The organism is Pelagicoccus sp. SDUM812005 (assembly GCF_031127875.1).
Lineage (GTDB): Bacteria > Verrucomicrobiota > Verrucomicrobiia > Opitutales > Opitutaceae > Pelagicoccus.
The window spans coordinates 55,774-286,459 of record NZ_JARXIA010000005.1 but is presented as its reverse complement, the minus strand read 5'-3'; the positions used below and the strand labels follow the sequence as shown (position 1 = coordinate 286,459).

The window sequence follows — 230,686 nt, the reverse complement described above, 5'->3', positions numbered from 1 at the left end:
TGATGATGGCCACCCAGTTGGACAATGGAGGCTGGCCGCACTTGTATCCAGAGCGAGGCAACTATCATGATTTCGCCACCTTCAACGATGGAGGCATTAACGACTGCGTGCGGGTCATGATCGAGGCCCGCAAGCATTATCCGGGCGATCCAGCGATCGAGAAAAGCTTGCGCCGCGCGGCTCGTTTTTTCGTGGTATCGCAATTGCCGCCGCCGCAGCCTGGCTGGGCTCAGCAGTACAACGAATACCTGCAGCCCGCGTGGGCGCGTACCTTCGAGCCCGCGTCGGTATGTCCCGCGGTGACGATCAAGAATGTGGATACGCTGATCGATTTGTACCTTTGCCTCGGCGACGAGACCTTGCTGGAGCCGATTCCCGATGCCTTGCGATGGTTAAGGGAGATACGTTTGGAAAATGGAAAATGGGCCCGCTTCGTCGAGATTGGCACTGGCAAGGCTCTTTATTACGACCGCGGTCGCAAGCGGGTGAACAGCGTCGCGGAGCTCCACCCGGAGCGTGCCACGGGCTATGCCTACGAAGTGAATATCGAGTCGGCCTTGGAAGCGGGCAGCGAGCGCTACCAGAAGGCGCTTGAGCTGGGGAGAGCTAGGTTGATGCAGCTGGAAGCGTCGCAATTGGACGCTGCCGCGGCAGCGCAGCGACTGGAGGTTTTGGCCCGAGCCGTGCGGGAAATTATTGCCGCGCAAGAACCCACGGGCGCTTGGATAACGCGTAAGGACCGCTTCAAGGCTACGCTGCCGAAAGGCCAGCGCTGGAATGGCGAATACGAGGAGATGGATCGAATTAGTAGCGCTGTCTTCAACCGAAACGTGGCCACGCTTTGCGAGTATATCGAGCTGAGCGAGCGCTAGGGCAGCGGTCGCACTCTCAATCTTTGGCGCTCAGAAAGGAGTTAGGAGCGAGGGCCTGGGGAGTAAAGCGAATGGTCCGAATGGCGCCTTTGAACCAATTGACTCGATTGATGCGGACGCCCAGAGACATGTGTCCTTCACGCTGGGCGGCGTAGTCGAGTTGTTCGCTGAGCTCGAGTTCCCCATCGACGTAGTGCTTGAACGTTTGTCCATCTACTACGATGGCTGCATGGTACCAGGCTCCTGTGGGGTGGAGGTGGTTCTGGGCGTAGTTGACCACCTTTTGTTCCCCGGACTTGATGAAGGTATCGAGGAACCAGCGATTGCCGTCGACGATTCGGGTTTCGAACATGACGCGGGAATCCGTCTCGTTTTCCTGCATGTGGAAGAAACGCTGTTCGGTGGGGCCGTCCGAGTAGGGGTTGAAGACAACTTCAACGGTGAAGCTTGACCACCCTTCGAGCGGATGCACGTCTAGGAAAAGGGCGTCGTCCACGCCGTCGAACTCGATGGCCTTGCCGCGTGGCGTATCGATGAGGCGAGGGCTTCCTTCCACTGCGAGCGGTTGACCTCCGAGCGATTCTAGATTGTCGAGACGCCAGACGGTGGATTCGGTTTGGGCTTGCAGGGGAAGGGCTGCGAGCGCGAACAGGCAGATCGTAGTTGAAAGGTGGATATGTTTTAAGGCCATATGTTATTCGACGTCGATGATTATGCGTTGGTAGCGGGTGAGGCGGGGGCTACCGTGGTCGGTGACGGCGAGGATGATGTGCATGGTGCCGGTGCCGGGAGGCATGACGCGGCTGGTTTTCACGGTGAGGTGGGCTTGGGCTTGGTCGAAGCCGACGATGTCGTGCTTGTCACCGCTGCGGGAGTTGGACATGCGACGGGTGCCGGGCTCTTCGTAGCAGAACCAATAGAAGGAGAGTGCGTCCCCATCGGGATCGCTGGAGGCGAGGGCGCTGAGATCCACGCGTTCGCCTTGCCTGGCTTTGAGGTAGGCAGGGTGGTCGAGTTTGACGATCGGAGGATGGTTGGCTTTGGCGTAGGGTTTGATGGTCCAGTCCATGCGGGCGGCGAAGTCGTTTTGGTAGGCTTCTCGCCAGCGCCAGATGGTGGCGTGATTGGTGGTATGCCATTCGCCGTCGTTGCCGAGGACTTCGTCTTGCACGTTGGTCCAGATGGGGCGGGTTTCCGGCTCGAGGAACCACTTCTCCGTGCGAGGCGTGTAGAGTTCGTAGCGTCCGCCCCAGCCGCCCCAGTCCGGGCGTTCCGGCACGCTTAGGCCGTTGTTGACGAGGTTGAGGAAGGAGGGGGTGTCGCCCTCCATCATGTATTCCCAATGTGGGTACTCGGCTCCGAGCGGACCCTTGGAACGGATGTTGCGCTCGAGCCACTCGTTGGAAACCAGCTGGAAGTCGGCTCCGCCGAAACGGCCGTGAAACTTGTCGCCGCCGATGGCGATCCAGGTGGCGTGGTGGAAGCCGCCGCCAGCGTTGACGCCGGGGGTGACGATGTAGAAGAGCTCGGGGAATTCTTTGCGTATCCAAGGGCCGCTGTTGTCTTGGTCGGAGATGGCGTAGACGCGGAGCTTGGAAACGAATTTGGCGAGCTCCTCCGGGCTGCGGGTAGCACGGACCTTGTACAAGGCTTGGGCGAGGACGTTGGGACCTCCCCAGACTGAGACCCAGAGCGGTCGGGGATCGTTGCTATCGGTGGCGGCGATGAGCAGCTCGGAGCCCGGGGAATCCTTGCCGTCGCCGACCGCTTCCATGTCGCCGAGCGGCAGGCTGGAAGCGATGCGGGAGCGAAGGTGGCTTTCCGTGGGGAAGCCTGGCTCGTGCAGCTCGAGGTTGTCGCGCACTTTGCCGTAGGCGGTGACAATGTCCTCGATATACTCAGGGTGGACGGGGCGGGTGCTGCCGCCGGGAGGCGTGGCGACGAGGCCTTCGATGTCGATATGGTTGGCGTAGGTCATGAGTCGCACCATGGACATGCGGTCGTCCGGATCGCCGCCGATATCGGTGAGGACGAACAAGCGCGGCTTCTCGCTCGCGGCAGCGAGCGAGGCGAGTCCTGCGAGTAGGATTAGTAATGGCTTTTTCAATACGAGATGTTTCATGGGCACTGTGGAAGGTGGGTGCGTTCGCTTGCTCCTTCTTTTTGGGATGCTTTTGAGGTTAGTCGTTCAGACTGAGCACGAGGATGGCGTCTTCCCATTTGGCGGGGGGAGCTAGGTCTCGGGATTCTCCTTTTTGGAATGTAACTATTTTTTGGATCTCGCCGTCGCGTGGGTAGAACCAGTGGGCCTGGGCGGCCCCGGCGAGGGTGTTGTTGATGCGGGTGTGGGTATTGTTGCCAAAGTAGACGAGGGCCAATTTCCCGTCTTTGGTGGAGACGGCGGCTTTCAGGTCTTCGCCGAGGCCGACGGCTCCTACTAGGCTGCCATCGGGTACCCATTCGAACCACTTGTGCTGGCGAAGAAACTCCTGCCCGATGATTGCGACTTGGCGCGCTCCGGGGAAGTCGAGGGCTTGTTGCCAGGTGTATCCACAATTATAATCTCCTTCGCTTCCGCGCATGGCCCAGATGGGCCCGGCTCCGTAGGTATGTCCGGCTCCGCCGGCGAAGAAGGTATGGTAGAACTGACGGCGCACACGCACGGGCGTTACCCAGCCGCATTCGTGGCGGTAGGTGCCGTACTCGTAGGAGCCTTCGAGGAAGAGGGAGGGTTTGATGGGGTTTGTCCGTTCGTATTCGTCGACCATGATACGGTGCACTTCGTCGACTTCCTTCCAAACTTCGACTCCGTTGGCGTCGAGCCAAGGGTCTTGGTGGAACCAAAGCGAAGAGTTATAGCGGGAGTCTCCATCTGGGTGATAGGTGAGAAAAAGCTCGTCCCACGCTGGATGCTTTTCGTTCCAAGCGGGGCTTTGGCCGGTGACCCCTTGGGCAAGGCCCTCGGCCATGGCGCGGTAGATGGCTCGGTTGTCGTAGTCGTGGTATTTCTGGTTCTTGTCGAATCCCTTGAGCATGGCTTTGGTATCGCCGCCGAGCACCCAAATGATGTTGGGCTCATCTTGGTAGCGATTCCCGAGGAAGGTGCCGTAGGCCTTGGCCTCCTCGACGTTGTATTCATTTTTCCCGGTCACTAGCTCGGCTGCCCAGCACGGGAGGAGGGCTAGGTACATGCCCCTTTTTCGCACGGCTTCGACAACGTAGTCGGCGTTGTCCCAATAGTCGTTGGGTTGGGTCGGGCTGCCGCCATTTACGACAAGCGGTTCGGCGGTGTTGGGCTCGCTTTCCGTGCCGGTGAAGGGGCTGTGGCCGTAGGCGTTGCGGGCGTTGTCGGGGCTTCGGTCGATGCCGCCGCCATGGGGCGACCAGTGGGCTACTGATTGGATAACCGTGAAGCCGAGGGCTTGGCGGTGGTCGAGGTAAAGGTCTACCTCCTCGCGGGTGAGCTGCTGGAACATGCCCCAGGCGGTGTCGCCGACCCAAAGAAAGGGAGTGCCGTCCTGATGTTGGATGTGGTGGGCGTTTTCCGCGATTTCTAGTTTTCCGTGCTCTTTCCAGTCCGCTGCGGACAGCAGCAGGAGGGGTGGCAGGCCGAGAAGTGAAAGCATGTTGTAGATGGTTCTTTTCATTTTTTTGGAAGGGATTGAGGCACTAGGGGAGAGATTATTCCACGGTCACGATGACGCGTTGGTAGCGAGTGAGCTGAGGCGTTCCGGAATCGGTAACCTCGCAGACGACGTGGATGGTGTTTCCCTTTTGGGCGTTGGCGGGAACCTTGAAGGAGGCGTTTCGTTTGTTTGCGTTGTTGATGTCGATGGAGCTTGCGTAGGTGTCGGCTTCGGCGTATTGCCACCAGTGATACGTAAGTTTGTCCCCATCGGGGTCGTTGGTGCCCTCGGCGTTGAGGGACAGCTTTTGTCCGGGGCGGGCGGTTAGATCGAGAGCATGGGCGAGTTTGACGACAGGCGGGTGGTTGGAGTCTTCGAAGGAGTTTACGCACCAGTCTGCTCTGGCTGCGAAATCGTTTTGTAGGGCGGCGGTCCATCTCCACATCGGTTTGAAATAGGCGTTCATGAGTTCGGGATCCTCGGGGTATCGATCGCGCATGTACATTCTGCCCCATGCCGAACCCGTGTACCAACGACCTTCGGGATATTCGTATCCAGATTCCGGTACAGGGTCGAGCCAAGTGTTGCCGCGCACGAGGGTGTAGCGACCGCCCCAACCTCCGTAGTCGGGAGATTCAAGACTGCGTAGGCCCGTAGGAATAGTGTGCAGGAAGGCTGGTGAATCGCCTTCCGAGCGGAAATCGCCAGGGGTAAAGTCATGGTCTCCCTTCAATCCGTAGCTGCCGGGCACGTGCGCCTGGTAGAGGGAGCAGAGGGCGCCGTGTCCTTCGAGAATATTAGCTTTCATCCAGTCCGCTCTCAAGTAGCGTTGTTCGCTCTCCGGAAGGATCTTATTCCATTGGTAGGCCACTGCCCAGAATTGGTCAGAGATGATGGTCGGGATATTGAACTGCCCCCAGCTGGGCAGGATGTAGCTTTGGTAGGTCTCGTCCTGTTCCCAGATAAAGTAGAAGCGTATCTTCTGCGCCACCTCGCTCATGCGCTCGGGGTGGTCCTCCTCGATGGTCTTGAGGGCGCGGGCAATGGTATTGGTGCCGCCCCAGGCTTGGAGCCAGATGGGACGTGGGTCTGACGTGTCCAGGAGGGCTTCGACGATGCGTTGCGAACCGGGAGTTATTTCATCCATCTCGCCTTCTGCCTTCACGTTGCCGAGCAGGGTGCGTTCTCTCAGGTATACAGGAGTTGGGTACTCTGGATCGTGTTTGACGAGATTCGGGTAGACCGCTTCGTAGGCGTCGAGATAGGGCAATGCCCAGTCGTCGCCGGCCCAGCGGTGGCCCTGCCAATGGTATTGCGAACTGGAAGTGATGATGCCCTCGACGTCCCATTCGTTGGTGTAGAGAAGGAAGCGGACGAGGGAGCATTCGTCGTCGACTTCCCCGTCGCTGGTGACGATGACGCGGGTTTTGGCTGGGTCGTAGCTTGGGTGCTTGCTGGATGCCGAATGGGCCGCGGCGCAGAGGAAGCTTGCGAAGCAAGAGAGCGAAAGGGGGATTAAGAGCTTTTTCATTCTGGGTGAGAGTTCTAGATAAGGCTGTTTAAATAGATTTCGAGTTGGGTGTATCCATCCGAGCCGACGTGGTTGCCGTCGCTTGGATCTTTCGGATCGAGCCCGTGGGCTGTTTCCCAGGCGTCGGGCATGCCGTCGGAGTCGGAATCTGCGGGGGCGGGGAGGCTTTGCAGTACGGGCCAAGCTCCGACATCGGTTTGGGAATCGATGATGCCGTGCATCTTGGAGCGGTCGGCGAGTTTGTGGTCGTTTTCGTAAGTGGGGCCTTTGTAGGTGGCGTATCCATTTTTCACTTCGTCGATGATGCGTAAGTCGACGGGGTCGCGGGTGGGGCGGGTGGCTCCGGCGGAGGCGAGTACGGATGCGTAGGCCGATCGCGCGGTTTGCTGTTTGATCGGCATTGCGGGCCACGGCTGTTCAAGCTTGAGGCCGGGAATGGCCGCGAGGTTGCTCGGGTTTGACTCTTGCACGCCTTTGATGGCGGTAAGGGAAGGAACCACGCCTTTCCAATTGTCATGGGTTACCTCCTCGCTGCCGACCATAACATTGTCGGCGATGTACCACTTGCCGTAGTCGCTATCGCCGTTGCGAGACCAGGGGGCTGCCAGCTGGTGGCTCACGATGCCGGGCTGGGTGGCGGGGCCTGGCTTGTAATAGTTGGCGACCATGTTGATGGTGGAGAAATTGAACTTTTCCGGATTCGAAACTTGGACGTTCTCGGCGCCGTAGGTCGAGGCGTAGCCCCAGTTGTAGACCACGTTGTTGCGGTAGTCGACGTTTCCGCTGCCCGAGGCAAAGCGAGGGCTGCGGTTGGAGTGGCTGGCGATCAGGTTGTGATGGTAGGTGCTGTAATTAGATCCCCAGATGCCTCCGTATCCGTGGTTCCCCTTTTGATGGTTGGACTCGTAGAGGCTTTCGGAGATGATGCACCACTGCACGGTTGTATTCTCTCCGTGGTAGATTGTCATGGTTTCGTCGATACTCCAGCTGGCGGAAACGTGATCCAAGATGAGGTTTTTGGTGTACCTGCTGGTGATCGCATCGGGAAAGTCTCCTGCCTCGTCGCCCAAGCGAACGCGGATGTAGCGAATGATCACTTCGTCCGCGTCGATGAGTAGTGGGTGACGCCTGAGCGTAATTCCGTCGCCGGGGGCGGTTTGTCCGGCGATGGTGAGGTATGGGTTGGTGATTCTCAGATCGCTTTCCAGGGTAATGGTACCTGATATTCTGAATACGACGGTACGGGGACCTTCGGCCTCGATGGCGGCCCGGAGGCTACCTTCGCCCGAATCGTTGAGGTTGGTCACGGCGAATACCTTCCCGCCTCGTCCGCCGACGGTGTACTTGCCGTAACCTTCAGCGGTTGGAAACGCGAGCTGCGTTCCTGGATTTCCGTGGCTTTGGGAAAAACTTAGGAAGGCGAGTAGGACGATGAATAAAGTTTTTGGATACATGGCGCTATTTTTTGGTTTCTGATTGTTTGCTGAACGCGAAGGTAAGTTATCGCGGGTGGGAGACGCTGGGAATACTGGGCGTCGGTTCGATTTCAAGAAACCAATCTCCCTCCAGCGAGACGGCGGTGGTGGAGTCCGCGCGGAAGATATTCTCTCGGGTATAGGCAGCTGCCTCGGCATCGGTGAGCTGGTGGGTCCAGGGTAGTCGTTCGCTGGGGTTGGAGCCGGGACCGGTGTTGCGGTATTCGGCGAAGAATGCGGTTTCGTGGTTGGAATTTTGGTTCCAGACGGACCAGCCTTCGGGCCTGATTTGTTCAGCGAGGTGGCAATCCAGGTAGGCGACGCGGGCTCCTTCTCTCCAAGGCCTCCCGAGTGAAGCGTTGGATACGGACTCTCCCGGATAGAGCTTGATATCGCAGTTCTTGAATACGTAGCCGAATTTGTTGACTGGCTTTCCGTCGACCAGCCGTTGGCTGTGGGCGGTGATGTGAGAGTCCTTGCGCAGGCGGATGGTACAATCTTCGAAAAGGGAAATTCCGTCTCCGTAGATAAAGTCGGTCGTGCCTTCTATGATGCACTCCTTGTTGTAGGAACGGCGGTTGCCGCCCACATAGTAGGTGTCTTGGTAACCGGTCATCCGGCAACGGTAGAAGATAGCCCGGTCTCCATCGACTCGAAGGGCTGCGGCCTGGCTGCCGCCGCGTCGGCTATCGATGGTGTTTTGGAAAGTGATATTCTCGGCGTAGAAGTCGTCGGCGTAAACTCTGGTACTCGCGTAGTCGCTGGTGATCCTGGCGTGGTCATGGTAGGAGAGGATCACGCTTTGGTAGGATTCGCCGACTAGCTTTAGCATGGTCTTGTCGGCGGGAATACGGATCTTTTCCTTGTAGGTTCCCGGCTTGATGAAGATGACGAATCGAGCGGTTCTGTTGCGAGGACATGCGTCTATGGCTTCTTGCACGCTTGCGAACTCTCCGCTGCCGTCGGCTGCGACGACGTAATGATCCCTTTCAGCTCGCCCGTCGGAGAGGGCGATAAAAATCAGCGAGAGTAGCGCAATAATGTGGTATTTGGATCGGATGATTTTGTGCGGTGTGGACAAAGCGTTTCTGGCAAGAGCGATATGCCTGATTGCGAAGCCAATAGTAGAACAGAGTAGGGCGGCTTGGGGGTTCATCTATTTGTCCTAATCGTATTGCTTGGAGGTGGTCCTGAGGAGGTGATTCTGCCGTGCTCCTCAAAGATCATCTGTGTAGTTGGGTTACGGTTACGGAAAGTCTATGCCGGTTTTAGGTCAGTGAGCTCGTCGATTCGAACGATTCGTTTTTCGTCGATGCTCTTTCGGGCGGCGATGCCGATGAGCACGCTCATCGCTCCTTGGCGAAGGCTTGCGGCTTGCCCGTAGTCGCGCTCCGGCTTTTTACCACGGAAGATTTGGTCTTTCATGATAGGGTCGCCGCCCCAATGGCCACTGCGGACATGGGGAAGTTTTCTCACTTCGCTTTTGCCCCAGTTCATGCTGGTGATGATTTCGTAGTATTTGTCGAGCGATGCCTCACGGCTTTGCGACATTTCCTTGGCGTGCAAGGCGGCTTGATCCTCTTGTTGCTGTTCCATCCAAGGAAGGCCCTCCCAGGTTTCGAAGCGCCCATCCATGCCGTTGAAGGCGATACGGAATCCCTCGAAAGGCGAGTAGGTGGTGAGCGAGTAGCTTACTTGTACGTTGTTGGCGTATTTTATCTGTACGGCCATTTTGTCGAAGATGTCGATCTCGTGGCGGAAAAGGCATTTGTCCCGGATGTAACCGTCGTATTTTTCATTGGATACATAGAGGTCGACGTTTCGTTGGCTTTCGGTGATGTCCCAGTAGAACTTACAGTTTTTCTTATGCGGACAGCTACGGCAGTTGTCGCCGCGAAAGGCGTTGGCGCTGCCATAGTGTTCCAGCCCGCCAAAGGCGCTTACCTCTACGGGTTCGGAATCGATAAACCAGTTGAGCAGGTCGAAATGATGGGCGGACTTGTGCAATAGCAGCGTTCCACCTTTTTCCCGCAAGCCGTGCCAGCGGCGAAAGTAGGAAGCTCCGTGGTATGTATTCAGATACCAATGGAAGTCGATCGAGGTCAGGCCTCCGATTTGTCGTTCGACCAGCATCTTCTTGAGCTCGGTGAATAGGTGGCCGTAGCGATAGTTCATAGCCACGATGACCTTGCCCTTGGAACGTCGCTCGGCTTCGAGGATCTGCTGGCACTTATCCTCGTCGGTCGTCATGGGCTTTTCGGTGACCACGGTCAGCCCTTTATCGAGTCCTTTCACAATGAATTCGTGATGCGTGGAATCGACGGTAGTCACGATCAAGATGTCCATGGGGACGGTCGCTAGCATTTCGTCGAAGTTGGTGAAGGTGGGACAATCGACTACCATGTAGCGTTTGGCGTAGGCGAGCCGGCCGGGATTGATGTCGGAGAGTGCTACGAACTCGAGCGCATCGCCGTAGTCTTCTAGCAGCGACTTGCCCCACATGGACGTGCCCCTTACCCCGGTGCCGACCATCGCGACGCGGAGCTTTCCTGTATTTGCGGATTGGGCACGCAAGCCGACGACGGAAGCGGCAAGGGCGGCGCTTGAAGTGGCGATAAAGCGGCGGCGATTGATGGGTGTTGGCTGTGGGATATTCATAGGATATTATCGGGGTCTTTGGTGGAGAACGGTGTCTAGTAACGAGAGACGGAACACTCGTTAGAGGATTGGTTGATTTAGGTAATTCTCAAGTTGGGTATATCGCTTAGTTCTTTGGAACGAGGTTATCGGGGCGGTATTTACAATAAGGCGACTCACTTGGGTGAAGGCGCGAAGCTAGCGAGCCATGCGTCGATGTCTTGAGTGGGGATTTCCAATTTGCGGTAGGTGGGTGCGTAATTGGGATAGCCTCCTACCTCGGACTGGCTATCAATGAGGCGTCCGGTTCCCTGGCGCACGCCGTCGACGATGCGTTGGTCGATGGGATCGCGGTCGAAGGGGCGGGCCCCTGCATTCCTCAATACGCTAGCCAATGTTTCTTCTGGTTCAGAAACCTTAAGTCCGTCGAGCCAGAGAATGGGATGAGGCCGAAGTCGAGCGGCCGGAACGTTGGGGCGCTTTTGTGATCCGTCTCGCATGACTTGCCAGTTCCCTTGCAGGTAAAAGCGTCCGATTTCGGGAAGTTGGCTGCCTGGACTATTTTCTAGGGAAGGGTGGTCGCTGGAATTTTCCAGTTCGGTGGGCGGGGCGCTTATGAAGGATAGGTTCTCTGGCGTATCCAAACCGTGGATCAAAACGTTCCCTAGGATGCTTAGCTCCGGTTCGGGTGGAGCCTGGCGACCTTCCCATTCTACGGGTCTCCAACCGGCGGTGATCGCGTGCTCGCCGGGGTTGAAGATTACCCTGTTGGCCACGACACCGCTGGATCCGATTTTGAAATAGGGATTCCGATCTACGTTGGAGGCGTAGAGGCAGCCGATGATAGCGACGCGTTGGATTCGGTCGTGAATGAGCGTGCCTTTGGAGTGGGGCCCTTTGGCGTGGGAAGCGTCATTTAGGCCTTCCGCGATGAGGCAGTTGCTAAAGGTGACGTCGGAACTGGTTGTTCCCTGTAGGCGAGGACCGGATACGGAGAGGTTTTCGTCAACCGCCCAGGTTGTGGAGCAGTGGTCGACCACGACGCGACGTGATGCTGAGACGGCGATGGCGTCAGTGTCCCAGCCACTGCCTTTGCTGCGACCGTTGTCGCCTGGGCGCACTGCAAGGTGCTGGATGAGAACGTCGTGAGTATTGGATACAGTCAGCCCGCCGCGAATCAGAGTGATCCCCGGGCTGGGCGCTGTTTGTCCGGCGATGGTGAGAAAGGGCGAATCGATTCGCAGGTTCTGGCCTTGGAGGTCGATGACCCCGCCTACTTCGAAAACGACGATGCGAGGTCCTTCCGCTGAGATCGCTGCTCGAAGGGAGCCCGCTCCTTTGCTTTCGAGGGTAGTAACTTTTATGATACGGCCACCGCTACCGACGGGGGTCGTAGTTCCGAAGCGGATCGTTCCCGAGAAAACAAGATTTTCAGCGCCCAAGGAGGCAGACCCGAGCAAGACAACAAGCCCCAATCGCAACGTGAGGATGGCGCTTTTTGATCTGTTGTATCCTAGATTCATTTCTTGTTTTGAAGATTCGTACTCATACAAGTTCCGCTAGTGCACCGGGTAAGAAGCGCGTTCGGAGGAGAATCTATCATGGGGCAAATTTAGAGGGATGGATTCGGGCAAAGGTATTAGCGGTGGCTGGGTTCGGTCGGAGCGGGTCGAGCGCAGCGTTGCATGCGTTCGGCGAAGTCGCGCATGAAGGCTTCGCGCCATTGGCTGACTGACTTGGCTCCGTGGTGGATGCCTTCGGCCATGGCAGGTGTGGGGTCGTCGGTCCACCAGTTGGGATAATGGGTAGAGGGCGCGAGAGAGACCTCGGGATCTGGCAGGTAGGCGGTGATAGCTCCCTGTTTGCCGTCGAGGGCGGGTACGTTGCTTAGTATTGTGTATGTGAATACTTTTGGGTCTCTAGGGCAGAAGCGGAAGCGCAGGTTGCCTTCGCCGTCCGGCGAGCCGATGAGCGATTGGTTGGTCACGATCATGCGGCCTTCTGGCGTTTCGGGAGCGTCTGGACCGAGCGGCAGGACTAGCTCGAGAATGCCGAATATTTCGAGGCGATCGTTGGCGGTCGTTAGCCGCTGGTAGCGAGCGAAGGGGCGGTCCCAAGCGCGGACGAAGCGGCCGCCCCAACCGGGAAGGCTCGGTTGGCTAGGGTCGCCGCGCAGGACCCAATTGACGGAAGGGGTGTCGCCCATTTTGATGACGCCGCCTAGGTGTTCGGAGAAGTAACTGCCGATGGCTCCGCGACCGGCCACGTGGTGTTTGACGAATTGGTTTTTGCCCCATTCGTCATCGGGGTCGCCGCCGGTGAAGTAGCCGCGATAGGTGGCGTTTGACTCGACGATGAAAAGCGTCGGGAAGTTGTCCGCAATATACTGATACGCGTCCGGCCCCCATTTTTTGTTGGGGCCGCCGATGTAGTAGACGCGCAGCTTGGGCAGGATGTCGGGCGCGTCGTGCAGGGCTTGGGCGACTTCCTCGATGGCTCCCCAGACGAGGATGTGGAGAGGTCGTGGGTCGTCGCGGCGGGCGCATTCAACGATCCACTCGGAGCCTTCGGTGGTTCCGCGCAAGCCCGAATAGGGTGCGGGGTGAATGCCGCCCTGTTTGGTGATGGAGCGGAGCGTGTCGGGAAAGGGATAGTCGGCGGACCAGCTGCGCAGGTTGGAGTAGTCTTTCTCGTAGGCGTCGATGACCTCTAGGATCTTGGTTTTCCCTTCGCGCTCGAAGGGGGAGGAGACGAGGCCCTCGATATCGAGTACGTCCCCGTAAAGGAGGACGTGAGCCATGGACTGGTAGTCGTCGGGATCGGTGCCGCCGATGTCGCTGGTGACGATGACGCGCCGCTTTGCGGAGTCGGCCAAGGCGGAGCAGGCGAAGACTGCGGTCATTGCCAGGCAAAGGATGCTCGGGAGCGTCGTCATGATCGTCGTTGGATTAGTCGCTAGCTAGTTCGTTGAGGTAGATTTCGAGCATGGTGTATCCACCTTTTCCTGTCTTGTTGCGGTCGGAGGGATCTTGGGGATCGAGGCCGTGCTTGCTTTCCCATGCGTCCGGCATGCCGTCATGGTCGCTGTCGGCGGGGGCGGGGAGGCTTTTCAATTCGGTCCAGCCACCGACGTCGTTTTGGGAATCGATGATGCCGACTGTCATGGATGGGTCGGCGACGGATTTTACAGTTTTGTAGATGCCTTCGTAGGTGGCGGTTCCGGTACGGGCTTCTTCGACGATTCGGGTGTCGATGGGATCCCGTTTTGGTAGAGTGGCTCCGGCGTATTGAAGAACGGATACGTATGCGTCAGCGGCGGATTGCTGATCGATCGGCATAGCGTCCCAAGGCTGGTCCAGCTTGATGTAGTTGTCTCCGCGTACGCCGCTCCAGTTTTCACGAGTTACAGAGGGGCTGCCTTCGATGACGTTGTCGGCCACGAACCAGTGTCCTTTGTCGTCGTCGCCGCGTTGGGATGGGTCGGCCAGTTCAGCCTTCTTGGCTGGGTCGGTCGCGGGGCCGGGCTTGTAATAGTTGGCGACCATGTTGATGTGGGAAGAGCTGAACTTTTCGTTCCCTTTTTGCTGGGCTTCCGCTCCGTAGGCGCTGCGGTATCCCCAGTTGTAGAGCACGTTGTTGCGGTAGTCGGTATAGCCAGAACCGGATGCGAAGCGCGGGTTGCGGCTGGAGTGGTGGGCGATGAGGTTGTGGTGGTAGCTGCTGTAGTTGGACCCCCAGATTCCTCCGAAGCCGTGCTTGGATTTAGCGTGGTTCGAATCGAACAGGCTTTCGGAAATGATGCACCACTGTACGGTGATGTTTTCGCAGTGGTAGATGGACATGGTTTCGTCGACGCTCCAGCTGGCGGATACATGGTCGAAGATGAGGTTCTTTACGTAGCGAGCGGAAATGGCGTCGGAGTCCTGTCCTGACTCGTCGCCGAAGCGGACGCGAATGTGGCGGATGATGACTTCGTCGGCTCCAATGGTTAGGGGGTAACCTTTGACGCAGATACCGTCGCCGGGGGCGGTTTGGCCAGCGATAGTGATGTAGGGGTTCTTGATGCCGAGGTTGCTCTTTAGTTCTATGTTTCCAGAGATTCTGAATACAACGGTTCTGGGCCCTTCGGCTTCGACAGCGTCGCGCAGGCTTCCGGGGCCGGAGTCGTTGAGGTTGGTAACTTCGTAGACTTTTCCACCACGTCCGCCAACGGTGTATTTGCCGTAGCCTTCTGCGGTGGGGAAGGCGAGCTGCTGGGAGACGCCGGAGCAGGCGAAAAGGGTGGCGACGCTGAAGAGCGCGGCGATGGTTAGCTTGTTTTTCATTTCAGATTTGAGTTACGTTGGGGGGAGGGAGCTAGCCGCTATTGAATTGTGAATACAAACCGTTGGTAGCTGACTAGGGGCGGTGACCCGACATCGCTGACCTCTAGAATGATGTGGACTTGCTTGCCGGGTTCGTGGGGAGCAGTGAAACGGGCATCAGTCAGCGATTCGCTGCTTTCGATGAGGACAGAGGTTTCTGCGGAGTCGGCTTCGGTGTATTGCCACCAGCGATACGTGAGGGAGTCTCCGTCAGGATCGGTGGCGGTGGCAGCGAGGCTTACGCTTTGGCCGGGTTTGACGGTTTGGTCGATTGAGCCCTTTACGGCGATGACGGGAGCGTGGTTAGCGTTTGCGAAGTCTTCGACGCACCAGTCGGCCCGGGCGGCGAAATCGTTTTGCATGGCCGCGCTCCAACGCCACATGGGCTTGAAGTATTCGCGGCGCTGTTCGGGCGTAGAGGTGGATCCGGGGCGGAGGCTGCTGCGTCCCCAGCCGTTGCTGCCGTACCAGCGACCTTCTGGATAGGTGTATCCGGGATCGGGGACGGGGTCGAGCCAGGTGTTTTCGCGAACGCGAAGGTAGCGTCCCCCCCAGCCGCCCCAGTCAGGCGATTCTATGCTGCGCAGGCCATTGACGATGGTGTGGAGGAAGGCAGGCGAGTCGCCTTCGGAGCGGAAGTCGCCGTCCGCGAAGCCTTCTTTGTCGCCGGTGTGGGCGGCGTAGAGAGCACAGAGCGGACCGTGGTCCTCGAGAATGTTTTGCTTCATCCAGCTGCCTTCGAAGTAGGGCTGCAAATGGGGCGGTTGCACTTGTTTCCACCGGTAGGCAATGGCTTCGAATTGGTCGGAGATGATGGTGGGGATTTCGAATTTACCCCAGTGAGGCCGAATGTAGTCCTGGTAGGTGCGGTCCTGTTCCCAGATGAAGAAGAAGCGGCATTTGGCGGCGACCTCCGCCATGCGGTGCGGATGGTCTTCCTCGATGCTTTTGAGGGCGCGGGCGATGGTATTAGTGCCTCCCCAAGCTTGTATCCAGATAGGGCGGCTGTCGGTCTCGTCGAGAAGGGCCTCGGCGATGAGCTGGGACCCGGCGGTGACTTCCTCCATTTCGCCTTCGGCTTTCACGTTTCCCAGCACGGTGCGTTCTCTAAGGTATTCAGGAGATGGGTACCCGGAGTCGTGCTTGAGAAGGTTTGGGTAGACTTCCGCGTAGGCGGCTAGATTTGGCTCGATCCAGTCGTCGCCCGCCCATCGGTGGCCTTGCCAGTGGTATTGGGAGCTGGAGGTTACGATTCCTTCGACGTCCCACTCGTTGGTGTAGAGCAGGAAGCGGATCATGGAGCATTGGTCGTCGATCTCGCCGTCGCTGGAAACGATGATGCGCGGTCGATCTGCTGAGGGGGCAGCCCATAGCTGCAGGTGTAGGGAAAGGGAAACGAGAAAAAGGGTGGCGAAGAAGAGCCGTGGCGATCTGCGTCGGTTGGGGTCCATCGTTAGCGTGTGGGGTAAGTTGTTTAAACTTGGAAGTGGGATGCCGGGCGTGTTTCGGTCTCGGGCTTTGGTGGGGCAGGATGTACTCTACACTTTGTTTTCCGATTGGTCTTCCTTTTGATCGATGGTTTCTGACGCGATTCTAAGTTTTTTAGGAGACCTTAGAGTGGCTCTGATTTTTCCCGGCCTCTAAAGGTCTTAATGGCTACGAATCTTTCCGGACGCGGATGCGTTAGGACTGCTCTGCGGGACAAGGAAGGAGGCGGCGCGGTGGACTAATAAATATCGCAATAGGATATAAAACGCTTGTGGGCTTGGGATAGGTCGTTCACGTTTTGCGGCTTTTCGCTGGTTGGCTAAGGCTGCGGTGATCCTGCTTCTGATTGGCTTGTTCGTGAACAACCTGTCGCGTAGCCCCAAGCGTCACTACCCGGTTTATTGGCTTTGAAGGAGGGGATCTTTTTTGGCTGCGGCTCGCTGGTTGACCTGCTTTGGCGGGCGATCGTAGGATGGCGCGATGATGGGAATGGAAGCGAATGGCGAAGGGCGTGGCGATGAGGTTTGCTGCGAGCGCTGTGGGGTGGCCATGAGCGAGCGGGAACGAGCGAACGGGTGGACGGTTTGCGATAGCTGCTATGCGATCCGGGGATCGTGCTGCCCGGAGTTCGGACCGGACGATTTGACGGGATGCGAAGGGAACGAGGGAGCGGATCGGCCGTGAGAAAGGGGGATTCGCTCTGGACTCATGTTTTGCTGGTCGGCGGGCTGCTCTTGATCGGGATGAACCTGCGGCCGGCGATCACGGGCATCGCGCCTTTGGTCGATCGGATGATCGACGACGGAGTGGAAGTGGGGACGATCGGGATGCAAACGACCTTGCCCTTGATGTTGTTTGGACTGGCCAGCGTCTTGGTCGGAGTGGTGGGAAACTGGATCGGCTTCGCTCGGGCCTTGGCATTGGGATTGTTGCTTCTGGCGACGGGCTGTTTCGCGCGTTCGTGGGGATTGGCGGAGGAGGGGGTAGCGGCGGCTCGCTGGGGCGGGCCGTTGCTGGTCGGCCTGGGAATCGCCTTTGGCAATGTGCTTTTGCCGGCGGTGGTGAAGAGCCGCTATCCGAGCCGCTTGGGATTGATGACGAGCTTGTATTCGACGGCGATGAACGTGGGGGCCGCCTTGGGCTTCGCTTTGGCGGTGCCGTTGGCGGATGCGCTCGCCGGCGGCTGGAACGCGTCGCTGGGCTTCTGGGGCGTGGCAGCCTTGAGCCCGTTGCTCTTTTGGATTCCGCAGATTGCCCGCCGGCCTGCTTCTCGGAAATCGGGCAATCCGTTCAATCCCTTCGTTCGCTTGGCGAAGGATCCGCGGGCTTGGCAGGTGACGACGCTGATGGGGTTGCAGTCGCTCTTGTTCTATTCGAGCGTGGCTTGGTTGCCGGTGATGTTGCAGGAACGCGGAATGGGGGAGGCAGCTTCTTATGGGTGGCCGACGGTGATGCAGCTCTTCGGTTGCGCGGCGAGCCTGACGCTGCCGACGTGGGCGGGCAGGCTGCGATCCCAAGCGTTTTGGGCCTCGGCTTGCGGGGTGCTAACGGGGGCGAGCATCTGCGGAATCCTATGGCTGCCGCTGGGTCTGGTGGGAGCGGCTACGGTCGGGATGGGGATCGGCTTGAACGGCGGTTTCGGTATGGCCTTGCTCTTGATCGCGATGCGGAGCAAGGACGCGAGCGAGGCGGGCTACCTCTCGGCGATGGCCCAGACCTTCGGCTACGTGATCGCGGCTCCGTTCCCATGGTTCGTGGGCTGGCTGAGCGACGCGAGCGGTAGCTGGTACGTGGCCTACGGTTTTCTATTTCTCCCGGCGGTGGGCGTGTCGGTTGCGGGAGCCCTTGCCGGTAGGGCGGGGCAACTTAGGTGAAGGCCGTGGAAGGGTATCCGGAAATGGGATACGGATAGGTTTTGTGAAAAGAGGAGGCGGTTTCGCCTACTTGTTTCCTTTTCGGGAGGCTTCGTTGAGGAGCTCGATGAGGTGGGGGCCGGCTAGGCGAAGTTCGTCGTGGTGGACGCGGATGAGTTTGTCGAGAATGCTCAGGCCCTTCTCGGTCAGTCGGATTTGCATGACGCGGCGATCTTCGGCGAAGGCTTCTTTAAGCGCAAGGCCGGCGGATTCCATGCGGCGGACTAGTCCACCAGCGGAGTGGTGCTCGATCTGCATCTTCTCGGCGAGTTCGCCGACGGTTACCCAATCGCGACCCGGAAAGCCGTGGATGGAGAGCATGGCTTGGTATTGCTGGGGGGTGACGCCGTGCTCGATCGCGGCGTTTTCGCTGAAGCCCAGAAACTTCCGCAGGCGGTAGCGAAATTCCGAAAGGAGTTCGTAGTCTTCTTTTTTCAGTTTGGTCGGTCGCCTGCTCTTCGCCATCTCTCGCTTATTGCTAGTGGCGGGGCGGCGATTGTCTAAACCAAAGTTAGTAGCGAGCCTGCGCCCGGAAGGAACGCCCAGGGATGGCGGCAAGAAAAAGGCTAGCCGGTCCTCGATGGGATGTTCCGGCTAGCCTTGCGTTTGCTGCAGGTCCGCTCGAGGCGGAGAGTGTCGGGCTATTGCTGCGATACGGAAATATTGTTTTGGATTTCCATGTCGGTTTCGTTGCGGGCCACCTTTTCGGCGATGCGCTTGCTGCTTTCCGAGTCTACGTTTCCGCTGAGCACGATGCTTCCGTCCGTTTCCTCAATGGTGAGGTTTTCGAGGCCGGCTTGCTTTTCGATATCCTTGAAGGCGGAGCGCACGGCTTCCACGTCGCTGACGAAGGTTTGCTTGGCGCTGTACAAGGTCTGGGATGCGGCGGGCTCGTCCTTGGCGAGCGCGACGACGTCCTGCTTGTCCGCGGAGATGAAGTATTGTTTTTCGCTGTGGTCGAAGGAGATTCTCTTAGCGGGAACGGCTACGATATCGTCGCCGATGCCGAGCAGTCCTCCCACGGAGATGTAGACCATCGTTTCTTTGGCTGGGGCTTTGGCGTCCGCGAGGGAGTCGCTCGCTGGCAAATCGCTCAGCGAGGAGGCGCCGTTCTCTTCGGGCCAAGCCGACTGGATGTAGGCGAGCTCCGGTAGTGAGACGTCGGATACGCTGCCGATGGTTTCACCTTTGATGTCTTTGATCTCCTTGCCGATGAGGTCTTGAGCGGTGAAGCTCTTTTGCAGCTGGTCTTTGCTGACTCGCTGCATGCCTTGGGCATCTGCTTGCTGCAGGCTAGGCGAGCTGGTGTCCAAATCGGATGTTTGCTTGCTGTATCCACTTATTGGAAGCGCGATCAATGCTAAGGAGAGCGCGGGGACAAGGTATCGTTTATTCATAGTATGTATTTTCTGAGGGTTGGGTTGCGGGGCTTTGTTTTATTGGGTGGGCCCCAGTCGACTCAGCTAATTGCTTGAGCTGCGCCAAACCGTTCGTTGCGAGGCGAGGATCGGATTTCCAAGGAGGCGACCATAGGAAATGTATCGAGTTAACCACTACGTAAGGTGGTGGCTGGCTTGCAAAATGCCTGATGGCATTGCAAGAAAACGGAGGGTCGGGGCGGCAGGAGCGAGCAGGCTACGCTGCTGTCCGTCTCGCGTGGCGAGCTCTGCCTAGAGGTGCCCGGGCGCTTCGAAAAGGAGCTTGCGCAGGGTGTGTGGCCAGGCTTTGGGCTGGTGGCGCTGGAGGAGGGTTTGCAGCAGGCGGAGCTCGGCAGCGTCCTCGAAAGAGCGGCTCAGGCTTGCGCGTTGGTCGCGGGACAGGCTGGTGGCGAGCGATTGCCGAATCTCCTGCCTGCGCTCGGCCCAAGGGGTGTCGGCAAGGGCTCGGGTGGCCGACTCTAGGTCGAGCTCGAGCCCGACGAGAGCGAGGGCCTGCAGGGAATCGATAGGGTTGGAGATGGGGAGGCCGTGGTTGTGCAGGGCGAAGAGCCGGTTCAGGTCCTGGAGGCGTACTTCCAGCTCGTTTTGGGCGGTCAGGTACTGGAGGCGCTGCTTGTCGCGGCGGGCCTTAGGGGAGGTGGCTTGGAAGTCGTGCAGCTGCGGCATCGCCTCGAGGGCGCGGTTGAGGCGGATCGCCTTGGCGTTTCGCGCGATGAGGGTTTGGCGTTGCAGGGTGTGTCCGGATTCGTGGACCAGCACGAAGTCGGTGGCATCGCGGGAGACTTCGATGGTGTGCGAGTAGGCTTCGTAGCGGCCGACCAGGAGGCTGCCGAGCTTGCGGTCGGGCTCGGCGTTGAACTCGGAGATGCGGACGGGCGAGTGGCTGTTGGAGTAGTCGGAGAAGAAGGGGAAACGCTTGGCGTGCTGCTCCTGCCACTTCAGCTTCTGGGCGATGAGGGAGTCGATGTCGCCGGAGTAGACGGCTTCGAGGACCTGGACGTAGCGAATTTGTCCGTCGTGGGAGGCTTCGCGACGCAGGGCGGCGAGGCCTTGGGAGTAGGCTTGGATGCTTGCATGTAGGGGGCTGGCAACTACGTCGGCCTGAGCGTGGGATGTCTCGATGGAGGGCTCTGGATGAGCTGCGAGGGGACGGGCGGCGAGGAGGGAGAGCAGTAGCAGGAGCCCGGCGGCGCAGCGGGCTGGTGTTCTGTGGGTCCGTTTCTCTCGCATATTCGTACATGCGATAGAAAGGGACGGGACCTAGGGACGAAATGTTAAAACGGGGCTGAGGCGGATGCCTTCCGTTTTTGAAAATGTTTTAGCGAGCGGCGGGTAGCGAACAGGTGCGCTTTGCGTCCTGATTGAAAGGGAACGAGATTTTTCGATGCAGAATGCAGCTAAATGGCGAACTCGGTTTCGGAAATGTGCTCGCGCTCGAGCGAAAGTTTACGTTTCCGCTTTCGGTAGAGGGTTGTTTTGTTGATGCCGAGGATGCGAGCGGCCTGCTGGTAGCTTTTAGCGGATGCGATGACGCCGTTGATGTGCGCTTCCTCGATGTCTTCGAGCTTGAAGGGGCCGCCGATCTTGAGCGGGGCGTTGGGACCGTCGCCGTTGGAACCCAGCTGCACTTCGGGTGGGAGGTCCTGTACCTCGATGCACCCATCGTCGCAGAGGATGAGGCAGCGCTCCACGACGTTATGCAGCTCGCGCAGGTTGCCTGGCCAATCGTAGCGGGCGAGGGCCGCGAGGCAGTCCTCGGAGAAGCGGCATTGCGGGCGAGCCATTTGCTTGGCGTGGTGCTGTAGGAAATGTTGGGCGAGTTTGGGGATGTCGCCGCGCCGTTCGTTGAGGGGCGGCATGTGGATGGAGATCACGTTTAGGCGGTAGAACAAGTCTTCGCGGAAACGCCCGTCCTGGGCCTCGGCTTGCAGGTCGTTGTTGGTAGCGGCGAGGATGCGCACGTTGCCGGTGCGGGTTTTGGTTTCGCCGACGCGTTCGTATTGGCGTTCCTGCAAGAAGCGCAGGAGCTTGGCTTGGATCTCCATGGGGAGCTCGCCGATCTCGTCGAGGAAGATAGAGCCCCCATCGGCGGAATCGATCTTTCCCCAAGTGTCTTTGACGGCGCCGGTGAAGGCTCCCTTCACGTGGCCGAAGAGTTCGCTTTCGAGCAACTCCTTTGAAAGGCTGGGGCAATGCACGACTACGAAGGGTTTGTCGGCGCGTGGGCTGAGCGAGTGTATTTGCTTTGCAAGTACAGTCTTGCCGGTACCGCTAGGTCCGAGAATGAGCACGGTGGCTTCGGACGGCGCGGCGCGTTGGGCTAGGCGATAGATCTGTTGCATCGACTTCTCTTGCGAGTCGAAGAGAACGGGCGGAACGATTTCGCTGACTTGAGATTCAAGTTCGACGACCTTGGACTTGAGGGCGATTTGCTTGCCCACGCGTTCCAGGGTCTGGCGAATCTGTTCAGGTACGAAGGGCTTAAGCACGTAGTCGAACACGCCTTTCTTAGTTGCTTCGATGGCCGAGGAAATCGACGAGAATCCCGTGAATATAATGACGGGCATCTCGTGTCCGGCGGCTCGTATCCGGTCGTACACTTCGAGTCCGTTTTCGGATCCGAGCCGTAGGTCCAGGAAAACTACGTCGATGCGATTTTCGTCCAGCTTGCTCAGCGACTGGCTGCCGCTGTAGGCCGAATAGGGCTCGTGCCCCATCGTTCTTAAAGCTATGGACGTGGTTTTGTGGATATTGATTTCATCGTCAATAATGAGTACTTTCATCGATCGTATGGAGAGTTGGATACGCTTAGAGACGCCCGCTTTGGCAAGCGTCAGTGGGGAAGCGGGGGATTGCGGCTTAGAGCGGCGGCTTGCCTCGCAGCGCCTGCATGAGGGCTGATACTACGAGCAGCACCAAGAAGACGTAGAAGAGAATTTGGGCGACGCCAGCGGCGGCTCCAGCGATGCCGGTGAAGCCGAGTAGGCCAGCGATGATTGCTACAATCAGGAATGTAAGTGTCCAAGATAACATGATACAAGGGGTTGAGTGTTATGGTTGTGGTTAGTGGTCCTCTCCATTGCTTGGATCGCGCCAAAATGGAGTATTTCAGTTCGCAACAAGGGGCTGTCGCCCTCGAATTGCCTGATGTTCAGGGGGATTGCAGCGAGCGTAGATCAATAGCGATAAGCGCGCATTCCTGCAAAATGCAGGAGGAGGTGCGCGATACGCCGTCCGAGAGTCGGACGGGGCGTGAAGGGGCGGTCACGCCTCCAGCGGCCTGTACTCAAATACTGCGTACAGCTTGTTATCGGGGGGGATCGGAGAGCGGGAGGGAGCGCTGCGGGAGCGACGGCCTTCAGTCCTTTTGGCTTAAGGCGTCGGCGTCTTTGCGAGGAACGGGTTCCCGTTTGGAGGGAGGCGGGGGAGAGTCTTTGATGCCTTTGGCGGTGAGGCTGACGCCGATCTCGGTTTCTTGGTGGTCGATGTATTTGGTAGAGGCGAAGGGGATGACGCGGAGCCCGCCGACGAACCAGGCTTTGGTATCCACGATGGCGTACTTCAGGGTCCAGGAATCCGAATCGACGAGCAGGTCTTCCAGCGGGCCGGTGCTTTTTTTGTCGGCAGGGCGGATGGAGTAGCCGCGGATGCCGCGGGCGGATTGCAGGAGCGGGTCTGCGGTGAGGGGATTGCGGTGGCGGAGCTTGGCGGAGGTTTCGATGTGCGGCATCCCGGGCCCGGCGAGGGCGTTGAAGGCTCCGGCCGGTTCGGCGATCCAATAGGGAATCCAGCCGTAGTGCTCGTGGAGGCGGGACTCGATCTTGCGGGAAATGGGTTCGTCCGGCTCGATAGGGGGACTGTTCTCGATGGCTTCGCGGTCCATGTTGACAGGGATGCCGTTTGCGAGGTCGGATTCGTCCAGAGGGACGACGCTGGCGGGGGAGATGATGACCTTACGGCCGGGGAGCCAGCTTCCGGTGCGGACTACGATGTAGCGGATTCGGTAGCTTTGCTCGTCGAAGAGGAAGTCCTTGCAGGCCCCGAAGTCGTCGTCGAGGGCGTGGATGCGTTTTCCGATAAGATTCCTTAGGCTGTAGAGCATCGTGGAGGCGCGGTTGTTGGGTTCGGTACTGTTATGCGTCGGCAATGGAGGTCAGGTTATCGGGGGAGCTCCTTCTTGTCCAACGCATAAGTGGGGATGGGGGGCGGAGCCGGGGTGTGGGTTCAGTTCGCTCCCTTTTGCTTGTTGGGGAAGACGAGCAGCAAGGCGGGCAAGGTTAGGAGGTCGGCCGCCAGGGCGATGCTGATGGACAGGGCGGTGAGCAGGCCGAACCAAACGCTGGGAATGAAGTCGGAGAAGGCCAGTAGGCTAAAACCGGATACGACGACGATGGTTGTGTAGAGAATGGCGAAGCCGACGGAGCGGTGGGTGCGGCTAACGGCATCTTGCGGGCTGTGTCCGGCTTGTCGTTCCTCTTGGTAGCGGTGCACGTAGTGGATGGTATCGTCGACGGAAATGCCCATGGCGACGGAGGCAATGGTCATGGTCATGAAATCGAGGGCGATGCCGCACCAGCCCATGAGTCCCAGCACGATACCGGTGGAGATTACGTTTGGCGCCATGCAGGCGAGGGCGAGCGGCAGGGACCTGAAGACGGCGAGGAAGCAAACGAAAACGCCGAGGGCCACGATGCCGAGGGTGAGGGCTTGCGAGCGGTAGAGGCTCTGCAGGAGGTCCTGGTAGAGAACGAAGAGGTTGCTCAGCTGGTAGCGATCGGAAGGGATTTGCAGGGCGGCGGCTTTTTCGTGTATGGAGGCGAGCAGGGCAGCTCGGTCGAGCTCAGGAGTGGAGTCGGCGATGCGGAGGCTGATGCGAGCTTGCCGGTGCTCGGGAGAGTAGAAGGAGCCGAGGAGCTGGTCGCGCAGCGATTCGTCGATGGTGTGGTAGGCGGCGCTGAGCTCGTATTCGGTGAGGGGGCGGCCTTGGTTGAGGGATTTGGCGAGTTCGGTGAAGTTCACGAGGGAGAGGGCCTTGCCGACGCCGGCGATGGAGCCGAGCTCCGTTTGCAGGGATTGAAGGGTTTGGACCTGGGCGGCGGTGGCGACGAGGGCGGGGTCTTCGGCTTCCTCGAATTCGTAGATGACGTCGAGCGGAGTAGAGCCGCCGAATTGCTGGTCGATGAAGGAGAGCTCCTGGTGCACGACGGTGGAGTCGGCGAAGTAGTTTATGAAGCTGTTTTCGACGGAGAGGCGGGCGACCCCGAGGCTAGCGAGGGTGAAGACGATGGCGGAGGCGGCGAGCAGAGAGCGTGGCGAGCGGGTAGCCCCTTTTCGAAACGCTCCGACGACCCGTTCTGTGAGGCGGCTTTCTTGAGGGGAGTCGCCCTTGGGGAATAGACTGACCAGCAGAGGAAAGAGGGCTAGGCTGGCGAGGGAGGAGGCGAACATGGCCACGACCATCATGATCCCGAAAGTAGTTATGGGTTGGATACCGGAGAATATGAGCGAAGCGAATCCGATGGAAGTGGTGAGGGCGGAGTAGAGGCAAGGTTTCGCTTTCTTGCGAAAGACGCGGGTGGAAAGTTCCTGGGCCGAGGCCTGCGGCTTAGCCCGCTGCTCCTCGCGGTACTGTACTATGAGGTGGATGACGATGGCTAGGGTGAGGACGATCTGCAGGGAGACGAAGTTGGCGGAAATGACGGTGCCCTTTAGGCCGAAGGCTGCGAAGAGTCCGATTGTGGATACGACGCAGTAGAGGCAGGAGATTGCGGGGATGAGCACCCAACGCAGGGACCGGAAGAGGGCGAGCAGGGTGAGGCTGGCCACGATGGCGATGGCGCTGCCAAAGACGATGAGGTCGTTGCGGATGATTTGCACTAGCTGGTAGGCAAGGGCTTGCTCTCCGCCGAGGTAGACTCGGGCGTCGCTTTGGTAGTCGGCGATGATGTCTCGAATGGCCTCGATCTCGCGATTGCGGTGGGCGGCGAGCTCCTTTTGGATGGGGGCGACTCGAACTTTGAGTGTATCCAATAATTGGGGATCTTGTTCGTTTTCGGGAAGCTCGCTCGCTGCGAGCTTTTCCGCTTGGATGCGGTCGAGCTCATCGTTTCGCTTGAAGGTGACTTGGAGGCTGGTGGCGGTTTGGGCGGCGTTGACGAGGAGGTCCTCGTAGATGGGGTGCCCGGAGAAGAGCTCAGGGAGTTTGGAGAGGGGGATGTCCAGCTTCTGCAAGGTCCAGCGTTCGGGGTCTAGGTTGGGATCGAGACCTTTTTCGGAGAGCTGGAGGAGGGGGACGTTGAGGATGGAGCGGACGTTTTCGACGCGGGGGAACTGGGAGATAGCATCGCCGATGGCGGCCAAGTCTTTGAGGGTTCGTTCGCTGAAGAGCGGTCTGTCGATCGGCTCGTAGGCGATGAGCAGAAACTCCTGCGGCTGGAACCGCGCATCGAACTTTTGGGTACGCTTGTAGAAGGGGTTGTCTTCGTCGACAAGGGTTTCGGCGGAGGCGTTGATTTCGAAGCGCAGGGATTGCCAGGCCAGCAGGAGGAAGAGACCGGCGAGCAGGGAAAGGAGAAGGTAGGGGCGGCGGAGCCAGAGGGGTTGTTCCTTGTTATTCGTTGGCGGGGTAGTCTTCATCGCGGAGGCGGCCTTGTTCGTAGAGGTTCTTTAGGAAGCGGTAGGCGTTCTCGGTTTCGCGGTAGAGCTCTAGGTAGTTTTCCGCGAGCGGGGCGTTTTCCTGGAAGGCGTCCGCGACCTTCGCGTAGGTTGACTCGGGGGTGGGGAGCAGGGAGAGCGGATTGAGTACGGAGTCGACTACGAGGCCGGCGAAGGCGCGTCCGTCGGAGGAGCCGATGAAGGGGACGACGAGGTAGGAACCGCGTCCGACTCCATAGCGTTCTAGCGTTGAGTCGAACCCTGTATTGGAGGGAGGAATACCGAATCTACGGGTGGCGGGATCGTGGGTGCCGGCTAGGCCGAGGGTGAGGTTGATACCGAAACGTTGGATTTGTTGCAGGGATTTATTGCCCTTGCCTTGGAGAGCTAGGTTGAGGGCGGAAGCGGGAGTCCCAATGGTATCGAAGACGTTGCCGACGCCAGTGCGGACGGGTTGGGGCAGGGCCGCTTTGTATCCTTTGCTCAAGGGGGTGATGAGGAAGCGGTTGGCTTGATGGTTGAAGGCGAAGATGACTTTGTTGAGGGGGCGAAATTTGTCTTCGGTTTCCGGATACTGGACGACTGTCGGCGCGGCGGGTTGAGACACGGGTTGAGCGACAGACGGCTCTTCCTGCTGTCCTCGGGATTTCGGGGCAGCGTACAGGGCTGCGAGGAAGAGGAGCAGGTGGGCGAGGAAGTGGACGCGCCGCTTCGGAGCGGCGATTCCTGCATTTCCGAGTGGAGAGAAGAAGTTCAATGGAAGGTGGAGGTTAGGTTACCTTTACGCGTAGTAGCAGGGTAATGCGTTTCTAGCGCCAAGTAGCCATCCACGGGGGGCGTTTCTGGCTGACCTACGTAAGGCTCTGGCCATGAATAGGATCAGGGGATCGAATAGGCGAAGGGGGCGCTGGGGAAGAAAACCTTAGGTGCTAAATGCACGGTTGCACGGAGCGACGTTTTGCGATTTGCACGCTTTGTCGCTTGGTGCACCGCTGCGGTGCAGCAGGGCCTTTAGGGGCGGATTTAGTCGAAATCCCGGCTAGGCGCTCGGACTTGTATCCGCTGGGTGGTTACTCGTTCGTTTCCGCGGCGGGCGCGGGCTTTTCCAAGAGGCGGTAGTTGGGGACGAGGAAGGGGAGGACGGGCGCGGGGGCCTCCGCTCGGGCGATGCTTTGGTCTTCCTGGGCGCCGGAGTCGATCCACCACTTGATGAGGTCGATCTCGGCCTGCGTGAGTTGGGGTTCGTCTTCGGGAGGCATGTGGTCCTCGTCGTCGATGGGGTATTCGAGAAGTTCGACGAGCAGGCTGTTATAGGAATCGCCCGGTTCGACGCAGGCGCCGAAGTCGCCGCCGCGCATCATGGCCTCGAAGCTGTCGAGGCGTAGCTTGCCTTTCTTCTTTTCCTCGCCGTGGCAGGAGACGCATTTGGCGTCGAGAATGGGCTGGACGATGTCGGTATAGGGATTGAAGGGATCGCCGAGTTCGGCGAGGAGGCCGTAGTTGTCTTCTGGGGACGCCTTCTTTTTCCAGGGGGCGTTGGCGAAGGGGTCGCCGTGCACCATGAGTCCGCCGGGGTGGCTGGCGAGGACCAGGGAAACCGTGAGGGCGGCGAGGGAGAGGAGTCGCAGGAGCCCGTGGCGTTTCAGGAGGTTGATGGCGAGGGTGGACCAGCAGATCGAGGTGAAGATGCCGGCGGCCCAGAGGTGGTTGGAGAGCAGCTCCTGTTCGTATCCGCCTTCTTCGCCTAGCAGGTAGCCGGTGGCGAAGGAGAGGGTGGCGGAAAGGGCGGTCAGGTGCCAGATGAAGTTGCGGACCCCGAGGTCGGTCCTCTTGCCTAGAAGGTTGATGAGCTCCAGGGAGAGTTGGGCGACGAGCAAGCCGATGGGCAGGTGAAGGACGAGGGGGTGGAAGCTGGCGATGAAGGGAGTCCAGGGAGAGCTGGCTGTTTCGCCTGCTTCGAAGAGGAGGGGCGCGGCGGCGAAGAGGATGGCGAGGAGGATGTAGGCGAAGGCGCGGAATCGGTTCATGGCGAGCGTTTTCGGGGAATTACGAAGGTTTCCCCTAGCTGAATGCCTTCTTCAGCGGCATGCAAGAATCTCCGTTCGCTCCCGCGGATTTGTGGGGCGGGAAAAGGGCTGTCGGGTGGCGAACCGGGGACCTGCCTGGAGTCCGTTTCCCGTGGGTCTAGGCGGGCGCTATGCGCGGCATGGGTAGGGGTTCCTTGCCCATTTCGGCGTGTAGGAGCTTGAGGATGAGCTCGGCCTTTAGTTCCTTGCGCTCGGGGGAGTCCCAGAGGTTGTTGATTTCTCCGGGGTCCTCTTGCAGGTCGAAGAGTTCGCCGTATTCGCGGTTGTAGTACGTGGTTAACTTATAGCGTGAATCGATGTAGGTCTTGACGTGGATGGTGGTGGGCTGGTGGCGGTTTTCCACGATGGCGTGCTGGCGTGCGGCGGGGGCTTGGCCGGCCCAGGCGGCGCTTTGGTCCGTGCCGGTCATGCTGGTGGGGATGGGCGTTCCGGTGGCGGCGAGGAAGGTGGGGGCGAGGTCCACGAGGGACTGGATGTCCGAGGAGCGGCTTCCGGCTTCGATCTGGCCGGGCCAAGCGGCGATGAAGGGAACTTTGACGAGGTCTTCGTAGTGGAAGGGCCCCTTGGCGTTGAGCCCGTGGTGGCCGAAGAAGTGGCCGTGGTCGGAGGTGAAGACGATGAGGGTGTTGTCGGCGAAGCCGAGGGCGTCGAGCTTGTCGAGGATTTGGCCGATGTACTTGTCCATGCAGCTGATCATCCCGTAGTAGACGGCGATTTCCTTGGCGAGGGAGTCGCGGTCTTGCAGGTGGGAGCTGCAGCCGTGCATCTGGTTGCCCCCCGGTTCGTGCCAGTCGGAGAAGTCGGGAGCGGGCTCTTGCGTTTTGCGGAAGTGCTCGGGGTTTTTGTCGTGCTCGCCGGGGGTGGCCTGCGGAACGGTTACTTCCGCGGGGTCGTACATAGTGTCCCAAGGTTCCGGCACGATGTAGGGAGGGTGGGGGTCGAAGAAGCTGGCCCAGAGGAAGAAGGGTTCGTCCTCGCGGGCGCTTTCTTCTAGGAGGGCGTTGGAGCGTTCGGCTATCCAAGCGTTGTAGTGGTACTCTTCGGGAAGGGTCCACTTCAGGTATTGAGGTTCGGTATCGTAGTCGGTGAAGCGAAAGTTGCCCCAGGTGTTCTGGAAATGCCGTGGCCAGTCGGCGAGGCCTTTTTCTTCCATCCAAAGGGCGTAGTGCTGGCCGACGTGGCACTCGTCGGCGTGGTTGCGGGCGAGCTCGACGTGGTCGAAGCCGTAGAAGGATTGGTCGTAGCTTTTCCAGTAGTCCAAGTCTCGAAGAAGTGGATACGATTCGAGGGATGGGTGTTCCGGCGTGGATATCAATTGCTGGAAGTGGGCCTTGCCGACGAGGCTGGTTTTGTATCCATTTTCTGAGAGCGCTTGGCCGAGGGTGGGGAGGGATTCGGAGAGCTTGGTGCCGAGGGAGTAGGCTCCGTGCTGGCTGGGATACATGCCGGTGATGATGGAGGCGCGGGTGGGGGTGCAGGTCGGGTTGGGGCAGTAGGCGCGCTCGAAGAGGCAGCCGCGCTGGGCGAGCCGGTCGAGGTTGGGCGTTTTGACTTCGGGGTTGTCCAAGCCGATGGTATTCCAGTGCTGCTGGTCGCTGGTAATAAAGAGGATGTTGGGGCGTTTCGAAGGTTGCATGTCGGATAATTCGTTTTGGATTTCTGTGGGCGTTATTGTAGCTGGGTCCTTTGAAAGTAGACATATCTAAAAATCCGATTTAGATGTCGGATCGTATGATGCGGTCCGTCCAGTATTCGGCCTTGCCCAGCTCTTCAGTGGAGCTAGCGGAGGGGCATCCCTTGTTGAAGGCTTTGTTTCCCCGTTCGATCGGGCGGGTGCCACCGCGGCCTGGCGAAGAGACGCGGCGCAAGCGAGGCATGGACGAATATATCCTGCAGTATTGCGCGGCGGGGCAGGGGTGGTTCGAGTCCGGGCGGGGACGGGAACGTTTGGAGGCGGGATCGTGCATCGTGATTCCTCCGAAGACACCGCACGCGTACGGATCGGACGATGCGGAGCCCTGGGACAACTATTGGATCCATTTTCGCGGAAGTCAGGCCAAGCGGTATTGCGAAGCCTTAGGCTTGGGGAAAGAGAAGTGGCTGCTGAGGATTGAGCCTAGCCGCGAGGTCGTCGATTGCTTTGAAAAGATTCTGGCGGCCTATCGAGAGGGGCATGGCTGGGAGCAGCTGCTCGATGCGTCGGCCTGGTTGAATCGCTTGCTTACCTTGCTGGTTTTGGGGGGAAGAAATGCGGGCGGGAGGAGCGTGGGTGGGGTCGAGCGTTCGATTCGCTTCATGAAGGAGAACGTGAGGCGGAAGCTGAGCCTGGAGGAGTTGGCGGAGGTGGCTTCGCTTTCCAAGGCTCGTTACCATGAGGTCTTTCGGGAACGTATCGGGCAGGCTCCGATGAGCTACTTTTCCGAGCTCAAGATTGGCCAGGCGGGGGAGGCTTTGTTGTCGAGCGGAGAGACGGTGGAATCGATCGCTCTGCAGTTCGGGTTTCCCAATGCGTTCTACTTTTCGCGGGTGTTCAAGAAGACGATGGGGATGCCTCCGTCCCAGTACCGGAAGCAGTACGGTACGCCTTAGCGGCGCGCTGGCCTAGCCGCGCTGGATAAGGTGGAGCGCAGGGCGTATCACGGTAGCGGGTACAGGCGGGAGTTAAGGGAGGATGCCTGTACCCAGATTTCAAGCGCAGCAGCTGCTTTTTGCATGGTGGGGTGCAAACTGCAACGCGCGGTATAACTTACTATTTGTTGGGATGGACAAGGCAGATCAAGTTCATATTTGTTTTGTTTTCGAAGCTTTTCTTGATGCCTAACCCGAAGAATCTGCAGAGCAAAGTGAACGAAGCGAGCGGCAGCCAACCGATCATCGTCGGTATCGGCGCTTCTGCGGGCGGACTGGATGCCCTGCGTCGCTTCGTCGCGAGAATTCCCAAAAAGAGCGGGATGGCGTTCGTGGTCGTCCAGCATTTGGACCCGACGCATAAGAGCGCCTTGGCTGAGTTGCTAAGCCATAAGACGTCGGTGCCGGTCAAGGAAGTGGAGGGCGGCGAACGAGTTCTCGAGGATCACATCTACGTCATTCCTCCCAATCGTTTCCTTGGGATCTCGGCGGGTCGCTTTACCTTGGATTCGTCGAACGCGACGAGAGGGGTGCCGATGGCGATCGACTCCTTCTTTCGTTCCTTGGCTGCCTCTGCGGCGGAGCGGGCGGTGGGGATTGTCCTTTCGGGAACGGGTTCGGATGGAACGTCCGGGCTGCGGGAGATCAAGGAGCTCGGTGGCTTGGTGATGGTTCAGGATCCGGAGGAGGCGGCTCACGACGGGATGCCTTCCAGCGCGGTTCAGAGCGGGCTGGTCGACCTCGTGCTAGGGGTTGATGGCATGGTAAACAAGTTGCTCCAGTACGTGGAGCACTCCTCCTTGCAAGGGGCGACGTCGGAGTCGGAGCAGGAGTCCGAAGACGTGCAGGAATTGGGGCCGATTTTGGCCGTGGTAAAGGAAAAGACGGAACTGGATTTTGGGAAATATCGCAAGAAGACGGTGTTGCGTCGGATCCGGCGGCGGATGGGCCTGGCCCAGGTGAAGCGTTTCAGCGACTACCTGGAGCTGCTGCGAAAGTCGTACGAGGAAGTCGAGGCTCTGGGGCGAGACATCCTGATCAACGTGACCGAATTTTTTCGCGATCCTGATGCCTGGCGGATCATCGAGTCGGAAGTTCTCCCCGCCTTGGTGAAGCGGGCGTCTTCGACTCGGCCGCTGCGCATCTGGGTGCCCGGCTGCGCGACGGGCGAGGAAGCCTATAGCTTCGCAATGTTGCTTTCGGAAGCGATGACCTATCGGGAGGAGGTTCCACCTATCCAGATCTTTGCGACGGATATTGCCAACAAGGCATTGGATTCCGCGCGAGAGGGCGTGTATGCTGAAGGGTGTTTGTCCAATGTATCTGATAAGAGGATACGGACGTTTTTCGTTAAGGAAGGAAGTAGCTACCGCATTAGCAAAACCTTGAGGGAGATGATTGCCTTTGCGCCGCATAACTTGCTCACCCAGCCACCGTTTTCGAACATGGACCTGATTTCTTGCCGCAACATGCTCATCTATTTCGAGCCTGAGGTGCAGAAGCGTGTGTTCGAGCGTTTCCACTTTTCGCTGACGGAAGGTGGCTGCTTGTTCTTGGGCAGTTCCGAATCGATCGGGAGGAGCAACGTCAACTTTTCACCGGTATCCAAACAATGGAGAATCTTCAAGCGTACGGGAGTGAGGACCCGCGTCTTGAAGGAGATGGATCGTAGCAGCGTATCAGCGGGAGTCGGAGTGCCTGCGTCCGGAGTTCCGGCCCGGCGAACGTCCTCCCTGACGGAGCGGGTGCACAGTCAATTTCTAGCGGCTACTGGAGCTGCGCTGGCTCTGGTTAACGCCGACAACAAGGTCACTTTGTTGGAGGGAGACTTGGAGGCCTATTTTAGGATGCCGGCAGGGGAGTTGGTTCCGCAGCTGCCGGACTTGCTAGACATCTGCAAGGGCGACTTGCGGGCGAAGGTCAGGTCCTGCTTGTTTCGGGCGCGGCAAGGGGAAACGAAGCTGACTTGGGAAGGGCGCTTCGAGAAGGGTGCCTCGCAGGAAGGTTATAGAATTTCAGCGCGCCCCTTCAAGGATCAGCAAGAAGGCAGCGTAAGCGAGTATCTTGTCATTTTTGAACGGATACAGATCGTGGAATCAAATTTGGTCCCTTCGGATGTAGAAACCGATGCAACCTCGGCAGCTATTATCCGCGACCTGGAGCATGAGCTTTCGTCAACCCGGGAGCAGCTCAATTGCACTATCGAGGAATTCGAGACTGCGAACGAAGAGCTGAAGGCGTCGAATGAGGAAGCGATGTCGATGAACGAGGAACTGCAGTCGAGCAATGAGGAATTGGAAACCTCGAAGGAGGAGCTGCAGTCGCTCAACGAGGAGCTCAACGCCCTGAACCAACAGCTAGAAAGCAAGCTGGAGGAGCTTCAGGACACGACCGATGACCTCAACAATTTATTGGGCAGCACCGATATCGCTACCCTGTTTTTGGATACGGATTTTAAGCTGAGGCGCTATACTCCCAGGTCCTGCAGCTATTTCCACCTCAGCGAACGAAACATTGGGCAACCGCTGGCGGAAATTTCGCCAATCGTGGACGATCCAGATTTGTTGGCGGACGCCAAGCTCGTGCTGGAGAAGCTGCATCAAATAGAGCGGAAGGTTCACATGAATGCTGGGGCTGCCTTGATTCGCCGCGTATCCCCGTATCGAACTTCTGACGACAGAATTGCGGGGGTGGTTATCACCCTGGACGACGTATCGTCTATCGAAGTCGTTACGAAGCGGCTGGCGCGACGCGAGCGTCAGCAGGCCGCAGTGGCTGAAATCGGGAAGCGTGCCCTAGCGACGCGTAACGTGCAGGAGATTTTGGATACGGTTGTAGAGGTAGCCAAGAACGTATTGGGAGTCGAGTACGCGAAAGTGCTGGAGTTGCTGCCGGGAGGAGAGGAGCTGAGACTGGCGGCGGGAGTGGGCTGGCGCGAGGGGTTGGTGGGCAATTGCATCGTCAATGCGAAGAGCGGGTCTCAGGGAGGCTATACCCTGCGCTCGAGCCGACCGGTAATCGTGGAGGATTTGGAGACCGAGACTCGATTCGATTGCCCGCCCTTGTTGCATGACCATCAGGTGAAAAGCGGCGCGAGCGTGATCATCGGTGAAATTGGCAACGAGTACGGCGTTTTGGGGGTCCACTCCACGCGTGAGAGGGAGTTCGACGAAGACGACCTCGATTTCCTGCAGGGCATCGCCAACATCGTAGCGGAGGCTGTGATACGGTCGCGCGACCATAAGGCGGCCGAGGACAACGAGCTGAAGTTCCGCGCTCTTGCGGACAACATTGCCCAGCTGGCTTGGACTACGGATGCGGACGGTTCTATCAATTGGTACAATCGGCGTTGGTACGAGTATACCGGTACCACGTTTGAGGAAATGAAGGGATGGGGGTGGACGAAGGTGCATGACCCCGAGCACCTGGAGCGGGTGGAGCAAAAGTTTCGCTGTCATATCGAGACGGGCGAGGTCTGGGAAGATACGTTTCCGCTTCGCAGCGCCACGGGCGAGTACCGCTGGTTTCTATCTCGGGCGATGCCGATTCGCGACAAGGACGGCAAGTTGTTGATGTGGTTCGGTACCAACACGGATATCGAAGACTTGCGAAAGGCGGAGGAGGCGCTGCGTCGTTCGGACGAGCTGAAGGACCAGTTTCTGGCAACCTTGGCACACGAGTTGCGCAACCCCCTGGCTCCGATTTCGATGGGGCTTGATATGTTGCGAGGCGGCGAGCTCGCGGAAGAAGAGCGCAAGGAGTTTTATGAGATCCTAGGCCGACAGACGGGGCAGCTTGTGCGGTTGGTCGACGACTTGATGGATATCTCTCGCATTTCCCGAGGAAAGGTCACCTTGCAAAAGTCGAGCGTATCCGTTCAGGAACTACTGTTGACGGCTATCGAAATGGTGAATCCCTTGCTGAACGAACGCAGCCATGAGATCGAGCTGGAGTTCGGCAAGGAAGACCTTTTCATTCATGCCGACAAGACGCGGGTCACCCAGATCTTTGGAAATCTGCTTTCCAACGCGGCCCGTTATACGGAGGAACGCGGTAAGATAAAGGTGAGCCTCTCGAGCGTGGGGGATCAGGTTTTGGTATCGTTCGCCGACAATGGGATCGGGATCTCTGGCGACATGCTGACGCACATCTTCAACATGTTTACCCAAGGGTCGGGTGACGGCGGCAGGTCGGGCAGCGGCCTAGGGATCGGTCTGACCTTGGTGAAGTCGCTGGTCGAGATGCATGGAGGTTCGGTGGAAGCCCGTAGCGAGGGGCTAGGAAAGGGAAGCGAATTTCGGATACTGCTTCCGCGCGTAGCTCCTCCTGCAGAGGCGCTGCGTCTGCAACGCGCCAAGAACGGAAGGGGCCACGGCTCCAAGAAGGTGATGGTGGTAGATGACAACAAGGTCGCCGCCGATGTCACGGCTAAGTACTTGGAGCACTTCGGGCACGAGGTATTGGTCGCCTACAGCGGGCAGTCGGCTCTGGAGAAGGGCGGAGGCTTTCAGCCGGACGTCGTGTTGATGGATATCGGCATGCCGGAAATGGATGGCGTAGAGACGGCGCGTCGCGTGCGTAAGGAAGGTTGGGGAGAGAAGACGCTCCTTGTCGCGACCACCGGTTGGGGGCAGGAGAAGGACCGTAAGCTTACGAAAGAGGCCGGCTTCAACGAGCACTTGGTCAAGCCGATCGATCCTCCTGTGCTGAACGCGATCTTGGACCGGGTGTGAGCGTAAGGCGCTTGCGGGATTCGGGCTCCCCTCGATGCGAACTGGAACGAATAGTCTGGTAGCCTTCGCCGCGCTCGCTTTTTTGGGTGGGCTATGGAGTCACTGCTTGGTCCCGAAAAGGTTTACAGTCGCGCGAGGCTTGTGCTGCCGGCGCTTGCCGTGATGGCGACGCTGGTGGTGAGCTCGCACTTTTCCGGCCAGCCGGCGGCTCCGGATGTGGTGGGCTTCGACAAGGTGGCCCATTTTTTCGTTTTCGGGCTTTTGGGGACCTTGCTGTTCCGTGCGGTGCGGATGGAATTTAGGAGCCATGGGCGTTGGATGGTGGCCTACGCTGCGGTGCTGGCCTATGCGGGCGCGGACGAGGTGCTGCAGTATTTCAACCCTGAGCGCAGTTTCGACCCGTGGGACTGGGTGGCGGATGGGACGGGGTCCTTGCTGGCCATCATGCTCTATCGCGGTTGGCCCTGGTATCGGAAGTTGCTGGAGTATAAATTCTCTCCACGGCTTGCCAAGTAGGGGACGCTCTCCTGTAATTTTCGGCCTTATGAGCAAGGCCTCCGATCTGAAGAAAATCGAACAACTCCGCGCGGAAGTGCGTCGCCACGACGAGCTCTACTATCGTCAGGCGACCCAGGAAATCAGCGATTTCGAATACGATGCCCTGAAGCGGGAGCTGGCCGAGCTGGAGGCGGCGAATCCGGAGTTGCCCTTGCATGCGTCGCCGACGACGGCGGTGGGGGACGATCGGGTTGAAGGTTTCGCTTCCTATCGCCACTTGTTGCCCATGCAGAGCTTGGACAATACGTATTCAGAAGATGAATTCGTAGCGTTCGTGGCTCGGGTGGAGAAGGGGCTGGAGATCGAAACGGCCCGTTTTACGGTGGAGCCGAAGATCGATGGCGTGGCGGTGAGCGTGACTTACGAAAAGGGGGAGCTGGTACGCGCGGTGACGCGGGGCAACGGGATCGAAGGCGACGACGTGACGGCCAATGTCCGCTTCATCAAGAGCCTGCCCGAACGCTTGTCCGGCACGGTGATTCCCGACCTGATCGAAATTCGGGGCGAGATCTTCATGCAAGTGGAGGAGTTTGAGCGGCTGAACGCGGAGCGGCGGGAGGCCGGGTTGGAGCTGTTCAAGAATCCCCGCAACTTGGCGGCGGGAACGGTGAAGATGCTGGACCGCGCGGAGGTCGCCAAGCGACAGCTCGACATCGTGCTCTATGGCTTGGGCGAGTGCCGGCCTGCGGTCGTGTCGTCGCAATGCGAATACCGCAAGCAGCTGGAAGCCTGGGGTTTGCCTATCGTGGAGAAGTTCTGGGTGGTGCAAGGCGCGGAGGCGGCTTGGGCGGCAGTGGAGGAGCTGGACGAGATCCGGCATGGCTTTGCCTTTCCCACGGATGGTGCGGTAGTGAAGCTGGATAGCTTTCGGCAGCAGGATGCTTTGGGGGCGACCTCGAAGGCTCCGCGTTGGGCGATCGCGGTGAAGTTCGCTGCGGAGCAGGCGGAGACGATTCTGGATCGGATCACGATCCAAGTCGGGCGCACGGGTTCGCTCACTCCGGTAGCGGAGCTGCTGCCGGTGCAGCTGGCGGGGACGACCGTATCCAGAGCGACCTTACACAATCAGGAGGAGATGGCTCGCAAGGACGTGCGGGTGGGCGACACGGTTGTGGTGGAGAAGGCCGGCGAAATTATTCCTGCGGTGGTCCGTGTGGTGCTGGAGAAGCGTCCGGAGGGCAGCGTGCCTTTTGTTTTTCCCAGCCAATGTCCAGCCTGCGGTACGGAGGTGAGCAAGATCGAAGGGGAAGTGGCGGTTCGCTGCTTAAATATCGAATGCCCGGACCAAGTGCGCGGTCGTTTGGAGCATTACGCGTCGCGGCAGTGCTTGGATATCGAAGGGCTTGGCGAGGCGGTGATCGACCAATTGGTGGCAAAGGGGTCTGTATCCAATATCGCTGACATTTATCGTTTGGACTACGAGCAGCTGGTGGCTCTCGACAAGTTCGCCGAAAAGTCAGCCCGCAATTTGCTGGCTGCGATCGAAGCGAGCAAAGGGGTGGAGCTCTGGCGCTTGTTGCATGGGCTGGGCATCCCGCAGGTGGGGGCCGCGGCGGCTAAGGACTTGGCCAAGGCTTTTGGCGGAGTGCCGCAGCTCAAGGAGGCCAGCTTGGAACAATTGGTCGAAGTCGACGGGATCGGCGAGAAGACCGCGAGCGGAATTATCGCTTACTTTGCCGACGAAAAGAACGCGGCGATCGTGGAGGAGCTATTCGCGCTGGGAATGAATCCGGAGGCGCCGGAGATGCTGAGCGAGGAGGAGGCCATCTTCGCGGGGAAGACTTTTGTTATTACGGGAACCCTGCCGACCTTGAAGCGCAACGAGGCGAAGGCGTTGGTGGAGAGCAAGGGAGGCAAGGTCGCGGGGAGCGTGAGCAAGAAGACGGATTTCTTGGTGGCGGGCGAAGCGGCTGGCTCGAAATTGACCAAGGCGGAGTCGCTCGGGGTGGAGATCATCGACGAGGCGAAGCTGCTGGAGATGGTGGGAAGCTAGTCTCGGGCGAGGCTTTCCGGAAGCAGAATGCTTGACTGAATATTCTAGGGGGAGAATGCTGTATCCAATGGACTGCGTTTCGTTTTACAAGTGTTTGGCTGAGGAATCTCGGCTGCGGATTCTTAACCTCTTGAGGCAGGGTCCCTTGTGCGTGTGTCACGTGCAGGAGGCGCTGGAGATGCCGCAGTCCAAGGTTTCCAAGCAGCTCTCGTACTTGAAGAAGCATGGTTTGCTGGAGTCGCGCCGCTACAACAACTGGACGATCTATGAGATCGCAGCGGCGGACAATGCGCTATTCGCTGCGAATATGAGGGAGTTGGAGGCTATCTTCTCGGAGGGGGAGTATGCGGCCGACCTGCAGCGTCTTAGCAAATTGGATACGAGCATTGCCTGCGTTCCGCGCGAAGCGGGCTGCTGCGATGGCGCCTGCGATTGAGGGGAGCGGCTGGGCTCTAGTCTTCGACGATTTTCTTGCGGCCGAAGAGCATGATTTCGGCGGATTCGGCGCCGAGTAGGGCTTGAGCGCGCTTGAGGGCGTTTCGGGTGCTCAAGGTGACGTTGTCAGGGGTGAATTCCATGAGGTTTTCCTTGCCGAGGATTTCGCTGACTCCGGTGTTGTTGAGCACTCGCATGATCTCGGGCATGGCGCCGCTGACAACGACTTCCACGCCGCGGCTGCGGGCTTGCTTGACGAAGTCCCCGATGGCCAGGGCACCGGTGGCGTCGAGGTGGCGGGCATTCTTGAGTCGCAGGATGATGACCTTGATTTCCGGGATGACTACGAGATGGCGTAGTTGCTCTTCGAATACGTCGGTAGATCCGAAGAACAAATCGCCCTCCACGTGCATGATAGAAATGGCCGCCTTTTCGGTGTCGCCCTGTTTTTCGGTGAGTTCGCCTCGTTCGTTGAAGCCGTATTCCACGAGGTCGGGAGTAGAGGCCTTCTTGAGGAAGAGCAGTACGGAGACGGCTACGCCTGCGTAGATGGCGGTATCGAGCGGGAAGACCAGACCGGCGAAAAAGGTGATGAGGAAGGTGGTGCAGTCGGACTTGGTAGCTTTGACGAGGGCCTTGATGGTGGCGGGGCGGATGAGCGAAACGCCCACGAGGATGACGAGGGCGGCGAGGGCGGCCTTCGGGATGTAGCCGATGACGGGGCCGAGGAGCAGGGCTCCGACGACGAGGATGGCCCCGCTGGTCATGGAGGAGATGGGGGACTTGGCTCCGCTGGCGTAGTTGAGGCTGGAGCGTGTCAGAGATCCGGATACAGGCATGCCGGATCCGAAGGCATTGACCGTATCCGCCACGCCCATGCTGATCATTTGCTGGCGGATGTCGACGGTGTCGCCCGCTTGGGAGGCGAGAGCCTTGGCAATGGAGGCGCTTTCCAGCAGGGAGAGAAAGGCGATGGCGAAGGCGACGCCGAGCAGGTCGTGCATTTGGTCCCAGTCGAAGCGTGGGATGCTGATGGGCCAGCTGCCCACGGGCACGGAGTCGAGGGAGGGGAAGCTGAGGCCGAAGCGGGGCAGGAACCAGGCGGCACCGGCGGCGAGGGCCAGGGTGACGGCGACGTAGGGGACGGCTGTGAACCAGCGCTTGAAGGCGAGGGCGAGGAGGATGGTGCCGAGGGAGAGTCCGAGGGAGGCCGGCGAGAAGGAGCCGATGTGGGTAACGGTTACGATGAGGGAGTCTAGGAAGGTGGCGGCTCGGGGGGCCTCGATGCCGAGGGCGGGCTTGAGCTGGTTGACGATGATGAGCAGGGCGGCGGCGCTGACGTAGCCGGTGACGACGGATCGGGAGACGTAGCGGATGACGATGTCGGCCCGGGCGATGGCGCCTGCGATCATGATGGCGCCGATCATGAGCAGGAGCAGCGGCATGGCGGCGATGCGCTGCGCTTCGGGCCAGTCGAGGGAGAGGAAGCCGCTGAGCAGGAGGACGGCGCTGGCGTTGGTGGGGCCCAGCATGAGGAAGCGGGAGCTTCCGAGGAGGGGGCCGACGAGGGAGCCGAGGGCGCTGGAGTAGATTCCGAAATTGACCGGTAGGCCAGCGATCATGGCGTAGGCCATGCCTTGGGGAAAGTCGAGCAGGGCTACGTTGGCTCCTGCTTTGGTGTCTGAGACTAGGTCCTTCTTGCGGTATCCTTTAAGGAACTTGAAAAGGGGAAGGGTGAATTTTCGCGGCTTGCTTGATTTCACGGCGGTTTAGACGTCCGTTGCGAGCAACGGACGATCTTCCACCGGAGTCAAAGGATTCCTTAACGGACCTTGCATTAGATCCGTTAATTCTGATCGATTTTTGGGGTGGCCCTTACTTCTCCAGCAGGCCGGCCGCGTAGGCTTCGAAGACGAGCTTGATCTCGTCTCGGATGCGGCGGAAGGCGTCGACGAGCTCTTCGCCGTCGCGTTGGGCGTGGGGGGGATCTTCGAAGCCCCAGTGGTAGCGATTGACCTGGCCCGGGAAGGTGGGGCAGGCTTGGTCTGCGTTGCCGCAAACGGTAATGACGGTGTCGATGCCGGCGTCCAGGAACTGGTCGAGGTGCTTGGAGGTGTGGCCGGAGACGTCGATGCCGATTTCCTTCATTACTTCGATGGCTTGCGGGTGCACGTAGCCGGATGGCTTGGCTCCCGCGGAGAAGACTTGATGGGCGTCGCCGAGAGCGTTTCTGAGGATGCCTTCGGCCATGTGGCTGCGGCAGGAGTTTCCGGTGCAGAGGATGAGGATCTTTTTCATTGAGTAAGCTTTTTTGACGTTTGCTCGTGGAAAGGGGGAGCTACGCGGTCCAGGGGGTGAGGGCGTAGCGGGAGGCGTGTTGCTGGGCAACTTCTTGGATGTAGTTTTTTTCGTGCTGGGCCTTGGCGAGGAGCTTGGGATCGCTGGTATCCTTGGCGTCGATACATTGGTTGAGGATCCAGGCGTGCGGTTCGATGCCGGCTCGTCGCAGGTCGCTCTGGAGCTGGGCCGCTTCGTGTACGGGGGTGGCTTCGGGGAGGGCCACGATGAGGGTTTTGGTGTACTCCGGGTTGCGCAGGCGAGGGAGGAGGTGTTGCACGGCTTCCGGCAGGGCGGAGGCGTTCTTGAGCACCTCGCGGTGGTAAGCTTCGGTGGCGTCGAGCAGCAGCAAGGTGTGCCCGGTGGGGGCGGTGTCGAGGACTACGAACTGGTCCTGGCCCTTGGCCACTTCGTGGGCGAAGGCGGTGAAGACCGCGATTTCTTCGGTGCAGGGCGAGCTGAGCTCCTCTTCGAGCAAGGCGCGGGCGGCTGCGTCGAGATCCTTGCCGGTGGTAGCGAGTACGGTTTCGACGTGTTGGCGAGTGACTTCCTTGGGATCGATGGAGCTGACGGAGAGCGGGAGGCCTGCTTCGGCTGCGAGGTCCGAAACGTGGTTGGCGGGATCGGTAGTGGTGAGGAGCGTTTTCTTTCCGCGTTGGGCCAGCTCGAGGGCGATGCGTTTGGCGAGGGTGGTTTTTCCGACGCCGCCTTTGCCCATGGTCATGATGACGCCGCGTCCGGAGGCGGCGATTTCTTCGATGAGATCGTCGAGCTGCGGATGGCTCTGGTGGGAGGTGGGGGCGGTGGGAACGGGGGAGTCGTCTTCGCTATTTGAATACAGGGAGCGAAGGTGGTCGAGTCCGGTGAGTCCGCTGACGCGGTAGGGAGATTGGAAGGTCGGCAGGGCGGAGAGCGAAGCAGGGATCTTTTGTAAGGCGTCCTGGGCGCGGCGCTCGATGGCTTGGGCAAGGGGGTCGCCGCTGGCGCTGGCGTAGAAGACGGCGTTGAGGATGAGGGATTGCTTGGCAATTCCGATGGCTGAGAGTTCGGCGCGGGCGCGTTCGGCTTCTTGTAGGGAAGGCGTGTCGGCGCGGGAGACGAGGACGAGGGTGGTTTGGCTGGAGTCCTGCAAGGCGGCGAGGGCTCGCTCGTAGACGTCGCGTTGGTCGGCGAGGCCGGAGAGGGGGCCGAGGCAGGTGGAGCCGGATTTGTTTTCCGCAATGAAGTCGGTCCAGGCGGCGGGGAGGGCGAGGAGACGAAGGGTGTGCCCGGTGGGAGCGGTGTCTAGGATGATGTGGTCGTACCGGGAAACCGACTCGGGATTTCCGAGCAGGCTGGAGAATTCGTTGAAGCTGGCGATTTCCGTGGTGCAGGCTCCGGAAAGCTGCTCCTCGATGTTTTTCACGGTGGCCTCCGGCAGGATGCCGCGGATGGGGCCGACGATGCGCTCGCGATAGTCGCGGGCGGCGGCTTCGGGGTCGATGTTGAGGGCGTCGAGCTTGCTTTCGAGGCCTTTGACGGGAGAGGGCGTGTTGGTAAGCTCGGTGCTGAGGACTTCGTCGAGGTTGGAGGCGGGGTCGGTGCTGACGAGCAGGACGGACTTGCCGGCATCGGCGAGGGCTACGGCGGTGGCGCAGGCGAGGGAGGTCTTTCCGACGCCGCCTTTTCCGGTGAAGAAGAGGAAGCGGGTGGCTTGCTCAAGGAAGTGGGCGACTGGGCGGGCGGCTAGGGTGGTGCTCATGTTTGGAGAGTGGATGATGGTTTGCGGGTGGCGGGTTCGTTGGCTGCTAGGTAGCCGGTCCGCTTCGAGATTGGGTTCGAGGCGGGGTGGGACGCGATGGTCGAGCGGCTGAGTTTTAGCAGCAGCCGGAGGAAGGATCGCAGCAGGAGCTTGACTTAACGGTGGCCTTGGGAGCGTCGACCTTGCTGAAGGCGATGGGCTGCTTGGCTGCGGGGGCGAGCGCTTGCTCGAGCTGGGCAGCGGTGGGGTAGGCGCCGCGGAATTGGAGGGCGCCGTCGATGAATACGAGGGGCAGGGCGGAGTCGCCCTGCGTTTCGAGGATACTTTTGACGGCGGCGTTTTGGGCGAAGGCGAGCGGCTCCTGAGCTAGGTTGTGTCGGCTGACCGCGACGCCTTGGGCCTTGAGCTTCTCGAGGGTGGAGGCGAAGGCGGTAAGGTCGGAGTCGGGCGTGGGGCCGCAAACTCCGGTCGAGCAGCAAAGGGCGGGATCGTAGATCTCTACAGTATTCATGTTGGGGAATATGTTGCCTTCTCGTCCGGAAGGTCAAGAGGTATATTCACTTTTGGGAATACTTGTTGGTGTTTGATCCAGCGATGCGGTCGCGGGCTAAGGCGCCGCGCTGCTTTTTCGGCTAGAGGCCGGCGGGGCCTTGCATCTGGCGTTGGAGCTCGAGCTGGAAGGCTTCGATGTCTTCGGGGCTCGGCTGGTAGCCTTCTTGGGCGCAGTCGAGGCCGAGGCGTCCGTAGGGGTCGACGGTCCAGTTGGCGCTGACGCCGTCGCTGAAGGTGACGCTGCCGCTGAGGGCGGCGCCGGGGCGCTTGATCTTGTCCATTTCGACGGATACGGATCCGTCGCCGCCGACGAGTTCTGCTTCGGCGGGTTGGGCTTCGAGGGAATCGGCGTCGGCCTCTGCGTCTGGCTCGGGCTCGGGTGGCGGGGCGAGGTCGAGGTTGAGATCGTCCATGAGGAAGCGGACTTCCATGTAGGTCATGGGAATTTTATAGTCGTCGACGATGAGGCGCTGGATATCGGCGATGCTGGCTCCATCGGCGAGTTGTTGTGCGATTTGGCTCTTTTGCTCGTTTGAAAGGGACATTTGTTGGGAGAGTGAAGGGCGATTGGCGAAAAGGGAAAGGAAGAAATTGTAGAAAGAAAAAACGCCTCCGCGGGGGGGCGGAGGCGTTTTCGGACCAAGGGTTTGGTAAGGGAAAGTTTATTTGGAGAGGATGTTCTTCAAATACTCGACGGAGTGGCGCACGGAGTCGTCTTGCTCGACGAGGTTGTCGACCTGCTTGCAGGCGTGGATGACGGTGCCGTGGTCGCGGCCGCCGAAGGCTTCGCCGACTTCCTGGAGGGAGTGCTTGGTGAGCTCGCGGCTGAGGTACATGGCGATCTGGCGTGGCACGGCGATGTGGGCCGGGCGGCGGCGGGAAAGCATGTCGGAGTGGCGGAGCTCGAAGTACTCGGCGACTTTCTTCTGGATGGTGTCGATGTTGAGCTGCTGCTTGGCAGCTTCCATGAGCACGTCGGAGAGGAGTTGCTCGCAAGTCGCGATGTTGAGCGGCTTGTTGGTGAGCGAGGAGTAGCTGCAGACCTTGATGAGGGCGCCTTCGAGGCGGCGGATGTTCTTGGCGATATGCTTGGCGATGAAGTTCACGACTTCGTCGGAGATATCGTAGTTATGCTGCAGGGCCTTCTTGCGGAGGATGGCGACGCGGGTTTCGAAGTCGGGGGCTTGGATGTCGGTGACGAGTCCCCACTGGAAGCGGGAGACGAGTCGTGACTCGAGCTTGGCGATTTCGTTGGCCGGGCGGTCGCTGGAGAGGAAGATCTGCTTTTGCGACTCGAAGAGGTCGTTGAAGGTGTGGAAGAACTCTTCCTGGATACGTTCCTTGCCGCTGAGGAACTGGACGTCGTCGATGAGGAGGACGTCGACGCTGCGGTAGCGTTGGCGGAATTTGGTGAGGGTGTTTTCCTGGATGGCGGAGATGAACTCGTTGGTGAACTTCTCGGAAGAGAGGTAGACCACGCGGGCGTCGGGCCGGTTTTGCAGGATGTGGTGCCCCACGGCGTGCATGAGGTGGGTCTTGCCCAGACCGGTTTCGCCGTAGAGGAAGAGTGGGTTGTAGGCTCCGGCTGGGGCGTGGGCGACCGCGATGGAGGCGGCGTGGGCCAGCTGGGAGTTGGAGCCGATGACGAAGTTCTCGAAGGTGTTGCGCGGATTGAGGTTCGCCTCGCCGGTTTTCTTGGCGGTGTTGACGCGGGGACGCGGCGTTTCGGTGACGAGACGTTCGCGGGCTGGGGCGGCTTCGGCCTTGGCGGCTTCTTCCTTGACGGAGCGATCGTTGGAGATGGTTACGGACACGGGGCGCCCGAGCTCGGCCTGGAAGGACTTGGCGATGAGGTCCAAGTAGTTGTCGTTGATCCAGTAGGCGGTGAAGGCGTTCTGGACGCCGAGCACGACGTTTTCACCGTTTACCTCGAGGCATTCGAGGTCGGTGAACCAACTTTGGAAGATGTCGTTCGGGAGGACGTGGGAAAGTTCGGTTCTGACTTTTTCCCAGAGGAGATTCTGCTCAGTGAGCTGTGGCATGGGTTTACGTTAAAGCAGGCGGTTATTCACAGGTGTGTTGAGGAATGGAGTCGGTGGGATGTTCTAACGTAATTTCTGCCGGTTTTAGCGAAGCTTTGGGAATAAAAAAGACTGAGTGGGAGGCGTAAGAAAAAGAGTGGTCGCTAAAATGTTGAATACCAGCTCTTTAAGGGAGCTGGTTTTGTTAAAGGCTATTAATCAGAGGCTTAGAGCAACCGCCGCTCCACGAAGGAAGGAAGGGGTGCTGTTGAGTGTCACAGTAACGTAAACTGGATCCGCTTTCTCAAGCCCTAGTTTTCGACAAGTTGTTAACACTCGGTTGAGGATAACTTTTTATTGCTTTTTCGGGCGTTGGCGAACTGTGGGCGAAGCCCAGAGGCACGGGAGTTGGCGGCGTTTCGTTGGTTACAAAAATGTTAAAACGGGCCCGTTTTTCGGCGGCTTTTCGGCCTGCCGCGGAAGTTTTTTTTAAGGCGGGCTAATCTGGGGCGGGATCAGGCGTTTTTGGCCATGAAGGCGATGAGCCGGTCGTTGAATTCCTTGGCGGGATCGTGGCCGAGGAGCTTGAGGGCCTGGACCATGGCGGCGACTTCCACGAGGCGGGCCATGTCGCGTCCGGGGCGGACGAAGAGTTCCACGTGAGGGACGTCGATGCCGAGGATGGGGTAGTATTGCTGTTCGAGGCCGGTGCGATCTTCTTCGGTTTCGCTGTTGGCTTCTATTAAAGAGATGACGAGGTCGATGCGCTTCTCGAGGCGTACGGAGCGGACGCCGAACATTTCGCCGACGTTGATGATGCCGATGCCGCGGCATTCCATGTGGCCGCGGTTGAGTTCCATGGAGGAGGCGGTGAGCTCGCGCTCGTCGATGAGCTTGATGCGGGTCATGTCGTCGGCGACGATGGAGTGTCCGCGCTCGATGAGGGCGAGGGCGCACTCGCTTTTGCCCACGCCGCTGGAGCCGCGGATCATGGTGCCGATGCCTTTGATGTCCATCATGGTGCCGTGCTCGGTGGTGGTGGGGGCGAACTCGCCGTCGACCGCGAGGGTGGCGGCGTTGAGGAAGTTCATGGTGATCATGGAGGTGCGCAGGATGGGCAGGCTGCGTTTCTCCGCGAGCTCCAGCATGACGGGCAGCGGGTTGTAGTTGCGGGCGATGATGAGGCAAGGGATGCCCTTGCTGATCATGGTGTTGAAGCGCTCGTGCACCACCTCGGAGGGCAGGCTGCGCAGGTAGGTCATCTCGGCGGCCCCGATGACCTGCAGGCGCTTGTTGGCGAAGTACTTGTAGAATCCGGTGAGGGCGAGGGAGGGGCGGTTGACGCTGCCTTCCTTGATGATGCGGCGCAGCCCGCGGTGCCCGGCCACGACTTCCAGCTTAAGCAGCTCTTGATGTTTCTCGAGAAAGTCTCGGACGGGGAGTCCGTCGATTCGCTTTACGGGCTTGGGAAGAGGCATGGGGAAGGAAGAGTGTTGTGTGGAGTGGATGGTGAACGGCCGGGCGATCGGCCCTCCGTTGTTTCGCGTCACATGTTGAAGTTCTCGCCGAGGTAGATTTGGCGGCTTTGCGGGTCGTTGACGAGGAAATGCCGGTCTCCGCTGGCGAGGATTTCGCCTTTGTTGACGATGTAGGCTCGGTCGGTGATGGAGAGGGTGTCGCGCACGTTGTGGTCGGTAATGAGAATTCCGATACCGCGGTCCTTGAGTCCGAGCACGATGCGCTGGACTTCGGAGACGTTGATGGGGTCGACGCCGGCGAAGGGTTCGTCCATGAGGAGGAAGTCTGGTTGGGTGACCAGGCAGCGGGCGATCTCGAGCCGGCGGCGTTCTCCGCCGGAGAGGGTGTAGGCCTTTTGCTTGGCGAGGGAGAGCAGGCCGAGGTCGTTGAGCTGGCGCTCGATGACCTCCTTGCGTTCCTTGCGGGTGAAGGGGATGGTTTCGGCCACGGCTTGCACGTTTTGCCAGACGGTCAGCTTTTTGAATACGCTCGGTTCCTGGGCGAGGTAGCCGATGCCGAGGCGGGCCCGGCGGTGGATCTTGAGGTAGGCGACGTCCTTGTTGTTGAGGAAAACGTTGCCTTTGGTGGCTTCCACCAGGCCGGCGATCATGTAGAAGGTGGTGGTCTTGCCGGCTCCGTTGGGGCCGAGCAGTCCGACCACTTCGCCGGTGTTTACCTCGAGGTCGATGCCTTTGACGACGGTCTTGGAGCCGTAGGCTTTGACGAGGCCTTTGGCGACGATGCTCTTGGCTGGGCGGCTTTCGCCGTCTTTGGCCTGAGGCTTCGCTTCTGTCGGTGCGGTGGTTTCGGTCATTATTCGCTGTCGGCTTTTTCTGTTTCTTCCGTGGCGGGAGCGGATTCCTCGGATTGCTTTTCGTCGGACTCGAGGGTGGCGGGAACTTCCTCGCCGTCTAGGCTGTGGCCGGAATCGGTGGGGATGGGCTCCTTGGTTTCGAAGCCGAGGTCGCCGATGGCGGAGCTGGTGAGGCGGAGCTTGCGGGGGCCTTTCGTGATGATGGAGATGCGGCCGTTTCCGCGGTCGAGCAGGATTTCGTCGTCGGGATTGTAGGTGACGATGCGTCCGCCCGGTTGCACCACGACGGGGTTGCCGGTGAGGATGATGCGTTCTTCGTTGGGCTTTACGATGGCCTTTTGGCAGGTGGCGGTGCGCTCTTCCTGCTCGATGCGCACGTTGCCGGTGGCGACGATTTCCTTGATGGCGCTGAATTTTCCGATGGCGCTTTGCTCTTCGGCTTGGCGGGTGGCGAAGACTTCGAGGCTGTCGCACTCCACGACCATGTTGGTGGCGGTGAGCTTAACGGCGTCGCTGAAGTGGAAGTAGGCTTTTTCGCCGTCGTTCTGGACTTGGAGGCGGACCGATTCGATTTCGGTGGCGACGGGCTGCTTTTCTTCGGTTTGGGCGAAGGCGGAGACTGCGAGGGCTCCGGCGGCGAGAAGGGACAGGGAAGTGCGGGCTCTCATTTTAGGATGTCTCCGATTTGTTCGTAGAGGGTGACTTTAACGGTGTCGTTGAAGGTGATTTGCTTTTTCTCGCCGAGCCAGATCCAGTCGAAGCCGGTGATCTCGAAGGACTTGGTTTCGACGTGCAGCTCTCCTGGGCCGTAGGCGGTGGTGGTGTCGAAGTGGAAGACGGCTTCCGGGCTGGTGAGCTTGGCGATCTCGCGGTTTTCTTCGTCGGCCACGAATTGGCTCACATGCATGCCGTTGATCTTGATCTGGGTTTCGCTCTGGTAGGTGGCGAGGTCGCCGCGCAGCTGCCAGGTGCGGTAGCCGGTTTCGTCGAAGAGGGGGATGCGGAAGCCTTCGATGGCGGTATCCGGGCGGAGCTGGCCGTAGGCGGCCAAGGTGGCTGCTACGGCGGCGATCGCGAGTATTCGGTTTTTGGTGACGCGTAGCATTTTATCGGGAAAGGGCTTTGTAGATGTGGTTGCAGACTTCGCGCACGGCGCCGTTGCCGCCGGTTTTAGTGGTGACGTAGTCGGCGGCGGCGAGGGCTTCTTCTTGGGCTTCCGGGACGGTGACTCCGATGCCGGCGTATTTGATGGCGTCGACGTCGATGACGTCGTCGCCCATGTAGACGGCTTGATGGGGCTCTAGTTCCAATTCGGCGAGCAGGTCCTTGAGGCCGGTGACTTTGTCGAGCTTGCCTTGCACGAGGTGGGGGATCTTGAGTTCCTTGGCCCGTACGGTGGTGGATTCGGAGTGGCGGCCGGAGATCCAGGCTAGGATGATGCCGGCGTCGCGCAGGCGAGCGAGGCCGAGACCGTCTATAATAGAGAAGCGCTTGGCTTCGGTGCCGTCGGAGTGGGTGTAGATGGTGCCGTCGGTGAGGATGCCGTCGACGTCCATGGCGAAGACTTTGATGGCGGACCAGTCTAGGGAGTGGGATGAGTTGGATGGCATTTGTGTTTTTTTTGCCCGCAGATTGCGCGGATGAACTCAGATGGATTGGGTGATAAGGCGGAAGGTTTCGGTATCTGAAGGTTTCATCTGCGAGAATCTTCGTTATCTGCGGGAGAAGGGAATCCTTACTCGGCTTCGATCCAGTCGATGAGTTGGTTGAGGATGGAGTTGGTGCTGGGACGGTAGTCGGCTTCGAGTTCGGCGGCGAAGGGGACGGGCATGTCTTGGGCGGTGATGCGCAAGGGCGGGGCCTCGAGGTCGAAGAATTGGCTTTCGGTGATGCGGGCGATGAGCTCGGCGGCGAAGCCGACGTTGCGGCGGGATTCGGTGATGACGACGAGGCGGCCGGTCTTGCGTACGGATTCTTGGATACGTTCGAGCTTGAGGGGGTTAAGGGCCCGCAGGTCCCAGAGGTCGCAGCTATGGTCGTATTCTTTTTCTAGATACTGGATGGCGTCGTTGGCCCAGAGGGTCATCTCGCCGTAGGTGACTACCGTGGCGAAGTCGCCTTGGTGGCGCAGGGCGGGTTGCCAGACGTCGCGGTAGTTCGGGTTGAAGGTGACGGGAGCCTTGAGCAGGTTGTAGAGGTTTTTGTGCTCGAAGAAGATGACGGGGTTGTCGTCTTCGTAGGCTGCGAGCATGGCGTCGTGGGCGTCCTGCGGGGTGGAGGGGTAGAGGAACTTGAGTCCGGGAATGTGCAGGTAGAGCGCTTCGAGGTCCTGGGAGTGGAAGGAGCCGAAGGTGAGGCCGCCGCCGCAGGGGAAGCGGAATACCATGGGGGCCTTGGCTCCGGAGCGGAAGTGGTAGGTGGCGGTGTTGAGGGTGATCTGGGTGGTGGCGTCGGTGGCGAAGTCGGCGAATTGGAATTCGACGATGGGGCGGTGTCCGTTGATGGCTTGGCCGGTGGCGAAGCCGACCATGGCGGATTCGCAGATGGGCGTATTGATGACGCGGCTACGGCCGTATTTTTTGAAGAGGTTCTTGGTTACCTTGAAGGGACCGCCGTAGTCGGCGATGTCCTGGCCCATGACGAGGGACTCGGGGGAGTCGGCGAGGATGCGGTCGAGGGCCTTGTTGATGGCGAGGGCGAAGGTGAGGACCGGCGGTTTTGAGGCTTCGGGTTCTGGGATCCAGGCGACGGAGGTGGTGGTGGGGGCGAAGACGTCTTCGATGAGGCCTTCGGGTTTGCACATGGGGAGCTTGAGGGCGTGGTTGACGGTGGCGTTGACGAAGCTTTTGAGCTCGGCTTCTTCGGCTTCGATGCGTTCGCGGTGGCCTTTTTCGACGAGGCGGGCTCGGAGATTTTTGAGGCAGTCTTCGTCGAGCCACTTTTGGGTGAGCTCGGGGTCGATGTAGTCGAGAGTGTCGTAGCCCGCGTGGCCGAGGAGGCGCAGGGTGTGCATCTCGATGAGCATGGGGCGGCCGGTTTCGCGGGTTTCGTCGATGGCGTCTTGGAAGACCTTGAGGTTTTCTTCGATATTGGCGACGTCGAGCTCGATGCCTTTCATGCCGTAGCCCTTGGCCCGGTCGACGAGCTTGCCGTTGTATTGCTCGTGGAGGGGGGTGGAGTAGGCGTAGTTGTTGTTCTCGATGACGAAGATGACGGGGATGTTGAGCACGGAGGCGAGGTTCATGCTTTCGTGGATCTCGCCGGTGGAGGATCCTCCGTCGCCGAAGAAGGTGATGCCGATGGCCTTGTGGCCTTTGCGTCGCTGGGACTCGGTGCCGCCGAGCACGTTGGAGGACATCTTGCCGAGGTGGGAAATCATGGGGTAGGAGCGGTTGGCGGGGTCGCCGTGGTGGGCGTTGCCTTCGCGTCCTTTGGTGGGGGAGCCGGAGTTGCCGAGGAATTGGCAGACGTGGTCGCCGAGGTGGTCGGACCAGATGAGGTGGCCGGGCATGCCGCGGTGGGTCCAGGAAACGCAGTCGATTTCCTTGTCCATCATGAGGGCGAGGGGGGCGACGAGGCCTTCGTTTCCGTCGGAGACGGTGACGGTACCTTTCATCTTTCCTTGGCGGTAGAGCTCGAAGATGCGCTGGTCGGTGAAGCGGGAGTAGGTCATCCAGCGGAAGGCGAGGAGGAGGTCCTCGTCGGTGACGCCGGATTGGGCGATACGGAGATCGCGTTCGAGCAGGAGGCTCGGAGTTTCAGGAAAGGGGACCTTGCTGCGTGCGACAGACATTAAAAAGGAGTGAGTGGTGAGTAGTGAAAAAGTGAATGGGGAGCGGAACTCCGGTAATTTAGGGCGTAGTGAAAGGGACGCTTCGGGCGTCGGCAAGGGCATCTTTGATCTGGTCGAGCGAATCGATGAAGGTGAGCTCGGGATTGCCGTTCCAATTCCAGGTTTTGCCGAGAACGTAGTGGCGGATGCTGGGCTCTGCGGAGCCGTCGTGGCGGAAGGTCAACTGGGTGGACGCGGTAGACAGCATTTGGGCGACCATGCCTTGCGGGGCGCTTAGGCTGTGGATGCAGAGGTACCGGTTTTCGCCGCTGCGGTAGAGCATCATGGGGACGAGCGTCCAGCCGGGAGTGGGCGTCTGAACCGTGATGGACCGGGTATGCGGCTCGCCTGCGGGCGGGATGGCGGGAGTGATTGCGCTGGGAGCGGTGACTTCGACCTGGGAGGATGCCGGGGCGGTGGCGCAGCTGCTGAAGGCGAGGAGCGCAGCGGCTAGCAGCGGCAGGGCAGCGAGGCTCGCTGCGTAGCGCGGAGCTTTCGTTTGCGTGCTCCTGCACTGCGGTCGCTGGCTGAAGCTCAGCGCTACGGGAGGCGTCTTACGCGTCGATTTCTTGGAAGCGGCTGATGGCGATTTCGATTTCATCCATGATCTCGTCATTGAGAGTATCGAGAATGTCCAGGGCCTTGAGGTTTTGTTCCAATTGCTCGGGGCGGGAGGCGCCCAGGATGACGGAGCTGACGTTGGGGTTCTTGAGGAGCCAGGCGATGCTGAGCTGGGGCAGGGTGGCTCCGAGCTTTTGGGCGATGGCGGTGAGCTCTTGCAGGATCTGGATGCCGCCTTGGGCTCGCAGGCGGGCGAGCTTTTCTTGCATCCAATCGAATTGGGTGTGGGCAAGTCGGCTGTCTTCAGGGATGCCATCGTTGTACTTGCCGGTGAGGATGCCGCTGGCGAGGGGGGAGAAGGTGGTGGCTCCGAGTCCGATTTGGGAGAAGAGGCGGGCGTACTCGACCTCGAAGCGGTGGCGCTTGAGGAGGTTGTACTCGGGCTGCTCCATAGTGGGGGGCGTCAGGTGGTACTGGCGGGCGATGGAGTAGGCTTCCATGATCTCGGCGGCGGACCATTCGGAGGTGCCCCAGTAGAGGATCTTGCCTTGCTGGATGAGCACGTCCATGGCGCGGACGGTTTCCTCGATGGGGGTGTCGGGATCGGGGCGGTGGCAGTAGTAGAGGTCGAGGTAGTCGACGCGCAGGCGCTTGAGGGCGGCTTCGCAGGCTTCGATGACGTGCTTCTTGGAGAGGCCGATCTGGTTGGGCTTGTCGCCGCCCCAGAATACTTTGGAAGAGACGACGAAGGTGTCGCGGGCCCAGCCGGCCTTGGCGAGGGCGGAGCCCATGACTTCTTCGGACTGGCCGTTGGCGTAGCCTTCAGCGTTGTCGAAGAAGTTGACGCCGGAGTCGTAGGCGAGTTGCAGGCAGGCTTCGGCGGTCCGGTTGGAGGCTTGGTCTCCGAAGGTGACCCAGGACCCGAAGGAGAGGGCGCTGACTTGAAGGCCGGATTTGCCGAGGCGACGGTATTGCATGAACTCGGGGTGGGCTGGGCGCTAGGCGCTGGCTCTTGGGAGGGGCGACTAGCGGGAAGGGTTGTCGATCTTGTCGATGCGAGGCTGGTGGCGTCCGCCTTCGAACTCGGTGTTGAGCCAGGTGTCCACGATGTTGAGGGCGTCTTCTTGGTTGACGGTGCGTTCGCCGATGGAGAGGACGTTTCCGTCGTTGTGGGAGCGGTTCCAGATGGCGATCTGCTCGTTCCAGCAGAGTCCGCAGCGCACGCCTTTGACGCGGTTCGCTACGATGGCTTCGCCGTTGCCGGAGCCTCCGAGCACGATGCCGCGGTCGTATTCGCCGGCGGCGACAGCTTCGGCGACGGGGCGGATGAAGTCGGGGTAGTCGCAGGATTCCGTGGAGTTCGTTCCGTAGTCCTTGACGGAGTAGCCTTGGCCCTCGAGGTGGGCGATGATGGCTTGCTTGTAATTATAGCCGGCGTGGTCGGAGCCGATTGCAACGGTGAGTTTGCTCATGGTGGGCGGTGTTTAGGGCGAGGGAGGCGGGGGTTCAAACCAAAAAGGAGGCCGCCGGGAGTGGCTTGCCCTTTGAGGGAGATTTCGCTGAGGGAATTGTGTAGCTGTCGCTTGCGAGCGAAGCGGGGCGGTGATAGTTTTACGATTCTCTGGCTATTGAAAGGATGAAATATTTATCGGGAAATCGAATGGGCGAAGCGAGGCGTTGGTGGGCGGCGGTGGCGATGGGCTTGGGCGCGGTTTCGTGGGGCTTTTCGCAGACGCAGGTTTTGGTTTCGTACGAGGACGAGATGCTGCCGGTGGTGGCGATGAGCGGATCGACGCCGGTGGTGGAAGTGCAGGGCGAGCGCATGCTGGTGCCGGATGCGTACGTGCGGGTGGTGGACGCGAACGAGTTTACGGACGGGGCGATCGAGGTGATCGAGCGCAACGCTATCATGGGGCAGGATTACGGTTCGCCCTTGGGTGGCTTCTATTTTCGCTTCGTGGCGACGGTGCAGGCGGAGCGCGATTTCGAGGACTGCTTTATCCTTTTCATCATCGCGCCGGAGCAGGGCGAGAACACGTACCTACTGCGGGAGATTTCGGATATCAACACCACAGGGGCGGAGCGGATTTCGATAACCTTGCCGGTGAATGCGGGCTTCGGAGGCGGCTCCTTTGGCTATCGCGTCTTTTCGAAGGGACAGGAGATCCGGCGCTACGAACCGGACGATCCTATCGTGGTGGACGAAATGAGGGGCGGCGGTTCGACTTCCGCTCGACCGGCTGCCCGACGGGCGTCATCGGTCGATGGCGAGGTGGAACCAGCCAAGGTGGTGAAGGCCCGCTTGTTGGACTTTCCGAAGTCGCTGCAAGGAAAGGTGGGCGGCGGTTATGCGTCGGCGATCTATTCGATCGGCCAGGATGGGCGCGTGATCGAGATCATCGATTTTTCCGCGGACCATGCCGCATTTCTACCCGAGGTATGGAAGACGGTGGTTGAAACGCGTTACCAGGCGGGGACCTTCAAGGGGAAGCCGTTGGTCACGACGGTGCGGCAAAACTTCTTCTTCAATGAGTTCGCTCCCTTTTCGGAGGCTTTGGAGATGATCCCGTATCCGGAAATGAAGGACAGGTCGGCCCGTCCGTTGTATTCGCCGTTGCCCCAGCTGGAGCTTTCGAAGAAGACGAAGGCGCTGAGGGTGGAGCTGCTGGTGGATCGCCTGGGACGCGCACAAGACGCCCGCATGGTGGAGGGGGGCGATACGCCGGCTGCCAAGCAGTTGCTGGCGGCGGTGAAGGACTGGGTCTTCTTGCCGGCGGTAGTGGAGGGCTATCCGGCCGAGCAGCGCTTGACCGTACCGATCGCGACGGGGATCAAGGAATAGTCGAGTAGTTCTGGCCGGTCTTGCCGGTGCCGTAGGCGGTACCCTTGACCTCGACCTGCAGGTTTTCGCCCGCGGTGTAGTCGATTTTGACGGGGCCGCTCTTCTCGATGGTTTCCCGTTGTCCGGCTACCATGGGGAAGTAGTCGAGCAGGACCTTGCCGGTGTTGCGTTCGGTGACCGAAACGCGGACGTCGCCAGTAGCGATGAGGACGATTTTTTCCTTAGCCGCAGCTGGGGCGTTGTTGCTGTTGGCGGCGGGAGCGGAAGTGGTTTGCTGGGTGGGGACGAGGCCGGTGCTGTTGGTGGCTACCGTGTCGTCGATTCCGCCGCTGGTGAGCGTGCGGAAGAGCCAGATGATGACGAGCAGCAGCATGACGGCGATCACGGCGACGATGCCGATCTTGATGGCGGCTTCCTTGTCGATCTTGTCGAGGAAGCTGATCTTGTCTTCGTCTTCCTCTTCGGCGCGGAGCTTGTCGTCGTCGATGGGGGTTGCGGGGGCGCCGGCTTTGCTTTCCTCGTTTACGAGGGGCGTTTGCTGGAGCTCCATGCGGCCGAAGAACTCGCGGTGTTCGCGTTTGGCGGCCTTGGCTTCGCCGAGCAGGTTAGCGTTGTAGTCGGTGATGACCTTCTCGCTGTTGACCTTGAGGAAATTGCAGTAGGAGCGCAGGAATCCGCGCACGTAGATGTCGGGGACGTTGATTTGGAAGTTGTTGTTTTCGAAACTGTTGAGGTAGTCACCGCGAATCTTCGTCGCTTCGGCCGCTTCGCGGATCGTGACACCCTTGCGCTTGCGCGCTTCTTCCAGTCTTTCGCCAATACTCTGCATCAGTTTCTGTGTTTAAACGGAATTTTTTGTAAAACAAGCCTCCAGAGTGAAGAGAGCGCATAATTCGAGCGGAAGCCGCGAAATGGGCGCAGGGCTGGGGGAGGCTTGTTCTCGTGTGAGTCCAATTAAAGGTTGTACCTTGGAGCGGGGCTTGGTTCCACTCGAATTGTCCTCCGCGAGCGTACCCCATGCCCCTTAAGCGAATTGCAGCCCTGAGCGTTTTGACCTGCTTCCCATCCGTATCGATGGGGCAAATCGTGTCCGTGCAGGACCTGGAGCCGGCAAGCGGTGGCGGGGCGGGCCAGCCGTTGTTCGAAAGAATGGATACGGAGCGTACGGGGATCGCGTTCGAGAATCGCTTCGACCATCCGCGGCGCTGGCGGGAGCTTTGGAAGCAATACTACAATGGCTCGATCGGAACGGGCGTAGCCTTGGGGGACATGGATGGGGACGGCTTGCCGGATCTGTTCGCGGTGGGAAAGGATTCGCCGAACGGCCTTTTCCGAAATGGAGGGGATTTCCGGTTCGAAGACGTGACGGCGTTGGCGGGCGTGGCGGGCGGGACGGGCTTTGGCACGGGCGCGGCTTGGGTGGATATCGATGGGGACGGAGATTTGGATCTCTACGTTTGCTACGTGTCGGGGACTAACGAGCTGTGGGTGAACGATGGAAGCGGACGCTTCGAGAACCGGGCGGCGGATTGGGGGCTCGACTACCGTGGCGGATCCAACGCTCCGTCGTTTGCCGACTACGATCGGGATGGTGACCTGGACTTGTATCTGCAGCAGAACTACCTGCATGGATCGGAGAGCTTGGACGGGCTGCCGGACTTGTTGTTTCGCAATGACGAGGGGCGCTTCGTCGACGTGACGGAGCAGGCTGGCATCGCTGGAGAGGGGCAGGGGCATACGGCGCTATGGTGGGATTTCGACGAAGACGGTTGGCTGGATATCTATGTTTCCAACGACTTCGAAGCGGTCGATAAGCTGTATCGGAATAACAAGGACGGTACGTTTAGCGATGTGATCCGAGAGGCGCTTGGCAGCGCTCCGTATTCCTCGATGGGAGTGGATGCTGGGGATTTGAACAACGACGGGCATGCCGACTTGATCGCTGCAGAGATGCTGGCTCGCGACCGCGAGTACTATCATAGAGCGGTGGGGCCGCTCTCGGGCAAGTTGATCGGGGCCCGGCGTTCGGGTGTAAACCAATACATGCAGAACATGGTTTGGGCGGCCTTGGGGGATGGGCGTTTTGCTGAGGTGAGCCGCTTTGCCGGCTTGCACGCGAGCGATTGGACTTGGGCGACTCGCTTCGTGGATCTTGATAACGATGGGCTGCTGGACGTCTTTTTTGCGAACGGGATGACGCGGGCGTTTCACGACGGAGACCTCGCCTACCAGATGACGAAGGCGCGGAGCTTGGCGACGCGGGTGCGGGTCTTCGAGGCGAGTCCGCCGCTGCGGGAGCGGAATCTGGCGTTTCGCAACGACGGGGATTTCCGCTTTTCCGAGGTAAGCGAAGCTTGGGGGCTGGCCGCGGAGGGCGTTAGTTTTGCGGCGGCGTTTGCGGACTTCGACCTCGATGGCGATTTGGATCTTGTTACCAGCAATTGGAAGGAAGGGCTGGGAGTTTATCGAAACAATAGCGGGGAGGGGCAGCGGCTGGCCTTGCGTTTAGAGGGAGTGCAAAGCAATCGAATGGGCCTGGGGGCGACGGTGAGGCTGGAGACCCGCTCGGGGACGCAAACGCGGGAGCTGTCGTCGATGCGTGGATACATGTCGGTTGACGATCCGACTCTGCACTTCGCGGCCACTGCAGGCGACGCGATCAAATCGCTGGTGGTGGAATGGCCGTCGGGCAAGCGGCAGCGCTTGGAGGGGCTGGCCTTTGGGAAGCGCTATACGGTTCGGGAAGACGTTCTCGCGAGCTCGGAGAACGGACCGAAGGAAAAGGCGCGCTTTCAGCGATCGGACATTTGGGTGGATCCGAAAAGCGAGCGACTGGAGGATCGTTTCTTTGTGCGTCGCGGGCAGGCGCTGTTGCCGTTTACGGAGGATCGATTGGGGCCGGCCATGGCCCTTGCGGATTTGGACGGGGATGGTTTCAAGGATGTGCTGCTGGGCGGTGCGACCGGTCAAGCGTTGGTCCTATTGAGGAACGAGGGCGGTCGGGCTTTGCGAGCTGTAGCGGTGGACGTTTTCGAGGACGACGAACTGGCGGAGGATTCCGCGATCGTTCCTTTCGATTTCGATGGTGATGGCGATCTTGACTTGTTCGTGTCCAGCGGCGGCGTCGAGCTCGATGCGGGGGACGAGTACTACGCGGATCGGCTCTATTTGAACCAGGGAGGGCTGGAGTTCGAGAGAGCGGATTTTGAGTCGCCGCCGGAGGCTTCGTCTGCTGCGGTTCGTTTGGAAAACGGTCTCATGCTCTTGGCGGGCGGAACGGTTCGAGGTTGGTATCCGCAGGCCCATGACAATCGTGTCTACTCGAGGGAGGGGGAGCTCTTGCCGCATGCGTTTGCCGAGAGCGGTCGTACGGCTCGGCTGGTGTTGGCGGATTTGGACGCCGACGGGGATCGTGACGTGGTGCAGCTGCGGGAGTATGCTTCGCCCCTGGCCGGGAAGCAGGAGGCGGACGAATTGCGGGAGTGGCCGGAGGTCTTTGCGGGAGTGGGGAGTGGGCTTTGGAAAAGCGCCGCGGTAGCGGATTTCAATGGGGACGGCCGGCTGGATATCGTTTTGGGAAACCTGGGGGAGAACAACAAGTATGCGGTTTCGGAGGAGTCGCCGGCTGTCTTGTGGGCTCCGCGTGAGGAGACGGTGCAGGGAAAGTACATCGAAGCGGAAGCGATCGATGGCGTTTTGTATCCGCGGGAGTCGCGCATCTTTCACCAGTTGGATTTTCCGGAAATCGCGAAGCGGACCGGAGCCTATGCGGAGTATGCGAAGATGAGCGTGGGGGAGGCGTTTGGGGAGGAGGTTTTGGAGGCTTACGATCGCTACGAATTTACGGAGCGGCGTTCGCTCTTGTTGCTGCAGGACGAGACGGGCGGGTTTCGGCGGGAGCGACTGCCGGCGCTCGCTCAAGCGGGAACGGCGATCGACTTGTTGGCGGCGGATTTCGATGGCGACGGTGATGTCGATGTGGCGGCGATTTTGCAATCGCTCTCGCCGCAGCCGGTGGCCTCGGTGCTTCCGGAATCGAGTTTCGTTCTACTGTTGATCAACGACGGGAAAGGAGTTTTTCGCTGCGAGCTTCCCGGGCGCTCGGGGGTGTCGATCGAGAAGGGCGCTGCGCGGCGCTTGGTCTGGTCGGACCTCGACGGAGATGGACGCTGCGAATTACTGGTAGCGATCAGCGAGGGGCCGCTGTACGTTTTTGCGGCAGGGGAGTGAGAGGCGGAAGCGATTCGCGAGGGGCGGGAGCCTCGGATAGCGGAGGCCGAACGCACGAAAAAAAGCCAAGCGTGACGCTTGGCTCTTTGGAAAGCTTGTTTGCGCTTCGCTTACTTCTTGAAGCGACGGAAGCCGATGAGTCCGAAGAGAGCTGCTCCGAGGAGAGCGAGGGTTGTGCCGGAATCGGGGACTAGAGCTGTTCCGTAGTAGGACCAGTTGGAGATGTCCTTGGAATCATTTGCGTTCGTTACGGTGATTTCAGTCCCTGCTGAGAGGCCGCCGAGATAGTAGAATGCTACTTCGTTCGCCGACTTGAGGCCGAGATAGAGGGAGCCGATGTTGGGAAGGACGGTAGTGAGGGTGGGAGTTCCAGGGCCGCTGCTGGCTTGCAGGAAATGGGTGGTGGGAACCGGAAGGAGAGGCGCTGGAACTGCAGAACCGCTCGCCAAAGTTCCGATGCTATAGCCAATCTGAGTGCTGGTCGTATTGTAAAGTCCAAGCATGGTTACCAGCTCGTCCAAGTGTTCGTTACCGGTTGCCTTGACCTTATGACCGTTGGGAATGGCCCTTGTGTCGTATTCTCTGCCGTAGATTCCTACTAAGCGATCATCGATATTTATCGCAATCGCGTTGGCCGCGACCGTCGCAGTCAGAGCTGCGAAGAGGGTGATGATAGTTTTTTTCATGAGTCGAAAATATAAGGTATGATGGTGATTGGATTAGAGACAGTTCGTAGTTGCAGGCTCTGCGCCATCAGGGGGCGACTCTTGTTTAGTTTTGTTTTAAGGTGTTTATCTACAGTAGGTTGTGTTGTTTTGGGTTCTTTCTGACCTTGTCGTGGAAGTGTAAGCGTAGCTGACGGATCCTAGAGGTCATTACTTGTGTTCTGTTGTAGGTTGTTTATTATAAGGGGTTTAAATCGATTAAGTGAGGTCCCGTATTTCTGTCGACGGCTCTGACAGAAATACGTGTCGTTCCTTACATCGAGTCGAGGTCGACGAGGATTTCGCGGGGGCTGGAGCCGTTTTCGGGGCCGACGATGCCGCGGTCTTCCAGTTGGTCCATGAGGTTGGCGGCACGGTTGTAGCCGATCCGCAGGCGGCGCTGGAGCATGGAGGTGGAAGCGCGCTTGGTGGAGCGAAGCACGTCGATGGCTTTGTTGAAGAGTTCGTCGCCGTCTTCGCCGCCTTCACCGCCGCCGCCGAGATCCATTTCGTCGCCAGCTTCGATTTGTTTCTGCACTTCTTCGGCGAACTTGGGCGGGCCGTTGGCCTTGAGGAATTCCACGATGTCGGCGATCTCCTCGTCGGAGACGAAGGCGCCTTGGGAACGTACGAGGCGGGAGGAGCCGGGAGGGGAGAATAGCATGTCGCCGCGGCCGATAAGCTGTTCCGCTCCACCGCCGTCGAGGATGGTGCGGGAGTCGATCTTGGAAGAAACCTGGAAGGAGATACGGCAGGGCAAGTTGGCCTTGATGACGCCGGTGATGACGTTGACGGAGGGGCGCTGGGTGGCGAGCACGAGGTGGATGCCGGCGGCGCGGGCCAGCTGGGCGAGGCGGGCGATGCCGGTTTCGATGTCGGCGGGGGCGACCATCATGAGGTCGGCCAGCTCGTCCACGATGCAGACGATGTAGGGGAGCTTTTCGGGGATTTCGTCCAGCACGCCTTCGTCGCGGGGGACACGGATTTCCAGCTCCTCCTGGATTTGCTCTTCGAACTTTTCGTCTTCGGTCTTTTCCTTTTCCGGCTTCTTGCGGCCGTTGAAGCCGGCGATGTTGCGCACGCCGACCTTGGCGAACATTTCGTAGCGGGATTCCATCTCGTTGAGCAGCCACTTGAGGGCGCCCGGCACTTTTTTCGGGTCGGTGACGACCGGAATGAGCATGTGCGGGAGGGAGTTGAAGACCTTCATTTCCACGATCTTAGGGTCGACCATGATGAAGCGGAGGTTCTCGGGGCTGGAGTGGAAGAGCAGGGAGGTGATGATGGCGTTGATGCAGACCGTCTTACCCGCGCCGGTGGCACCCGCGATGAGGAGGTGAGGCATCTTGGTAAGGTCGGAGATGATCGGCTTGCCGGAAACGTCGCGACCGAGGGCGATGGGGATTTCCGCCTTGGATTTGACCCAGTCCTCGGACTCGAGGATTTCGCGGATGCCGACCGGCATGGGGACTTGGTTCGGCACTTCGATGCCAACGCAGCCCTTGCCGGGTACGGGGGCGAGGATACGGACGGAGACGGCCCGCATGCCAAGGGCGATGTTCTTGTCCAGGTTGGAAATTTTCTCCACGCGCACGCCGGGCGCCGGGTAGACCTCATAGCGGGTGATGACGGGGCCGATGTGGATTTCGCCCATGGTGACGTCGACCCCGAATTCCTTGAGGGTCTGCTTGAGGCGTTCCGCGTTTTCGGTGTGCTCCTCTTCCGAATTGGCGCCGTCTGGGGCTTCCAGTTCGGCGAGCAGGTCGAGCTTGGGGAAGGTGTAGTTGCCGGAGGCCACGGGCAGGGTGGCGGTGCGGGCTTTCTTGGTCTTTTCGGGGGCGACGATCTTGAGGACTTCGCCCAAGGTTTTTTTCTTGGGTTCCTCTTCTTCGGGCTCGGGAGCTGGGGCGGCTTTCTTGCGGCTCGGAATGTTGACTTTGATCTTGGGTTCCGGATCGATTTCCGGTTCGGCTGCCCTCTTGCCCTTGGCTTCGCGGATGAGGGCCTTGGTGGCTTCCTTTTCCTCTTGGGCGAGGCGCTTGGCTTCGGCCTTCTCTTCCTTGAGGCGTTGCTTTTCCTCTTGGGCGGCTAGCTTGGCGAGGCGTTTGGCTTCGCGGCGTTCCTCTGCGGCGGCGGCTCGGCGTTCGCGCCATTCGGCGAAGGAGTGGCGGAAGAATTCGCCCGATTCCGGCAGGCTCGGGAAGACGATCATGGTCAGGCAAGCCAGGTAGATGGCTCCGAGGATGACGGCGGAGCCGACGGTGCCGAGGTAGACGTGCAGGAGGTTGTTGTAAAGCAGGTTGCCCACGGCTCCGCCGGCGCCGGTGACGTAGACTTCGGGGTTCGCGAAGGTGGTGCCGGTGGCGGTGAAGAGGCCGGAGCCGGTGATCATGGCCACCAGCATGACGCCGGAGAGGATGAGTTTGTTGCGGCGGTCGCGGGCCAGGAAGGCGCCGCCCAGCCAGCCGACGAAGAGCGGGACGAACCAGGACATGCGTCCGAAGGCGGCGATGAGTAGCTCGGAAGCTTCGGCTCCGAGGATGCCGACCATGTTGTTTTCGTTCGGGTTGGTGGAGCCGACGGAGCGTCCGATGGAGACTTGGTAGGGGGTGTAGTCTCCGAGGGCGAGGGCGAGCAGCACGGCGATGAGGAAGCACAGGCCAGCCCAGATGAAGCGGCTTTTCATGCTCGCTTGCTTGATGTCGGATTCGGGTTCTTTGGTCGAAGGTCGCTTTTTCGCCATTGGAAAGAAAGAGGGAGGATAGTGTCGGGCCGAAGGCTGGCGCTAGTCTTGTTTAATAGAGTCGAGAAGATGGGATTGGTTCGGCTTTGCAATTAAACTCTTCGCAAGGCGGAGCATCCGTTGGATTGGCTGGAAGGGGGCTGGGATGGGGATTCTCGAGAAAGACGCGAGCGAAATTGAGAATGTGGGCAGCTTGTTGGGACTTTGTTGGTCTGGAGGGATTTACTGCTTGTTTTGCGGTGAGGGCGGGGCTTTGGTTTTGAGCTAAACCACCTTTTATCATGTCAGCACCGATTTTCTTCAAACCGATCTATCAAGAACGCGTCTGGGGCGCCCGAAACCTGAGCGAGGCTCTGGGGCGGGACTTGCCCGAGGGCAAAGTCATCGGGGAGGCCTGGGAAGTGGTCGACCGGCCGGAAGCCCAGTCGGTAGTGGCCAGCGGCGAGTACGCGGGGAAGACGATTCGGGAGCTCATATCCGAGCATGCGACAGCGGTTATGGGAGAAGGTTACGATCCGCAGCGGCCCTTTCCGATATTGGTGAAGTGGCTCGATTGCGCGGACCGGTTGAGCCTGCAGGTGCATCCGCCGGCGTCGGTGGCGCCCCAGCTCAAGGGCGAGCCCAAGACGGAGAATTGGTACATCGCGGACTGCAAGCCGGACTCGTCGCTCATCGTGGGCTTGAAGAACGGGGCCACGCGCGAGGAGTTCGAGCGCCGCTTGAAGGACAATTCCTTGGAGGAGTGCATCCATCGTTTTCCAGTGCAGCCGGGCGATTCGATTTTGGTAGAGAGCGGTCGCTTGCATGCGATCGACGCGGGAAATCTGATCCTGGAGATCCAGCAGAACTCGGACACGACCTATCGCGTTTACGACTGGGGTCGCGTGGGACTGGACGGCGCTCCTCGCCAGCTGCACATCGAGGAGTCGCTCGCCAGCATCGAGTGGAACGATTTCGAGCCGAGCGCCATGAAGTCCGAGGGCGACGCGGTCGTGCTGGCGGACTGCAAGGAATTTCGCTTGGTGAAGTACACGCTCAGCGCGAGCCAGCCCGCGGTTCAGATCCCAGCTGGAGAAGGTCGCTTGCTTAGCCCAGTCGACGGCAAGGTCTTGGCCAATGGGGTAGAGGTTTCGCGCGGCGACAACGTTTTGCTCACCGCCGATACGGCCTGGGAAATCAAGGGCGAAGCGGGCGCGGCCTTCTTGGTGACCGAGCGTTTCGTTTAGGTCGCCTTTTTCTTTTCACCGCAGATGGCTCAGTTTCTCCCTGATCGTTCGTCGAGGATTGCGGCAATCGTAGATCGGGTGGTTATTGCATACGCTCATGTATAGAAAACGTTTTCGCAGGTCGCTTCGTAGCAAGCGCGGTGGCGTGCTGAAGTCCGCTTTGGCCTTGCTGACGGTGCTTAGCGCCGGCGGCGTGTTGGGCTGGATGCTGCTGATGCCGGACGCGGTGCAGCTGGAGATCGAGGCCCGGACCGGATTTCCGGCCGAGGCCGAGTCCATGGCCATAAATCCGGTCGGTGGGCTCTCGATCGATGGCAAGAAGCTGACCATCGGCAATCCCGGAGCCTATGGAGGCGGCGATGCAATGCTGGAGATCGAGAGCATCAAGGGCAGCGCGAGCTTGTCGTCGCTGGGGCGAGGCGAGATCTGGCTCTACGAGCTGGAAATGCATATCTCGCGGGCCACTCTGGTCGTGAACGAAAACGGCCGCTTGAATTTGGACGTTTTCGCGAGCCGCCTTTTTGCGGATCCGGCTACCGGCGCCCAGCTGCCGTTTTTCGCCGAGAAGGTAAGGCTAGTGGTCGACGAGGTCGTGTTCGTGGACAACAGCAAGATCATCCCCTCGCGCCATGGGATCCGGGCGATGCTCGACTCGGAGCGGGCGGACTTGGAGCAGTCCCGCGATCTTTTTGGGCCGCTGTTCGAGCTGGCCCGTGGCGTTGGGGCCCTGCCGGTTCCGTAGTTTCGCGCCGTTACCCAAAGCGTATCGCATCCACCCCAAGGGGTAGGGAGGTGCCTTCTCGGGATCCCATAGGGAAGGCTATGCGCGTGAGGAGCCGGAGATCTGCGGTTTGCTACGCGGTTTTGGGCGGAGCGTCAAAGGATCCAGTAAAAGTGGGCGATGCGGGTCGCTGTGCGCTGCTTGCGAACCGGGCAGCTATCAGATCATGCCGAAGCTTCACTCTCTCAACCGCACTCAAATTGCGATCGTATCCGGGCAGGCTCTCTCCTTCCTGTTGATCATCACCTTCATCTTTGCGAACCAGCGCTACGACCTGCTGGCTAGCATTGGCGGGGTGAAGACGAATGTCTCGCTCTACTCAGCCTACGTTTCTGCCTGCCTGGTCGGTTTGGTGGGCGTTTTCAGCATTTGGATCACGCTCCATTATCTGGGCAAATCCAACGCGATGCGTGACATGGTGGTGGTTTGCGCCTGGACCCATCAGGTCAAGGTGGACGGGCGTTGGGTTTCCTTGCGCGAATTCCTGGGCGACCAGCTCGGCTACGCGGTTTCCCATGGGATGTGCGACGAGAAGATCGCGGAGCTGAGAAGCGAGCTGGACAAGGACTGGAAGGGTAAGGGCGTGGAATCGCCCGCTGCTTCAGCCCGGCGGCCGATGGGGATGATGCCCGTCGATGAGGCCGCCGCGCCGAGAAAGCGAGCCTTGTCTCCGGCCCGCAATTGAGGGATTTCCAGCTTGCTGGGGAACCTTTCTCTTAAAAAGGGGCTCGACCTTGACGAAAATCTCTTTGATTCCCGGAGGAACTGATCTAGAGAATCTCAGTTTGGCTATGGAAAACGCTAAGGACACACCAGAAGTAGAAGAAAACGTAGACGCGCAGGCCGAAGCGGCGAGCGCTGAAGCAGCAGAGCCTTCTGCGGAGGCGACGGAAGCTGCCCCGGAAGAGGCAGCGGAAGCGGCGACCGAGGTCGCTGAAGAGCCGAAGGAGTTGACGCTTGAAGAGCAGCTCGAAGCCGCGAAGGCGGAGGCTGCTGAAAACTACAACAATTATTTGAGATCGGTCGCCGACCTCGACACCTACCGTCGCCGCGTGATGCGCGAGAAGGACGAGCTCAAGCAGTACGCGATCTCCGGCCTGCTGGAGGACTTCCTCCCCGTGTACGACAATCTCGGTTTGGGGCTGATGTCAGCCGAGCAAACGTCCGACCCGAAGGTCGTCGTGCAAGGCATCCAGATGGTGTTGACCCAGTTCAAGAGCTTGCTCGAGGACAACGGCATCACCGAAGTGGCTCCCGCGGCTGGCGACGAGTTCGACCCGAACGTGGCGGAAGCCTTCCAGACCCAGCCCAGCGACGAAATCGAGGAAGGCAAGGTCCTCTCCCTCATGCGCAAGGGCTTCAAGCTAAACGGTCGCCTGATCCGCCCGGCCTCTGTCGTCGTAAGCGGAGGTCCCGCAGTAGAGAGCGAGTAGTTGCTCGTTTAAATTGGGAACCAGGAGGAAACCAACACAGTGAAAGAAGACTATTACGAACTGCTTGGCGTCAGCAAGCAAGCGACCCAAGACGAGCTCAAGAAGGCTTACCGCAAGATGGCGGTTAAGTACCATCCCGACAAGAATCCCGGCAACAAGGAAGCGGAAGAGAACTTCAAGAAGGTCTCGGAGGCTTACGAGGTTCTGAAGGACGAGCAGAAGCGGGCGGCTTACGACCGCTATGGCCATGCAGCCTTCAGCGGCGGTATGGGCGGCGGAGGCGGCGCGTCCGCCGGCGGTCCTTTCCACGATCCTTTCGACATCTTTAGCGAAGTGTTCGGCGGCGGCGGCGGTGGCGGCAGCATCTTCGAAGAGTTCTTCGGTGGCGGAGGCGGCGGTGGTCGCGGTCGCGGCGGAGCTTCTCGCGGCTCGGACCTGCGCTACGATCTCGAGATCGACCTCGAGGAAGCGGCCAAGGGCGTGGAGAAGGAGATTTCCTTCCGCAAGCCGACGACCTGCAGCAAGTGTTCCGGCTCCGGAGCGGAACCCGGCAGCGGCGTGAAAACCTGTCCGACCTGCGCGGGCCACGGTCAAGTGACCGCGTCCAAGGGATTCTTTTCCGTGCGTCAAACCTGCCCGACCTGCAACGGCAGCGGCCAAAAGATCGAGAAGCCCTGCGGCACCTGTGGCGGCGAAGGCCGCACCAACGAAACGACGAAGATCAAGGTCAAGGTTCCGCCCGGCGTGGATACTGGTTCCAAGCTCCGCTCCGCGGGCAACGGAGAAGCTGGCTCGCACGGCGGTCCGACTGGCGACCTCTACATCGTTTTGCACGTTCGCGACCACGAGATCTTCGATCGCCAGGATGAAAACCTGTATTGCGAAATTCCGATCAAGTTCACTTTGGCCACGCTCGGCGGCACCATCGAGGTCCCGACCTTGAACGGCAAGGCCAGCTTGAAGATTCCGGCCGGTACCCAGTCTGGCACTACGTTCCGCCTCAAGGGCAAGGGCATGCCCAGCTTGCGCGGCGGTTATTACGGCGACCAGATGGTGCGCGTAAAGATCGAGGTACCCAAGTCGCTCACTTCCGAGCAGCGCGAAAAGCTCGAGGAGTTCGCTCTCGCCTGCGGCGATGCGGATGATGGCGACGAGCCGAAAGGCTTCTTCGAAAAGGCGAAGAAGATCTTCGACTAGAATCGTCTGATAGATTTCTAGGCCCTTACCTGATGTTATTTCAGGTAAGGGCTTTTTTGGATCATCCTGTTGTTGTATTCAGTCCTTAGGTACGAGATGCGCTGTCTCTGAGTTGGTTGTTTCGAGTTCGATCCCCAGTTTGTCTGCGTAAGCATAAAGCGCTTGGGGAGGGACAAGCACTTTCCAGGTCTCGTCGGGCAATTGAATCAAGTCGAGTTTGATGGATTTGGGAGACTCCAGGTTTGAGGTAAATACAATGAACACCTCCCGTGCGTCCTCGGAGATTTCCTTAAATGCATGTACCCGAGCTTTAGCGAGGGGAACTTGGTCGATGGTCATCATGGCCGTTATTGATTCGAAAGACCCTTGCTCTTCGCGGACAGACGGAGGGAGGCTTTCGAACAAACGTTTCGCCAAGGCCTCGGAGTCGGGGGAAAAGACGAGCGAGGTTTTCATCGCTTCGAGGTCTCCGCTGGCAGCGGAATAGATGAGCGTTTCCACGCTTTCGTAAGGAGTGCCATAGCCCTTCTTTGCCCATTGTTCGGGGGTAAGGCCGGAGTGGCTGATCGAGGCGGCATCCGTGTATTGTTGCTCCTTTTTGCGTTGGGCTAAGGCTTGCTCGCGTTTCTCGATGCGTCGTTCGAGTTCTTCGATCTCGGCGCGTAGTGACTGAAGGGCTCCATCCGCGTTTGTTTGTTGGAGAAGGCCGGCCGCTGGTTGATGCGTAGGGATAGAGAGGAGCGATTCATCCGCCTCGATTTCTTGAGGGTTCGAGGTATCGACGATTCGCATCACGAGGATGGTCGCTACGAAAATGGGTAAAAGCCAAAAGGCTTTAGCGATACGAGGAGAGATCATTCAGAACCAGTTTTGGGTTTCAGCTTGGTCCTCTGTTGGCGAGGGAGTGAACATGATCGGAATTCGTACGCGGGATTGAACGGCAGTCGCGCCGATTCTTCCTGGAGTGAATTCACTTTTTGAAACGGCCTCTAGGGCGTTTTTCCCGAAGTCTGGGTGAGATGCTTTGACGACCCGGAGGTCGCTAGTCTTACCATCAGTTCCGAGGACGAATTCCACGACAGCCCTGCCTTCTTCCTTGGTTACCAGGTGACTAATCGGGTACTCGGGCATCATCATTGCGGATGCTCGAGGTTTCGTATCCAATTCACTTAGACTATAGATCTTTTCCGGTGCTGGCCTTCTGTTGTGCAGTTTCTGAATAGCGGACTCTATTGCCTCAAGGCGTTGCGCGAGTACGGTTGCATCTTTGTCTAGCGCGGCGTAGGCGAGATCTATATTGTCGAGGGCACTTGAATTTGAACGAGCGGAAGGCGGGGATACTGCTTGCTCCGCATGGGCGCGAGGCGGTTGTTCTATGGCTACATTTGAATCCATGGCCGCGCTAGTGTTTTGGCGCTCGATTGCGACACCGGTGAGGAGTATGGCTAAGCTAGCTGCCAATGGTAGTTTAAGGGCGGATACGAGTCCAATGCTCGCAAGACTTCCTAGGCTTGCCAGGGTTACGTTTGTTACGCTTGTCGCTAGATGAGCAGGAAGGGAGCAGCTTGCATAGGCGTTTAGGGCGGCACTCAACGCCGTTCCGGTTGCGATGCCTCTCTTTTTGAAGCGAGCTTGCAGCTTGACTAGGGCCCGTTCGGCTCTCATGCGAGCGGTGTTAGGCTTTATGCTCAGACGAGTTCCGATGGTCTTGTAGTCCATTGATTCGAAGTAGCGAAGGAGCAGCACTTCTTGGTCTGATGAGGGGAGCTGTTCGATCAATTCGTCGATAAATTGCGTTAGGCTTTCTTTCTCTTTGGGGTTTGGGAGATCGCGCACGTATTCATAATCTTGTTCTCTCGTTTTCTGGCGAACTCGAGCCCGGACTAACTTTGAGGCTGTGAAACGGCTGGTTTTAAAGAGCCAAGCCTTGATGTTGCTATGGTGCCTCAGGCTTTTGGCATTGCGGGCGAGCTGGGAGAAGACGATTTGGCAGACGTCTTCCGCGAGTTGAGTATCGCCGCCGAGTCGATTTTGGGCGACTGCGAACACGACTCGAAGGTGACGTTCAACGAGTAGAGTGAAGGCAGGTTCGTCCGCCTGGGAATGGAAGCGATCGAGCAGGGCGGAATCGGATTCTAATTGGAGAGCCATGGAACTCGTAGCAAGTGGTCGGGGAGTTGGAAGGTGTGTTTGCGTTACAATACCCGAGGCTAGGTCGAATCGCACACAATCTGGGCAAAAAGTCTATTTCGTGTTTTTTGCGCGGAGGGCCGCAAAACTATTGTCCACGAGTTCAGGCAGTGACGCGGATCGGATCTTGCAACGCGGGCTGGGGGGAACCGGTCCCTCCAGCGCAAATAACTTTGGAGGGTCGACCTCCGTGTCGTCCGCTGGGAAATCCCTGAACGTCAGCTTGGTTTAGGGGTGGCAAACAAAAGCCCGGGTCGCGGGGGGCGAGCCGGGCTTGGTTGAATTGGGTTTCGTGGTCGCGGGCTGGAGGGCCGCGCTGCGGGTTACTTGGTGGCGGCTTGCTCGAGGATCTTGTACATGCGGGCGACCATGTCCTTGGGGTCTTCCATGAGGCCGGCCGCCACGAGGGCGTTGTCGAAGGACTGCTGGGCGATGAGCTTGGCGAGGCCTTCGTTGGCGCTACGCTGCGTATTCAGATTCTTGATAAGCTCGTGGCGCGGGTTGATCTCGAAGAGCACTTCCATGGGCATGGGGTTGTCTTGCCCCATTTGCTTCATCATGCGTCGCATCTGGGTGGACATGGCGTCGGGCGAGAGGGCCATGACGGGGCTGCTGACGAGGCGCTCGGAGACTTTGACTTCCTTGACGCGGTCGCCGATGGCGTTCTTGAGCCACTCGCAGAGGGATTTGGCGTCTTCGTCGGAGAGGGCTTCGCCTTCGGGCTTGGGGGCGTCGTCGAGCTTGATGTCGCCTTGGTCGGCGGAGGTGAGCTCCTTTTCCTCGAAGGTGCCGAGGTTGGACATGACGTATTCGTCGATGGGCTCGTAGAGGAAGAGGACTTCGATGCCGCGGGCCTTGAAGCCTTCGAGGTAGGGGCCGGACTCGATAGATTCACGGTTTTGGCCGAGGATGTAGTAGATGTTCTTCTGCTCGTCCTTCATGCGGGAGACGTAGTCAGCGAGGCTGGTAGTCTTGCCCTTTTCGGTGACGGAGGACTCGAAGTAGAGGAGCTTGGCGAGGTCGTCGCGGTAGGTGAAGTCGGTGGCGACGCCTTCCTTGATGTAGACGCCGAAGTTCTTGAAGAACTCTTGGTACTGCTCGGGGCGCTTCTTGGCTTCTTCCTTGAGGAACTTGAGGTAGCGCTTGGTGATGACGCGGCTGAGCTTTTGTGTCAGGCCGTTGTCCTGCATGGTCTCGCGGGAGATGTTGAGCGGGAGGTCGGCGGAGTCGATGACGCCCTTGAGGAAGCGCAGCCATTCGGGCAGGAGCTCGGTGGGCTTGGAGTCGATGAGGACCTTGCGGCAGTGCAGGGCGACGCCGGGGTCGATGCGTGGGAAGCCGAGGCGCTCGGGGTTGGTCTTCGGGGTGAAGAGCAGGGCCTTGATGTCGAGCGGGGCGTCCGCGGAGAAGTGGAGGCGGTAGTGCGGCTCGTCGAAGGCGTTGGCTTGGAACTTGTAGAATTCGGTGTACTCTTCGTCGGTGATTTCGGACTTGGAGCGGAGCCAGAGGGCGTCGACGGTGTTGACCTTCTCGTCGTTGAGCTTGATGGGGAACTGGACGAAGGAGGAGTAGCGCTTGATGATTTCCTTAACGGTGTCGGCCTTGGCGTACTGCTTGAAGTCTTCGCCGAGGTGGATGACGATGCGGGCGCCGCGCTGGGTATCGTCGGACTCCTCGATCTCGTAGGAGCCTACGCCGTCGGAGGACCAGACGTGGCCGGGCTCGTCCTTCTTCCAGGAGTGGGTGAAGACTTCGACCTTGGTGGCTACCATGAAGGCGGAGTAGAAGCCGACGCCGAACTGGCCGATGAGGTCGGCGTTCTTCTCGCCGCCTTCCTTGAGGGCTTCGAGGAATTGCTTGGAGCCGGAGTGGGCGATGGTGCCGAGGTTTTCCACGAGCTCGTCGCGGGTGAGGCCGATACCGTAGTCCTGGATGGTGAGGGTGCCGGCTTCTTCGTCGGTCTTGATGTTGATCTCCAGCTCCAGCTCGTCCTGGTGCACATCCTTTTCGGTGATCTTCAGATGACGCAGCTTTTCCAAGGCGTCGGAGGCGTTGGAAATGAGTTCGCGGACGAAGATCTCCTTTTCGGTGTAGAGGCTGTGGATGACGATATCCAGCAGTTGTTTGATCTCAGCTTTGAATTCGTGCTTTTCAGTGTTTTGTGCGCTCATGATTAGATATTGGTAAGTGCTGTGAAATTTTGTGGGCTAAATGGGTAATCCACCCAGTGACGGCTTCAAGCCGGAAGTTTGGGTTGTCGGTGGAGTGTGGCGGGTTCTGGGTTGTATGGGCTGGGCTATGGGCTGGCTCTGTCCGTCTCTTCTGGAAGGGGGCGAATCGGATTGGCATTTAGGTGAAGATTTTGCGGGAGGTCGCGCATGCAGTTGGGAAAGGGTCTCGTTGGGTAGAGGGAAGGCGGTTGGATCCGCTTCGACTTCTGATGAAAGCGCTTGCATTTAGACTAGCAGGGATTGGAGCCATGGTGCTCGGGTACGGCCTTTGGATGTACGGAGGCGCTCGCCGGGGCTTCTACGCGGAGTATTACGAGGTGATGGAGTTCGACCCGATCCTGGAGTTTTCGCATCCGGTCAAGGTCGAAGCGTTCTTGCCGGGCATCGAGTCCCTGGCTCTCGGCTTCATGGCGTTCGTGGCCCTCGTGGCAGTGGGCGCTTTCTTCGAGCGGAAGGAGTCGTCCGCCCGGACCTAAGATTTTTTTAGATCACCAAGATACATTTATGAAGAACACTATTCTCAGCCTCGCCGCTAGCGCAGCCCTCGGCCTCGTTCCTTTCGCGAACGCGATCGACTTTGACCTGGAGGACCCGAAGGGGGTCAACAATATCGTCTTTTTATTGGACGCTCCTTTGGAGTCGATCAATGGCACGGCGACCGGAATCACGGGGACGGTCTCCTTCGATCCGGCGAAGCCGGAAGCCACGACCGGCAAGGTGGTGGTGGCGGTCGATTCGCTCTCGGTGGCGAATCCCAAGATGGTCGAGCACATGATGGGAGCGAAGTGGCTCGACCAGAAGAAGCATCAAACCATCACTTTCGAGCTGAAGGGCTTGAGCGGAGTGAAGGAAAAAGGGGCCAAGCTGGAAGGGACTGCACGCGGCGTGATGACGATCAAGGGCGTGAGCAAGGAGATGGAAATTCCAGTCTCGCTCTCTTACTTGAAGGGCAAGCTGGCGGATCGCCAGCGGACTCCGGGGGATATTTTGGTCATCCGTTCTTCGTTCTCGGTGAAGCGTTCCGATTTCGGAGTGAATCCGGGGGATTCCGAGGACAAGGTTGCTGACGAGATCGAACTGCGCCTCAGCTTGGGCGGCTTTGCCCCTTACTGATTGTTTTTTCGTTTAGTCGTTAGATAGGCATGGGGAGTACGGCCCCTGTGCCCGGATTACAAATACGCCCGTGGCTTTCGGAAGAAGGCCACGGGCGTTTTAGTAGTTGAAATTTTATTACAAGGTCGGGATTTCCTACTGGAGCAGGTCGCCGATGTTTTCTTCGCCCTGTACGATGAGGCGATCGATGATGTTTACGATGAGGTTGACCTTGGGCTTGGTTCCCCAGCCGTTGGCTCCGACGGCGCGGCACTTGGCGATCATCTGGTCGTTGATGAGGGAGGAAAAGACGATGACGGGCGTATCCAGCTTGAACTCTTGCTTCACGTTCTTGCAGAAGGTGAGGCCGTCCATGACCGGCATTTCGATGTCGGTGAGGATCAGGTCGTAGTAGTCGGAGAAGGGCTTGCCGCTCTCCTTGGAGTCGGCCTGGGCGGCGGCGATCTTGTCGAGCGCTTCCTTTCCATTGGTGGCGAGGTCTACGTTGGTGAAGCCGACGTCGTTGAGCTGGTTGAAGACCATCTTGCGGATCATGGCGGAGTCTTCGGCGAAGAGGATCTTGATGTGGTCGCGGGGCTTGTACTCCTGTTCGATCTTGGCGATTTGGCCGTGGTCGATGGACATGCCGAGGCGCGGGTTGATCAGGGTGAGGATGTACTCGAGGTCGAGGATGAGCACGAGGCGGTCCTCGAGGCGGATGATCCCGTTTACGTAGGGATTCTCTTGGGCGAAGTTGGAGCTGATCGGTTCGAAGCTTTTCCAGGAGACGCGGTGGATGCGCTCCGCTCCGTCGATGGCGAAGGCGACGATTTGGTCGTTGAATTGGGTGACGAGCATGAGGGCCCGGCTGGGGTCCGGCGCTTCTTCGTAGATGCCGAGGATCTGGCGCAAGTCGATGACCATGATGGGTTGGCCGCGGAAGGTGATGCTGCCCAGCACTCCGTTGGGGGGGCAATCCGCGCGCGTGATCTTGAGCTGCTCGCGTTGCACGATCTGGTTCACCTTGGCGACGTTTACGCCGTAGTGCTGTCCGGCCAGATTGAATTCGAAGACTTCCACCTCGTTGGTTCCCACTTCGAGGAGGATATCGGTCTTCGTGCTAGCCTTGGTAAGGGTGCTTTGCTGTGACATGTGCGATCGGTCGTTTCGTTGCTTTTGGCCGCCTCCTGTTTTTGCTCGAGGTCGGTCGAGAGCTCGAGGGGAGCTTTCTGCATCGTTAATCGGCCTCGCGTTCCTTTCCCTTGAGAGCTGGCTCCGCTTTTTTGGTTAAAAAAGCTTAAGCGTCGCCTAAGTAGGAACCCTCAATCGAGGGAGGCGTTGGAGAGTGGAAGGTGCAGGTTGCCGTCGCCGGTACGAAAAAGCCCGCTTCGGGCGAAGCGGGCTAGGAAAAGATAAAGGGGAGCGAGCGAATGCTGCGCTAGTCTTTGTCGGGCGTCTCGATCTCGAATCCGTGCACTTTCTCGTCTTCGCCTTCGGTGGTGAGGACTTTCCAGATGCACCAGCCGAAGAGGCCGGTTACGGATAGGGTGGAGACGAGCATGATGATCCAACCGCCGATAGTCATTGGGAGCCCTCCTCTTTGATGGTTTTGGCTTTGAAGACGCCCCCTGCGGTGAGGAGGGTCAGGAAGGCTCCTGTCAGGACGATGACCCCGACGCTCAGCCAGGCGCTGCGGTTCGGCTCGATAAAGAGGTCGACGATGTAGGAGCTGTACTTCTTCTCGTCGGTGCCGAACTGGAAGCCGAGCACGCTAGTATAGAACCAGGCGCCGAAGACCACGATGAGGAAGAGCGGGCTGACGTACTTCATGATGAACTTGAAGAAGCCCGGGATGCGGATGGCAGCACCTTGATGGGCGATCTCGAAGCCGCGCTCGATGCCGATGACCCAGCCGAATATGATGATCTGGATGGTGGCCAGCACCACCATGAGCAGGTTGGTGACCCAGAAGTCGATGGTGTCGAGGGCCTTCACGCCGGCGGAGAAGTAGACCACGAAGGCGCAGCCCGCTGCGGTGACGAAGCCGAGGATGGCGACGGACTGCTTGCGATTGATGTTCATGGCCTCTTCCAGGAAGGCGATGCCCGGCTGCAGCATGGAGAGCGAGCTGGTGACAGCCGCCAGGAAAAGCAGGAAGAAGAAGGCGAAGCCAAAGAACTGTCCGCCCGGCATTTCGGAAAAGACCATGGGCAGCACGTTGAAGCCGAGGCCGAAGGTTCCCATGCCGGCGACTCCGGAAATGCCGAGGAAGGCGTAGCCGGCGGGCAGGGTGGTGAGCCCGCCGAGGCCGACCTCGCAAAATTCGTTGGTGCTGGTGGCGGCGAGGCCGGAGAGCACTACGTCGTCGTTTTTCTTCAGGTAGCTGGAATAGGTGATGATGACTCCGAATCCGACCGAGAGCGAAAAGAAGATTTGTCCGGCGGCGGCCAGCCAAAGCTGTGGATTCAGGAGTTGGGTTGCCATGCCGATTTCGCGCAGCTCGAGGTTGGGATCAGCGGCGGCCCGCTCTTGGGCGTCGGCGATCATGCGTGGGCCGACGACTTCGCCGTCCGGAAGCGGTTGCCACTTCTCCGCGCCGGTCGCTTCGTCGGCGACGCGTTCGTAGAGTATGGTCTTGGTGGGGTTCCACATGAAGCCGAGGCCGTTCTGCACGTTGTTCTCCGGATGCTCGGCAACAGGGGCTCCGAGGGTGAGCACGCGCACGAGGATGATGATGGCGAGCACGATCAGGGTCGGCATGGCGTACTTGCAGAAGAGCTCGATGCCTTTGGAAAGTCCGCGGTAGATCAGGAAGAAGTTGAAGATGAAGACCACGAGGAGGAAGCCTCCGACTTCCGTCCAGCCGAAGCCGAGGGCGGAGCCGTCTTCCTTGATGCCGATGAACTGGCCCCAGAAGGCGCCCGCTTGGTCGACGGTGTCGAAATCCATGGAGCCCTTGGCGAAATTGACCGCGTATCCCAAGCACCAAGCCTCGATGTAGACGTAGTACATGTAGATGACCACGGGGATGATGACGCCGATGATGCCGAGGTAGCGGAAGCGCTTTTGTCCTGTCACCACTCCAAGGATACCGGGGCTGGAGTTGAGGCCCGCTTGGCCTCCCTTGCGACCGATGGCCCACTCCGCCCAGCAAATCGGAAGTCCGATGAGTACGAGGGCTACGAAGTAGGCTACCATAAAGGCTCCGCCGCCATATTGGGCAGCTTGGCCTGGGAATCTGAGGAAGTTGCCAAGGCCAACGGCGCTACCGGCAACGGCGAGGATTATTCCGAGTCGGGAATTCCAGGACTCTTTAGGGACTTTCGACGACATTAGCGACTGACTTGTAAAGCGGCTTGCTTGAAACGCCAGTCAAAAGCCGCTGGACTTCGAGGGCGCCGCTCGCAGTGTCTTTGTCCAATCCGCATGTTCAGCGTCGCCGACAGATACGTTTTTTCAGAATGGCTCAAAGCCTTCGTGCTCGTCTTGGGCTCGATGTTTGGCTTGCTGCTGCTTTTCGAGATCCAGGACAGCTTCACCGACCTGATCGGCTACGAGGCGACGACCGGGCAGATCCTCAAGTACTATGCGGTGATCGCTCCCAGCTTCCTTACGATCACGCTGCCGGCCACGGTGCTTGTATCCATTTTATACGCGCTGGGGCAGCTGCATCGCTCCAACGAGTTCATTGCCCTGCGAGCCGCCGGCATGAGCGTGTATCGCGTGACCCGCTCCATCTGGTTGGCGAGCCTGATCATTTCGGCGGGGCTGTGGTATTTGAACTCCAGCTTGATCCCCTGGTCGGTCGAGCAGTCGGACCAGCTGATCAAAACGATCCGTCTCGATAGCGAGGCCAAGACTTTGGATACGAACGAGGTCGGGATTGTGGAAGGCCTGGCTTTCGACAATCGCAACGAGAACCGGATGTGGTTCATCAACCGCTACAGCGAGTACAAGAAGGAGGCCTACGGGATCTCCGTTTCTATCATGGACGAGCAGCGTCGCGAGGTGCGGCGGGTGATGGCTCGCTATGGCTGGTACAACGAGGAGGAGGGGTATTGGTCTTTGTTCGACGGGCGCGAGCGTCTTAACGATTTGGATACGGGGCAGGAGCTTTGGCCGCCTTTCGAGCGACTGGAAGCCAAGGACCTGACGGACGACCCGTCGCTGATGCTGCTCTTCGGGAAGCGACCGAAGGACTTGTCGTTTCTACAGTTGAAGCGGATCACGGATAACTTTTCCAAGGAGGACAATCCGGCGGTTTTGGCCTACGAGGCACGGCTGCACGCCTTGATGGCGAGCGCGGCGAGCTGCTTGATCGTAGCCGGGATCGCGATTCCCTTCGCGGTTTCCGGCGTGCGTACCAATCCGGCGGTTGGCGTTTCCAAGTCGATCGGCCTGTTCTTCATCTTCTATATCCTGACCAGCGTTCTCAACGCCCTCGGCCGCGAAGGTTCGCTCTCGCCGGAGGTCGCGGCTTGGTCGCCCATGGCGATCATGATCATCCTCGCCTACGTGCTGATGCGGCGAGTGAAGTAAACGAGGCGCGAGCGATGGCCCTGCTGAGTTAACGTGGGGCGGGGCTTTTTCGAGTTTGGATCGCTATTATTGGGCTACTTTGGTAGACTCATTTGCTGAAATGGGCAGTCCAAATATTTCGTGGTAAGCTTCTAAGGTTTCTCTGGCGCAGCGTTCCCAGCTGAATTTTCGAGCTTGTTGTTCGCCTAGATTTCTCAATCTCTCTTTAAGTTCTGGCGATCTGGATATCTCCTTCATCGCGTTGGCGATTTCGTCGCAGGAGTAGGGGTCGACGAGGTAGGCGGCTCCATCTGCGATTTCAGGGAGGGATGATAGGTTGGACGCTATTACGGGAGCTCCACATGCCATCGCTTCGATAAGGGGAATGCCGAATCCTTCCCATAGAGTTGCGAAGACGAACGCTTCACATGCCGAATAGAAATACGGAAGCTTGTCTACCGGGACGTAGCCAAGCTCAATCACGTTAGATTCCAAATCGTATTTTCGCAGCATTTCGTCGAGATCGTCAGATGCCCAAGTTCGCGATCCCGCGAGCGCGAATTTGATAGTGCTGTCGGTTTCGTCCAGAAAATTTCGATACGACTTTAGGATGCGGTTGATGTTCTTTCGCTTTTGCAGTTTGCCAGCGAAGAAGAAGAAGGGGGATGTTAAATTGTATTCAGATTCTAGGTACTCTTTCGCTTCCGTTTTGGGGACTCGCTGAAAGAAGGAATCGACTCCATTGTGCACGACACTCATGCGTTCGTAGGGAATGTTCAACTCTTCAGCAGAGAGCCTTCGGACATTTTCTGAAACGCAAAGGGTGTGCTGCGCTTTGTTGAGACCGCGTGAGATCAAGGGTCTCAGTCGTAGTAAAATTGCTTTGTCGTAGAACTCGGGATGGACGTAAGGGCTGAAGCAATGGTGGGTAAAGAGGTAAGGGGTGCTCGTAAATGGAGGCGGAACGAAGGGGGCGTGAAAGAAAGCGATTCCGTGTCGTTTTAGCAGCCGTGGGAGCTGAAAAGCCAAGCTAACAAATCGGTTCTTTGAACTAAGGTCGTGAACGACGAAGTTTTTCCTGCTTAAATCCCTAATGAATTCAGTGGGCGGTACGAAGCAGTAGAGATGGAACTCGATGTTGGTCGCCTGAAGCGAAAATTGCTGAAGGAGCGCCCGTTCGTAAGATTCGGGACCACCAGCGTTTTTGCCAACGTTCATAACAAGGAAGCCTACTTTCATCGATTGCGATCCTTTAGGGGAGCTGTCATTGCGTGATAGTGCTCAAAGCAAACGCCTTGATAGAGTTCGTCGGCGCCAATTTGGACTATGGGGCCGTCCAAGCACGGAGTTCCGTTTGCGATACGGATGTTCATGGTGGCTTTTCTTTCGCAGTGCCTACACAGGTTTTTGATTTCTTGGATCGTGTCGGCAACTTCGATGAGACGTTGGCTTGCCGGGAAGAGTTTGGTTTGGAAATCTGTTTTTAGTCCGTAGCAGAGGACGGGGACATCGCGATTTAGGGACAGGTGGCGCAAGTGATCTACCAATGCCGGGGTGACGAATTGGCATTCGTCTATTAGGACGGCGCATTTGTCCTCAAGGTATTCGACGGGGATCGTGTCTTGTTCCGGTTGCAATTGCAGGTTCGCTTCGTACTTCAGTCCTGATCGCGACGCGACCATGTTTTCTCCGAATCGACAATCGATCGCAGGTTTGGCGACCAGAGGTTGCAATCCTTTTTGTTTGTAGTTGTGGAGAGTGGAAAGGAGCTGGAGGGATTTGCCAGAGCCAACTGTGCCGTAGATGAAATGAAGCTTGGCCATGTTTTTGGGGGTCTTAAGCCTGCTCGTACAATCTGTCCAGCCGATTCAGGGACGATGCGTGGCGTGAATATTGTTTTTGGAGTGCTGGCGCTTGACGTCGGACTGCAATTGTAACGTCATGACCGAAATGGACTCCTCTGCTGTTGATTTAAAGGATCTTTCGATCGTGATCGTTGGACTGAATGCTCGCGACTTTGTGGTTGGTTGCGTCGAATCGATCGAAAACGCGAAATGGAACGATAAGAGCTACGAGGTCGTGTACAGCGACAACGGCTCGGTTGATGGTACGGTCGACGCGCTACGGCGAGACTTTCCGTGGGTGAAGATCATCGAAAACGGTTCTAACATAGGATTTTGCAAGGCGGCGAATATCGGCGCTCGCGCCTCGAACAGCAGATACTACTATTTTATCAACGATGATACGCTCGTGATTGATGATGCATTGAGTCTCCTCGTTGACTACATGGATTCTCACTCCGATGTCGGAACCGCGGGGAGTCGATTACTCTACCCGGATATGAGCGAGCAGTATTCGGGGCGCCGCTTCCCGACGCTCTTGAGTTCATTTATGGGGCGGCGGTCACCGTTGACGAAAGCCTTTCCGAATGCTCCTTGGGTCCGTCGTTATCTGTGTATCGACGAATTGGAACGAGGAGAGCCTGCGGATGTTGATTGGGTTTCGGCGGCGGGGCAGATCGTCTCGCCTAAGGCTTTTTGGGAGGTGGGCGGCTTTGACGAGAGCTACTATTATTGGCATGAAGCGGTTATATGTAGTCGCCTGATCAAGAGCGGTTACCGGGTGGTGCTGCATCCGTCATCGAAAATCATCCATTTCGAGGGTAAGGGCAGCGGGAGTCGGAGATCCTACAAGGTGAAGAAGTTCCATATCGTCGATTTCCATCGGGGGGCCTACCGAGCCTATCGCGACCACCACGAACTGAATGCGTTTCATCCGGGAAGCATATTGGTTCGATTGTTGCTTGGAACGCGAGCGTTGGGCATGTTGTTGATTGCTCGGCTCAGCTCTAGATAGTTAACTGTTATTACGTGCGTTCGAAATGAATAAGTCAGTAGTTTTCGCGGGGCCTCACGGCGATGAGATAGAATTGGTGTGTCCTCGGACAAGGTCGCCGATGATTCAGAAAGGTGAAACTTTTGTTTCGGTTGACGAGGACGGAAGGGGGTTGGAGACTTGGAAGCAAGAGAACGGCTTTCCAGACCTAGTGCTCGGGGGACGTTTCGACGACGAGACGGATGAACGTTGCCGTTGTTACGAGATTAGCAGCAACGAGTATAGCACGGAGAATTTTTGGATTCCCCTGTTCAAGCGCCGATTCAAGGCGGAACTGGAGAGGGGAGAGCGGCCGAGGATCTTGTCGGTAGGTTGCGGCATTGGCGTGGAGGTAGAGATGCTGTGTGAAGCGGGGTTTGCCTGCTACGGAATCGACAATGGAAACCGAACCAAGGATTGGCCGAAGCGTAAGTTCAGTTCCGGGCTTCTGTTGGCCAACGCAATGCATATGCCATTTAAATCGGATTCTTTTGATGCTGTTTTCTGTGGCTGTGTTTTCCCTCACGTGGGGGTCGTGGGGGACTCGAACATTACGAGCGAGACCTACTTGCTGGACCGACAGAAGTTAGCGGACGAGATGGTTCGAGTTGCGAAGCCCTCGGGGTTGGTGGTCGCTTGCAGTCCGAACCGCATGTGTCCGTTCGATATTTTCCACGGCCGCGAGGCAGGCAGTTACCTTCCGCGATTTAATCCATGGGGTAGCCGTTTTCTTCTCTCCATTGGTGATTACAAGAGGATGTTCGGTTCCGCAGGTTGCTCTAAGGTTGAATCCTTACCTGTCGAAGGTTTCTGGGGGTTTGTCACTATGAATAATTCGATTAAGGGGAGGTTGCTGAGCGCTCCGATCAAGTTGGCTTTCCGGCTCGCTTCGACTCGCGCGTTTCGATTCCTCAGGCCTAGTCCATTCCTTCCTTGGGTCGCGGTTGGCGGTACGAAGTAGGGAGCGGAGGCGGTCTAGGAAATGAGTGTCGCTAGCAAGCCGCATCGCGGAATTTGGGACTTACTCCTAGTCTTCTTCGGAAAATCCGCAACGTTGCTGGTTGTGTTTGCGGGTGGCTTAATGGCGGCTCGATTTGGGGGAGCTTCGGTATATGGCGGGTTTGTAGCAGGTATAACTTTGGCGTTGCTGTTGGATGGCGTGCTAGGTTCCGCCTTTGATTTGAGGGTCCTGCAGGTCTCCAGTGGAGAGTTGGGGGATGGAGGGACTGAGTCGTTGCAACGCGCAGGGTTCCACTTGAAATGGATCGTGCTTGCCTGCCTTTTGGTGATTTACTTGGTAAGCGATGCCATCTGGGATTTCGAAGGTGGTTCTCTGCCAGTTTGGGGCGCAGTCGCTGCCAGTTTTGGAATCGTTCTCGCTCGAAGCGTCGCGTTGTCTTTGCAGATGGCAGGTCGTTTCAGGCTCTATTCGAAATTGGATGTGTCACAAGGGGCGCTCCGAATGTTTGGATTCTGCTTGTTGGCGCTTTTCGGGGCGGTTTCGGCGGAGGGTTTTCTTTTTTGTTATGCAGCGGTGGGGGTGCTGGTGGTTTTTTGGGCGTGTGGAGCTCTGGGTATGAGGCCGGTTTTTGGACGTCTTCCAAGTGGGAAAGATGCGTCGCAGTTTCTAAGTGGTTTGGGCGCTATATTCGTGGTGCTCGCTTTGGGGGCTGTGACGGGGCGAGCTGACTTGCTGGCGCTTTCGCTGCAGGTAGATGAGTCCAGCTTGGCAGCCTACGGAGCTGCATCGCAACTCACCCAACTCCTGTCTCAGTTGGCTTTGTATGCCTGTGTCGTAACTCAGCCGAAAGTAGTGAGGGTTTGGGAACGGGGGGCGTTGGCTCGTTACGTAGTGGCCAACGTTGGAGCTGCCGTCGGGGTAGGGGCTCTCTGTGGGCTGGCTTTCTGGTTGGGGATGGGTGAGTTCGTTGTGCGCCTGCTTTTTGGGGAAGACTTTTCTGCAACGGTAGGCATCCTGGAAATCATGGTTTGGGGAGGCATCGTTGATTTGCTGGTGGTTCCGGTCTTTATGACCCTGGGGATACTCAAGGCCCCTCGGATGTCCGCCGTTGCGGAGGCGGTCGTTTTCATATTTTTTGTCGTAGCCTGCGGTTTCTTGTTGGGGCGCGGGGGCTTGGAGTGGTGGTTGCATGGGATGGCTTGGATTTTCGTCGGAACTCGATTGTTGAAGTTAGTTTTTTACGTAGCCATCGTCTTGGGGTTGCGAAGGCCTGTCGTTTCCGCAGTTTAATTGTTGAACGGAGGTCGGCAGAGCGGATTTTCGATCAAACTCTAAAAGCATGCTATCTATGATTAATACTCTATCGTATCTTTTTCGCGTGAGGAATGCGGGATTCATCGTCCTTGCGAGTATGTTGCTAACTGGGTGCGAAGAGGAAGGTCCCGAGGTTGCTCCCTCCGCTCCGTCCGTTTTGTTAGTTGGCGCCAAGGAACGCTTGCGAGGACATGTTGGCGAGAAGCTTAAGTCCGTGGTTGGTTCGAAGGTGGGAATCATGCCTTTTCCTCCCGACATCACTGCTGAAGCGGTTGATGCATGCCGAAGCGTGGTCTCATCGAACGGTGATTTGTATATCGTCCAGCTCGACAATGGAATCCCGTGGGAGGCGGCCCTGTCGGGGGATGGCTACGACAAAAAATTGCTTGATGAGTGGAAGTCGCACCGAAACTCCCGGTCTAGCCATCAGGATCTCTATCTGGCTATCGCTCCCTTGAAAATGGATCGTAGCTATTGGGCTGATGGTTATGATGGGGCTCTCGCTCCAAAGTGGGTTAGGGATGCGGGTGAGTTGAATGACCAAATGGTGGCAGCCTATATCAACTATACGTTGGAGGCGGTCGAGTATTTTGGCCCTGACTACCTGAATGTCGGAGTCGAGGCTGGGGAGCTTGCGGAAAAGGATGCTGCGCTATGGCGGCAGATGGAGCTTCTCTATGCGCGTACCTACGATGCGGTGAAGGCTCGTTACCCTGATTTGATGGTGGGAATGTCGTTCACTCTGCCGGTGTTGATGGCGGAGGGCAATCTAGAGAAATCGAAAGCGGTAATTGAGAAGTCAGACTTCGTAGGAGTGAGCTTTTATCCGTATCTTGATGACTTCTATCGATCTACTAGCGGCATTCAGTTGGAAGGGCCACCAGATCAGTGGCGTAAGCCTCTTAACTGGCTCGCGGAGAACGTAAGCAAGCCGATCGCTATTTGTGAGACTGCTTATTCAAGCGAGGATGTCGTCGTGAAGGCTTGGAATCTCGATATGTCGGCGAGTCCGGACCTTCAGGTAGAGTACGTGGAAGACTTGGCTCGGTATGCGGCGAGAGACAACTATCTGTTCACGGTCTTTTTCCTGCCGATCGATTACGATCGTCTTGCCGCTAAGCTGCCAGAGTCGGTAGACATCATGGCTCTTTGGCAGAGCACGGGCTTCTTTGACATGAACTATTTCCCGAAACCGGCCTGGTACTCGTATCGCAAGGCTTGGTTGGGGCGCGAAAGGGGCGTTGTTGAGAGTGCTCTCCAGAGTTCTCAAGGCGAGAAAGCGGGCTCTTGGGCTGGGGTGACGGCATCATCTGGTTCCGAGGCGCCGGTCGTAGGGGAAGGCCCTGGAGGTAGCGCAAGTTTGGTATGGCAATTTGAATACAGATCTGACTTCGAGTGGATTCAATTGGATGTAAGCGGTCTATCGGAAGCTTGGTCGGACGAGTTGGGACTCAACATCCGCAGTGACCGTTCTACGGCGCTCTTGCTTCAGCTGACTGAAGCAAGCGGTGAGAAGTATTTCGCGGTTCTAGAACCTGAGGTCGACTGGAGGCGAGTCGAACTGGCTGTCGAAAGCTTTAGCTTGGACGAGGGCACACGAAAGAATGGGATGCTTGAGCTTGGCGAGGTTGCTTCTGTGATGCTCGCTGACGGTGGCGTAAAGGACTCTGGCGCGAGCGGGAGTAGGACTGTGGAGGTCGCTATTGAGGGCGTTAGTCCGTGATGGGCTTCGCGATCGAGCTATCAAGGGGATCGGCTGCCAATGGAGGTGGAGTCTTGCGTTTCGCTAGGAGTAGCCCCTAATCGCCAATTACATAAAACGGAACTACTCTTTCACATTTGCCATGGACAATCCTTCGCCTGAGTCTGCTAACCCTCGGTTCGGTATCGAGCCAAATCGCGATGCGGTGCGTATTGCTGAACAGATACGCAGCCTTGTGGCAGCGCGCCCAGCGGTTTTGCTTTTCGCTTCCATGGAGGATGATCTCGAAACTGGTTCGCTTGCATCCCAAGTTGGCGCTCGTTTGTCCCTGCATGGAGAGGGAAAGGCGTTGTTGGTTGAGTGGGGCGACTCGAAGGATTTAGAGGGTGAGGGGCAGGTGGTTTCGATCGACTCTTTAGGCGCCGCTAGCTTTAGCGCGTTGGCACGCCCACTTGCTGGAGGTTTGGATGGATTCGTCGTCGCTTCAGGGGAAGCTACGGAAAACCAACTTCTTTCTCTCAAGGCTTTTCTGAAAGAAGCTAAGGATCGGTACGCTTTTGTTCTGCTAAGCGGAGTCCCCGTTCGAGGAAGGGAGATATTTACAACGGTAGCCTTGGCGGACTTTTGTGTAGTAAGCCTGCGAAGAGGCGAGAGCTCCAAGGTGGAATTCGGACAATTTGTGGGCGAGTGCAAGTTGGTCGCTCCAACTCCTGTGGGCGCCGTTTTGGTTGGGTAGTATCGGTTTGTTGAATACCATGGGTGATTCTTCTGTGAAAGTTACTCATCTGCTGCATACGATGGCGTATGGAGGGATTGAGACGGTTATCATAAACTGGTTGAAGGCTATGCCTCGGTCGGAGGTCGATGTGCAATTGATTGTTTTCAAGATGCCTGACGATTCCGAGAGACCGTTTGTGGTCGAGGCGGCCAAGGAGGGGCTCCGCGTCGAGTACATTCATTGGTCGCGTTGGAAGCCGGTGGGGCGGGCTGCGAAAGAGCTACGCGAACTCCTTCGATCCCATGGCACGGAGGTTCTTCACGCCCATAACACCTATGCGGAGCTCGTCGCTTGGTGGGCGGCTCGAGGAACGCCGGTAAAGTTGATGAGTACTTTTTACGTTTGGGATCGAGGGTTCGGATTCAAACGTTTGATCCTTCAAAAGTTGAGCGCCGCATTGACGGCGAAATATGACAAGTTGAGCGCTCAATGTAAAAAGACCGCGGAGGACGGTGTGGAGTGGGGGGTTCCCTTCGAGTCGGTTGAAATCTTGCCCTCGGGGTTTGAGGTTCCTCCTCCGTCGCTTCTTGATTTAGATAGCAGGCGTCGATTGCGCGCTGAGAGAGGAGCGGGCGACTCTACTTTGGTCGTTTGCAATATTGCTAGATTGTATCCAGAAAAAGGGCACGCTCGGTTGTTGGAGCACTGGCCAGATATCGTCAGAAAGGTTCCATCTGCCGTTCTGTGGATTTATGGAGTCGGGCCTTTGCAAAAGGAGCTTGAGGCGCTTCATGAGGAGTTGGGTCTTGGCGAGAGCGTGCGTTTTCTCGGTTTTGCTTCGAACTTGATGGATGAGCTCTCGTTGTGCGATGTTCAGATCCATCCCTCTTTCAACGAAGGGGTGCCCTTGGCCATTTGTTCGGGAATGGCCGCTGGCCTGCCGATCGTTTCAACTGCTGTCGGTGGTATTCCGGAGGTGATCGAGAACGGGAAGTCAGGTTATTTGGTGGATGTCGACGATATGGAGTCCTTGAAGGATAGGGCCGTATCGTTGCTGCAGGATTGCTCCCTACGGAAGCGTATGGGAAGTGAGGCTAAGCGATTCATCGCTGAAGAGTACTCCCTGGAGGCCGCCGTTGCGATTCTTGCTCAAAGCTACCGCAGTTTGGTAGGCCGGTGACTTCTTGCTGTTTGTGAAGGCCGATTCGGTCTCCGCGATCTTTGTTAGGACGCAGTCTGCGGAGGCCTAGCATGCAGATGCTTGTGAGTCCGCATCGCTCTGGACAGGAAAGGGGATTACAGAGCGAGTCCTTCGAGCTCTCTCGCTCCGGTTGAAGCTGGACGGGTCCCAGGCCGGTAGCGGCGTAAGATGGTCCTAGGGCTCGTGCGAGGGGCGGCGAATGCCTCAATGAGGCGGTTTCGAAGCCGTGCGTAGAGTCGAATGCGAAAGAACGCCATGTAGGTTCGTCTATGGCGTTGGAGGGAGTTGAATTGGGGGAGGCCTAGGGATTGGAACCTAGGTTAGGAGGACTTTGGCCTAGGGGACAGGCTGAGAGCTGACATTAATGCCTATTGTTTATTGACCTAGGTAGGTGTTTTTAAGAGTTTTTTACTCAATTCCTAATCCTCCTCTCCCATGCCAGCAGAAAACGAGACTCTACGTGAAATGTCCTATGGGCTTACCTTAGCTCAGCCTGATTTAGAAAAGACTCCTCGAAGTAAATTCGGTAACGAGACTATCTCGCCCGAAAGAAAGCCCGAATTGATCGAAGATGGTATTCTGTACCAGATGGTGGAGCGATTCGTCGCTTTGCTCATCTTCTTGGTTCTAACGCCGGTGATGCTGCTTATTTATCTTCGCATACGCTTTGGCTCACCGGGGCCCGTTATTTTTGTTCAAGAGCGAGTGGGGCAAGGCGGGAAAACTTTTAAGTTCTACAAGTTCCGAACTATGTATGCCGATGCTCGCGAACGCTTTCCTGAGCTTTATGCCTATAAGTATGACGATGCGGCATTGAAGGAACTCAAGTTTAAGGTGAAGGATGATCCGAGGGTGACTCCGGAAGGCAAGTGGTTGCGTAAGGCCAGTCTCGACGAGTTGCCGAATTTTTGGAATGCTGTGGTCGGAAATCTGTCATTAACGGGACCTCGCCCTGAAATTCCTGAAATGGTACCTTACTACGAAGGCGAGATGTTACGGAAGTTCGCGACGCGTCCGGGAATCACAGGTCTCGCGCAGATTAAAGGGCGTGGTGATTTGGGATTCTATGAGACGGTCGACTACGATCTGCAGTACGTGAATAACAAGTCGGTACTCTTGGATATCAAGATTCTCATCGGGACTGCTATCAGCGTGCTTAAGCGCGATGGTGCATTCTAGGTCCGATCAAGCTCAAGTCGCTGGCCCGCATAGCCCAAAATTTGATGAGTTCAATTCTTGCTGAGGAAGCTATATCCCGAGTTCTTGACAACAAGCAGCTTGCCGCAGCGTACCGCGGACGGCGGGTGCTGGTCCTAGGCGCTGACGGCTTTTTAGGGAGTTATCTCGCGTTGGCATTGCAACGAATGGGCGCGGATGTGACGATCGTTTCCCGCAGGGAAAGGCCTTTGCTTGCTGGGGAGTCGTTACGTGTATTCAAGGGCGACCTGAGCAGTACCTCGATTGTAGACCATGCTTTGCCTGGACAGGAAATCGTTTTCGATATGGCTGGGGCGAGCGGCGGGATCGATAGCAATCGAAACGCTGCAGACAATCTCTATGTGGAATCGGCGCCTCACCTTAAGCTTTTCGAATCGGCCTCGCGTTTGAAAGAATCGCCTTTGGTCGTGTTTTGCAGCTCCCGAACCGTTTACGGCCGACCGGAGCGTCTGCCAGTAGACGAGCAGCATCCTACGAATCCGAGCAGTATATACGCTGTTCATAAGCTAGCTTTAGAGCGTTATTTGAAGGTCTTCCATGAGTTGCATGGGTTGCGTTATCTGGTGTTTCGACTGTCGAACCCGTATGGTCCGTTCCCTTGGCAGGATGGTAAATCCTACGGGGTTATGAATCAGTTCATCTCGCGTGCATTAAAGGGGGAAACGCTCAGCCTTTTTGGGGATGGTGCCCAACTTCGTGACTATATTTTTATCGAAGATGTGGTGGATGTGTTTCTGCGAGGGGCGGTGGTAAAGGAGGCGGAAGGAGCTACTTTCAATCTTGGGGGGCCGTCAGCCATCAGCATGCGGGATGCTGCCACGTCCATTGTTAAGGAGGTGCCAAGTTCTGTTCTCGCATACCAGGACTGGCCAACCGACTACAAGGCGATTGAGACTGGAGACTACGTTACGGATACAGGCGCTCTTCGCGCTAAACTCGGTTGGTCTCCACGGGTTGAATTCTCGGAAGGGCTTCGTCGTACTTTGGATGCCTATGCCGATACCTTAGGTGTCGTGCCGCGCTGCATCGCGAAAGAAGCGATTGGTGGCAATGACTTTTGGGAAGGCCGTAGGGTTTTGGTTACTGGAGCTGGTGGTTCGCTCGGAGCTTTTATGTGTGGCGTTTTGGAAAAGCTGGGCGCCATTGTTGTCGCGTTGTATCGGAGCAAAATTTCGTCAACCTTGCTGGAAAACGATCGGATCAAAGCGATTCAATGTGATCTAAGCGCCGGGGAAAATAAGGTAGCCCCTCTATTTGAGGAATTCTTACCTGAAGCTGTGTTTCATTTTGCTTCGTGTCCGGACGGAAAGGAGGCATTTGCTAATATCGAAGATCGGATTGCGAGCAATACGTTGGGGACTACGCGCCTCTTGGAGGCGGCTCGGCTTTATGGAACGGAGCGTTTCCTTGTTGCGGACTCGTGCAAGGTCTATGGCAACGCTCCGGTGCCGCACCATGAGGAGTCTTCAGTCCTAGCTGAGTCCTCTTATGCTGCCACGAAGTATGCTGCTTGGGTGATTGCTGAGATTTACGCGCGAAACCATGGGCTGGCAGTTGCGAGCTTGCGTCCCACGTTGATCTACGGACCTGGTCAGGCATTTAATCTTTTTACGTTCCTAGCCAATTGTGTAAAGGAGGGGCGTGATAGGATAGAGTTGAGTGGAGGAAGGCAAACGCGTGACCCCATTTTTATAACGGATGTAATTCACGCATATCTTTCCGCGGCCCAGAATATAGAGTCCGTTAAAGGGCGGGCGTTGCCGATCGGAGGCGGGGAAGAGGCGAGCGTTCTTGAGCTCTCGAAACGCTTCATTTCTCAAAGGAGCCCGGAGACGGAGGTTGTCGCTTGCAGCGCGGCTATTCGACCTGGGGAAATTTTGCGTAGCTTGTGCGACAACAAGAAGGCGCGAGAGTTGTTCGCTTGGTCTCCTTCGGTGGATATTGAGACGGGGTTCGGTTATCTATCCGAATACCTGTTTGCTACAGAGGAGGAGCAAGCTGGGTTGCTTGATCGGTGGCAATCAAAGGTAGCGGAAGAGGTCAAGGGGCGTGGCTCCAGTGCCCTGTGCGTAGTATAGATAGTACTAAGGTCGTTGTATATTCGTTTAGTCGGCTTTGGTGCGGTTTACGACGACTCTGAATAGATAGGGCGGTGGAAGCTGGCCTAGATTTATTCTTGTTTCGATTTGGTCGCGTTCGTCATCGCACAATTGCGCCGAAATGTTGGAGGTGATAATGGTGTCTTCCTCTTCTGGGAGATCTTGCCATGCCAAAGTAGCGTTGGTTTGCTCTACTTGGAAGTTCAAGCCGTCAAGCTGTTGCGATGGATAATAGCGCAAAACGAGCCAAGCTTGCTGGTTGTCGTCGAATTGGAGGTATGAGCGAATAAAGAGGTGGAGGTCCACGGTTTCTGACACGAGCGCTCCTTTCGGTAGGAGAGGGCTCTGTAGCGCATTTTTCCATGTAGCATAGGCTGGTCGGTTTGAACTACCCTCGCCGTCGTATAGACCGATGTCTCGAAAGTACTGGAAAAATTGCAGAAAGACGGGGTTAAATTCGCCGCGGTCTGCGAGCTCCTTTTGGCGCAGCCAAGTGTAGTCTGTATCTCGGATCTCGTAATTTATGATAAATTCTACCGGGTGGGAGGATTTCTCCATTTCGTAGAGGAAGTGTTTCATATAGAGGTCCTGCTTTTCCGGTGACCCCGAAAAGTGCGTATCGAAGATTGTGAAGGGATCCGCGGTGTAGCCGCTCTCCGTGATGGCGATTGGCTTGTCATGGGCATCTAGTTCTTCGAGCAATTCGAAAAGCGATTGGTACATCCCGCTGGGGATTAGCTCAGCGTTGAATTTTCCGAAGTGTGGGTAATGTGATATTCCGAGTATGTCGGTGATGGGAAGAATGCGTCGCAACCCTTCGATTTGTTGTTTTCGGGCGTTTGGCGGTTGTTGGTCGAACTTAAATGGCACTCCGAACTCGTCCGTCATCAGCGAGGTGGATGACACGGATACAATAAGTGGAATGTGCGCGGTATCGGGGTCTTCTTTGAGCGCATGGTATAGGTGTGTTTGTAGTTCGATGTATTCGTCGAAGCGGACTGGGTCTTCGGGGATCGATTCGGATGCCTCTAGTCCGACGACCAAGTAATCAGGTTCGAAGTAGCGGATAACCCGCTTTGCGTAGTTTACGAGGGCTGTCTTGACGGGGTCGTCATTGAAGCGGAGCTTGCTCCAAGGAAAGGGGAGAAATGCGTCCGTCGTTTCCTTGTAGTCACCGACAGGTTCGATAATGAAACCGTCGTCGTCTATGAATGCTGTGCTTCGTCCGTAACCCCAGTAGCCTTCGAGCCTGCTGCGTGGGTTTCCTGTAGGACTGAAGCTTACGACTCGTTTGTGGTTCTCCGGTACCTCTCTTCTTAATTTTTCCCAGTAGCCAAGTAAATCGTTCGAAAAGGGAGGAATGTCGCCTTCGAGATCGTCGGCAAGGGCCTCTGGCCATGGAATTCCACCGTCGAGCTGAAGGTTTACGATGTCGGAATCGTCAGCGATCCGCTTCCACATCCAGTCGTCAACTTCCTTGATTTCGGCTAGATCGCTCGCGGAGTCATAGGGAGTGTGGCTAAAGCCCAGGTAGTAGCTCCGGCGTTGTTCGGCTGGAAGTTTCCACCATCCGCGATTCATGCTTTGGGTGCGCAGGGTGTGGTAGGCTCGCTTTTTGGAGTAGTCGCGCTTGAGGAAACCAGTTTCGGTCACGCGGTCCGAGTCAAAAAGGGAGGTGAACCCTAAGTGCTGGATACGATTAGGGTAGCGGTCCCATATCTCGAATAATGCTAGGGTGAATTGGCTTTGCTTGGTTTCGGAACTTCCAATTGAGGGTGAGCTAGAATGAGCGAGTTCATGGAGGCGGACAGTTAATTCATTGGGAAGGGTTGCCAGCAAGGCTTCGATGTCTTGTGCGATTACGATGGGCTCTCGCCCTTCTTTCGGCTGGTAGTCTATCCCTAAGAAATCCTGTTTTGTGAGGAGTTCTTCCAGTTTCGTAGGAAGTGAATTAAGGTTGTCTGTGGAATCGAGGCTGCATCGAAAACCGAGTTTGGGTTTCGATTCACATGTAGCGTCTAAGTATCCATGCAATGATTGGATGAATGCTGTTAGGTCGTCCCAGAATATGTTTGGTTCGACGTCCGGCGAGTATGTCTGGATGTCGGTTCCTAGTTGAATCGAGGCAAGGGTGTTGGGGCCCGTTTCTTCCAGGATAGCTTCAATGAGATCAAAGAAGCGCGGCTTTACGTATTCGCTACTCCAGGATGTGAGTTGAAAGGAAAGCGCGGAGCGCAGTTCAGGTGGGACGGTTAACTCTTCTCCATCAATAAGGTTTAGGGTCAAGGATAGCTTAATGCCGAGCTCTCGACAAAGTTCAACGGTGTCAGGGATCTGCCCTAGATCGATGGCTTTAGTGTCTCCGTTTCCCAGGTCTAGGTCGGCCCACGAAACGGTAAGGTGGAGACAATCTACTCCAAGTTCCTGAAGTTCCGATTTATGGTCGACCAGTTGTGATAGATCTCCGTTGGCATCGAATCCGAAAGTGCGCCCGGCTTTAGGGTGAATCGCGGGGGTGGACATCTTGAAGTGATCATTCGGATCGCCCCGCCAAGCAGAAGTGGAAGGTGGGGGAGAATCGGAATTGACGGCGATTGGGGCAGCTGCGTCGCCGAAACTGTCATTGTCTCGGTCTTCAAAGTAATAGTGTAGGGAGGAATGCGACGGATTGTGGGGAGCTGTATCGAAAGCGTCGAAAACTCCGTCTGAATCGCTATCCGTGGTTTTTTCCTTTGCCGCGAGATCTGTAAATTCGATGTCGAAGTAGCTTTTCCATATGGTGAGGGCCGGTTTTGGCTCGCCCTGGGTGTTGGCCAAGCCAGCAATGTATTGAAGCTTTTCGCGTGGGTCTTCTGTCGCTGAGCCTTCGTCTGCTATTTGTGTGTAAACGATGAAGGGGGACCGGTGTTCGAAGGCTTGAAGTAGGAGTTCGTCTAGTTTTTCGAATTGCGTTGCTGGGCTGAGGGAATCGGTGGGTGGAAATGCTTGGGAAGCGAAGGCAATCTGCGCGAAGGCTAGCGGTTTTCCTAGTTGGTCTGCGTATTCGAATGCAGGTGCGTAGTAGGAGGAGATGGAAGTGTCGTTGCTATAAAGCTCAGGAAGTGAGCTGAGGGCGATAAGATTGGAGACTTCTACAAGGCTTGCGGGCTCGTTGGTGAGGATGTCGGGGTAAGTATCACGGCTAGATTCTAGGAGCGATTGAGATTCGGGGCTAATCCCTGAAAGCGTTTCATAGTCGAGAGATAGAGCGTATTTTACTTCTGGATACTCGATTGCTAGTTTTGAGTGGGTTGAAAATATTAAGCTTTTCAACTCTGGCCAAACTTGAGGAGCTTCAGCGAGGGCTTGGTTTGCCCGAGGGGCGACTGAAATATAGTCAGGTTCGAAGTAGTCGATAGCTGCTCTAAGAAAGTTAGTATAGGCGGTCTTTACGCTGGCGCTCGAAAACTTGTAGCTGTCCCAAGGGGGTGAAAGGGGCTGGTGAGGAAGCTCCTTCCATTCCGTCGATAGGGAGGTGTAGTGGGAGTTTGGATAAGGCGAGACGTCGAGGAACAGATCGACTTCTGGGGGAAGGTTTGACTTTAGCTCAGCCCATTCGGCTAGAAGGCTCGCGGGGTAGTTTTGCCATTCGGATTCGTTTGAGGCTATGGTCCAGGGAATGCTGGGAGTTAGGCTGAGCTTGACGAGATCGTGAGGCGGTGGGCTATTCGTTTTCTGAAGATCGTCGTACTCTACGCCGAGTCGAAGTTCTCTGAGCTCGGTTGCCCTTGGCGTTAGTATCCCCATGAAGCCGCCGCCGGGGAGCAGGTCGATCGTAAGGGGAGTATCGGGGGATCGGTTGGGTAGTGTCGAACGTCGTATTGAGACTGGGTCGAGGTCTTCGTAGTAACGCAGGTCGTAGCGGACATTGTCTAGGAAAGGTAGGTTGACTTCAAAGTTTTGGAGGGGGGCCTGGGATGCGTTGAGGATGAATAGATACCATCGCTGATTGTGGCGTCGCGCCATCACAACGCGCTCTCCTAGGGAGCTTTCGTTAAGTGCGATTGTCTCGTCCCAAGTCGTTGGGATTTCCTGCATCGCTTCTCGAGCCAAGTTTTCGTTTACGAGCAGCAAGGGGGCCTCCCATACGGAGATTAGGGGCGTATCTGTTACAGCGAGGCTGGCGATTTCAAAGAGTGTCGTGCTAGGACCGCGGCGGTTGGGATCTAGCGATAGTGCGTTGATGAGGTTGGGTCCCATCAGGTTTCGGGTAAAGGGCAGGATGGTGTGCTGCCGAAGGGGGAGGCTGGTTTGATTTGCGAGTAACGCGTTTTCTTGGCCATAGCTGCCATCAGCGGTGAGTAAGTTCGGAAATGGCCGAGTGAGACCGGTTCCTTGATGTTGGCCTGAGAAGGCTACCTGAAGGCGAAGTGTTGCGCTGGCTTTCAGTAGGTCGCGAATGGCTTCTGCTGTTTTAGCGCTACGATTGTCATCATCGGGAGTGAATTCGATCAACAGGCCGGTTATTCCGGCTTGATTGTATAGCCAGAGAAGTTGGTCTCTTTCTTCTGCGGTATCGAGGTCGGCGAAAGGGATATGGAGGAAGAGTCCTATGGGGCGGTTTCTAGCTCTGGCTTGGCCAGCTAGTTGCTGTAAGCTTTCGTACCAGCTAAGGCTTTCGGTTTGGAACCCATTTTCCCAGCCTTTGCCAATGAGAAGATAGTCGAAGCCGAGTAAGGTCGCGTAGTCGAGGTATTCGAGTTGTAAGTCAAAATTTCCGGATTCGAGGGGAGCGTTCCAATAGGCGGAAAGCATTTTTCCAGGTTTTATCCAGTGTGAGGATGGTCCAGCGGGAAAGGCTAGAGGGTCTGGTTCTTCTGATAGAGCGGAGATTATTGCGCGAGTTTCGTAGAGTTCGGGGAGCGAGTCTGCGATGACGGAAAGCCGCCAAGCTGTGTAGTCGCCGCCGTATTGGGTCCACTGTGGATCTGGGACGTGAACGTGTAGCCTGCTTGAATTTTCGTAGGATACGAATTGCATGCGGGGAGAGAGCGGGGTTGCTACTTCGCACAATAGTGCGTAGTATCCGTGGATTGGATACGTTACTAGAACGGGCGATTCAGTGAACGACGACAGGGGGGAGGGGGGGCTCGTTTGCCAGAGGGACTCTGACTCGGCTTGATACCAGATCCGATCCGCTGATTGAGGCAGATCCCAACTTGTCACCTCGTTTTGGATAGATCGCTTTCCGTAGTCGGGGATTTCGTAGCGCAAAGCGAGGGCATTGTTGAAAAGCCTGATTTCGATTATCAAAAGGGCGTCCACGTCGGAGTTTCTTGCAACCCAGAGATCGAAACGATTGTAGCTCGAGTGGATGCCGTGCTGCTCCGTCTGTTGTTGTGAGCGTTCGACGAGGGAAGTCGATTTCACGTCGGCTCCGAATAGAACTCCATCTACTTCTATTCCTAGTGGCGAATCTAGGCTGATAGGGTTTCCGTCGTAGTATATTGAATACAGTAGGGATGAGTCGTCGGATAGGCTGAAGTTCGCAGTGAGGCGTCCGTCAGGGCTTTGAATTGCTTGCCCCAGCGACGTGTAAGCCGAAAAGAATGCGACGAGTGCGGAGGAGAGGCAAAGTATGAGGGGGCGGAGCACGTTGAATTTTAGGGCGTCTAATGGTTGAAGCTGCTTTATATTGGTGGAAGTCCGGCTGTGATGGGAACAAAAAAGACCTCCCCTATGGGGGGAGGTCTTCAAAGTATAGCCTTCTCTTGAGGCTGCCATATCTTTAGCGGAATCGGCGACGAAGGGCTGCGATTCCGACTATTGAGAAGCTTAGCAACGCAAGCGCGGAGCTGTGGTCAGGGACGTTTGCGACGGTGATGACAAGCAGTTCTTGGCTGAATGCGGAGGGGACTATATCTCCTGTGTAGATCGCTCCACCGATTCCGCTAGCAAGGTAACCCACCCCGGATCCCAGGTTGAAGGAGAACTCTGCAGGGTTGTCGCCGAGCTTGTCGCCGTTTGGCCATTCAAATACAAGTGACCATTCAGGGGTTGGGATGTCGCTAGAGGATAGAGTGAACGCTGGCGAATTAGCATTGCCGGTCCAGACGAAGCCGAAGAAGCTGATTTCGCCCGTTGGGAAAACCGCGCTGTCGATGATGAAGCCGTCGTTGTTCGCGTCTTCTCCGGTGAAGGTGCCATAAAGGATTCCGCCGTCGGAGAATCCGGAGTGTTGGAAATTAAAGGTGATGGCCGAGGAGGTGCTGATTGCTACGATAGACAGTAGGGTGAGGAGGATAGTCTTAGTTTTCATAGGAGCTGAACGGAAGGTGGTTAAGTGAAATCGTAAACCCTGCAGCAGCTATCATACCAGAAAACAGGAGGAGGAGGAGGAGGGGCGTGTATTCTTTTGATTATAAGCGGCTTGAGGATCGCCGTCAGATTCCTTTGTTCGTTCGCCAGCTTTACGATTTGTAAGGAATCAGAACCATTGCGCTGGTTGATTTCTTAAGTTGTTGATTTTGAGGGGAATAGGCGGTTCGGCTTTTCTTACACTTTTCGAGTCTCCACGCTCTCATCAAGAGTTGGGAGCGCTTGAGACCAGCGATAGAGTACGGTAGCGATGGTTGCTAATAGCCACCAGCCTTTTAGCGGGAACAGGAAGACGTCGACTTGAAGCCCGAAGGTAAGGACTGAAACCATGGCTACCTGAATTGCTACGAGTATTTTATATTCCAGTTGCCAGTCCGGTCGCGGCTTAAAAGTTCGTGCAGCTTTGTTTGCGTAATAGAGCAGGGTGCCGACGAACGAGTAGAAGAGAAGCCACCCGAAGACGCCTACTTCCAAGAAAAACTGTAGAAACGTATTGTGAACGGTGCTCTTTTCGGCGGTCAGTCCTCCTTTGACGTACTTGGGGATCTCATATTCGTTGCCGACGCCCATACCCACCAGCCAGTTGTCATTGATGATGCGCATGCCTGCTTTCCAGTATTCGATGCGTACACGCATGGCAGCGGAGTTTTCGAGGTCGTAGTTTTCGATGTCTAGGATTCGGTTGTAGACGTCCGGCGGCATTAGCAAAAGGCCGATTCCGGCAACGACGATCCCAATGAGAAGGTGGAAGGTTCGGATTTTGAAAAGACCGAGTCCGATACAGAGGGCACAGGTTAGGGCAGCTTGCAGCATGACAGCCCGAGTATTGGTAAGCATGACGTTGTACAAAGTAAGGCCGAGAGCTGAGGCTAGCGCGGTCATTCGCCAGATCTGACGCTGGGACCTTTGTAAGAGATAGATCAAAAAAGGCAGGGTCATGATCATGTTGATACCGTAGACTGCGGCATGCGAAGTAGGTCCCATGCTCCGCCGCAGAGCGTGACCGCCAAGCGTTTCCCATTCTGCCCTGTCTTGCCAGACGGTAGACCAACGGTTCTCGGTGGTTTGGGCTCCTTTTCCTGGGTCGACTTCAGTTTGTATGCCTTCGTCTCTTCCAGATCCGAGGTGCCAGTCGTACGTAGAGTAGAGCACAGCTAGCAAACTGGCGCCTATCCAGATTCCGAGTATCGCGTAGATCTGCTTCCTCGTCCGGAAAAAGTTTAAATACATGAAGAGGAAAATGCAGTTCGCGCCTATGGTACCGAGTGCTCGTTTTGTTCCTCCGACGTCCGAACTGACGAACAAGCCAAAAGAGGCTATGATCACGTAGCCACCGTAGAGAATCCATGACTTGTCCCAGATGATGCGCTCCTTTCGTGTAATTCGGTAGAGCATCAGGACCGCTAGGGTTCCCAGTGCAACGAAGCGCATGATCGAAATAGTGAATTCCGAGGTGTCGTCCGTGAATCGTTGGATCCGTTCTAGCGGAAGTAGGAAGGTGAGGAATGCGAACCCGAAGAAGGGCCAACGCAACGTGGCGATTGCGATGGGAATCGAGAGTCCCATCGCTAGGGCGATCGCAGGGCTGCGTAGAGCCATAGCGACGAGCCCAACACATGCTGCGATAGTTCCGGCTAAGCCTAGGACAGTGGCTCTGCTGAGGGCCAAGGGTGGCAATGTGGGAAGGATTCGGTTGGCTGGCATCTAGGCGAGGCTGGCTAGAAGCGAGAGGATTCGAATTCCCCTAAGAGTACCACTCCACGAATGGAACGGAGGCTTTTTATGTCGTATATGCGTGAGTCCAACCATTCTAGCAGGAGTGCCAATCCGAAGCCGAGACCGAAAGACCCGATTACTGCAGCGAGCATGATCAACAGTCTTTTCGGCGCTGAGGGCTTGGGGTTGTATGCAGGAGCAGCTAGGATGTTGACGTTGGCGAATTCACTCTTGCTGAGCGCTTCTCGTGAACTTGCTTCAGAGAGCTTTAAGGCGCTCTCTTCGAGTCTTTTTTCTGCGACACCGATCTCTATCTGGAGCTTGCGGATCTCGCTCTCAGCATGGTTCAAGGCCTGAATCCGGCCGCGCAAGTCTAGGAGTTGTTCGTTGGCTTTGGCTATGGCCGACTTGAGGGAAGCTGATTGGATCTCGGTGGATTCTAGTTCGGATTCGAATCGAGAACGTATCGGATTGCGAGTGAACTTGGTGCTGAGCACAACATCGGTGTTCTCTGTGTCGATCAGCTCTCTTATTGCAGCGATTTCGAAGTCGATCGCTTGAATTTGCGGTGATTCTTCTAGGAAATCAGAAAGAAGGTTGGCTCTTCTCGAAGTGAGTCCAGCCAAGGTTTGGCTGAGGGCGGCTCGGTTGGCGTTGGGTTCTTCGACCTTTTCTGCAAGCACGAAGGTTTCGATGTCCGCTAGGTTGTCTAGGATGGCTTGTCTTGTCTCCTCCAATTGCGCCAGCTGTCGGCTCCTGTCTAAGCGTTCCGCTTCGATAGACATCCTGAGTGACTCCAAATTGTTGCGGGCTTGCGAGATGGAGCCGATTCCGAGAGAGCGCTTCCTTTCCAAGAGTTCGGCGTTCTTCAGCTTCAGTTGGGAATCGTAGTTTTGGACTTGTTCCTGAAAAATCGAAATGGTGGTCGCATTGCTCAGGAATCGCTCCCGATGGAGCGTCAGGTATTTCCGAATTAGTGTATCTAGTATATCTTGCGCCAGAATGGGGTCTGGCAGTTGGAGATAGAGCTGAATAACGTTGGAATCCTTCACTTGTTCAATGCTTAGGCGCCTTTGAATCCCGATTACAGCCAGTTCTTTCTCGCTCAACCGCGCCCGCAAATTGAGAGTAATTAGGGCTTCGTTAAGGGAGCTTTTGCTCCATCTCGCGAAGCCTTTGAGTTGCTGCTTTACCCATTGTATCGCTGATTGCGGTTCGGTTGTTCGAGGCTCGAAGCGTTCCATTCCAATTTCTTCGATAACGTCTTCGAGAAGACCGACGTTCGATAGAAGCGAAATGTAAGTATTGATTTCCTCCTTCATTACGCCTTGGCGGTGCACCGTTCCTTTGTCGACGGCAATAGGTACATCGGCGTTTTCAGGCCCTAGGGAAACGATGAGCGAGGCTGTGGTATCGTACAGGTCGCTTTTGAATTGGAGTCCGACGTATGCGAGGAGCGTGGTGAGGATGACGACGGATGCTATCAATTTCTTCTTCCGCTTAGCGACACCTAGAATGTCTTCGCTCAGGTCCTCAATGGATGGTCCGGCGTCCTTTTCGATCGTGGTAATGTGGCTGGTGTTCATCGTTTGAGGTCCTCGCTGTAGTAGTTGGCATTCACACTGCGAGAAAAGGGAAGGATTTCATTGATGTACGAGTCTATGAAGTGGGAGAACTTCGAGATGCCTGTTTTGGGTACGATGACGATGTCTTTAGGCTGTAGGTAAAGGTCGTGATAAGGAGCGGGGTCTAGGTTGTTGAAGTCAAAAACCAGGTATGCCGGTATGTCTTTCCCAGTATCCCTTATCACGAAGGCTTTTTTGAGGGCAGCTCCCTTGCGAGTGCCTCCCGCTTGCAGGATCGCCTGCCGTACCGTGGTGCCTTCTTGGTAAGGAAGGCGACCGTTGAGCGTTACCTCGCCGCCGACGTAAATGTAAAGTGGGTGGCTGCTTACGAGGTCTAGCGTGAGGTCGGAAAAGCGTAGCACTTTGGCGTATGCGTTCTCAAGTTTGTCCTCCAGCTCTTCGAGCGTAAGCCTCGAGGCCTGGAAGGCAGGTATGTGCGGTGGGGATATCCAGCCGTCCGGTTGAACGGTGATGTCGCGGTTTCCACTCAGTTCGGTCGCGAAATCGATTCGTAGTACGTCACCCGGCTGGATCGCATAGCGATACGGGCTTGCGCTTTGGGAGTACATGGAGGCGGGCTGAAGTTCTCCGCGAAAGCTGTTTCTAGTTGGATGGGGAGTGGTGCATCCGCTGAGGCAAAGGCTTGCTAGGGCTAGCGCCGCGTAGCGGTACAAGCGGTTCCGTATCTGGACGCGTTCAAGAGAGGAAATGGAAATCATGGCTTCAGAAGGAAAGGAGGTTTGCGGCAGTGGGACGGTGTGTACAGAATCTTCGAGGAGGCTTGATTATTTTCCGAGGTACTCGATCCAGTCGCCGTCTATTTCCGCGCGCTCTACGCTGCTGACCAGGCGTCCCTCGAACTCTGCCCGAAAAGTAGTGGAGGTTCCATAGACGAGAAGGAGGTCTGCAGAGCCTTCAGCGCGAAATGCATGGGCAACTCCAGGGGGAATGATGACACCTGCATTGTTGTCGCCAGGAGAATCGTCGCCGTCGATAACGACGCGCATCTGTCGTCGGGGCATTCCTGCTCGTTCGTCGACGAGAAATAGTTCTACGGTGCCTAGTAGGAAAAACGACATTTCCCATTGTTCTTTGCGGTAGTCTCGGAGGCTGTAGTTTTCTGGTTCGTCGATGAATTGCCTGCGAAACCAATCTTCAGGTTTATGGTCGGGCGGGACGTAGGGGGGATGGATATGGAAACCCTTCATCGTTCCTGAATACATGAGCGCGGAGGACCATTGCTTTGGAGAGAAGCCCATCTTTTGCATTAGGTTCTCTTCAAGCCTGACTATCTCGCCGAAATGTCCGCGCTGGCGTTGCCTGTGAACGCGGCGCGGCATCAGCTCGACGCCGGGTATCCAATTATCGGGACGCACGCTAAGGTTAATGATCTCCTTGGCTTCGACGCCGGTCGATCGCAGGCGTTCGTTGAGATTGTGATCTGTATAGTCTCGCAGTTCTAGGCGTTCCTGCGCTTCGGTGCGAAGACCTGCATAGAGCGACTTGCTGATAGGATCTTTGTGTGTGTTACTCATAGTTCAATAGAAGGAGCTATTGCTGATGGAGGATGAAGCGGAAAAAGCGGGACTTCGCATTGTTGTCGACTTCAAGGTTGATGCGTTGGTGGAGGATCTTGACTGGTTTGTTTCTGCTTTCGAGTTCGAGAATTGCACTTTGAATCGCTTCGGAGGGTAGGGCATGCCAATCAACCAAATCGTCGCTGGTATCGATCTCAAGTCTGGGAGAACTTTCACTTTCGATTGCTGGTTGATACCATGCGATTTCTCTCATCCCGTCTTTTGTCGAAATATAAGGTGGGCCTAATCGTCGAACCGCCGCGGAATCAGCCGCGAGAGGGTCGAGTTGAAAAAACGATTCCCATATTGTGGGGATACCGTCCGCATCGTAGTCGACGAGGGCTGCCAAAGGGGAGACTTCGCGATCAATGCGGAAGACGCCTCCACCTTCTACGCCGGCGTAGACGATCCCTTTTTGCGTTGGATGGGCGGCTAATGAAATTGTGAGTTCGTGGGGCATGCCTTCCCGTATGGGCGTCCAAGTGTCGCCTTGGTTTTCGCTGAGGTAGACGCCGTCCGTTATGGTGCCTGCATAGAGGGTGTGAGGGTTGCTAGGGTCGATCAAGACGGTTAGCAGAGTGAGGTGGCTACCTAGCCCGTCGTTAATGGCTTCGAACGATCGTCCTGAATCGTAGGACCGAAGAATTCCAGCTTGGGTGGTCGCGCAGAATATAGTGCTGGGTTGGGCGGGATCGATGGAGACGAATCCGACGGTGTTACGGGAGCGTAAGGGCGTGATGCCTCCGCTCCACGATTTCCCGTAGTCGTCGCTGAAATACAGTCCGTTCGAATAGGTGCTGGCAGCGAGTTCGCCTGGGTGGCCGCGTTGCTGTAGGGACGATACGACTAGGTCGGATGGCAGGTCCGTAGGAGTCCAGCTTAGGCCTCGGTCTTCGCTGACGAAGAAGCCGAATTCCACGGTGGAAGCATAGGCTGTATTCTTCTGGAAAGGATCGAACGCTACATAGTTGGCATCGGCTCCATGGATAGCGGTCGATGCCCATGTCGAGCCCCCGTCGGTCGAGCGGAACACTCCTTCACTTGTTCCGCATAGAAGTGTATCAACGACTAGATTCGATGCGGCGATGTGATAGGCGACAGAGGATTCGAGTCCGGATTCAGTTCCTCGGCTAGTCCAGCTTTGTCCGCGATTTTCGGAAATGTGGATGGCGGGAAGCCCACCGTCGTTGTTCGCTCTTGTAAGGTAGAAGCGGTCCGGATTGAGAGGATCTTGGAGGATGCTTGTGATTGGGTTGAGCTCGTAGCTTGCGTGCGGGAGTTCCAGATTTTGCCAGCTTGCGCCGCTAAAGTCAGCTAGATAGAGTCCCTCTCTTTGAGCGGCAACGAAGAGCTGTTCAAAGTAGGGGTCCGCTTCGATCGCTACAATCTTGTCGGCGTCGAAACGGTCGCTGGAAATGAGGCTCCACGGTGAGCTTGAATCTGGTTTTCGGTACAAGCCTGCTGCATCGACTGCGGCGAAGAGGTTGGCTCCAGCCGATTTCAGGAATGTGATTTCGTTGGAAGGCAGGTTTTCAGCTGCATTTCTCCAGGAAATGCCTTCATCTTCGGAAGCATAAAGTACGCCGCCAGCGCCGCCGACGTAGTAGCTGGGTGTGGGAGTGGATTGGATGGAGAACGCGGTTGAGTAGGCCACCTTTTGGCCAAGCATGTTCCAAGTTTGGCCTTGGTTTCGCGTGACTGCCAGACCGATGGTGGTCCCGGCGTAAACCTCCTTGTCATTCTCCGGGTTCATTTCGACGTGAAGCAGTCTTTGATCCTGTAGACCTGTCCTGGCCCAGCTCAGTCCGGCGTCCTCGGATTTGAACATGCCGCTATTCAGAGTCGCTGCGAAAAGCAGATCCGGCGTTTCCTTTCCGATAGCGATTCCGCGAACGAGGTCGGTTATGCCACTCGAGCTCCGTTTCCAGTCGTTTGTTTCGCTATCGAGCCGTTGTAGGCCAAGGCCACGACTTCCCACGAAGAGTTCTTCGTTGTCCACAGCGGACAGAGCTATCGGCAAATTTCCGACTGTTTCCTCGGGCGGAAGTCCTAGGCTTTCCCAGGTTTTTCCTCCATCCAGGGAGCGGAATGCTCCGAGGTTTTCAACTGAGCAAAAGAGGAGGTTTTCCGTCGTGCGGCTATGGAGGATGTGAGTAACGTTTTTTCCTTCAGGAAGGGTGCCGGTATAGCGTTGCCAAGATTCGCCGGCGTTTTCGCTGAGATAAGTGGCGCCTTGGGCAGCTGCGGCGAGAGATTGTCTGTCGAAGGGATCGATGGACAACGAGAATATATACTCTTCTTCCATGCCTGTTGAGCTCGCTGCCCACTCGGAGCCCTCGGATAGGGTTTTGTAAATCCCACCGCCAGCGGTGGCGGCATAAGCGACTTCACTGAGCTCTGGATCGACTTGAATGTCTAAGACGCGGTGGTTAAGTCCGACCTGCCGTGGTGCGAGGTTTAAACTGTCGTTGCGAGAGGAATACACATTTCCGTCGAAGGTTACGATATATAGGCCTTCGAAGGGGACAGCTCGAATCGCTTTGATCCCGCTGGCTAGGGTTGGTCCGGGCTGAAAGTCGCGGTCGTTTGTGGTGAAGAATATGTTTCCTGCTGCACTTCCGTAGTATGCGAAGCCTTCCTTGACCGGGTCGACTTCGACGGCGGTTATCAGGGATGGTACGGCAACGTTTGTCCCCATTTTCCAATTACGCCCATTGTCTTTGCTTATGAAAATGCCAACTTCCGTTGCGCAATAGAAGGTTTGGCTGCCCAGGCTAGATTGGTCGATATCGTGGATGCTGGTAGGGTAGATGCCTTCTGAGCGTTGGGTCCAGGTAAGGCCTGCGTCTTCGCTGAACCAAACGCCGGCTCGCTCAGTTCCGGCGTACACATGTCCGGAGCGGGTTGGGTGCGGGGTAAGCTCGAAGATGAGGTGGTCCTTCATGCTTGGGGCTTGGCTCCAGTCCAGCGTGGAATCGGCGCCGTCGTCTTCGGCCCGCCATACTCCGCTATCGAGTCCTGCCAAAACGTAGGATTTATCTTCGTGGACGAGTGAAGCGAGGGCGTCGGGAAAGTTGTTTTGAACGCCTTGGGATACATTTGTGAGGGTCTTGCCGTCATCGAGCGTGAGGTCGAGAGTGTCCTCGAATCCGGCTAGGATAAATTTCCCTTCCGTTTCCGGAAAGGGAATCACTAAGCGGGTTGGCTGCGAATTCCAGAGGTCCCAGATGTCGTCGTCCGCGCCTTCTAGGTAGAAGACGCCAACGCCACTGGACGCGAGGAGCCGTCCGTCGGGGTGGAAGACGAGGTGGTCCACATTGGCGTCGGGAAGATTGTGTTTGAGGGAACTCCAGGATTCGTCGCTCGCTCCTCGGATGAAAACCCCTTTGTTGGTTGCAGCGTAGAGGACTTCTCCGACGCTAGGGTCGGAGACGAGGTCGAAGACAACGTGGTTTTCGATTCCTTCATTCCACGGCTCCCAATTCGCGCCCCCGTCGATGGTACGCCATACGCCGAGTCCGTCGGTTCCAAGGTAGGCGACTGGTGAAAAGGTACGGGAATGCAGAGCGCTTATACACGGAAGGTTGTCTCGGTTGGACGGGAGCCAGTAGTCGCCTCCGTCTGCGGAGAAGTAGGGACCGTCGAAGGAGCAGGAGATGAGTAGTTGTGGATTGAGAGGAGAGATGCTGATGCCTCGTATATTGAGGTTTGGGAGCCCCTCGTTGGCTGGAGTCCAGCTTTGGCCTCCGTCTTGCGTCTTGTAGATTCCCCGTTCGAACGTAGCGGCATAGAAAGTGTTCTCGGTGCTCGGGTCGGCTTCAATGTCTTGTACGAAAGCTGAGCTGAATTCCGCTCCGATGCTTTGCCAGTTCAGGCCGCCGTTTTCGCTCAGGTAGACGCCGTTGAAGAATGTCCCGATCATGACGCGATCCTGGTCGAAGGGGTCGAGGGCGTAGGCGAATGCGGTGGTAAGGTAGGGGCCTATTGGTTTCCAACTCTCCGCTGCTGCTTCTGACGAATCGGCTGCCGAGAGCCCACAGCCCGCTATCGCGAAGCACGTAGCGGTGCGGCAAATGAACCGATTGAACGTCTGGTGAACTGACATAAGAGAAGGAAGGTGAGTCGGTCTTGTATGGAGCCGAATTGGAATGAGGCTAGTCTTTAGTTTCGTGGTTGGCTGCTTCTGGGGAGCGTTCGCCTAATTCTATTCGGATAAAGATGGAAGAATTGGAGTCGTCGAGAATAGGGTAGGCCCATGCGTTTCGTAGGACTCCATTGGTGTCTCGGTAGAAGGGGCCTTCGGGGGCAGGGAGAGGGAGTAGCGGGTCCCATTCCTGCAGGTTTTGGGAAATCTGCAACTGGTAGGTCAGGCCTTTGTTAGGAAGACCATTCTGGATCCAGTCTATCTTCTCCCATTCATCGTGAGATGCGGCTCCTGGGAGGATGATTACAAGGTTTCCCTTTCCGTCTGGCTCAGAGTGGATGATGGGCGACGGGTCTTCGTCGGCGCTGAACGGGTCTAGGTCGAAGGCGTACTCGAAGCGGTTGGGCCAGCCGTCGAGGTCAGGGTCGGCGGCTGGGTCGGCTAGTTCTGGGGCTGCTCCGTGTCGAATCGCGCTCCAGCTTTGGTAGCTTTGTTGGGCGATGAAGCGTAGGGTGGCTCCGCCACCAGGCAGAAGGTGGAGCGAAATGTCGCTTTCGCTACCGATATCGCTATGCTCGGTGCGTGCTAGGGTTTGCGAATCGGTATCAGTGAGAAGAGTTAAGTCGTAGCGGAATGCCTCGAGGAAGCTCAGGTCTAGTCGTTGGATTGAGAGCGGGGCTGAGCTGGAGCCGTTGGCGGCGAATAGCCACCAGTCGCTGGCTTTACGTCGAGCGATCACGGCGGACTCTCCTAGTTGGCTGTGGGCGAGAACTTTCGTTTGGTCCCAGACAGTCGGCATGTGGGACAGTAGGTCGTCGGCCGTGTCGTTCGAAAAGAGAACTTCTGGAGAATCCGCGTAGTGGAGAAGTGGAGACGTAGCTAGGCCAGCCATCGCTACTTGGTGGGCCAGTGTGGTGTCTCCGGTTTTTCGGGAGTCGAGGGTGACTGGAGTGTAGTCGCCGGGGCCGGCTGGGAATCGGGCGAAAGGGAGTATGACGTTGTGGGAAGGCGGGATGAGTAAATCTGGGGAGTCCTCCCATAGTACGCCGACGTTTTCCAAGCCGGATAGGCCTTCTCGAGTAATTTCGTTAGGGTAGGTGCGGTGTAGGCCGTGAGCTTTATGGGTACCGTGGAAGTTGACCATAAGCTTCCGTGCGGCGCAGGCTTTTAGGAGCTCTTCGTGAAGGATTACGTTAGCGAGCGATTCGCTATCGTCGCCATAGATAAGGTCGAACTTGATGCCAACGACGCCAGCAGCTTGAGCTTGGTCTAAGAAGGATTCGCGCGTGATCGGATCTCGGACTTCGGAAAGGTCCTTCCAAATCCAAATGCCGATCTGCCGGTAGTCGGACCGGGCATAGTCGACGAGTTCGGCGAGTCGTTGGAACGCGTCCTTATTCTCGGTCGCGAACCCGCTTTCCCAGTGGATGTCGATAACGACGTAGTCCATTCCTCTCGCGGCTGCCCAGTCCACGAATTCAAGCTGACGGTGGAAGTCACCGCCTGAATCTTGATCGCTCCACCAAGACCAGAGCGCTTTGCCGGGGCGTATCCATTTCTCGCTGGCCCCGTTAGGAAAGAACTCTGCCGCTGGCGGTTCGTTGAGGTGGGTGGAGAGCGCCGAATTTACTAACGTGTCTAGATCAGGGGCGACTACGGTGTAGCGCCAAGGACTGAGTCTGGACGCTGGGATTGCCCACTGCGTATCGTCCAGGAAACTGGCCCTGAGGGCGGTATTCGTGAAGCTTGCTCTTAGGGTCATACCGCTGTATTCGCGTAGTGAGGCTTCGGATACGAATAGGTAGTGGCTTGATTCTGGGAGCTGGGCGAGGGCCTGTCCGCCAATATCTTCGTTTAGCAAACCAATCTTAAGTGAGCGAAATTGGCCTTCGTAGTTGCTGGTGCTGTTTTGAAACCAGAGAGTCGTGTCTTGGGGGAAATTCCATGAAGACGATTCGCCCTTTATTCGCTGGCTTCCTTCGAGGTTGGGGATTTGGTAGCGGTATGCGAGTCCGTCGTCGAAGAGGCGGATCTCCAGTGCAAGGGTTGGAGCGTCGAAGTCGATGCTGTAGGCTTTGATAGTATAGCTTCGGTAGTGGCTACGCAGGAGCGGGCCGTTGGCCACTGTTCTGTAGGAAGCGTCGACTGTACCTAAGTCCTGCAGGGTGAGGCGGAGCAGCCCGGCTCCGAGTTTGTGCTCGCCAATCTCAATGCCGAGTTCGGATTTTCCAAGCACTTGAACGTTTCCGTGGTTTAGGGAGAGGTACAGGTTATTGGCGCTGTCGATACCGAAGCGAGCTTGCAAGTTTTGGTTGGGGCTAGAGAGTTCGAGTATCCGTTCGGGGATCTGCGCTTCGATTCGAGGCAGATCACGATAGTGGGTCCAGATACTGGTAGCAGGTCGGCTGTCACCGTTTTCTTCATACAAACCAATGCTTTCGAATATTTTGAAGAATTCGGTTAGGGCTGGAGAGGTGAAGGGCGGAGTTTCTTGCGCTCGAAGCCTCAGCTTGTCGAGGCGTGGGGTGAAGTCTTTTATCCCGTAGTTGAGAATGAATTCGAAGCCCCCTGCTTCTTCTGCGAGAGCGAAGAGCATCTTCATGTACTTCGCCTGTTTCTCTTGGCTGGATTCGTATTCGAGGGTTCCGATCTTGAAGGAGTCTGCGGGATAGCCAGTCTCGGTGATGGCGAGTGGCTGGTGCGTAACTTGACGCAATTCGGCGAATAGTCTTCGGAAGGATTCCATGGGGAGGCTTTCGTTTGGAAAGCGCATCTTTATTGGATGCAGGGAAAGCCCGACGATGTCGGTATAGGGCAGTAAAGCATGGAGCATGCCGTAGTGCGTGTTTACTAGGTTTGGGTCCTTGATTGCGGAGACGAGGTAGGGAATGCCTCGTTCGTCGCGCATGAAGTATTCGGCGCTGAAGGAGGTTACTATCTTAACGTCTGCGTAGCGCGGGTCCGATTTAAGAGCTTCGTAGACGTAGGAGTGAAGCTCTAGGTACTGGTTGAAAAAGGTGGTTCCCCCTTCGATCGCTTCATTGGCTTCTACCGCTAGGTTGAGGTATTCGGGTTGGAAGTAGTCGATGCTTCGCTTGGCGTAGTTGAGGAAGGCTCGCTTGGTGGATTCGTGATTGATCTTTCGGTTTTTCCAGAGGCCGGGCGGGATGCGTTGGTTGTAGTCTTGGAAAATTCCGTTCGCGACGCGGTTGCCGTTGTCGTCCTGATAGAAGCCTTCTCCGTAGCCCCAGTATGCTGCCGGATGTTTTCGTGGGAGGCCTAATGCGTTGATGGATACCATTATGTTTTTGGAGCCGGTGTCGCGAGATCGAAGGCTTTCCCAATGGCTGCGAACGTTTTGGCTGTAGGGTAGCTGTTCGCTGGAGAAATCGTCCGAGAGCGCCTCGATCCAAGGTACACCTTTATCGAAATGGAATTCGAGCAGGTCGGCGTGGCTTTCTGCCATTTCGAAAATATCGTCTAGGACTGAGTCGATGAATGGCTGAGTGGGGTCCTCGTCGCCGGGGTTCAAGTCGTAGGGATCTGTGGTGAGTCCAAGTTGGATACTGCGTCGCGAGACTTCTGGAAGGACGTCCCATCCGCGTTCGAAGGTTGCGTTGCGGAAGGTTGCGTAAGCTGGTTTGGGGTCGAGGTAGGTACCGAGGAGGCCTGTAGAAGCGGCAAGGGATTCGCGTTGGCTCAAGAGGAAGTCGGAGCCGTGGTATTTGGCGCTTTTTTCGGCGAAAATTTTTGCCTCGGCTGGATTGCGATCAATTAAATCGGATAGGCGGAGGTGCGGAATTTGGTCGGAGTATTTATCCCAGAGGGAGAATAGGTCGCTGATAAAGTAGGATTGCTTGAGGTTTGAGCTGTAGGTGCCGGAAGAGGATGGATACGCGATCGGTCCGAGGTGAAAAAGCGTGCTTGGGTAAGCGTCGAGGAAGGTTTCCATTTGTTGACGCCAGAGGGTCGAGCTGAGGGTGATGCTCTGTTCGTTAGGCCAAGGGAGGTAATTGATGGCTATCCAGTCGACATTCTGAGAGAGAAGGTCTACCTCGCTCGCGTTTTCTATGGCGGCTGCGTTTTCGAGGTAGACGCTAACTCCTATGCTAGGGGAAGGGAGGAAGAGTGCTTGGGCGTCGCTGCTCGCTTGGTCGATGAATGAATGGAAAGCTGGTAGCGAGTCCGCCAGTTCGGGTTGTAGGACTAGTTCTCCGATGGTGAGGTGTCGAAGAGGGCGACCGTCTAGGGTGGCCTGAATTTGCTCGAGTCGGTCAGCGTAGCTGATTGCTAGAGCTTGGTTGTCAAAGGGCGTTTCGGCGAATTCCGACGGCACGTTACGCTGTCCTTCTAGGATAGGGCCAAAGCTGAGGTCGAGCGACCAATTGTCGGGGATTTTGGCAAGCGCGTTGGCCAAGGCGGCAAGGGAGTGTGGCGAGTCCGGGTTGTCGATTTCTTGCCAGTCCAACTGGAAGGATAGGGCGTCAACTCCGATATCTCGGGCGAACTTCAAAAGCGCTTCTGTGTTTCCGGTCTCGAGCGGGATGGGAGCGCTTATGCTGCGTCCGTTTCTTTGGCGATGCGGGCTTCTAAGGCTGTAGTCGTTGTCGTCGAGGTCGGTAGCATTTCCGACGAGGCCGAAGATTGGGTCGTTCGAAAATACGATATAGGGGGCGTTCGGGTCGCCTTGTAAGTCTCCGTCTTTGTCTTCGAAAACGAGTTGGGCGAGGGTATCGGGTATCTGTTTCGAATAGAGCAAGGTGACGGAATCCGTCCCTTGGGGAATGCGGAGGGTTGTGATGTTGGTCTCTTCAGATCGGTACCAGCCAATGGGCACGGTAGCGAGCTTCTGGATACTGCCGCTAGAATGGTACAGCTTTCCGTCGACCAATGCTAGTTCGATATCGGAGGAAGAATCGTGCAAGTTCAGCCAAATGGAGCGCTCCTGCGGTTCCCATTCTCCCTCGTATTGGAAGTGGATGTGGCGCCTCAGGTCTTCGGTTTGGCTTGATACTTTCGTTGTTAGGTATTCGCCCGCTTTATAGTCGAAGCTGATTCCGTCGTCTTCGTATAGCGTGAATGAGCTTCCGTCGTCTGGGTAAATGTCGATCGTGAGGCTTTCGCTCTCGAGCGATTGCCCGGAGTGTTGGCGAACTGGGCCGCTGGGGATGATCGCGTCGGCGCGCGCGAAGACTGGGAGTTGGCCAATGGGGGCGCTGACGGTGATGGTTTGGCCGCCCTGGAACCGTTGGTTGGTGCGGCGGTCGTACCAGGCGTAGCCGCTGGGGAGGTAGAGGGAGCGTTCGGTGGCGCCGGCCTCGTAAATTGGGGCCACGAGAAGGTAGGGGCCGACCATGAACTCCGTGCTTTGGCTAAAGGTTTTGGAATCGTAGGGAAAGCGCTCGAAGGTAGGCCCGAGGGTCGCGGCGCTATTTTGCTGCGCTTGATGGAATAGCGAATACCAGTAGGGTAGCAGCCGGTAGCGTTGTTCAATTATAGATCGGGCGGTGGCGGTTGTTTCGTCGTCGAATTGCCAAGGTTCTCGGAGCTCGGTGATGCGGTGGGCATGATTACGGAAAAAAGGTGTATAGCTCGCGAAGTGGAGCCAGCGGAGAAAGAGTTCGGAATTAGGAGATCCAAGGAATCCGCCGACGTCGTGTCCGAATTGAGGGGAGCCGCTTAGCGACATGTGGAGGCTCGTTTGGATGGAAACGCGTAAGGCGTCAAACGAGCTGGACGTGTCGCCGCTCCAGGAGGCTGCGTAGCGATGGAACCCAGGATAACCAGCTCGGGTTAGGATGAAAGGCCGTTCGTTCGGCCGCGCCTCGAGCATGGCTTGTTGGGTTTGAGCGAGTTCAGTAAGCGCGAAGAGGTTGCGGGCCTGGGATTCGTCTAGCTGGTTTTCGCCGTCTCCGAAGCGGGCCCCGACGAGGAAGTTGTCTGCCGGTTCGTTGAGATCGTTCCAGATTCCGGATACGGATGCGTCTAACAAGCTTTTGACTCCGTTGCGGTACCAAGTGGCGGTATCTTCTTTGAAGAAGTCCATCCAGCCGACCTTGCCCAGGAAAATTTCGCTTTGGTAAGGCGAGCCGGATTCGTTTTCGACCAGACCGTTTAGGTTCGCGAGGTGTTGCCAGGTGGGCATGTCTTGGGGGACGAAGGGGTCTACGATATTGACGATCCTGAATCCTTGGTCGCGAAGCGCGTCTAGGTGGAGCTTGGGGCTATTGAAGTAGGTTTGGTTCCATTGGAAGGGTTCGTAGTTTTGCATCCAATCGATATCGAGATAAATGGCGTCGGCTGGTATCTCCTGCGATCGAAAGGTGTTGGCTACGTTTTCGACGATATCCCAGGAGTAGTAGCCGTATCGGGATTGGTGAAATCCGAGCGACCATAGGGGTGGGAGTGGAGCGGATCCGGTGAGAGTGTGGTAGGATTTCATCACCGAGGAGGGAAGCGGCCCCGCGAGTACGTAGTAATCGAGACTGGGTTGTTTGCTGCCGAATTCGACTGCGCCTGTTCGGTTTGCGTCTAGGTCGATATAGGAATGAGCGGGAGCATCAACGAATACGCCATGGAAGGTTCGATCGGTTGCGGCCAAATAGAAAGGAGTGCTGGAGTAGAGCGGTCCGTCGAATTCCTCGTACCCGGCGAAATCTCGATTTTGAAGGATGATACGTTCTCCGCGACGATCCAAGGGACCGCCTCGAAGGCCGAGTCCGAAGTAGTGGCGCCCTTCCGGGGCGCTCAGGCGAGTGGATACAAGGGATTGATCTGTTCGCCAAAGAAATCCGAGTTCCGTGTCATCTGTGAGGAGGCTGCCGTTCGCGTCATAGGTTTGTATGGAGAAGGGCGATTTCGTTACGTGGACCCGAATGTTCTCGGAGTCGAGCGTGATGTGGTTCGGCTCGTCGTGGATTGTGACCGTAGGGGACTGTAGGGTTGCTGTTTGAACGGTGCCGGAATCGGACGGGGAGGAGGTGCCTGCTGCGAATTGGCGAATACGTACGACACCTGATTCGACTATGTCGACTTGGATAGAAGCGCTATTGGCGAAATTGAACAGAGCTCCAACTTCTTGGATTTGGATTGAGGTGAGGGTATCTGGTTTCTGTTCGTTGGGGTCTTGGATCGCGAGTCGTGCGGAGGGTCCTGCTGTAGTTGACTTGAAAATACGCAGCGTTGCAAGTTCGCCAGGAGTTAGGGATTCGGGGACGACTATGCTAAGTGTGTCGGTGTCTACTGCGAGGATGGGGGCGGCTTGACCATTGATCCGAACGGAGATTTCGCCGTGGGAGTAGGGGAATGGGTAGGAGTAGGTCTGCGGTTCTTCGATTTCGAGTCCGCTGTGATGCAAGAGAATTGCTTCACCGCGTTTTGGGGTGAGCGTGTTGACGGATAAGATAGAGGGAAGCGGAGAAGCTTGCTCGCCGGTGACGAAACGAACTGTGGAGCTTGCTGGACTTTCGTATCCGGAAACGTCGATGGTGCGCAATCTCGCTTGGTAAGCTGTATTCGGGGCGAGTCCTCTTAAGGTTATAGCCTGTTTAGGGTGGAAGTAGGCGAATTCGGTAAGCTCTCCGTCGGCCAGCCCGTATTCAAGGGCGAGCAGCTGAATATTTGCTTGAAGTTCCAGTTGGTGGATAAACGTGGCGCTATCGGCTGACGGCCCTGAGGGGACAACAGCGAAGCCGTTAGGAGGCAAGGAAACGCGAGTTGCTGCTATTCTATTGGCGAGAAGGATTATGGCATCACCGGCGGGGATATCTATTCCGGAGTTTAGGACCTCGCCGCTGTTGGTTTCTGGAGCTTGTGTTCCTTGTATACGCCGCGGTTGTTGGCGATTCAGAGATCCGAGAGTTTGCGTTTGAGAAAGGCTCGCTTCCAAGGGACCTGGATTGAGCAATACGAAGCCGTTTTCGAAATCACGGCGAATAATTTGAGCTCCGGATTCCTGTATTTGGATATTGGCTACAAGTATGGTTGATGCTTGTTGGATTTTTCCGATGAGCTTTGGAAATTCTGCGGAATCGGGAATGAGGAAAAGAGCTTCGATCGATTGATGGTCGCTTTCGGCGGCGTGGGATTGGTATACGGGGATTTCGAGCTGGTAGGCATGGTCGGAAAACCCTAGGCTTAGCAGTGGTGCTAGCGTTTCAGGAGAGGACTGTTCAACACGGTAGTCGAAGCTGATTCGGTAGGCTTTGCCGCCTTGGACTTGATTGGAATCGAGTTGGTAGCGGAGAAATTCTTTCGGTGCTGCGTCCGAGTTGAGTTCGACGGCAATGGTCGGCTGATTGTCGAGAGATCGACGTGGGTCATCCAGAAGTTGGGCATCGAGCTCGAGTGTGGTGGCGTCAGTCAAGTCGATTGATATGGGAGCTGGATGGGAATCGGTAAGGTTGATTGATTGTGTGTCGGTGATTGGTTGCCCGAGGTAATCCTGACCGAATCGAGAGAGTGTAGCGACTCCGTCCTTGGCTACTGCGTATTCGTCGAACCAGGCGATTGGCGAGCTGGCGTCGACCCAATCGTAGGAAAAGTAGGCGTCGTGCAAGAGGGCTGACGCGAGTCCGAAGCGGACGCGTCGGAGATCTTGGGCACTGGGTGTAGGGAGCCTATCGAGGTTGCCAAGTGGAGTAACTTGGCCATTGGGTGTTCCCAGCCCTGAGCCATTGAAGGAGATGGTCGGGCTGCGAGGCGCTTGGCTGTTTTCCTGCGCTAGGTTCCAGGATCGTCGTAAAGCTTGGAAATTCGCGTCTGAGGAGGTGTCCCACGTCGTTCCCGTTGCAATCTTGAAGGGAGATCCGTTGAATATGAGGCTATGACGTTCGGTGGAACGAGCATCTGCTTGGGCGAGTGAATCTGGATGGTCTACGAGTTGTATGTTCGATGGCAGATGTTTTTGCGCGCTTTGAAGGGTCGCATTCAATCCGCTATGCCAAGCTTGCATCGCGGCTACAGCGGAGTCGCTGGTTCCGTCTCGATCGAGGTCGGGAAGGGCGGTTTCTGTTTGATTGTCGAAAGTAGTGAAGTCTAGGTGATTTGGTAGGACGTTTGCTGAATTTAGAATGAGTCCATCGAAGAGGTCTCCTTTGAAAATGTTATCCTTTACGTGGGTGCCGAGTACATCACCCCAGGCGCTTGCTGCATCCGATCCAATATTCAGGTAAGTATGGGAAGGGGCATGTCTATGGACGATAGGTGTTCCGCTTGCGTCGACGAGTATCCAGTCGTTGGATATTTTTGAGGAGAGGAGTCCGTTCGCAGGAGCGCCGCCCGAGGCGCTTAATGAGAGGTCGGCTTTTGATAGGTCGATTGCCGGAAGAAGTTGTATTTGCGTGTTCTGTTCCTTGATAGACTGGATCCACTCGATTCCTTGTGTTTGGTCTCCGTCGAATCCAGCCAGCAAGTCGAACCGGGAAAGTTCCTCGATGCTTTGCTCCAATGTTTTGCCATGGGTATTGGCGTAGCTGGGGGCGGTGCTTGCGAGCTGCTTGGCGAGACGGGGAAATTGGTGTCGCGGATACCTTAACTCGTTTGCGCTATGCGTTATGGTTCGTTCGAAAAGGTAGATCTCGTCGATGGTGAGGCTTACGTCAGAAGTCGAAGTGATGGAGAAGTGCGCGTTTTCGACATTGCCGAACTGGAGGAAGTATCGAATCGAACCTTTGCTCGGCGAGGAGGCTATATCGATATAAGGCAGATCGTATGATTTTTGGGAACCTGCTTCTTCCCAGTTTCCAGCTACTTTGAAGGGAATTCCTTCGGTGTTGGAGGTGACAAATTGGTAGGTGAATTGGAGGAGGTAGGTTTTATTGCCAGTGAGGGAAGGAGAATTGAAGTACTGAGCGTCTTCCAACTTGAGGGAGGTTTCGCCTATGAGGGGACTCTCATTGGTCAAGCTGCCGTCGGTGAAGTCCTTGTTTGTTTCGATTTCACCCTCGAAGTTTTCCGCGAATTTTATCTCGTCGTATAACCTTGGGTTGGAATCGGAATCGAAAGTGAGTGAGGCTTCGGTGTGCGTCAGCGCGAGTGAGCTGACGGCTGTCAGCGATAAGGCATGGGTAACGCGCGATGGCAGTGAGGAGAGAGGCATCGAGTTAGGGAAAATGAGTAAAAAAAGGCTAAATCAGTGTAAGGAAACGCATGAGTTGGTACTGACACAAGTCGAGAAGCCGTTTGCCCTCCCTGCATTGCACTAGGTTTTTGCCTTAGGGAGAGATCGAATAGCCTGATTGAGGCTTGCTGGGAAACAGGTATGTTTCGAAAGCGTTGAGTCACTCGGGCGTGCTCTTTAGTCTAGGCTTCCTCGGTCGGGGAAGCTCCGCGCTACGGGTCTTGCATCTGCGGGGAAATTCGGTTCGCTTGGGGCCTTATGAAGCGATTGTTGATTGCCGATTTGATGAGGAGCGAGGGGGAGCGGAACGAGGTCCTCTTGCAGGGCTGGGTCCGTACTCGTCGCGATTCGAAGACCTTCTTCTTTTTGGAGGTGAACGACGGTTCCTGCCTCAAGTCCATGCAGGTGGTCGTCAATGAAGACGCGGAGGGCTACGCGGACTCGAAGGGCGTTACCACCGGGGCATCGGTTTCGGTGAAAGGGCGTCTCGTACGCTCGCAGGGCAAGGGGCAGATGTGGGAGATCCAAGCGGAATCGCTGGAACTGGTCGGCGGCGCGGACGAGAGTTTTCCGCTGCAAAAGAAGCGTCACTCCAACGAATACTTGCGAGAGATCGCCCACTTGCGCCCGCGTACCAACCTTTTTGGCGCTGTATTCAGAATCCGGAGCAAGCTGGCTTTCGCGATCCATCGCTTCTTCAACGATCGCCAGTTCTTTTACGTGCACACGCCGATCGTAACTGCTAGCGACTGCGAGGGGGCGGGGGAATTGTTTCGCGTTTCTACCTTGGACCCGAAATCGCCTCCGCTCACCGAGGACGGGGAGGTAGACTTCAAGGAGGACTTCTTCGGTCGAGCCGCTTACTTGACGGTGAGCGGACAGCTGGAAGGCGAGACTTATGCAACGGCCCTGGGGAACATCTACACCTTCGGTCCGACCTTTCGTGCTGAAAATTCCCATACGAGCCGCCATGCCAGCGAGTTTTGGATGATCGAGCCGGAGATGGCGTTTTGCGATCTCGCGGCGGATATGGACTTGGCGGAAGACTTCGTGAAGTCGGTCATCGCGGAGGTCATGGAGACCTGCGCGGAGGACTTGTCGTTGTTTTTCAACTTCGTGGACAAGGAGCTGAAGCAGCGTCTCGAGTTCGTGCTCTCGCGTCCCTTCCAGCGGGTTACGTATACCGAGGCGGTGGAGATTCTTTTGGCGTCGGGCAAGACGTTCGACAATCGGGTCGAGTGGGGCGTGAACCTGCAGTCGGAGCACGAGCGCTATTTGACGGAGGAGCATTTCAAGAGCCCGGTCACGGTGTACGATTATCCTAAGAACCTGAAGCCCTTCTACATGAGGGCTAATGACGACGGCAAGACGGTGGCGGCCATGGACGTGCTGGTGCCGGGGATCGGCGAAATCGTGGGCGGTAGCCAGCGCGAGGAACGCCTGGAGCTGCTGCTGGAGAACATGAAGGCCCATGGCATTTCCGAGGAAGACTACTGGTGGTACGTGGATCTGCGCCGCTACGGCAGCGTACCGCATGCCGGCTTCGGCCTCGGATTCGAGCGGCTGCTGATGTTCATCACGGGCGTCGGGAACATTCGCGACGTGATCCCGTATCCACGCGTGCCGGGCCATGCGGAGTTTTGAGGTGGAGGTCCGGAGTCGTTATTGACCACAGCAGAGAAACCGATGTCAGAAATTAGATTTTATAACCGCTACAGCGGACAGGAGGAAATAGAGGTGGTCTACGGCGAGGGCTTCCTTCGTTGGACTTACGAAACGACGATGGGCAAGATCGGCCTTTGGCTCTTGGCCAAGCGGGCGATCTTTTCGCATTGGTACGGCTGGCGGATGAACAAGCCGGTCAGCGCGGAGCGGATACGCCCGTTTATAAAGCAGTACGGGCTGGTAGAGGACGAGTTTCTCGATCCGGTAGAATCGTATTCAAGTTTCAACGACTTCTTCTATCGCAAACTCAAGGACTCTGCTCGCCCGTTGGTAAAGGGGGAGAAGGAAATCGCGTTGCCAGCGGATGCCCGGCATCTGGGAATTTCGAATCTTGGCGAAGTCGAGGGCTTGTTTGCCAAAGGGCAATTTTTCGACCTGAAGGCTCTCTTGGGCAGCGTGTCCTTGGCTGACACCTACCCGCGCGGCACGGCAGTGATCTCGCGGCTTTGTCCGGTGGATTACCATCGCTACCACTCGCCGGTCGCCGGCAAGATCGTGGAGCAGCGCTTGATCAACGGGCCGCTCTACAGCGTGAGCCCGATCGCCTTGCGGCAATCGATGGGCTACTTGTGGGAGAACAAGCGGGTGCTCACGGTGATCGAGACGCCGGACCTGGGGAAGGTTTGTTTCGTGGCGATCGGGGCAACCTGCGTGGGCTCCATTTTCATGACGGCTAAGGAAGGCGACACGGTGGAGAAGGGCGGCGAGCTCGGCTATTTCGCTTTTGGCGGTTCCTGCGTGATCACTTTGTTCGAGCGCGACCGTGTGCTGCTGGCGGCGGACTTGGCGGAAAACGGAGCCAAGCAGCTCGAAGTTTACGCCAAGGTGGGCGACTTGCTAGGGGTGGCGGTTTAAGTCGAGCGTGAGACGGCGCTACTTCATCGGCTTGTAGCCGGGGAGCTTTTTGTTGATGACGAGCTCCATGACCTCGGTTGCGGGGCGGCGGTTGCGGTTGAGGTGGGCCATGGCCCGCATGGGCGCGTCGATGTGGTTGAAGAATTTGCGGTAGCCTTTGCAAAGGTAGTGCAGGCCGGGCTGGCCGTCGGGCGTGTGCAGGAAGCGGTCCTTGGGGCAGCCGCCGTTGCAGGCGAAGCGGACTTCGCACCGCTTGCAGTAGTCGGGCAGGCTGTCGCGCTTGTTGAGGCCGAACTGCCGCTGCTTGGGCAGGCTGACGAGGTCGACGAGGGGCGTGTCCTTCAGGTTGCCGAGCTTGTATTGTGGATACACGAAGTGGTCGCAGGAGTAGAGGTCCCCGTTGTGCTCGATGGCGAGGGCGTCGCCGCAGGTTTCGGCGTGCACGCAAATGCCGCCAGGGGCTCCGATCCATTTGCTGAGGGCGGTTTCGAACATCTGGATGAAGATGGTGCCAACATCCTTTCGTATCCACTTATCGAATATCTTTATGTAGAAGTCGCCGAAGTCTTCGGGGAGAACGCTCCAGCCGAAGACGGGCAGCTTTTCGTCGTCGACGACGCCTTCTTCCGGAGCGGCGAGGTCGAGCCCCCATTGCTTGGCCTGCTGGCCGGGGCGACGTTCGACGATGGGGATGAACTGCTGGAAGTCGCTGCCGATGCCTTTGAGGAAGCGGTAGACTTCCAGCGGCTTCTTGGAGGTGACGCGGTTGAGGCAAGTGAGGGTGTTGAAGCGGACCTCGCCCTTTTGCAGGACTTCGATGCCGCGCATCACTTCGTCGAAGGTGGAGTTGCCTTTTTTGTCCACGCGGTTGGCATCGTGGATTTCCTTGGGGCCGTCGATGGAGACGCCGACGAGGAAGTCGTTTTCCTTGAGGAAGGCGGCCCATTCGTCGTCGAGCAGGGTGGCGTTGGTCTGGAAGGCGTTTTCGATGGTCTTGCCGTTGGCGTACTGTTTTTGCAGCTCCACGACCTTGCGGAAGAAATTGACGCCGAGCAGCGTGGGTTCGCCGCCTTGCCAGGCGAAGCTAACGTGTTGAGTGGGTTGGGCTTCGATGTACTGGCGGATGTAGTTTTCCAGAAGGTCGGGCGCCATGCGCCATTTGCCGTCGGTGTAGAGGGCTTCCTTTTCCAGGTAGAAGCAATACTTGCAGTCGAGATTGCAGATCGGCCCGATGGGCTTGGTCATCACGTGGAAAGGAGCTTTGGCGGTCGTCGGCATAGAGAGCAAATTCGAATAAGAAACCCCAGAGAGCATAGGATTGCTCAATCTGGGGCGATCAAAAAAGTTGGGCGGAGCGTTAGCCCGAGGGCGAGCGGGGCGCTATTTGAAGTGCTCGCAGCTGGCGGCTTCGATGTCGGTGAGCTCGGGTTTGCCGCCTCGGTTTCCGGAGCCGGAGGCGGTGTAGATCGTGCAGTCGATGATGGCGACGCCGGTGCCGTGGCGCCCGCGATTTAGGGAGGGCAGGGCGGTCCAGTCCTTCGCGTCGACGTCGTAGGCTTCAACTTCCGCGTGGGCGGTATCGCTATGGCCGGTTTCGCCGCCGATGACGATGACCTTGTGTCCGAAGGAGAAGGTGGTGTTGCCGGCTCGAGGGGTGGGCAGGTCCTTCCCGAGGGTGGTCCAGGTTTGGGTGGCGAAGTCGTAGACGTCGACGGCGGCGACGGTGCGGGAGAAGACTTCGTCGGTCTCGCGGGAGGTTTGGCGTCCGCCGGCGAGGTAGAGCTTTCCGTCGAGCACGGCGGATTGGAAGTGGTCGCGGGCGTGCGGGGCGTCGGGGAGCTGTTCCCACTCGCCGGTTTCCGGGTCGAAGGAATCGTGCCAAGGAATGAAGCCGCCCATGTGGCCGCGGGTGATGCCGGCGCTCAGGTAGATTTTTCCTTGGTAGAAGCTTACTCCGGCTCCGCCGCGGGCGCGGCCTTCGGGAATGGCAGGGCCCCAGCGCCATGCGTCTTTTTCGGGGTTGTAGATGAGGATCTTTTCGACGGGGGTCTCTCTGGGGTAGCGGCCGGTCATGGCTCCGACGACCCAAATTTCGCCCTTGTAGGCGAGGGGCTGGAAATGGTGGATCTCGATGGGGGAGGGGGCGCCTTGGGTCCACGTCTTGGTGGCGGGGTCGTAGATGCTGACGGGGTTGATGCGCCGGCCGCCTACTAGGTAGGCCTTGTCGGCGACGTCGATGAAACCGGCTTCGTGGCGGGCGACGGGTTCGCCGTTCGTCTGGAGGGTTTCCCATTCGGCGTGCGCGAAGGGGGCGAATGCCAGGAGCAGCAGGCTAGACTTCAGGAACTTTGTCATTGGATTTCGGGTACGGCTAAACGGTTGGAGCGGATTGCTCGTTGAATTCAGGGATGGGAGGATGGTGCATGCGAGCTGGGAGGACAAGCTACATCGTTGGCTTAGCGGACACGTTTCAGCTTGCGGTAGGCCTCGCAAAGGGAATCCGGTCCGCCGACGTTTCCGGGAAAGATGACGAGGTCGATTTCGGGAAACCGGGAGTCGTCGGCGGCTCGCCAGACGGGAACGCCGGGGACGAGCTGGCCGAGCACCTGGGCCTTGCGGATCCCGAGGGCGTCGGTGGCGATGGTGCTGGAGGTGATGCCGCCTTTTGCGATGACGAAGCCGGGGCTCTTCTTCAGGCTTTTAACCAGGGAAACGAGGGCGACGGCTACGCGTCCTCCGATGTCCAGGTTTTGTTCCTTGGCGTCGCTGAACACGAGCCCGCGACTGGTGTAGAGCACGACGTCGTCGCCTGCCGCGAGAGCGGATTCGAGGGAATCGCCGAGCGATTGCAGGTAGCGGTCGGGATCGGCGGACTTGAGCAGTTCGTTGACGTTGAGCTCGATGGCTTTGAGTTCGCCGAGCTCGAGGAGCTTGGCGAGTTGCTCGCTCGACTTGGGGACGTAGGAGCCGACGACGACCAGGCCGCCGCGTTCCTTGCTGTTGGAAATGAATTCGGGAAGGAGCGGGGGTGGCGGGCGGATGCCGAAACGAGCGGCGACGAAGGCGGCAGCGGTGCGGTACAGCACGTTGCGTCCGGAGTCTTCGAACCTGAGGGCTGCCGCGGCGAAGACTTCCATGTCTTTCTGGGCGCAGGCGTTGACGATGCAGGTGGAGCCCTTGGGCGCTTGTGTCAGAATTTCGAATACGCCGTCGGGGCCCTTGCTGCGAATGAGGTCGAGAGGGATGCTTATGACTTCGGTTGCAGGCGTTTCGCCGTGGGTCTTTTCTTCAACCCAGGTGGGGAGGTGCGAGGCCTTGTATCCAAAAACCTTATCTTCGGCGAAGGGGGTCTCGTGGCAGGGGATGAGCTTGCCTTGGTCGATGAGGTAGTGGGTGTCGTCGAGGGTGAGGCGTTGGCCCGCTTGGAAGAAGGGGGCGATGACGGTCAGGTCGAAGGGGCCGCGAAAGGCTGCGATGGTTTTCGATTCGGCGAGAAAGTGGCCGCGCAGGGTGGAGTCGCTGCGGCTCACGATGGTGTAGGGTTGCCCGTTGGCGGCCTCTTCCAGATTGGCTAGGATTTCGCGATGCAGCTCGATGGTACCAGTTTCGGTGAGAGCTCTGGAGTTGGTTAGGATGAAGAAGCCGAGGTTGGTTTCTTCGAAAGCCTCCCGCAGGGTTTGCGGGTCCCATTGGGTAACGACGGTGATGTCTTCGACGGTTTGGGTGCCGGTGGGGTCGTCATCCAGCACGACCACTTTTCGAGGCGACGAGCGCAAGGCCCGACGGATGCCGATGAGTGCTTCCTCGGGCCAAGGGGCTGGCAGCTGGGCGAGGACTTGTTCTGCGTCGGGGTAGTCGCTCATTTTCCGGTGAGTTCCCAAAGGCAGCCTGCGGTGGATTGGGCGTCGAGGAAGACGGCTTTCTTGCCTTTGGTGCCTTGATGCGGGGCGGGGGCGGTGGGCACGGGCGAGTCCTTCATGGAGGCTTCGACGTCGTCGACGTTGAGGCAAACGTGGTGCAGGCCGGCCCCGCCGTGGTCGGCGATCCATTGGTGCAGGGGATGGCCTTCGACGAGCGGCTCGACCAGCTGGAGCTGGGTGTTGCCGAGATCGAGGTGGGTGAGGCGCACGGCTCCGTCGTTGACGACTTCCGAGTAGAGCAAGGGGAAGCCCATGGTGTCGCGCCAGATCTTGAGGGCGGCTTCGGTGTCTTTGACGGCGATGGCGAAGTGGTCGAGTCCGTTGTGTTTCATGGCGATGGAGAAGGGGGTGGCGGCGCAGCCCGAGGAGCCGGCCTACAGTTTTACGACTTGGTTGGTTTTGTTGGATTGGTAGCAGGCTTCGACGAGGGCGACGGTTTTGAGGTAGTCCTCGCCGGTGCTTTCGAAGGGAGTGCCGTTTTGGATACAGTCGACGAAGTGGCGTTGCAGCGTGTAGACGCAGTCGCCGGCGAAGTTTCTCCGCACGTGCTTGTATTCGATTTCCTGTGGCGCTTCGCCGAGCTTCTTGAGGGTGAGGCTCCCGTCGAAGTCGAGCTCGATGTGTCCTTTGCTGCCGTCGACGCGTACGGTACCGAAGGTGTAGCGCGGGTCCTTGGCTTCGCTTTCGTTGTAGCGGCTGCCGTCGAGAATGGCGGTGCCGCCGTTTTTGAAGCCGACTATGACTTGGCCGGCGTCTTCGCCTTTGATGTCGGGGTTGCGTTGCTGGAGGCGCGCGTAGACGGATTCGACCTCACCGCCGAGGAAGCGGAAGGTATCGAGAAAGTGGACACCGGTTTCGTAGATGAGCAGGCGTGGGTAGTCGCGAAAGAAAGCTTGGCGGGCGAGGTAAGCGTCCTTGGGCCAGCCGTCGCCCATGCGCATGCGTACGGAGATGGAGAAGAGCTCGCCGATAGAGTCGGCGTCGAGCTGGCGTTTGATCTCGCGGTACCAAGGCTGCCAGCGCCAGTTTTCGTGCACGAGGAAGGGGACTTGCGCTGCGGCAGCGACGCGAACGATTTTCTCGCTCTCTTCCCGAGTGGGGGCGAGGGGCTTTTGGCAGATGATGGCGATGCCGCGTTTGGCAGCAAGCTCGACGACGTCGAGGTGGGTCTCGGGGGGAGTGATGATGTCGACGAAATCCGGTTTTTCGGTGTCGAACATCTTCTCCAGCTCGTCCCAGCCGTAGGCCTTGGGGATGCCGTATTGGTCGGCGACTTTTTGGGCCTTGTCCTGGGTGCGGTTGCAGCAGGCAACGATCTCGACCTCGGGTATTCGGGTCCAAGCTTCGTATTGGAATTGGCTGAAGTATCCAGCGCCTAGGCAGACGCCGCGTAGGGGAGAGGCGGAATTCATGAGGATGTTGTCTCGCTGGTAGCAGTATTTGGGCTACGGCGTTTGAAAAAGATTGAGACGAGTATTAGGATTACGAATACGATGGCGATGGGCCGAGTGAAGAACGGTAGGATGCTCCCGCCATGATCGATCAGCGCTCGGCGAAGGTTTTCTTCAGCCATGGGGCCGAGGATGATGCCGATGACGAGCGGAGCCACGGGGTAGCCTGTCTCTTCCATGGCCCATGCGATGAGTCCTAGTCCGAGCATGAGCCATACGTTGAAGAGGCTGAAGTCGAAGGCGTAGGAGCCGATGACGGTAAACATGGCGACGAAGCCCATCAGGATCGGCGGCGGCACGCGCAGAACATGCACGGAGATTCGGCTGACTAGGGAGCCGCAGGCGAGCATGGCGGCGGCGGCCCAGGTGAGGATGGCGCACATTTGGGGAATGAACTCCGGGTGTTGCTCAGGGAGCCGTGGGCCAGGCACGATGTGGTAGAGCATGATGGCGCTGAGCAGCATCATGGCTGGCGGGGAGCCGGGGACGCCGAGAGTCAGAAGGGGAATGAGGGCGCCGCCGATGCAGGCGTTGTTGGCGGTCTCGGCTGCGACGACGCCTTCGAGGCTGCCTTCCTTGTACTCGTCCGGATGTTTGCTGGTGCGCTTGGCAGTGTCGTAGGAGAGCCAAGCGGCAATGTCTTCTCCTACGCCCGGGATGGATCCGACTCCTACTCCGATGAGGCCGGAGCGGATGGTGACTTTGAGGTGTCGTTTAAGGTTTGAGAGCTTTGGCATCAAGGATCCGAGCTTGAGCGCGGGCGCGTCGGGCGCTTTGGGCTTCTGCATGGCGCGGATGATTTGCGGTATGGCGAAGGCTCCGAGGATGACGGGTATTGGCTTGATGCCGTCGGCAAGGGCAGGGAGATCGAAAGTGAAGCGTTGGAATCCGTGTATTGGATCCATGCCTACAGTCGCGAGCAGCATGCCGAAGAGCCCGGCCACCCAACCTTTGACGACGGTATCCGGAGCGGTGAGCGATCCACAGATCAGGACTCCGAAGAGGGCGAGAAGGAAGGTCTCCGTGGACTGGAACTGGAGCGCTAGCTTGGTGAGCAGGGGAATCAGCAGCAGCATCGCCAGTACGCCGAAGATGGTTCCGATGAAGGACATGACGGTGGCGGTGGCGATGGTTTCTCCCCCGCGACCGTTTTGGCAAAGGCGGTGGCCTTCGAGGGCGGTGGCGGCTCCGGCGGCGGTTCCTGGAATATTGAGCAAGATGGCTGGATGCGACCCGCCGTAGATAGCTCCAACGTAGACGCCCATAAGGGCGACCATGGCTGACTCGATCGGTAGGTCTAAGCTAAAGGTGACTGTCGTTAATAAAGCTATACCGAGGGTCGCGGTCAGGCCAGGGAGGGCTCCGAAGATGATTCCGAGCAGAACGGTGCCCATGAGCAGGGCGAAGTTCGTCGGGGTGACGATCAGGTATAGGTGCTGGAAAAAGTCCGAGAAAGCAGCCATTTCTAGGGAAGCGGTACGCGAAGCAGTTCAGAGAAGGTCCACGCCACGAGCACGGCGGCGACTAGGCTGCCAGCAGAGAGGACGGCGATGTAACGCAGGCTGGGGAACCTTCCGCTTGGGCGCAGGAACGCCAAAGCAAAGGCCAGGAGGAAGAGGGCGCTGCATAGTATGTAGTTCAGTCCGTTGGAATCGGCGAGCAGGTCGGTGGCCCCAATCCGTCGTAGCGGATAACTCAGGGAGGCGAAAGGCTGGAGTTGCAAAGCGAGCGCGTAGACCAGCAGGCTGCCCCAGGCCATGGCCCCGCGAGCTGCGTCGAGCGTGAGGATCGAGCTTTTCCAAAACGCGTTCAGGAAATTCGGCAGGCCGAGGTGGCCGCCTCGTTTTACGGCTTGGAAAATGATGGTTAGGGCGCAGGCGAGGAGGGCGCTGCCGATGAGCAGCGGCATGGCGGCAGGGGAGGCGTACCAGGGGTTGTCTACTCCGCCGTAAGTACCGCCGATCGGCATTTGCAGGGCGCCTGCTATGATTGCTCCGCCGAGCAGGCCGAGAGCGCCCCCAGTCAGGACGTCGAGCTTGCGAAGTGGTTTTTCCTCGATCATGGCAGCATGGAATACGGCATGGACTAAGGCCGGGCGATTCCCAGGTCGGCTGGGGATTTTACGGTGATTCCGAGTTCATGTAGTTTCCATGTCCATACGCGTTCCGCTTTGAGGGTCATGGCGAGCGACTCTTCTCCGTGGATTCCCATGAGATCGAGGAGTTGCTCGTCGCAGTAGGAAATGAGCTCCTTGTCTTGCATGATCTTTTCGAAGGCGGAGGTGATGCGAGCGAGTATATCAGTGGGGGTATCGGCTGGGAGCGCGAAGCCAAGGAATTGCCCGACCGGCAAGGCGGATAGGCCTGGGTAGTTGACGCCCGCTGCGGGGATGGTGCCGAAGCCATCGAGCTCCTTGGGGGCCATTTCCACCATAGCCAAGGGGCGGACGCGGCCGCCGCGGATCAGCTCGGCTTGCTCGGAAATGGAGGTTAGCACGACGTCGACTTCTTGGGTGAGCACTGCGAGTTGGCTCGGTTGGCTGCCTTTGTAGGGAATGAATTGGAACTGCACGCCTGCCGCTTCCTCGAGGGCGAGCAGCTTGGTGTGCCAGAGTCCGCCGGTGAGGCCTGCGGCCGCCTTGACGGACTTTGGGTTTGCCTTGAGCGCGGCGACGAGATCCTCCAGCGACTTGAATGGAGAATCGGGAGCGACGGAAATGACGCCGGGGGCTCCTGCAACCATGAAGTAGGCCCAATCTTTAGTAGTTGTTTCCGTGATACCGAGGACGGATGCAGGGATGACCGATTCGGAAAATCCGCCCCATTCGTATCCATCTCTTGGACGCGACCAAACGTGGTTTATCGCCGCGCCCCCTCGTCCGCCTGTGCGGTTGATGACGTTAACTTTGACGCCCAGCTCTGGCTCCATGGCTTGAGCGACCATGCGGCTGATGAGGTCCGTGCCGCCGCCTGCAGCTGCGAAGCAGGATATGGTTATCGGCTTGGTAGGCCAGCTATCGGTTTCTGCGGAATTCGAAGCGGGGCCGCAGCCAGAAAGAAACAGGGCTGCGGAGCTAAGGGTGAGGCCAGCGACGAGGCGGAAAAGGGTATTCTTCATAGTTTATGTAACGAGGCTTTATGACTTAGAGTGGGTGGTCTATGCGGTCAACAAGGGGTTGCGACGGCGCGGACGGGGCAGCCGTCTCCGGCTTGGAGCTTTAGGGGGAAGGCTTGGAAGTGGCAGCGGTCGCCGAGTTGGTCTAGGTTGCAAAGGCCTTCCACGATGGTGATTTGGGCGCCCAGTAAGGTTTTGTGGATACGGGTGACTTCGGGGAGATCGTTGACGTCGGCGACGGACGGGGGCTCCACGCCGAGGAGCTTGACCTTGCGCTCGACGCACCATTCGGCGAGTTCGTCGCTGATGCGCGGGAGTCCGTCGCGGTAGAGGGCGGTATTCTCCACGTGCTCGCTCCAGCCGGTGTGAAGGAGCAGGCAGCCTCCTGCTTCGAAGGTATCCTGCACGGGGCCGAGGTCGCTGGGGACGAGGAGTTGCTTGGGGGCGACGTTTTCGATGTGGGCGACCCAAGCTGGCCCGCAGAACAGCTCGAGCGGCATTTGGTCGATGGTGATGGGATGGGCGCCGAAGTGGATGGGGGCGTCCACGTGGGTGCCGGAGTGGGAGTAGAGTTCCCAAGTGGCGGCGTTCCACCCGTCGCGCTCGAGCAGGTATTTCGGACGCGCGTCGACTCCGCGCATTCCGGGGCGAACTGGGAGGGTGAGGTCGATGAGCATGGGGCGGGGGAAGGGTGGAAGGTCAAGAGGGAGCGAGCGAGGCCGCACCTGTCGTTAAAGGTTCTCGATGATTTTGTCGGTCATGGCGACGGTAGACATTTCCCCGCCGAGGTCGACTGTTCGATTTGCAGGATCGGAAAGGGTCTTTTCGACGGCGGCTTCGATTTGCTCCGCAGCGCTCACGGCGGCGGGGTCGCCGAGCCAGCGGAGCATGAGGGCGCCGGATAGGATGGTGGCGATCGGGTTGGCGATGCCTTTGCCGGCGATGGTTGGGCCGGAGCCGTGGGAGGGCTGGAAGAGACCGTACTTGTCTCCAATATCTCCCGACGGGGCCATGCCCATACCGCCGACGAGGCCGGCAGCGAGGTCGGAGAGGATGTCGCCGAACATGTTTTCGGTGACCATGACGTCGTAGCGGTACGGGTCCTGGACCAGGAAGAGGGCCATGGCGTCGACGTAGACGCATTCGGTTTCGACCTCCGGGTAGTCCTTGGCGACGCGTTCGAAGACGCGGCGGAAGAAGGCCATGGACTGGAGCACGTTTGCCTTGTCGACAAGGGCCAGTTTCTTGCGGCGGGTCATGGCCAGCTCGAAGGAGGCGCGGCAGATGCGCTCGGCTCCGGCTTCCGTTATCTTCATTGTATCCGTTTCGAAATTACGCCCTTGGGGACGCGGTTCGAGGCGGTCGGAGAAGAGGCCCTCGCAATTTTCCCGCATGAGCACGAAGTCGATGGTCTTGCCTTCGGGGACGCGTAGCGGGCTGTGGCAATTGTGGTAGAGCTTGATGGGGCGTACGCCTTGGTAGAGGTCGAGCTTCTCGCGCAGGTCGATCTGTGGAGTCATTTCTACGCCGTTGGACCAGCGAACGCTCGGCAGGCCCATAGCGCCGAGGAGCACGGCGTCGTAGGCCTTGATCGCTTCCAGGGTCGCCTCGGGGAGAGGGTCGCCGCTTTTGAGGTATTCGCCGGCGCCGACCGAAAAGTGCTCGAGCTCGAGGGTGAGTTCGGGGGAGTTTTGGCAGCACGCTTTGAGGACGGATTCGGTGGCGCCGATGACTTCGGGACCAATTCCGTCGCCGGGGAGGACAGCTATCTTGTAGGAGGGCATGGCGTGGGAGAGTAGCGCTGGGTCCAAAAATCAGCAATGTGCATTTGCTTAATTAATCGGAGGAAATGCGGCAGAGCAGGCTTGTGTTTTTCGGCGGGTTGCCGGAGCGTAGCCGCTGCTGTTTTGCCTATGCCCCAAAAACGTTCCCGCATCGCTCTCTTGATCGAAACCTCCAACGTGTACGGCCGCGAGCTGCTGCGCGGGATTCACTCCTGGGCTGGGGCCAACGACGCGAACTGGTCCTTTCGGCTGGTGGAGCAGGGGCGCGGCGCGGTGGCGCCGGATTGGCTGGAGGGCTGGGAAGGGGACGGGATTATTGCCCGCGTGGAAAACGAGCGGATCGGATCGGCTTTGCAAAGCTTGGGGGTGCCGGTGGTGGACGTGAGCGCCGGCTTGGAGCAGCCGTTGTTCCCGCGCGTGGTGACGAACAGCGAGGAAGTGATCCGCTTGGCGATCGAGCATTTCAAGGAGTTGGGCATTGTGGACTTCGCGTTTTGCGGGGACCGGAGCTTTCATTGGTCGCGGGTGCGGGAGCAGCACTTTAGCAGCATTTTGGAGAGCGAGGGCAAGCGGCCTTTGGTGCGATCTTCGCGTGCCAGCAAACCGGATACGGAGATCGGTCGGCTGGCGAAGTGGCTGAAGACCTTGCCGCCGCGTACGGGGGTGTTGGCTTGCTACGACATTCGCGGGCAGGAGGTGCTGGAGGCGGCTCGGGAGGCGGGCTTGCGGGCGCCGGACGACTTGGCGGTTTTGGGAATCCACAACGACGAGATCCTGTGCGAGCTGTGCGATCCACCGCTTTCGAGCGTGATTCCCAACGCTCGCTTGGCTGGATACGAGGCGGCGGCGGTGCTGCGCAAGGTGATGACGGGCGAGCGGGTGGAAATGGTGAAGCGTATTTCTCCGGTTGGGATCGCCAAGCGCCAGTCCACGGACTTGGTGGCGATCGACGATCCGAAGATTTCGGCGGCTGTGACCTTTATCCAGAAGCATGCCTGCCAAGGGATTTCCGTGCAGGACGTCTTGGCCAAGGTGCCGATGGCTCGTACCCAGCTCGAGCGGCAGTTTCGCAAGTTCCTGGGGCGTACGCCCCGCGAGCAGATCGAGCGGGTGCGCATGGAGCGGGTGAAGGAACTGCTGGTACGCAGCTCCCTGCCGATCAGCGCCATCGCGGAAAGCGCGGGCTACGAGTATCCAGAATACCTGACAGTCGCCTTCAAGCGGATTTTCGGCGAAAGCCCGCGCGATTATCGCTCGCGAGAGCAACGCTGAAGCACTCGTTGGTTCTTTTGCGGATTTCGATGCAAAAATACAGATTAATTGAGCAAATAAACATTTCGAGCCATCGCCATCCGCGCTATGATGGGCGGTGAGTTTTTGTCCGATCCGGCGCTGTCGTTACCTGGCCGATGGGACGAAGCGTTCGCTACATTTCCCCCAACCCAATGAATCAAAATCTAGCTTTTCTAGCTGGGCGTCGCCTACGTACGGCTGCCCTCGTACTTGGCTCCTTCGGAGCCAGCATCTTCGCTTCCGCGCGAGACCACGGAGATGGATCCGTGGTGGTGGCGGGCGAACTTAGCCAGTGGCACGCGGTCACCTTGGACCTGGCCGGCCCGTATGCGAAGGAGGGGGACACGGCTCCTCGCACCTTCCGCGACTACTCGTTTTTCGTAACGTTTACCCATGAGTCGGGAGTGCCGAGCTACACGGTGCCTGGCTACTTTGCGGCGGACGGCGACGCGGGCAACACTTCGGCGGATGCGGGGACGGTTTGGCGCGCTCACTTGTCGCCCAGCAAGACGGGGACTTGGCGTTACCGCACGCACTTCGCGCAGGGCGAGGACGTTGCGGTCGATCCAGCGGCGGGAAAGCCCTTGGCTCCCTACGATGGGGTGAGCGGAAGCTTCGTCGTGACGGCGTCGAAGAAGGCGGCTCCGGACTTTCGGGCGCAAGGCCGCTTGCAGTACGTGGGCCAGCGTTACCTGCGCTTCGCCGGGGACGGCTCCTACTTTTTCAAGGCTGGGCCGGATGCGCCGGAGACGATGCTCGCCTACACGGATTTCGACAACACGGTGACCTTCAAGGAAAAGAAGGGCCCGCTCAAGGACTGGTCGCCGCACTTGGGCGACTGGAAGCCGGGCGACCCGACTTGGGGCGAAGGGCGCGGAAAGGCCTTGATCGGGGCCATGAACTACTTGAACGAGGCGGGCGCTAACTCGGTATCCTTCCTGACCTACAACGCGGGCGGCGACGGCGACAACGTTTGGCCTTTCGTAGAGCGTAACGACAAGTTCGTCTACGATTGTTCGAAGCTGGATCAATGGAACGTCGTTTTCAGCCATGCTCAAAGCCTAGGCCTGTTCCTGCACTTCAAGACTCAGGAAACGGAGAATGACGATCAACGTTTTCAGGCGAAGCGAGAAGAGCGAGACATCCCGGAAGCCTTGGACGGAGGCCTGCTGGGGCCGGAGCGCAAGCTTTACTATCGCGAGCTGGTGGCCCGCTTTGGGCATCACCTCGCCTTGAATTGGAACCTGGGAGAGGAGAATACGCAGACTTACGAGGAGCAGCGCGATATGGCGCACTTTCTCGATTCTATTGATGCGTACGATCACCCGATCGTGATCCACACGTATCCAAACCAGCAGGACGACGTCTATCCTCGCCTGTTGGGGACGCAGAGCGCTCTTGTGGGAGCTTCGCTGCAAAACGAGTGGAACGACGCGCATCGCCGTACGCTGCAGTGGATCGAGGCGTCCGAATTGGCCGGCAAGCCTTGGGTTTGTCCGAACGACGAGCAAGGTCCTGCAGGGATGGGCGTGCCTCCCGATCCCGGATACAAGGGCTTCGACGGCATGGCGACTGGCCGTCATGGCGAATCGTACGATTTGCACGACGTGCGCAAGCTGACGCTGTGGGGCAATCTCATGGCGGGCGGAGCTGGCGTGGAGTACTATTTTGGATACAAGCTACCTGAGAACGATTTGGTGGCGCAGGATTACCGCAGCCGCCATCAGTCCTGGAAGTACGGGCGCATCGCTATCGATTTCTTCCAGGAGAGCGGGCTTCCCTTCGAGCGCATGCGCAATGCGGATGCCTTGGTGGGCAACCCGGAACGCAAGAACGGGAACTTCTGCCTGGCGGAAGCGGGCAATGCGTACTTGGTCTACTTGCCGGAAGGCGGCGAAGTGAAGCTCGATCTGAGCGGCGCCAGCGGCAAGTTCAAGGTGGATTGGTTCAATCCGCGTGAAGGCGGCAAGCTGCTGAAGGGCTCGGTCAAGAGGGTCGAAGGCGGAGGCAAGGTTTCCTTGGGGAAGGCTCCGGCGGATCCGAGCGAAGACTGGGCGATCCTAGTTACTCGTTAAGCCGTATCCGCTTATAAATTACATTTCGATAGGGTAGGAGCGGCTCACCGGAGGGTGGGCCGCTTTTTTTGCTTATCCGCAAATGCAGTGGAGATCGCGGATGGAAGGGCTGGCGCCTTGGGGCTGGAGCGTCGGCCCGGTTTAGGCGATGCGGAGCGGGGCCTAGGGTTTCGGCTTTTTTAGGATCCAGCTTTTGACGAAGACGCCGATGAGCACGCCGGTGGTGAGCACGCCCCAGAAGATGAAGGGGCTTTGCTTTTCGAAGCCGTGGCGCAGGTTCATGCCGAGCAAGGTGGCGAAGGCCATGACGGGAAAGGTGAAGGCGGCGAGCACGTTGAGCTTGTGCTGGGCGGCTGCGATTTCTTCGGAGCGGACGTACTGTTGCTCGGCCTTTTGGGCGATGCGGAAGTCGAGGGCGGCCCGGAGGTCGGCGAGGAGGATTTCGAAGGCGCGGGAGACGTCCATGGCGGAGTCGCGCACGCCGATGAAGTAGCGGTAGTCTTTGGTCAGCTCGCGGGCGCGCTGCATGGCGCTGGCCATGTTGGCGGAAGAGCGCTTGAGGGGGGTGACCGCTTCGATGAGGTCGAAGAGTTCGGCGGCGCCGGAGTCGAGCTTGTAGCGGTTTTCCAGCTCTTCCCAGCGGGCCCGGTAGTCGGCGATGAGCTGGTTGAGTTGGGCGACGCCGTCGGGCTTGCCGTTGCAGAGGAGCTGCTCGTCGGGGGTGAGGAGGAAGAGGATGTGCTCGCGGCGGAGGTCGTCTTCGTTGGGCGGACGGTGCAGGACGAGCAGGAGGTGGTCGGCTTCCAGGATGGCTCGCTGCGGGCCGTAGGAATCTTCGCTGAGGCGGGACTCGATTTCGGGAGGGAGGTGCCAGTCGTAAGCTTTGCGGGGCATGGAACCGGTTGATGGCCAAATACGTATCGATGGGCAAGCTTTCCTGCAGGAGGCGGCCGAGCAGGGGGCGAGCGAAGTTCCGGGGAGGAGGGATTGCGGACTCCTTTGCAACTAAATTTGCGGTTTGGCCGTAAGCTCTCTATGTATGTTGTTTGTGATGAGCCCCCTAAAAAACGTTTTACCCCGCATCCTTTCGCTCGCGACGCTGCTGTTTCTCGCGGGCTGCGAGACCTTCCAGGAAACGCCGGATAGCGATACTTTCATTTTTCTAGATCCGGAGGAGACGCTATACGTCCGGATGATCATTGCCCCGGACTTGATGATGGAGCAGGCCTACCCCGAGCTCTCGGAGACGGTAAAGGAGCGACGCTACGAGCAGTACCTTACGTCTATGCGTTCGCTGCTGCAGATCTACCGCTTCCCGATGGACGTCTATCTGCTGGAAGAGCTGGAGTCGCCCGGCGAGGGCCCTTTGCTGGAGCTCTTTGCGGTGAGGTGGGAGCAGGATCGAATGGGAGAGATCAAGGTGACTTTGAAGGCCAAGCTAGAGCGCTACGGAGAATTGAATACCTTGGGCACCTTTACCAGCCATGAAATGCCGAGCGTGATGAGCAATTACGAGCGCTCGGAGCAGGTGTTCGTAAGGACCATGGAAGATGCTTTGACGCAGATGTTCAACGAGCTGAACAAGCACTTCGAAACGCCGGCCGAGGAAGCCTTCGTGCAGGAGCCCTTGGATTCTTAGTGGGCTGGAGGGGGTGCCGGCCGAGGAGGGCGCCCCGGAAAACTTGTAGGCGGCCCACCGAATCGATGGGCCGCCTAGTTAAGGAACAAGTTTAGAAAATGTTGATCAGCTCGCTTCCCATGGGGGAAGGATGACTTGGTAGCCGTCGGGAGTCTTCTTGAAGTAGACGCCGTTTTTTTCGAAGTATTCGATTTCTTGATACCAAGTGGGGACCGAGTCGGCGGGTAGCTCCTTGGCGGTGGCGCCAACGGGAAGGGCGACCCAGATCAAGCCCTGGGGGCTTTTGCGGAAGAACTGGCCGTTTTTCATGACCAGTTCCCTTTCGCCGTCCACCCAGACGGAGTAGGGCGTTACGGCTGGGGTCGCATCGGCTGCGACGGCGGGCGCGGAGCTCTCCTTTTCGACGACTACGATCTCGGGCTCGTCGACGACGATGTAGCGGTCGGCCCGCTTGACGTAGTAGACGGTTCCGTAGCGGTAGTAGGTGTGGCCGCCGATCACGACTTTGGCGTAGCCGCGCGGGAGCTTGCGGATTGCGGCGCCTCGAGGGGCCTTGACGCTGACGTAGCCGCGCGGCGTTTTCTTGAAGTAGCGTCCCTCATGGTAGTGGTAGCGTTCGTTGCCGACGTGGACGGAGATCGCTCCGTTAGGGAGGCTAAGGCCGATGTTTGCTCCGATCGAAACCCGCGGATTCGCATGTGTTTCGGGAAGCAAGGCTGGAGAGAAGGCGGCGGTGGCGAGCAGGGCCGCGACGAGAAGCGTTTTGGCAGGTTTCGTATTCATGATGATTATGGTTTCGTATCAGAGTACGAACTAGACCCTGCAACAGATGTAGTCGTTTCATTACATTATTGTAATGGGAGAACGGATTCGGTGCGGAGCTGGATGCTGTAAAATCACACTTTAATTGAGTAAAAAAACATGGGCGCTTCAGGGGGAGCGGAGTAGTATGGGAGCGTGGTTCGCGTGTGCGAGCTGCTCCTTGTTTTATACTTACCCGAACATTATGAAAACCCCGTTGCTGTTTTGCCTCTCCCTCTTGTCGCCTGCCGTATCCTTTAGCCAAGGCTACCTTGAAAAGGATGGGCTGATCTCGATCGAAGCGGAGGATTTCGCTTCCCAGACGCAGGCTGACCTACGGCGTTGGTTCCGTTTCGACGCCTCGACTCCGCCGCATTCCTACGCGGACGCGGACGACGTGCACGTGGAAGGGGCCAGCGGTGGCGCCTACATCGAGATCCTTCCCGATACGCGAACCAATCACGACGAGCCTTTGATCAAGGGTGTCAATTTCAGTCCGGAGCCGGGGCAGATGTGCGTCTTGACCTATCCGATTTGGGTGGACCAGCCCGGCCGCTACTACATCTGGGGTCGGGCCTTCAGTACGGGGCCGGAGGACAACGGGGCTCACTTCGGGCTCGACGGAGCGTGGCCGGAGAGCAGCCGGCGCTTGCAGTTTTGCCAAGGCAAGGAGCAGTGGACTTGGTCGTCGGCCCAGCGGCGTCCGGAGAATCACTGCGGGACGCCTTTGACGCTTTGGGTGGATATCGCGGAAGCGGGGCAGCACACCCTAATGCTCTCGATGCGGGAAGACGGGATCGAGCTCGATAAGATCGTCCTCTCCCGAGACGAGTCGTTCCGACCGGAGGGCGTCGGTCCGGAGGCCACTCGCTACGAACCGGCGCCTCTTCCGGAGCGTACCCGTTTCGTGGATATCAAGAACTACCGATACCTTTGGCACGCGACGGAGGATTTCGAAATCGATAGCTCCGCCGCCGTTCCCTACTATCTGCACCAGCAAAAGGGGGCGCTCGCCATTGACGCAACCAAGCTGGAGTACCGCAATAAGTTCGCTCGTGCGAGCAAGGTATTTAGCCGAAAGAAAGCGCAAACCGTTGACCTCGCCTTGGTGACGCTTGCCGAAACGGATGGAGAAAGTGAATACAGAGTTCTGATTAACGACAAGCTGATCGGAAGCTTCAAGAACCCGGAAACGAGCGAAGACTACAAGGAGGTTACCTTTACGATCCCGCAGGTGACCCTGAATCCGGGGGATGTCGTATCGGTGGAGTCGAACGCGGTTACCAACGGGAAGATTCCGGAAGGGGACGGAACTGCCTTTGCGAGAGGACGTTGGATCGGGTTGGCGCTTCAATAGGCTGCCTGGTGGGAGCGATTGGGCCTGTATTTGAAACTAAAATACAGGCTTAGTAGGAGTCTGCTTGGCGGTAGGCTTCGATCACGGCCTTTTCGCCTTCCGCGCCTTTGATGGAGTTTCCGTGTTCCATGCCGATGACGAAGTCTTTCCCCTCGGCTTTGCTGCGCTCGTGGATGTACTGGAAAACCTTGCGGTAGTTGATTTCACCGGTGCCGGGCTCCTTGCGTCCGGGGTTGTCGCCCGCTTGGAAATAGCCGATCTCGCTCCAGCACTTTTCGATGTTGGGGATGAGGTTCCCTTCCGAAATCTGCTGATGGTAGATGTCGAATAGGATCTTGCAAGCCGGGCTGTCGACGGCCCGACAGAGGGCGAAGGCTTGGTCGGAACGCTCGAGGAAAACGCCGCCGTGGTTGGCGTGCCAGTTGAGCGGCTCGAGCACCATGGCGATGTCGTGCGGCTCGAGGATCTCGGCGCAGCGACGCAGCATATCGATGGCGTTGGCGGTTTGGTAGCCTTCGGAGAGGCGGCTGCCGCCCGAGCGCTTCCATTGCCCTTGGTCGGCGTACTGCTGGTCTACGGATCCCGGCACGACGGTAACGTGGCTAGCGTTGACGCGTTTGGCGACTTCCACGGCGCTGCGGATTTGGGCGAGAATTTCTTCCGTCGATTCCGGATCCGGTCGCACGAAGGTTGGCCTGTCGAAGCTGACGTAGGCGACGAAGACGCCCATTTTCATCCCGAGGCTTTCGAGGGTTTGGCCGATCTGGGCCTGTAGCTCCACGGGGCGCTTGGCGAGGCCGTTGTCTTCCCAGGCGGTGAAGCCCTGGTCGGCTGCGAATTTGATTTGCTCGATGATGTCCTCGCCGGCGGAGGCTTTGAACATGCCGGGATGGGGCGCGTAGCGAAGCTTGAAAGGGGAAGGGCTGTTGCTGGCGGCTCTGAGGCTTGGGGGGAAGAGGGGTGCGGTGGCGAGGGCGGCTCCGGCTAGGAGGCCGTGGCGAACGAAGTCTCTGCGTTTCATAGGGGGGATAGTTGGGTTTTGGATACGTTAGCGAAGCGACGGAGGGCCGTTCGCCTTAGGGTGCTTGCAGTATCGAGGCGGAGCGTTCGATTTAAAGCGTAAAAGAGCGGCTTGGACGGGGAGGGAGCGCTTCATGCTCGAAAGGGACGCAAGCAGGCTCGGAGCTTGCCAGCGACGGTTTTTGCTTTCGTATTGCGGGCATGTCCCAGTCCTCTGCGAATCTCCTGATCAAGCCTTTGAACGACGCTGCCAAAGAGCGCTACCAAAACCACGGCCATTTCCATGACGGGGATGCCGGATTGGACCTCTACACCCTTGAGGAACTGCGGGTGGAGCCGGGCGAGACCAAGTTCATCGAGTTCGGCATCTCCTGCCAACCGACCAACGGGAAGGCCTATTTCCTGATTCCCCGCTCCTCCATCTCCAAGACGCCGCTTCGCATGGCGAACTCGATCGGCCTGATCGACGGCGGCTATCGCGGTCAGATCATGGCGGCGGTGGACAACGTGAAGAGCGAGCCTTACGTGGTGGAAGCGGGCACACGGCTGTTCCAGCTGATCTTTCCCGATTGTTCGCCAATTTCCTACGAATTGGTGGCGGAACTCAGCGAAACGACGCGCGGCAGCGGCGGCTTCGGCAGCACGGGAAAGTAGGCGGAAATCGCCGTAGTTGCGGCTGGTCTTGTCAAAAGCGAGTCAAGAGTTCACGAAATTAGACACCTGAAAAACTTTGCGTAGGTTTTTGCGTGCCTATTCAGACTTACGTATCTCGTTCCTTCGCGACGCGGAGGCTTCGCCTGACCTTGCTCTGCCTTATTTGCCTGCCCGGCTCGCTCTGGGGCGGCGGTTTTGCGGACTTCAACTTTTATCCGGTGTTGACGGAGGAGAACCGGGACTCGGTGGCTACGGTTAACCTCTTTTCGAAGCTGCCCGGACGCTTCCATTACTTCAGCCTGACCAACATCATCAACGCTGAGTCGGGCAAGGAGCTATCGGGACACTACAAGTACTACACGGAGCAAAACCTTCGTTGGGCGATCAAGGAAGACCAGCCGTGGGACCTGACTACCCAGTGGAATTTCAGATCGGGCAAGGACAAGGAGCGGATCCGTTTCGGGCTGCGCTTGCGGGCCAGCGACGTGAAGCCTTGGGAATCTTTTTTTGAGTCGATCCATTTGAGCTACTCGGTGAATTTCCACTTGGTGCAGCTCGACCACGAGGATGCGGACGTTTGGCAAATGGAGCATGCGTTCCGTAAGACCTTTCCTGACATTTCGGATCGCCTCTACCTGGCTGGCTTCGTGGACCATACCTTCGGGGAGGACCTGCCGGCGGGGTATCCGGACGCCCCGATCGTGGGCGAAGCGCAGTTGGGATGTCGTTTGACGGGAGACTGGAATCTGGTGGCCGAGTATAGGATTAACGAATACAGGAGGGCCTCTACCAAGAACTTGGGGATCGGGATCCAGTATGTTTATCGTTGGTAGGCTTGCGAGAGCAGCTAAGTTAAGGAGTATGTACGTATGTTGAGGAAAATCGTTCTAGGGCTTTGCCTTTGCTTGCTTGCGGGCTGCGGTCCGAAGGAGGCGGATACGGTGAGCGTTGGCTTTATCGGTCCCCTGTCGGGCAACGCGGTGGACCTCGGCTTGGCGCCGTCCAAGGCGATCGCGCTGGCTATTCGCGAATACAACGAGTCGCGCGGCCCGAGGGATCCCTTGGTGGCTTTCGCCTTCGAGGACGACGGTTGGGACGGAGCGAATGCGGTCCCCCTCTACGACAAGCTGCGGAAGGAGCACGACATAGACGTCCTTTTCATCAGCCATTCCGATGGGACGACCGCCCTGCAGGAAAAGGTTTTGGCGGACGGGGTCCTTTTGGTGAATTCGCTCAACAATGACGAGCTGCTTTCGGCCATGAACGAAAACACCTTCGTCATCGGGAAGAAAACGGAGGAGGCGGCGCAGTTGGTGGCGGCCCGCGTGGAGGAGCTGGGCAAGACGAAGGTGGGCGGCTTTTACGTGACGAACTCTTTCATGACGATCTCCGCGACCGCGTTTTCCGAGCATTTGCAGCGTCGTGGGGTGGAGGTCGAGCTCTTGCCAGTAGCTATCTCGAAGGTCGACTTCGAGGCTGAATTGAAAGCGTTCCAGGCGGACGGATGCGATGCGCTCGCATTTTTTGGATACAAGAATCTTGGCTTCGCCATGAAGCAGGCCCGTGAGCTGGGCATGGAGGCGCCTTTTTTCGCGTCGACCACGACCTTGGGCGACGGTTACTACGAGAACTCCGAGGGAACCTTGGAGGGAACCGAATTTTCCTTTTTCACGGCGAACGACGGAAACTACATTTTGGGCCACCAGTTCCTAGACCGCTATCAAGCGGCTTACGGGCAGGAGCCGTTTTCGGTTTGGCCGCCGATGCAGGCCTACGATGCGGCCAACATGCTTCTCAGCGTGATCCGGGCGGGAGGGCGCGAGAGCGATGAACCCTTGGTGGAATGGCTCAAGCGCGGACTGCATGGGATCAACTACTACCAAGGCGTTTGCGGCAATTTGGCGATCAAGGCGGACGGGAGTTCGCGCGGCATCTACTTCTCGCTTTACGTGGTTCGAGGCCCGGGAATCGTGGAGAAGGTGAAGCGTTAGGCGCCGATGAAGATTCGTACGAAGCTGTCCTTGGCCTTTGGCCTCATGTTCGCGATCATCGTCTCGATCGTTTGGTTCAACCGTGTGGTCGCTACCGACGCGAAGGAGAGTTTCGAGAGCTACAAGAACGACATCGAGCCGGTGGTCGAGCTTCTCAGGAAACTCAAGCAAGCGAACAGCGAGCTGCAGCTCCTGCTAGTAAAGCGGATCAACGACTCAGGCTCGTTTACGCTCGAGGAGCAGTCTCGCTTGAAGGGCTTGGTAGAGGTGGAGCTGCCTTTCATCAACGATACGTTGAGAAGCGTGGACCTTTCCGTTCTCGCGGCTGAACGTTTCGTCCCTGCGGACGAGAGCTTGATCTCGCAGACCCGACGACAGTTGGAGATTGTCCAGGAAGCGATGGAGCGATTGCCGTATTTGGAAAACCCCTACGACGTCGAGGATACCTTGCTTAGGTTGGCGGAGCTGAAGCAGGATCTGGAGTCGGTGAGCCGGGCGGTCGAGTTGCATGTGCACGGTTTGCTTTTCGAGCTGGAGAAGCAAAGTGAAGCCTACCGGCAGACCTTGTCGGAGGACTTGGATCGCATGAGTCGGAGCACGCTCTACCTCGGTTTATTTGGCTCGGTTATCGCCTTGCTGCTGGTGGCTCGGGTTATTTCGAAAATCGGCCGCCAAATCGCCTCCCTGGAAGAGGGAATGCGCGCGATCGAGCAAGGAGATCTGGAAGCTCAGATCGAAGTATCCGGAAAGAGCGAGTTGGCCCGGCTGGGCCGTTTTTTCAACCAGATGACTGCTTCCTTGCGCGAGACGCGCTCCAGCCTGGAAACGGCCCGCGACGCCGCTGAAGTGGCGAACAACGCGAAATCTGAGTTTTTGGCGAATATGAGCCATGAGATCCGCACTCCCATGAACGGGGTGATCGGCATGACGGATCTCTTGCTGGAAACGAAGCTCGAGCCGGAGCAGTATCGCTACGCCAAGAGCGTGAAGCAGAGCAGCGAGTCCTTGCTCTACATCCTCAACGACATCCTCGACTTTTCCAAGATCGAGGCGGGCATGTTGGACATCGAGACTATCGATTTCGAGCTTCTGAACGTGCTGGACGATGTCTCCTCGACGCTCAGTTTGAGCGCTTTGGACAAGGGCCTAGAGTTGGTTTGTGGAGCGGATCCGGTCGTTCCGCATCACCTGAGGGGCGATCCGGGCCGCTTGCGGCAGATCTTGGTGAATCTAGTCGGGAACGCGATCAAGTTCACCGATGAGGGAGAGGTCGTTGTTTCGGTGACTCTGGAGGAGTCGAGCGATACCGAGGCGACGCTCCGCTTTTCGGTACGGGACACGGGGATCGGAATTCCGGAGGAGAAGCGAGACAAGCTGTTCGGGAAATTTTCGCAGCTGGATGCGTCCCATACTCGCAAGTATGGAGGGACGGGGTTAGGCTTGGCGATTTCGCGGCAGCTGGCAGAGATGATGGGAGGCGACACGGGAGTGATCAGTCCCGTGGAAAGAAAGGGTGTATCCACAAAAGGAGGACCGGGATCGGAGTTCTGGTTTACGGCCCGTTTCGCGTTGCAACGAAATTGGGTACGCAAGGTCCGGGAAAGTTCGAATCTGTCCGGGTTGCGGGTCTTGCTAGTGGACGACAACGAAACGAATCGAGAGTATTTGTCCGTTAGGCTGCGTTCGTGGGGCATGGAGACGACACTAGCTGAAAGTGGACGCGACGCATTGGCCCTGATAAAGCCTGACGCATTTGATTTGGCGATCGTGGATATGCAGATGCCGGAGATGAGTGGTCTGGAATTGGCGAAGCAGATCGATGCGCCGGACTTGAAGCTGGTGATGCTCACTTCGGTCGACGGGGGCGGCGAGATGCGGCAGTGCGAGCAAGTCGGCTTCGTAGGCTACCTCTGCAAGCCGGTTCGCCACGAGGAACTTTTCCTAACGCTGACGATGGCAATGGAGAAGGGTAGGGACGCGTCGGAGTCGAGTATGGTGACCTTGGAAAGCGCCAAGAGCCGCGAGTTCGACTTTTCGGATCGCGACGTGGCCGTGTTGGTGGCGGAAGACACCTTGACCAACCAGATTGTGGTGAAGGGAATTCTCAAGAAGCTAGGCATCAATTGCGACATCGCCAACAATGGACAGGAGGCGGTCGATCGGATGAAGGAAAAGGCTTACGACTTGGTGCTGATGGACATGCAGATGCCGATCTTGGATGGGATCGAGGCGACTGCCATAATTCGAGACAAGGCCTCCGGAGTGCTGCGTTCGGATGTTCCGATCGTGGCGGTGACGGCGAATGCGATGGAAGCGGATCGCAACAAATGTATCGAGGCAGGCATGGACGATCACATCACCAAGCCGATTTCAAAGCTCGGTTTGGTATCGGTGCTCGACCGTTGGCTAGCTAGCAAAACCTGAGCTCAGGCGACCGCGGAGGCGTGAGGCCCGCTTTAGTCGTTGTTTTCTGGATACTTTTTTGAAAGTTCTTCAGCGGTCCAAAAGCCGACCTTGTCAGAACTGCTGGAGCGGACCTTGGCGACCTGCTCCGGGGAGATCGGGTTGGCTCCGTTGCTCCAGGCATTGCGAACGTAGGTGAGCACGTCTGCGATCTCCTGGTCCGAAAGGATGCCTGCGAATTGGGTCATGGGCACGTGCCCGGGGTAGCGGACGCCGTTGACTTCCACGGGACCGAGCAGGCCGTGGAGGGTGAGGTCGATGAGGCGTTCCGCGGAGCCGTTGACCCATTTCGTTCCATCGAGTGGAGGGAACTGAGCGGCGGGGAGGCCGAGCCCGTCGGCTTGGTGGCAAGTTGCGCAGTGTCCTTCGCGGCGGTAGATCTCGGCTCCTCGTTCCCACGATTCTCGGCTGGCTGCGTCGAGGTGGGCCGGGGCTGGGTCGCCCTTTGTTACTGCTTGTCGAGCTTCGCCGCCCAGGTTGGCGAGGCTTTGCTGGTAGGCGTTTTGCGTCCAAGCATCGAGGGGCTTCTGGCCGGCGAGCTCGATAGCTTTGCGGGCGTCAGGGTTGTCGAGCCAAGACGCGGCAACGATGGCTTCTAGGCGGACGCGGCCGTGGGGATCTGAGGCCGCGGCTTGCAGGAGCTCGCTGTGATCGGGGAATTCATCGAGGTGGTAGCCGAGGGCGCGGACGGCGGCAGAGCGGACTTCGGGAGTGCGAGACTGAAGGAGCTGGCGAAGCAGGTCGGTATCGATCCTATTGATACCCCAGGAAACCCAAAGGGCTTCAAGCAGGAAGCGCTCGTGCTCAGGATGGCTTGTATCCAAGTTTTCGATCCAGCTTTTTAGGGCGGGGAGCAGCTCCGTGGCATTGCGTCCGCGCAGCTCGCGTCGTGTGCGGTAGCGGGTTCTGATTTCGGGAAGCTTCAGGTTGTCGAGGAGACTTGCGATAGTGGCTCCGTGGATGGGGGCGGGATCGACGAGCGGCCGTTCTTTGTGGGTGACTCGATAGATGCGGCCGTGGGCATGGTCGCGGAGGGGGTCGCGGGCATTGTGTTGCATGTGCCCGACGAGCTGGTTGTGCCAGTCGACGAGGTAGAGGGATCCATCAGGCGCGAATTCGAGGTCGACCGCCCGGAAATTTGGATCGGAGGAGCGAAACAGGTTTTGTCGGAACTCGCTGCGGTAGCCTGTACCGTCGTTTTGGATACTGTGTTGCTTGGCGCCGAGGAAGCCGATGCAATTGTTGAGCAGGTAGTCGCCTTGCACTTCGTCGGGGAAGTGACGGCTGGAGACGAATTCGAGTCCAGAGGTGGGGCGCACACGGTGTTTTTGGGGGATGAGACTCTCGGTACCGAAGGTAATTTGGCCGTAGCGGGTCTTCACCTGGATAGGCAGCATCCAGAATAGGTCGGAATGGGAGGTGGCTAGGATGAAGTCTTGCCCCCACTGGTCGGTGGCGATGCCCCACGGGTTTGGCAGGTGGCTTTGCACGAGACGGCGGAGTTCCTGCCGGTTCGGGTCGAATCGGAAGACGCCTCCGTTAACTCCGCGAATGGGGCCGTATGCGGTTTCGACGTTGGTGTGCAAGTATACGCCTTCGCTCATGAGGATGCCGCCTGCGGGATCGGCGTGAAATGCGGATATGGCGTGGTGGGTATCGTGGGTATCGAATCCGGACAGGATGATCTCGCGGGAGTCGGCGCGGTCGTCGCCGTCCAAGTCGCGCAAAAGGACAAGGTTGGGCGCCTGCGATAGGTAAACCCCTTCGGGGGCGAGCTCGAATCCGGTTGGGAGGTGTAGTTGGTCCGCAAATACGGTTTGCTTGTCCGCTTTGCCGTCGCCGTCGGTGTCTTCCAGGATGAGGAGCTTGTCGTTGGGTTTGGGGTCGCCTGGTTTGTAGTGCGGGTAGCTGGGCATGACCGCGACCCAGAGACGGCCCTTGTTGTCGAAGGATAGCTGCACGGGATTGGCGAGGTCGGGGAATTCGACTTCGGAGGCGAAGAGCTCGATGCGGTAGCCTTCGGCGGTGGCGATGGAGTCGAGGGCGTCCTGGCCGTAACGGTAGGGGTTCTTGACGGCGCGGTCGGGGGCGTTGGTCCTTATGGGACTGAGGGGCCGGGTCGCCGCGTCGGCTGCGGCGAGGTCGAAGGGCTCGTCGGCGAGGAGGCTCCAAATGGCGCGGTCGCGGTTGGCGGTGAGCTGGCGAGTCTTTTCGATTTCTTCGGGATAGTTCTCGTCGCCGAACGGCTGGAAGCGGCGACCATGGGTGTGCACCCCGTTGGGAATTTGGTAGTCGTGCAGCCAATACCAGTCTTTGTCGAGGACGGCGCGGCGCAGCGCTTCGGTCTTCTCGTCGGAAAAGGAAGCTCGGCGGGAACCGGGGAAGAGGGCGTCGGCGAGGAGCGGGGCGAGGCGTCGGTAGCCAGCTTTGTTGAGGTGGGCTCCGTTGACGGTGAGGACTTCGTCGCTGCTTTCGAACCAGCTCTGGGTGGGAGAAAAAAGGTCGACGAAGGCGACGCCTTTTTCGGCGGCCACTTGGCGCATGGCGGCGGCGTAGAGGGCGAGGTTGCGGTTGGCGCTTGCTCCGTCCGCCAAGTCGCGGTGTCGGGACAGGTCTTGGAACGCGATGGGGGAAACGAGGGCGAGCTGGGGCGGGGCGTCGCCTTTCTTGTTTTGGGCAAGGGTGTGGTCGATGAATGCGGAGAGCTCGCCGCGAAAGGCCTCGAGTCCGTCGGGGCCCGCGAAGGATTCGTTGAAGCCGTAGCAGGCGAGGATGAGGTCCGGATCGATGTCGGCGAGCCATTGGTCGTCGCTGGGGAAATGCCCTTTGCCGGAGTGGTACTGAAGCTCGGGATGGAACGCCGCGGCGCCGGGAAAGGCCCATTGGCTGTCGCGGGAGGGATGGGGCCGAAAGCCGGCGGTGAAGCCCGACCGGCTGAGGTTGCGCAGGAATAGCTTGTGTTCTGGGAAGCGAAGGTGGAGTTCGGTCTCGAAGAAGCCGTGGTAGAGCATGCGCTCGCTCAGGCCGTTGCCTAGAACTGCGACTCTAGCGTTTTTGTTTAAGCGGAGGCCGGCTTGGGCTTTTGTTTGTTTGTCGAGGGTCTCGAGCTCGTCTTCGCTCAGGATTGAGCGGGCGAAATGGCCCATGCGGTAGTCGGAGACCCGCAGGCCGCGCTTGAGAAAGTAATCCTTCGCTTGGAAGCCGTAGAAGGAAGGGGTGTAAGGATCGACCAGGGTGACGTCGGCTTTTTCGGGTACGGGAAGGTCGAGCAGGTGGTAGGCTGCATTTACGAAGAGGCGTCGGAGGTCCTCGACTTGCAGGTCGTAGGCGGCGCCCGCTGTAGTGGCGAAGCAGATACCGCTGCCGTTCCCGTCGGGCGTCGGGTAGTCTTTGAGCCACGCGAGCGGCATCATTGGCTTGTTTTGGGGACCGTCGACGATGGCGGAATCCGGCTCGAGGCTTTCGGTGACGGCTCCGCGGAGCAATACGGTGGCGGCTTGTTGGTCGAGGTGTTGGATGCCGTAGATATCGCTCCAGGTGAAGATGTCCTTAACGGAGTTGAGCACGGGGTGGTCGACGTTTTCCGGAACGATGACGGCCCGGCCGCCTTGGACTTTGTGTTTCCCGTGGTGGCTGAGCCAGTTTTCGCCGACCACGTTTTTGCCGAAGTTGCGCCAGTCGTAGCCGCCGAAAAAGTCGTCGTTCTTGAATGCGTGGGTGGCGGTGCGAAATGCGAAGACGGGTTTGCCGGCGTTGAGGTAGTCGAGAATGGGCTGGAGCTGCTCGCCGGGAAGCGTGCGCCAGCGGGTGGCGAGGATGAGGAGGTCGGCCTCGTAGAGCGACTCGAGGTGGGGGATGTTGCGGGTGTGGTTGGGGTTGATGATGTCGGTGCCGGGCTCGATGGCGAAGAGGACGGTGCAATGGAAGCCGTGGCGTTGGCTCAGGAGCTTGGCCAACATCGGGCAGGATTCTTCGGAGCGGTATTCCTCGTCGCCGGACACGAGCACGATCCGTTTCCCGTTGGCGATGGGCGCCGGCGGTTCGAATACGAGGTGGTCGATGATTTCGGCGCTCAGCGGCAGGTGGAAGGCGAGGGCGCAGAGAAGAAGAATGCGGCTAAGTGTATTCATCGCTTGGTGATGGATGGCAGGGGCGTTTTTCTTTGGGTGGGTTGAACGGTGGGGGACGTCCAACCCTTGACGATGGAAGGGGGCAGGTCGATGGCAATTTCCGGAATTCCGGCTGCTTTGCAGCCTTGTGGTTTGGGCGAGGCTGGGAATAGTTCGCTGGGTATGAAAACAGTTGTCCCCACGCTGTCCCTCTTGGCGAGCTTCCTCTTCGCCGCTTTCGCGTTCGCTGCTGCGGAAAAGTCCCCTCCAGCTTTTGCCCAGCCGATCGAGCTGGAAGACGGGGATCGCTTTGTCTTCCTCGGCGACAGCATTACGCACCAATGCCTCTACACGCAGTACGTGGAGACCTATTTTTATACGCGCTATCCGGAGCGGCGTATCCATTTTCGCAATGCGGGGGTGAGCGGCGACGTGGCGAGCGATGCCCTGCTGCGCTTCGACGAAGACGTAGCGGACTTCGAGCCGGACTACGTATCGGTTTTGTTGGGCATGAACGACGGTCGCTACCGTCATTTCGAGCACGAGGTCTTCGCTCGCTACGAGCAAGGAATGGAAGCGCTTTTGGGCAGGATTGGAACGCGGGCGGAAGCGATTCCGATGGGGCCGAGCTATTTCGACACGCGAGCAGTTCGGATGAGCGAACAGGCGGCGAGATGGGTGAAGACGAGGGAAGCGATGCGGGACTACTATCCCTCGGTGCTCGCATTCTATTCCGAGTGGCTGGCGGAGCAGGCTCAGTTGGCGGGCGTTAACTTTGTGGACATGGCGACGCCGATGCGGCGCCTCAGCTTCGAGCAGCGGCGAGTCGATCCAAGCTTTACCTTCGCGAAGGATGCAGTGCACCCGGAGCCTAAGGGCCATGTGGTGATGGCGGCGGCAATGCTGGCGGATGCCTTCCAGATCGAACCTGTGTCGGAAATCAGTCTCACCTTGGACAGGAAAGGGCGTATCGAAAGTTCTTCGGCGAGCGGAAAGCTGGAGAACCTGGTCGCGAAGAAGGGGCGTATCCGTTTTGACTATACGTCCTCCGGCTTGCCTTGGGTCTTGCCGCATGCTGCTCACGAGGGCTACGAGCTGGCGAAAGCGGGGGAGCGATTCAGTCAGGATCTCCTGCGGGTGGTGGGCCTGAAGGCAGGCGTCTACGAACTGAAGATCGATTTGGTGCCGATCGCCCGTTTCACGGCAGGAGAGCTGGAAGTCGGAGTCGATTTGCAGGGCTACTCGCAGGCTCCGCAGTACAAGCAGGCTATGGAGGTGGCTCTCTTGAACAAGGACCGCAACGAGCAGGCGATCAAGCCGCTGCGCGACCAGTGGCTGCATCGAAAGAGCAGGCTGCGCAAAGAAGAGGCGTGGCTGACGGAGAACCCGGAGCACCCCGACTTCGAAAGCCGGAAGTCCCGCTTCGATGCGGACATGCAGGCCTTTTACCGAAAGCTGGAGGAGCTCGAAGCGCTCGCTTTGGAGTTCGAGGACAAGATCTACGAGGCGAACCAAGTTCCGGCCCGAAGCTACGTTTTGTCGCCGGCCGAATAGCTGGTTCGGAATCGCGCGGCGAGGGCGCCTTGCGGCGTGGCGGAGTGGTGGAATTTTCCCAAGCCAGGAAAGGGGAGAGGATCGTGCCTTGGGAATAATTCCAAAGAAGGAGGCTTTGGCGATCTAGCCCTGATGGCGTGTGTTTTGTAAGGCTTTGATCAAGAGCATCTAGCGGAATAGGAGGTGTGCTGGCACAAAGCCTGCAACAAGGATGCTTTTGAGAGAGGTGCTTGCAGGTGTTCACGTTGTTTGGATACAGTGTTCCCTCGATCCCCCCGTCGTGCGTATGTTTTTTATCTACCCAAGTACCGCTATGAAGGCATTCTGCGTTCGTTCCTATTCAGCCGTGTATCGAAGCCTTTTGCTTTGCCTTTGTTGCGGCGGGCTGGCGGCCAGCAGTTTGGCGGTAAGCAAGGTGGAAGAGGCGTCGGCCCGTATCGATGCCCTGGTAGAGAACGCTTTGCGGGAACAAGGCTTGCAGCGTCAGGACCTGACGGATGACGCCACCTTCGTGCGGCGCATCTACCTCGATATCGTGGGGCGTATTCCGACCTATCGCGAAGTCGAGGCGTTCGAGGCATCGGATTCACCCGATAAGCGGGCGGAGTTGATCGATTCGCTCTTGGAATCGCCTGGGTACGCGAGCCATTTCTACAACTACTGGGAGGACGTGCTGCGTATCAAATCCAGAGGGCGCAAGACAGTGATGGTTTCCTACCAGGATTGGGTGAAGCAAACGCTGAGCGAGAACATGCCGTACGACGAATTCGTGCGCAAGCTGGTCTCGTCGAGCGGTTTCGTGTGGGACGATCCGGCGGTGGGTTATTACTTGCGGGACGCTGGCATGCCCTTGGACAACATGTCTAATACGGCTCAGGTCTTTCTTGGAACCCGGATGCAGTGCGCCCAGTGCCATGACCACCCTTTCGATCGCTGGACCCAGCAAGAGTATTATCACATGGCAGCCTTCACCTTTGGGGTGAAGTCATCGGTAAATGGATACAGGAACATTCCGGAGTTCGAGGCGTTCCAGGAAGTCGCCCGCTACGTGCGGCGAGCTCAGCTGAAGGAGGGCGTCCCGATGGATCGTTCGAACCGAGGAGGAATTTCACCGGGGGAGCGCCGGATGATTCGCGACGTCTTCGAACCGCTCGTGACGGAGGTTACGGTCAGCGATCGCAAGCTGAAGTTGCCCGAGGACTACTCTTACAACGACGCGAAGCCAAATCAAGTGATGGCGCCGCGTACGCCCTTTGGCCCGGAGGCGAAGGTCGGCAGGCGGGACAATGCTCAGGAGGTATACGCCAATTGGCTGACCTCGCCCGAGAATCCCCGTTTCGCTAAGTCGATAGCGAATCGCCTATGGAAGAAGGCGATGGGAGTGGGCTTGATCGAGCCGGTTGACGATATCAAGGACGACACGGTGCCCTCGCACCCGGAGTTGATGGACTACCTCGAAACGCTGATGGTCGAGAGCGGTTTCGACATGAAGGCGTACTTGCGGGCGATCTTTAATTCTCGAACCTACCAAAGCTATGTTTCGGACCGGGAGCCGGAGGCGGGCGAGCCGTTCTACTACACGGGGCCCGTACTGCGTCGAATGACGGCGGAGCAGCTCTGGGACTCCGTATTGACTTTGGCAATACCAGACCTGGATGCGAGCGGCCGCGAAGATCCGCAGTTGACGAACCTTCGGGTTCGGGAAATGGAGATGAAGAGCCATGTCGAGAACGTGAAGGAGCTCGACGGCAGGGAGCTGTACGCGATCGTGAAGCGGCTAGGCAGCGTGCAGGAAAACTATCTGGACCTGGAAAAGGAGTTTCAGCAGAAGCTGAACGCTACGGACGACAGGCAGGCGAAAGCTGCCTTGCGGAGGGAGTTTAACGAGATTCGCAGGGAGAAGAACGAAGCGGTCGATACCTTGCTGGCCAAGGCGACGGGGAATGAGCCTTTCGACCGTCGCGAGATGTTGGCGGAGTTGTCCGAAACGGAGGACGACGAGAGTTACGAGGGAATGGATCGCCGGGATGCGAAGCGCTTGCAGCGGGTGCGGAGAAACTTGGTCCGAGCTTCGGAAGTGGTTTCTCCAGCGCCTCCCGGTCACTTCCTTAGGGAGTTCGGCGAGTCCGATCGCGATATCATCGGTAGCTCCACGGACGAGGCCGCCATCCCGCAGGCCCTCTCCTTGCTGAACGGAAATCTCTTTAATCTAATCAACGGGCAACAGTCATTGCTCGTTCAGGAAATGCAGTCGGCGGGCGGAAAGCGTCGCCTCGATGTTGTATTCAAAAGTTTCTACGCCCGCCCTCCGAGCGAGCAGGAGCGTGAGCTCGTGGCCGCCCAGTTGGAGAAGCACGGCCTCCGCAAAGCTTACCAGCAAGTCCTGCTGGCCCTCCTAAATTCGCAGGAATTCCGATTCATTCAATAAGCGCCTTTTAGCCCCCCAAATTACGATTATGAAACCCTTTCTGACCAAGCTCTCCGACATGGACCGTCGCGATTTCCTCGCCTACTCGGCAAAAGCGTTTTTAGGGGTGGGCTTGATGCCTTCGGTGGTCCGTACCACCGCCTTCGCTGCGGACCTGCCCGAGAGTCGTCCCACGGCGAAGAACGTGATCTACCTGTACATGGCTGGAGGTATGAGCCATTTGGATACGTTCGACCTCAAGCAAGGGACTGAGTTTCAGGGCGCGACGCGCTCGATCAAGACGAACGTGCCGGGAGTGCGCATGAGCGCCTACTTGCCGGGCTTAGCCCAGCAGATGGACAAGCTGGCGGTGATCAATTCCATGTTCTCCAACCAAGGGGCGCACGAGGAAGGCCGTTACTTCATGCACTCCAGCTATACCAAGCGTGGCACGATCCAACATCCCGGGATTGGATCTTGGCTGGTGAAGTTTGACGGAAACCGTAATCCCAACCTGCCGGGAGTGGTGCATATCGGCAGTCCGAATCCTGGCGGCAGCAACGGCTTTCTGGAGCAGCGCTACGCCCCCTTGGTGGTCGGCAATCCCGAAGCGGGATTGCAGAATAGCTCTCGCCGGCAGAATATGTCGGAGGAAGAGTTTCGCGACATGGTTTCCCTGACCAATGCGTTCGATGCGGAATTTCATGGTCGTTACAAGCAGCAGAAGAAAGTGGAGGCGTATTCGGAAATGTACGACGACGCCTTGAAGCTCATGCGGAGCCGCGATCTGGCAGCATTCGAAATCGACAAGGAACCGAAGCATTTGCGGGACAGCTATGGCGCGAATCCGTTCGGACAAGGGTGCTTGCTGGCGCGTCGCCTCGTGGAGCACGACGTTCGTTTCGTGGAAGTGACGCTTGGTAATTGGGATACGCATACGAACAATTTCGAACGGGTGGAGGAGAACGCGGCGGTGCTCGACAAGGCGATGTCGACCTTGCTGGCTGATCTGGAGCTGCGCGGCATGCTGGAGGAGACGATGGTGGTCTTGGCCACGGAGTTCGGACGCACGCCGAAGATCAACGAGAACGATGGACGCGACCATTCGCCGACGGCCTTTTCCTGCGTGCTCGCGGGAGGAGGCATTCGTGGAGGACAGGTGTATGGAAAGACGGATACGAGCGGCAAGAACGTGATCGAAAATCGGGTGAACGTGCCTGATTTCAATGCCACTATTGCCTACGCCCTCGGTTTGCCGACCGAGAAGACCGTTTACTCGCCGACCGGGCGGCCGTTCCGCGTGGCCGACAAGGGGCGTCCTGTCCTTGACCTATTTGGCTGAAGCGCCGTTGCGAAAACGAATCACGATTTCAATGACACGAGTGTTCAGCAGAGTTCTCGGCCTTTGCGGCGGGAGCGTTCTTTTCTTGGCATCGACCGGCTACGGCGATGCTCCGGTGGATTTTCAGACGGAAGTTTTTCCGATTTTCGAGGCGCGGTGCTTTAAGTGTCACAGCGACGAGAAGCAGAAGGGCGACCTTCGGCTCGATTCGCCCGCTTGGATCCTGCGCGGGAGCGAAAACGGCAAGGTCCTCACGGCAGGCGACGCGGATGATAGTCCCCTTTATTACCTGACGACCTTCGATCCGGACGATCCCGACTACATGCCGTCGAAAGGCAAGGGCTTGACGAAAGCGGAGCAGCAGCTGCTGAAGCGTTGGATCGATGAAGGAGCGCACTTTGGCGAGGATATGGGCGGAGGCATGATGGCCATGGCGGGCGCGGTTCCTTCACCCAGCGGGGTTGGGAGCAAGTACACCGACGACCTCCCGCTTCCGCCCGCGACCTACGAGATGCCGGAAACGATGGCCGCCGTGGTAGAGAAGCTGGAGGCGATGGGGCTCGCGGTGGACACCGTGAACCACGATGCCAATTACGTGGAGGTTAGCTACACCTACGCGGTGAAGCAAAAGGCGTATTCGCTTTCCCTGCTGGAACCGGTGGCGGGAGCTGTGGTGAAGCTGAACTTCGCTCGCTCCAAGGTCGAGGACGGGCAGCTGGCCGGGCTGGGGAAGTTCAAGCAGGTAAGCCACCTCGATCTGCGAAACACCTCGGTTACGGATGCGGCGCTGGAGGCGGTGGGCGAGCTGGAAGGCCTGGAGTACCTGAACCTTTTTGGCACTTCGGTAACCGATGCGGGATTGGCGAAGCTGCACCGGCTGAAAGGCCTGCGGCGGATCTACTTGCACGGAACGAAGGCGACGCCCCAAGGCATCGCTCGCCTGGAACGGGCCATCCCGGGCTTGAAAGTGGTGCGGTAAGGTTGTTGGGGGCTCGACGCGGAGGCTGGGGAGGGCTCTTGCAGCTACTGTCCACGTCCTTGGCAAGGGCCGCAAAAAAGCCCGCTGCGAGGGAGCGGGCTATTTCCTTTCCGATGGTACCCAGAACAGGGGTCGAACCTGCACGTCTCTCGACACTAGAGCCTAAATCTAGCGCGTCTACCAATTCCGCCATCTGGGCATCGATCGGAAAAGCGGAGAAGAAGACGCGCATTGGAGGCGAAATCAACCTTTTATTTGCAGGAATTCCCCTCGGGCGGGCTGCTCGGCGGACCCTTCTAGAAATAGTGTTGATCGCGTTTCGAGCTTCTCACAGAACCGAGCATCCCATGCTTGAGCGTCCCGCTTCCGCTGCTTGGCGGAGGCTCGAAAATTCCGATCCTTATTCTCCTTATGCGTCCGTTTTTGTTGCTTGTCGCGTGCTTCGTGAGCACGAGTTCTTTCGCTGCCGACCCAATGCAGGGGCGGCTACCCGAGGATTTGATCCCGCAGCTTAACGAAGTGATCGCCGCCGCGCTGGAGGGGTCCGAGTCGATGCTTTTGCGCGAGTATTTCGAGGAGGAGGCGGAGGGACGTCGCATCTCGGCCCGGGCCGCGGTGCTGCCGTCGTTTCGCACGAACGTGGCCTTCCGACAGGAGAAGGATCTCGAGGATGTCGACGGGGCGGGCTACGAGAATCGGGTCGTTTACAACGTGACTGTGAGCCAGCCGATCTACCACTGGGGGACGCGTCGCTCGGAAAAGGAATTGGGCGAGCTTCAGCGGGAGGCGGAAAGGCTGAACACGGAGGTGACGGCCTCGAAGGTAGTGGCTCAGGCCCGCTTGGACTTCATGCGCCTGATCGTGACGAAGCAGCGCAGGGACCGGGCTCGCTTGGATTTGGAGCAGGCGGTTGCCCAATTGGATTTTCAGCGGGAGCAGGTTAAGGCCGGAACGGCGAGCGAGAGTTCCTTGCTGCGCTTGGAGTTGGACGTGGAGCGCAAGGACTTGAATGCTCTGCGAGCCCAGTCGGACTTCGAGTATCGCCTCGAGGAATTGGCGAACTTTGCGGCGATGCCGGCGGACAAGCTGGAAGGCTTGGCGGTGGGCGTCGTGCCGCGTGTCGAGATTTTGCAGGAAGCGGAGATCGCCAGCTTGGTGGCCTACTACGATCGGGCGATCGAGCAGGACGAGCGCATCAAGCAGAGCGAGCTCGATATCGAGGCCAACAAGCGCCACCTCGACATCGCCCGGAAAACGCTGCTGCCTAAGCTGGATGCCGAACTTGGTTTGAGCTCGAACGCGCTCGACCTCGACGGGACGCGGCGGGAGCAGGAGTATTCCTATTTCGGGTTGAGCGTGGGTTGGACCGTCTTCGATGGCTTCCGCAAGCAAGGCAAGACGCGGGAAGCCCTGAGTCGCTTGCTGCGAGCGGAGCGGGCGAAGCGCTTGGGCGAGGAGCGGCTGGTGTTGAACTTCGATCGCTTACTGAGGCGCTTGGAGATCGAGGGGCGCGGCTTGGCGATCGAGGAGCGGGTTTTGGAGAGCGCCTTGCAGGAGCTGGATCAGGTGAAGCTTGCGGTGGAGGAGCAGCGGGCTCCTGTTTCCGCCGAGGAGAAAGCCCAGCGCGACTACGACAATACTTTGATCAGAACCCAGGACTCCCGCATTTCGTACCTTGATACTCTCTCTCAGGTCGCTAATGAGTTGGGCTTGGAGTGAGGCGTGGCCTCATGGGACGAATCGATCTGCAGTGATAAGATGAAGCTAGGTTTTCTACTAAAAACTCTCGCGGTGGTCGCCGTATTGGTGGCGGGTGGGGTGTATTTCGTGAGCTCGATGAAGCCGGTCGCTACGGTGGCGAAAACGAAGCGTCATGTGGCGGTGCGATCGGTCCCGGGGACGCTGCAGGTAGTGGCGGAGCGGGAGATGAGCGTGAAGAGCGATCTGCACGGCCGAGTGCTCGAGTCGAATCTCGAGCTGGGCGCCACGGTGAGGGAAGGCGATGTGCTGATGTCGCTGGATTTGGGGGACTTGGAGATCCAGATCGAAAAGCTGCAGATCGAGCGGGAAGCGGCCGACTTGATCTTGGAGCAAGGTTCGAGCCGCCGCTTCAGCTTGATCACCCTGCAGGAGCGCTTGGAGGACACCAAGCGCCGCCACGAGGCGGGGGACGCTAGCAAGTCGGAGGTAGAAGCCCGCGAGCGGGACATTACCAGCACGGAACTGGCGATCGAGGCGGAGCTCAATTCCAAGAAGGTGCGCATAGCCCAGCTGGAAAATGAGTTGAAGTCGCTGGAGCGTACGCGCGACAAGATGACGATCCGGGCTCCCATGGACGGGGTCATCACCGAGGTGCTCGCCTACCGCGGGGACCTCATATCCGGAGGCCAGCAAGTGGCTCGGATGATCTCGCTCGACCGCATCGTGAAGGTGAAGGTGAGCGAGGAGAACTTTTCCGGGATCGAGCTGGGGCAGATCGCTCGGGTGAAGTTCTTGGGCTATGGAGAGTCGACCTTTTCGGCGACCGTTTCCAAAACCTTGCCGGTGGCGGATCCGGTGACGCAGCGCTACACGGTCCACCTGGACGTGGACATCGAAACCGAGAAGCTTTTCCCCGGCCTGACAGGGGAGGCGACCATCACGATCGACGAGCGAGACCGGGCATTGATCATACCCGGCACCGCGATAATCGGCGACCGCGTTTTCGTGGTGGAGGACGGTCTTGTCTCGATGCGCCAGATCGAAAAGGGGTTCGGCAGCATGACCAACGTTGAGATCCTTTCCGGATTGAAGGAAGGCGATCAAGTGATCGTGGAAGACCTCGACCTCTTCAAGGTGGGCGACCGCGTTCGCACCACGGAGATGATCTTCTAGGGCGGGCCCAGCGGGGCTCGGGCTTTAGGAGTTGGCGGCCGCTCGGATGGGAGTGGCGAGGGGCGTTTCGATGCGGGTGAGCACGGGAAGGTGGTCGGAGGCGAAGCTTTTAATGACCTCTGTCTCGACGGCTTCGAAGGGGGCGGCGAGCAGGATGAAGTCGAGCCCGCGCGAGGGAAAGTGGGCGGGGAAGGTGCGTTCCTTTTTGGGAAAGTATTGGTAGTCCTCATCTCCAGCGGCCCGTTCGATGAGCTGGTGCAAGGCGTCGCGGGAAGAGCGGGAGCTGGTATTGAAGTCGCCGCAAATGATGGGGGGCAGGTGGTAGGGATCGGCGTCGCTGCGGGCGTGGATGGAGGAGAGCAGCTTGTCGACCTGGCGGAGCCGGGTGCGACGGGAGCGGAAGTCGAGGTGGAGGTTGATGATGTCGACTTCGACCTCGTCCATGAGGAAGCAGGCTTCCAGGAAGCCTTTTTCGCCGAGGCTTTTGGTGCCGAAGGACTCGACCTTCCAGTTCTTGACGGGGAACTTGGAGAGGAAGGCGTTTCCGTAGGCGAGGGGCTTGCGCCCGAAGCGCTGGTTGTGGATGCCGTGCACGGCGTGGGGGTAGTTGGTGGCGGACTGGAGGTAGTCGAGCAGGTTTATGTGCTTGTTCCAGTGGGAGGAGGCGTCGATTTCCTGCAGGGCCACGACGTCGGGCTGCTGCTCGCGGATGATGTGGGCGATGCGGTCCAGGTTCTTGGAAATGCTGGTGGCGCTGCTGAATCCTTGGTAGAGCGAGAGGCCTCGCCCGTGGGCGATGTTGAAAGTCATCAACTTTATCTCTCGTGTCCGAATCCGCATCTGTACTTCTTTTAGCAACGCTCCAGATAAGCTAACGAATTCCGCGAACAACGAAAGCCCTAGATCGACCTTTCATGGGAAGTTTAAGGCAGAGACCGATCCTGACCGTGAACACCTTCGGCGATTTAGACATACACCTCAAGATTCCCGACCTGTGGCAGCAAGACGCCTTGCACCGCATCAAGGCGGGGGAGGACGTGGTGGTGAACGCTCCTACGGGGGCGGGCAAAACCTATTTGGTCGAGCTGATCGCGGAATCGTACCGGCACGGGCAGATCGTGCTGGCGGTGCCGACGCGAGCCTTGGCGAACGACAAGCTGCGGGAATTTCGCAGCAAGGGCTGGCGGGTCGGAATCGTGACCGGCGATGTGGCGATCGACCCGGAGGCGCCGGTCGTGGTGGCGACTTTGGAGACGCAGAAGCCGCGCTTCTTGCGCGGGAAGGGGCCTCGGCTTTTCGTGATCGACGAGTACCAGATGATCGGCGATGCGGTGCGGGGGGTGAACTACGAGCTTTGCGTGGCCTTGGCGCCGCCGACTACCCAGCTTCTGCTGCTCAGCGGCAGCGTATCCAATCCGCAAGACATCGTGGATTGGCTGGGACGGCTCGGGCGTCGGGCTCACTTGATCTCGGTCGATAAGCGCCCGGTGCCGCTGGAGGAGATCCATCTCGACGCGCTTTCCTTCAATCCGCCCCGTTCGGTGACGGGCTTCTGGCCTCGCTTGGTGGCGCGGGCCTTGATGGCGGACTTGGGCCCGATTTTGATCTTCGCCCCGCAGCGCAAGGGGGCGGAGTCCTTGGCGCGTCAACTGGCGGCGGCTTTGCCCATTGAGAATCCTTTGGCCCTGAGCCCGGTGCAGAAGCGGCTAGCGGGCGGCACCTTGGAGAAGCTGCTGAACAAACGGGTGGCCTACCACCACAGCGGCTTGAGCTACCAGCAGCGAGCGGGGCTGGTGGAGCCGCTCGCGAAAGCGGGGCAGTTGCGTATCGTGGTTTCCACGACGGGGCTGGCGGCAGGGGTGAATTTTTCCATGCGCTCGGTCCTGGTGACGGAGTCGCAGTTCACCTTGGGCAACGTTCAGCAGCTGATCCGTCCGGACGAGCTGCTGCAAATGTTTGGGCGGGCGGGGCGTCGCGGCTTCGATACGATCGGCTACGCTTTGGTGGCTCCCGATCGGCCGCGACTGCGGGAAGGCAAGCAGCGGCCGGTACGACGGCCCAAGTTGCTGGATTGGCCCAGCTTGATCGGGATCTTGGACGTAGCCGCGGAGCGGGGCGTGGAGGCCTTTCCGGAAGTGGTGAAGGCCTGCGAACGGCTCTTTGGCGAATCGCCGGCGAAGGTGGGCGCGGAGCACAGTATCCAGTTTCCCGATATGCCGTGCGGCCTGAAGGTCGATGCGGAACGAGCGCGTCATGCCACTGCCAACAGCGAGGAGATTCTAAATTCTCAAGGCGTGTGGGAACCTCGCGGGGAGAGGGTGCAGGCCACTTGGGCGGAGGCGCGGGTTCGGGTAGGAGAAGAGCTGCGGCCGGCTCTAAAAGAAGCTTCGGTGGTGAAGGAGCTGGGAGGCGGAAAACTCGCTCGCCTCGGAGAGAATTGGGGAAAGAAGCGGATGATCGGTTTCGTCGATCGGAAGCAGAAATCTCGGGCGCAGCTAGCGGGGTGGTTGTTGGCGGCGTTTTCCGAGCAGGGGATCGCGATCGAAAAACGGCAGGAGATCGAGGCCTTGTCCGCGTTGCCTTGGAGCAAGTTACCGGATTGTGGGGAATTTGTGAATACGAAGCGGGAAGGTTTTCGGCTGATCGGCGTTTTCGATTACGCTCAGTCGGTGGGCCTCTTCGATCGAGACGTGTGGGGCGTTTGCTTGCACGAGCCGGAGACGCGGCGGGCTTATCCGGTCGAATGCCAAAGCTGTCCGCAACGGCCGGTATGCGAAGGAGAATTGAGCCCTGCCCGCAGTCCGGCCTTGGCTTGGCGGCAGTTGGGTTTGATCGACGAAAGCGGGCGGCCAACCTTGCGCGGACGGATCTTCAGCCTCTTCCAGGGCGGCGAAGGCCTAGCGGTGGCGGCTGCCTTGGAGGACGGCAGTTACGCGGTGGACGCGATCGCTCGGGATATCGCCAATTTGCGGGCGGGTTACCGGTTCGACGATCACTCCCAGTACAGCCATCGGCTTTCGAGAGCGTGCCGGGTGGCGTATCAGGATCGCACCTACGATGGATATTTGAAGCATGGACTCCCGCCTCATTATGGCGATGGGGCTGCGGAGGTGATTGCGGATTGGGCGGAGTCGGCCGGCAAGGGGAAGCGCCTGCTGGGCGAAGACCTGAAGTTCGGCGACGTGCAACGGGCGAGGCAGGAATGGCTGAGCCTGCTGCGTCACATCGTGAACGCTCCCAGTTTGGAATTCGAGCGCTGGCAGGAGCTGCAGGATTGCGCGAAGTCGATTCTGGCGGTTGATGACCAGCGCTTGTTGGTGGACGACCTGCCGCCGCTGGAGCCCTCGCAGATCGGGCGGATCGAGCACCGGCTGCGGTTTCCGCGAAAGTGGTGACGCTGGGGAAAGCGGGTGTGTCGGCCGAGTTGTTCGGATCCGCGGCTAGAGCTTTTCGACCGTCCACTCCCACTTTCCTTCTTCGGGAAAGGTAAGCCAAGCGAAGCTGGCGGCGCTGCCGTTGCGAGGGCCGGTGACGGCTCCGGGATTGAGGGCCCGGACACCGAATTCGCAGTCGTCGAGGGGTTGGTGAAGATGCCCGTAGAGAATGGCGGTGGTGTTCTCCAGGTAGCCGTGGGGAGGATGGTGCTGCAGGCGGAAGCGGAAGCCTTCCCGCTCGAGGTCGCGGGTTTCGGGCCAGGAGCCGTAGGGGTCGCAATTGCCTTTCACGACGCAGAGGGGACGTCCGAGGTTTTGGATGGGGAGGAGGATCTCGGGGCGGGTCACGTCGCCGAGGTGCCAGATCTCGTCGGCGGAACTGATGCGGTCGAGCAATCGCTCTGGCACGCGTCCGTGGGTGTCGGAGATGACGGCGATTTTGCGGAGCATGGGGCGAACGGGCGGCTTAATCGGTCTCCGGAGCGGCCGAACGGCGCTTGTGGAGAAGGTAGGCGAAGAAGGCGACGAAGAGGCTCATCACGATGGTGACCCAGTAGCCGTCGATGACGCGGTTTGAGCCGGTGAAGACGTTGGTGTTTTCGGTGGCTTCGAAGGTTTTGTTGAGGCTGAGCAGCACGGTTACCCAGCCGGCGTGCAAGCCGATGGCGCTCCAGAGGTTTCCGCTGAGGATGAAGACTTGGTGCAAGATGATGCCTACCAGGCAGTAGTTGATGAAATGGATGATCGTGAATCCGTCCGCGACGGCGGTCACGTAGCCGAGGGCGACCCTGAACCCGTCGTCGAAGCCGATTTCGGCCGCCGGGATGTGGCTCATGAGGCTGGGGTCCATCTTGAAGTGGAGGGAGCCGAAGAAGAGCGATGAGAGCAGGATGGCGGGAATCGGTTTGAGGAAGGAGTAGAAGAGGCGGAAGACGAGTCCGCGGAAGATGACTTCCTCGAATAGGGAGAGCAGTGTGGCGCCGATCACGGCGCTCGCGGTAGCCTTCGCTTGCATTTCGAAGCTCCAGTCGGGAACGGGGCTGAGGGCGCTGGAAAAGGTGGTCGCGGCCAAGACGATGACCATCATGCCGAGGCCGTAGGCATACCAGATGGGAAACTGGCTGAAGGGACGTCGGAAGCCGACGGCTTTGAGGGAGTAGAGCTTGGCGTACTTGAAGAGGAGTGGGAGGATGACGATGACGGCCAGCAGGCGGGCCCGGTCGAAGTGGCGGGTCAGCGGTTTCTCCTTGAGGTAGGGCACGACTCCTTCGCCGAAAAGGCTGAGAAAGCTGCCGAAGGCTTCGCTCTCGTGGACCAGCTTGAAGAAAACGGGGCTCGAAAGGGCGGCGAAGACGAGGCTGCCTGCGTACAAGATGCAGAGCATGTTGAGCCCTTTGAGCGAGTACTGTTGGACCGAAAGGCCGAAGAGCAGGTGCTGGGGATCGCGTTTCATTGTTGCTCGAGCTCTCCGCCGTCGAGCTTCTTGAAGACTTTGAAGCCGGCGGCCTTGGCGTTGCTGACCGAGGGCTTGACGTTGATCTTCATTTGCGGAGCCGTGAGGGTGGGGCAGGGTTCGATGTCCTGCCCGCACTTCGGGCATTCCGCAGGGGCGGATTCATGGGAGGCGAGGTGGATTTCCACTTCGCCTCGGCAAAGCTTGCAGCGGCCGGATAGCGGTCTGAAGCGCTGCAGGGGCATGGCTGGGAGCTAGTTCTGTTGCGTGAATCCGAGGCGGATTTGCTCCTGCACCGTGAGGGTGCTGATGTACTGCTGGGCGGAGAACTGCTTGGAGAGGTTCTGGAGCGAGTCCGCGACTTGTGCGTACTGCGGGTCTTCCTTGCTGACCTCGGGAACTTCCTTGGAGAGGACGTAGAGGTAGGCGCCTTGGTTGTCGCCGTTGAGGCGAACGAAATCGGACACTTCTCCGGTCTCGAGCTCGAGGAGGGCGGAAAGGGCGCGGCGGTCGAGGCCTTCGGCCGGTTCGCTCAAGGTGAAGTCGCTGTAGGAGCTGACGGTCAGCCCTGCTTCTTCGGCTGCGGCGCCGAAGCTGTCTTCGCTCTCGGCTGCGGCGGCGAGCTTTTCCTGGAGCTCGATCGCGTAGGCGGAACGGGCTTCGCGGTACTTTTCGGCGCGAACGTCGGCGACGATGCGGGGACGGAGGGTCTCGAAGCTCGGGATGGTGGGTTCGATGACCTTGTCGTAGAAGAGTACGATGGACTTGTCGCCGTGCTGCAGCGGTTCGGAGTAGAAGCGGTTCTCGGTGAGCTTGAAGGCTTCGCTGACCATGTTGCGTCCCCACGTGGTGCCGATCGGCGTTTCGTTGGCGGAGAAGGAGGAGGCGGTCTTCACTTCCAAGTTCATAGCGGCGATGGCGTCCTTGAGGCCTTGGGAGTCGCGGGAGAATTCGTTTTCGTGGATCTGCACGACGAGGTCGTAGGCGCGTTCGGCTGCGACTTCGCGGGCCTTTTCGAGGCGGTAGTCTTCGCGGACGGCGAGGCGGGCTTGCTCGAAGGTGACGGGCTCGGCTGGCTCGGCGTCGGGGTCTTCGGCGGGAGCGGGCTGGTAGCGGTCGATGTTGGCTTCGAAGTAGGTGATGAGCTCGTCTTCGGTAGGCTTGATTTCGTCAACGTAGTTGGCGGCTTCCACTTCGACGTAGTTTACGACGCGGCGCTCGGGGGTCTGGTATTGGAAATCGAAGTCTTCGTAGTGCTGCTTGAGCATTTCCTCGGTGATTTCGATCTCCGGCGTGTAGGTGTTCAGATCGCTTTCGGCGACGAGGATGGACCACTTGGCGAGGCGTTGGCTGAGGCTGTCGAGGATTTCGGACTCGTGCACGAAGCCGGCTCCTTGCAGAGCGGTGTAGACCTTAGCGATGCGGTAGTCGTCGACGAGGACGCGGCGGAGGTCGGCTTTGCTGAAAGCGCCGCCGAGGCTGATGCTGTCCAGGATCATGTTGTAGGCCTGGGAATCGAATTCGCCGAGCTGGTTTTGGAAAGCGGGGAGGGTCTTGATGTACTCGAGAAGCTGCTCTTCGCTCGGCTCGGGGATCAGGTTCTCGTTGGCGATGTAGCGGGCGGTCGCGCGCTCGAAGGGGAGGTTCTGGCTGGCGCGCGGATTGCGGCTGAGCGAGGCGCTGAGTTGGGCGTCGCGCATGAGCTGGACGCGGGCGGCCTCGGTGTTCATGGGGGTGTCGTAGAAGAACAGGTCAGCGGTCTGTTCCTTTCCGCCTCCAATCGGTCCCTGGTTGCCGATCTGCACGATGAACGCGATGATGAGGACAGCGAAGATGATGAATACGAGGAGCAGGTGCTTCTGCAGTTTGTTTTGTAGCCAGGAAATCATAAGGGGATACGCAATTAAAGGCGGCTAAACTAGGCTAGGCGCCTAAGCTGTCAATGGACAAAACCGCCTCTGGGAAAAGGGGATGGACTCAGGCTTTTCGCGGTTCCTCGAAGGCGTCGAGGGCTTCGGCGAGGCTGATTTGCTGGAAGCTGGAGCGGCGGGCTTCGTCGATGAGCTCGTGGTAGCGGCGAACGAGCGGGTCGCGGTTGTCGAAGAGGGTGTCGTCCGGGTTGGTGCCGTGGGACTCGAACTTCTTCTTGAAGTCGAGCAGGGCGATCTTCTCGAGCGGACGGGCGGGCTGGTAGCGGTAGGCGTTGTAGGTGTCCTTTTCCTTGGCCGGCAGGGTGGAGGCGAGGCCCAGTTCGACGAGCCGGTTGAGAGCGGCTCCGGCGAGGGGGCTCGGCAGGTTGTTGCGTTCGGCGAGGTCGGTGCTGGAGTAGGCCTCGCCGCAATCGCGGAAGCGGCGGCTGATCTGGGCCAGCAGGAGCAGGCAGAGGCTTTCTTGGGAAGCTTGGCTGAGCTCGTCCCAAGCGACCTTGCCGCTCTTGAAGCGGGCGTTTTGTACGGCGAAGGAGAGGCGGCCTCCGAGCAGCAGGCACATCCAGAAGGTGAAGAGGCCGATCATGAGCACCGGCAGGATGCTGAGCGAGCCGTACAAAGTCCGCTGCATGGCGACGCGTTCGACGTAGAGGAAAGCGAAGGCGTTGTTGGCCGCGAAGCAACTTACGGAGAAGAGGCCGCCTACGAAAGCGGCTTTCCACTCGACTTGGGTATTGGGGATGAAGCGGTAGAAGGCGGCGAGCAGGGAGGAGATGATGAGGAAGCTAGCGATCTTTACGCCGTAGAGCGAGAGCCAGCTGTTGACGGTTTCGGAGCCGGGGAGGCCTTCCGTCAGGGCGATGAACTGGTTGTTGAGCTCGATAAGCTTGGAGACGGCGATGGCGAGACCGGCGAACACGAGGACCGTGCCCAGGGTGATGATGGTCCAGTAGAGGATGATGCGAGTGACGAGCTTGCGGCCTTTGGAAACGCCCCAAATGTCGTTGAATGCGTCTTCGATCGTGATGAAAAGCTGGATGACGATGACGCCGAGTACGAGGGCTCCGCCGATCCCGACCGCTCCGGACTGGCTGGCTTCGATGAAGTCGGAGATTAGGTTGCTCAACCCGCTTTGCTCGGTCGCGGCTTCGCCTTCGGTGAGCGTTACTTGGGGGGCGATGTAGGAAACGATGCGCTCGATGGTGTCCTGGGCCATGCCTGGTTCCGCTTGGTTGAGCACGAAACCGGAGAGCAGCACGGCGAGGGCGATCATGGGCCCGAGTCCGAGCAGGGAGCTGAAGCTCAAAGCGGCCGCGCGGGCGAGCAGGCGGTTCTCCTTCAGTCCGGAAAAGGTGATGGCAACCACTCTTCCTACGGCGAAGGCGGCGCTGCGTCGCTTCGAAACGGCTTTGTGGTGGTGCCGCCACATCTCCTTTTGCAGTATCCGCGCGTTGGATACTAGTTTTTGGAGACGTGGGTTCATGGCCGGTAGGTGTGTAGAAGGGGCTCGAGCGAGGCCTCCCCGCCTCGATCAGAGGAAGAAGACGTAGGCGTACCCGAGGATGCCGAGCAAGCCGGTGATGCCGCAAGCGATCAGGAAGCGGATCTTGATGATGGCGCTGCTGAAGTAGATGGCTCCCATTAGGAGCAGGTTGCTTATAAGCAAGATCGTATCGCCGCTGGAATAGTAGAGCATCGTCAGCAGTCCGGCGCCTACGGCTGCCCTGAATCGAAGAAGTGGATACACTTCGGTCACTTGCAGCAGGAGTGTGACGGTGATGACCAAGTCGAAAACCGCGACGAGGAGGTAGGGGCTTTTCGCCATGGCGATGGCGTCGGCCGTAAGGATGAGGTCCTTTTCGATCCATGCCATGGCGAGGATGGACGCGATAAAGAATACGGTGAGGAATCGCAGGCCGAAGAAGGCGACGGCTGCTTGCTTTTCGCGGGGAGATTTGCCGCTAGGGTCGTCGGCTCGGCCTTCCGCGAGGGCGAGCATTTTGGTGACTTCCAGCTTTTGGCGCTCGTCGCTCTTGTCCGCCTTTTTCTTTTTGCCCTTCTTGCCCTCGTTTTTTTGTTCCGGCTTCGCGGGTTGTTCGCTGGCGGCTTCCTTTGAATTGGATTCTTCGGCGGTCTCGCCTGGTTCGCCTGTCTCGGTTTGGCCCTCGGCTTTGGCAGCAGCGTCGGCGGCTGCTTTCGCTGCAGCAGCCTTGGCGGCTTCCTCTTCCGCGAGGCGTTTCTTTTCCGCTTCCGATTCTTCGGTGCGTAGGCTGAGCTTTCGCTTCTTGGGGAAGAGGGTTTCCATCAGCTCCTGGTTGGAGGAGATGGGGAGCCACGACTCGGTCTCGATGTCGTAGAAGTAAGCGCTGGCATCGAGCTTGTTCGCCTCTATCAGGGAGGAGATTTGGTCGATGTCGAACGGGCCGCTCGCATCTTCATCGCCTTCGCGTCGGATGTAGTATTCTCTCATGGGCTAGGGAAGTAGCCCAATGAGACACTTGCGGTTGGCACTTTGTCAAGGCGCGGGAAGCGCCCGGACAAGCTATTACATGCGTTCCAAAGTAGGAATGCCTAGGAGGCCTAAGCCGGTTTCCAGCACGTCTAGAGTGCGCTGGCAAAGCATTAGGCGCCGGCACTTGACGGCTTCCTCGGGAACGATGACCTTGTTGGCGTTGTAGAACGAGCTGTAGGCGCCCGCCAGTTCGAAGAGGTAGGTGCAGAGCAGGTGCGGGCGCAGGGTTTCGATGGTCTGCTGCAGCACGCCGACGAATCCGAGGATCTTGCGGGCGAGGGCGAGCTCTTCCGGCGTTTCGATCGTGCTCGCCTTGGAGGCGAGGTTTTCCAGTTCCGCCGCGTCGAAATTGCGGAAGATGCTCTTGATGCGGGTGGCCGCGTAGAGAAGGTAGGGAGCGGTATTGCCCTCGAAGCTCAGCAGCTTGTCCCAAGCGAAGACGTAGTCGCTGGTCCGGTTTTGCGAGAGCTCTGCGTAACGGATGGAGCTGGTGCCGATCACCTTGGAGGCGGCGAGGATTTCGGCATCGCTCAGCGGCGTTTGGCCTTTTTCGATCTTTTCGGCGTTTTTCTCGCGGATCAGTTTTTCGGCGCGCTCGATGGCTTCGGCGATGAGGTCCTTCAGCAGCACGGGGTCGCCGGTGCGGGAGGCCATGGCTTTGCCGTTCTCGCCCATGATGGTGCCGTGGAAGACGTGGCTGAACTTGGGGAAGGTGCGGCCGGTCTTTTCGAACCATTTTTGGGTGGTGAGCTCGAGTTGCTCGAAGTGGTCCTTTTGGCGAAAGTCGGTTTCGATGATGATGCTCGAGGCCTTGAAGTGCTCGGTCCGGTAGAGCATGGTCGCCAAGTCGGTGGTCGCGTAGTTGGAGGCGCCGTCGGACTTGCGGTACATGAACGGCTGGGTGGCGAAGCGCTTGTGCTCGGGGTGGAAAACGACCCAGGCACCTTCGCTCTTCTCACCGAGGCCGCATTCTTCCAGCTCCTTGTAGACTTGGTCTACCATGTTGCGGTAGAAGCTTTCGCCGAGGTAGTGGTCGAACTTGATGTCGAAAAGCTCGTAGACCTGCTTGATGCCGTCGATGCTGTGTCCGTTGACCGTTTCCCAGAGCTTCATGCTCTCGGGGTCCTCGCTCTGGAGCTTGACCAGCTCCTCGCGGGATTCGGCGACCACGGCCTCGTCCTCGGTGGCCAACTTGCTGCCGAGCTTGTAGAGGCGTTCCAGTTCGCCGAGCGGATTGGCCTTGAGGTTTTCCTCGTCGAGGAAGCGCTTGTAAGCGTAGAAGAGGCGCCCGTAGGCAGTGCCCCAGTCGCCGATGTGGTTGTCGCGGATGACCTTAGCTCCACAGAATTCAAGCAGCTTGCAGATGGATTCGCCGATGATGAGCGAGCGCAGGTGCCCGATGTGCATTTGCTTGGCGGTATTGGGCGAGCTGTAGTCGACCACTACGGTCTCGTCCTTCTGCAGGTGGGCGGCGGCCTGGCTGAGCTGCGCCGCGCCGGAGAAGGTGGTGAGCCACTTTTGCAGGAAGTCCGGATTGAGGGAGAAGTTGATGAAGCCGGGGCCAGCTATGGAAAGGTCGGCGACTTCCTTGAGTTCCGGGTTCGCTTCCAGCTTTTCCACGATGGACTGGGCGATTTGGCGAGGGTTCGACCTGTTGCGCTTGGCGTAGGGAAGGGCGCCGTTTGCCTGCAGATCGCCGAAACGCGGATCCGCCGTTCGGATATCCGCCGAGAAGGAGTCTTCGAGCCCTGCGGAAGCTGCGGCTTCCAGCACGAGCGAATCGATCTTTTTTGCGAGGTCGAACCAGTCTTGCATAGAGCGGCTACAAAATCCGCCTTCTAGGAACGAGCAAGCTTCGAATCGCTGCCGCTCCGCTTCGGAGCTCGGAAAAATCCCCGGAGAATACCCTAGTTTGGCTTGGGCGAAATCCTAGCTCGTGGCTTCCGGTTAGGGGCTTGACACGTGTGGCATAATACGCTCTTCAAAATTGCCGCTTGGGCGGTCGTTCGGTTTCGTGCTGTTGTATGGGACCTTCGTAAGTCCAAGAGCGTCAATGGTGTGGGTGATGCTTTCCTAGCGAATGGGTTCGCGGGCGTCGTCCTGTCATGGCCGCTAACGGCAAGCAATACGATTCCGTACAATCCATTATGGTTAGAAAAACCTTAAGCAGCCGTCGTTTCATCAAGCCGAGCTACGCGTATCTTATCGAAAAGAAGCGCGAGGGCCAAGAATTCACCAAGGAAGAGATCCGGTATATAATCGACTCTATCTTGGACGGAGAAATGCCTGACTTCCAAATGGCCGCCATGGCAATGGCGATCTTCTTCCAGGGAATGTCCGCTCAGGAAACCGCGATTCTCACCGAGGAGATGATGCTTTCCGGCGAGGTGATCGACCTTTCGCACATCGCTAAGCCCAAGATCGACAAGTATTCCACAGGTGGCGTGGGCGACAAGACCTCCCTAGTGCTGGTGCCGCTCGCAGTCGCCTCCGGTATCGTAATCCCAATGATGGGCGGCATCGACCAAGATTTCGCGATCAGTTCCCTCGACAAGCTGAGCGCCGTGCCTGGCTTCAATGCCGACATGGGCATCGATCCGTTCATCGAGCAGCTCGAGAAGATCGGCGGAGCGATGGTTCGCCAAAGCGCCGAGCTCGCTCCTGCGGATGCCAAGCTCTACGACCTCCGCAAGAAGACCGCTACCATTCCTAGCCTCCCGCTGATTACCGGTAGCGTTCTTTCCAAGAAGCTGGCCGAAGGCGCGGAAGGCCTCGTGATCGACGTCAAGTGGGGCAACGGATCCTTTATCCGCGATCTCGAGCAAGCCAAGCAGCTTGCTCGCAGCATGACCCGCGTAGGCCGCTCCATGAAGCGTCGCTGCGTCGCGCTCGTGACCGACATGAACCAGCCGCTCGGCGATACGGTGGGTACGGCCCTGGAGCTCAAGGAAGCGATCCAGCTCCTCAAGGGCGAGGGTCCGGAAGACTTGCAGGAACTCGTTCTCAAGCTCGGCATGGAAATCGTGCGTCTCGCTGGCGTTGCCGGTTCCACGCTGTCAGCGAAGCAGACGGTACAACGTCACATCGAGGACGGCACGGCGCTCGAGAAGCTCAAGGAGATCGTGGCGGCCCAAGGCGGCGACACCTCCTACATCGACGACCCCGACAAGTTTCCGACCGCGAAGCACATCCGCAAGCTGCCTGCTCCGAAGCGCGGCTACGTTCACACCATCAACGCGGCTCAGATCGCCAAGGGCGTCCACCTGCTCGGAGCTGGCGCGGACGAGGATGGCAACATCGACTACGCGGTTGGCGTTTCCGAGATCAAGAAGGTCGGCACTCAGGTCAAGCAGGGCGAGCCGCTGATGATGATCCATTACAACGACGAAGCGAAGCTCGAGCAGGCCCTCGAATACTTCAAGGCCGCCTACCGCCTCGCGCCGAAGCGCCCAACGCCACCGCCTCTGATCGTAGAGCGCGTCGCGTAAGCGTCACGGAAAAGCAATTCAGATTTCAAAGGCCAGCCGCGGTATGCGGCTGGCCTTTTTTGTGGAGATTTCCGTAGGGAGGCGCTTCAGTCCGATGGCCTTGTGTCCGGGACGCGGGCTGAAGCTCTGCGCTGCGGAGTCTAAATCCTTGAATTCGTTTCGCATTGCTGCCACTAAGCGATCCCCATGAAGCAACGCTCCATCCTGCGCGAAGTCTCTGTCAAAGGCGCATCCCTCCACACTGGTGACAAAACTCTGCTTACGCTGAAGCCGGCGCCCGCCAACGCGGGGATCACGATTCGTCGCGTCGACCTTCACGACAAGCCGGTGATCAAGCCGCATATTTCGCAGGTTACCGACTTGGTGCGTGCCACGACTCTGGCCTCCGGCCATGTGAAGGTGCATACCGTGGAGCACGTTTTGGCAGCCTTGCACGGCATGGGCATCGACAATGCGGAGATCGAGATGGATGCCTCCGAGCCGCCGATTTTGGACGGTTCCTCCAAGGGCTTCGTCAACCTGATCCTTGAAGCGGAGCCGGTGGAGCTCGACGCGGAGCGCGAGTACTTCGTGCTCGATCAGCCGATTTCGGTGACCAAGGGGAATTCCTCGCTGATCGCGCTGCCGTACGACGGCTTCAAGATTTCTTGCACTTCGGCCGACGATCGCGGCATCCACACGCAGCACCTCTCCATCGAGATCGACCCGGACGTGTTCGCGACCCAGATCGCGGCGGCCCGTACCTTTACGGTTTACGAGGATATCGAGGAGCTTTTGAAGCTGGGCAAGATCAAGGGCGGCAGCCTCGAAAACGCCATCGTGCTCAAGGACGACAAGATCATGTCCAAGGAGCCGCTGCGTTTCGACGACGAGCTGGTGCGCCACAAGATTCTCGATGTGATCGGCGACGTGCTGCTGCTCGGCAAGCCGCTCAAGGCTCACATCGTAGCGGTCCGTCCGGGGCACGCGGTCAATGCGGAGCTGACGGCCAAGCTCTTCGAGCGCATGGAAGAGTTGGCCAAGGGCGAGGCGACTCCTGCCAAGGCCAAGCCTAAGACGGCTCGGATCGAGGAGGAAACGCAGCTGGATATTCGCCGCGTGATCGAGACCTTGCCGCACCGGTATCCGTTTTTGATGATCGATCGCGTGACCGAGTTTCGTGGCGACGACGAGCTGACGGCTATCAAGAACGTCACCATCAACGAACCGTTTTTTCAGGGACACTATCCCGGCCAGCCGATCATGCCGGGGGTGCTGCAGATCGAGGCCATGGCCCAGGCCGCGGGCATCTTGATGCTGCGTAAGATCAACCAGGAAGGGAAGACGGCGGTCTTCATGAGCGTGGACAAGGTCAAGTGGCGCCGCAAGGTGATCCCCGGCGACCAGCTTCGCATCGACATTAAGCTGCTTAAGATCATGCGAGCTAAGATCGGAACCGCGTCGGCTACTTGTTACGTGGGCGACGAAGTTGCCTCCTCCGGCGAGCTCAAGTTTATGATCTTGGGCGAGGGCGAGGATGTATAGGAAATCTTGATACGATCGACATGAGCAGCAATATTCATCCCACCGCGGTAGTTGACCCGAAGGCGGAGCTCGCCTCGGATGTGGAGGTTGGGCCGTACGCGGTCATAGGAGCGGGCGTTCGTATCGGCGCCGGAAGCAAGGTTTGGCATCACGCCACGGTTTGGGGAAACACCTCGATTGGCGAAGCCTGCCAGATCTATCCTTACGCCAGCATTGGCATGCAGACCCAGGACTTGAAGTTCAAAGGCGGCAGCCCCGGCGTGAAGATCGGCGACCGGAATATTTTTCGCGAGTACGTATCGATCAACGCGGCGACCAAGGACGGCGAGTTCACTGAAATCGGAGACGACAACTACCTGCTCGCTTACTGCCATGTAGGGCATTGCTGCAAGCTCGGCAGCCACATCGTGGCGAGCAATGGAGCGACCTTTGCGGGACACGTGATCGTGGAGGACTACGCCGGCATCGGCGGCGGCGGGACGGCCATTCACCAGTTTTGCCACATCGGCTATCGTAGCTTCATTGGCGGCTGCGCGAAGGTGGAGCAGGATATCCCGCCCTTTATGCTGGGCGATGGAAATCCGGCTAAGATTCGAATGTTCAACAAGGTCGGACTGGAACGGGCCGGCTTTGGCTCGGAGCAGATGGCAGCGGTGAAGTTTATCTTCAAGGCCTTTTATCGCCAGGGCTTGAATCGCCAGCAAGCGGTCGAGGCCGTGCTCGGTAGTGAGTACGCGGATACGCAGGAAGTGAAAGCTTACGTCGCCTTCGTGGAAGCGTCCGAGCGAGGGATTACGGGCGGGAGCAAGTAGGAGGGCGTGGGGCTGGCGCTTCGGCCCTAGTCGGTGGAAGGGTTTCGATCCTGCAATGCGGTCGCTGGCTAAAGCTCAGCGGTACGGGTCAAAACAAGTCTAGCTGCTCGATTTGCTTTTCCGGTTTGATGCGGTCGCTTTCGAATTCGGCGAGTTCGGGGAGGAGGGGATTGATGCGTTTGATTTGTTCGTGCAGTCGCCGGGCCACGAAGGGGGCGAAGGCGTCGTCGCCGGCGTGCGCGAAGACGTAGGGACGCTTTCCTTCGAGTATCCATTTGTTGATGACGGGGGCCCATTCCTTTACGAAGATCTCGTTTTTCTGGACCTTGTTTTTACCGACGAAGCGGAGGACGGGATGCTTGCCGAGGGCGACTTGGCGGACGGGCAATTGGGGCTTTCGCTCGCGGGCTTCGCGTTCTTCCGCGTCGGGTTCGCTGGACCAGAGCGGGCGGGTGTCGAAGACTACTTTGTCGACGCCATGGTTTTCGAGCAGGTCGTCGAGACGCTTTTCGTTGTCGGCCTTGTCGTAGAAACTGATGTGGCGTGGCTCGACCGCGTAGCTGAATTCGCTGGGCAGCGCTTTTAGGTAGTCGCGAAGCGTATCCAGGTTGTTGATATTGAAGGATGGAGGGAGTTGGAGGAAGGAGACGCCTAGCTTGTCTCCGTCGGCGAGGGCGGTGAGCACCTTGAAGAAGGCTTTGTTTTCCTCTTTGGCTCCGGTGAGGCGTCGTTCGTGGGAAATGGACTTGGGGAACTTGGGGGCGAAGCGGAAGCCCTCGCTCGACTCGGCCATCCAGCGTTCCACGGTGGCCATGGGAGGGAGGGCGTAGAAGAGGGTGTTGCCTTCGACGGTGTTGAAGACTCGCGAGTATTCCCGCAGGAGCTCGTTGCTCTCCGTGCCGGTGCGGAACACCTTGCCGATCCAGTCGCGATTTGACCAAGCAGGACAGCCGAGAAAGTAGGGAAGGTGTTTTGACATAGAGGGGGAAAGGTGGGTGGAGGAGGAGTTGGTACAAAAAAAGAGGGGAGGCAATTAAGCCTCTCCCTCTTGGTAAAGTCGTTATTTTTTGTATACCTCGGCTGGATCGAAGACGCGTTCTCCGCCGTCGTAAACGAGTTCTTCGCCCTCCAGCTTGCGGTAGAAGCAGGATTTGTAGCCCGTGTGGCAAGCGGCCCCGTTTTCGCCGATGTCAGCCTTGATGAGGATGACGTCCTGGTCGCAGTCGGTGCGGAGTTCCTTGACCCATTGGATTTGTCCGGAGGACTCTCCCTTTACCCAGAGCTTTCCGCGGGAGCGGCTGAAGTAGGTTGCCTTGCCGGTTTCGATGGTATGCTTGAGGGCTTCCTCGTTCATCCAGGCGAACATGATCACCTCGTTGGAATGGACCTCGGTGGTGATGCAGGGGATGAGGCCGTTGCTGTCGAACTTGGGCTGCAGCTTCTTGCCTTCTTCAATCTCCTCCTTCGAGGTGCGTTCATGGATGCATGTGTGTGACATAACGGCTGGGAGGTAAGGCGAGTAGGGGCGGTTTGTAAAGGTTGGAAAAACGCGGGAAGCCGCGGCGGCTCAGGGGCTGGGCGGCGCTTACTCTAGGATGTCCAGCAGCTCGCTGAGCTTCTGGATGCTGCGGCAGGGAGCGTTGGGCTGCGCGACCTCGGCGGAGATGCGGATGGCATGCCAGCCGGCGGCTTGGGCTCCGGCGATGTCGTGCTGGAGCGAGTCGCCGATGTGGAGGATTTGCTCGGGGGCGAGCTGCAGGGCGGCTTGGCAGTGGGCGAAGATTTCGCGGTCGGGTTTTTCGTGGCCGATTTCGCTGGAGACGAAGAGGTGGTCGAGGTGAGGGGCGAATCCGGTTTCGGCGACGACTTGGCGGACGCGTTGGTCCCAGTTCGTAAGCAAGGCGGTTCGGTAGCCGCGGTCGCGTAGGGAGCTCAGGGTTTGCAGGGCGCTGGGTTCGGGCCGCCAGCGGTGTCCGTGGGCGAACTCGTTCCAAAGGTCCTCGAAGAGGCGGTCGAAGTCGGCGGGCGGTGGGGAAAGGTGGGAGATCGAGGTGGCGACGATGGAGCGCCAGTAGCTCCACTCCCGTTTTTCGCCGTCGAGGATGGTGGCGTCTTTGGCGACGCAGCGGAAAGCTTGCCGGAATCCCTGCTCGAGGGCGTCGGCCGGATAGTCCAGGCCGTGCCGTTGCATGACTTCGCGGTAGATGGCCCCCACCGAGGGATGCGGGTGGTAGAGGGTGTGGGCCGCGTCGAAGGTGACGGCTTTGACCTGGGAAAGAGGCATGGGAGGGCGGCTGGCGCTACTGGCCTAGGCTTTTGAGCAGCTCGTAGCTGTAGAGGCCGGTGGCGTGTCCGTCGGAGAACTTGAAGCGGATGGCGTAGTTGCCCACGAACTGCCAGCTCTCGATCTGGACTTGGGAGTAGTCCTTGCCGCGCTCGCCGCCGTGCAGGACCCCGAGGATGTCGCGTTCGCCGGCGGTCTCGGCGCTGGGAGAGGCTGCCCGCAAGGCGGGAGCCTTGATGTAGGATTCGGTGCCGTCCTCCCAGAGGAGGGCGAGCTCGTTGCCGATGAGCTGGATGTTTTTCGGTGGCGTCATGGTGCGGTGGAGGAAAATGGGATAGGAGGGAAGGCTTCGGCTCGCAAGTCAAGAGGGGGCCTCCAGGGGCAAGTTATTCGACTTGTTCGCGAGTTATTCACAAGGGCGGGAAGGCGCCCGCGAAACCCGCCGAAAACGGCCGGTTTTGGGCGGTTGATAACCTTGGGTGGGGAGAAGTGGGGAAGGCGGCGCGGAGAGGCTTTTCCCTCTAGGCAGGGGCTAAACGGCCCGAAATGTAAATCCTATGTCAAGGAATGACTTGTGAATAACATGTGGATAGTAAAAAAGGGCCGTTGTGGAGGAATTTAATTGAAAAGTGGGGGAAAGTGGGGAGGTTTGGGGAAGTTTTTCACAGATCTTCCGGAAACAGATTTTAATGAGCGCCTTGGGCAGACCAATTTTCGTTGGCAAACACCAACGAAACCTTGATTCGAAGAATCGTCTCACGATTCCTTCGAAGTGGCGCTTTGACGGGGACACGGAGGACGTCTACTTGGCCTTCCCAGACCCAGGCACTGGCTCTATTCACGTCCTGCCTCCGTCGCGTGTTGAGAAACTGATGGAGCTCATCGAGTCGCAGAGCTTGAGCGACGAGGAGATGGCGACTTTGCAAGACAAGCTCTTCTCGCAGGCCCATTCCTTTGGCTGCGACAAGCAAGGGCGCGTGAACCTGACCGAGGATTTGCTCGAGCACGCAGGCATCACCAAAGAAGCGATGGTGGTCGGTCGTTTGACCGACTTCCGCATTTGGTCGCCGGAGCGTTGGCAGTCGGTCGACCCGAAGGCCAACAACGACGACATGGGCAAGATCATGAAGCTCGCTGGAATTTAAGAAGGGAGACGCAAACGCATGAACGACCGCCAATCTATACTCTCTAATATAATGGAAGCAGTGGGGCTTGCCCCGCGCAAGAAGCTCGCTCCCGGAGCGGGGCGCTATCTCGGCGTGGGCGGCACCTTTGGCCGCGCCAAGATCCGCCACTGCTCGACTTGGGATTTTGAATACAAGCTGCCGCGCCCGGCGGCTCGCAACCTAAACAGTGATTTCGGCAATCGATAGTCTAGTAGGCATCGCCCCTGATATGGAAGGACATGTACCAGTACTTGCAGCGGAGACGCTGGAGCACCTCGCTCCACGCGACGGCGGCGTGTACCTGGACTGCACCTTCGGCGGGGGAGGGCATACCGAGCTCGTGCTCAATGCCGCCGACTGCACTGTCGTAGGACTGGACCAGGATCCGCAGGCGGTGGCCCGCGCTGCAGAGATCAAGGAACGCTACGGTGACCGCTTCCGCTTTCACCGCATGAATTTCGAAACCCTCGACCAGCTCGAGGAGGGGCCCTTTGACGGGATCCTCTTCGACTTTGGAGTTAGCTCCTTTCAGTTGGACGAGGTCGATCGAGGTTTCTCTTTCCGTGGAGAGGCCCCTCTCGATATGAGGATGAATCCCGAAGCGGGCGTATCCGCTGCCCAATGGCTCGCCACAGCCGACCGGGCGGAGTTGATACAAGCGATTCGTGGATACGCGGAAGAAAAGAACTGGCGCAAAATCGTCGATGCGATCATCGCGGCCCGTGAGAAGAACGAACTGAGCACCACCACACAGCTCGCTGACCTTATCCTATCCTGCACTCCAGCGAGGGTTCGTTTTTCTTCCAAGCTGCATCCGGCCACCAAGGTTTTCCAAGGTATCCGGATTGCCATCAACGACGAGATTGGCGTGATCGAGCGCGGACTGCCCGCTGCCTTCAACCAGCTAAAGATCGGGGGAATCCTCTGCGCGATCAGCTTCCATTCCTTGGAAGACCGCGTAGCGAAAGTCCTCTTCCGACGCTGGGCGGGAAGGCCGGAAGGCTCGCGCGACAATCGGCCCCAGGACATGCGCGAGACGCTCTGCGAGCTGCTCGGCAAGCGCCCGATAACCGCCAGCGACAAGGAAGTCGCCGAAAACCCGCGGAGTCGCTCAGCGAAGCTCCGCGTTTTGAGAAGAATAAAGTAACACGAAAATGAATACACTAACGCTCGAGAGTCGCAGGATAATGAGAAATTCAACCACGCTTAAGTCGGTGCTGAACCGACAGATTGTCACCCTAAGCCTAGGCAGCTCCATCGGAGCTGGCTCTTTCGATTGCCGCCAGGAGGCAGCGATCGGTACCGCATCGCCAACCATCTCTTTTAAACCATTCGAACGCGTCTACAAGATCCCTGCCCGAGGTAGGGAGCTGGCGCTTGAAGCATCATGAGCACACGCAACACTCAGAAAACTTCCCGTACACCTTCTATCCTAAACCGCATCATTTGGCTGACCTTCGCGTTTACGCTATTCGTCGGCATGTTTGGTTTGGGCACGGTTTACCTGCGCCACGAGGCCGCTGTTCTCGCCAACGAAAACAAAGCCCTGTACGCGGACATTTCCGAGCAGAAGCGCCACATCGCGGAGCTGGGCGCCGTGATCGCCCGCCAGACTACGCGCGACCAACTCAAGGCCCTGAACCAGGAGTACGGACTGGGACTGCGTCTGCCGACCGAGCGCCAGATCGTACATGTTTTGGAAGACCCCACGAAGCGTCTCTACGAAAAGCAATCGGGAACGATGCTGACGGCAGCGAGCTTCTAACGACTGATGGCAAGCCGCCCCGGAACTAAATTCAGATTTTGGATACTCGCTCTCTTCTTTCTCTGTGGCTACGGAGCGATCGGCTTCCGTTTGGTTGAATTGCACGCCTTCAAGAGCACGGAGTTTGTAGACGAGCTGGAGAGTAGTCGCTTCCGGGTGCTGCGCGAGATGCCGCGTCGTGGAGATATCTACGACGTAAACGGCGAAATCCTGGCAACCAGTCATATCTTTTTGGAAGTCGGCGTCGACCGGCACGAGATCAAGAGCGCCGATCTCGCTCGAATCCCGGAAATCGCCAAGAACTTGGATCTTCCAGTCTCTCATGTACGAGAGGCTTTTGGCGTTTCTAACGGTCGCCTTCCTTCCGACGTCAAGACGCTTAGCCCGCGTTGGAAGCTGTTGAAGCGCCGCGTGGAGCCGCGCTCCTTCGAGGCCTTGAAGGAATTGGGGATCCGTTGCGTCACCAGCACGAAGAGCTACGAGCGCGAGTATCCGCAAGGAGACTTGGCGGCCCACGTCATCGGCTTCGTGCGCAAGGACGGCCAGGCCGCCATGGGAGTGGAGCGCGAATTTGATTACTACTTGAGTGGAGAAGAGGGATGGACGGAAACCGAGATCGGGGCCGGCCGACGCGAGATGGCGCAGTTTCGCCGTCGCCAGGTCACCTCTACGGATGGGCTCAATGTGGTTCTCACCATCGATTCCTACGTGCAGGACGTGGTGCAGAAGGAACTGCATCAAGTGGTGGATAACTTTAAACCCAAGGCGGCGACGATCATTGTCTCCGACCCGTATACAGGCGAGATTCTTGGGCTCGCAAACTATCCGAGCTTCAACCCGAACGAGTATTCGAAATCCGACGACGAATCGCGCAAGAATCGGGCTTTGACCGATATTTTGGAACCCGGTTCGACCTTTAAAATCGTGGCAGCGACGGCTGCGTTGGAAGAGCGTGTGGTAAATGTGGATACGCAGATCGACTGCGCTCAGCCGATTGCGGTTATGCCGGATGGCTACCGGGTGAAGCTTCCCAAGGACGACCATGCGATGGGGATCCTATCGGTGGGCGAAGTAATTTCGAAATCCTCGAACCGAGGCGCGGCCCATCTCGGCTTCAAGCTGGGAGGTCAGAATTTCTACGAATGGGTGGAGCGGTATGGCTTTGGCGAATACAGCGGTCTCGACCTTGGCGTAGAGTCTCGCGGGATTCTCAATCCCCCGAACAAGTGGGATCGCCTCACCCTTTCTCGCATGACGATGGGGCACTCGATTGCGGCGACTCCGATTCAGATCCACATGGCGACTTCGACCCTCGCGAACGGCGGAGTGCTGATGACGCCTCGCGTGGTGGCGGGCATCACGAACTACGAAGGCGAGACGGTGGTGGAGTTCGGTCCAGTGCCGAAGCGCAAGGTATTCTCTCGCGGCACGGCTCGCACAGTGGCGACCTTGCTCGAAGAAGCGGCTTCCGAGCGGGGAACGGCGCGTCGCGCCATGGTGGAAGGCTATCGGGTGGCAGGCAAGACGGGTACGACCCAGAAGATCGTGAACGGCCGCTATTCGACCCGCGAGCACGTAGGATCCTTCACAGGCTTTTTCCCAGCCAACAATCCGCAGGTCGTGATCACGGTCATCGTCGACGGCGGGCGTCCGGCGACGGGCGGGCTGGGTTACGGCGGCATCGTGGCGGCTCCCTCTTTTAGGGAAATCGCCAAGAAGCTGATTCCGCACTACGCGATCGCCCCCGCAGTCGAGGCTCCTGCTTATGCGCGGAACGAAGCTCTCAACCAAAGCGCGGGAGACAATTGATTTCCAATGTTAGTCACGCTTCCGGGAAACAGGTTTTCTGCGGATGGGTCCATAAGGACGGAACGAGTACATCAATCGATGCAAACCAAAGCCAAAAAGTTAAGCAAGTTGCTCGGGGACGATTTTGCGAAAGCCCTTAAGGGGCAACCAGATCCGCGAATCGAGCGCTTAGCTATCGACAGCCGCCGCGTCACGCCCGGCTCGCTTTTTTTCGCGCTGCCGGGACTGCGATCGGATGGGAATTCTTTCGTCGACGAGGCGATTTCCAGAGGTGCGGTTGCGGTGGTTTCCTCGCAGCCGCGTCGCTTTAGGAGCGCCAAGGTCGCTTACGTGACGGCGGAGAATCCGCGGCTGGTATTGGCCGCGGTCTCGCGAGCGTTTTTCAAGAAGCCGGACAAGGATCTGAAGCTCGCCGGAATCACGGGGACGAACGGCAAGACGACGGTCGCCTATCTGGTGAAGCAGATCCTGTCGAACCTGGGGCAAGCCTATGCCTGCCTGGGCACCGTGGGCTACGATTTGGTGCGCCGCACGGTGCCGTCCTTTCGCACGACTCCGGAGTCATTGGACCTTTGCGATTTGCTGAGCCAAGCTCGCGACTTCGGCTGCAAGGGCGCTGTGATGGAAGTCAGCTCCCACGGGCTCGACCAGTACCGGGTGAGCGGCTTGAAGTTCGAGGTGGCGGCCTTCCTGAACCTGACGCGGGACCACTTGGACTACCATCAGGACATGGAGTCCTATTACGCGGTCAAGCGGCGCTTGTTCAACGGCGAAAACGGCAAGCTGCCGAAGGTCGCGGTAGTCAATGCCGACGATAAGTTCGGTCAGCGTTTGCTCGGGGAGATTCCTAGCGGAGTCGCCGCAATCAGCTTTGGCGAGGCGAAGGAGGCTACGTTTCGAGCGAGCGAGATCGAGCTCAGCGCGGAAGGCACGCGCTTCTTGTTGGATTGTCCCGATGGCCGCTTCGAGGTGAAGACGTCATTGGTCGGCGACTACAACGTGAGCAACACGCTGGCGGCCTTGTCGGTTTGCAGCGGCTTGGGCTTGAACATCGAAAACTGTATCAAGGATCTGGATTCGTTTCCTGGGATCCCGGGCCGTATGCAGAAAGTGGATGCGGGCCAGGCTGCAACGGTGCTGGTGGACTACGCCCACACGGAGGATGCCTTGGAGAATGCCTTGAGCATGTTGCGAGGCGTTACCGAAGGGAAGTTGAGGGTCGTTTTTGGCTGCGGCGGCAATCGAGATCGCGGCAAGCGACCGGTCATGACCAAGGTCGCGAACTCGCTTTCCGACGAAGCGTGGGCGACCTCCGACAATCCGCGCAACGAGAAGATCGAAGACATTTTCGCCGACATGAAGCAAGGGCTCGTCGATCCCACGCGAGTTCACTTCGTAAGCGATCGGCGGCGGGCCATCGAGCTTGCCCTGCAGGCCTCGAAGGCGGGCGATTGCCTCCTTATTGCGGGGAAGGGACATGAATCCTTTCAGGAGTACGGCGAAACGGTCGTGCCGTTTGACGATAGAAAAGTGGCTTTGGAGTTGATCCAGAACATGCAGCTAGGAGGTCGCGTCTGAGTGGCTAGCATCGACCCAGTCGCTCTCGCTAATTGGACTTCCGGCACCTGGAAGAATAGGGCACCATCGACTGTCTCGGCATTCAACTACGACTCGAGGAAACTTGAAGCGGGCCAGGTCTTCGTCGCCTTGCGAACCGCGTCGCGGGATGGGCACGACTTTTTGGCTGCCGCTAAGGAGGCCGGCGCCTCGGGCGCCTTGGTCGACCGCTTCCAACCGGAAGTCGACCTGCCGCAACTGGTGGTTGCGGACGTATCCAAAGCCTTGATCGAGGCGGCGCGTGGATATCGTTTGAGCTGGAAGGCCCAAGTGGTGGGCATCACCGGCAGCTGCGGCAAGACGACGTGCAAGGAGGTGCTGGCTTGTTTGCTGTCGGAGCGGGGGACGCTTAGCACGGTCGGGAATCTCAACAATTTGATCGGCGTGCCGGTCAGCATTTTGCGTTCGGAAGGGCAAGCCGTGGAGTTTGCCGTGCTGGAAGCGGGCATTTCCGAGCCCGGCGAAATGGAGCAGCTGGCGCGGGCTATTTGCCCCGACTGGGGGATCGTGACTGCGATCGGTCCGGCGCACCTGCAAGACCTCGGCACGGTCGAGACTGTCGCGATCGAGAAGGGGAAGCTGTTGCAGGAGAAGGGGCTGCGAGGCGCCTTCGTTGGCGAAACGGCGGAACCGTATTTGTCGGAGCTGGATTGCCGGTTTGCGAAAGTGGTCCGGCGCGATGCGAGCTTGGCGGGGGATTGGAGTTTCGACTTTGCCTCTGCGGGCGGGCGCACGAAGTTTCGTCAGCGGATTGCGGGCGAAGTACGGGATTTTGAATACGCCGGGTCCGGCGCAGGCTTGGCGTCCAACGTGGCCTTGGCGGTGGCGACAGCGGTTTCGCTCGGAGTCGACCTCGTTTCGATTTCGCGGGCCTTGGGGCAGTGGGCTTCGGCCCAGATGCGCAACGAATGGCGGGAGCAGGGAGCGAACCGGGTCTTCTTGGATTGCTACAATGCCAACCCCATTTCCATGCGTGATTCGCTGCGGACCTTTGCCGCGGAAACGCCGGAGGAAAAGCCCCGATTTTACCTGCTAGGGTGCATGGAAGAACTCGGGGGCGAATCTCCTCGTCTGCATGAGGAATTGGCGGGCGATATTCCTCTCAGAAAGCGCGATTTCCTGCTTGTGATTGGGAGCGAAGCCAAGAGCGTGTTGCGAGGTATGAAGGACGCGGGATGCGACACAGGAAATTGCTTTGAAATTGCTTCGGTGGAAGAGGCGAAGGACCGCCTTGCGCGCTTTGCCGGGAGCGTCTTCTTGAAGGGGAGCCGCCGCTACCGTTTGGAGTCCGCGCTCGACTATTTGAAGGGAGGCGTTTCGTGCTAAGCTATCTCGCCCAATACGAGGAATTTTTCGGCCCGTTTCGTCTGCTTCGCTTCATCACCTTGCGAACCCTTTTCGCTTCCGGAACGTCATTGCTGATTGGATACATGCTGGGACCATGGGTGATCGCCAAGCTGCGTTCGTTCAGCTTCCAGCAAAGCCTGCGCGACAAGAGCGAGGTCGGGAAGTTGGCCGAGCTGCATGAAGGCAAGAAGAACACGCCAACCATGGGAGGCTTGCTGATCTGCCTGAGCGTGACCTCCAGCTGCTTGCTTTGGGCCCAGTGGAACGTCTGGGTGCTGACGGCGCTGCTGGTGTACGTGAGCCTGACGGCGCTGGGTTTCATGGACGATTACCTGAAGGTGTCCAAGCGAAACAGCAAAGGGGTCAGCTCCCGTTTCAAGCTCGCGTGGCAGAGCGTGACCACCGTGGTGGCGCTGGTGATCCTGGTGAGCAATCCGGAGAGCTCGGAGTTGACGCGCGAGCTTTGGCTGCCGTTTTTCAAGGATGCGGTTTGGGTTTCCATGCCGCTTTGGTTCCTCTTCATCTTTCTGTTTTTCGTCCTCGTGGGCTCCAGCAACGCGATCAACCTGACCGATGGAGTCGATGGGCTGGCGATCGGCTGCACGATTTCGGCGGCCCTGGTGTATGCGGTCATGGCTTACGCGGCGGGCAATGCGATCATAGCGGATTACCTGCTTATTTCTTTCGTCCCCGGCGTCGGGGAGCTGACCATCATTTGCGGTTCCCTCGTGGGCGCGGGCCTGGCCTTTCTCTGGTTCAACACGCATCCCGCGGAGGTGTTTATGGGAGATACCGGATCGCTTGCCTTGGGCGGCTTGATCGGTATAGTCGCCTTCATGGTGCACCAGCCAGTCACTTTGGTAATCGTCGGCGGGATTTTCGTGATGGAAGCGATGTCGGTGATTTTGCAGGTCGCTTCCTTTAAGATGACAGGGAAGCGCATCTTCCGGATGGCTCCGATCCACCACCACTTCGAGTTGAAGGGATGGGCGGAATCTAAAGTTGTCGTTAGGTTTTGGATACTTTCGCTGATTTTTGCGATCGCTGGGCTGGGGACCCTGAAGCTTCGGTGAGCCCGCTATTGAAAGCCTTGCCTAAGTGGTTGAAGAAGCGACTGGATGCTCCGGTCGCTATCTTTGGACGTGCTTCCAGCGGCCAAGCGGCCAGCGCCTTGCTGGAAGGTCTTGGCTGCGAGTGTCACGTCTTCGACGAGCGAGCGGAGTCCGAGTCGATGCGGTCCTTCGGGCTGCAGGAAGCGAAGAACTACAAGCTTGTGGTCTGCAGTCCCGGCTTCGCGGTCGAGCATCCATGGTTGCAGGCGGCCCGGGAAGCGGGCTGCGAAATCTTGCCCGAGCTGGACCTAGGCGCCTGCTTGTGGAGAGGTCCGATTGTCGTGATTACTGGCACCAACGGGAAGACCACCCTGACCGAGTTCCTGACTTCCGCATTCAGCAGCGCCGGCATCGAAGCCTACGCCTGCGGCAACATCGGGCGTCCCATTTCCAGTTTGATCGCGGACGATTTCAATCTGGAGGCGATCGCGGTTTGCGAAGTGAGCTCCTTCCAGGCCGAGCTAACGAAACACTTGCATGCCGATTCCTTGCTTTGGACCAACTTCGCGGAGGATCACCTCGACCGCCACAAGTCGCTCCGTTCGTATTTCGAAAGCAAATACAGCTTGGTGAAGCTGCAACGCGGCGACATTTGCCTCTTCGACGAAAGCGTGCAGAGCTTTGCGGAGGAGTTTGGCTGCGAGCTGCCGGAGGACGGCTTGGTGGACCACAGCTTGGACGCGGCCCAGCTCGGCGTGACCGGTACCATCTTCGAAACCTTGCCGGAGCGGAACACCTATCTGATCGCACGGGCGCTTTGGCTGCGCATGGGGCTGGACGAAGGCGAGCTGATCGAAGCCGCCAACAATTTCAAGAAAAGCCCGCACCGCATGGAGCTGATCGAGAACCGGAATGGCGTTTCCTACTGGGACGATTCCAAGTCTACCAACTTCCACGCCGTCTACGGAGCCCTTAAGCGCTTCGAGAATCCCGTGATTTGGATTGGCGGCGGAAAGAACAAAGGTGGGGATTTACCACGATTTGTCGCGAATTTAGCCCCAAGAATCCAATCAGCGCACCTTATAGGGGAGACTTCGATCAAATTAGCCCCTGCTTTTGAGGAGCATGGCGTGCCGGTTCGTGTCTACGAAGATCTGGACGACGCAGTCGCAGGGGCTAGCGCGGTAGCGGAATCCGGATCAAATATTTTATTGAGCCCAGGCTTTGCCAGTCTCGACATGTTCGACGGCTATTCGCAGCGTGGGGAAGCCTTCAGGAGAGCCATCAGCCATTTGTCAGACCTATGAAACTATCAGCGTACAAAACCCTCGAGTCGAGCAAGCGCGCCCAAACCTTGAGCCGCATCATTTTGATAGCGGGAGCCCATCTCGTAATCATCGGTGGCACCTACCTGGTTACCAATTTCGGTGACAAGCCGGCGGGAGATTCCGTTGCCCTAGCGGGAGTCGGAACCTGGTCGAGCCAAAGCGCTTCGGCGAACCAGCCCAGCGTCGACGCCTCATCGGGCACGCTTTTCGATTCGCGAGCCAGCGACCTGAACGGCTACAACGCCGGAGAGGGGAAGCCGGTATTGCTCGCCAGCAATTCCAACGCGTCCTCCAGCAGCTCCAGCGGACGCTACGCTCCGCGCCGTCCCAGCTCCTCCAGCCCGCTCAACAATCCTCCCAGCCAGCCAAGTTCCTCCAGCTCTGGTTCCGTTTCGCGCGATGACGACTTCTTGGAGCCGATCAACCGTCCCGACGACGACTTGTATCCCGTGTACTCCTCGACCTCGCAGTCGTCGCCCTTGTCCCAAACAATCGAATACAAGGTGCAGAACGGCGACAGCCTATGGGGCATCTCCCAGCGCTTCAAGATCACGGTCAAGGACATCACCGCTGCCAATCCCGGTCTGACGGTCAATATCCGAGCTGGCCAGGTGATCAACATTCCGCGCACCTCGGAATCCTCCTCGGTAGGCTATCAAGCTCCGACCTCCACCCCGGCGCCTAAGAGCCAACCGGTGAGCGGATCGATCTACACCGTCAAGTCTGGCGACGTGCTTTCCCGCATCGCCTCGCGCCAAGGCGTTACGGTAGCGGAGCTGAAAGCGGCCAACGGATTGAGCAACGACATGATTCGCGTCGGACAGGAGCTCGTCATCCCGACGCGCACGAACAGCGCGGCTTTGGTTTCCAAGCAACACCGCGGGCCGAAGGTTACGATCGAGGCGGGAGATACTTTGGACAAGTACGCCGCGATCTACGGCGTATCGGTGCCGGAGCTGATGGAATTGAACAACATCAGCAATCCGCGCCTGATCCGCATCGGTCAGACCTTGCTGATTCCCGAGACGGGCCAAGCCCGTGTCAGCGCACCTGCTGCGAGGCAGCCGACTCGCCAGCAGACGACGCAGCCGCAGCCTCGCGCTACCGCGCCAGCTCGTACGCTTCCGACTTTGGAAGAACTTCCTCGCGAACGTTCGCAGCCCACTTTGCCGACGCTTGACGATGCGTTCGGGGAAGAGGATTTGGAGGATCAGCCATTGATCCAAATCTCTGAGTAAGCCCTGTAGTACCATTGCCACTACAGCGGTATGGCGAAGAAGAGTAACAAGAAGAACCATGTCGGATCGAACGGAGTACTGAACCCAGCGCTCGTCGTTTTGATCTGCGCGGGTCTGCTTACGGTGCTGGGAATTACCATTCTTTTCAGCGCCAGCTTGCACATCAACAAGGATTCCCCGTACTTCTTCATCGAGAAGCAGGCCATGTGGGTGGGACTTACCATCGTGGTTGGCCTGCTGCTGATGCTGGTGAACCTGGACTGGATACGCCGCTTTATTTGGGTGGGTTACGTATTGGGGATCGCGGTGCTGCTGCTCGTTTTCGTGCCCGGGATCGGTACCGTCATCAACGGCAGCCGAAGTTGGGTGAGGATCGGGCCTATCGGTTTCCAGGTAGCGGAAATCGCCAAGGTCAGCTTCGTCTTTTTTGCGGCGCACTATTTTAGTTCGATCCGCTCCGAGAACACCACCTTTCTGCGGGGCTTCATCTATCCGGGGATCGGCATGGGGATCTACATCGCGTTGGTGATCGCCCAGCCGGACTTGGGCACGGCCTTGATTTACGTGATGGTGGCGGTAAGCATGCTGTACCTCGCGGGAGTGAGGCTGATCTATTTGATTCCTTCCGTGCTCGCGGGGTTCGCCGGCGTGGTGGCCTTGATCTACAACGACGCGGAACGCTGGAGCCGTTTGACCGCCTTTTGGAATATGGAAGCGGAAAAGGCGGGCGACGCCTATCAAGGCTGGCAGGCCTTGCTCGCTTTTGGAGCGGGCGGCATTGACGGGGTCGGGCTGGGCAATGGGCGGCAGCAGCAGGCCTTCCTGCCCGAGGCGCACAACGACTTTATTTTTGCCATCATTGGCGAAGAGTTGGGAATGATTGCCACCCTTGCCGTGGTGACGGTTTACGGAGTGCTTTTCATAGCTGGCGTCATGCACATCCGCAACGCGCCCAATACCTACCAATACCTCTTGGCGGCAGGCTGCGTGTTGATGATTTCGGTACAGTCGATTTTGAACCTAGGCGTCGTGACGGGAGTGTTGCCCACTACAGGACTTCCGCTGCCCTTCATCAGCTACGGCGGTTCGAACTTTTTGACGATGGGGATCTTCGTCGCGATCATTCTCAACACGAGCCTCGCTTGGCGAGGACCGGTGCTACAGCAATCGAAGCGTAAACTGAAGGATATCGAGGGATGAAGCGGGCAATCATAGCATGCGGCGGAACGGGAGGGCACATGTCGCCCGGGATCGCTTTAGCCGAAGAGCTTACCTCGCGAAATTGGAAGTGTACGCTGCTGATCAGCAACAAGCAGGTCGATTCGCGTCTGGTTAAGAAGTATCGCCAGTTCGAATACGAGACGGTTGACGGGAGGCCTTTTTCGATCCGACCGCTTCGCTTGCTCCTGTTTTTGGTGAGCTTGGTGCGGGGCACGCTCAAGTGCAGCCGCATGATCCACCGCAAGCACCCGGACGTCGTGATCGGGTTTGGCGGTTTCCTTTCCATGCCGGCCATGTTGGCGGGTTTTTTCGCTGGATTGCCGACGGTGATCCATGAAGCGAATCGAGTGGCGGGGCGGGTGACGCGCATCGTGAGCTGGTTCGCGCGTCGCATCTATTTGCCGAAAGGGGTTACGGTACGCACCAAGCGCAGCAGCCGTATCCGTTTCGTGGGGATGCCGGTTCGCGATGAGATCGTGAGCAAGTCGAAGTCCGAGGCGAAAAGCGCGTTGGGGCTCGATCCGCAGCTCAAGCTGCTGGTAATCATGGGCGGCAGCCAAGGCGCGGAATCCTTGAACAAGTGGGTGAAGGCCAGCTTGCCGACGCTTGCCCAGAAGGAGGTGCAGGTCTTTTGCTTAACGGGCGGCTCGGAGGCGGACAGTTCCATGACTTTCAAGTCCCCGAAAGGGACGGAAGTGCGATCCTTGTTTCGTCGTTTTTCCGATGACATGGCTACGGTGCTTTCGGCGGCGGATCTGGTGGTTTCACGTTCCGGGGCTGGCAGCATAGCGGAGATGATGCGTTGCCGGGCGCCAGGTATTTTGATCCCGTATCCATTTTCAGCAGACGATCACCAAGTAGCGAACGCCCAGAATTTCGAGATGCTTGGCTGTGGAATTCACATGTCGCAGGACTACCTCGGTGACTTACTGAAGGAGGTTCAGGACGTTCTTTTCAACGAATGGTTGATGCAGAAATTTCGCCATAACCTCGAGCTTGCGGATCGTAGGGATGTGAGGGCTTTTATGGCTAACGATTTGGAGCGGATCGTGGCCGGAAACGGATTGAACATGGCTGCTCGAACGGAACAAGGATTGCGTACATGATCGAAGACTTGCCAGAGCGTATTCATTGTTTGGGCGCAGGGGGCGCGGGCATGTTGCCGCTTGCTCTTTGCCTTGCGGAAGCAGGGCACGCGGTGACGGCGGAGGACGACGCCTTCACCGCTGAGAATCGCGAGCTCCTGGAGTCGCGCGGGGTGGAGGTGCGAGCTTTTGCGAAAGGAGACGCGGCTGGCATCGTCTACTCGTCGGCGATTGCGGATACGCATCCGGCCCGAGCGTATGCTTTGGAGACGGGAGCGCTCTGTATTCGCCGCGGCGAGTGCCTGGCTTTGGTGGCAAAGCAGAAGAAGCTGGTCGCGATAGCCGGTTCGCACGGGAAGACGACGACCTGCGGTATGTTGATCGATGCGCTGGAGCAAGCGGGCGCTGACTTTTCCTACCTGTTGGGCGCCCAATTCGATGGATTGCCTCCCAGTCGCTTTAGCGAGAGCGAGTGGCTGGTCGCGGAGATTGACGAGAGCGATGGCACCATCGAAGGCTTCAGTCCGGAAATCACGGTGGTGCTCAATGTGGACCACGACCACCATGCCCGTTACGAAACGGAAGCGGATTATTGGGCGGCTTTCGCACGCTTGGTCGAGCGGACCCAAGGTAAGGTTTTTGTGGAGGCGTCCCTGAAGGATCGCCTGCGGGCGAGCGCCAAGGTCCCGCTGCTTGGGCTTGGTGAAAAGGGGGATGTGGACGTTTCGGCGAAGCCGTCCGGCAGCTCGTGGAGCGAATTGACGTTTTCGGGGGAGACCGCTTTGAGGCAGGTTTCCATCAATCGTAGCGGTCGAATGAATACCATGGATGCGTCCTTTGCCTTGTTGGCGGCGGAAGCTATGGGGGCTCCTTTGGCCGCGGGCCAGCGAGTGGAATTCACTTCGGTGAGACGTCGCCAACGTTGCTGGTTCAATAGCCCTGCGGTTCAGGTTTTCGAGGACTATGCCCATCATCCGCGGGAAATCGACGCGGTTTTGGAAAGCATGGGGGAGAAGCCCGGCTGGCAAACGGTCGTCGTTTTTCAGGCCCACCGTTTTTCTCGCACGCGGGAGTTGAAGGCGGAGTTCGCCAAGAGTTTGTCGGTTTGCGAAGAGTTGGTTTTGCTCGACGTCTACGCGGCTAGCGAGTCTCCGCTGGAGGGCGGGACCGGCCAGGACCTTTACCAGGAGTGTCGCAAGCGTTCGGATCGGGTGATCTTTATCTCGAGCGTCGTGGATCCGGTCCCTACCTTGCAGGCGCGAGCCCGGCAAGGAGCGGTGAGGATTGTATTCCTCGGCGCGGGAGTGGGTGACAAGGTGGCCAAGCGTTTGAGCGAAGCCCTTGCGGCAGAGGACAAGCGTTGGGGGCAAGTGTACCGAGGCCTCGCTTCGGTTTCCAGTTTTTCGACCGTGATTCGGGCGGACGAGCCGATGGCGAACAAGACGACCTTGCGGGTCGGAGGGCCTGCGGAACGCTACTTCGAGCCGGAATCGCTGGCCCAGTTGGTGGCGGCCCTGAAGGTTTGCCGCTCGGAGGGGATCGAGGTTCGCCCGTTGGGCCGCGGCTCGAATCTGGTGGTGGCCGATGACGGCGTATCCGGATTGGTTATACGCTTGAGCCATCCCTATTGGAGCCGCTTCGAACTGCTTGGCGCGGGGAGGGCGCGTCTGGGCGCCGGGATGCGCATCAAAGCGCTTTGCGGGCAAGCGGCGAAGGAAGGGCTGGAAGGCTTTGAATTTTTGGAAGGGATCCCCGGAAGCCTTGGCGGCGTGCTGCGCATGAATGCGGGCGCCATGGGCGGTTGGGTTTTCGACGTGGTGGAATCGATCCGCTACGTCACTCTGGAGGGCGAGGTTTTGGAGGCTCGCAAGGATGACTTGGATTTTGGATACCGTTACTGTCGGGAGCTGGAGTCGGCCATCGCGATCGATGCGGTATTCGTTTCCAAGGGGAGCGCCGCTTCGCAGGCGGAGATACGCCGCACCATCGACACCTACCAGAGCAAGCGCAAGGAGTCCCAGCCCCGCGAACCCAGCGCCGGCTGCATCTTCAAGAATCCCGAAGGCGATTCGGCCGGTCGCTTGATCGACGAGCTCGGACTGAAGGGCGCGATGGTAGGCGGCGCCGAGATCAGTTCGGTTCATGGCAATTTCATAATCAATCGCGGCGGAGCGAGCAGCTCGGACGTAGTGGAGCTGGTCAAGTTCGCCCGCAAGGTAGCAAGGGAGCGCAAGGGAGTGGACCTGCATCCGGAGGTGTTGCTTTTCGGCTCGAATTGGGAGGAGGCATTGAAATGACAGAACCAAGAATTGCAGTACTACTCGGTGGAATTTCGGCGGAACGAGAGGTTTCGCTCGGCTCGGGCCATGCGGCTGCGTCAGCCTTGGCGAAACGCTTCGAAGTGGATGTCTTCGACGTGCAGTCGCATTCCGAATTGCCGGAAGGCTTGGATCCGCAGCGGCACGTGGTGTTCTCGACCTTGCATGGATCCTTCGGCGAGGACGGCGCGGCCCAGCGCTTGCTCGACGAGGCTGGTGTCGTGTACGCCGGTTGCGATGCGGCCTCCAGCGCCTTGACCTTCGACAAGGTGGCGACCAAGGCGGCGCTCGCGGCGGCGGGAGTGCCGGTACCGGCGGAAATCGTTTTCGAGGCTGGAGATGTACCTTTGGCGGAAACGGTAGTATCCGTACTGGGACCGTCGGTGGTGATCAAGCCCGCGGCGGAAGGCAGCAGCGTCGGCCTGCAGTTCGCGGAAGGGGAAGCGGAGGTCGCGGATTGCCTGGAGAAGTGCAAATCCGGTCGTTGGCTCATCGAGCCCCGCGTTTCGGGCAAGGAAGTAACGGTTGGGATCTTGCAGGGAGAAGCTTTGGGAGTGGTGGAAATCCGGCCGCGCAGCGGACGTTTCGACTTCGAGAGCAAGTACACGAAAGGGCTGACTGAATACATTGCTCCGGCGGAGATTAGCGAGGAGCTGAGCGAGCGCATCCGAAAATTGGCTACAATGGCTTTTAGCGCTTGCGGTTGCCGGGACTATGCCCGCATCGATTGCATGGTGGATACGGAGGGAAATCCTTATTTCCTGGAGATAAACACCCTCCCGGGACTCAAGGAAACGAGCCTTTTGCCCATGTCGGCGGCGCTTTTTGGATACAATTTCGACGAACTACTGCAAAAGCTTGTAGAACCGGCCTTGTTGAGGTATAGAAACGCCAATTCTTCTAGCTAACATGGCTGCCCGTAATTCAACCTCGAACCCTCGTCGTAAGCGTAAATCAAATACGTGGAAGGACATCGACCAAAGCGTTAAGCCGAAGGCTATGAGCTCGGCTTCGGAACGCCGCATCTGGATGGGTCGACTGAAGGTGACCGGGGCGGCGCTTTTGTTTGTCGGCGTATTTGCCGCAGCGCTACATTTCCTGCCGCGCTTGGAGGGCGGACCGGAGATTTTGACCAAGGCTGGGGAGTCGATGCCGATCCAGCTGATCGACGTGCATACGGATGGAAACTTGGAGCGGGACTACGTCCTGCGCCAGCTGGACGTGCCGGTGGACGCGAATTTGCTGAGCGTCGACTTGGACGCGATGAAGGAGCGGCTCGAAGCGATCGGGCAAGTCGAGAAGGCAGTGGTCTCACGCCGCTTTCCGGACGCCCTGGAAGTCAGCATCGTCGAGCGCAAGCCGATCGTGCGGATCTTGGCCCAGCGGGCGAATGGGGAGACCTTGAAGCTTTTCGTCGACGAGCAGGGAGTGGTTTTCGAGGCGGATCGCATGGATCCGAAGGTGGCGCGTACCTTGCCGTTTCTGGACGGGGTGGCCCTTTCCAAGGAAGAGTACGGCTACTCGCGCATCGACGACATCAGCCCGCTGGCGGAGCTGCTTTCCGAAGCCCAGGCCATCGCTCCCCACATCTACAACGCGTGGCGGGTGGTTTCCTTGGAGCGGTCGGATCGCCTGATCACCAAGGGGCGTGGAGCGAAGGAGGTCGTTTTCGATCGCTATGCGGATTTCCGCAGCCAGCTGGGGCGGCTCGACTACATTTTGGACGATTGCAGAAGCAAGCAAAGGGGCGAAATCGAAAGCGTAGATTTGACCTTGGAAGATCAGGTGCCAGTAAGATTCCTCTAGGCTCGTAGTATCGGGTTGAAATAATTCGGGAAAGAGTCAGCCGTACGGTCAAAGCAAGGTGTATAAGACGAAAGTAATCGCAGGTGTAGATATTGGGACGAGCAAGGTGACTGTGCTTCTGGGAGAAATCCACGAGGGCCGGAAGCTTAATGTGATCGGCCTCGGTCAGTCGTCTTCAAAAGGGCTCCTGAAAGGGGAAATCGTTGATTACCATCTAGCTAGCGATTGCGTGCACGCCGCCATCCTGGCGGCGGAAAGCCAAGCCGGGGTTTCGATCGATGGGGTTTACCTCGCTCAAACCGGCGGGCATATCGAAGGTTTTCCCAGCGAGGCCTCGGTGAACATAACGGATCCGGACGGACGCGTGCAGCAGGAGGACGTGGAGCAAGCCTGCTCCTTGGCCCAGGGGCGAGAGTTGCCCGAAAACCGTACCACGATCCACCACTTGCGTCGTCCCTACCGCTTGGACGGGCGCAGCGTGGAGTCGCCGGTAGGCATGGAGGGCGAGCGCCTGGAAGTCGGCTATTGGACGATGCATGGGGATTCCCGCAAGATCGGGGATGCGATCCATGTCATCAACGGCTTCAACCTGCACGTGGACGACATCGTTCTGGCAGGCTTGGCGAGCAGCGCTGCGGTGGCGACGCCGGACCAGAAAAAGAGCGGGGTGCTGGTCATCGACATGGGACGGGGCACCACCGATTACGCGCTTTTTCTCGACGGGCGCTGCACGAAGGCGGGTTGCCTGCCGATTGGCGGGGACCACATTTCGAACGACCTGAGCATTGGTCTGCGCATGCGGCTGAAGCAGGCGGAGAGCCTGAAGCTGCGCTATGGCTCGGCCATCGTGGAGCATAAGGACAAGACGGAGAAGGTTTGGCTGAACAACGACTTTGAGATCGGCGATCGTCCGGTTCCGCTTTGGAGCATCGAGAAGATCATCGAGTTGCGGGTGAGCGAAATCTTCGAGGTCGTGCGCAAGAAGCTCGGCGCCCAGTTCGTGCCGGAAAGGCTGTCGTCTGGTGTCATCATCACGGGCGGCTCGAGCAAGTTGGCGAACATCGACCAGTGCGCGGAGAACGCATTCGGAATCCAAGCGCACGTGGGGGACAACGCGGCCATGGCCTCCGGCGAGCTGAAGGATTCCCAATACAGCACGGCCCTGGGGCTTCTGCACTACGGTCTGCAGTACCAGAGCGAGAAAAGCTACGCCAAGCACCGGCAGAGCAGCATTTTTGGCCGTCTCAAGAGCCTTTTTCAAAAGGTCTAGCGAGCCTTAGCCTTTACCCCGACACCATGAGCGAACCAGTCCACGACGAGCACCACGACTCACCCAAGATCCGCATGAAAGTGATTGGAGTGGGCGGAGCGGGCTCGAACATCGTCGACCGGCTGATGCTTTCCCAAGTTTCCGGCGTGGAGCTGGTAGCGGTGAATACGGACCTGCAGGCCCTGTCTGATTCTCCGATCGTGAACAAGCTTTGTATCGGAAAGTCCGTTACGGGCGGCTTGGGCACGGGCGGCGACGTCGAGATCGGTCGCGAGGCTGCCTTGAAGCACATCGACGCCATCGACGAGCTGGTGAGCGATGTCGACTTGCTGTTCATCACAGCGGGTCTGGGCGGCGGCACCGGCACCGGCGCGGCTCCAGTGATCGCGGAACAGGCCTTGAGGAGCGGAGCCATCGTTATCGCCTTCGTAGCCTTGCCGTTCACCATCGAGCGCTCGGCTCGTGGCAATGTCGCTCAAGAAGGCTTGAAGCGCTTGCGGGATACCTGCAACGCGGTGGTGCCCTTGCCCAACGACCTTTTGATTCAGGAATCGGACCCGGACGCCTCCTTGCTCGATGCGTTCGCCAAGGCGGATGCGTGGATCGAAAAGGCGATTCGCTCGATCTGGTGCATGATGAACAAGACGGGCATGATCAACTTGGACTTTGCCCAGCTTCGCCAGATGCTTGCCAAGAAAGCGGGGAAGACCCTCTTTGGCCTCGGCACCGGAGACGGTCCGAACGCGGCGGTAGAAGCGGTGGCGGACCTGAAGCTTTGTCCCTTGCTGCATACGCCGGAGTTTTCCAAGAAGGCGGATCAGTTGCTGGTCAATATCGTGGGCGGCACGCGTATCGGAATGGCCGATACGCAGATGATCATGGAAGCGGTTTCCGAAGAGTTCGGCGCCGATGCGAACGTGACCATGGGAGCCGTGGTGGACGAAGACCTCGGAGACTCGGTCGAGATTTGCATCCTGGGGACGAGCGAAGTGAGCAGCGTGCCGTTCACCAAGGTGGTGAAGCCGCGCGTCGCCAGCCCGAAGGCGGCGAAGGAGACGCCGCAGGTGGAGAAGACGGAGACGGCTCCCAGTCGCAAAGCCCCCGCTTCGCGCCCGGTAACGCACAAGAGCGTCAAGAGTTCCGCCCAAGAGGAGTTCTCCTTTTCCGAAGGGGATCCGAAGGGTGAGTTCGAAAACTCCGACGGGACTATTTTCGAGGGGCAGGATTTGGATTCGCCCACCTACCTGCGCCGCGGCGTGAAGATCGTGCTTTAGCCTGGGTCGGGTTTCGCTTTGCGGGAACGGCTTGTTCCGCGGCGCTACGGGCGAGGATTATGGGCATAAGAAAAGGGCGTAGATTTACGCCCTTTCTTGGAAAGCAGCGCTATGCCGCTGAGTCTACTCGATGAAGCTGAGCTTTAGAAGCTGAGCGAGGTGCCGAGCACGTAGCGGCCGTTCCAGTCGTCCGAGGTACCGGCGCGGTCGCTCTGGTAGAGAAGGTAGTAGTTGACCTTGGTGTCGCCCACCTTGGATCCCAGCATGACGGGGTAGAAGCGGTTGCGGGTGATCTTTCCCTTGTCCTCTTCGTAGAAGACTTCGTCGCCGATGGAGAAGGAAGTGAAGGGGCCGGCTTCGATTTTCCAGGTAGCCTTGGAGGAGTGGCGGATTCGGTGGAAGACGGTGCTGCCTTTGCCTTCCTTCCAGCGCAGTTCCCAGCGGTTTCTCATGCTGATGGACGGTCCGTTTTCGCCGAGGTTGAACTTGGCGGGATTGAGCTCCAGGTCGAGGCGTAGGGTGTTGGACCAGTCGCCTGCCTTCTTGGAGGTCTCGAAGACGGGATGGGTGCCGAGCGACCATTTTTCGCCGAGCTTGGTGGTGAACTTCTGGGAGACGTAGAAGTAGTGGAAGTCCTCGAATTCGGGAAAGCGGAGAGAGACTTGCGTCTTGGTGCTGGTCTTTTCTCCCAGTTCGATGGAGGGAGTGTTTACGGTTAGCCAAAAGTCGGGACCGGTGTCCGAAAAGGCGGCCAACGGCAGGAAGCAGAGGGCGGCGATGCTGATGAGTGATTTACGCATGGTCGAGGGTGGTTCGATTAGTTGTGGGAAGCGGTGGAAAAGGTGTCGCTCGATCGTTGGAAATCAGTGGCTGCCCAGGGATCTTCCTCGTTGGGCGCCGCGTTCGCTTTCGGCTTCTTGACCTGCTTGGCCTGCACCTTGTTTGACGATTCGATGCCGAGAATGCCAGACAGTTCTTCTACCATGTTATGCAGCTTGCTGGCCTGTTGGTCGAGCTGCACGGTAGCGCTCGCGGTTTCCTCGGCGGACGCGGCGTTGGTTTGGGTGACCTGGTCCATTTGGGTAAGGGCGGTGTTGAGCTGAGTGATTCCTGCGGATTGCTCTTCGGAGGAAGCTGCCATGTTGCGCATCAGCTCGTCCATTTCGAAGGCCTTGCTGCAGATGCGTTCGAGGACCTCCGCGACGCGTTCGCTGGTGCGCAGGCCTGCTTCGCTGCGTTGGGTCGATTCCTCGATGCGGTCGGAGGTTTCGCGAGCGGCCTTGGCGCAGCGTTGGGCGAGGGCGCGGACTTCGTCGGCGACGACTGCGAATCCGGCTCCCGCTTCGCCAGCGCGGGCTGCTTCGACGGCGGCGTTGAGGGCGAGAATATTGGTTTGGAAGGCGATCTCGTCGATGGTCTTGAGCGTGCTCGCGATATTGGAGCTCGATTCGGCGATGAGCTGCATGGCTTCGATCATGGTGCCCATTTCGGAGCTGCCTTGCTGGGCGGCGACAGTGGTTTCCTCGGAAACGTTCTTAATCTGCTGGGCGGCGGTGGCGCTGCTCTGGATGGTGGCGGCGCTTTCCTCGAGAGAGGCGCTGGTCTCTTCCAGCGAGGCTGCTTGTTCGGAGGCGCCTTCCGCTACGCGTCGGCTGCTGTCGCTGATCTGGGAAGTGGTTTCCGCAGTCTCGAAGGCGGTGGTGGCGATGTTGTAGGCGATCCCCTTTAGCTTGTTGGCCGTCATGTATCCAATTTTCCAAGTCATCAGCGCTCCGATGACCAGGCTGACCAGGATGGCGATGATGATGGTCCATTGGCTGCTGTTTGCAGTCGCTTCGGCGTTGGCCTTAATCAAGGCGGCTTCCTTTTCTAGAACTTCGGTGAGGATGTCGATTTGGTCTCTGGCAGTATCGAAGTCCTTGAGTGCGGGCCCGCTAACGAAGGCGCTTCCGGCAGCTTGCACGGTGGGGTCGCTGCTGGTGAGCTGGCGGAGGGCTTTGTGGGAAGACTCCTTCCACTTGGCGAATTCCTTTTCGAACTTGTTCTGGATATCGACGACCTGCGGAGAGGCATAGGGAGCGACGGCTTGCTTGAAGGTGTCCCAGCGAGTCTCGACTTGCTTGAGGTTGGTTTTGGTATCGTCGACGAGGCTGTCGTATTTTCCGCGAGGGCTGCTCGAGAACATGACCTGGGCGATGTAGGCCTGGTGGAGGTCGCGATCCAACTGGAGGAGGTTGTCGGTGGCTGGGAGGACGTTGTTGGAAAAGAGCCTTAGGTCGTCGAGTATGGATTGTTTGGTGCCGATGCCGATAGCTCCGATAGCGAGTCCCAAGAGGGTGAGGGACGCGAAGGCCAGTGTTGTTCGTTTAGCGAAGGTCAGTTTCATAGTGAGGGTTTTGTCGGTTGCTTGAGCTAGTGCTCTTTATCGCTGATCGTTCGGAACTACGTGGGCTTGAGTAGTGAAACCTAGCGCGAAGCGCGATTCGTGCGTTTTTTACCGTAGCTAGGAGATCTGTATTCCTCGCCTCTAGGGAGTTTACCCGGGGAAAATCTCAAAGGGGGATCTCTCTACGAGTATGCTAGGCAATGGGTTGGCGGAGCTCTTTCAAGGAGCCGGCCTAGGAGCCAAACACGCCATCGGGCTCCCAAGTAGAGGGAGCCCGAACGAAGTGAATAAGGGGCGTTTGGAGGGTCGCGCTATCCGGCACGGCTCTCGAGACCTAGGAGCTCAAGCTTTCGAGGTAGGCCCGCCAGCCGCCATGGCTGCTGGCTTCTGCGGCGTCCGCGGTAGCCCAGCTTTCGCAGGTGAAGCCCTTGACGTAACTGCCGTCCGCGAGCTCGATATTGCCGATTCCCAGCGGTGCGGGGATTTGCTCGATGAAGGCGGCCCATTGGGTCTTGGGGAGCTGCCAGATTTCGAGTTCGATGGAGGTTCCGTTTTCCGGGTCGCGGATCATTCCCGGCTTGGGCGGAGTGGTCCCGGGCAAGGCGAAAAGGCGGTAATGGGGGCTGGTGGCGGTGGCGCGGTCGAAGCTGGCGCCCAGCTCGGTGAGCTGGGGGTTGAGGGGGAGTCCGCTCATGTGGGCGCCGCATACGGCGATGGGCAAGGTGTCGCAGGGCGCCTTGACGAGGGAGCGGTGGCGTTTGAAAGGGGTGGCCCCGAGATTGAGGTCGGAAGCGATCTGGAGCTTGTCCGCGATGGCGAGCAGCTTCTCGTCGTGGAACGCGGGAGCGATGACTGTGATGCCGAAGGGGAGCTGCTTGCTGGTGAATCCGGTTGGGACCGCTACGGAGGAGAGGTCCAGGAGATTCATGAAATTGGTATAGTATCCAAGATTTGAATTCAGTTGGATGGGGTCCGCCTCGACTTGGTCGATGGTGTAGTGCGTGCCTGCGGTGGGGGTGGCGAGGAAGTCGACTTCTTCCCAAAGCGGTTGAATCGCTTGGCGGAAGGCTTGCAGCTTGTAGGCGGCGTCGAATGCGTCGACGGCAGTGCCTTCGATGCCTTTTTCGATGATGGCTCGGGTGGTGGGATGCAGCGAGTCGGGCGACTCCTTGATCAGATCCTGGATGGCCCAATACCGCTCGGCGACCCAAGGCCCTTCGTAGAGAAGTCGGGCGGCTGCGAGGAAGGGGGAGAAATCGATGACCTGCTTCTTGAAGCCGAGAGACTCGAGTCGCTTCACGGATTCCAGGTAAAGGTTGAGGTAGTCCTGATCGCCGAAGAATTGCAGCTGCTCCGGCGAAGGTACGCCAAAGGTCATGCCCTCGCGAAAGGCTCGCTTGGGCGATTCCAGGCTGGTGGGGAAGGGGCGCGAATAGGCGTCGCTCGGATCGTAGCAAGCGGCGGCGTGCAGGGCGCTTTGAGCGTCGCCGGCGTTGAGGGCGAAGATGGAAATGCAGTCCAGCGACTTGCAGGCTGGGACGAGTCCGGTGTTGCTGAGCAGGCCGCGGCTGGGCTTGAGGCCGACGAGGTTATTGAAGCAGGCCGGAACGCGACCGGATCCGGCGGTATCGGTGCCGAGCGAAAAGGAAACTTGTCCTAGAGCAACGGATACAGCGGAACCCGAGCTCGATCCGCCAGGGATGTAGTCTGGGTTGAAAGCGTTTCCGGGCACGCCGTAGGGAGAGCGGACGCCAACCAATCCGGTAGCGAATTGATCGAGGTTGGTCTTGCCAACGGGGATGGCTCCCGCAGCTCGCAGCTGGGCGACCACGGTGGCGTCGGCGTCGGCAAAGTAGCGGAAGTCGGGGCAGGCTGCGGTGGTGGGCAGCTGAGCGACGTCGATATTGTCCTTAACAGCGAAGGGGATGCCGTAGAGCGGCAGATCGTGGGGCGACTTCGATTCGAGCTCGGCGGCTTGGGCCAAGAGTCGTTCCTCGGTATCCACGCATATCCAGATTTTGGAGTCGCCTGACTTGATGCGGGACAGAGTTTCTCGAATGATGTCGGAAACGGTGAAGTCGCCAGCCAAGTAGCCTTCGCGAAGGGTGGTGATGTCGAAAGAGATATTCATGAGCTCGGATGGGGAGAATTGGTGCCGGCTGATTGCTCAGATGAAATCAGGTAGTAGCTGCGATAGTCTGTGAATTCTGTGGGCGAATCGTTTTAATCCCGGATTAAGACGAGGTTTTGGCCTTTGTTGGTAGGATTTCCCTCCTTTGTCAGGAGAGCTTCTACTGTGCCATCTGCGGAGGCAGTGATATTTATTTCCATTTTCATGGATTCGACGATGAGAAGGACGTCTCCTTTCTTCACGGCATCGCCCTCTTGTACGCAGATTTTCCATACGCTGCCCGGGACGTGGCTTTGGATGGCGCGGCATCCTTCTGGGATTTCGCTTTCTTCGACGGCTCCGCTGGAGAGTTCCTCGGCGATGTAGGTGGCTTGTCCGCTGTCTATCCACCGTTGGCGTTCGGCGTCGAAGGAGGCTTGTTGCTTGGCCTTGAAGGTTTTGATGTCCGCTTCGTTGTCGCCGAGGAATTGGTTGTAGGCGGCAAGGTCGAAGGTGGATTCTTCGACCTTTAGCTCGAAGCGGCCATGGATGAAGTCCTGGCGCATTTCGAGGAGTTCGTCGGCGCTGACTTCGTAGAAGCGGATTTGATCGAAGAAACGCAGGAGCCAGGGCTTTCCTTCCTTGAAGTTCTTGGTCTGTTTGTAGCGGTTCCACATCTGCACGGTGCGGCCGACGAACTGGTAGCCGCCCGGGCCTTCCATGCCGTAGACGCAGAGGTAGGCGCCGCCGATGCCGACTGCGTTTTCAGGAGTCCAGGTGCGGGCCGGATTGTACTTTGTAGTGACGAGACGGTGACGCGGATCGACCGGGGTGGCGACGGGGGCGCCGAGGTAGACGTCGCCCAGTCCCATGACGAGGTAGCTCGCGTTGAAGAGGATGTCCTTGACGTCTTGGATGGAATCGAGGCCGTTGATGCGGCGGATGAATTCGATGTTGGAGGGGCACCAAGGAGCGTTCTTGCGCACGGACTCGTATTTCTGGATGGCGAGTTGGGTGGCTTCGTCGTCCCAGGAAAGGGGCAGGTAGACGGTGCGGGTGGGCACCTTCATTTCGGTGATGGGTGGCAGTTCCTCTTCGATTCGCTTGAGGAGATCGACGAGTTCGTCGAGTGGGAGCTGCAAGCTTTCGTAGTGGATTTGTAGGGAGCGAATGCCAGGAGTGAGCTCCAGAATGCCAGGGATGGAGGCCGCCTTGACGGCTTCCATGAGGGCGTGGGCACGGAAGCGGAGGTTGAGCTCCAGCTTCATTTCACCGTATTCAACGAGTAGATACTTGTCGCCCGAGCGACGGTAGCAGACGGAGGGGTGCTCGAGCTTGGGTTGTTCGTCTATGAATTCGAGAATGGCGTCCTCGGCACCGAAGCGGGAAGGCGGCGCTTCGCTAAGCTGAGCACTACGGCTTGGCTCGAAAATGCTCTCTTGCTCGATTTCGAGTTGGGTCGCAGTGTTTTGGTCGACTTTGGTGAAGCGGATGGTATCGCCCGGCTTGAGTTGGCCCATCATCCAGAGGTCGGCCTTGATGATGGTGGCGGGGCAGACGAAGCCGCCGAGGGAGGGACCGTCGGGACCGAGGATGACTGGCATGTCTCCGGTGAAGTCGACGGTACCGATGGCGTAGGCGTTGTCGTGGAGGTTGGAAGGGTGGAGGCCCGCTTCGCCGCCGTCGGTGCGGGCCCACTTGGGCTTAGGTCCGATCAGGCGAACGCCGGTGCGGGCCGAGTTGTAGTGGACTTCCCAGTCGGTGGCGAAGAAGGTCTCGATGTCTTCGTCGGTAAAGAAGTCGGGGGCGCCGTGCGGGCCGTAGAGGACGCGAATGTTCCAGTGACTGCTGTAGTCGGGGAGTGGGTACGGCGATATGGGCGCGGGGCGCTGGGAGTCGGTTTGCGCGTGGAAGTGCAGGACGTCGCCGGGGAGGAGGGTGCGTCCGCAGTGGCCGCCGAACTGGCCGAGGGTAAAGGTGGATTTGCTGCCGAGGTAGTCGGGTACGTCGAGGCCGCCTTGCACGGCGAGGTAGGCGCGGCAGCCGTTTTCGACGACCTTGCCGCAGGAGAGTTCGTCGCCGGCGGCGACGGGAATGGCCTGCCAAAAGGGAACGGGCTCGCCGTTGAGGGTCGCGTTGGTGGGGGCTCCGGTGAGAGCGATGGTGGTATCGTGGTTGAAGACGAGGGTGGGGCCGGTGACGGTGATTTCAAGGCCGGCCGCCTTCTCTTCGTTGCCGAGGATCTTGTTGCCGAGGCGGAAGGCGTAGGCGTCGAAGGGGCCGGAGGGCGGGACGCCGATGTCCCAGTAGCCGACGCGTCCGGGGTAGTCTTGGACAGTGGTTTGGGTACCGGCTTCTATCACGTCGATGGTACTGGGGTGGTAGACGAGGCTGTCGCAGAATTTGGTGGTGTGGGAGGCCTCTTGGAAGGCTTCGGCAGCGAGGATGTTCTCGAGGTATTCGAGGTTGGTCTCGATGCCTTCGACTCGGGTGGCGTCGAGGGCGTCGGCGAGCTTTGCGATGGCTTCGGCGCGGTTGGCTCCCTTGGTGATGACCTTGGCGAGGAGGGGGTCGTAGAATGCGGAGACTTCGGTTCCGGTTTCGATCCAGGAATCGATGCGAGCGTCGTCGGGGAAGCGGACTTCGGTGAGTAGGCCGGAGGAGGGCTGGAAGTCTTTATTCGGGTCTTCCGCGTAGACGCGGGCTTGGATGGCGGCTCCGCTGGGGGCGATGGCAAGGGTATCGAGGTCCGGCATTTCGCCGGCTGCTTGCTTGATCATCCATTCCACCAGGTCAACGCCGGTCACTTCTTCGGTGACGCAGTGTTCGACTTGGAGGCGGGTGTTGACTTCGAGGAAGTAAAAAGCGGAGGCGTCGACGTCGTAGACGAATTCGACGGTTCCAGCGGAACGGTAGTTGACGCCTTGGGCGAGACGGACCGCTGTATCGAGAAGTTCCTTACGTTGCTGGTCTGAGATGGCCGGCGCGGGCGTTTCTTCGATGACCTTTTGGTTGCGGCGCTGCACGGAGCAATCGCGTTCGCCGAGGGCGATGACTTTACCGTTTCCGTCGCCGAAGATCTGGGCCTCGATGTGGCGGGCCCGTTGCACGAACTTTTCCAGGAAAATACCGGAGTTGGCGAAGTTGTTTTCGCCGAGGCGCTTAACGGATTCGTAGGCGTCGCGGAGTTCGGTTTCGTTCCAGCAGAGGCGCATGCCGATGCCGCCGCCGCCGGCAGTAGACTTGAGCATGACGGGATAGCCGATGCGTTCGGCTTCAGAAATGGCTTCCTCCAGCGTATCCACCAGATCGCTACCGGGGAGGAGCGGGGCTTGGTTGGCAATGGCGATTTCGCGGGCGGTGTGCTTGAGCCCGAACTCGATCATTTGCTGGGGGGTGGGGCCGATGAAGACGAGGCCGGCAGCCTCGACTTGGGAAGCGAAGTCTGCGTTTTCGGAGAGTAGGCCGTAGCCGGGGTGGATGGCTTGCGCTCCGGTGGAGCGGGCGGCTTCGAGGATGGCGGGGATGTTCAGGTAGCTTTGCTTGACGGGGGCAGGGCCGATGCGGACGGCTTCGTCGGCGAGGTCAACGTGTTGGGCGAAGCGGTCGGCGTCGGAGTAGATGGCGACGGAGCGGATGCCCATTTGGCGCAGGGTGCGGATGACGCGGCAGGCGATTTCGCCTCGGTTGGCTATAAGAACTTTTTGGAACACGATGAGAATTAAGAGAGAGTTTTTGAAACCGCGAATAGGGGAGCTCGAGAACCGGGACTAGTCCCAGATGAGGACTTCGACGGGGGTCGGGTTGTAGGCGTTGCAGGGGTTGTTGAGCTGCGGGCAGTTCGAGATGAGGGCGATGACGTCCATGTGGGCGAGCATCTCGACGTAGCGGCCGGGGGCGCTGATGCCGTCTTCGAAGCTGAGGCCGCCTTCGGGGGTGACGGGCACGTTCATGAAGAAGTTGATATTGCAGGTGATGTCTCGCTTGCCGAGGTCGTGGGAGTGGTGGTGGAGGCCGCAGATGAAGGAGTCGCGGCAGGCGTGCATGGGTTCCTTTTCGAGCGCGTAGCGCATGGTATTCGATTCGCGGGAGCAGGCGCCGCCGAGGGTGTCGTGCCGTCCGCAGGTGTCGGCGGTGATCTCGAGCAGGATGTTGCCGTCGGTGGACATGAGCTTGCTGCCGGTGGTGAGGTAGAGGGCTTGCTGGCAACGGATGGTATCGCTGGCGGAGTAGCGGTCGACGGGATCGTGGGCGTTGTAGAAGAGCGTATCCGCGGCTTGGTTACCTTCGAGGTCGAGGATGCGGAAGGTTTGGCCTTTTTTGATAACGTGGCTCCAGTGGTCGCCCGCTTTGATGACTTGGCGGTAGACGGCGTTGGCGGGGTCGAGGGTGGATTCGGTTAGCATGGTGGAGAAAAGGTAAAGGGTGAATGCGGCGCTGCGTTTAGAAGCGGAGCTGGTTGTAGACGCTGGTGTTGTGGTAGGCGCGTTGGTTTTCGGAACGGATTTGAAGGGAGGGATCGTCGGCGGAAACGGGAGCGGCTTCGGAGATGGATAGCTCGACGGGCTTGGGCTTGTATTCAGGATTTGGATCGAAGGGGTGCGGGCAGGTGTTGAGGACGACGAGGGTGTCGAGCTCGAAGCGAAGTTCGACGGAGTCGCCAGCCTTGCTGTGTCCTTCGACGAAGCTGAGTTTTCCTTCTTCGTCGGCGACGATCTTGGAGAACCAGTTGATGTTGGGAACGAGGTCGCGTTTGCCGAGGCCCCACTTGGCGAGCTCGATGAGGAAGCATTCCTGGGCGTTACGGTAGAAGTCGTTGCGCAGCTCTTGGTAGTCGCCTTGGCCGTATTTGGATTTTACGGACTCGGCGTCGGAAGCGCCGGAAACGGTATCGTGCCAGCCAACGCTGTCGGCGACGATGGAGGCGAAGAGGCGCCCCATGTCGGAGTGGAGGCAGTAGGGGTATTTGAGGTGGAAGATGTATTGGCCCTTGAGGGTGTCGGGCATGTTGTAGCGCTCGTGCTTTTCGTAGGCGTTGTAGAGCAGCATGCCGACGTTGGCGCCACCTTCGAGGTCGGTGAGCTTGAGGGTGCGGCCGCGCTTGATCACTTTGGACCACATGCCGGCTCCGGTGAGTGTTTCTTTGTGAAGCATTGGTAGAACGATGGGTTGGGGGGGCGGCGAGGCGCTACTTGTTTTGGTGAAGGGGAGGGAGGATGGTGGTGGAGAGGTTGAGGCTGCCGTTCTTGACGCCTTTGCAGGTGATGAGCTCGTCGGCGATGATGCGGAGCTTGCTGGCGGGGCCTTGCACGAGGATGACTTCCATGGTGTGGTTGTTCTCGAGCTGGACGTGCAAGGAGCTGATGACTTCGGCTACGTGGTCGCGCTGGATTTGGGCGAGGCGCCCGGCGAGGTTGTTGCGGGTCTGGGCGTAGAAGAGAGTGATGGTGCCGGCCATGACGGTGTCGTCGTAGCGCTGGTTGTGCTTCACCAGCTCGCGGTTGATGATCTCGGTGATCCCCTGGGAGCGGTTGGCGTAGCCGCGCGATTCGACCATGCTGTCCAGCTGCTTGAGAGTGGACTGGGGCAGGGTCATGCTGATGCGTTCGGTCGTCTCTTTCTTAGGCATGGGTCTGTATCTGCTTAATCGCATGGCTTGGTAGAGAGTTGGGAACTCGGGTCAAATTAAAAGTATTACGAAAAGAATAAAAAGTATTACTCAACGTCGTCGCCGACCTCGGTCATGCGGACGATGGGGAGATCGATTTTTTCGGTATGGGACTTGGGGTGGATGAGGTGTTCGAGGCGGTTTTTGGTGGCGAGGAATTCGGGTTCCACGAATTGGCTTTGGGAGCGCGGGCGGGGGACGGGGACTTCGATCATTTCGAGGACTTCACCGGGGTTGGGTTTGAGCACGAGGATGCGGTCGGCGAGGTAGACGGCCTCGTCGAGGTCGTGGGTGATGAAGAGGACGGTGAGGTCGATGTGGCGCCAGATTTCGAGCAGGTAGGCTTGCATGGAGGCGCGGGTCTGGGCGTCGAGGGCGCCGAAGGGTTCGTCCATGAGGAGAATCTTAGGGCGGTTGGCGAGGGCGCGGGCGATTGCGACGCGTTGCTTCATGCCGCCGGAGAGTTCGTGCGGGTAGCTGTTTTCGAACTTGGAGAGGCCGACGAGATCGATCCATTGGCGGGCTTCGCGTTCGGCGGTGCTCATGCTGTTGCCGGTCATCTCGAGGCCGAACATGACGTTCTTCTTGACGGTGAGCCAGGGGAAGAGGGTGTAGCTTTGGAAGACCATGCCGCGGTCGGGGCCGGGTCCGGTAACGGGCTGGCCTTCTAGCAGGACTTCGCCGGAGCTCGGCGTTTCGAGGCCGGCGAGGATGCGGATGAGGGTGGACTTGCCGCAGCCGGAGGCTCCGATCACGCCCATCATTTCGCGGCGATAGGCCTTGAAGGAGATGTCCTTGAGGGCTTGGACGGGACCTTTGGCGGAGCCGAACTGCTTTTGCAGGGAGCGAACCTCGAGCTTGACGGGGCGTTGCTTGAGCTTGTCGAAGCGGGCAGCGACTTCGGGAGACTGGCGCTGGTAGTCGGGAAGGGCGGTTGAATTGCTTTGGCTCATTTCTTGTTTCGGCGGTCGGCGAGTGGATCTAGGCGTTGGTCGAGGACTTCGCGTTGGAACCAGCGGGGGCCGGCGGCAACGCTGCTTGCGACGACGCGCGAGAAGGCGTTTGGCGACTCGCCGGTCCACTTGAAGAGGAAGACGCGCAGCCAGGATAAGATTTGGTCGGTGAAGAAGCCGATGAATCCGATGAGAATGATGACGGGGAAGACGCGGTCGAAGTTACGCCAGCGGCCTTGGGTTTCGATGAACTCGGTGAGGCCGGACTTGACGCCGATGAGTTCGGCGATGACGAGCCAGGTCCAGGCCCAGCCGAGGAGGATGCGCAGGTCGTTGTAGAGTTGCGGCAGTATCCCCGGAACAATTACACGCAGGAGGATGTTGCGTCGGTCGGCTCCGAGGGTTTGGGAGGCTTCGATGAGGGAGCGGTCGATTTCGCGGGTGGTATTGGCTACAACGAGCACCAGCTGGAAGAAGGTGCCGACGAATACGAGGGCGATCTTAGGGGCGTCGTGGGCGAGGAAGACGGCGACCAGCAGGGTGCTGAAGGCGGGAGCTGGCAGGTAGCGGAAGAAGTCGATGAAAGGCTCGAAGATGCGGGAGAAGAAGTCGAAGGTGCCGCAGAGGATCGCGATGGGGACTCCGACGATGGCGGCGAGGAGGAATCCGCCGAAGACGATCTTCATGGAGTGCAGGGCCCGTTGCCACATGCTGGGGTCGTCGGGGTCGCGTTGCTCGGTGAAGAAGTCCTGGTATCCGGAGAGGAGGACTTCGTGTGGGGCGGGCAAGTAGACTGGGTTGCTTGACTTTCCTTGGGGGATGAGCTTGAGCAGCGCCTCGTTCGGGAGGTCCCGCGAGCTGAGGGGGAGCTCGATGTCCTTGATCAGTATCCAGTTTTCTTTGACGACTTTGATGTTGTCAGGAGAGAGGGGGAGTTGCTTGCCGAAGTCGCCTTTGGCGGCTCGGGCCCAGAGCTGGAAGATGGCGTCGTCGTTTTTTGCCTCTTCGGCGGTGAGGTAGCCGTTTCCGATTCCCCAGGCCGCGATGTGGCGAAGGGTCTTGAGGTTGGAGCGTCGGCCGGGGGCGATGGGCTCGCCGGCGGCTCGCGCGGCGAGGACGGCGGCGTTTTCCGCTTTGACGGCAGCGACGAAGGTGGGGAAGAAGCTTTTGCTGAGGTGGTCTCCACGCGTGTAGATGGTGGAGATGCCTTCCCGTTCCGCCGAAATGGTGAGCTTGATGTCCGGGTGCCAGACGAAGGGGAGGTAGCTCACGGCACTCCACACCGCCAAGGGGATGAGGAAGGAGCAGAGCGTCAGGATGGACCGCTGGCGGGAAGGGAGCGGCTTGCCGATGGCGAACCATCGGCTGTTCGCGCGGCCAACTGGCTTGGTGCTAGACATGGGAAGGGAGCGGGAACCGTCGCTGGGCGACGGCTCCCTTTAGGTAGTAGATGAGTATGGAAGTGGGAACTGCTTACTCGGCGAGAGCTTTGGTGAAGCTGGGGTCGAGGTAGGACTCGATGTTGAGGTTCGCTTCGTAGACGCCTTGATCGACGTTGAACTGGTCGACGACGCGGCTGGAACCGTAGACGCTGCGCAGGGAATTGTTGTCTTCCCAAACCTTGTTCGCGAGTCGAAGGGAGAGGATCTTAGTGCCTTGGAAGAAGGGCTCGTACTCTTCCGGAGACAGGGCGACGCGGGCGGAGAGGATTTCGAGGGCTTCGTCGAGGTTGTCCTCGTCGTTGATGTATTCGACGATCTGATACCAAACCTTTGTTACTTTCAGCCAATCGCTTTTACGGGCTTCGAGGCTTTCGCTGGAGACGTAGAGCAAGTCGTAGATGATGCCGGGAGCGTCAGAGGAAGTGAATACAGGCGTGGAGCCGGAAACGGTCTTGAGGGCTTGGCCCGAGTTTGGCTGCCAGGCTGCGATGGCGTCGACGGCGCCGGAGGCGAGGACTTGCGGGGTCTCGTTGGTCGGGACGTTAACCCATTCCACGTCGTCGGCGCTGAGTCCGGCGGACTCTAGGGCCTTGAGGGCGAGGAGGTGGGCAACGAAGCCTTCTTCGACTCCGATCTTTTTGCCTTTGAGTTCCTTGACGGAGCTGATGCCGGGGGCGGCGACGAGCATGTCGTTGCCGTTGGAGTAGTCGTTGATGAGGATGCCGACGGAAGGCTTGCCGGTGCCGCCGATGGCGAGGGCGTCGCCGTTGGTCATGCAGACGGCGTCGAGCTGGCCGGCGACGTAGGCGTCCATGGAGGCGACGTAGTCCATCCACTGGAAGTCGACCTCGACTCCGGCGTCGGCGAACCAGCCTTTCTTGATTCCGATTTCCCAAGCGATCCAGCCCGGCCAGTCGGAGTAGCCGATCTTCAGGGGTTCCGCTTTGGCGAAGGGGAGGGTGGCGAGGAGGGCGAGCGCCGAAAGGGCGCGAGTGGCGTGGCGAGCGAACTTCATAGATGAATGGACGGTTTATATTTTCTCTAGAGAGTAATACGAAAAGTGATAAACGTATTACGTTTGAGTGCCATCGTAAGCATCGCTCGCGCCATTCGACGCGGAGGCAGGGAATCGATTCAAATCGGGCAAATTTGGGCAGCGGGGAGAGGAGGAAGGGGGAGGAAGCGATTAGAAATGATCACTGCGTCCTCGCGCACGGAAATCAGGGCGCTTGCTAGTGAACGATGTAGCTGGGGAAAGGTGCTTGGAAATTGACGCTGGGGCCGGGGCGTCGCAGGCTCGTTTTTGGAACTTCAACCCCCTTTGCTCTCCGTGAAAGACCTCTCCCGCGCCTTCTCCGCTTTGTCGAAACTGATCGCTAGCCGTATCCGTGAATTGGAGTCGGGCCAGCGACCGAAACCCTTTGGCAAGATCGTGAAGGGGGATGCCTTTGCCGGCACGCGTGCGGCGCTGGCGGGCACGCTGCTGACGGAAGGCGAGGGAGTGGTTTTTGCGGCGGCCTTGGCTTCGCACCTGCAGCCGCATTTGTTCGACGAGGCGATAGCGGGGGCTTTGACGAAGGCGGCGGACTATCCGCGGATCGGCGGAGTGCGCGGAAAGGACTCGCGCCTGTTTTTGCCGACGGGGGAAACGGTGATGTTTCTGCTGGGGGCGGTGGATATCGACGAGCGCTTGGAGGTGCTGAGCTTGTTCGACGAGGAGCACGTTTTTGCTCGCAAGGGAATCCTGCGCTTGGAGAAGCCGGTGGGGAACGAGTCGTGGGCGAGCGGTCGCTTGGAGCTGGGGGAGGACGTGGTGGACCAGATCATGGGGCTGCCGACGCGGCGTCCGCGCATGGGGCCAGACTTTCCGGCCCAGCGCCTGACCACCAAGCTAGATTGGGAGGATTTGGTCTTGGAGAAGCAGACCGCGGCGGAAGTGCGTGAAATTGAATCTTGGATAAGCCATGGGGAAACGCTGCTGGTGGACTGGGAGCTGGAGCGTTTCATCAAACCCGGTTACCGGGCCTTGTTTTACGGGCCTTCCGGAACGGGCAAGACCTTGACCGCATCGCTGTTGGGGAAGCAGACGGGGAGGGACGTGTACCGGATCGATCTGTCCTTAGTCGTTTCCAAGTACATCGGGGAAACGGAGAAGAACTTGTCGCGGATTTTCGCGAAGGCAGAAGACAAGAACTGGATCTTGTTTTTCGACGAAGCGGACGCCTTGTTCGGCAAGCGTACGGGGGTGAAGGATTCGCACGACCGTTATGCGAACCAGGAAACGTCGTACCTGCTGCAGCGGGTGGAGACCTTTGGCGGTCTGGTCATTCTCGCTTCCAACTTGCGGACGAATATTGACGAAGCGTTTCTGCGTCGCTTCCAGTCGGTGATCCATTTCCCGAAGCCGAACGCGGAGGAGCGGCAGCGGATTTGGAATCGCATGTTGCCGCGTCAGGCCAGCTTGTCGGAGCGGGTGAACGTGGCTCAGCTCTGCCAGCGCCACGAACTGACGGGGGCGAATATCGCGAACGTGCTGCAGTACGCGAGCTTGCAGTCGCTGGAGCGCGGGGACTGCGTGCTGGAAGCCAAGGACATCGAGCTGGCGATCGCCCGGGAGTACGAGAAGGAAGGGCGCTTGAGCTGAAGGACATTCGAGGAGTTCGATGTCTTTTTGACCGCAGATTTCCCAGATCGTTTTGATGGATCTGGTGGGAATCTGTATTATCTAGTGGATACGTTCTGGCTCAGAGGCTTTCGGCGTAGTATTCGTAGTTGTCGGCGTTTTTGATGGCTTTGCTGGGGCTTTTCTTGGCGAGGGATTCAGCGGTGGCGGTGCCGTAGCCTTTGTCGCCGATGGAGGTTCGGACTTCGTGGGCGAGTTCGTGGATGATGACGCCGGGCTTGGAGTCGAAGCCGCTGGAGCCGGCCTTGTTCCAGAACTTTTTGCAGAGGTAGATTTTGCGGCGCCCACCGGAGTAGACGTAGGCGTAGATGTCTTTCTTGCAGCCGCAGTCGAAATGGATTTTTCCGTTGAGGGCTTTGGCGATGCGGGTGAAGGAGTTTGCGACGAAGCCGGCTCGACGCGGGGTGTGTTCGCCGAACCAGCGAGTGTAGTGTTGCTCGGCGGCGCTGGGGCCGGTGCCGAGGTCGATGCCGCCGAAGGTCTTGACGAAGGTGGAAGCGCCGACGGCTCTCGCGGCTAGGGACTTGGCGGAGCTGCGAGCGGAGGCGATGAGCGCGGATTTGCTTTCGTCGCAGTCCTTGGTATTTTGTTTGGATGTGGCGGCGCTAGGGGCCTCGCCGCCCTTGGCGCCTGGAAAGGGTCGCTTGCTCTCCTCTTCCTCGGGCGCTTTGTGTTCGCCGCCGCAGTCGCACTTAGGCTGGGCGGCTTCCTCCTCCTCGCCTTTTGCCTGTACGGACTCCTCCTCTTCTTCCTTGGCTCGGACGCTTTCTTCTTCCTCCTCCTTGCTTTGGATCGCCTCTTCTTCCTCGCCCTTGGACTTGACCTGAGCCTCTTCTTCTTCGGACGATTTCAGGAAGGCGTTTTCACCTTTTTCCTGTCTCTTCTCGGAGCTGGCGCTTGGCGAGAAGAAGGGCTCGTGGGTGGGGCCTTCGTTTCCGAAGAATGCGTTTTCGTTTCGGTAGCGTTGCACGCGGCGAAGCGAGCGAGGCAGATGGGATCGCGTTTTCATATCATTGGTTGGTTTTAGGTCTTCTGTATTTGAAAGGTGGCTACTGGTTTCGTTTCCTTTTGCTTGGGCCGTTTCGTTGGTGGCGGTTGGGGGATCGGCAGGAGCCGGCTGAGGTTTGGGTCGTGGCTTTAGCGGAGGCGGAGCGTAGCTGATTTGTTGGGCATTTATGGATACCGTTTTTCCGCCACCGGTTTTGATCTCGCCGTCGTCCTCGACCGTGCCGCCCTCGGCGATGAGGAACTTGAAGGAACGCCATTTTTGCACCTTTTCGTCGGGGCGGTCGCCATCGACTACTGCCATCTTGGAGAAGGCGTCGGCGCTTTGGACGACTTTCTTTTTCTTGGTGGAGTAGACGCGGCCTTCGCTGTCGACGACGCGTCCTTGTGTGGCGGTGTCGGTGGTCTTGGTCGCTCCGCCGGTGGGGAGGTTGGCGTCGGTTTTTGATGTTAGGGTTGCGTTCCAGGTGGAAGGGATGCGCTGCGGGATGGTAACGGTCCAGGGCTTCTCCAAATCGATCTCGCTGATGAGCCCGTGGTCCTTGAGGGTTTGTTGGTCGACGGTATAGGAGTTTCGGTCGTATCCAAGAGTTACGGACATCTCGACCTTTTGCGAGGCCTTCATGGCGGGCGCTTCGATGAGGTTGAAATAGGTGGGCGCGTTGAAGCGGTTGACTTGGGGGGCGAGGTTGTAGCCGATGTTGCTGCTTTCGCCCATGAAGGCGTAGGAGATCAGGTGGCCGCCGCGATAGATGCTCTTGGGAGTTTTGATCATGACCTTCTGCTCGTCCAGTCCGACGTGACCGGATCCAGTTTGCACGGTGTTGGCTCCGCGGTGGTTTGAGTCGGTGGCTTCGGCCTTCTCTGCGGTCACGGACTTGGGGCGGTCGAGGGTGGTAGCGGTGTAGCCGAACTTGTCCCTGAGAACTTTGCTGCCGTAGGTTTGCTGGAGGATGCCGAAGGGAGTCGGAACGCCGTTCATGCTTTCGATCTTAGTGAACTTGCGGGTTCCGGTGGCGGGGGGAGCGGCGCTGGAGTTGTCCTGCTCCGCGATGACGACATCGAAGTAGGTGTACTCGGCGGGGGAGGCCACGTAGGCGATGCGAGGGCGTCCACCGCTGAACTCGATGGAAGCGGACTTAAGCTTGTACTTGGACTGTACTTCCTTGAGCTTGCCGAGGATGGTTTTGGCGGCGTGCTTGCCCCTGTCTAGCCAAGTCTCGACCTCTTCGCGGGCGAGCTTCTTTTTCTGCTCCGGCGTGAGCGAATCGGCGTCCACCTTGCCCTGCTTTTTCTTTTTCTTAAAGAGGGCCTTTGCCTTTTTGACGATCCAATCCAGCAGCTTGTCGACTGCTTTGCTGACCTTCTTTTGGATCTTGCCGATGACCTTCTTGATCTTGGCGGCGATACCGCCGAGCCCGATGAGGCGGGCGAGGAAGGAAATGATGACGGGGAGGGTGCGAGCCATGGTTTGCTCCACGTAGTTGGCGGCGTCTTGCAGCTTTCCGTTGGCGATGTTGGCGATGGACTGTATCACGCTCTCCACTACAGCCAGGATCTGTTGCATGCGTTCGATGAAGAACATGACCATGTTGTAGATGGCGATGATGGCTTCGATCACGGCTCCGACCGGATTGGATAGGGTGGCGAGCTTTTGCACGGCGATGGTTACGATCTTGGTAACGATCCATTCCTTGATGGCGCCCATGACGGTTTCCTTGAGGTTCCCCATCCACTCGAGGAACTTTTGCCAGATTCCGGCGAAGCCCTCTTTCAGGAAGAGCTTGAGGAAGTCAAAGGTCTTTTCCAGCCCGGCGACTGGCTTTTCGCCGAGTCGCTTCACCAGCTTGACGCGGATCTTCTGGTAGGTGAGGCCGAGGATTTGGGTGACGAGCGAAAAGATGCCTTTGAGGTCGAAGGTTTCGGGGAGTTGCAGGCCAGCTCCGGCGAGGGCTCCGAAGAGCCAGCCGACGAGGCCCGACTTGAGGTGTTTCCAGATGTTTTTGCCGAATTGGGCGAAGCCTTTTCCGAGGGCTTTGATGAGGTTGCCGAGGAAGGCGACGGGATCCTTGATGATCTGAGTGAAGGTTGCTTTGCCTTGTTTGAGAGCGGCGACGACGCGGGCGCCGCCTTCGCCCATGACGCCTACGAAGATGAACTCGAGGATCTTGAGGCCGACGCGAGCGACGAGGCTAAGAACGGAGGCGACGAAGGAGAGCAAGGCAGAGCCGACCCGTTCGAAGGCCGGCAGCGGGTTCATAAGATCGTCGATGGAGAAGCTGTTCCAGAGCGTGGTGAAGCGCTCTGCAATAGCGGTGGGCGATAGTCCAAGCTCGGTAACGGTCGCGACGAGCCAGTTGTAGGCTCTGTCGATGGCTCCGCTTTTCTTTAGGTTTTGGTAGGTTTCCAGTCCGCCTGGGACGAAGCTCAGGAACCCTCGAATGAAATTGTGCGGCGTTCGCTCGACGACTTCTCCGGTGATGGGGTCTTTGCCGAGGACGACGGTGAAGAGCGGGTATCCGGGAATTGAATTCAGGTGCGGCTTGAGAAGGGCGATCAAGGCGGCCTTGATCAGTTCGAGAACCTTGATGGCGACGTTGCCAACGAAGGTGAGGAGTTTGCCGACGAAAGTTTTGAGTGTGGATACGGTTTTGCTGAGAATACTGGCGGGGCTGGCTAGGGTCTCAAGGCTGAGCGCGTTCCAGATTTCGGATACGCCATTGGCCAGACCGCTGACAGCGGAGTAGAGAATCTGGAATTGGGTATCGAGCCAATCGGCTGCTTCCTGGAGCTTGCCGGTTTCCTCCATTTTGGCGAGGTGGCTTTCGAAGCCGAAGAAAAGTAGGGCGTTGCGCAGGAAGACCACGGTGGACCACTCGACCGTGTCGCCGGTGAGTGGATCGTTGCCGAGGACCATGACGATCATGTCGTAGGCGGGACTGTTTTCCCCGAAGAGGGCTTTGACTGCGGTGACGGCTAAGGCTCGCAGCACTTCGACGAGCTTGGCGGCAACCGCTTTGACGAAGCTTCCGACGTCGGAGAAGAAGCCGGAGAAAGTGTTTTTGAAGATGCGAACGTTTCCGCTGATGCCTTCCGTTATGCCCATTCGGTCCCAGGCGAGGCTCCAGAGCTTTTTGACGCGGCTCCAAGTGAGGTCGTATTGGGAAATCTGGGACTCGATCCAAGTAAAGGCGTCATCGAGGGCGCCGCCTTCGTTGAGGCGGTCGTAGAGTTTGGTTCCCCCGGGGAGAAGTCCGGCGGCTCCGCGGAAGAAGTTGCGGGCGCTCCACTCGACGTCACGGCCGAGAATGGGGTTGTAACCGATGAGAACGGTGCCCAGCGAGTAGCCGGGGATGGCTTCGGCGATGTCGTTGATCTCCTCGCGTACCTCTTCCATGGAAGTAGGTATGCGTTGGATACGCGGAGTGGCAGGTGGCGCGGCGGCTCGATCGATCGAGCGGGCGGGGGCTTGGCCTTGCTGGACAACGTGGGTCAGCTCGTGGGCAAGCAGGTGTCGGCCTTCTCGTGTTTCCGGTTGGTAGCGGGACGCGGCGAAATAGACGTCCTGTCCATGAACGAAGGCTTGGGCGTTGATAGAGCGACTCAGGGTGTCGGCCTGGGTATCGGTGTGCAGGCGAACCTTTGAGAAGTCAGCTCCGAAAGAGGCTTCCATCGGTGAGCGCACCGGCTCGGGCAAAGGGGTTCCGCTGCTCTTGCTGGAGCGGAGTTTGTTTTCGAAGGAGGCTCCCGGCGCCGGTGGGCCGCGGGCGCTATCGGGCTCCGAACGAGGGTTGGTAGAGCGAAAGGCGGATCGGGCGGGTCGCGATCTGGGGTGGGTGCTGCGAGTGAGCGGCGCTCGCGCACGAGCGCGCTGGGGGCGGGCTGGGGAAGAGGCGGGGGGCTGGGAGCTTCGGGCGAGTTCGTTTTCCGCGCCGGTGGAGCGTTGGGCGGTGGATGGAGTTGTGGGGTTCTCGGGGGCGGCAGGCGGCGATGAGGCCGCGGGGCGGAAGAAGGTCTGCTCTTGTTGGGCGGTGACCTTTTCGGCCATGGTTTCCGCTTCTCGCTCCTGGGGATCGCCGGCTTGGCTGACTTCTAGTTTGGCTTGGATGGACTGCGCGGCCGGGGCGGGAAGCGGGGACGGAGTGGCGGACGAGTGAGTGGCCTCGGAAGTTCGGGCGGCGATAGCGGGCTGGAAAAAGGGCGAAGCGAGAGAAGCTGCGGCGTGGCGAGCGGCAGAGGCGGTTGAGGTTTTGGCTGGTGGGTGCGTTTTCAGGGATCTTGCAATGCGGTCGCGGGCTAAAGCTCCGCGCTACGTTTTTAGGAGCGCCATTGGACGACGAGGGATCGTCTGAGCCAGGGGAGAGTGATGTATTTGAACTGCCAGGGAAGGCGGTCGAGCAGCATGTCGTAAGCTTGCTTTTCGACTTGGAGTTGGATGGGGGTGGTCTCCAAGTAGAGGAGGCCTTGGCGTTGGAGGAAGCTGCCTCTGAAGCCGTCGAGGGACGTTTTTCCTAGAGCGGCCCAATGGTCGATGGCCGCTTGCAGGAGGTGTTCGGCGGCTGCGGTTTCTTCGGCAGTGAGCTGGGGAAAGGAGGCAACTTCGGCGAGCGGGATGGCGCAGAGCGTTTTTTCCAGCAGGAGAGTGTGCTCGGGCAGGGCCGCTTTTCCGCGTCCGAGAAATTGCAGGATTTGGACGGCTCGCCAGCGGGTGTCGGAACGGAGCTGCTTCTTTTCGTCGAGGTAGTCGAGCGATTGGAAAAGTCGGCTTAGGAAGGGGTGGAGCAAGACGAGTCCGGCATTTTCGATGGCGAGGCCGTCGGGGCGGGTTGCGGCGATTTGCTCCTGGGCGACCTGGGAAAGCACGTCTTGGAAATTTGAGTTTGGGTCGTGGCTTTCGCTTTTCGAGGTGCGGGGCTGGGTACTTTTTTTCCCTTCCTTTAAAGGAAGAGGCGGAGCTGACTCTGGGGACGATGGATAGCTGGGCGCGTCCTTGCGGCGAGAGTGCGGAGTTCGGTTTTGTAGTTCTTTTAGGGATACGGAAGATTGAGGAAGAACTGAGGCTAGGAATGCGAGTTTTTGTTGCTCCTCGCTTGAGGACGGGAGTGGGGGGCTGCTTGGGTTCGGTTTTGGGAAAAGCGCTTTTAGTTCGGGAAGCGCGAGGGATCGGGCGAGGCGCAGGACGGGATCGGGCTTGGTTTTTAGGAGCGAGAGAAAGCGCGGCAGGAAGGTTTTCCGAGCGTGAGCAGTCCATTTGCTCGGTTGTGCGGCTTCGCTCCAGCGACTGCTGGGAAACCACCAGGGGAGGTGTCCGCTTGCGAGGAAACTGAGCAAGGCGTCCGCCGGGGAATCGGCGTCGCTAGTGGATTGCTGGGGCGATGGTCGGCTACGAGTTTCGGCGCTCTTTTCGTGCAGCGATTCGGATTGGCCGGTCAGCTTGTGCCAATCGAATTGCTGTTGGGGCGCGTCTGGGGCGTTTTTTGAGTGGGAATGTTTTTGCTGCGCGAGCTCTTTGGATACGGCGTCTCGTATTTGTTGGGCGCCGGTGCGGAGGAAGCTTTCTAGCGAAAGGGCGCCGAGATCGATTTCGAGCTTCTCCAACCTAATGGAGTGCTCGGATGGGAGTTGGGCAAATGCTTTGTCCAGGTTGTTGGCGAGCGGGCCGGTCGCGAAGTCGTGCAGCCGTTCATCGACGCGTCGCGTATCGCATCCGGTGGGAAGCGATACGTCGAGCAGCAGCTGATGGACGGTATGGGCGTTCATATGCGAACCTTGGCGACGGCGCCCATGTTGCCGATGAGCTTTTTGACCTGATTGTTGTTGGCGTGAGTGGTGACAAGTTTGTCGGCGTTTTCGGCAACGATCTTTTGGCCTTCGGCGCTCTCCATATCCATGACCATGTTGGTCGCGTTCTTGCCGAGGTTCACGTAGCTGGTGTCGACGTTTCTGCCTTCGGTAGCGGCGCGTTCCGCTTCTTCGGCGATGATCTTCATCGAGCGGGCGGCGGCCTCGGCTTGTTTCTTTTCGATCTCCACGATTTGCTTGTCGGCGTCGGCTGGGGCGATGCCGAGGTCGATTTGTTTGCGGACTTGGTCCCGCTGGTTCTTCAGTTCGGCCAGCTCCCTCTCCATCTCGACGATCTGGAGCGGCTTGCCGCCGTAGAAACCGGCCTCGAAGGAACTGGCATCGAGCTCGCCCTTGCCGGGCGCGGTGACCCGCGTGAAGTTGGCGATGTCCTTGAAGATGTTGAAGCTGGAGGTGACGCGGTCGGTAATAGTCGTATCCAGATATTGGGTAAAGTCAGCCGTTTTTGCGGTGAAGATATGGTCGATGGCAATCTCGGTAACGGGAGAAACCTTCCAGTCGTAGATGTCTTTCCATGGCTTGATATCGAGGTCGAACTCGGGGATGGAAATTTCCGGTTCTACGGGGGCATCTTCTTCTTCGAGGGTGGAAAGGTCGAAGTAGGAGTAGTAGGGGAGGCAGAAGTCAGCCTTTACGATCTGTTTGCTGGTGTCTTCGGATTTCGAATACACGAGGACGAAGGTGCCGCCGATGGGAACGCCTCCGAGGTGTTCGAGGCCTGGGTTCTTGCGGAGGAATTTCTCGAAGGTAGAGAGCTGGGCGACTTTGCGTTTCCGTTTCTTGAGACGGTCGAAGAGGATTTTCCAGTTGGCGGAGTAGTCGGGTTGCACGATGCGGTCGACTGGTGAGAACTGGACGTTGTTTGCGATGGAGCCGATGTTCTTGTTGACGATATGGCCTTGGCGAATGGTTTCGCTGTAGTCGCTCATGAAGCGCAGGCCTTGGGCGCTGTCGGCGAGGCTGAGCTTGGCAGGCAGGTCGGCGAGGGCGGATTTCGATTTGGCTCGGACTTGTCCGGCGGCGTCGCGGGTTTTGACGAGGTCGACTTTCGAGACGCTGGCTTCGCTGGTGGGCACGCGGTTTTCGCCTGCGTCGATCTCGTTTTGCAAGCGGTCGGCGAAGCCATCGAGGTCGCGCAGGTGCAGTTTCACGCGGGAGCGCTGGTCGAAAAAGGAGGTTTCTAGGTCGAAGAAGCGAATGGGCGGAAGGCGCACGAAATCGGGGTCGTCTTCGATTTGGATGCTAAGGATTTGGAAGGGCAGGTTATATTGGTCGCGCAGCTGCTCTAGGCGTTTCGTTACGGAATCGACCGATTTTCCGAGGTGGCCTTCGATGCGGAGGAAGCCGTTTTCCGGCAGGGCTTGCTCGAGGGATTTCTCGTTGTTGTTGTCGTAGGAGGGCGCCGGAGTGGAGTCGCAGCGGAGCAGGTTTTCGACTCTCCATGGGATCGTATCCACATTTTTGTAGTACGCAGGAATGGAGCGCTGGCCTAAGGGATGGGAGCAGGCGGGGGAGGTGCAGATGCGAACTTCGGACAGGCCGAAGGTGCGTCCGTAGTCGAGGTTCTGGGCCAGCGAGCGCAGGCGATTCCAGAGCAGGGCAGTCTTGCGGCTTGCTTGGGGGGTCGCGTTGTTGGCTTGGGCGCGGGCGAAGGAGTGGCGCAGGCCGGAACGGTCGCAGGGCGAGGTGTCGTTGGCTTCGCCGAGCAGCACGTGCTTGGGGTGGGCTTCGAAGGCGGGTACGCAGAAGGCTTCGTTTTGGAAGAGGGATTCCTTCCACTCGTTGAAGGCTTGGCAGAAGTCGCGATAAAATGAATACACGCTTTGCAGCCCGTGGATTTCGGTATTCGGGTTGAAGCCTTGCGGGAGTTTGGCGACCCATTTGAGGTCGTCGCCTTGGGTGGCGGGGGCGAAGGCGTCCTTGTTTTTCTCGATAAGGGCGAAGGCTTTGCCTACGAGGCTAGCGGAGGCGTCGATCGCTTTGGTGTAGCGGCTCTGCAGGCTGTCGCTCCCTTCCAGCTTCTTGACGATGCCGCTTTGGATCTTGGGTCGCACGGGCGCGAGTTCCGGGAGATCCGAGGCGATTTGGCTGAGAGGCGGCGCGATGGCGGGAAAGGCGGATTTGGGGGCGAGGAGGATCCGAAGATTGTTGTGCTGGATCTTGCCCTTGTTGTCGCAGTTTTCGGTGGTGCAGAAGTCCGGTTCCTTGGCGTAGCTTTCCAGGTAGAGGACGAGGACTTTGTTTTTTAGAAGTTGGGGGGATAGGGGCTGGGAGTTGTCGCCGTTTTCCTGTTGTTCTTTGCTGATGAGTTCCCTGACTGCGTTGGCGTTGGCGAGGGCTGGATAGTTGGCGTTTTCGTCCTTGAAGGGGCGAGCGAGGAGGAGTTCCTGCGGTTGGGAAAGGGAGAGCAAGTCGCCGTCGGTAGTGAGGGCGCAGCCTGGGGAAAGGAGTATCTTGTTTTCGGATACGGTGAGCTCCAGTCCGCAGACGATACCAGTACCGACCAGCCAGGCTCGTGTCTGGCGTTCTTGGAAGTCGAGGTATTGGATGAGCTGGTTGAGTTGCTCGGCGGTGAGAACTTGGTCTTGGGCGAAGAAGGTGAAGCCCGGCGCGGGCGCCTGGAGCTTGAAGGCGGTATTGATCGGAACGTCAGGCATTTTAGTGAAGCGTTGAGGTTGAAAAGGTTTCGTTGGGTCGGTCGGTGGTTAGCTCTCGGATTCGATGGAGCCAAGATGGGTGCGGTTGAGGACGACGGGGTTAGTTTCGTCGCCGTCTTCGACGCAGTCGTGCAAGGTGCCTTCCGGATAGATGGTGTAGAGGGCGTCGAGGCTTTTGAGCAGGGGCGCGAGTTTCTTCGGAAGGTCGGTTTGGGTGGCGAGGGCGTCTAGCCAGTTGCGGTAGGCTTTTTCGAAGGCGGCCAATTCTTGGCGCCCTACGAAACAGATGCGGGCCACGAGGTGGGCGGGGAGTTCCCGGCGAATGGTTTGCTCGACGAAGTTGCGGATGTCTGGCTCGGAGAGTCGGTTTCCCCATCCCGGCAGCACGATGTGGAGGTGGTGCGAGTAGGGATCCCAGCTTTCGGGAAGGGTGGGCTTGGCCTCGCAGGGCGCGGGCAGCAGGGGCCACTCGGGGGCTTGGGGCCGGAGGAGGATGTGCTCGACGACGAAGGAGCCCTCTTCGCTGTAGCGGTCGGCGAGCAGGTCGGCGATAGCGAGCTGGGCCTCCTGGGCTTCGGCTTCGGTGGCGAAGTATTGCTTACGCATGGCGACGACGTCGGCGGGTTCGACGTCGCGGTCGATGACGACGAGGTAGAAGCGTTGGTCCTTGGTGCGGCGCATCTCGTAGTTGGCAGGATTGAGGCCGAGTTGGATGGCCTTTTTCATGGCAACGGTGGCTTCGGTCTTGTCCTTGTATTTGGTTGTTCCGGACAGAATTGTTTTCTTGGACTTGGCCTTTCGGTCGACGATGCGGAAGCGGATTTCGGATTTGTCGTCGTTGTCCTTTTCTTCGTAGAGGTCGAAGGTGACGTCGGAAAGGGAGCGTCGCTTGAAGCTCGGGAAACCGAGGATGCGTTCGAGCCGTTGTTTAAATCCGGATACGTTTTCGGTGTCCCAGACTTCGTCCTTGTCTCGGATATCGTGGCCGGCGGCGCGGCGGGCTGCGATGCGTGGAAGTTCGCTGAGGAATTGCGCTTTTCCGGAGAGGAGCTCCTGCTGGGACTGGGGGCCGACGGCGCTGTAGCGCATGAGAACGTGGTCGGAAAAGGCTTCCCCGAAGCGGGCGAGCAGGTGGTCGAGGAGCTTGGAGCGCTGGGAGGTTTCGAAGCTTTCGTCCGCGATGCTGCCTTGCATGATGGCTTGGTAGGCGGATTGGACTTCCGCGTCGCTTAGGTCACTTTGGCCGGCGGTGGGTTTGAGGAGTTTCTCCAGTTCCGGCAGTTCGCTGACGGGGTTGGGAAAGAGGGATTGGCGGGTGGCACGGTTGCGGGAGAAGAGATCTTGCAGGTGGGTGAGCTGGCCCAGCGTATTGGAGAGGAGTTGGTCGAAGACGAGTAGGTAGGCTTTGAGTTGGCGGGCTTTGGCGATGCTTTGCGGAGCGGGATCGCGGCCGGTCCCGCGGGTGCCGACGCCGTAGGTGGCGGGAAGGCTTTGCTGCAGGGAGGTGAATTCCGAGAGGTCTTGCCAGCGGCCGGCTGGGATTGGGAAGTCCTCGGCCTGCAGGGAGGCGATGGCGTTGGCGTCGGCCTGGTCGAGGGCAGCGAGCAGTTGGCGGCTGCGATCGGTATGGGGGCGGAATGGGATGAGGTCTTTGTAGAAGCGCAGTCGGGCTTCTTCGAATTCGAGGATGGGTTCGCGTCCGTCGGGAATGGGCAACTCCCACTCGTTGGAGTCTTCGGAGAGTCCGGCGTAGTTGAGCAGCAGTTTGGGGATGGCGAGTACGCCTGGGATGCGGAGCATAACGGCGATGAGGTCCGATGCCCGGATTTTGGATACGGAGGTGCTGCGGTCGAGGTCGTCCTCGAGAATGAAGCCGTGCTGCAGCGGGGGCCCTTGGAAAATGTCCTCCGAGGCGAGGCCTTGCTCGACGAGTTCGCCGAGGCGGTAGCGGGGGATGCGAGGATTGAGAAAGGCTTGGAGGGCGTGTACGAGGGCGGCGTGGGTGGCTTCGATGTCGGCGTCGGGCGCGAGCTTGATATCGGCGCAAACGCGAATGGGCGTGCTGGCCGTAGTGGAGATGCTATCGAGGTCTTCGCCGAGGTTGCGGTAGCGGTGGTAGAGGCGTTCCACTGCGGCGATGACGGCGTCGCGTTCGCTCTTCTTGCCGTTGCCCGCGAGGGCGTTGTCGAACTGGAGGCGGATGCGGAGCAGCCCACGCAAGGGAAAGGCGACGGTGTCGGCGTTTTGCTTTTGGCTGAGGACGCGCTTCTGGGTGTCGGCGTAGAGGGGCGCCGTAACGGGCTCGACCCAGACGTTGCGAATTTTTCCGACGAACCGATCGAGGATGAGGCGGCGGTAGTCGTTGGTGGTGACGGGGCCGCAGGTGAGAACCTCGCGAGCGGTGAAGAAGGAGGCTTCGTCGCTGGTGGAGTCGGGCGGTGGGGCGAAGAGGTCCTGGTCGTCGAAGCTGGTGCGGTAGGCGATGTCGGTGATGCCGAGGCAAAGGAGTTCGAGCAGGGTGATGCCCGGATCGTGGGCGTTGAAGTCGGTCCAAACGGCGCTGACGGTTTCCTCGAGGTAGTGCATGCCTTCGGCCCGCAAGAATTCGTAATCGAGCGCGGGCGGCGTGGGGCTGGTCGTGTCGATGGCAGTGGCGTTGCTCATGCTTTGGCGTCTTCGATGTCGTGGTTGGCGACGGAGGTCAGCAGGGCGCCCGGCTTGGAGGCGGTGACGGCCTGGTTGGTCTTGGCGTTGTTGGGATTGAGGGCGGCGTGGCTCAATTGGAGCTCGGTCACGTAGTCGACGTACTCGAGGTCGTCGATGAAGGCGATTAGGGCGCTGCGGTAGATCGAGCCTTGGAAGTCGGGAATGGTGTCGGCGCTGGTGGACCAAGGCGCCAAGTGGCTAACGAGGGCTTCATTGAGGAGTCGCTTGTAGGTGGGGAATGGATACTTTTTGTGGAACGCGACTTTGAATCTGAGAGCGATCGGCTCGTAGCTCGGGTTGACGGCTCGGGCGGTGGCGAAGGGGGAGGAGAGGGTGGCGAGGTAGTCGTTGATCTCGGCTAAGGTGGCGGCGTCGACTTTTGGCTGGAGGGAAGCGGCGGCGTCCATGCCGCGAGTGTCGGGCAAGGCGACTAGGGTGACGGCTCCGGCTTGGCGCTCCAAGGAGGCGTTGGTATGTGGGAGGCATTGCGCTCGGTAGATTTTTGGAAAGGCTTCCAGAACGAGTCTTTCAAAGTCCCAGGCGGTCACGGCGCGGGCGCGGTGGCGGAGGCGTTCGCTGGTGCGTCGGCGAAAGGAGGAGTCGCTTTCCGGGGCGGCGCCGCCAAAGGAGTCGAAGGGTTGCTGGACTTCTTTCAGGCCGCGCAGGGGCGTTAGGTGGCTGTCTATGGACGCGGCCGGCAGGCTCTCGCTCAGGTGGGAGGCGGTTTCGGGCTGGGCGAGGGTGACGGGAATGGCGTTGAGTTGCACGTCGCGCAGGCGGCAGACGCCGTCGCGGTTCTCGGCCACTTCCGCTTTGAGCCAGAGGGTTCCGGGCTCCAGCCAAGTGTTCTGGGTATTGGCTTCGGGCGGAACGAGGAGCTGAACGATTCCGGAGCTTTGGAAGCCGTTGGTGGAGTCGAAGAGGATGTCGTCCTTGTCGATCGGTATCCATTGGTTGGATGCGAGGGCGCTCCATTGGATGGAGGCTCGAGAGGCGTCGGGGTTGGCGCTGCCGTCTTCGACTTGTACGAGGAGGTTGATGTTTTGCTTGGCTTCGAGCCCGTCGATGCCGACGATGAGCTGCCCTTGGAAATCGCGGTTGGGCAGGAGGGAGAGTTCGCTGGTGGGGGCCAGGTGTCCGTGGACTTCCTTTTGCCCGAAGGCGCTGATGTGGTAGAGGCGGATTTCGCTGGATTCGTAGGTCGCTGAATCGCTGGGGCGTGGATCGACGGTATCGGTTTCAGCGGTGTAGCCGAGCGAGAATTCGGATATTTCCGGCGTGTAGGGAGGGTTGGGAAGGGGACGGTGGAGCGCGGTGTTGGACTCGTTGGCGTTGAAGATGAGGGCGCTGGCGAGAAGGTTTGCGTAGCGATCGTGGAGGAAGCTTTGGTTGAGCCGGAGGCGAAGGAAGCCGTTGCGGGTGTTGGGTCGCAGGGCGCGGACGGTTTTGAATTTGGGGAGCTTGAGTTGGGCGCGAAAGGCGACGGCAGGCGCGAGGCGCACGGGGCTGAGCGGCTTGGCGACGGAAAGGTTGCGGTAGGGGAGTTGGATGCGACTGCGACGGATGCTGCGGGAGAAGCGGTTGGTGAAGCTTTTGAAGCCGATAACGGCGGCTTGCAGTTGATCGTCGTCCGAAGAAAGGGTGACGGTTTTGGAGGCGTCGCTTTCGTCGAAGAGTTTCTCGTTCGCGTCGCTGAGGTTTTTGAATACGCCGTCTCGAAGAATCTGGAGCTTGGCGGTGAAGTGGGAATTATCGGATACGATTTTGGAGTTGCCGGAAAGGTAGGCGGCGTAGTGGGTAGACAAGGACTCGGGAGCGTCTTTCCAGGTGATGGTAAGGGTGGCGTCGGTGACGGGCTTGTGGCGGGCTTCCTCGGTAGCAATGTAGAAGGATGAGGCAGGTTTGGGCGTGGGTCCGAAGGGAAGGAAGGGCTTGCTCGGATCGAGGCGGCCGTGATCGTTTTCCAGCGTGAGGTCGCGCATGCCGGAGACGACGGTCTTGAGCTTGAGGCCGCGGACTTCGCTGTCGCTGAAGGCGAGGGAGGTGGACGCCGGCGCGGTTGCGTCGATCGAGACTTTCATCACGGGAGCAACGGTGTCGAAGGCACCCTCTAGGACGCTCGAGTCGAAGGGGACGATCGGATCTGCGTCGGCGGCGAGGCTGACCTGGAGAGTGAGAGTAAGGGTGTCTCCGCTGAGCTGATACGAGTCCAACTCGATGCTGTTGGCGGCGATCCAATCTTCTTCGCCGCTGAGGGTTGCGGAGGCGTGGTCCTCGAAAAGGGATTTCGTTTCCGACTCGGAGGGAGGCGTATTGGAGAAATGGATATCGAGGGTGATAAAGATATCACGGGTGCCTTCCTGCAGGACGAGCATGGGCGAGGAAATGGCGAAGCCGTGGCGGGCGGGGGGAAGGTCTCTTTGGTAGCCGAAGGGATGCCAGCTCGGACTTTCTTCGGGGAGCGATTCTCCCAATCCATCGAGGGAGTTGGCGATGGCGGCGTGGCTGGGCAGGGCTTGTTGCGGATCGCTGGCGAGGATGCGAAGGGCGTTTAGGCTGACGGGCTGGATGACGGAGTCGATGTCGGCGGTGTAGCGGAGGTCGGGCTTGGCGGAGAACGCGGCGCCGGCGGGAACGACAATGGAAGAGGCGTTCTTCTTGGGCTGGAGAACGAGGTGGGCGTGGTCGGCTTGGGCCGGTTTGGCTTGGAGGCGGAGGACCTGGCGGTATTGGAAATCGAGGTGGCGAGCGGTGAGTCCGTTGAGTTCGCCTCGGGCGTGCCGGTAGAGTTGGAGAAAGGCGAGGAAGAGGGCGACCTGCGGTTCGCGAGCGGCGCGTCGTTGGGCGTCGGGCAGGTTTTCGGGGCTGAGGTCCGGCAGGAACTGGGCCCAGTCGACATTCGGGGCGAAGGTTTTGTCGGAGGTCCAGAAGGCGAGTTGGGAGGCGAAGGCCTGGGCGAAGGCGGCGAGTTGGGCGTCGCTGCGTCCGTCGAGCGGCGCGGTCGAGGGATCGAGGGCTGGGATCGCGCGTTCGCTTTGGCTGGTGCCGGGTGAGGCGGAGACTGTTTGGGAGTCGAGGGAGCTCATCCTGTTTCAGTGCCTTCGGAGAGGTAGAAGTCGAAGACGTAGTTGTGTCGCGTATTGTTGGGGCGAATACGGTAGTCGATGGAGATTAGGAGAAGGCCCGCATGGGAGTCGGCCATGGAGACGCCTACCTTTAGCGGTTCGATGCGAGGCTCGTGGAGGTAGATGGAGGTTTTTACGCGATCTTCGGTGACGGTACGCAGGGTGGTGGTTAGCGGTTCGAAGAGCAGGGGGGTGAGATCGCAGCCGTAGTCGGGGCGCATGGCTCGCTCTCCCGGGAGGGTGGAAAGGAGGATGCGGAGGGATTGTTCGATGTCTTCGATGCCGTCGCTGAGGCGGACGGTGTGGCTGCCCATGAGGAAGTCCGGCGGGAAGGCCCAGCCGGTTCCGATAAAGGCGGGTAGATTTTGGTCAGACATAGGTGGGAGCGGTCTCGTTTGAATTAGTTGATGAGCACGGTGGGCTCTCCGGATACGATGCTGCCGCCGTGGGCGGTGGAATCGCCCATGCGAGCGGCGGGAGAGCCGCCGATCATTACGGTGGAGGAGCCGGCGATGATGCTGGCTGTAGGGCCGACGCAAATACAGGAGTCGCCCAGCGTAGCGGCGGGCATGCCGCCGATGAGCACGGTGGCTTCGCCCGGCGGCAGGATGGGGCCTCCGACATGGGGAACGCCGGTGGAGGGATCGACCATGGGGCAGACGTGGGTGTCGGTGATGCGGGCGGCGGGAGGCATTTTTAAGAATGAAGGATGAATTATGAGGGATGAAGGGGGTTAGTTGATTTGGACGAGGGCGCCTTTGATGGTGGTATTGCCGGAGGCTTTGAGTTCGGCGGCGGAGGCGCCTTCGGCGGTGAATTGGGCGTTGGCTTTGTGGGTGACGTTAGTGCCTTCGATGCTAACGTCTCCGCTGGCGGTAAGGACGAGATCGGCGGCGCTGGAGAGTTCGATGCCGTCGGAGCTGAGGGTGATCTTGTTTCCGTTTTCGTCTTCGAGGAGGATGCCGCCTTCGTCTTCGCTGAGCTGAAGGATATTTCCGTTAGGGGTTTCGAGGGTGGCGGACACGAGGTCGTCGTTGAAGTGGAGCTTCATTTCCGAGCGGGAGAAGAAACCTTTTTCGTGGTTGTCGTCGGAGGGCTCGAGAGGGGCGGGGCGGGCGCTGCTGTAGAGGCTGCCGAGGACGACGGGATGGCGGGGGTCGTGGTCGAAGAAGGCGACCACAACTTCGTCGCCGATCTCTGGATACAGGAAAGCGCCGCGAGCGTCGCCGGCATCGATGGAGGCGAGGCGAGCCCAGTAGGGGGCAGCGTCTTCGCCTTGGGTGGGCAGTTTGACTTGGATGCGGAACTCGCTCTGGGGGTCGCCTTCGAGGGCTTCCACGATGCCGATATGAAGGCCGTTGGCGTGCGGCAACATGGCAGCGGCGGCAGGCGCGGCGATGGCGTGGGAGCTGGATTGGATTTCTTGTGGCAGGAGACCGACTTGGAGGTCGGTGTACCAGCTGCCGTTGCTAAGGGTGTGGCGTACTCCGGAGATGAGGTAGCTGCCGCTGAAGCGGTCGGAGATACCGGCGATGTCGAGGAGTTGGCCGGGGACGGGGTCGGAGGTGCCGATGCAGCGGACGCGGCCGACGCGAGCTCCGAGGCGCTGCAGGAGCAGTTGTCCGGAGGCGAAGGCGTCCAGCTCCTCTTGGCTTACGGCTCCGGCGTGGTGGAAGTGGCTGGATTGGCCGTGCAAGCTGGCGAGGTCGGTGGCGGATTGGTTGCCGGCTGTGGGGAGTTCTGGCTCGCTGGCGGTCGCTTCGAGGGCTTCTTGCGAAGCTGGGTCCCAAGCGCTGGCGGTGACTTCGGTGGCTTGGGTGCGGATATCGAGCTCGAGGTCTAATTCGTAAATCGTGGCGCCGTACTGGAGCTGGAGTATGTGTGTTTGGCTGGAGTCCAAGGGGGCGAGGGTGGCTCCGTCGTCGGTGGGAATGAGCAAGAGGCTATTGGCTTGGGCGCGAGCGAGGCAGAAGTCCCAGTCGGTGCAGTGGTATTGGAAGAGACTTTCGTGGGTGACCTCGCTTGTATTCGCATCGATGGATACGCCGTAGGCTCCGAGGATTTCCGAAATGGCGTCGGAGTCGGTGAGTTCCTGGAAGCTGCGGGAGCGTCGGGTGAGGGTGGACTGGTAGAGGGGGTGGCGGCAGACGAGGGTGAGGATGGGGCGGCCGGAGGCGCGGATCCGGAGGGAGTGGCTGACGAGTATGCCTTTGAAAATGGGGGATTCGCTAGACCGGTAGCCGGCGTGGATTTCGATTTCGCCGCCGGGAGCGAGCTCTTGGGAGTCGCAAGCGGGGAAGGTTTCGGTGGCGGGGTCGCCGTCGTAGAGTTCGATGCGGGCGAAGGGGATGCGTCCGATGTTTTTGACCACGCTGACGGCTGCGATTTCGAAGGTGCGCGAAAGGGCGTTGCCGTCGACCTTGATAGTGGCGGTGACGACGTCCTTGGGAGCGGCGGAGGGGACGATGCGTGGGTTAGGCATTCTTGGAACCTACGATGGGCGGAAAGTGGAGAATTTGGCCGGTGTTAAGGCGGCGTGGGTTGGGGAGTCGGTTGGCTCGGGCGACTGGGATGGCGTATTTGGGATGTCCATACACTTCGGTGACAAGTTGCTGGAGGGTTTCGCCGTCGCGTACGGTGCGGGTGTGGGTGATGTCGGGGGAAGCGGGGGCTTCGATGGCGGTGCGGAGGCGTTCCTCGACGGAGCCTTGGAAGCTGGCGCTGGCGACGGCCCGCAGGGGAGTGCCGTCGGGGCGGAAGAGGCGGTAGTCGATGTTGACGGTTTTGAGGACGCACTTGAAGAGGAGGCGTCCCCAGGCGATTTGCACGTTGTTGGGCTTATGTTCTTCGCCGTTGTATTCGTAGACGACTGACATGAAGTGCTTCACGCGTTCGTAGACGCCGTCGTCGTTGATGGGGGAGGATCCGTCGGGGTTGGGGATGGCTCCGGTGCTGTCGAACATGAATTCGAAGCTGAGCTCTTGGGGCTTGATCTTGCCGAAGCGAGCTTCCGAGCCGGAGGTGCCTTGGGCTTGGTCTTCGGGGATTTCGATCTCGTACTTGAGGCTGACCTTTTCGGGGTTGACCTGGGTGACGAAGCGTCCGTCCGGGACGGGTTGGGAGAATTCCGCGTCGCTGAACGCGGTGATCTCCATTTTCTCTAGTTTGCCCATGCCCATGGCCTAGCGTTCCTTTTCTTCCCGGAGGATTTGCATGACTTGCTCGACGGCTTCGCGGACGATTTCCGCCTTTTGGCCGTTTTGCTTGGGGTTGGCGCCAGCTCGGGCTTGGGCTCCGGTTTGGGGAGCCTTGGCGTCGGGCTCGTCGGTGAGCGAGGCGCGGATGATGAGTTGGCGGATTTCTATGGTCATTGGGGGGGAGTGATCGGTCTCTGCGGCGTGGCGCGAGCGGGTTGTTATTTTTCGAGGCGGAATTCGTGGTAGCCGAGTTCTAGGGTTTCGATGGCGATAGCGCTGGTTTCGGCGTCGAGGTCGCCGATGGCCCATTTCTTGGGCCAGGCGTGGGTGACTTTCCAGGTCATGGCCGGTTCGTGCTTTTCGTTGAGCAGGACGACGTTGAGGTCCTTGGGATAGATCTCGAGGGTTTGCATGGCGTTGGAGAACCAATCGAGCAGGGCGGAGGAGGTGACGAAGCCGCGCTTGAGCACGAGGTCGCTGTAGGAGGTGCGATTGGGCAGGGCGTGCTCGAAGCGGTTTTCTCCGCCTTCGCGCAGGGAGTCGGTCTCGATGGTGGAGCTCAGGCCGGAAACGGACTGGAAGCGTGTATCCACGGAATCACCACCGAGGCCGAGAAACTCGACGCGGAAGTGGAATGCTCCAAGGAATCCGAAGCGATCCATAGGTCAGGTCGGGAATGGGAGGCGAGCGCGGGTTAGGCGATCGCTTCCATCTCGATGCCTTCGTGGGCGAGTTCCAGGGTTTCGATGGCGACTTCGCTTCCGTCCGCTTTGAGGTCGGTGGCTTGTACCTTGGTGGGGAAGGCGTTCTTGACCTTCCAGTTCATGACGGGGGCGTGCTCTTCGTTGAGCAGGCTGATGATGAGGTCGCGTCGCTCCGGCTTGCCGAGGATGCGAGTGGTTTTCCACCACTCGAAGAAGTCGTTGTCGCCTAGGAAGGTGCCGCGCTTGAGGGTGATGTTGGCGTACTTCTGCATGCCGGGCATCTTGATCTTCGAGTATTCGGAGCTGGAGCCTTCGCGGTATTCGATGACTTCGGTTTCCGCTTCGAGTCCTGAAACTTCGGTGAAGCCGATGCGGGAGCCGCCCCAGGAGACGACGAAGTGGAATTTGGTGAGTGGATATTCTGTCATGGGTGGTGAGTGGGTTGGGAAGCTTTGAGTAATTTAGCAGATTGCTCCGGTAGACGCAGATTTGCTGCTGTAGTTAAATATTGGATGCAGAAGGAGATTTCTTAGGCTTCCTGCATCTTGTGGGAGAAGCGCAGGATGATGAATTCGGCGGGACGGACTGCGGCCATGCCGATTTCGACGATCATCTTTCCTTCGAGGACGTCTTGGGCGGTCATGGTCTTTCCGAGGCCGACGTTGACGAAGAAGGCTTGCTCGGGGGTGGCTCCTGCGAGGGCGCCGGCTCGCCATTGGTTGATGAGGAAGTTCTCGATCATGGCTTTGACCTTGGTCCAGGTGTTTGCGTCGTTGGGCTCGAAGACGAATTGCTCGCTGGCTTTCTTGGTAGACTCTTCGACCATGTTGAAGAAGCGCCGCACGGAGACGTAGCGCCATTCGTTGTCGTTGCCTGCCAGGGTGCGGGCTCCCCAGACGAGGATGCCTTTGCCGGTGAAGGGACGGATGACGTTGATGGATTTGCCAGCCACGACGTCGACGTTGAGGTCTTGCTGTTGCTCGTGGGTAACTTGCATGGCGACGCCGATGACGTTGTTGAGGCTGACGTTGGCAGGGGCCTTGTGAACGCCGCGGGTGGCATCGACGCTGGAGTAGACGCCAGCCATGGCGCCGGACGGGGGCTGTTCGGTGACGGTGTTCTTGGTGCGATCGATGATATTCTTCAGTATTGGGAAAATGGCGACGAGGGCATTTTCGTAGGTGCTTTCGTAGCCGCGAGCGGTGTCGAGCAGGTTGCCGAGTTCGGCGTAGATGCCTTTGAAGGCGGAGGCGGCGAGGGCGGCGCCTAGCTTCATATTGGCGCGGAGGGCGTCGTTTTTGGCGTCGCCGTTGAGCGGAGCGGGATCGGTGGGGTAGTAGTCGGCGGCGTCACCGTCTACGAAGGCGCCCCAATCGGTGGCGAGGTCGGTTTTTTTGAGTCCGCTGAGGTCGGCACCGCTGCGAGCTCCGTGCGTGGCGAGGGCGAGCAGCGTATTGGCTGCTGAATACAGGGCGCCGGGGGCGTCGCTGCTGATGGATGCTTTGAGGTCGTCGAGTACGGTGCGGATGGGCTTGCCTTTGGAGTCGGTGACTCCGGCGGCGAACTTGTTTCCGGTGTTTTTGGAGATGACCTCGGCCTTGGTCTTGAGGATGTCGAAGGCGTTTTGGAGGAGGTTCTTGTAGGCGGTTTGCTGAGGGCCGATGTTGGCGGCGGGGTCGTTTATCTTGGTCTTGAAGTCGTTTTCCTTTTCAAGGAAAGCGGTTTCGAGGGCGGCGAGGCCGCCGGGCAGGAGGGTGTTGAGCTCGTCGACGTCCTTGACAGCGAGGTCCAGGATCTCGATGGACTTGCTAACGGTGGAGTCGGAGGTGAGGGCTTTGAGTCCGACGGGGGATCCGCCGCGGGTGATTTTGCCCTTGATGTCCCGGTAGCTGAAAGACTTTTCGAGATTGGTCTTGAGGTAGGGGCCGTAGGCGGCGCCGTACTTGAGGTTTTTGACGCCGATGGCGTTGCGGAAGGCTTCGACTTTTTCGATGAAGTTGACGGTAACTTGTCCGTTTCCGTCCCGTTCCTGGGGCTTGGTGTCGAGCAGGCAGAAGCGGTCGCCGAGCTTGGCGGCCTGTTCGAGGGCGGCTTGTTGGAGAGCGGTGAACTTATCGTCGCTGAGGTGGATGGCGTCCGGGAAGAGGATGAGGGTGGGCTCGTCTTCCTTTTCCAGTTCGGCGAGGCCCTTGTGGAAGTCGGCGGAGTTCGCGTCGGCGGTGGTGGCGGGGAATTTGCCGATGGAGATGATGTAGCACTTGGAGCCGCCGTTGGCGAAAAAGAGGCGGATCGCGTCGTAGTTGATGAAGGCGTTCTCGAGCTTGGCGGCGATGACGTTGTTTTCGCTGTCGAGGTCGACGGAGTTTACGGAGGTGGTTGGGGCTTTGCCGAAGGCTTCTTCGTATTCGGCGAGGGAGCGGATCTTGGTGGGGACCAGTTTCAGGTCCGAGCCGCGGCTCTTGTGGTCGGCGGTGTAGCCGATGAAGGCGGGGACGGCGGTTTCGACTTGGGCGACGGAGGGAGGAAAGAGTGAGATCTCTTCAACGTAGACGCCGGGTGTTTTATAGGATGAGGCCATGAGCGGTGCGGTTTTAGGTTAGTTAAACATGAATGAAAGTTTGGCTGACGACGCGGTCAGCTTCGCGCGTGACGTTCGGCGGGGGCGGCGGCAGCGAGAGGGCCGTGTCGCCGAAATTGCCAAGGGTGTAGGGAGCGGTGGTTAGCGGTAGTGGTTCTGTGGTGACGAAGCGGGTGGGGTCCTGCGGGTCTTCCTGGGAGAGCGGTCCCGTATCGGCGGGAGGGTAGTCGGTGGTGTCTCCATGAAACAGATACCGCCAGTAGGCGTGGCGCTTGCGGAAGCGGATGTGGAAGGTGGGGCTGTTGAGGTTTCTTTGCTCGTCGAAAAGGGCGTGGGTGGAGTCGGAGGGGAGGCTTTTTATTTCGACGAGGGCGAAGGGAGCTTGGGAAATCGAGTCGGGGAGTCGAAAGAAGGAGCTGGGTTGGTCGGGGATGGGGGAGCCGTCTCCTTGGGTGAGCTCTAGGGTATAGAAGTCGGGAGCGAGGGAGCTGGCGTCGATCTCGAGGGAGTGCAGGGGCTCGCCGTTTGGATTGAAGAAGGATTGCTGCCAAACGGTGTTGTTGCTCGAGTCTTTTAGGATGGCTCTGGCGAAGGTGATTTCCGAGTCGCTACCGAGGCTGAGCTGGAAGCGAGGGGGGCGCATCTCGGCGCGGTCGGCCTTGCTGGCTCCGTCGCCGAGGCGAGGCGTGTAGCTTTCGGTCCAGGCGTTGTCAGGGGGAGCGGAGTGTTGGCCATCGGACTTGGCTTCGTAGCATTTGCCTGCGTGGAGAACTCGTTCGCCGGTTAGGTAGTCGGTTCCGTTCTCGTAGGGTGGGGCAGGCAGTCTCAGCCATTGGGGGGCAGCGGGGGAGGCGGCGGGCGCGAGATCGGTTTTCGCCTCGAAGAGCTGAGTCGGCGTATCCGAACCGTCGAGACAAAGGTCGCCTGCCTGGTAGGACGCGGAAGGGTCGAAGGCGGCGAGAGGACGAGTGAGCTGGAGCTGGTTCGCGGCCGTGTGTTCGTGGCGGTTGCTGAAGAGCAGGCCGTGGTGGCGGAGGAGTTCGGGGAGGTTTGCCTGCGAGAGGAAGGCGAAGTTATTGAGCTGGGCGAGGAAGTAGAGAGGGGTGTCGGGTGGTAGGGGACGTTCCATGCGGCGCGTTCCATCTTGCTCGGTGGTGGCTGCGAAGATCTGGAAACCTTCGGGCGTGGAGCGGATTCGGCAACGGTGTCGCTTGAGCAGGGTGTCCGTCTCCAAGGTCGGCTGGAAGCTGATGTATTCCGAAATTCGATACTTCGCTTTTTGCCTGTTTTGCAGGGTGGGGCTGAGGGAGTCGAATTCCTTGCTGCCCATGTCGAGCAGGTAGTTGTGCTCGACCTGAACGCTGAATAGCGGTTGGTAGGCGATCTCAACGGGCATGGGCGGAAGCGGCGAAGGTATCTTCGCTGTCGATGGAGATTTGGGTGATCGGCGGACCGCTGCGCTGGATCTCTTCGGCGGAAAGGCTGACGAGTCGGGCCCGGTAGAGGATGAAGGGGACTTGTTTGCCGCCGAGGGAGCCCCAGAGGTGGTTGATTTGCTCGAAGGAGAGCGAGAAGAGTTCCAGGCTCATGCGAAAGCCGGCTAGCTCTTCGGGGGTGCGGGAGAGCTTTTGCAGGTCGGGGGCGGCTCGTGCGGTGAAGACGTTCTTGCCTTGGAGGAAGGTGATGATGGCTTCGAGGCGCTTGAGGGCGGTGGCGTAGTTCTTGTGGTTGGCGCTGAAGAGCAGGTAGAGGGAGAGGTGGACGGGGCGGTTTTCGTAGACGACCTTGCCGTCCTTGAGGCGATGGTGGGGGCCGTTCTTGAGGGAGGATTCCTCCTCGACGTTGACGAG

General features: G+C 58.7%; 170 protein-coding genes and 1 tRNA gene (2 of these 171 running past the window's edge). 63 read left to right on the top strand and 108 right to left on the bottom strand.

Features of this window, described 5'->3' with window-relative positions; translation table 11 throughout:
- Positions 1–872 carry the 3' portion of a pectate lyase gene (locus QEH57_RS08635; protein ID WP_309006316.1) on the top strand. The gene continues 499 nt to the left of window position 1, outside the view, so 872 of the gene's 1,371 nt are visible here — the last part of the coding sequence; its start codon lies off the left edge, out of view; the stop codon is at positions 870–872.
- Between the two features lie 16 nt (positions 873–888).
- On the opposite strand, the gene QEH57_RS08630 is transcribed toward QEH57_RS08635, so the two are convergent.
- From QEH57_RS08630 to QEH57_RS08580, 11 genes are all read right to left on the bottom strand, one after another.
- On the bottom strand, positions 889–1,563 hold the full coding sequence (locus QEH57_RS08630; RefSeq protein ID WP_309006315.1) for a LamG-like jellyroll fold domain-containing protein: 675 nt from the start codon (positions 1,561–1,563) through the stop codon (positions 889–891).
- A gap of 3 nt (positions 1,564–1,566) precedes the next feature.
- Positions 1,567–2,994, bottom strand: coding sequence for a DUF1593 domain-containing protein (locus tag QEH57_RS08625; RefSeq protein WP_309006314.1), 1,428 nt, complete (start codon positions 2,992–2,994; stop codon positions 1,567–1,569).
- 58 nt (positions 2,995–3,052) lie between these two features.
- A complete protein-coding gene (locus QEH57_RS08620; protein WP_309006313.1) occupies positions 3,053–4,519 on the bottom strand; it encodes a DUF4038 domain-containing protein in 1,467 nt (488 codons plus the stop codon).
- A gap of 34 nt (positions 4,520–4,553) precedes the next feature.
- A complete protein-coding gene (locus QEH57_RS08615) occupies positions 4,554–6,029 on the bottom strand; it encodes a nucleoside hydrolase-like domain-containing protein (RefSeq protein WP_309006312.1) in 1,476 nt (491 codons plus the stop codon).
- A 14-nt stretch (positions 6,030–6,043) separates the two neighbouring features.
- Positions 6,044–7,483: a hypothetical protein gene (locus tag QEH57_RS08610; protein WP_309006311.1), complete on the bottom strand. Its 1,440-nt coding sequence runs from the start codon at positions 7,481–7,483 to the stop codon at positions 6,044–6,046.
- A 46-nt stretch (positions 7,484–7,529) separates the two neighbouring features.
- On the bottom strand, positions 7,530–8,585 hold the full coding sequence (locus QEH57_RS08605) for a pectinesterase family protein (RefSeq protein WP_309006310.1): 1,056 nt from the start codon (positions 8,583–8,585) through the stop codon (positions 7,530–7,532).
- Positions 8,586–8,761: 176 nt separating this feature from the next.
- Positions 8,762–10,162, bottom strand: a complete 1,401-nt coding sequence (locus QEH57_RS08600; protein WP_309006309.1) for a Gfo/Idh/MocA family oxidoreductase — start codon at positions 10,160–10,162, stop codon at positions 8,762–8,764.
- A 155-nt stretch (positions 10,163–10,317) separates the two neighbouring features.
- Positions 10,318–11,664: a hypothetical protein gene (locus tag QEH57_RS08595; protein ID WP_309006308.1), complete on the bottom strand. Its 1,347-nt coding sequence runs from the start codon at positions 11,662–11,664 to the stop codon at positions 10,318–10,320.
- A 116-nt stretch (positions 11,665–11,780) separates the two neighbouring features.
- On the bottom strand, positions 11,781–13,076 hold the full coding sequence (locus QEH57_RS08590) for a DUF1593 domain-containing protein (protein WP_309006307.1): 1,296 nt from the start codon (positions 13,074–13,076) through the stop codon (positions 11,781–11,783).
- A 13-nt stretch (positions 13,077–13,089) separates the two neighbouring features.
- Entirely contained in the window at positions 13,090–14,466 is a 1,377-nt protein-coding gene (locus QEH57_RS08585) for a hypothetical protein (RefSeq protein WP_309006306.1), read from the bottom strand.
- A gap of 38 nt (positions 14,467–14,504) precedes the next feature.
- The gene (locus QEH57_RS08580) at positions 14,505–15,956 is read right to left on the bottom strand and encodes a nucleoside hydrolase-like domain-containing protein (RefSeq protein ID WP_309006305.1); all 1,452 of its coding nucleotides are present in this window, start codon (positions 15,954–15,956) and stop codon (positions 14,505–14,507) included.
- Positions 15,957–16,673: 717 nt separating this feature from the next.
- On the opposite strand from QEH57_RS08580, the gene QEH57_RS08575 reads away from it, so the two are divergent.
- Positions 16,674–17,867, top strand: a complete 1,194-nt coding sequence (locus tag QEH57_RS08575; RefSeq protein WP_309006304.1) for an MFS transporter — start codon at positions 16,674–16,676, stop codon at positions 17,865–17,867.
- 66 nt (positions 17,868–17,933) lie between these two features.
- On the opposite strand, the gene QEH57_RS08570 is transcribed toward QEH57_RS08575, so the two are convergent.
- The 10 genes from QEH57_RS08570 to QEH57_RS08525 form a co-directional block, all read right to left on the bottom strand.
- Positions 17,934–18,371 (bottom strand): MarR family transcriptional regulator, encoded by a 438-nt coding sequence (locus QEH57_RS08570; protein ID WP_309006303.1) that lies wholly within the window; start codon positions 18,369–18,371, stop codon positions 17,934–17,936.
- Between the two features lie 176 nt (positions 18,372–18,547).
- Positions 18,548–19,303, bottom strand: coding sequence for a BON domain-containing protein (locus QEH57_RS08565; RefSeq protein WP_309006302.1), 756 nt, complete (start codon positions 19,301–19,303; stop codon positions 18,548–18,550).
- Positions 19,304–19,576: 273 nt separating this feature from the next.
- Complete coding sequence (locus tag QEH57_RS08560; protein WP_309006301.1) at positions 19,577–20,575, bottom strand: hypothetical protein; 999 nt, start codon at positions 20,573–20,575, stop codon at positions 19,577–19,579.
- Between the two features lie 167 nt (positions 20,576–20,742).
- A complete protein-coding gene (locus QEH57_RS08555) occupies positions 20,743–22,128 on the bottom strand; it encodes a sigma-54 dependent transcriptional regulator (RefSeq protein ID WP_309006300.1) in 1,386 nt (461 codons plus the stop codon).
- Between the two features lie 76 nt (positions 22,129–22,204).
- Complete coding sequence (locus tag QEH57_RS08550; protein WP_309006299.1) at positions 22,205–22,378, bottom strand: DUF1328 domain-containing protein; 174 nt, start codon at positions 22,376–22,378, stop codon at positions 22,205–22,207.
- A gap of 325 nt (positions 22,379–22,703) precedes the next feature.
- Positions 22,704–23,492 (bottom strand): PRC-barrel domain-containing protein, encoded by a 789-nt coding sequence (locus QEH57_RS08545; RefSeq protein ID WP_309006298.1) that lies wholly within the window; start codon positions 23,490–23,492, stop codon positions 22,704–22,706.
- Between the two features lie 77 nt (positions 23,493–23,569).
- A complete protein-coding gene (locus tag QEH57_RS08540; protein ID WP_309006297.1) occupies positions 23,570–25,981 on the bottom strand; it encodes an MMPL family transporter in 2,412 nt (803 codons plus the stop codon).
- Positions 25,956–26,756 (bottom strand): VacJ family lipoprotein, encoded by an 801-nt coding sequence (locus QEH57_RS08535; RefSeq protein ID WP_309006296.1) that lies wholly within the window; start codon positions 26,754–26,756, stop codon positions 25,956–25,958. Before QEH57_RS08535 ends, QEH57_RS08540 begins: the two co-directional genes overlap by 26 nt.
- A gap of 313 nt (positions 26,757–27,069) precedes the next feature.
- Positions 27,070–28,026, bottom strand: coding sequence for a c-type cytochrome domain-containing protein (locus QEH57_RS08530; protein ID WP_309006295.1), 957 nt, complete (start codon positions 28,024–28,026; stop codon positions 27,070–27,072).
- Between the two features lie 157 nt (positions 28,027–28,183).
- Positions 28,184–29,722: a sulfatase-like hydrolase/transferase gene (locus tag QEH57_RS08525; protein WP_309006294.1), complete on the bottom strand. Its 1,539-nt coding sequence runs from the start codon at positions 29,720–29,722 to the stop codon at positions 28,184–28,186.
- 83 nt (positions 29,723–29,805) lie between these two features.
- On the opposite strand from QEH57_RS08525, the gene QEH57_RS08520 reads away from it, so the two are divergent.
- From QEH57_RS08520 to QEH57_RS08500, 5 genes are all read left to right on the top strand, one after another.
- Complete coding sequence (locus tag QEH57_RS08520) at positions 29,806–30,675, top strand: AraC family ligand binding domain-containing protein (RefSeq protein WP_309006293.1); 870 nt, start codon at positions 29,806–29,808, stop codon at positions 30,673–30,675.
- Positions 30,676–30,899: 224 nt separating this feature from the next.
- Positions 30,900–35,447: a CheR family methyltransferase gene (locus QEH57_RS08515; RefSeq protein ID WP_309006292.1), complete on the top strand. Its 4,548-nt coding sequence runs from the start codon at positions 30,900–30,902 to the stop codon at positions 35,445–35,447.
- A 141-nt stretch (positions 35,448–35,588) separates the two neighbouring features.
- A complete protein-coding gene (locus tag QEH57_RS08510; RefSeq protein WP_309006291.1) occupies positions 35,589–35,963 on the top strand; it encodes a VanZ family protein in 375 nt (124 codons plus the stop codon).
- A gap of 28 nt (positions 35,964–35,991) precedes the next feature.
- On the top strand, positions 35,992–37,998 hold the full coding sequence (ligA, locus tag QEH57_RS08505; protein ID WP_309006290.1) for an NAD-dependent DNA ligase LigA: 2,007 nt from the start codon (positions 35,992–35,994) through the stop codon (positions 37,996–37,998).
- A 55-nt stretch (positions 37,999–38,053) separates the two neighbouring features.
- Positions 38,054–38,434: a metalloregulator ArsR/SmtB family transcription factor gene (locus QEH57_RS08500; RefSeq protein ID WP_309006289.1), complete on the top strand. Its 381-nt coding sequence runs from the start codon at positions 38,054–38,056 to the stop codon at positions 38,432–38,434.
- Between the two features lie 16 nt (positions 38,435–38,450).
- On the opposite strand, the gene QEH57_RS08495 is transcribed toward QEH57_RS08500, so the two are convergent.
- The 15 genes from QEH57_RS08495 to rpiB all read right to left on the bottom strand — a co-directional run bounded on the left by QEH57_RS08495 (position 38,451) and on the right by rpiB (position 53,281).
- Positions 38,451–40,196: a SulP family inorganic anion transporter gene (locus tag QEH57_RS08495; RefSeq protein ID WP_309006288.1), complete on the bottom strand. Its 1,746-nt coding sequence runs from the start codon at positions 40,194–40,196 to the stop codon at positions 38,451–38,453.
- Between the two features lie 112 nt (positions 40,197–40,308).
- Positions 40,309–40,731 carry an arsenate reductase ArsC gene (locus QEH57_RS08490; RefSeq protein WP_309006287.1) on the bottom strand — a complete coding sequence of 141 codons (423 nt, stop codon included), beginning with the start codon at positions 40,729–40,731 and terminating at the stop codon, positions 40,309–40,311.
- Between the two features lie 40 nt (positions 40,732–40,771).
- The gene (gene arsA, locus QEH57_RS08485; RefSeq protein WP_309006286.1) at positions 40,772–42,511 is read right to left on the bottom strand and encodes an arsenical pump-driving ATPase; all 1,740 of its coding nucleotides are present in this window, start codon (positions 42,509–42,511) and stop codon (positions 40,772–40,774) included.
- A gap of 115 nt (positions 42,512–42,626) precedes the next feature.
- A complete protein-coding gene (gene arsD, locus QEH57_RS08480; RefSeq protein ID WP_309006285.1) occupies positions 42,627–43,022 on the bottom strand; it encodes an arsenite efflux transporter metallochaperone ArsD in 396 nt (131 codons plus the stop codon).
- A 121-nt stretch (positions 43,023–43,143) separates the two neighbouring features.
- On the bottom strand, positions 43,144–43,608 hold the full coding sequence (locus tag QEH57_RS08475; protein ID WP_309006284.1) for a hypothetical protein: 465 nt from the start codon (positions 43,606–43,608) through the stop codon (positions 43,144–43,146).
- A 117-nt stretch (positions 43,609–43,725) separates the two neighbouring features.
- Positions 43,726–45,105, bottom strand: coding sequence for a chromosomal replication initiator protein DnaA (gene dnaA / locus QEH57_RS08470; RefSeq protein WP_309006283.1), 1,380 nt, complete (start codon positions 45,103–45,105; stop codon positions 43,726–43,728).
- A gap of 494 nt (positions 45,106–45,599) precedes the next feature.
- Positions 45,600–46,562 carry an HPr(Ser) kinase/phosphatase gene (gene hprK, locus QEH57_RS08465; protein WP_309006282.1) on the bottom strand — a complete coding sequence of 321 codons (963 nt, stop codon included), beginning with the start codon at positions 46,560–46,562 and terminating at the stop codon, positions 45,600–45,602.
- 68 nt (positions 46,563–46,630) lie between these two features.
- Positions 46,631–47,416, bottom strand: coding sequence for an LPS export ABC transporter ATP-binding protein (gene lptB, locus QEH57_RS08460; RefSeq protein WP_309006281.1), 786 nt, complete (start codon positions 47,414–47,416; stop codon positions 46,631–46,633).
- On the bottom strand, positions 47,416–48,084 hold the full coding sequence (locus tag QEH57_RS08455) for an LptA/OstA family protein (RefSeq protein ID WP_309006280.1): 669 nt from the start codon (positions 48,082–48,084) through the stop codon (positions 47,416–47,418). The genes lptB and QEH57_RS08455 overlap by 1 nt, the downstream gene beginning before the upstream one ends.
- Positions 48,081–48,521, bottom strand: coding sequence for a hypothetical protein (locus QEH57_RS08450; RefSeq protein ID WP_309006279.1), 441 nt, complete (start codon positions 48,519–48,521; stop codon positions 48,081–48,083). The genes QEH57_RS08455 and QEH57_RS08450 overlap by 4 nt, the downstream gene beginning before the upstream one ends.
- 1 nt (position 48,522) lies before the next feature.
- Positions 48,523–49,026: an HAD hydrolase family protein gene (locus QEH57_RS08445; RefSeq protein ID WP_309006278.1), complete on the bottom strand. Its 504-nt coding sequence runs from the start codon at positions 49,024–49,026 to the stop codon at positions 48,523–48,525.
- 125 nt (positions 49,027–49,151) lie between these two features.
- On the bottom strand, positions 49,152–51,209 hold the full coding sequence (locus QEH57_RS08440; RefSeq protein ID WP_309006277.1) for a thiamine pyrophosphate-dependent enzyme: 2,058 nt from the start codon (positions 51,207–51,209) through the stop codon (positions 49,152–49,154).
- A gap of 58 nt (positions 51,210–51,267) precedes the next feature.
- Positions 51,268–51,849 carry a hypothetical protein gene (locus QEH57_RS08435; protein WP_309006276.1) on the bottom strand — a complete coding sequence of 194 codons (582 nt, stop codon included), beginning with the start codon at positions 51,847–51,849 and terminating at the stop codon, positions 51,268–51,270.
- On the bottom strand, positions 51,803–52,786 hold the full coding sequence (locus QEH57_RS08430; protein ID WP_309006275.1) for an aldo/keto reductase: 984 nt from the start codon (positions 52,784–52,786) through the stop codon (positions 51,803–51,805). The genes QEH57_RS08435 and QEH57_RS08430 overlap by 47 nt, the downstream gene beginning before the upstream one ends.
- A gap of 48 nt (positions 52,787–52,834) precedes the next feature.
- Positions 52,835–53,281: a ribose 5-phosphate isomerase B gene (gene rpiB / locus QEH57_RS08425; protein ID WP_309006274.1), complete on the bottom strand. Its 447-nt coding sequence runs from the start codon at positions 53,279–53,281 to the stop codon at positions 52,835–52,837.
- A 164-nt stretch (positions 53,282–53,445) separates the two neighbouring features.
- Between rpiB and QEH57_RS08420 the strand changes: the two genes are divergently transcribed.
- Complete coding sequence (locus QEH57_RS08420) at positions 53,446–54,651, top strand: hypothetical protein (RefSeq protein ID WP_309006273.1); 1,206 nt, start codon at positions 53,446–53,448, stop codon at positions 54,649–54,651.
- Here QEH57_RS08420 and QEH57_RS08415 read toward each other — a convergent pair.
- Positions 54,641–55,480, bottom strand: coding sequence for a helix-turn-helix domain-containing protein (locus QEH57_RS08415; protein WP_309006272.1), 840 nt, complete (start codon positions 55,478–55,480; stop codon positions 54,641–54,643). The genes QEH57_RS08420 and QEH57_RS08415 overlap by 11 nt on opposite strands.
- A 188-nt stretch (positions 55,481–55,668) precedes the next feature.
- Here QEH57_RS08415 and QEH57_RS08410 point away from each other — a divergent pair, with 188 nt between their 5' ends.
- Positions 55,669–58,881, top strand: coding sequence for a VCBS repeat-containing protein (locus tag QEH57_RS08410; RefSeq protein ID WP_309006271.1), 3,213 nt, complete (start codon positions 55,669–55,671; stop codon positions 58,879–58,881).
- A 110-nt stretch (positions 58,882–58,991) separates the two neighbouring features.
- Here QEH57_RS08410 and QEH57_RS08405 read toward each other — a convergent pair whose 3' ends face one another.
- Both QEH57_RS08405 and QEH57_RS08400 read right to left on the bottom strand, forming a co-directional pair.
- Positions 58,992–59,567, bottom strand: a complete 576-nt coding sequence (locus tag QEH57_RS08405; RefSeq protein WP_309006270.1) for a VPDSG-CTERM sorting domain-containing protein — start codon at positions 59,565–59,567, stop codon at positions 58,992–58,994.
- A 292-nt stretch (positions 59,568–59,859) separates the two neighbouring features.
- Complete coding sequence (locus QEH57_RS08400) at positions 59,860–62,328, bottom strand: DNA translocase FtsK 4TM domain-containing protein (RefSeq protein WP_309006269.1); 2,469 nt, start codon at positions 62,326–62,328, stop codon at positions 59,860–59,862.
- A 281-nt stretch (positions 62,329–62,609) separates the two neighbouring features.
- Between QEH57_RS08400 and QEH57_RS08395 the strand changes: the two genes are divergently transcribed.
- The 5 genes from QEH57_RS08395 to dnaJ all read left to right on the top strand — a co-directional run bounded on the left by QEH57_RS08395 (position 62,610) and on the right by dnaJ (position 66,965).
- Positions 62,610–63,554 carry a type I phosphomannose isomerase catalytic subunit gene (locus tag QEH57_RS08395; RefSeq protein ID WP_309006268.1) on the top strand — a complete coding sequence of 315 codons (945 nt, stop codon included), beginning with the start codon at positions 62,610–62,612 and terminating at the stop codon, positions 63,552–63,554.
- A 97-nt stretch (positions 63,555–63,651) separates the two neighbouring features.
- Positions 63,652–64,296, top strand: a complete 645-nt coding sequence (locus tag QEH57_RS08390; protein WP_309006267.1) for a hypothetical protein — start codon at positions 63,652–63,654, stop codon at positions 64,294–64,296.
- A gap of 205 nt (positions 64,297–64,501) precedes the next feature.
- Entirely contained in the window at positions 64,502–65,020 is a 519-nt protein-coding gene (locus QEH57_RS08385) for a hypothetical protein (RefSeq protein ID WP_309006266.1), read from the top strand.
- Between the two features lie 106 nt (positions 65,021–65,126).
- On the top strand, positions 65,127–65,768 hold the full coding sequence (locus tag QEH57_RS08380) for a nucleotide exchange factor GrpE (RefSeq protein WP_309006265.1): 642 nt from the start codon (positions 65,127–65,129) through the stop codon (positions 65,766–65,768).
- A gap of 39 nt (positions 65,769–65,807) precedes the next feature.
- On the top strand, positions 65,808–66,965 hold the full coding sequence (dnaJ, locus tag QEH57_RS08375; protein WP_309006264.1) for a molecular chaperone DnaJ: 1,158 nt from the start codon (positions 65,808–65,810) through the stop codon (positions 66,963–66,965).
- A 78-nt stretch (positions 66,966–67,043) separates the two neighbouring features.
- Here dnaJ and QEH57_RS08370 read toward each other — a convergent pair whose 3' ends face one another.
- The 3 genes from QEH57_RS08370 to htpG form a co-directional block, all read right to left on the bottom strand.
- Positions 67,044–67,823, bottom strand: a complete 780-nt coding sequence (locus tag QEH57_RS08370; RefSeq protein ID WP_309006263.1) for a hypothetical protein — start codon at positions 67,821–67,823, stop codon at positions 67,044–67,046.
- On the bottom strand, positions 67,824–69,116 hold the full coding sequence (locus QEH57_RS08365; protein ID WP_309006262.1) for a TonB family protein: 1,293 nt from the start codon (positions 69,114–69,116) through the stop codon (positions 67,824–67,826). It lies immediately after the preceding gene.
- Positions 69,117–69,478: 362 nt separating this feature from the next.
- Positions 69,479–71,326, bottom strand: a complete 1,848-nt coding sequence (htpG, locus tag QEH57_RS08360) for a molecular chaperone HtpG (RefSeq protein WP_309006261.1) — start codon at positions 71,324–71,326, stop codon at positions 69,479–69,481.
- 269 nt (positions 71,327–71,595) lie between these two features.
- On the opposite strand from htpG, the gene QEH57_RS08355 reads away from it, so the two are divergent.
- Positions 71,596–71,862: a hypothetical protein gene (locus tag QEH57_RS08355; protein ID WP_309006260.1), complete on the top strand. Its 267-nt coding sequence runs from the start codon at positions 71,596–71,598 to the stop codon at positions 71,860–71,862.
- A 28-nt stretch (positions 71,863–71,890) separates the two neighbouring features.
- Positions 71,891–72,499, top strand: a complete 609-nt coding sequence (locus tag QEH57_RS08350; RefSeq protein WP_309006259.1) for a YceI family protein — start codon at positions 71,891–71,893, stop codon at positions 72,497–72,499.
- A gap of 135 nt (positions 72,500–72,634) precedes the next feature.
- Here the strand turns inward: QEH57_RS08350 and QEH57_RS08345 are convergent, their stop codons facing one another.
- From QEH57_RS08345 to QEH57_RS08335, 3 genes are all read right to left on the bottom strand, one after another.
- Complete coding sequence (locus QEH57_RS08345; protein WP_309006258.1) at positions 72,635–73,630, bottom strand: chemotaxis protein; 996 nt, start codon at positions 73,628–73,630, stop codon at positions 72,635–72,637.
- Between the two features lie 286 nt (positions 73,631–73,916).
- Entirely contained in the window at positions 73,917–74,063 is a 147-nt protein-coding gene (locus QEH57_RS08340) for a hypothetical protein (protein ID WP_309006257.1), read from the bottom strand.
- On the bottom strand, positions 74,060–75,811 hold the full coding sequence (locus QEH57_RS08335) for a sodium:calcium symporter (protein ID WP_309006256.1): 1,752 nt from the start codon (positions 75,809–75,811) through the stop codon (positions 74,060–74,062). The genes QEH57_RS08340 and QEH57_RS08335 overlap by 4 nt, the downstream gene beginning before the upstream one ends.
- 93 nt (positions 75,812–75,904) lie before the next feature.
- Here QEH57_RS08335 and QEH57_RS08330 point away from each other — a divergent pair, with 93 nt between their 5' ends.
- Positions 75,905–77,017, top strand: a complete 1,113-nt coding sequence (locus QEH57_RS08330; RefSeq protein WP_309006255.1) for an LptF/LptG family permease — start codon at positions 75,905–75,907, stop codon at positions 77,015–77,017.
- Between the two features lie 66 nt (positions 77,018–77,083).
- Here QEH57_RS08330 and QEH57_RS08325 read toward each other — a convergent pair whose 3' ends face one another.
- Together QEH57_RS08325 and QEH57_RS08320 are read right to left on the bottom strand one after the other, a co-directional pair.
- Positions 77,084–78,235, bottom strand: coding sequence for a glycosyltransferase family 1 protein (locus QEH57_RS08325; RefSeq protein WP_309006254.1), 1,152 nt, complete (start codon positions 78,233–78,235; stop codon positions 77,084–77,086).
- The gene (locus QEH57_RS08320) at positions 78,232–78,819 is read right to left on the bottom strand and encodes a thymidine kinase (RefSeq protein ID WP_309006253.1); all 588 of its coding nucleotides are present in this window, start codon (positions 78,817–78,819) and stop codon (positions 78,232–78,234) included. Before QEH57_RS08320 ends, QEH57_RS08325 begins: the two co-directional genes overlap by 4 nt.
- A gap of 118 nt (positions 78,820–78,937) precedes the next feature.
- Between QEH57_RS08320 and QEH57_RS08315 the strand changes: the two genes are divergently transcribed.
- The 8 genes from QEH57_RS08315 to QEH57_RS08280 all read left to right on the top strand — a co-directional run bounded on the left by QEH57_RS08315 (position 78,938) and on the right by QEH57_RS08280 (position 89,062).
- Entirely contained in the window at positions 78,938–79,852 is a 915-nt protein-coding gene (locus QEH57_RS08315; protein WP_309006252.1) for a glycosyltransferase family 2 protein, read from the top strand.
- A 100-nt stretch (positions 79,853–79,952) separates the two neighbouring features.
- The gene (locus QEH57_RS08310) at positions 79,953–80,831 is read left to right on the top strand and encodes a class I SAM-dependent methyltransferase (protein WP_309006251.1); all 879 of its coding nucleotides are present in this window, start codon (positions 79,953–79,955) and stop codon (positions 80,829–80,831) included.
- A gap of 21 nt (positions 80,832–80,852) precedes the next feature.
- Positions 80,853–82,121, top strand: a complete 1,269-nt coding sequence (locus QEH57_RS08305) for a hypothetical protein (protein WP_309006250.1) — start codon at positions 80,853–80,855, stop codon at positions 82,119–82,121.
- Between the two features lie 49 nt (positions 82,122–82,170).
- Positions 82,171–83,868, top strand: a complete 1,698-nt coding sequence (locus tag QEH57_RS08300; protein ID WP_309006249.1) for a hypothetical protein — start codon at positions 82,171–82,173, stop codon at positions 83,866–83,868.
- Between the two features lie 121 nt (positions 83,869–83,989).
- Entirely contained in the window at positions 83,990–84,583 is a 594-nt protein-coding gene (locus tag QEH57_RS08295; RefSeq protein ID WP_309006248.1) for a hypothetical protein, read from the top strand.
- Positions 84,584–84,602: 19 nt separating this feature from the next.
- Positions 84,603–85,745 (top strand): glycosyltransferase family 4 protein, encoded by a 1,143-nt coding sequence (locus QEH57_RS08290; RefSeq protein WP_309006247.1) that lies wholly within the window; start codon positions 84,603–84,605, stop codon positions 85,743–85,745.
- A 456-nt stretch (positions 85,746–86,201) separates the two neighbouring features.
- A complete protein-coding gene (locus QEH57_RS08285; protein ID WP_309006246.1) occupies positions 86,202–86,945 on the top strand; it encodes a sugar transferase in 744 nt (247 codons plus the stop codon).
- Between the two features lie 44 nt (positions 86,946–86,989).
- Positions 86,990–89,062 carry an NAD-dependent epimerase/dehydratase family protein gene (locus QEH57_RS08280; RefSeq protein WP_309006245.1) on the top strand — a complete coding sequence of 691 codons (2,073 nt, stop codon included), beginning with the start codon at positions 86,990–86,992 and terminating at the stop codon, positions 89,060–89,062.
- Between the two features lie 27 nt (positions 89,063–89,089).
- Here the strand turns inward: QEH57_RS08280 and QEH57_RS08275 are convergent, their stop codons facing one another.
- From QEH57_RS08275 to QEH57_RS08240, 8 genes are all read right to left on the bottom strand, one after another.
- Positions 89,090–92,869 carry a hypothetical protein gene (locus tag QEH57_RS08275; RefSeq protein ID WP_309006244.1) on the bottom strand — a complete coding sequence of 1,260 codons (3,780 nt, stop codon included), beginning with the start codon at positions 92,867–92,869 and terminating at the stop codon, positions 89,090–89,092.
- A 1,981-nt stretch (positions 92,870–94,850) separates the two neighbouring features.
- A complete protein-coding gene (locus tag QEH57_RS08270) occupies positions 94,851–95,381 on the bottom strand; it encodes a VPDSG-CTERM sorting domain-containing protein (RefSeq protein ID WP_309006243.1) in 531 nt (176 codons plus the stop codon).
- 236 nt (positions 95,382–95,617) lie between these two features.
- On the bottom strand, positions 95,618–97,039 hold the full coding sequence (locus QEH57_RS08265; RefSeq protein WP_309006242.1) for an O-antigen ligase family protein: 1,422 nt from the start codon (positions 97,037–97,039) through the stop codon (positions 95,618–95,620).
- A gap of 119 nt (positions 97,040–97,158) precedes the next feature.
- Positions 97,159–98,742, bottom strand: coding sequence for a hypothetical protein (locus tag QEH57_RS08260; protein ID WP_309006241.1), 1,584 nt, complete (start codon positions 98,740–98,742; stop codon positions 97,159–97,161).
- On the bottom strand, positions 98,739–99,350 hold the full coding sequence (locus QEH57_RS08255; RefSeq protein ID WP_309006240.1) for a polysaccharide biosynthesis/export family protein: 612 nt from the start codon (positions 99,348–99,350) through the stop codon (positions 98,739–98,741). The genes QEH57_RS08260 and QEH57_RS08255 overlap by 4 nt, the downstream gene beginning before the upstream one ends.
- Positions 99,351–99,566: 216 nt before the next feature.
- Positions 99,567–100,316 (bottom strand): hypothetical protein, encoded by a 750-nt coding sequence (locus QEH57_RS08250; protein ID WP_309006239.1) that lies wholly within the window; start codon positions 100,314–100,316, stop codon positions 99,567–99,569.
- 16 nt (positions 100,317–100,332) lie between these two features.
- Entirely contained in the window at positions 100,333–104,463 is a 4,131-nt protein-coding gene (locus tag QEH57_RS08245) for a hypothetical protein (RefSeq protein WP_309006238.1), read from the bottom strand.
- Positions 104,464–104,512: 49 nt separating this feature from the next.
- Positions 104,513–114,601 (bottom strand): TIM-barrel domain-containing protein, encoded by a 10,089-nt coding sequence (locus QEH57_RS08240; RefSeq protein WP_309006237.1) that lies wholly within the window; start codon positions 114,599–114,601, stop codon positions 104,513–104,515.
- Positions 114,602–114,880: 279 nt separating this feature from the next.
- Between QEH57_RS08240 and asnS the strand changes: the two genes are divergently transcribed.
- Together asnS and asd are read left to right on the top strand one after the other, a co-directional pair.
- Positions 114,881–116,266 (top strand): asparagine--tRNA ligase, encoded by a 1,386-nt coding sequence (gene asnS, locus QEH57_RS08235; protein ID WP_309006236.1) that lies wholly within the window; start codon positions 114,881–114,883, stop codon positions 116,264–116,266.
- Between the two features lie 42 nt (positions 116,267–116,308).
- A complete protein-coding gene (asd, locus tag QEH57_RS08230; protein ID WP_309006235.1) occupies positions 116,309–117,202 on the top strand; it encodes an archaetidylserine decarboxylase in 894 nt (297 codons plus the stop codon).
- 18 nt (positions 117,203–117,220) lie between these two features.
- Here the strand turns inward: asd and QEH57_RS08225 are convergent, their stop codons facing one another.
- The 10 genes from QEH57_RS08225 to QEH57_RS08180 form a co-directional block, all read right to left on the bottom strand.
- A complete protein-coding gene (locus QEH57_RS08225; protein WP_309006234.1) occupies positions 117,221–118,480 on the bottom strand; it encodes an anaerobic sulfatase maturase in 1,260 nt (419 codons plus the stop codon).
- Positions 118,481–118,582: 102 nt separating this feature from the next.
- On the bottom strand, positions 118,583–119,557 hold the full coding sequence (locus tag QEH57_RS08220; protein ID WP_309006233.1) for a kelch repeat-containing protein: 975 nt from the start codon (positions 119,555–119,557) through the stop codon (positions 118,583–118,585).
- Positions 119,558–119,658: 101 nt separating this feature from the next.
- Positions 119,659–121,065, bottom strand: a complete 1,407-nt coding sequence (locus QEH57_RS08215) for a four-carbon acid sugar kinase family protein (RefSeq protein ID WP_309006232.1) — start codon at positions 121,063–121,065, stop codon at positions 119,659–119,661.
- Positions 121,062–121,454, bottom strand: coding sequence for a VOC family protein (locus tag QEH57_RS08210; protein ID WP_309006231.1), 393 nt, complete (start codon positions 121,452–121,454; stop codon positions 121,062–121,064). Before QEH57_RS08210 ends, QEH57_RS08215 begins: the two co-directional genes overlap by 4 nt.
- Before the next feature lie 42 nt (positions 121,455–121,496).
- Complete coding sequence (locus QEH57_RS08205) at positions 121,497–122,534, bottom strand: Gfo/Idh/MocA family oxidoreductase (RefSeq protein ID WP_309006230.1); 1,038 nt, start codon at positions 122,532–122,534, stop codon at positions 121,497–121,499.
- Positions 122,531–124,036, bottom strand: a complete 1,506-nt coding sequence (locus QEH57_RS08200) for a tripartite tricarboxylate transporter permease (protein WP_309006229.1) — start codon at positions 124,034–124,036, stop codon at positions 122,531–122,533. The genes QEH57_RS08205 and QEH57_RS08200 overlap by 4 nt, the downstream gene beginning before the upstream one ends.
- 2 nt (positions 124,037–124,038) lie before the next feature.
- On the bottom strand, positions 124,039–124,635 hold the full coding sequence (locus QEH57_RS08195) for a hypothetical protein (protein WP_309006228.1): 597 nt from the start codon (positions 124,633–124,635) through the stop codon (positions 124,039–124,041).
- Between the two features lie 23 nt (positions 124,636–124,658).
- A complete protein-coding gene (locus QEH57_RS08190; protein WP_309006227.1) occupies positions 124,659–125,690 on the bottom strand; it encodes a tripartite tricarboxylate transporter substrate binding protein in 1,032 nt (343 codons plus the stop codon).
- 47 nt (positions 125,691–125,737) lie between these two features.
- Positions 125,738–126,364: a cyclase family protein gene (locus tag QEH57_RS08185; RefSeq protein ID WP_309006226.1), complete on the bottom strand. Its 627-nt coding sequence runs from the start codon at positions 126,362–126,364 to the stop codon at positions 125,738–125,740.
- Between the two features lie 54 nt (positions 126,365–126,418).
- Positions 126,419–127,471 (bottom strand): isocitrate/isopropylmalate dehydrogenase family protein, encoded by a 1,053-nt coding sequence (locus QEH57_RS08180; protein WP_309006225.1) that lies wholly within the window; start codon positions 127,469–127,471, stop codon positions 126,419–126,421.
- Between the two features lie 129 nt (positions 127,472–127,600).
- On the opposite strand from QEH57_RS08180, the gene QEH57_RS08175 reads away from it, so the two are divergent.
- Positions 127,601–128,743, top strand: a complete 1,143-nt coding sequence (locus QEH57_RS08175) for a DNA-binding transcriptional regulator (RefSeq protein WP_309006224.1) — start codon at positions 127,601–127,603, stop codon at positions 128,741–128,743.
- Positions 128,744–128,916: 173 nt separating this feature from the next.
- A complete protein-coding gene (locus QEH57_RS08170; RefSeq protein ID WP_309006223.1) occupies positions 128,917–130,839 on the top strand; it encodes a DUF5060 domain-containing protein in 1,923 nt (640 codons plus the stop codon).
- 162 nt (positions 130,840–131,001) lie between these two features.
- On the opposite strand, the gene QEH57_RS08165 is transcribed toward QEH57_RS08170, so the two are convergent.
- Complete coding sequence (locus QEH57_RS08165; protein WP_309006222.1) at positions 131,002–131,733, bottom strand: hypothetical protein; 732 nt, start codon at positions 131,731–131,733, stop codon at positions 131,002–131,004.
- A 157-nt stretch (positions 131,734–131,890) separates the two neighbouring features.
- On the opposite strand from QEH57_RS08165, the gene QEH57_RS08160 reads away from it, so the two are divergent.
- Complete coding sequence (locus QEH57_RS08160; RefSeq protein WP_309006221.1) at positions 131,891–132,478, top strand: hypothetical protein; 588 nt, start codon at positions 131,891–131,893, stop codon at positions 132,476–132,478.
- 105 nt (positions 132,479–132,583) lie between these two features.
- Here QEH57_RS08160 and QEH57_RS08155 read toward each other — a convergent pair whose 3' ends face one another.
- Complete coding sequence (locus QEH57_RS08155) at positions 132,584–133,261, bottom strand: DUF6515 family protein (RefSeq protein ID WP_309006220.1); 678 nt, start codon at positions 133,259–133,261, stop codon at positions 132,584–132,586.
- 223 nt (positions 133,262–133,484) lie between these two features.
- Between QEH57_RS08155 and QEH57_RS08150 the strand changes: the two genes are divergently transcribed.
- Positions 133,485–134,636 carry a hypothetical protein gene (locus QEH57_RS08150; protein ID WP_309006219.1) on the top strand — a complete coding sequence of 384 codons (1,152 nt, stop codon included), beginning with the start codon at positions 133,485–133,487 and terminating at the stop codon, positions 134,634–134,636.
- A gap of 49 nt (positions 134,637–134,685) precedes the next feature.
- Here QEH57_RS08150 and QEH57_RS08145 read toward each other — a convergent pair whose 3' ends face one another.
- Positions 134,686–135,657 (bottom strand): TIM barrel protein, encoded by a 972-nt coding sequence (locus QEH57_RS08145; protein WP_309006218.1) that lies wholly within the window; start codon positions 135,655–135,657, stop codon positions 134,686–134,688.
- 200 nt (positions 135,658–135,857) lie between these two features.
- Between QEH57_RS08145 and QEH57_RS08140 the strand changes: the two genes are divergently transcribed.
- From QEH57_RS08140 to QEH57_RS08125, 4 genes are all read left to right on the top strand, one after another.
- Positions 135,858–136,310: a hypothetical protein gene (locus tag QEH57_RS08140; RefSeq protein ID WP_309006217.1), complete on the top strand. Its 453-nt coding sequence runs from the start codon at positions 135,858–135,860 to the stop codon at positions 136,308–136,310.
- 92 nt (positions 136,311–136,402) lie between these two features.
- Positions 136,403–137,143 carry a hypothetical protein gene (locus tag QEH57_RS08135; RefSeq protein ID WP_309006216.1) on the top strand — a complete coding sequence of 247 codons (741 nt, stop codon included), beginning with the start codon at positions 136,403–136,405 and terminating at the stop codon, positions 137,141–137,143.
- 36 nt (positions 137,144–137,179) lie between these two features.
- Positions 137,180–138,301: an ABC transporter substrate-binding protein gene (locus tag QEH57_RS08130; protein WP_309006215.1), complete on the top strand. Its 1,122-nt coding sequence runs from the start codon at positions 137,180–137,182 to the stop codon at positions 138,299–138,301.
- 6 nt (positions 138,302–138,307) lie between these two features.
- Positions 138,308–140,725: a response regulator gene (locus tag QEH57_RS08125; RefSeq protein WP_309006214.1), complete on the top strand. Its 2,418-nt coding sequence runs from the start codon at positions 138,308–138,310 to the stop codon at positions 140,723–140,725.
- Between the two features lie 32 nt (positions 140,726–140,757).
- Here QEH57_RS08125 and QEH57_RS08120 read toward each other — a convergent pair whose 3' ends face one another.
- A complete protein-coding gene (locus QEH57_RS08120; protein WP_309006213.1) occupies positions 140,758–144,894 on the bottom strand; it encodes a PVC-type heme-binding CxxCH protein in 4,137 nt (1,378 codons plus the stop codon).
- Between the two features lie 162 nt (positions 144,895–145,056).
- Between QEH57_RS08120 and QEH57_RS08115 the strand changes: the two genes are divergently transcribed.
- The 4 genes from QEH57_RS08115 to QEH57_RS08100 all read left to right on the top strand — a co-directional run bounded on the left by QEH57_RS08115 (position 145,057) and on the right by QEH57_RS08100 (position 151,155).
- The gene (locus QEH57_RS08115) at positions 145,057–146,427 is read left to right on the top strand and encodes an SGNH/GDSL hydrolase family protein (RefSeq protein ID WP_309006212.1); all 1,371 of its coding nucleotides are present in this window, start codon (positions 145,057–145,059) and stop codon (positions 146,425–146,427) included.
- Positions 146,428–146,740: 313 nt separating this feature from the next.
- Complete coding sequence (locus QEH57_RS08110; protein ID WP_309006211.1) at positions 146,741–148,855, top strand: DUF1549 domain-containing protein; 2,115 nt, start codon at positions 146,741–146,743, stop codon at positions 148,853–148,855.
- A gap of 28 nt (positions 148,856–148,883) precedes the next feature.
- Entirely contained in the window at positions 148,884–150,176 is a 1,293-nt protein-coding gene (locus QEH57_RS08105; RefSeq protein ID WP_309006210.1) for a DUF1501 domain-containing protein, read from the top strand.
- A gap of 31 nt (positions 150,177–150,207) precedes the next feature.
- Positions 150,208–151,155: a c-type cytochrome domain-containing protein gene (locus QEH57_RS08100; RefSeq protein WP_309006209.1), complete on the top strand. Its 948-nt coding sequence runs from the start codon at positions 150,208–150,210 to the stop codon at positions 151,153–151,155.
- A gap of 114 nt (positions 151,156–151,269) precedes the next feature.
- On the opposite strand, the gene QEH57_RS08095 is transcribed toward QEH57_RS08100, so the two are convergent.
- Positions 151,270–151,354, bottom strand: a tRNA-Leu gene (locus tag QEH57_RS08095).
- 245 nt (positions 151,355–151,599) lie between these two features.
- On the opposite strand from QEH57_RS08095, the gene QEH57_RS08090 reads away from it, so the two are divergent.
- On the top strand, positions 151,600–152,874 hold the full coding sequence (locus tag QEH57_RS08090) for a TolC family protein (protein ID WP_309006208.1): 1,275 nt from the start codon (positions 151,600–151,602) through the stop codon (positions 152,872–152,874).
- 39 nt (positions 152,875–152,913) lie between these two features.
- Positions 152,914–154,029, top strand: a complete 1,116-nt coding sequence (locus tag QEH57_RS08085; protein WP_309006207.1) for an efflux RND transporter periplasmic adaptor subunit — start codon at positions 152,914–152,916, stop codon at positions 154,027–154,029.
- A gap of 24 nt (positions 154,030–154,053) precedes the next feature.
- Here the strand turns inward: QEH57_RS08085 and QEH57_RS08080 are convergent, their stop codons facing one another.
- Positions 154,054–154,839, bottom strand: a complete 786-nt coding sequence (locus tag QEH57_RS08080) for an endonuclease/exonuclease/phosphatase family protein (protein WP_309006206.1) — start codon at positions 154,837–154,839, stop codon at positions 154,054–154,056.
- Between the two features lie 137 nt (positions 154,840–154,976).
- Between QEH57_RS08080 and QEH57_RS08075 the strand changes: the two genes are divergently transcribed.
- Complete coding sequence (locus QEH57_RS08075; protein WP_309006205.1) at positions 154,977–157,424, top strand: DEAD/DEAH box helicase; 2,448 nt, start codon at positions 154,977–154,979, stop codon at positions 157,422–157,424.
- 45 nt (positions 157,425–157,469) lie between these two features.
- Here QEH57_RS08075 and QEH57_RS08070 read toward each other — a convergent pair whose 3' ends face one another.
- The 7 genes from QEH57_RS08070 to argS all read right to left on the bottom strand — a co-directional run bounded on the left by QEH57_RS08070 (position 157,470) and on the right by argS (position 165,171).
- Positions 157,470–157,913, bottom strand: coding sequence for a metallophosphoesterase family protein (locus QEH57_RS08070; protein ID WP_309006204.1), 444 nt, complete (start codon positions 157,911–157,913; stop codon positions 157,470–157,472).
- A gap of 16 nt (positions 157,914–157,929) precedes the next feature.
- The gene (locus QEH57_RS08065) at positions 157,930–158,916 is read right to left on the bottom strand and encodes a CPBP family intramembrane glutamic endopeptidase (RefSeq protein WP_309006203.1); all 987 of its coding nucleotides are present in this window, start codon (positions 158,914–158,916) and stop codon (positions 157,930–157,932) included.
- Positions 158,913–159,161 carry a hypothetical protein gene (locus QEH57_RS08060; protein ID WP_309006202.1) on the bottom strand — a complete coding sequence of 83 codons (249 nt, stop codon included), beginning with the start codon at positions 159,159–159,161 and terminating at the stop codon, positions 158,913–158,915. The genes QEH57_RS08065 and QEH57_RS08060 overlap by 4 nt, the downstream gene beginning before the upstream one ends.
- A gap of 9 nt (positions 159,162–159,170) precedes the next feature.
- Positions 159,171–160,805, bottom strand: coding sequence for a SurA N-terminal domain-containing protein (locus QEH57_RS08055; RefSeq protein WP_309006201.1), 1,635 nt, complete (start codon positions 160,803–160,805; stop codon positions 159,171–159,173).
- A gap of 88 nt (positions 160,806–160,893) precedes the next feature.
- The gene (locus QEH57_RS08050) at positions 160,894–162,327 is read right to left on the bottom strand and encodes a YihY/virulence factor BrkB family protein (protein WP_309006200.1); all 1,434 of its coding nucleotides are present in this window, start codon (positions 162,325–162,327) and stop codon (positions 160,894–160,896) included.
- 48 nt (positions 162,328–162,375) lie between these two features.
- Entirely contained in the window at positions 162,376–163,314 is a 939-nt protein-coding gene (locus tag QEH57_RS08045; RefSeq protein WP_309006199.1) for a hypothetical protein, read from the bottom strand.
- A 75-nt stretch (positions 163,315–163,389) separates the two neighbouring features.
- Positions 163,390–165,171: an arginine--tRNA ligase gene (gene argS, locus QEH57_RS08040; RefSeq protein ID WP_309006198.1), complete on the bottom strand. Its 1,782-nt coding sequence runs from the start codon at positions 165,169–165,171 to the stop codon at positions 163,390–163,392.
- A gap of 332 nt (positions 165,172–165,503) precedes the next feature.
- Between argS and QEH57_RS08035 the strand changes: the two genes are divergently transcribed.
- A complete protein-coding gene (locus tag QEH57_RS08035; protein WP_309006197.1) occupies positions 165,504–166,844 on the top strand; it encodes a thymidine phosphorylase in 1,341 nt (446 codons plus the stop codon).
- A gap of 18 nt (positions 166,845–166,862) precedes the next feature.
- On the opposite strand, the gene QEH57_RS08030 is transcribed toward QEH57_RS08035, so the two are convergent.
- Positions 166,863–167,009, bottom strand: coding sequence for a hypothetical protein (locus QEH57_RS08030; RefSeq protein WP_309006196.1), 147 nt, complete (start codon positions 167,007–167,009; stop codon positions 166,863–166,865).
- Between the two features lie 21 nt (positions 167,010–167,030).
- Here QEH57_RS08030 and QEH57_RS08025 point away from each other — a divergent pair, with 21 nt between their 5' ends.
- Together QEH57_RS08025 and lpxA are read left to right on the top strand one after the other, a co-directional pair.
- Positions 167,031–168,368: a bifunctional UDP-3-O-[3-hydroxymyristoyl] N-acetylglucosamine deacetylase/3-hydroxyacyl-ACP dehydratase gene (locus QEH57_RS08025; protein WP_309006195.1), complete on the top strand. Its 1,338-nt coding sequence runs from the start codon at positions 167,031–167,033 to the stop codon at positions 168,366–168,368.
- 20 nt (positions 168,369–168,388) lie between these two features.
- Positions 168,389–169,180 carry an acyl-ACP--UDP-N-acetylglucosamine O-acyltransferase gene (gene lpxA, locus QEH57_RS08020; RefSeq protein WP_309006194.1) on the top strand — a complete coding sequence of 264 codons (792 nt, stop codon included), beginning with the start codon at positions 168,389–168,391 and terminating at the stop codon, positions 169,178–169,180.
- Between the two features lie 88 nt (positions 169,181–169,268).
- Here the strand turns inward: lpxA and QEH57_RS08015 are convergent, their stop codons facing one another.
- The 4 genes from QEH57_RS08015 to QEH57_RS08000 form a co-directional block, all read right to left on the bottom strand.
- On the bottom strand, positions 169,269–170,159 hold the full coding sequence (locus QEH57_RS08015; RefSeq protein WP_309006193.1) for a DUF72 domain-containing protein: 891 nt from the start codon (positions 170,157–170,159) through the stop codon (positions 169,269–169,271).
- Between the two features lie 81 nt (positions 170,160–170,240).
- Positions 170,241–170,678, bottom strand: coding sequence for a phosphoribosyl-AMP cyclohydrolase (gene hisI / locus QEH57_RS08010; protein WP_309006192.1), 438 nt, complete (start codon positions 170,676–170,678; stop codon positions 170,241–170,243).
- Between the two features lie 87 nt (positions 170,679–170,765).
- Positions 170,766–171,464: an HAD-IA family hydrolase gene (locus QEH57_RS08005; RefSeq protein WP_309006191.1), complete on the bottom strand. Its 699-nt coding sequence runs from the start codon at positions 171,462–171,464 to the stop codon at positions 170,766–170,768.
- A gap of 16 nt (positions 171,465–171,480) precedes the next feature.
- Positions 171,481–171,777, bottom strand: a complete 297-nt coding sequence (locus QEH57_RS08000; protein ID WP_309006190.1) for a gamma-butyrobetaine hydroxylase-like domain-containing protein — start codon at positions 171,775–171,777, stop codon at positions 171,481–171,483.
- Positions 171,778–172,162: 385 nt separating this feature from the next.
- Here QEH57_RS08000 and QEH57_RS07995 point away from each other — a divergent pair, with 385 nt between their 5' ends.
- The 17 genes from QEH57_RS07995 (at position 172,163) to QEH57_RS07915 (ending at position 191,760) form a co-directional block, all read left to right on the top strand.
- A complete protein-coding gene (locus tag QEH57_RS07995; RefSeq protein ID WP_309006189.1) occupies positions 172,163–172,609 on the top strand; it encodes a hypothetical protein in 447 nt (148 codons plus the stop codon).
- Positions 172,610–172,627: 18 nt separating this feature from the next.
- Positions 172,628–172,837 (top strand): hypothetical protein, encoded by a 210-nt coding sequence (locus tag QEH57_RS07990; RefSeq protein ID WP_309006188.1) that lies wholly within the window; start codon positions 172,628–172,630, stop codon positions 172,835–172,837.
- A gap of 22 nt (positions 172,838–172,859) precedes the next feature.
- A complete protein-coding gene (gene rsmH, locus QEH57_RS07985) occupies positions 172,860–173,777 on the top strand; it encodes a 16S rRNA (cytosine(1402)-N(4))-methyltransferase RsmH (RefSeq protein ID WP_309006187.1) in 918 nt (305 codons plus the stop codon).
- A 240-nt stretch (positions 173,778–174,017) separates the two neighbouring features.
- Positions 174,018–174,395: a hypothetical protein gene (locus tag QEH57_RS07980; protein ID WP_309006186.1), complete on the top strand. Its 378-nt coding sequence runs from the start codon at positions 174,018–174,020 to the stop codon at positions 174,393–174,395.
- Positions 174,396–174,401: 6 nt separating this feature from the next.
- The gene (locus QEH57_RS07975; RefSeq protein WP_309006185.1) at positions 174,402–176,204 is read left to right on the top strand and encodes a penicillin-binding protein 2; all 1,803 of its coding nucleotides are present in this window, start codon (positions 174,402–174,404) and stop codon (positions 176,202–176,204) included.
- Between the two features lie 78 nt (positions 176,205–176,282).
- Complete coding sequence (locus QEH57_RS07970) at positions 176,283–177,782, top strand: UDP-N-acetylmuramoyl-L-alanyl-D-glutamate--2,6-diaminopimelate ligase (RefSeq protein WP_309006184.1); 1,500 nt, start codon at positions 176,283–176,285, stop codon at positions 177,780–177,782.
- Complete coding sequence (gene murF, locus QEH57_RS07965; RefSeq protein WP_309006183.1) at positions 177,783–179,147, top strand: UDP-N-acetylmuramoyl-tripeptide--D-alanyl-D-alanine ligase; 1,365 nt, start codon at positions 177,783–177,785, stop codon at positions 179,145–179,147. It begins immediately after the preceding gene.
- Entirely contained in the window at positions 179,141–180,241 is a 1,101-nt protein-coding gene (gene mraY, locus QEH57_RS07960) for a phospho-N-acetylmuramoyl-pentapeptide-transferase (protein ID WP_309006182.1), read from the top strand. Before murF ends, mraY begins: the two co-directional genes overlap by 7 nt.
- Positions 180,238–181,527: a UDP-N-acetylmuramoyl-L-alanine--D-glutamate ligase gene (gene murD / locus QEH57_RS07955; protein WP_309006181.1), complete on the top strand. Its 1,290-nt coding sequence runs from the start codon at positions 180,238–180,240 to the stop codon at positions 181,525–181,527. Before mraY ends, murD begins: the two co-directional genes overlap by 4 nt.
- On the top strand, positions 181,524–182,786 hold the full coding sequence (locus QEH57_RS07950) for a LysM peptidoglycan-binding domain-containing protein (RefSeq protein WP_309006180.1): 1,263 nt from the start codon (positions 181,524–181,526) through the stop codon (positions 182,784–182,786). Before murD ends, QEH57_RS07950 begins: the two co-directional genes overlap by 4 nt.
- 30 nt (positions 182,787–182,816) lie before the next feature.
- Complete coding sequence (locus tag QEH57_RS07945) at positions 182,817–183,986, top strand: putative peptidoglycan glycosyltransferase FtsW (RefSeq protein ID WP_309006179.1); 1,170 nt, start codon at positions 182,817–182,819, stop codon at positions 183,984–183,986.
- Positions 183,983–185,113, top strand: coding sequence for a UDP-N-acetylglucosamine--N-acetylmuramyl-(pentapeptide) pyrophosphoryl-undecaprenol N-acetylglucosamine transferase (locus QEH57_RS07940; protein WP_309006178.1), 1,131 nt, complete (start codon positions 183,983–183,985; stop codon positions 185,111–185,113). The genes QEH57_RS07945 and QEH57_RS07940 overlap by 4 nt, the downstream gene beginning before the upstream one ends.
- Positions 185,110–187,389, top strand: coding sequence for a UDP-N-acetylmuramate dehydrogenase (murB, locus tag QEH57_RS07935; RefSeq protein ID WP_309006177.1), 2,280 nt, complete (start codon positions 185,110–185,112; stop codon positions 187,387–187,389). The genes QEH57_RS07940 and murB overlap by 4 nt, the downstream gene beginning before the upstream one ends.
- Positions 187,386–188,318: a D-alanine--D-alanine ligase gene (locus tag QEH57_RS07930; RefSeq protein ID WP_309006176.1), complete on the top strand. Its 933-nt coding sequence runs from the start codon at positions 187,386–187,388 to the stop codon at positions 188,316–188,318. Before murB ends, QEH57_RS07930 begins: the two co-directional genes overlap by 4 nt.
- A gap of 91 nt (positions 188,319–188,409) precedes the next feature.
- Positions 188,410–189,216, top strand: a complete 807-nt coding sequence (locus QEH57_RS07925) for an FtsQ-type POTRA domain-containing protein (protein ID WP_309006174.1) — start codon at positions 188,410–188,412, stop codon at positions 189,214–189,216.
- Between the two features lie 58 nt (positions 189,217–189,274).
- Positions 189,275–190,486 carry a cell division protein FtsA gene (ftsA, locus tag QEH57_RS07920; protein ID WP_309006173.1) on the top strand — a complete coding sequence of 404 codons (1,212 nt, stop codon included), beginning with the start codon at positions 189,275–189,277 and terminating at the stop codon, positions 190,484–190,486.
- Positions 190,487–190,512: 26 nt separating this feature from the next.
- On the top strand, positions 190,513–191,760 hold the full coding sequence (locus tag QEH57_RS07915) for a cell division protein FtsZ (protein WP_309006172.1): 1,248 nt from the start codon (positions 190,513–190,515) through the stop codon (positions 191,758–191,760).
- Positions 191,761–191,903: 143 nt separating this feature from the next.
- On the opposite strand, the gene QEH57_RS07910 is transcribed toward QEH57_RS07915, so the two are convergent.
- The 10 genes from QEH57_RS07910 to QEH57_RS07865 form a co-directional block, all read right to left on the bottom strand.
- Positions 191,904–192,560: a DUF2490 domain-containing protein gene (locus QEH57_RS07910; RefSeq protein ID WP_309006171.1), complete on the bottom strand. Its 657-nt coding sequence runs from the start codon at positions 192,558–192,560 to the stop codon at positions 191,904–191,906.
- Positions 192,561–192,577: 17 nt separating this feature from the next.
- Entirely contained in the window at positions 192,578–194,146 is a 1,569-nt protein-coding gene (locus QEH57_RS07905) for a methyl-accepting chemotaxis protein (protein ID WP_309006170.1), read from the bottom strand.
- A gap of 334 nt (positions 194,147–194,480) precedes the next feature.
- Complete coding sequence (gene atzF / locus QEH57_RS07900; protein WP_309006169.1) at positions 194,481–196,277, bottom strand: allophanate hydrolase; 1,797 nt, start codon at positions 196,275–196,277, stop codon at positions 194,481–194,483.
- Between the two features lie 92 nt (positions 196,278–196,369).
- A complete protein-coding gene (gene uca, locus QEH57_RS07895) occupies positions 196,370–199,969 on the bottom strand; it encodes an urea carboxylase (protein ID WP_309006168.1) in 3,600 nt (1,199 codons plus the stop codon).
- Positions 199,970–200,026: 57 nt separating this feature from the next.
- Complete coding sequence (locus tag QEH57_RS07890; RefSeq protein ID WP_309006167.1) at positions 200,027–200,662, bottom strand: urea amidolyase associated protein UAAP2; 636 nt, start codon at positions 200,660–200,662, stop codon at positions 200,027–200,029.
- A 37-nt stretch (positions 200,663–200,699) separates the two neighbouring features.
- A complete protein-coding gene (locus tag QEH57_RS07885) occupies positions 200,700–201,410 on the bottom strand; it encodes an urea amidolyase associated protein UAAP1 (protein ID WP_309006166.1) in 711 nt (236 codons plus the stop codon).
- 34 nt (positions 201,411–201,444) lie between these two features.
- Positions 201,445–201,885 carry a nickel-responsive transcriptional regulator NikR gene (gene nikR, locus QEH57_RS07880; RefSeq protein ID WP_309006165.1) on the bottom strand — a complete coding sequence of 147 codons (441 nt, stop codon included), beginning with the start codon at positions 201,883–201,885 and terminating at the stop codon, positions 201,445–201,447.
- 86 nt (positions 201,886–201,971) lie between these two features.
- Positions 201,972–202,877: an ABC transporter ATP-binding protein gene (locus QEH57_RS07875; RefSeq protein ID WP_309006164.1), complete on the bottom strand. Its 906-nt coding sequence runs from the start codon at positions 202,875–202,877 to the stop codon at positions 201,972–201,974.
- A complete protein-coding gene (locus QEH57_RS07870) occupies positions 202,874–204,277 on the bottom strand; it encodes an ABC transporter permease (RefSeq protein ID WP_309006163.1) in 1,404 nt (467 codons plus the stop codon). The genes QEH57_RS07875 and QEH57_RS07870 overlap by 4 nt, the downstream gene beginning before the upstream one ends.
- Positions 204,278–204,350: 73 nt before the next feature.
- Positions 204,351–205,334: an ABC transporter substrate-binding protein gene (locus QEH57_RS07865; protein ID WP_309006162.1), complete on the bottom strand. Its 984-nt coding sequence runs from the start codon at positions 205,332–205,334 to the stop codon at positions 204,351–204,353.
- Positions 205,335–205,649: 315 nt separating this feature from the next.
- On the opposite strand from QEH57_RS07865, the gene QEH57_RS07860 reads away from it, so the two are divergent.
- A complete protein-coding gene (locus QEH57_RS07860) occupies positions 205,650–206,963 on the top strand; it encodes an ATP-binding protein (RefSeq protein ID WP_309006161.1) in 1,314 nt (437 codons plus the stop codon).
- A gap of 100 nt (positions 206,964–207,063) precedes the next feature.
- On the opposite strand, the gene QEH57_RS07855 is transcribed toward QEH57_RS07860, so the two are convergent.
- The 15 genes from QEH57_RS07855 to QEH57_RS07785 all read right to left on the bottom strand — a co-directional run.
- Positions 207,064–212,055 carry a M35 family metallo-endopeptidase gene (locus tag QEH57_RS07855; protein ID WP_309006160.1) on the bottom strand — a complete coding sequence of 1,664 codons (4,992 nt, stop codon included), beginning with the start codon at positions 212,053–212,055 and terminating at the stop codon, positions 207,064–207,066.
- Positions 212,056–212,324: 269 nt separating this feature from the next.
- On the bottom strand, positions 212,325–213,767 hold the full coding sequence (locus QEH57_RS07850; protein WP_309006159.1) for a contractile injection system tape measure protein: 1,443 nt from the start codon (positions 213,765–213,767) through the stop codon (positions 212,325–212,327).
- Positions 213,764–216,526 (bottom strand): hypothetical protein, encoded by a 2,763-nt coding sequence (locus tag QEH57_RS07845; protein ID WP_309006158.1) that lies wholly within the window; start codon positions 216,524–216,526, stop codon positions 213,764–213,766. Before QEH57_RS07845 ends, QEH57_RS07850 begins: the two co-directional genes overlap by 4 nt.
- A gap of 48 nt (positions 216,527–216,574) precedes the next feature.
- Positions 216,575–219,190, bottom strand: coding sequence for a hypothetical protein (locus QEH57_RS07840; RefSeq protein ID WP_309006157.1), 2,616 nt, complete (start codon positions 219,188–219,190; stop codon positions 216,575–216,577).
- Entirely contained in the window at positions 219,187–222,318 is a 3,132-nt protein-coding gene (locus tag QEH57_RS07835) for a baseplate J/gp47 family protein (RefSeq protein WP_309006156.1), read from the bottom strand. The genes QEH57_RS07840 and QEH57_RS07835 overlap by 4 nt, the downstream gene beginning before the upstream one ends.
- Positions 222,315–222,734: a GPW/gp25 family protein gene (locus QEH57_RS07830; RefSeq protein ID WP_309006155.1), complete on the bottom strand. Its 420-nt coding sequence runs from the start codon at positions 222,732–222,734 to the stop codon at positions 222,315–222,317. The genes QEH57_RS07835 and QEH57_RS07830 overlap by 4 nt, the downstream gene beginning before the upstream one ends.
- A gap of 23 nt (positions 222,735–222,757) precedes the next feature.
- Positions 222,758–223,051: a PAAR domain-containing protein gene (locus QEH57_RS07825; protein WP_309006154.1), complete on the bottom strand. Its 294-nt coding sequence runs from the start codon at positions 223,049–223,051 to the stop codon at positions 222,758–222,760.
- 39 nt (positions 223,052–223,090) lie between these two features.
- Positions 223,091–224,839 (bottom strand): type VI secretion system tip protein VgrG, encoded by a 1,749-nt coding sequence (vgrG, locus tag QEH57_RS07820; RefSeq protein WP_309006153.1) that lies wholly within the window; start codon positions 224,837–224,839, stop codon positions 223,091–223,093.
- Positions 224,832–225,530, bottom strand: a complete 699-nt coding sequence (locus QEH57_RS07815; RefSeq protein WP_309006152.1) for a hypothetical protein — start codon at positions 225,528–225,530, stop codon at positions 224,832–224,834. Before QEH57_RS07815 ends, vgrG begins: the two co-directional genes overlap by 8 nt.
- Positions 225,531–225,539: 9 nt before the next feature.
- Positions 225,540–225,728 (bottom strand): DUF5908 family protein, encoded by a 189-nt coding sequence (locus QEH57_RS07810; protein WP_309006151.1) that lies wholly within the window; start codon positions 225,726–225,728, stop codon positions 225,540–225,542.
- Positions 225,729–225,772: 44 nt separating this feature from the next.
- Complete coding sequence (locus QEH57_RS07805) at positions 225,773–226,216, bottom strand: phage tail protein (protein WP_309006150.1); 444 nt, start codon at positions 226,214–226,216, stop codon at positions 225,773–225,775.
- 32 nt (positions 226,217–226,248) lie between these two features.
- Positions 226,249–226,686, bottom strand: a complete 438-nt coding sequence (locus QEH57_RS07800; RefSeq protein ID WP_309006149.1) for a phage tail protein — start codon at positions 226,684–226,686, stop codon at positions 226,249–226,251.
- 101 nt (positions 226,687–226,787) lie between these two features.
- Positions 226,788–228,836, bottom strand: coding sequence for a phage tail sheath C-terminal domain-containing protein (locus tag QEH57_RS07795; protein WP_309006148.1), 2,049 nt, complete (start codon positions 228,834–228,836; stop codon positions 226,788–226,790).
- 22 nt (positions 228,837–228,858) lie between these two features.
- Positions 228,859–230,232, bottom strand: coding sequence for a hypothetical protein (locus QEH57_RS07790; RefSeq protein WP_309006147.1), 1,374 nt, complete (start codon positions 230,230–230,232; stop codon positions 228,859–228,861).
- Positions 230,222–230,686: the 3' portion of a DUF4255 domain-containing protein gene (locus tag QEH57_RS07785; protein ID WP_309006146.1), read on the bottom strand. The gene runs 144 nt beyond the window's last position; only the last 465 of its 609 coding nucleotides appear in the window; its start codon lies off the right edge, out of view; the stop codon is at positions 230,222–230,224. The genes QEH57_RS07790 and QEH57_RS07785 overlap by 11 nt, the downstream gene beginning before the upstream one ends.

Bases quoted from the DNA above. Each gene is read 5' to 3' on its own strand.
- QEH57_RS08340 (WP_309006257.1), bottom strand. From the start codon at position 74,063: ATGACTATCGGCGGTTGGATCATCATGCTCGTCTCCACCCTATCCGTA.
- QEH57_RS08475 (WP_309006284.1), bottom strand. From the start codon at position 43,608: ATGTCCCTTTCAAACGAGCAAAAGAGCCAAATCGCACAACAACTCGCC.
- QEH57_RS07940 (WP_309006178.1), top strand. From the start codon at position 183,983: ATGAAGCGGGCAATCATAGCATGCGGCGGAACGGGAGGGCACATGTCG.
- QEH57_RS08225 (WP_309006234.1), bottom strand. From the start codon at position 118,480: ATGCCGACGACCGCCAAAGCTCCTTTCCACGTGATGACCAAGCCCATC.
- QEH57_RS08255 (WP_309006240.1), bottom strand. From the start codon at position 99,350: ATGTACTCCCAAAGCGCAAGCCCGTATCGCTATGCGATCCAGCCGGGT.
- QEH57_RS07990 (WP_309006188.1), top strand. From the start codon at position 172,628: ATGAACGACCGCCAATCTATACTCTCTAATATAATGGAAGCAGTGGGG.
- QEH57_RS08015 (WP_309006193.1), bottom strand. From the start codon at position 170,159: ATGTCAAAACACCTTCCCTACTTTCTCGGCTGTCCTGCTTGGTCAAAT.
- QEH57_RS08150 (WP_309006219.1), top strand. From the start codon at position 133,485: ATGAAAACCCCGTTGCTGTTTTGCCTCTCCCTCTTGTCGCCTGCCGTA.
- QEH57_RS08565 (WP_309006302.1), bottom strand. From the start codon at position 19,303: ATGAATAAACGATACCTTGTCCCCGCGCTCTCCTTAGCATTGATCGCG.
- QEH57_RS08100 (WP_309006209.1), top strand. From the start codon at position 150,208: ATGACACGAGTGTTCAGCAGAGTTCTCGGCCTTTGCGGCGGGAGCGTT.
- QEH57_RS08240 (WP_309006237.1), bottom strand. From the start codon at position 114,601: ATGCCTCTCTCCTCACTGCCATCGCGCGTTACCCATGCCTTATCGCTG.
- QEH57_RS08385 (WP_309006266.1), top strand. From the start codon at position 64,502: ATGCCGAAGCTTCACTCTCTCAACCGCACTCAAATTGCGATCGTATCC.
- QEH57_RS08025 (WP_309006195.1), top strand. From the start codon at position 167,031: ATGAAGCAACGCTCCATCCTGCGCGAAGTCTCTGTCAAAGGCGCATCC.
- QEH57_RS08155 (WP_309006220.1), bottom strand. From the start codon at position 133,261: ATGAATACGAAACCTGCCAAAACGCTTCTCGTCGCGGCCCTGCTCGCC.
- QEH57_RS07805 (WP_309006150.1), bottom strand. From the start codon at position 226,216: ATGGATCGCTTCGGATTCCTTGGAGCATTCCACTTCCGCGTCGAGTTT.
- QEH57_RS08265 (WP_309006242.1), bottom strand. From the start codon at position 97,039: ATGGCTCTACGCAGCCCTGCGATCGCCCTAGCGATGGGACTCTCGATT.
- QEH57_RS08000 (WP_309006190.1), bottom strand. From the start codon at position 171,777: ATGACGCCACCGAAAAACATCCAGCTCATCGGCAACGAGCTCGCCCTC.
- QEH57_RS08530 (WP_309006295.1), bottom strand. From the start codon at position 28,026: ATGAACCGATTCCGCGCCTTCGCCTACATCCTCCTCGCCATCCTCTTC.
- QEH57_RS08205 (WP_309006230.1), bottom strand. From the start codon at position 122,534: ATGAATTCCGCCTCTCCCCTACGCGGCGTCTGCCTAGGCGCTGGATAC.
- QEH57_RS08145 (WP_309006218.1), bottom strand. From the start codon at position 135,657: ATGAAACGCAGAGACTTCGTTCGCCACGGCCTCCTAGCCGGAGCCGCC.
- hprK (WP_309006282.1), bottom strand. From the start codon at position 46,562: ATGCCTCTTCCCAAGCCCGTAAAGCGAATCGACGGACTCCCCGTCCGA.
- vgrG (WP_309006153.1), bottom strand. From the start codon at position 224,839: ATGCCTAACCCACGCATCGTCCCCTCCGCCGCTCCCAAGGACGTCGTC.
- hisI (WP_309006192.1), bottom strand. From the start codon at position 170,678: ATGTCACACACATGCATCCATGAACGCACCTCGAAGGAGGAGATTGAA.
- QEH57_RS07870 (WP_309006163.1), bottom strand. From the start codon at position 204,277: ATGTCTAGCACCAAGCCAGTTGGCCGCGCGAACAGCCGATGGTTCGCC.
- QEH57_RS08125 (WP_309006214.1), top strand. From the start codon at position 138,308: ATGAAGATTCGTACGAAGCTGTCCTTGGCCTTTGGCCTCATGTTCGCG.
- arsD (WP_309006285.1), bottom strand. From the start codon at position 43,022: ATGAATACTGTAGAGATCTACGATCCCGCCCTTTGCTGCTCGACCGGA.
- QEH57_RS07835 (WP_309006156.1), bottom strand. From the start codon at position 222,318: ATGAGCTCCCTCGACTCCCAAACAGTCTCCGCCTCACCCGGCACCAGC.
- QEH57_RS07890 (WP_309006167.1), bottom strand. From the start codon at position 200,662: ATGCTAACCGAATCCACCCTCGACCCCGCCAACGCCGTCTACCGCCAA.
- QEH57_RS08245 (WP_309006238.1), bottom strand. From the start codon at position 104,463: ATGTCAGTTCACCAGACGTTCAATCGGTTCATTTGCCGCACCGCTACG.
- QEH57_RS08345 (WP_309006258.1), bottom strand. From the start codon at position 73,630: ATGTCACAGCAAAGCACCCTTACCAAGGCTAGCACGAAGACCGATATC.
- QEH57_RS08325 (WP_309006254.1), bottom strand. From the start codon at position 78,235: ATGAAAGTAGGCTTCCTTGTTATGAACGTTGGCAAAAACGCTGGTGGT.
- QEH57_RS08275 (WP_309006244.1), bottom strand. From the start codon at position 92,869: ATGGGGATACTAACGCCAAGGGCAACCGAGCTCAGAGAACTTCGACTC.
- QEH57_RS08625 (WP_309006314.1), bottom strand. From the start codon at position 2,994: ATGAAACATCTCGTATTGAAAAAGCCATTACTAATCCTACTCGCAGGA.
- QEH57_RS08260 (WP_309006241.1), bottom strand. From the start codon at position 98,742: ATGAACACCAGCCACATTACCACGATCGAAAAGGACGCCGGACCATCC.
- QEH57_RS08085 (WP_309006207.1), top strand. From the start codon at position 152,914: ATGAAGCTAGGTTTTCTACTAAAAACTCTCGCGGTGGTCGCCGTATTG.
- QEH57_RS08610 (WP_309006311.1), bottom strand. From the start codon at position 7,483: ATGTATCCAAAAACTTTATTCATCGTCCTACTCGCCTTCCTAAGTTTT.
- QEH57_RS07810 (WP_309006151.1), bottom strand. From the start codon at position 225,728: ATGACCATAGAAATCCGCCAACTCATCATCCGCGCCTCGCTCACCGAC.
- murB (WP_309006177.1), top strand. From the start codon at position 185,110: ATGATCGAAGACTTGCCAGAGCGTATTCATTGTTTGGGCGCAGGGGGC.
- QEH57_RS08400 (WP_309006269.1), bottom strand. From the start codon at position 62,328: ATGGCGAAAAAGCGACCTTCGACCAAAGAACCCGAATCCGACATCAAG.
- ligA (WP_309006290.1), top strand. From the start codon at position 35,992: ATGAGCAAGGCCTCCGATCTGAAGAAAATCGAACAACTCCGCGCGGAA.
- QEH57_RS07815 (WP_309006152.1), bottom strand. From the start codon at position 225,530: ATGGGCAAACTAGAGAAAATGGAGATCACCGCGTTCAGCGACGCGGAA.
- QEH57_RS08195 (WP_309006228.1), bottom strand. From the start codon at position 124,635: ATGATCGAGGAAAAACCACTTCGCAAGCTCGACGTCCTGACTGGGGGC.
- QEH57_RS08435 (WP_309006276.1), bottom strand. From the start codon at position 51,849: ATGAAATCGAAATCGCCATCAGCCGCTTCCAAGAAATCGACGCGTAAG.
- QEH57_RS08410 (WP_309006271.1), top strand. From the start codon at position 55,669: ATGCCCCTTAAGCGAATTGCAGCCCTGAGCGTTTTGACCTGCTTCCCA.
- rsmH (WP_309006187.1), top strand. From the start codon at position 172,860: ATGGAAGGACATGTACCAGTACTTGCAGCGGAGACGCTGGAGCACCTC.
- QEH57_RS08450 (WP_309006279.1), bottom strand. From the start codon at position 48,521: ATGCTACGCGTCACCAAAAACCGAATACTCGCGATCGCCGCCGTAGCA.
- QEH57_RS08550 (WP_309006299.1), bottom strand. From the start codon at position 22,378: ATGTTATCTTGGACACTTACATTCCTGATTGTAGCAATCATCGCTGGC.
- QEH57_RS08035 (WP_309006197.1), top strand. From the start codon at position 165,504: ATGGTTAGAAAAACCTTAAGCAGCCGTCGTTTCATCAAGCCGAGCTAC.
- QEH57_RS08540 (WP_309006297.1), bottom strand. From the start codon at position 25,981: ATGAAGACTACCCCGCCAACGAATAACAAGGAACAACCCCTCTGGCTC.
- QEH57_RS08080 (WP_309006206.1), bottom strand. From the start codon at position 154,839: ATGACTTTCAACATCGCCCACGGGCGAGGCCTCTCGCTCTACCAAGGA.
- QEH57_RS08490 (WP_309006287.1), bottom strand. From the start codon at position 40,731: ATGAAAAAGATCCTCATCCTCTGCACCGGAAACTCCTGCCGCAGCCAC.
- QEH57_RS08315 (WP_309006252.1), top strand. From the start codon at position 78,938: ATGACCGAAATGGACTCCTCTGCTGTTGATTTAAAGGATCTTTCGATC.
- QEH57_RS07850 (WP_309006159.1), bottom strand. From the start codon at position 213,767: ATGAACGCCCATACCGTCCATCAGCTGCTGCTCGACGTATCGCTTCCC.
- QEH57_RS08115 (WP_309006212.1), top strand. From the start codon at position 145,057: ATGAAAACAGTTGTCCCCACGCTGTCCCTCTTGGCGAGCTTCCTCTTC.
- rpiB (WP_309006274.1), bottom strand. From the start codon at position 53,281: ATGAGCAAACTCACCGTTGCAATCGGCTCCGACCACGCCGGCTATAAT.
- QEH57_RS07885 (WP_309006166.1), bottom strand. From the start codon at position 201,410: ATGCTTCACAAAGAAACACTCACCGGAGCCGGCATGTGGTCCAAAGTG.
- QEH57_RS08595 (WP_309006308.1), bottom strand. From the start codon at position 11,664: ATGAATCTAGGATACAACAGATCAAAAAGCGCCATCCTCACGTTGCGA.
- QEH57_RS08105 (WP_309006210.1), top strand. From the start codon at position 148,884: ATGAAACCCTTTCTGACCAAGCTCTCCGACATGGACCGTCGCGATTTC.
- QEH57_RS08560 (WP_309006301.1), bottom strand. From the start codon at position 20,575: ATGCGAGAGAAACGGACCCACAGAACACCAGCCCGCTGCGCCGCCGGG.
- QEH57_RS08580 (WP_309006305.1), bottom strand. From the start codon at position 15,956: ATGGACCCCAACCGACGCAGATCGCCACGGCTCTTCTTCGCCACCCTT.
- QEH57_RS07865 (WP_309006162.1), bottom strand. From the start codon at position 205,334: ATGAAGTTCGCTCGCCACGCCACTCGCGCCCTTTCGGCGCTCGCCCTC.
- QEH57_RS07795 (WP_309006148.1), bottom strand. From the start codon at position 228,836: ATGGCCTCATCCTATAAAACACCCGGCGTCTACGTTGAAGAGATCTCA.
- QEH57_RS08440 (WP_309006277.1), bottom strand. From the start codon at position 51,209: ATGTCTGTCGCACGCAGCAAGGTCCCCTTTCCTGAAACTCCGAGCCTC.
- QEH57_RS08120 (WP_309006213.1), bottom strand. From the start codon at position 144,894: ATGAATACACTTAGCCGCATTCTTCTTCTCTGCGCCCTCGCCTTCCAC.
- QEH57_RS07845 (WP_309006158.1), bottom strand. From the start codon at position 216,526: ATGCCTGACGTTCCGATCAATACCGCCTTCAAGCTCCAGGCGCCCGCG.
- QEH57_RS07925 (WP_309006174.1), top strand. From the start codon at position 188,410: ATGAGCTCGGCTTCGGAACGCCGCATCTGGATGGGTCGACTGAAGGTG.
- QEH57_RS08570 (WP_309006303.1), bottom strand. From the start codon at position 18,371: ATGGCGAAGAGCAGGCGACCGACCAAACTGAAAAAAGAAGACTACGAA.
- QEH57_RS07840 (WP_309006157.1), bottom strand. From the start codon at position 219,190: ATGAGCAACGCCACTGCCATCGACACGACCAGCCCCACGCCGCCCGCG.
- QEH57_RS07930 (WP_309006176.1), top strand. From the start codon at position 187,386: ATGACAGAACCAAGAATTGCAGTACTACTCGGTGGAATTTCGGCGGAA.
- QEH57_RS08140 (WP_309006217.1), top strand. From the start codon at position 135,858: ATGTCCCAGTCCTCTGCGAATCTCCTGATCAAGCCTTTGAACGACGCT.
- asnS (WP_309006236.1), top strand. From the start codon at position 114,881: ATGAAGCGATTGTTGATTGCCGATTTGATGAGGAGCGAGGGGGAGCGG.
- QEH57_RS08055 (WP_309006201.1), bottom strand. From the start codon at position 160,805: ATGATTTCCTGGCTACAAAACAAACTGCAGAAGCACCTGCTCCTCGTA.
- atzF (WP_309006169.1), bottom strand. From the start codon at position 196,277: ATGAATATCTCTTTCGACATCACCACCCTTCGCGAAGGCTACTTGGCT.
- QEH57_RS07830 (WP_309006155.1), bottom strand. From the start codon at position 222,734: ATGTCTGACCAAAATCTACCCGCCTTTATCGGAACCGGCTGGGCCTTC.
- QEH57_RS08305 (WP_309006250.1), top strand. From the start codon at position 80,853: ATGAGTGTCGCTAGCAAGCCGCATCGCGGAATTTGGGACTTACTCCTA.
- QEH57_RS08515 (WP_309006292.1), top strand. From the start codon at position 30,900: ATGCCTAACCCGAAGAATCTGCAGAGCAAAGTGAACGAAGCGAGCGGC.
- QEH57_RS08370 (WP_309006263.1), bottom strand. From the start codon at position 67,823: ATGATCTCTCCTCGTATCGCTAAAGCCTTTTGGCTTTTACCCATTTTC.
- QEH57_RS08175 (WP_309006224.1), top strand. From the start codon at position 127,601: ATGCCCCAAAAACGTTCCCGCATCGCTCTCTTGATCGAAACCTCCAAC.
- QEH57_RS08185 (WP_309006226.1), bottom strand. From the start codon at position 126,364: ATGCTCATCGACCTCACCCTCCCAGTTCGCCCCGGAATGCGCGGAGTC.
- QEH57_RS07825 (WP_309006154.1), bottom strand. From the start codon at position 223,051: ATGCCTCCCGCCGCCCGCATCACCGACACCCACGTCTGCCCCATGGTC.
- QEH57_RS08180 (WP_309006225.1), bottom strand. From the start codon at position 127,471: ATGCCCTCCTACAAGATAGCTGTCCTCCCCGGCGACGGAATTGGTCCC.
- QEH57_RS08170 (WP_309006223.1), top strand. From the start codon at position 128,917: ATGAATCAAAATCTAGCTTTTCTAGCTGGGCGTCGCCTACGTACGGCT.
- QEH57_RS08395 (WP_309006268.1), top strand. From the start codon at position 62,610: ATGTCAGCACCGATTTTCTTCAAACCGATCTATCAAGAACGCGTCTGG.
- QEH57_RS08615 (WP_309006312.1), bottom strand. From the start codon at position 6,029: ATGAAAAAGCTCTTAATCCCCCTTTCGCTCTCTTGCTTCGCAAGCTTC.
- QEH57_RS08050 (WP_309006200.1), bottom strand. From the start codon at position 162,327: ATGAACCCACGTCTCCAAAAACTAGTATCCAACGCGCGGATACTGCAA.
- QEH57_RS08250 (WP_309006239.1), bottom strand. From the start codon at position 100,316: ATGAGTAACACACACAAAGATCCTATCAGCAAGTCGCTCTATGCAGGT.
- argS (WP_309006198.1), bottom strand. From the start codon at position 165,171: ATGCAAGACTGGTTCGACCTCGCAAAAAAGATCGATTCGCTCGTGCTG.
- nikR (WP_309006165.1), bottom strand. From the start codon at position 201,885: ATGCCTAAGAAAGAGACGACCGAACGCATCAGCATGACCCTGCCCCAG.
- dnaA (WP_309006283.1), bottom strand. From the start codon at position 45,105: ATGCCACAGCTCACTGAGCAGAATCTCCTCTGGGAAAAAGTCAGAACC.
- QEH57_RS08285 (WP_309006246.1), top strand. From the start codon at position 86,202: ATGCCAGCAGAAAACGAGACTCTACGTGAAATGTCCTATGGGCTTACC.
- QEH57_RS07905 (WP_309006170.1), bottom strand. From the start codon at position 194,146: ATGAAACTGACCTTCGCTAAACGAACAACACTGGCCTTCGCGTCCCTC.
- QEH57_RS08070 (WP_309006204.1), bottom strand. From the start codon at position 157,913: ATGCTCCGCAAAATCGCCGTCATCTCCGACACCCACGGACGCGTGCCA.
- QEH57_RS07910 (WP_309006171.1), bottom strand. From the start codon at position 192,560: ATGCGTAAATCACTCATCAGCATCGCCGCCCTCTGCTTCCTGCCGTTG.
- QEH57_RS08300 (WP_309006249.1), top strand. From the start codon at position 82,171: ATGCTATCTATGATTAATACTCTATCGTATCTTTTTCGCGTGAGGAAT.
- QEH57_RS08390 (WP_309006267.1), top strand. From the start codon at position 63,652: ATGTATAGAAAACGTTTTCGCAGGTCGCTTCGTAGCAAGCGCGGTGGC.
- QEH57_RS08030 (WP_309006196.1), bottom strand. From the start codon at position 167,009: ATGCGAAACGAATTCAAGGATTTAGACTCCGCAGCGCAGAGCTTCAGC.
- QEH57_RS08350 (WP_309006259.1), top strand. From the start codon at position 71,891: ATGAAGAACACTATTCTCAGCCTCGCCGCTAGCGCAGCCCTCGGCCTC.
- QEH57_RS08290 (WP_309006247.1), top strand. From the start codon at position 84,603: ATGGGTGATTCTTCTGTGAAAGTTACTCATCTGCTGCATACGATGGCG.
- QEH57_RS08500 (WP_309006289.1), top strand. From the start codon at position 38,054: ATGCTGTATCCAATGGACTGCGTTTCGTTTTACAAGTGTTTGGCTGAG.
- QEH57_RS08420 (WP_309006273.1), top strand. From the start codon at position 53,446: ATGAAATATTTATCGGGAAATCGAATGGGCGAAGCGAGGCGTTGGTGG.
- QEH57_RS08430 (WP_309006275.1), bottom strand. From the start codon at position 52,786: ATGCAATACCGTCGCCTCGGCAAATCCGGCCTTCAAGTCAGCGCCCTC.
- QEH57_RS07875 (WP_309006164.1), bottom strand. From the start codon at position 202,877: ATGAGCCAAAGCAATTCAACCGCCCTTCCCGACTACCAGCGCCAGTCT.
- QEH57_RS08355 (WP_309006260.1), top strand. From the start codon at position 71,596: ATGAAAGCGCTTGCATTTAGACTAGCAGGGATTGGAGCCATGGTGCTC.
- QEH57_RS08365 (WP_309006262.1), bottom strand. From the start codon at position 69,116: ATGGCTCTCCAATTAGAATCCGATTCCGCCCTGCTCGATCGCTTCCAT.
- QEH57_RS08310 (WP_309006251.1), top strand. From the start codon at position 79,953: ATGATTCAGAAAGGTGAAACTTTTGTTTCGGTTGACGAGGACGGAAGG.
- asd (WP_309006235.1), top strand. From the start codon at position 116,309: ATGTCAGAAATTAGATTTTATAACCGCTACAGCGGACAGGAGGAAATA.
- QEH57_RS07790 (WP_309006147.1), bottom strand. From the start codon at position 230,232: ATGCCCGTTGAGATCGCCTACCAACCGCTATTCAGCGTTCAGGTCGAG.
- QEH57_RS08630 (WP_309006315.1), bottom strand. From the start codon at position 1,563: ATGGCCTTAAAACATATCCACCTTTCAACTACGATCTGCCTGTTCGCG.
- QEH57_RS08335 (WP_309006256.1), bottom strand. From the start codon at position 75,811: ATGTCGTCGAAAGTCCCTAAAGAGTCCTGGAATTCCCGACTCGGAATA.
- QEH57_RS08160 (WP_309006221.1), top strand. From the start codon at position 131,891: ATGAGCCCCCTAAAAAACGTTTTACCCCGCATCCTTTCGCTCGCGACG.
- QEH57_RS08555 (WP_309006300.1), bottom strand. From the start codon at position 22,128: ATGAAAGTACTCATTATTGACGATGAAATCAATATCCACAAAACCACG.
- QEH57_RS08445 (WP_309006278.1), bottom strand. From the start codon at position 49,026: ATGCCATCCAACTCATCCCACTCCCTAGACTGGTCCGCCATCAAAGTC.
- QEH57_RS08065 (WP_309006203.1), bottom strand. From the start codon at position 158,916: ATGAAACGCGATCCCCAGCACCTGCTCTTCGGCCTTTCGGTCCAACAG.
- QEH57_RS08200 (WP_309006229.1), bottom strand. From the start codon at position 124,036: ATGGCTGCTTTCTCGGACTTTTTCCAGCACCTATACCTGATCGTCACC.
- QEH57_RS08620 (WP_309006313.1), bottom strand. From the start codon at position 4,519: ATGAAAAGAACCATCTACAACATGCTTTCACTTCTCGGCCTGCCACCC.
- QEH57_RS08380 (WP_309006265.1), top strand. From the start codon at position 65,127: ATGGAAAACGCTAAGGACACACCAGAAGTAGAAGAAAACGTAGACGCG.
- QEH57_RS08110 (WP_309006211.1), top strand. From the start codon at position 146,741: ATGAAGGCATTCTGCGTTCGTTCCTATTCAGCCGTGTATCGAAGCCTT.
- QEH57_RS08525 (WP_309006294.1), bottom strand. From the start codon at position 29,722: ATGCAACCTTCGAAACGCCCCAACATCCTCTTTATTACCAGCGACCAG.
- QEH57_RS08295 (WP_309006248.1), top strand. From the start codon at position 83,990: ATGGACAATCCTTCGCCTGAGTCTGCTAACCCTCGGTTCGGTATCGAG.
- QEH57_RS07855 (WP_309006160.1), bottom strand. From the start codon at position 212,055: ATGGCCGAAAAGGTCACCGCCCAACAAGAGCAGACCTTCTTCCGCCCC.
- lptB (WP_309006281.1), bottom strand. From the start codon at position 47,416: ATGACCGAAACCACCGCACCGACAGAAGCGAAGCCTCAGGCCAAAGAC.
- QEH57_RS08405 (WP_309006270.1), bottom strand. From the start codon at position 59,567: ATGAAAAAAACTATCATCACCCTCTTCGCAGCTCTGACTGCGACGGTC.
- QEH57_RS07970 (WP_309006184.1), top strand. From the start codon at position 176,283: ATGCAAACCAAAGCCAAAAAGTTAAGCAAGTTGCTCGGGGACGATTTT.
- QEH57_RS08600 (WP_309006309.1), bottom strand. From the start codon at position 10,162: ATGAATATCCCACAGCCAACACCCATCAATCGCCGCCGCTTTATCGCC.
- QEH57_RS08520 (WP_309006293.1), top strand. From the start codon at position 29,806: ATGTCGGATCGTATGATGCGGTCCGTCCAGTATTCGGCCTTGCCCAGC.
- QEH57_RS07950 (WP_309006180.1), top strand. From the start codon at position 181,524: ATGAAACTATCAGCGTACAAAACCCTCGAGTCGAGCAAGCGCGCCCAA.
- QEH57_RS08280 (WP_309006245.1), top strand. From the start codon at position 86,990: ATGAGTTCAATTCTTGCTGAGGAAGCTATATCCCGAGTTCTTGACAAC.
- lpxA (WP_309006194.1), top strand. From the start codon at position 168,389: ATGAGCAGCAATATTCATCCCACCGCGGTAGTTGACCCGAAGGCGGAG.
- QEH57_RS08165 (WP_309006222.1), bottom strand. From the start codon at position 131,733: ATGCCCCGCAAAGCTTACGACTGGCACCTCCCTCCCGAAATCGAGTCC.
- QEH57_RS08330 (WP_309006255.1), top strand. From the start codon at position 75,905: ATGTTCAGCGTCGCCGACAGATACGTTTTTTCAGAATGGCTCAAAGCC.
- QEH57_RS08005 (WP_309006191.1), bottom strand. From the start codon at position 171,464: ATGCCTCTTTCCCAGGTCAAAGCCGTCACCTTCGACGCGGCCCACACC.
- QEH57_RS08215 (WP_309006232.1), bottom strand. From the start codon at position 121,065: ATGAGCGACTACCCCGACGCAGAACAAGTCCTCGCCCAGCTGCCAGCC.
- QEH57_RS07915 (WP_309006172.1), top strand. From the start codon at position 190,513: ATGAGCGAACCAGTCCACGACGAGCACCACGACTCACCCAAGATCCGC.
- QEH57_RS08220 (WP_309006233.1), bottom strand. From the start codon at position 119,557: ATGACAAAGTTCCTGAAGTCTAGCCTGCTGCTCCTGGCATTCGCCCCC.
- QEH57_RS08190 (WP_309006227.1), bottom strand. From the start codon at position 125,690: ATGAAGAATACCCTTTTCCGCCTCGTCGCTGGCCTCACCCTTAGCTCC.
- QEH57_RS08415 (WP_309006272.1), bottom strand. From the start codon at position 55,480: ATGCAGAGTATTGGCGAAAGACTGGAAGAAGCGCGCAAGCGCAAGGGT.
- QEH57_RS07980 (WP_309006186.1), top strand. From the start codon at position 174,018: ATGAGCACACGCAACACTCAGAAAACTTCCCGTACACCTTCTATCCTA.
- QEH57_RS08590 (WP_309006307.1), bottom strand. From the start codon at position 13,076: ATGACGACGCTCCCGAGCATCCTTTGCCTGGCAATGACCGCAGTCTTC.
- QEH57_RS08320 (WP_309006253.1), bottom strand. From the start codon at position 78,819: ATGGCCAAGCTTCATTTCATCTACGGCACAGTTGGCTCTGGCAAATCC.
- QEH57_RS08455 (WP_309006280.1), bottom strand. From the start codon at position 48,084: ATGAGAGCCCGCACTTCCCTGTCCCTTCTCGCCGCCGGAGCCCTCGCA.
- QEH57_RS08270 (WP_309006243.1), bottom strand. From the start codon at position 95,381: ATGAAAACTAAGACTATCCTCCTCACCCTACTGTCTATCGTAGCAATC.
- QEH57_RS08060 (WP_309006202.1), bottom strand. From the start codon at position 159,161: ATGCCCCTGCAGCGCTTCAGACCGCTATCCGGCCGCTGCAAGCTTTGC.
- QEH57_RS08130 (WP_309006215.1), top strand. From the start codon at position 137,180: ATGTTGAGGAAAATCGTTCTAGGGCTTTGCCTTTGCTTGCTTGCGGGC.
- QEH57_RS07800 (WP_309006149.1), bottom strand. From the start codon at position 226,686: ATGACAGAATATCCACTCACCAAATTCCACTTCGTCGTCTCCTGGGGC.
- htpG (WP_309006261.1), bottom strand. From the start codon at position 71,326: ATGAGCGCACAAAACACTGAAAAGCACGAATTCAAAGCTGAGATCAAA.
- arsA (WP_309006286.1), bottom strand. From the start codon at position 42,511: ATGAGCACCACCCTAGCCGCCCGCCCAGTCGCCCACTTCCTTGAGCAA.
- QEH57_RS08585 (WP_309006306.1), bottom strand. From the start codon at position 14,466: ATGAAAAACAAGCTAACCATCGCCGCGCTCTTCAGCGTCGCCACCCTT.
- QEH57_RS08210 (WP_309006231.1), bottom strand. From the start codon at position 121,454: ATGAAACACAACGGACTCGACCACTTCGCCATCGCCGTCAAAGACACC.
- QEH57_RS08045 (WP_309006199.1), bottom strand. From the start codon at position 163,314: ATGAGAGAATACTACATCCGACGCGAAGGCGATGAAGATGCGAGCGGC.
- QEH57_RS07975 (WP_309006185.1), top strand. From the start codon at position 174,402: ATGGCAAGCCGCCCCGGAACTAAATTCAGATTTTGGATACTCGCTCTC.
- QEH57_RS07945 (WP_309006179.1), top strand. From the start codon at position 182,817: ATGGCGAAGAAGAGTAACAAGAAGAACCATGTCGGATCGAACGGAGTA.